At 60.0% G+C, this 230,686-nt stretch carries 186 protein-coding genes, 5 tRNA genes and 1 pseudogene (2 of these 192 cut by a window edge); 118 read left to right on the forward strand and 74 right to left on the reverse strand.

Translation table 11 applies throughout. The features are described 5' to 3' along the window. The 3 genes from ACJO2E_RS03740 to ACJO2E_RS03750 all read right to left on the reverse strand — a co-directional run. Window positions 1-474, reverse strand: partial view of a sodium-dependent transporter gene (locus ACJO2E_RS03740; protein WP_406961967.1) — the beginning only. 912 nt of this gene lie to the left of the window's left edge; 474 of the gene's 1,386 nt are visible here — the first part of the coding sequence; its start codon is at window positions 472-474; its stop codon lies off the left edge, out of view. Window positions 475-722: 248 nt separating this feature from the next. Next, window positions 723-1,904, reverse strand: a complete 1,182-nt coding sequence (locus ACJO2E_RS03745; RefSeq protein ID WP_406961969.1) for an amino acid aminotransferase — start codon at window positions 1,902-1,904, stop codon at window positions 723-725. Next, window positions 1,897-5,460 (reverse strand): indolepyruvate ferredoxin oxidoreductase family protein, encoded by a 3,564-nt coding sequence (locus ACJO2E_RS03750; protein ID WP_406961971.1) that lies wholly within the window; start codon window positions 5,458-5,460, stop codon window positions 1,897-1,899. Before ACJO2E_RS03750 ends, ACJO2E_RS03745 begins: the two co-directional genes overlap by 8 nt. A 157-nt stretch (window positions 5,461-5,617) precedes the next feature. On the opposite strand from ACJO2E_RS03750, the gene ACJO2E_RS03755 reads away from it, so the two are divergent. The 6 genes from ACJO2E_RS03755 to ACJO2E_RS03780 all read left to right on the forward strand — a co-directional run bounded on the left by ACJO2E_RS03755 (window position 5,618) and on the right by ACJO2E_RS03780 (window position 11,143). Further along, window positions 5,618-6,100 (forward strand): Lrp/AsnC family transcriptional regulator, encoded by a 483-nt coding sequence (locus ACJO2E_RS03755; RefSeq protein WP_406961973.1) that lies wholly within the window; start codon window positions 5,618-5,620, stop codon window positions 6,098-6,100. A gap of 181 nt (window positions 6,101-6,281) precedes the next feature. After that, window positions 6,282-6,452, forward strand: coding sequence for a DUF1328 domain-containing protein (locus tag ACJO2E_RS03760; RefSeq protein ID WP_328185498.1), 171 nt, complete (start codon window positions 6,282-6,284; stop codon window positions 6,450-6,452). A gap of 225 nt (window positions 6,453-6,677) precedes the next feature. After that, window positions 6,678-8,075 (forward strand): alkaline phosphatase PhoX, encoded by a 1,398-nt coding sequence (locus ACJO2E_RS03765; protein ID WP_406961975.1) that lies wholly within the window; start codon window positions 6,678-6,680, stop codon window positions 8,073-8,075. Window positions 8,076-8,104: 29 nt separating this feature from the next. After that, window positions 8,105-8,653, forward strand: a complete 549-nt coding sequence (locus ACJO2E_RS03770; protein WP_406961977.1) for a hypothetical protein — start codon at window positions 8,105-8,107, stop codon at window positions 8,651-8,653. Between the two features lie 202 nt (window positions 8,654-8,855). After that, entirely contained in the window at window positions 8,856-10,703 is a 1,848-nt protein-coding gene (locus tag ACJO2E_RS03775) for a cation:proton antiporter (protein WP_406961979.1), read from the forward strand. Between the two features lie 47 nt (window positions 10,704-10,750). Then, the gene (locus tag ACJO2E_RS03780; protein WP_406961981.1) at window positions 10,751-11,143 is read left to right on the forward strand and encodes a nuclear transport factor 2 family protein; all 393 of its coding nucleotides are present in this window, start codon (window positions 10,751-10,753) and stop codon (window positions 11,141-11,143) included. Between the two features lie 37 nt (window positions 11,144-11,180). Here the strand turns inward: ACJO2E_RS03780 and ACJO2E_RS03785 are convergent, their stop codons facing one another. Continuing rightward, window positions 11,181-12,650: an RICIN domain-containing protein gene (locus tag ACJO2E_RS03785; RefSeq protein WP_406961983.1), complete on the reverse strand. Its 1,470-nt coding sequence runs from the start codon at window positions 12,648-12,650 to the stop codon at window positions 11,181-11,183. Between the two features lie 318 nt (window positions 12,651-12,968). On the opposite strand from ACJO2E_RS03785, the gene ACJO2E_RS03790 reads away from it, so the two are divergent. The 5 genes from ACJO2E_RS03790 to mdoH all read left to right on the forward strand — a co-directional run bounded on the left by ACJO2E_RS03790 (window position 12,969) and on the right by mdoH (window position 19,291). Next, window positions 12,969-13,628 carry a class I SAM-dependent methyltransferase gene (locus ACJO2E_RS03790; RefSeq protein ID WP_406961985.1) on the forward strand — a complete coding sequence of 220 codons (660 nt, stop codon included), beginning with the start codon at window positions 12,969-12,971 and terminating at the stop codon, window positions 13,626-13,628. A gap of 228 nt (window positions 13,629-13,856) precedes the next feature. Further along, window positions 13,857-15,164, forward strand: a complete 1,308-nt coding sequence (locus ACJO2E_RS03795; protein WP_406961987.1) for a ShlB/FhaC/HecB family hemolysin secretion/activation protein — start codon at window positions 13,857-13,859, stop codon at window positions 15,162-15,164. Between the two features lie 155 nt (window positions 15,165-15,319). Continuing rightward, window positions 15,320-16,855 carry a glucan biosynthesis protein G gene (locus ACJO2E_RS03800; protein WP_406961989.1) on the forward strand — a complete coding sequence of 512 codons (1,536 nt, stop codon included), beginning with the start codon at window positions 15,320-15,322 and terminating at the stop codon, window positions 16,853-16,855. A gap of 53 nt (window positions 16,856-16,908) precedes the next feature. Continuing rightward, window positions 16,909-17,196, forward strand: a complete 288-nt coding sequence (locus ACJO2E_RS03805; RefSeq protein ID WP_406961991.1) for a hypothetical protein — start codon at window positions 16,909-16,911, stop codon at window positions 17,194-17,196. Next, the gene (gene mdoH / locus ACJO2E_RS03810) at window positions 17,180-19,291 is read left to right on the forward strand and encodes a glucans biosynthesis glucosyltransferase MdoH (RefSeq protein ID WP_406961993.1); all 2,112 of its coding nucleotides are present in this window, start codon (window positions 17,180-17,182) and stop codon (window positions 19,289-19,291) included. Before ACJO2E_RS03805 ends, mdoH begins: the two co-directional genes overlap by 17 nt. 8 nt (window positions 19,292-19,299) lie before the next feature. Here the strand turns inward: mdoH and ACJO2E_RS03815 are convergent, their stop codons facing one another. Then, entirely contained in the window at window positions 19,300-20,919 is a 1,620-nt protein-coding gene (locus ACJO2E_RS03815) for a L,D-transpeptidase family protein (protein ID WP_406961995.1), read from the reverse strand. Between the two features lie 188 nt (window positions 20,920-21,107). Here ACJO2E_RS03815 and ACJO2E_RS03820 point away from each other — a divergent pair, with 188 nt between their 5' ends. The 3 genes from ACJO2E_RS03820 (at window position 21,108) to ACJO2E_RS03830 (ending at window position 23,851) form a co-directional block, all read left to right on the forward strand. Further along, entirely contained in the window at window positions 21,108-21,845 is a 738-nt protein-coding gene (locus ACJO2E_RS03820) for a murein L,D-transpeptidase catalytic domain family protein (RefSeq protein WP_406961997.1), read from the forward strand. A gap of 98 nt (window positions 21,846-21,943) precedes the next feature. Beyond that, on the forward strand, window positions 21,944-22,639 hold the full coding sequence (locus ACJO2E_RS03825; RefSeq protein ID WP_406961998.1) for an SDR family NAD(P)-dependent oxidoreductase: 696 nt from the start codon (window positions 21,944-21,946) through the stop codon (window positions 22,637-22,639). 69 nt (window positions 22,640-22,708) lie between these two features. Next, entirely contained in the window at window positions 22,709-23,851 is a 1,143-nt protein-coding gene (locus tag ACJO2E_RS03830; protein ID WP_406962000.1) for a patatin-like phospholipase family protein, read from the forward strand. Between the two features lie 11 nt (window positions 23,852-23,862). Here the strand turns inward: ACJO2E_RS03830 and ACJO2E_RS03835 are convergent, their stop codons facing one another. Beyond that, on the reverse strand, window positions 23,863-25,305 hold the full coding sequence (locus ACJO2E_RS03835; RefSeq protein WP_406962002.1) for a phospholipase D family protein: 1,443 nt from the start codon (window positions 25,303-25,305) through the stop codon (window positions 23,863-23,865). 82 nt (window positions 25,306-25,387) lie between these two features. On the opposite strand from ACJO2E_RS03835, the gene ACJO2E_RS03840 reads away from it, so the two are divergent. Next, window positions 25,388-25,759, forward strand: a complete 372-nt coding sequence (locus tag ACJO2E_RS03840; RefSeq protein WP_406962004.1) for a VOC family protein — start codon at window positions 25,388-25,390, stop codon at window positions 25,757-25,759. A 73-nt stretch (window positions 25,760-25,832) separates the two neighbouring features. Here ACJO2E_RS03840 and ACJO2E_RS03845 read toward each other — a convergent pair whose 3' ends face one another. The 6 genes from ACJO2E_RS03845 to ACJO2E_RS03870 all read right to left on the reverse strand — a co-directional run bounded on the left by ACJO2E_RS03845 (window position 25,833) and on the right by ACJO2E_RS03870 (window position 31,605). Next, window positions 25,833-26,738, reverse strand: a complete 906-nt coding sequence (locus tag ACJO2E_RS03845; protein ID WP_406962006.1) for a VOC family protein — start codon at window positions 26,736-26,738, stop codon at window positions 25,833-25,835. Between the two features lie 63 nt (window positions 26,739-26,801). Then, complete coding sequence (locus ACJO2E_RS03850; RefSeq protein WP_406962008.1) at window positions 26,802-27,401, reverse strand: TetR/AcrR family transcriptional regulator; 600 nt, start codon at window positions 27,399-27,401, stop codon at window positions 26,802-26,804. Between the two features lie 250 nt (window positions 27,402-27,651). Beyond that, window positions 27,652-29,313 (reverse strand): gamma-glutamyltransferase, encoded by a 1,662-nt coding sequence (gene ggt / locus ACJO2E_RS03855; RefSeq protein WP_406962010.1) that lies wholly within the window; start codon window positions 29,311-29,313, stop codon window positions 27,652-27,654. A gap of 24 nt (window positions 29,314-29,337) precedes the next feature. Further along, a complete protein-coding gene (locus ACJO2E_RS03860) occupies window positions 29,338-29,538 on the reverse strand; it encodes a hypothetical protein (protein WP_406962012.1) in 201 nt (66 codons plus the stop codon). A 10-nt stretch (window positions 29,539-29,548) separates the two neighbouring features. Beyond that, window positions 29,549-31,180 carry an L-lactate permease gene (locus tag ACJO2E_RS03865; RefSeq protein WP_406962014.1) on the reverse strand — a complete coding sequence of 544 codons (1,632 nt, stop codon included), beginning with the start codon at window positions 31,178-31,180 and terminating at the stop codon, window positions 29,549-29,551. A gap of 131 nt (window positions 31,181-31,311) precedes the next feature. Next, window positions 31,312-31,605, reverse strand: a complete 294-nt coding sequence (locus ACJO2E_RS03870) for a hypothetical protein (RefSeq protein WP_406962016.1) — start codon at window positions 31,603-31,605, stop codon at window positions 31,312-31,314. A gap of 270 nt (window positions 31,606-31,875) precedes the next feature. On the opposite strand from ACJO2E_RS03870, the gene ACJO2E_RS03875 reads away from it, so the two are divergent. Beyond that, window positions 31,876-32,901, forward strand: a complete 1,026-nt coding sequence (locus tag ACJO2E_RS03875) for an NADP-dependent oxidoreductase (RefSeq protein ID WP_406962018.1) — start codon at window positions 31,876-31,878, stop codon at window positions 32,899-32,901. 236 nt (window positions 32,902-33,137) lie between these two features. Here ACJO2E_RS03875 and ACJO2E_RS03880 read toward each other — a convergent pair whose 3' ends face one another. From ACJO2E_RS03880 to ACJO2E_RS03890, 3 genes are all read right to left on the reverse strand, one after another. Further along, window positions 33,138-33,854, reverse strand: a complete 717-nt coding sequence (locus ACJO2E_RS03880) for a YebC/PmpR family DNA-binding transcriptional regulator (protein ID WP_406962020.1) — start codon at window positions 33,852-33,854, stop codon at window positions 33,138-33,140. A 114-nt stretch (window positions 33,855-33,968) separates the two neighbouring features. Continuing rightward, the gene (locus tag ACJO2E_RS03885) at window positions 33,969-34,769 is read right to left on the reverse strand and encodes an oxygen-binding di-iron domain-containing protein (protein ID WP_406962021.1); all 801 of its coding nucleotides are present in this window, start codon (window positions 34,767-34,769) and stop codon (window positions 33,969-33,971) included. Between the two features lie 97 nt (window positions 34,770-34,866). Next, window positions 34,867-35,310: an SRPBCC family protein gene (locus ACJO2E_RS03890; protein ID WP_406962023.1), complete on the reverse strand. Its 444-nt coding sequence runs from the start codon at window positions 35,308-35,310 to the stop codon at window positions 34,867-34,869. A 182-nt stretch (window positions 35,311-35,492) separates the two neighbouring features. Here ACJO2E_RS03890 and ACJO2E_RS03895 point away from each other — a divergent pair, with 182 nt between their 5' ends. Together ACJO2E_RS03895 and ACJO2E_RS03900 are read left to right on the forward strand one after the other, a co-directional pair. Beyond that, entirely contained in the window at window positions 35,493-36,548 is a 1,056-nt protein-coding gene (locus ACJO2E_RS03895) for an AI-2E family transporter (protein ID WP_406962373.1), read from the forward strand. A 215-nt stretch (window positions 36,549-36,763) separates the two neighbouring features. Next, on the forward strand, window positions 36,764-37,831 hold the full coding sequence (locus ACJO2E_RS03900; RefSeq protein ID WP_406962025.1) for a proline racemase family protein: 1,068 nt from the start codon (window positions 36,764-36,766) through the stop codon (window positions 37,829-37,831). 27 nt (window positions 37,832-37,858) lie between these two features. Here ACJO2E_RS03900 and ACJO2E_RS03905 read toward each other — a convergent pair whose 3' ends face one another. After that, on the reverse strand, window positions 37,859-39,160 hold the full coding sequence (locus tag ACJO2E_RS03905) for a nitrate- and nitrite sensing domain-containing protein (RefSeq protein ID WP_406962026.1): 1,302 nt from the start codon (window positions 39,158-39,160) through the stop codon (window positions 37,859-37,861). 247 nt (window positions 39,161-39,407) lie between these two features. Between ACJO2E_RS03905 and ACJO2E_RS03910 the strand changes: the two genes are divergently transcribed. Next, window positions 39,408-40,487, forward strand: a complete 1,080-nt coding sequence (locus ACJO2E_RS03910) for an efflux RND transporter periplasmic adaptor subunit (protein WP_406962028.1) — start codon at window positions 39,408-39,410, stop codon at window positions 40,485-40,487. Window positions 40,488-40,490: 3 nt separating this feature from the next. After that, window positions 40,491-43,556 (forward strand): efflux RND transporter permease subunit, encoded by a 3,066-nt coding sequence (locus ACJO2E_RS03915; protein ID WP_406962030.1) that lies wholly within the window; start codon window positions 40,491-40,493, stop codon window positions 43,554-43,556. Window positions 43,557-43,643: 87 nt separating this feature from the next. Here the strand turns inward: ACJO2E_RS03915 and ACJO2E_RS03920 are convergent, their stop codons facing one another. The 4 genes from ACJO2E_RS03920 to ACJO2E_RS03935 all read right to left on the reverse strand — a co-directional run bounded on the left by ACJO2E_RS03920 (window position 43,644) and on the right by ACJO2E_RS03935 (window position 47,925). Then, a complete protein-coding gene (locus tag ACJO2E_RS03920) occupies window positions 43,644-44,504 on the reverse strand; it encodes a lipase secretion chaperone (protein WP_406962032.1) in 861 nt (286 codons plus the stop codon). Continuing rightward, a complete protein-coding gene (locus tag ACJO2E_RS03925) occupies window positions 44,501-45,565 on the reverse strand; it encodes a helix-turn-helix domain-containing protein (RefSeq protein ID WP_406962033.1) in 1,065 nt (354 codons plus the stop codon). Before ACJO2E_RS03925 ends, ACJO2E_RS03920 begins: the two co-directional genes overlap by 4 nt. 132 nt (window positions 45,566-45,697) lie before the next feature. Beyond that, window positions 45,698-46,519, reverse strand: coding sequence for a poly(ethylene terephthalate) hydrolase family protein (locus ACJO2E_RS03930; protein WP_406962035.1), 822 nt, complete (start codon window positions 46,517-46,519; stop codon window positions 45,698-45,700). 224 nt (window positions 46,520-46,743) lie between these two features. Then, entirely contained in the window at window positions 46,744-47,925 is a 1,182-nt protein-coding gene (locus ACJO2E_RS03935) for a BaiN/RdsA family NAD(P)/FAD-dependent oxidoreductase (protein WP_406962036.1), read from the reverse strand. Window positions 47,926-48,168: 243 nt separating this feature from the next. Between ACJO2E_RS03935 and ACJO2E_RS03940 the strand changes: the two genes are divergently transcribed. Further along, entirely contained in the window at window positions 48,169-49,113 is a 945-nt protein-coding gene (locus ACJO2E_RS03940) for a DegV family protein (RefSeq protein ID WP_406962038.1), read from the forward strand. A 143-nt stretch (window positions 49,114-49,256) separates the two neighbouring features. Beyond that, the gene (locus ACJO2E_RS03945; protein ID WP_406962040.1) at window positions 49,257-50,201 is read left to right on the forward strand and encodes a DegV family protein; all 945 of its coding nucleotides are present in this window, start codon (window positions 49,257-49,259) and stop codon (window positions 50,199-50,201) included. Between the two features lie 106 nt (window positions 50,202-50,307). Here ACJO2E_RS03945 and fdxA read toward each other — a convergent pair whose 3' ends face one another. Continuing rightward, entirely contained in the window at window positions 50,308-50,631 is a 324-nt protein-coding gene (gene fdxA, locus ACJO2E_RS03950) for a ferredoxin FdxA (protein WP_328188417.1), read from the reverse strand. 215 nt (window positions 50,632-50,846) lie between these two features. Then, on the reverse strand, window positions 50,847-53,465 hold the full coding sequence (gene mutS, locus ACJO2E_RS03955; protein ID WP_406962042.1) for a DNA mismatch repair protein MutS: 2,619 nt from the start codon (window positions 53,463-53,465) through the stop codon (window positions 50,847-50,849). A gap of 172 nt (window positions 53,466-53,637) precedes the next feature. Between mutS and ACJO2E_RS03960 the strand changes: the two genes are divergently transcribed. From ACJO2E_RS03960 to ACJO2E_RS03970, 3 genes are all read left to right on the forward strand, one after another. Beyond that, window positions 53,638-54,135: a CinA family protein gene (locus tag ACJO2E_RS03960; protein WP_406962044.1), complete on the forward strand. Its 498-nt coding sequence runs from the start codon at window positions 53,638-53,640 to the stop codon at window positions 54,133-54,135. A 134-nt stretch (window positions 54,136-54,269) separates the two neighbouring features. Further along, window positions 54,270-55,322: a recombinase RecA gene (gene recA / locus ACJO2E_RS03965; RefSeq protein WP_406962046.1), complete on the forward strand. Its 1,053-nt coding sequence runs from the start codon at window positions 54,270-54,272 to the stop codon at window positions 55,320-55,322. A gap of 25 nt (window positions 55,323-55,347) precedes the next feature. Continuing rightward, window positions 55,348-55,818 (forward strand): flavodoxin family protein, encoded by a 471-nt coding sequence (locus ACJO2E_RS03970; RefSeq protein ID WP_406962048.1) that lies wholly within the window; start codon window positions 55,348-55,350, stop codon window positions 55,816-55,818. Between the two features lie 16 nt (window positions 55,819-55,834). Here ACJO2E_RS03970 and ACJO2E_RS03975 read toward each other — a convergent pair whose 3' ends face one another. Continuing rightward, a complete protein-coding gene (locus ACJO2E_RS03975) occupies window positions 55,835-56,119 on the reverse strand; it encodes a hypothetical protein (protein WP_406962050.1) in 285 nt (94 codons plus the stop codon). A gap of 316 nt (window positions 56,120-56,435) precedes the next feature. Here ACJO2E_RS03975 and ACJO2E_RS03980 point away from each other — a divergent pair, with 316 nt between their 5' ends. From ACJO2E_RS03980 to ACJO2E_RS04100, 25 genes are all read left to right on the forward strand, one after another. After that, complete coding sequence (locus ACJO2E_RS03980; protein WP_406962052.1) at window positions 56,436-58,838, forward strand: Lon protease family protein; 2,403 nt, start codon at window positions 56,436-56,438, stop codon at window positions 58,836-58,838. A gap of 106 nt (window positions 58,839-58,944) precedes the next feature. Continuing rightward, window positions 58,945-59,571 (forward strand): response regulator FixJ, encoded by a 627-nt coding sequence (gene fixJ, locus ACJO2E_RS03985; RefSeq protein ID WP_406962054.1) that lies wholly within the window; start codon window positions 58,945-58,947, stop codon window positions 59,569-59,571. A gap of 44 nt (window positions 59,572-59,615) precedes the next feature. After that, window positions 59,616-61,205 (forward strand): ATP-binding response regulator, encoded by a 1,590-nt coding sequence (locus ACJO2E_RS03990; RefSeq protein ID WP_406962056.1) that lies wholly within the window; start codon window positions 59,616-59,618, stop codon window positions 61,203-61,205. Window positions 61,206-61,357: 152 nt separating this feature from the next. Next, window positions 61,358-61,434: transfer RNA gene (locus ACJO2E_RS03995), tRNA-Asp, on the forward strand. A gap of 376 nt (window positions 61,435-61,810) precedes the next feature. Next, on the forward strand, window positions 61,811-63,877 hold the full coding sequence (locus ACJO2E_RS04000; protein ID WP_406962058.1) for an oxidoreductase: 2,067 nt from the start codon (window positions 61,811-61,813) through the stop codon (window positions 63,875-63,877). Between the two features lie 209 nt (window positions 63,878-64,086). After that, window positions 64,087-65,349, forward strand: coding sequence for a DNA repair protein (locus ACJO2E_RS04005; RefSeq protein ID WP_406962060.1), 1,263 nt, complete (start codon window positions 64,087-64,089; stop codon window positions 65,347-65,349). Window positions 65,350-65,494: 145 nt separating this feature from the next. Continuing rightward, entirely contained in the window at window positions 65,495-66,379 is an 885-nt protein-coding gene (locus ACJO2E_RS04010; RefSeq protein ID WP_406962062.1) for an NAD(+) kinase, read from the forward strand. Between the two features lie 2 nt (window positions 66,380-66,381). Beyond that, window positions 66,382-67,392: a metallophosphoesterase gene (locus ACJO2E_RS04015; protein ID WP_406962064.1), complete on the forward strand. Its 1,011-nt coding sequence runs from the start codon at window positions 66,382-66,384 to the stop codon at window positions 67,390-67,392. Between the two features lie 5 nt (window positions 67,393-67,397). Continuing rightward, complete coding sequence (locus ACJO2E_RS04020; protein WP_406962066.1) at window positions 67,398-68,261, forward strand: rhomboid family intramembrane serine protease; 864 nt, start codon at window positions 67,398-67,400, stop codon at window positions 68,259-68,261. Between the two features lie 201 nt (window positions 68,262-68,462). Next, window positions 68,463-68,714, forward strand: coding sequence for a YeaC family protein (locus ACJO2E_RS04025; RefSeq protein ID WP_406962068.1), 252 nt, complete (start codon window positions 68,463-68,465; stop codon window positions 68,712-68,714). A gap of 46 nt (window positions 68,715-68,760) precedes the next feature. After that, window positions 68,761-69,561: a DUF2797 domain-containing protein gene (locus tag ACJO2E_RS04030; protein WP_406962375.1), complete on the forward strand. Its 801-nt coding sequence runs from the start codon at window positions 68,761-68,763 to the stop codon at window positions 69,559-69,561. A 5-nt stretch (window positions 69,562-69,566) separates the two neighbouring features. Further along, window positions 69,567-72,206 carry an aminopeptidase N gene (gene pepN / locus ACJO2E_RS04035; protein WP_406962070.1) on the forward strand — a complete coding sequence of 880 codons (2,640 nt, stop codon included), beginning with the start codon at window positions 69,567-69,569 and terminating at the stop codon, window positions 72,204-72,206. A 200-nt stretch (window positions 72,207-72,406) separates the two neighbouring features. After that, window positions 72,407-73,402 (forward strand): TAXI family TRAP transporter solute-binding subunit, encoded by a 996-nt coding sequence (locus tag ACJO2E_RS04040; RefSeq protein ID WP_406962072.1) that lies wholly within the window; start codon window positions 72,407-72,409, stop codon window positions 73,400-73,402. 90 nt (window positions 73,403-73,492) lie between these two features. Next, complete coding sequence (locus tag ACJO2E_RS04045; protein ID WP_406962074.1) at window positions 73,493-76,111, forward strand: TRAP transporter permease; 2,619 nt, start codon at window positions 73,493-73,495, stop codon at window positions 76,109-76,111. Between the two features lie 110 nt (window positions 76,112-76,221). After that, window positions 76,222-78,147, forward strand: coding sequence for a threonine--tRNA ligase (gene thrS, locus ACJO2E_RS04050; protein ID WP_406962075.1), 1,926 nt, complete (start codon window positions 76,222-76,224; stop codon window positions 78,145-78,147). Continuing rightward, window positions 78,144-78,689, forward strand: coding sequence for a translation initiation factor IF-3 (infC, locus tag ACJO2E_RS04055; RefSeq protein ID WP_328188925.1), 546 nt, complete (start codon window positions 78,144-78,146; stop codon window positions 78,687-78,689). Before thrS ends, infC begins: the two co-directional genes overlap by 4 nt. Before the next feature lie 93 nt (window positions 78,690-78,782). Next, window positions 78,783-78,974 carry a 50S ribosomal protein L35 gene (rpmI, locus tag ACJO2E_RS04060; RefSeq protein WP_406962077.1) on the forward strand — a complete coding sequence of 64 codons (192 nt, stop codon included), beginning with the start codon at window positions 78,783-78,785 and terminating at the stop codon, window positions 78,972-78,974. A gap of 30 nt (window positions 78,975-79,004) precedes the next feature. Continuing rightward, a complete protein-coding gene (rplT, locus tag ACJO2E_RS04065; protein WP_328188913.1) occupies window positions 79,005-79,358 on the forward strand; it encodes a 50S ribosomal protein L20 in 354 nt (117 codons plus the stop codon). Between the two features lie 229 nt (window positions 79,359-79,587). After that, window positions 79,588-80,586, forward strand: coding sequence for a phenylalanine--tRNA ligase subunit alpha (pheS, locus tag ACJO2E_RS04070; protein ID WP_406962079.1), 999 nt, complete (start codon window positions 79,588-79,590; stop codon window positions 80,584-80,586). Between the two features lie 62 nt (window positions 80,587-80,648). Then, window positions 80,649-83,021 carry a phenylalanine--tRNA ligase subunit beta gene (gene pheT / locus ACJO2E_RS04075; protein WP_406962081.1) on the forward strand — a complete coding sequence of 791 codons (2,373 nt, stop codon included), beginning with the start codon at window positions 80,649-80,651 and terminating at the stop codon, window positions 83,019-83,021. A 2-nt stretch (window positions 83,022-83,023) separates the two neighbouring features. After that, the gene (gene ihfA / locus ACJO2E_RS04080) at window positions 83,024-83,323 is read left to right on the forward strand and encodes an integration host factor subunit alpha (protein WP_328188909.1); all 300 of its coding nucleotides are present in this window, start codon (window positions 83,024-83,026) and stop codon (window positions 83,321-83,323) included. Beyond that, window positions 83,307-83,672 (forward strand): MerR family transcriptional regulator, encoded by a 366-nt coding sequence (locus tag ACJO2E_RS04085; protein ID WP_406962084.1) that lies wholly within the window; start codon window positions 83,307-83,309, stop codon window positions 83,670-83,672. The genes ihfA and ACJO2E_RS04085 overlap by 17 nt, the downstream gene beginning before the upstream one ends. Before the next feature lie 155 nt (window positions 83,673-83,827). Next, window positions 83,828-84,265: a hypothetical protein gene (locus ACJO2E_RS04090; RefSeq protein WP_406962086.1), complete on the forward strand. Its 438-nt coding sequence runs from the start codon at window positions 83,828-83,830 to the stop codon at window positions 84,263-84,265. Window positions 84,266-84,312: 47 nt separating this feature from the next. Beyond that, window positions 84,313-84,915 carry a DUF938 domain-containing protein gene (locus tag ACJO2E_RS04095; RefSeq protein ID WP_406962088.1) on the forward strand — a complete coding sequence of 201 codons (603 nt, stop codon included), beginning with the start codon at window positions 84,313-84,315 and terminating at the stop codon, window positions 84,913-84,915. A 102-nt stretch (window positions 84,916-85,017) separates the two neighbouring features. After that, complete coding sequence (locus tag ACJO2E_RS04100; protein ID WP_406962090.1) at window positions 85,018-86,079, forward strand: calcium/sodium antiporter; 1,062 nt, start codon at window positions 85,018-85,020, stop codon at window positions 86,077-86,079. Between the two features lie 99 nt (window positions 86,080-86,178). Here ACJO2E_RS04100 and ACJO2E_RS04105 read toward each other — a convergent pair whose 3' ends face one another. Together ACJO2E_RS04105 and ACJO2E_RS04110 are read right to left on the reverse strand one after the other, a co-directional pair. Continuing rightward, window positions 86,179-87,423, reverse strand: coding sequence for an acyl-CoA dehydrogenase family protein (locus tag ACJO2E_RS04105; RefSeq protein WP_406962377.1), 1,245 nt, complete (start codon window positions 87,421-87,423; stop codon window positions 86,179-86,181). A gap of 103 nt (window positions 87,424-87,526) precedes the next feature. After that, window positions 87,527-89,242 carry a class I adenylate-forming enzyme family protein gene (locus tag ACJO2E_RS04110; protein WP_406962092.1) on the reverse strand — a complete coding sequence of 572 codons (1,716 nt, stop codon included), beginning with the start codon at window positions 89,240-89,242 and terminating at the stop codon, window positions 87,527-87,529. A gap of 261 nt (window positions 89,243-89,503) precedes the next feature. On the opposite strand from ACJO2E_RS04110, the gene ACJO2E_RS04115 reads away from it, so the two are divergent. Next, entirely contained in the window at window positions 89,504-90,697 is a 1,194-nt protein-coding gene (locus ACJO2E_RS04115) for a TAXI family TRAP transporter solute-binding subunit (protein ID WP_406962093.1), read from the forward strand. Window positions 90,698-90,789: 92 nt separating this feature from the next. Continuing rightward, window positions 90,790-92,718: a TRAP transporter permease gene (locus ACJO2E_RS04120; RefSeq protein ID WP_406962095.1), complete on the forward strand. Its 1,929-nt coding sequence runs from the start codon at window positions 90,790-90,792 to the stop codon at window positions 92,716-92,718. Between the two features lie 43 nt (window positions 92,719-92,761). Here the strand turns inward: ACJO2E_RS04120 and ACJO2E_RS04125 are convergent, their stop codons facing one another. Further along, complete coding sequence (locus ACJO2E_RS04125; RefSeq protein ID WP_406962097.1) at window positions 92,762-93,460, reverse strand: TetR/AcrR family transcriptional regulator; 699 nt, start codon at window positions 93,458-93,460, stop codon at window positions 92,762-92,764. 247 nt (window positions 93,461-93,707) lie between these two features. Here ACJO2E_RS04125 and ACJO2E_RS04130 point away from each other — a divergent pair, with 247 nt between their 5' ends. Then, window positions 93,708-94,892 carry a TAXI family TRAP transporter solute-binding subunit gene (locus tag ACJO2E_RS04130; protein WP_406962099.1) on the forward strand — a complete coding sequence of 395 codons (1,185 nt, stop codon included), beginning with the start codon at window positions 93,708-93,710 and terminating at the stop codon, window positions 94,890-94,892. A 140-nt stretch (window positions 94,893-95,032) separates the two neighbouring features. On the opposite strand, the gene ACJO2E_RS04135 is transcribed toward ACJO2E_RS04130, so the two are convergent. Next, on the reverse strand, window positions 95,033-96,052 hold the full coding sequence (locus ACJO2E_RS04135) for a CNNM domain-containing protein (protein ID WP_406962101.1): 1,020 nt from the start codon (window positions 96,050-96,052) through the stop codon (window positions 95,033-95,035). Between the two features lie 153 nt (window positions 96,053-96,205). Here ACJO2E_RS04135 and djlA point away from each other — a divergent pair, with 153 nt between their 5' ends. The 6 genes and pseudogenes from djlA to rhuM form a co-directional block, all read left to right on the forward strand. Further along, the gene (djlA, locus tag ACJO2E_RS04140) at window positions 96,206-96,985 is read left to right on the forward strand and encodes a co-chaperone DjlA (RefSeq protein ID WP_406962103.1); all 780 of its coding nucleotides are present in this window, start codon (window positions 96,206-96,208) and stop codon (window positions 96,983-96,985) included. 234 nt (window positions 96,986-97,219) lie between these two features. Then, window positions 97,220-97,987: a metalloregulator ArsR/SmtB family transcription factor gene (locus tag ACJO2E_RS04145; protein WP_406962105.1), complete on the forward strand. Its 768-nt coding sequence runs from the start codon at window positions 97,220-97,222 to the stop codon at window positions 97,985-97,987. Next, entirely contained in the window at window positions 97,987-99,018 is a 1,032-nt protein-coding gene (gene arsB, locus ACJO2E_RS04150; RefSeq protein ID WP_406962107.1) for an ACR3 family arsenite efflux transporter, read from the forward strand. Before ACJO2E_RS04145 ends, arsB begins: the two co-directional genes overlap by 1 nt. A gap of 15 nt (window positions 99,019-99,033) precedes the next feature. Next, a complete protein-coding gene (locus tag ACJO2E_RS04155) occupies window positions 99,034-100,038 on the forward strand; it encodes an ArsJ-associated glyceraldehyde-3-phosphate dehydrogenase (RefSeq protein WP_406962109.1) in 1,005 nt (334 codons plus the stop codon). Between the two features lies 1 nt (window position 100,039). After that, a complete protein-coding gene (gene arsJ / locus ACJO2E_RS04160; RefSeq protein ID WP_406962111.1) occupies window positions 100,040-101,251 on the forward strand; it encodes an organoarsenical effux MFS transporter ArsJ in 1,212 nt (403 codons plus the stop codon). A 12-nt stretch (window positions 101,252-101,263) separates the two neighbouring features. Further along, window positions 101,264-101,551: pseudogene (rhuM, locus tag ACJO2E_RS04165) on the forward strand (RhuM family protein); the annotation flags it as partial. 9 nt (window positions 101,552-101,560) lie between these two features. On the opposite strand, the gene ACJO2E_RS04170 reads toward rhuM, so the two are convergent. After that, window positions 101,561-102,898: an aminotransferase-like domain-containing protein gene (locus tag ACJO2E_RS04170; protein ID WP_406962113.1), complete on the reverse strand. Its 1,338-nt coding sequence runs from the start codon at window positions 102,896-102,898 to the stop codon at window positions 101,561-101,563. A 92-nt stretch (window positions 102,899-102,990) separates the two neighbouring features. Here ACJO2E_RS04170 and ACJO2E_RS04175 point away from each other — a divergent pair, with 92 nt between their 5' ends. Then, entirely contained in the window at window positions 102,991-103,590 is a 600-nt protein-coding gene (locus tag ACJO2E_RS04175) for a DJ-1/PfpI family protein (protein WP_406962115.1), read from the forward strand. Between the two features lie 83 nt (window positions 103,591-103,673). On the opposite strand, the gene ACJO2E_RS04180 is transcribed toward ACJO2E_RS04175, so the two are convergent. Beyond that, window positions 103,674-103,750, reverse strand: a tRNA-Pro gene (locus ACJO2E_RS04180). Between the two features lie 259 nt (window positions 103,751-104,009). On the opposite strand from ACJO2E_RS04180, the gene ACJO2E_RS04185 reads away from it, so the two are divergent. Then, the gene (locus ACJO2E_RS04185; protein ID WP_406962379.1) at window positions 104,010-105,638 is read left to right on the forward strand and encodes an FMN-binding glutamate synthase family protein; all 1,629 of its coding nucleotides are present in this window, start codon (window positions 104,010-104,012) and stop codon (window positions 105,636-105,638) included. Between the two features lie 284 nt (window positions 105,639-105,922). Then, a complete protein-coding gene (locus tag ACJO2E_RS04190; protein WP_406962117.1) occupies window positions 105,923-107,512 on the forward strand; it encodes a BCCT family transporter in 1,590 nt (529 codons plus the stop codon). Between the two features lie 142 nt (window positions 107,513-107,654). On the opposite strand, the gene ACJO2E_RS04195 is transcribed toward ACJO2E_RS04190, so the two are convergent. Genes ACJO2E_RS04195 through ACJO2E_RS04205 form a run of 3 tightly spaced genes read right to left on the reverse strand, consistent with a single transcriptional unit; the run spans window position 107,655 to window position 110,912 of the window. Then, entirely contained in the window at window positions 107,655-108,602 is a 948-nt protein-coding gene (locus tag ACJO2E_RS04195; RefSeq protein WP_406962119.1) for an alpha-L-glutamate ligase-like protein, read from the reverse strand. Beyond that, on the reverse strand, window positions 108,599-110,116 hold the full coding sequence (locus tag ACJO2E_RS04200; RefSeq protein WP_406962122.1) for an inactive transglutaminase family protein: 1,518 nt from the start codon (window positions 110,114-110,116) through the stop codon (window positions 108,599-108,601). Before ACJO2E_RS04200 ends, ACJO2E_RS04195 begins: the two co-directional genes overlap by 4 nt. Before the next feature lie 10 nt (window positions 110,117-110,126). Beyond that, window positions 110,127-110,912 (reverse strand): ATP-dependent zinc protease family protein, encoded by a 786-nt coding sequence (locus ACJO2E_RS04205; protein ID WP_406962123.1) that lies wholly within the window; start codon window positions 110,910-110,912, stop codon window positions 110,127-110,129. A 274-nt stretch (window positions 110,913-111,186) separates the two neighbouring features. Here ACJO2E_RS04205 and ACJO2E_RS04210 point away from each other — a divergent pair, with 274 nt between their 5' ends. Continuing rightward, window positions 111,187-112,806, forward strand: coding sequence for a DNA recombination protein RmuC (locus ACJO2E_RS04210; protein WP_406962125.1), 1,620 nt, complete (start codon window positions 111,187-111,189; stop codon window positions 112,804-112,806). 1 nt (window position 112,807) lies between these two features. After that, a complete protein-coding gene (locus ACJO2E_RS04215; protein WP_406962126.1) occupies window positions 112,808-113,665 on the forward strand; it encodes a tetratricopeptide repeat protein in 858 nt (285 codons plus the stop codon). Window positions 113,666-113,762: 97 nt separating this feature from the next. Here ACJO2E_RS04215 and ACJO2E_RS04220 read toward each other — a convergent pair whose 3' ends face one another. Next, a complete protein-coding gene (locus tag ACJO2E_RS04220) occupies window positions 113,763-114,536 on the reverse strand; it encodes an enoyl-CoA hydratase (RefSeq protein WP_406962127.1) in 774 nt (257 codons plus the stop codon). 229 nt (window positions 114,537-114,765) lie between these two features. On the opposite strand from ACJO2E_RS04220, the gene ACJO2E_RS04225 reads away from it, so the two are divergent. Then, complete coding sequence (locus ACJO2E_RS04225) at window positions 114,766-116,280, forward strand: fumarate hydratase (RefSeq protein ID WP_406962128.1); 1,515 nt, start codon at window positions 114,766-114,768, stop codon at window positions 116,278-116,280. 96 nt (window positions 116,281-116,376) lie between these two features. Here ACJO2E_RS04225 and ACJO2E_RS04230 read toward each other — a convergent pair whose 3' ends face one another. Both ACJO2E_RS04230 and ACJO2E_RS04235 read right to left on the reverse strand, forming a co-directional pair. Beyond that, entirely contained in the window at window positions 116,377-116,922 is a 546-nt protein-coding gene (locus tag ACJO2E_RS04230) for a hypothetical protein (protein WP_406962130.1), read from the reverse strand. Window positions 116,923-117,051: 129 nt separating this feature from the next. Then, window positions 117,052-118,512, reverse strand: coding sequence for a protein adenylyltransferase SelO (locus ACJO2E_RS04235; protein ID WP_406962132.1), 1,461 nt, complete (start codon window positions 118,510-118,512; stop codon window positions 117,052-117,054). Between the two features lie 140 nt (window positions 118,513-118,652). Here ACJO2E_RS04235 and ACJO2E_RS04240 point away from each other — a divergent pair, with 140 nt between their 5' ends. From ACJO2E_RS04240 to ACJO2E_RS04260, 5 genes are all read left to right on the forward strand, one after another. After that, entirely contained in the window at window positions 118,653-119,579 is a 927-nt protein-coding gene (locus ACJO2E_RS04240; RefSeq protein WP_406962134.1) for a hypothetical protein, read from the forward strand. Between the two features lie 5 nt (window positions 119,580-119,584). Next, window positions 119,585-120,391, forward strand: a complete 807-nt coding sequence (locus ACJO2E_RS04245; protein WP_406962135.1) for an HAD-IIB family hydrolase — start codon at window positions 119,585-119,587, stop codon at window positions 120,389-120,391. A gap of 164 nt (window positions 120,392-120,555) precedes the next feature. After that, a complete protein-coding gene (locus tag ACJO2E_RS04250; protein WP_406962137.1) occupies window positions 120,556-121,779 on the forward strand; it encodes a glycosyltransferase family protein in 1,224 nt (407 codons plus the stop codon). Next, entirely contained in the window at window positions 121,776-123,503 is a 1,728-nt protein-coding gene (locus ACJO2E_RS04255) for an alpha-amylase family glycosyl hydrolase (RefSeq protein ID WP_406962139.1), read from the forward strand. Before ACJO2E_RS04250 ends, ACJO2E_RS04255 begins: the two co-directional genes overlap by 4 nt. 103 nt (window positions 123,504-123,606) lie before the next feature. Then, on the forward strand, window positions 123,607-124,707 hold the full coding sequence (locus tag ACJO2E_RS04260) for a tRNA-queuosine alpha-mannosyltransferase domain-containing protein (protein ID WP_406962142.1): 1,101 nt from the start codon (window positions 123,607-123,609) through the stop codon (window positions 124,705-124,707). Here ACJO2E_RS04260 and ACJO2E_RS04265 read toward each other — a convergent pair. After that, on the reverse strand, window positions 124,690-125,664 hold the full coding sequence (locus tag ACJO2E_RS04265; RefSeq protein WP_406962144.1) for a sensor domain-containing diguanylate cyclase: 975 nt from the start codon (window positions 125,662-125,664) through the stop codon (window positions 124,690-124,692). The two genes, ACJO2E_RS04260 and ACJO2E_RS04265, sit on opposite strands and share 18 nt — an antisense overlap. Window positions 125,665-125,666: 2 nt before the next feature. Further along, window positions 125,667-126,683: a response regulator gene (locus ACJO2E_RS04270; RefSeq protein WP_406962146.1), complete on the reverse strand. Its 1,017-nt coding sequence runs from the start codon at window positions 126,681-126,683 to the stop codon at window positions 125,667-125,669. A 237-nt stretch (window positions 126,684-126,920) separates the two neighbouring features. Between ACJO2E_RS04270 and sbcB the strand changes: the two genes are divergently transcribed. Then, window positions 126,921-128,366, forward strand: a complete 1,446-nt coding sequence (gene sbcB, locus ACJO2E_RS04275) for an exodeoxyribonuclease I (protein WP_406962148.1) — start codon at window positions 126,921-126,923, stop codon at window positions 128,364-128,366. 97 nt (window positions 128,367-128,463) lie between these two features. Here sbcB and ACJO2E_RS04280 read toward each other — a convergent pair whose 3' ends face one another. Next, entirely contained in the window at window positions 128,464-130,464 is a 2,001-nt protein-coding gene (locus ACJO2E_RS04280) for a tetratricopeptide repeat protein (RefSeq protein WP_406962150.1), read from the reverse strand. A 198-nt stretch (window positions 130,465-130,662) separates the two neighbouring features. Between ACJO2E_RS04280 and ACJO2E_RS04285 the strand changes: the two genes are divergently transcribed. Continuing rightward, on the forward strand, window positions 130,663-131,661 hold the full coding sequence (locus ACJO2E_RS04285; RefSeq protein ID WP_406962152.1) for a hypothetical protein: 999 nt from the start codon (window positions 130,663-130,665) through the stop codon (window positions 131,659-131,661). A 66-nt stretch (window positions 131,662-131,727) separates the two neighbouring features. Here the strand turns inward: ACJO2E_RS04285 and ACJO2E_RS04290 are convergent, their stop codons facing one another. Then, window positions 131,728-132,894 carry a flagellin gene (locus ACJO2E_RS04290; protein ID WP_406962153.1) on the reverse strand — a complete coding sequence of 389 codons (1,167 nt, stop codon included), beginning with the start codon at window positions 132,892-132,894 and terminating at the stop codon, window positions 131,728-131,730. A gap of 379 nt (window positions 132,895-133,273) precedes the next feature. On the opposite strand from ACJO2E_RS04290, the gene ACJO2E_RS04295 reads away from it, so the two are divergent. The 15 genes from ACJO2E_RS04295 (at window position 133,274) to ACJO2E_RS04365 (ending at window position 149,704) form a co-directional block, all read left to right on the forward strand. Continuing rightward, window positions 133,274-134,266 (forward strand): NAD-dependent 4,6-dehydratase LegB, encoded by a 993-nt coding sequence (locus ACJO2E_RS04295; RefSeq protein ID WP_406962155.1) that lies wholly within the window; start codon window positions 133,274-133,276, stop codon window positions 134,264-134,266. Beyond that, a complete protein-coding gene (locus tag ACJO2E_RS04300) occupies window positions 134,259-135,419 on the forward strand; it encodes a LegC family aminotransferase (RefSeq protein ID WP_406962157.1) in 1,161 nt (386 codons plus the stop codon). The genes ACJO2E_RS04295 and ACJO2E_RS04300 overlap by 8 nt, the downstream gene beginning before the upstream one ends. Further along, window positions 135,416-136,585, forward strand: a complete 1,170-nt coding sequence (neuC, locus tag ACJO2E_RS04305) for a UDP-N-acetylglucosamine 2-epimerase (RefSeq protein ID WP_406962159.1) — start codon at window positions 135,416-135,418, stop codon at window positions 136,583-136,585. The genes ACJO2E_RS04300 and neuC overlap by 4 nt, the downstream gene beginning before the upstream one ends. A 30-nt stretch (window positions 136,586-136,615) precedes the next feature. Further along, the gene (neuB, locus tag ACJO2E_RS04310) at window positions 136,616-137,716 is read left to right on the forward strand and encodes an N-acetylneuraminate synthase (RefSeq protein ID WP_406962161.1); all 1,101 of its coding nucleotides are present in this window, start codon (window positions 136,616-136,618) and stop codon (window positions 137,714-137,716) included. Further along, the gene (locus ACJO2E_RS04315; RefSeq protein WP_406962163.1) at window positions 137,709-138,374 is read left to right on the forward strand and encodes an acetyltransferase; all 666 of its coding nucleotides are present in this window, start codon (window positions 137,709-137,711) and stop codon (window positions 138,372-138,374) included. Before neuB ends, ACJO2E_RS04315 begins: the two co-directional genes overlap by 8 nt. Continuing rightward, window positions 138,374-139,426: a nucleotidyltransferase family protein gene (locus ACJO2E_RS04320; protein ID WP_406962165.1), complete on the forward strand. Its 1,053-nt coding sequence runs from the start codon at window positions 138,374-138,376 to the stop codon at window positions 139,424-139,426. The genes ACJO2E_RS04315 and ACJO2E_RS04320 overlap by 1 nt, the downstream gene beginning before the upstream one ends. A 15-nt stretch (window positions 139,427-139,441) precedes the next feature. Next, a complete protein-coding gene (locus ACJO2E_RS04325; protein ID WP_406962167.1) occupies window positions 139,442-140,134 on the forward strand; it encodes an acylneuraminate cytidylyltransferase family protein in 693 nt (230 codons plus the stop codon). A gap of 38 nt (window positions 140,135-140,172) precedes the next feature. Continuing rightward, on the forward strand, window positions 140,173-142,266 hold the full coding sequence (locus tag ACJO2E_RS04330) for a motility associated factor glycosyltransferase family protein (protein ID WP_406962169.1): 2,094 nt from the start codon (window positions 140,173-140,175) through the stop codon (window positions 142,264-142,266). 187 nt (window positions 142,267-142,453) lie between these two features. Beyond that, window positions 142,454-143,284, forward strand: a complete 831-nt coding sequence (locus tag ACJO2E_RS04335) for a flagellin domain-containing protein (RefSeq protein WP_406962171.1) — start codon at window positions 142,454-142,456, stop codon at window positions 143,282-143,284. 72 nt (window positions 143,285-143,356) lie between these two features. After that, window positions 143,357-143,794, forward strand: coding sequence for a flagellar protein FlaG (locus ACJO2E_RS04340; protein WP_406962173.1), 438 nt, complete (start codon window positions 143,357-143,359; stop codon window positions 143,792-143,794). A gap of 220 nt (window positions 143,795-144,014) precedes the next feature. After that, window positions 144,015-145,424, forward strand: a complete 1,410-nt coding sequence (gene fliD, locus ACJO2E_RS04345; RefSeq protein WP_406962175.1) for a flagellar filament capping protein FliD — start codon at window positions 144,015-144,017, stop codon at window positions 145,422-145,424. Window positions 145,425-145,480: 56 nt separating this feature from the next. After that, window positions 145,481-145,885, forward strand: coding sequence for a flagellar export chaperone FliS (gene fliS, locus ACJO2E_RS04350; RefSeq protein ID WP_406962177.1), 405 nt, complete (start codon window positions 145,481-145,483; stop codon window positions 145,883-145,885). Between the two features lie 207 nt (window positions 145,886-146,092). Further along, window positions 146,093-147,304 carry an argininosuccinate synthase gene (locus ACJO2E_RS04355; RefSeq protein ID WP_406962179.1) on the forward strand — a complete coding sequence of 404 codons (1,212 nt, stop codon included), beginning with the start codon at window positions 146,093-146,095 and terminating at the stop codon, window positions 147,302-147,304. Window positions 147,305-147,755: 451 nt separating this feature from the next. After that, window positions 147,756-148,238, forward strand: coding sequence for a YajQ family cyclic di-GMP-binding protein (locus ACJO2E_RS04360; protein WP_406962181.1), 483 nt, complete (start codon window positions 147,756-147,758; stop codon window positions 148,236-148,238). Window positions 148,239-148,270: 32 nt separating this feature from the next. Further along, the gene (locus ACJO2E_RS04365; RefSeq protein ID WP_406962183.1) at window positions 148,271-149,704 is read left to right on the forward strand and encodes an AmpG family muropeptide MFS transporter; all 1,434 of its coding nucleotides are present in this window, start codon (window positions 148,271-148,273) and stop codon (window positions 149,702-149,704) included. A 21-nt stretch (window positions 149,705-149,725) separates the two neighbouring features. Here ACJO2E_RS04365 and ACJO2E_RS04370 read toward each other — a convergent pair whose 3' ends face one another. Further along, complete coding sequence (locus tag ACJO2E_RS04370; RefSeq protein WP_406962185.1) at window positions 149,726-150,034, reverse strand: MGMT family protein; 309 nt, start codon at window positions 150,032-150,034, stop codon at window positions 149,726-149,728. A 361-nt stretch (window positions 150,035-150,395) separates the two neighbouring features. Here ACJO2E_RS04370 and ACJO2E_RS04375 point away from each other — a divergent pair, with 361 nt between their 5' ends. From ACJO2E_RS04375 to ACJO2E_RS04400, 6 genes are all read left to right on the forward strand, one after another. Then, complete coding sequence (locus tag ACJO2E_RS04375; RefSeq protein WP_406962187.1) at window positions 150,396-150,905, forward strand: FxsA family protein; 510 nt, start codon at window positions 150,396-150,398, stop codon at window positions 150,903-150,905. 162 nt (window positions 150,906-151,067) lie between these two features. Next, on the forward strand, window positions 151,068-151,358 hold the full coding sequence (groES, locus tag ACJO2E_RS04380; RefSeq protein WP_328185551.1) for a co-chaperone GroES: 291 nt from the start codon (window positions 151,068-151,070) through the stop codon (window positions 151,356-151,358). An 88-nt stretch (window positions 151,359-151,446) separates the two neighbouring features. After that, window positions 151,447-153,093, forward strand: coding sequence for a chaperonin GroEL (gene groL, locus ACJO2E_RS04385; RefSeq protein WP_406962190.1), 1,647 nt, complete (start codon window positions 151,447-151,449; stop codon window positions 153,091-153,093). Between the two features lie 502 nt (window positions 153,094-153,595). Further along, on the forward strand, window positions 153,596-153,913 hold the full coding sequence (locus ACJO2E_RS04390; RefSeq protein ID WP_406962192.1) for a hypothetical protein: 318 nt from the start codon (window positions 153,596-153,598) through the stop codon (window positions 153,911-153,913). 43 nt (window positions 153,914-153,956) lie between these two features. Next, a complete protein-coding gene (locus ACJO2E_RS04395; RefSeq protein ID WP_406962194.1) occupies window positions 153,957-154,244 on the forward strand; it encodes a helix-turn-helix domain-containing protein in 288 nt (95 codons plus the stop codon). After that, window positions 154,244-155,236 carry a reverse transcriptase family protein gene (locus ACJO2E_RS04400; protein ID WP_406962196.1) on the forward strand — a complete coding sequence of 331 codons (993 nt, stop codon included), beginning with the start codon at window positions 154,244-154,246 and terminating at the stop codon, window positions 155,234-155,236. The genes ACJO2E_RS04395 and ACJO2E_RS04400 overlap by 1 nt, the downstream gene beginning before the upstream one ends. Here the strand turns inward: ACJO2E_RS04400 and ACJO2E_RS04405 are convergent. Next, on the reverse strand, window positions 155,210-155,602 hold the full coding sequence (locus ACJO2E_RS04405; protein ID WP_406962198.1) for a MarR family winged helix-turn-helix transcriptional regulator: 393 nt from the start codon (window positions 155,600-155,602) through the stop codon (window positions 155,210-155,212). The two genes, ACJO2E_RS04400 and ACJO2E_RS04405, sit on opposite strands and share 27 nt — an antisense overlap. Further along, the gene (locus tag ACJO2E_RS04410) at window positions 155,602-155,769 is read right to left on the reverse strand and encodes a hypothetical protein (protein ID WP_406962200.1); all 168 of its coding nucleotides are present in this window, start codon (window positions 155,767-155,769) and stop codon (window positions 155,602-155,604) included. The genes ACJO2E_RS04405 and ACJO2E_RS04410 overlap by 1 nt, the downstream gene beginning before the upstream one ends. 236 nt (window positions 155,770-156,005) lie before the next feature. Here ACJO2E_RS04410 and ACJO2E_RS04415 point away from each other — a divergent pair, with 236 nt between their 5' ends. The 5 genes from ACJO2E_RS04415 to ACJO2E_RS04435 all read left to right on the forward strand — a co-directional run bounded on the left by ACJO2E_RS04415 (window position 156,006) and on the right by ACJO2E_RS04435 (window position 163,489). Further along, a complete protein-coding gene (locus ACJO2E_RS04415) occupies window positions 156,006-157,580 on the forward strand; it encodes a type I restriction-modification system subunit M (protein ID WP_406962202.1) in 1,575 nt (524 codons plus the stop codon). Further along, on the forward strand, window positions 157,567-158,700 hold the full coding sequence (locus ACJO2E_RS04420) for a restriction endonuclease subunit S (protein ID WP_406962204.1): 1,134 nt from the start codon (window positions 157,567-157,569) through the stop codon (window positions 158,698-158,700). Before ACJO2E_RS04415 ends, ACJO2E_RS04420 begins: the two co-directional genes overlap by 14 nt. Then, window positions 158,697-161,912 carry a type I restriction endonuclease subunit R gene (locus tag ACJO2E_RS04425; RefSeq protein WP_406962206.1) on the forward strand — a complete coding sequence of 1,072 codons (3,216 nt, stop codon included), beginning with the start codon at window positions 158,697-158,699 and terminating at the stop codon, window positions 161,910-161,912. The genes ACJO2E_RS04420 and ACJO2E_RS04425 overlap by 4 nt, the downstream gene beginning before the upstream one ends. Before the next feature lie 26 nt (window positions 161,913-161,938). Next, window positions 161,939-162,622, forward strand: a complete 684-nt coding sequence (locus ACJO2E_RS04430; RefSeq protein WP_406962208.1) for a hypothetical protein — start codon at window positions 161,939-161,941, stop codon at window positions 162,620-162,622. Between the two features lie 246 nt (window positions 162,623-162,868). Continuing rightward, window positions 162,869-163,489, forward strand: coding sequence for a recombinase family protein (locus ACJO2E_RS04435; protein ID WP_319634427.1), 621 nt, complete (start codon window positions 162,869-162,871; stop codon window positions 163,487-163,489). A 314-nt stretch (window positions 163,490-163,803) separates the two neighbouring features. On the opposite strand, the gene rnhA is transcribed toward ACJO2E_RS04435, so the two are convergent. Then, window positions 163,804-164,310, reverse strand: coding sequence for a ribonuclease HI (rnhA, locus tag ACJO2E_RS04440; RefSeq protein WP_277722690.1), 507 nt, complete (start codon window positions 164,308-164,310; stop codon window positions 163,804-163,806). 804 nt (window positions 164,311-165,114) lie between these two features. Continuing rightward, window positions 165,115-166,485, reverse strand: a complete 1,371-nt coding sequence (locus ACJO2E_RS04445) for a tyrosine-type recombinase/integrase (protein WP_406962211.1) — start codon at window positions 166,483-166,485, stop codon at window positions 165,115-165,117. Between the two features lie 384 nt (window positions 166,486-166,869). Between ACJO2E_RS04445 and gspN the strand changes: the two genes are divergently transcribed. The 3 genes from gspN (at window position 166,870) to gspD (ending at window position 170,703) form a co-directional block, all read left to right on the forward strand. Beyond that, window positions 166,870-167,664, forward strand: coding sequence for a type II secretion system protein N (gspN, locus tag ACJO2E_RS04450; RefSeq protein ID WP_406962213.1), 795 nt, complete (start codon window positions 166,870-166,872; stop codon window positions 167,662-167,664). Then, a complete protein-coding gene (locus ACJO2E_RS04455) occupies window positions 167,664-168,512 on the forward strand; it encodes a type II secretion system protein N (protein WP_406962215.1) in 849 nt (282 codons plus the stop codon). The genes gspN and ACJO2E_RS04455 overlap by 1 nt, the downstream gene beginning before the upstream one ends. 196 nt (window positions 168,513-168,708) lie before the next feature. Beyond that, window positions 168,709-170,703, forward strand: coding sequence for a type II secretion system secretin GspD (gene gspD / locus ACJO2E_RS04460; RefSeq protein WP_406962217.1), 1,995 nt, complete (start codon window positions 168,709-168,711; stop codon window positions 170,701-170,703). Window positions 170,704-170,845: 142 nt separating this feature from the next. Here gspD and ACJO2E_RS04465 read toward each other — a convergent pair whose 3' ends face one another. From ACJO2E_RS04465 to purE, 6 genes are all read right to left on the reverse strand, one after another. Next, entirely contained in the window at window positions 170,846-172,771 is a 1,926-nt protein-coding gene (locus tag ACJO2E_RS04465; protein ID WP_406962219.1) for a M48 family metallopeptidase, read from the reverse strand. A gap of 181 nt (window positions 172,772-172,952) precedes the next feature. Further along, a complete protein-coding gene (locus tag ACJO2E_RS04470; RefSeq protein WP_406962221.1) occupies window positions 172,953-173,540 on the reverse strand; it encodes a LemA family protein in 588 nt (195 codons plus the stop codon). A 53-nt stretch (window positions 173,541-173,593) separates the two neighbouring features. Next, entirely contained in the window at window positions 173,594-175,681 is a 2,088-nt protein-coding gene (locus ACJO2E_RS04475; protein ID WP_406962223.1) for a putative bifunctional diguanylate cyclase/phosphodiesterase, read from the reverse strand. 256 nt (window positions 175,682-175,937) lie between these two features. After that, on the reverse strand, window positions 175,938-176,516 hold the full coding sequence (gene sodB / locus ACJO2E_RS04480) for a superoxide dismutase [Fe] (RefSeq protein WP_406962224.1): 579 nt from the start codon (window positions 176,514-176,516) through the stop codon (window positions 175,938-175,940). Between the two features lie 228 nt (window positions 176,517-176,744). After that, on the reverse strand, window positions 176,745-177,857 hold the full coding sequence (locus ACJO2E_RS04485) for a 5-(carboxyamino)imidazole ribonucleotide synthase (RefSeq protein ID WP_406962226.1): 1,113 nt from the start codon (window positions 177,855-177,857) through the stop codon (window positions 176,745-176,747). 26 nt (window positions 177,858-177,883) lie between these two features. Then, entirely contained in the window at window positions 177,884-178,378 is a 495-nt protein-coding gene (gene purE, locus ACJO2E_RS04490) for a 5-(carboxyamino)imidazole ribonucleotide mutase (protein WP_328185562.1), read from the reverse strand. Window positions 178,379-178,601: 223 nt separating this feature from the next. Between purE and ACJO2E_RS04495 the strand changes: the two genes are divergently transcribed. The 5 genes from ACJO2E_RS04495 (at window position 178,602) to ACJO2E_RS04515 (ending at window position 180,694) form a co-directional block, all read left to right on the forward strand. After that, on the forward strand, window positions 178,602-179,552 hold the full coding sequence (locus ACJO2E_RS04495) for a coiled-coil domain-containing protein (RefSeq protein ID WP_406962228.1): 951 nt from the start codon (window positions 178,602-178,604) through the stop codon (window positions 179,550-179,552). Window positions 179,553-179,733: 181 nt separating this feature from the next. Then, a tRNA-Val gene (locus tag ACJO2E_RS04500) sits at window positions 179,734-179,809 on the forward strand. A 73-nt stretch (window positions 179,810-179,882) separates the two neighbouring features. Continuing rightward, window positions 179,883-179,959 (forward strand) — tRNA-Asp (locus tag ACJO2E_RS04505). A gap of 15 nt (window positions 179,960-179,974) precedes the next feature. After that, window positions 179,975-180,050 (forward strand) — tRNA-Val (locus ACJO2E_RS04510). Between the two features lie 254 nt (window positions 180,051-180,304). After that, window positions 180,305-180,694 (forward strand): fibronectin type III domain-containing protein, encoded by a 390-nt coding sequence (locus ACJO2E_RS04515; RefSeq protein WP_406962230.1) that lies wholly within the window; start codon window positions 180,305-180,307, stop codon window positions 180,692-180,694. A 15-nt stretch (window positions 180,695-180,709) separates the two neighbouring features. On the opposite strand, the gene ACJO2E_RS04520 is transcribed toward ACJO2E_RS04515, so the two are convergent. The 4 genes from ACJO2E_RS04520 to ACJO2E_RS04535 form a co-directional block, all read right to left on the reverse strand. Then, entirely contained in the window at window positions 180,710-183,301 is a 2,592-nt protein-coding gene (locus tag ACJO2E_RS04520; RefSeq protein WP_406962232.1) for a CHASE2 domain-containing protein, read from the reverse strand. Between the two features lie 68 nt (window positions 183,302-183,369). Beyond that, window positions 183,370-185,037: a FecR domain-containing protein gene (locus tag ACJO2E_RS04525; protein WP_406962234.1), complete on the reverse strand. Its 1,668-nt coding sequence runs from the start codon at window positions 185,035-185,037 to the stop codon at window positions 183,370-183,372. A 17-nt stretch (window positions 185,038-185,054) separates the two neighbouring features. After that, entirely contained in the window at window positions 185,055-185,771 is a 717-nt protein-coding gene (locus ACJO2E_RS04530) for a response regulator transcription factor (RefSeq protein ID WP_406962236.1), read from the reverse strand. 144 nt (window positions 185,772-185,915) lie between these two features. Beyond that, window positions 185,916-188,114 carry a DNA topoisomerase III gene (locus tag ACJO2E_RS04535; protein ID WP_406962238.1) on the reverse strand — a complete coding sequence of 733 codons (2,199 nt, stop codon included), beginning with the start codon at window positions 188,112-188,114 and terminating at the stop codon, window positions 185,916-185,918. Between the two features lie 127 nt (window positions 188,115-188,241). Here ACJO2E_RS04535 and ACJO2E_RS04540 point away from each other — a divergent pair, with 127 nt between their 5' ends. Together ACJO2E_RS04540 and ACJO2E_RS04545 are read left to right on the forward strand one after the other, a co-directional pair. Beyond that, window positions 188,242-188,568: a BolA family protein gene (locus tag ACJO2E_RS04540; protein ID WP_406962240.1), complete on the forward strand. Its 327-nt coding sequence runs from the start codon at window positions 188,242-188,244 to the stop codon at window positions 188,566-188,568. Further along, window positions 188,565-189,188 (forward strand): L-threonylcarbamoyladenylate synthase, encoded by a 624-nt coding sequence (locus ACJO2E_RS04545; protein ID WP_406962242.1) that lies wholly within the window; start codon window positions 188,565-188,567, stop codon window positions 189,186-189,188. The genes ACJO2E_RS04540 and ACJO2E_RS04545 overlap by 4 nt, the downstream gene beginning before the upstream one ends. A 37-nt stretch (window positions 189,189-189,225) precedes the next feature. On the opposite strand, the gene ACJO2E_RS04550 is transcribed toward ACJO2E_RS04545, so the two are convergent. Further along, window positions 189,226-189,873: a hypothetical protein gene (locus ACJO2E_RS04550; protein ID WP_406962243.1), complete on the reverse strand. Its 648-nt coding sequence runs from the start codon at window positions 189,871-189,873 to the stop codon at window positions 189,226-189,228. Between the two features lie 187 nt (window positions 189,874-190,060). On the opposite strand from ACJO2E_RS04550, the gene ACJO2E_RS04555 reads away from it, so the two are divergent. The 3 genes from ACJO2E_RS04555 to ACJO2E_RS04565 are packed head-to-tail and all read left to right on the forward strand — an operon-like array spanning window position 190,061 to window position 193,584. After that, the gene (locus ACJO2E_RS04555) at window positions 190,061-190,828 is read left to right on the forward strand and encodes an SDR family NAD(P)-dependent oxidoreductase (protein ID WP_406962245.1); all 768 of its coding nucleotides are present in this window, start codon (window positions 190,061-190,063) and stop codon (window positions 190,826-190,828) included. Between the two features lie 60 nt (window positions 190,829-190,888). After that, a complete protein-coding gene (locus ACJO2E_RS04560; RefSeq protein ID WP_406962247.1) occupies window positions 190,889-192,583 on the forward strand; it encodes a long-chain-fatty-acid--CoA ligase in 1,695 nt (564 codons plus the stop codon). Next, window positions 192,580-193,584: an XdhC family protein gene (locus ACJO2E_RS04565; protein WP_406962249.1), complete on the forward strand. Its 1,005-nt coding sequence runs from the start codon at window positions 192,580-192,582 to the stop codon at window positions 193,582-193,584. Before ACJO2E_RS04560 ends, ACJO2E_RS04565 begins: the two co-directional genes overlap by 4 nt. Here the strand turns inward: ACJO2E_RS04565 and ACJO2E_RS04570 are convergent. The 5 genes from ACJO2E_RS04570 to ACJO2E_RS04590 all read right to left on the reverse strand — a co-directional run bounded on the left by ACJO2E_RS04570 (window position 193,577) and on the right by ACJO2E_RS04590 (window position 199,348). After that, window positions 193,577-194,200, reverse strand: coding sequence for a nucleotidyltransferase family protein (locus ACJO2E_RS04570; protein WP_406962251.1), 624 nt, complete (start codon window positions 194,198-194,200; stop codon window positions 193,577-193,579). The two genes, ACJO2E_RS04565 and ACJO2E_RS04570, sit on opposite strands and share 8 nt — an antisense overlap. A 5-nt stretch (window positions 194,201-194,205) precedes the next feature. Then, window positions 194,206-196,518 carry a xanthine dehydrogenase family protein molybdopterin-binding subunit gene (locus tag ACJO2E_RS04575; protein WP_406962253.1) on the reverse strand — a complete coding sequence of 771 codons (2,313 nt, stop codon included), beginning with the start codon at window positions 196,516-196,518 and terminating at the stop codon, window positions 194,206-194,208. After that, complete coding sequence (locus ACJO2E_RS04580; RefSeq protein ID WP_406962255.1) at window positions 196,511-197,017, reverse strand: (2Fe-2S)-binding protein; 507 nt, start codon at window positions 197,015-197,017, stop codon at window positions 196,511-196,513. The genes ACJO2E_RS04575 and ACJO2E_RS04580 overlap by 8 nt, the downstream gene beginning before the upstream one ends. 37 nt (window positions 197,018-197,054) lie before the next feature. Next, window positions 197,055-198,344 (reverse strand): cytochrome c, encoded by a 1,290-nt coding sequence (locus ACJO2E_RS04585; RefSeq protein ID WP_406962256.1) that lies wholly within the window; start codon window positions 198,342-198,344, stop codon window positions 197,055-197,057. A 182-nt stretch (window positions 198,345-198,526) separates the two neighbouring features. After that, entirely contained in the window at window positions 198,527-199,348 is an 822-nt protein-coding gene (locus ACJO2E_RS04590) for a M90 family metallopeptidase (RefSeq protein ID WP_406962258.1), read from the reverse strand. A gap of 95 nt (window positions 199,349-199,443) precedes the next feature. On the opposite strand from ACJO2E_RS04590, the gene ACJO2E_RS04595 reads away from it, so the two are divergent. Next, window positions 199,444-199,998: a DJ-1 family glyoxalase III gene (locus ACJO2E_RS04595; RefSeq protein ID WP_406962260.1), complete on the forward strand. Its 555-nt coding sequence runs from the start codon at window positions 199,444-199,446 to the stop codon at window positions 199,996-199,998. A gap of 16 nt (window positions 199,999-200,014) precedes the next feature. On the opposite strand, the gene ACJO2E_RS04600 is transcribed toward ACJO2E_RS04595, so the two are convergent. Together ACJO2E_RS04600 and ACJO2E_RS04605 are read right to left on the reverse strand one after the other, a co-directional pair. Next, complete coding sequence (locus tag ACJO2E_RS04600) at window positions 200,015-200,749, reverse strand: META domain-containing protein (RefSeq protein WP_406962262.1); 735 nt, start codon at window positions 200,747-200,749, stop codon at window positions 200,015-200,017. A 105-nt stretch (window positions 200,750-200,854) separates the two neighbouring features. Continuing rightward, the gene (locus ACJO2E_RS04605) at window positions 200,855-201,769 is read right to left on the reverse strand and encodes a pirin family protein (protein ID WP_406962264.1); all 915 of its coding nucleotides are present in this window, start codon (window positions 201,767-201,769) and stop codon (window positions 200,855-200,857) included. Between the two features lie 326 nt (window positions 201,770-202,095). On the opposite strand from ACJO2E_RS04605, the gene ACJO2E_RS04610 reads away from it, so the two are divergent. Further along, window positions 202,096-202,308 (forward strand): hypothetical protein, encoded by a 213-nt coding sequence (locus ACJO2E_RS04610; RefSeq protein WP_406962266.1) that lies wholly within the window; start codon window positions 202,096-202,098, stop codon window positions 202,306-202,308. A gap of 479 nt (window positions 202,309-202,787) precedes the next feature. On the opposite strand, the gene ACJO2E_RS04615 is transcribed toward ACJO2E_RS04610, so the two are convergent. Further along, on the reverse strand, window positions 202,788-203,456 hold the full coding sequence (locus ACJO2E_RS04615; RefSeq protein ID WP_406962268.1) for a hypothetical protein: 669 nt from the start codon (window positions 203,454-203,456) through the stop codon (window positions 202,788-202,790). A 423-nt stretch (window positions 203,457-203,879) separates the two neighbouring features. On the opposite strand from ACJO2E_RS04615, the gene ACJO2E_RS04620 reads away from it, so the two are divergent. Continuing rightward, window positions 203,880-205,235: a tyrosine-type recombinase/integrase gene (locus ACJO2E_RS04620; RefSeq protein WP_406962269.1), complete on the forward strand. Its 1,356-nt coding sequence runs from the start codon at window positions 203,880-203,882 to the stop codon at window positions 205,233-205,235. A gap of 106 nt (window positions 205,236-205,341) precedes the next feature. Continuing rightward, complete coding sequence (locus ACJO2E_RS04625) at window positions 205,342-205,509, forward strand: helix-turn-helix transcriptional regulator (RefSeq protein ID WP_273622940.1); 168 nt, start codon at window positions 205,342-205,344, stop codon at window positions 205,507-205,509. Window positions 205,510-205,531: 22 nt separating this feature from the next. On the opposite strand, the gene ACJO2E_RS04630 is transcribed toward ACJO2E_RS04625, so the two are convergent. Then, the gene (locus ACJO2E_RS04630) at window positions 205,532-205,885 is read right to left on the reverse strand and encodes a hypothetical protein (RefSeq protein WP_406962271.1); all 354 of its coding nucleotides are present in this window, start codon (window positions 205,883-205,885) and stop codon (window positions 205,532-205,534) included. 165 nt (window positions 205,886-206,050) lie between these two features. Here ACJO2E_RS04630 and ACJO2E_RS04635 point away from each other — a divergent pair, with 165 nt between their 5' ends. Beyond that, complete coding sequence (locus ACJO2E_RS04635) at window positions 206,051-207,307, forward strand: hypothetical protein (protein WP_406962272.1); 1,257 nt, start codon at window positions 206,051-206,053, stop codon at window positions 207,305-207,307. A gap of 764 nt (window positions 207,308-208,071) precedes the next feature. Here the strand turns inward: ACJO2E_RS04635 and ACJO2E_RS04640 are convergent. The 4 genes from ACJO2E_RS04640 to ACJO2E_RS04655 all read right to left on the reverse strand — a co-directional run bounded on the left by ACJO2E_RS04640 (window position 208,072) and on the right by ACJO2E_RS04655 (window position 210,797). Then, window positions 208,072-208,446: a hypothetical protein gene (locus ACJO2E_RS04640; RefSeq protein WP_406962274.1), complete on the reverse strand. Its 375-nt coding sequence runs from the start codon at window positions 208,444-208,446 to the stop codon at window positions 208,072-208,074. After that, the gene (locus tag ACJO2E_RS04645) at window positions 208,446-209,435 is read right to left on the reverse strand and encodes an integrase domain-containing protein (protein WP_406962275.1); all 990 of its coding nucleotides are present in this window, start codon (window positions 209,433-209,435) and stop codon (window positions 208,446-208,448) included. Before ACJO2E_RS04645 ends, ACJO2E_RS04640 begins: the two co-directional genes overlap by 1 nt. A gap of 978 nt (window positions 209,436-210,413) precedes the next feature. Further along, on the reverse strand, window positions 210,414-210,632 hold the full coding sequence (locus tag ACJO2E_RS04650) for an antitoxin Xre/MbcA/ParS toxin-binding domain-containing protein (protein ID WP_406962277.1): 219 nt from the start codon (window positions 210,630-210,632) through the stop codon (window positions 210,414-210,416). Between the two features lie 48 nt (window positions 210,633-210,680). Continuing rightward, window positions 210,681-210,797 carry an antitoxin Xre/MbcA/ParS toxin-binding domain-containing protein gene (locus tag ACJO2E_RS04655; RefSeq protein WP_406962280.1) on the reverse strand — a complete coding sequence of 39 codons (117 nt, stop codon included), beginning with the start codon at window positions 210,795-210,797 and terminating at the stop codon, window positions 210,681-210,683. A 674-nt stretch (window positions 210,798-211,471) separates the two neighbouring features. Between ACJO2E_RS04655 and ACJO2E_RS04660 the strand changes: the two genes are divergently transcribed. Further along, a complete protein-coding gene (locus tag ACJO2E_RS04660; protein WP_406962282.1) occupies window positions 211,472-211,762 on the forward strand; it encodes a hypothetical protein in 291 nt (96 codons plus the stop codon). A gap of 92 nt (window positions 211,763-211,854) precedes the next feature. After that, window positions 211,855-213,036 carry a reverse transcriptase domain-containing protein gene (locus ACJO2E_RS04665; protein WP_406962284.1) on the forward strand — a complete coding sequence of 394 codons (1,182 nt, stop codon included), beginning with the start codon at window positions 211,855-211,857 and terminating at the stop codon, window positions 213,034-213,036. An 85-nt stretch (window positions 213,037-213,121) separates the two neighbouring features. Here the strand turns inward: ACJO2E_RS04665 and ACJO2E_RS04670 are convergent, their stop codons facing one another. The 6 genes from ACJO2E_RS04670 to ACJO2E_RS04695 form a co-directional block, all read right to left on the reverse strand. Then, window positions 213,122-214,357 (reverse strand): McrC family protein, encoded by a 1,236-nt coding sequence (locus ACJO2E_RS04670; protein WP_406962286.1) that lies wholly within the window; start codon window positions 214,355-214,357, stop codon window positions 213,122-213,124. Further along, entirely contained in the window at window positions 214,354-217,008 is a 2,655-nt protein-coding gene (locus ACJO2E_RS04675; RefSeq protein ID WP_406962289.1) for an AAA family ATPase, read from the reverse strand. Before ACJO2E_RS04675 ends, ACJO2E_RS04670 begins: the two co-directional genes overlap by 4 nt. Then, entirely contained in the window at window positions 217,005-221,243 is a 4,239-nt protein-coding gene (locus ACJO2E_RS04680; protein ID WP_406962291.1) for an Eco57I restriction-modification methylase domain-containing protein, read from the reverse strand. Before ACJO2E_RS04680 ends, ACJO2E_RS04675 begins: the two co-directional genes overlap by 4 nt. After that, window positions 221,240-224,098 carry a DUF8741 domain-containing protein gene (locus ACJO2E_RS04685; RefSeq protein WP_406962293.1) on the reverse strand — a complete coding sequence of 953 codons (2,859 nt, stop codon included), beginning with the start codon at window positions 224,096-224,098 and terminating at the stop codon, window positions 221,240-221,242. Before ACJO2E_RS04685 ends, ACJO2E_RS04680 begins: the two co-directional genes overlap by 4 nt. Then, window positions 224,095-229,347, reverse strand: a complete 5,253-nt coding sequence (locus tag ACJO2E_RS04690) for a DEAD/DEAH box helicase (RefSeq protein ID WP_406962295.1) — start codon at window positions 229,345-229,347, stop codon at window positions 224,095-224,097. Before ACJO2E_RS04690 ends, ACJO2E_RS04685 begins: the two co-directional genes overlap by 4 nt. Before the next feature lie 339 nt (window positions 229,348-229,686). After that, window positions 229,687-230,686 carry the 3' portion of a hypothetical protein gene (locus ACJO2E_RS04695; protein ID WP_406962297.1) on the reverse strand. Its footprint extends 146 nt past the window's final position, so 1,000 of the gene's 1,146 nt are visible here — the last part of the coding sequence; the start codon falls outside the window, past its right edge; the stop codon is at window positions 229,687-229,689.

Below are 230,686 nucleotides of genomic sequence, written 5' to 3' on the forward strand. Positions count from 1 at the left end.
CAGCAGCAGTTCCCAGGGGTTGGCGAGCAGGGCGCCGAACTGGCCGCCGATGGCTTCGGCGTCGGCACCGGTGAAGAGGCCGGCGGCGGCCTTGCCGATGTAGACCAGGGCCCAGCCGCCAATGACGGCGTAGAAGGAGAGCACCAGGAAGGAGGCGATGACGCCGTTCCAGCCGATGGCGCGCCAGCCCCTGGCGGTGCCTTCGGTTTCGGTGAGGGTGCGCATGGTGGCGACGGGGCTCTGGCCGCCGCGACGGCCGATCATGGTTTCGGCGATGAGTACGGGTACACCGATAAGGAAGATGCATGCCAGGTAGATGAGTACGAAGGCGCCACCGCCGTTTTCGCCAGTGATGTAGGGGAATTTCCAGATGTTGCCCAGGCCGACAGCGGAGCCGGCGGCGGCCAGGATGAAGGCGAGTCTGGAGGACCAGAGGTTGTTGGCCTGCTGGTGTGGTTGGGTCGTTTGGGTCATTGGGTTCTCCGCTTACTTGTTTTTGTCGGAATTTGTTGTCGGGCTTTCGTTTTGTAGGTCTTCTTGTCCGTGCTGGCAGCGGGACCAGGATGCTTTTCCAGGACACGCCGTGAATCCATCCATGGAGGCTCTTCGAAAACGTCCCTGTTTTCGAAGGTCCTGGAAAAGCATCCCGGACCCACTGCTTCAGACCTTGGAGCTGCCCGCTAAGGTTCTCTCGAATTTTTTAGGGATACTGTCAGAAGGATTTACAAAACACTCCTGATGGCTTCCGCGACTCGCGGCAGCACCTTGTCGTTCAGCCCCGCCACATTCACCCGGCTGGAATCCAGCATGTAGATGCCGTGGTCTTCCCGCAGTGTCTGCACCTGGTCCGGGCTGATGCTGAGGAACGAGAACATGCCCCGCTGCCGCGCGATGAAGCTGAAGTCGCCGGCCGGGGCCAGGGCTTCGGCAAAGGCGTGGCGCAGGTGGAGGATGCGATCGCACATGCCGTTCAGTTCGTTCTGCCACTGCAGGCGCAGGTCACTGTCTCCCAGTATGGTTTCCACGATCGCGGCGCCGTGGGCCGGGGGCATGGAGTAGTGGGAGCGGATGACGCTCAGCAGTTGGCTGGTGGCGGCCTGGTTGATGCTCGCGGTTGCCGAGATCAGCATCAGGGCACCGGTTCGTTCCCGGTAGAGGCCGAAGTTCTTGGAGCAGGAGGCGGCCACCAGCATTTCCGGTACCTGACTGGCCAGGTGGCGGAGGCCGGCGGCGTCTTGCTCCAGACCATCGCCCAGGCCCTGGTAGGCCATGTCCACGAAGGGCAGCAGACCCTTGCGTTGGATCAGGTCGGTCACGCTCTTCCACTGCTCGAGACTCAGATCGGCCCCGGAGGGGTTGTGGCAGCAACCGTGGAGCAGTACCACGTCGCCGGCCTGTGCCCCTTCCAGGCTTTCCAGCATGGCGGCGAAGTCTACCTGTAATGTGTCGCGATTCAGGTAGGGATATTCGCGGATGGCGAGTCCGGCGCCGCCCAGCAGGGGCAGGTGGTTGGCCCAGGTGGGGGTGCTGACCCAGACGGTGGTGTCGGGCTTGCACAGGCGCAGGAATTCCGCCGCCATGCGCAGGGCGCCGCAGCCGCCGGGGGTCTGGACCACGGAGGTGCGCTGGTCACGGATAAGGTTGTTGTCTGCGCCCAGGATCAGATTTGTCATTGCGTCGTTGTAGCCGGCGGAGCCCGCCGGGCCGACGTAGCTCTTGGTGGTTTCACCGTCCAGCATCCGCCGTTCTGCTTCGTGGACGGCGGCCATGATGGGGGTGTTGCCGGCGTCGTCCTTGTAGACGCCGATGCCCAGGTCCACCTTGTGCGGGCGCGGGTCGTCCCGGAAGGTCTGCATCAGTTGCAGGATCGGGTCCTGGGGCAGGGGCTTGAGGGCTTCAAACATGGTCTGCCTCCTTTTCATCAGTCTGGTCATCGGCCTGATGAGTGCGGATCAGGGTGGGGCGACCGGTGTCCAGGGCCTTGTAGAGTTGTGCCTGCTTTTCGCCGATGGCTTCTGCCGCCTGTTCCCGCACCGGGCCATAGCCCCGCACGTCTGCCAGCAGTTCCGCCAGTTGCAGGAAGGTGTCGTAGTTGCTGGCGTTCAGTTCTTTTATGATTCGCTCTACCAGCCCCTGATAGTCCCGCAGCAGGGTCCGGTCCAGCTTGCGGTCGGCGGAGTAGCGGAACGGGTCGATGGCGGTGCCCCGCAGTCCCCGGAATTTCGCCAGCAATCGGAACGCCCGGAACATCCAGGGGCCGAACTTGCGTTTCTTCGGGCGGCCCTGGGCGTCGGTACCCTTGTTCATGATCGGCGGGGCCAGGTGGAAGTGAACCTGGAAGTCGCCTTCGAAGGTGTCGTTCACTTCCTTCATGAAGTCGGTTTCCGCAAACAGGCGGGCCACTTCGTATTCGTCCTTGTAGGCCATGAAGCGGTAGAGCTGCTGGGCCACGGCCCGGGTCAGCAGGCCGTTGGTGTGGCCCAGGCTTTCCTCGGCCTTACGCACATTGGCGACGCTGGCCCGGTACTGGTCCGCCCAGCGGCGGTTCTGGTAATCCACCAGGTGGTGGTAGCGGGTGTCGATGAGCTGGTCCAGGGTGGGTTCCGGTTTTACTTCAACGGCCTCAACCTGATTGTCTTCCAGCAGGTTGGTGATGGCCGGCAGGTCGACGGCGGCCAGGCGGCCCCAGCCGAAGGCTTCCCTGTTACGTTCGACGGCTACACCGTTGAGCTCGATGGCTTTCATCAGCGCGGCTTCGGACAGGGGCAGCAGGCCTTTCTGCCAGGCGAAGCCGAGCATCATGACGTTGGAGAACACGGTGTCGCCCATCAGCCTGTCAGCGATGCCGTTGGCGTCCAGGCGGGCGAAGTGGTCGTCGCCGACAGCGTTGCGGAGGATATCCAGGCGTTTGTCCGCCTGCATGTCCGCGTCCCGGTAGAGCACGTAGTCGGCGGTGGGCAGTTCCGCCTCGTTGGCCACCACGCGGGTGTGGTCGGGCCGCAGTACGCTCAGGGCTTTCTGGGAACTGGCCACCACCAGGTCACAGGCGATGACGGCGTCGGCCTGGCCGTTGCTGGTACGGACCTGGTGCAGCCGGTCCGGGGAAGGCGCCATGCGCACGTAGCTGAGCACGGTGCCGCCTTTCTGGGCGAAGCCCATAAAGTCCAGTACCGACGCACCTTTCGACTCCAGGTGGGCCGCCATGGTGATGAGCTGGCCCACGGTGACCACGCCGGTGCCGCCAACACCACCCACCAGCAGGTCGTAGGAGCCGGCCATGGCGGGAAGTTCCGGGGCAGGCACGTCGGCCAGCTTGCGGGTCAGTACCGAGCCGGTGTCCATGCCCCGGCTCTTGCGTAGCTGGCCGCCCTCGATGGTCACGAAGCTGGGGCAGAAGCCGTTGACGCAGGAGTAGTCCTTGTTGCAGGACGACTGGTCAATCCTGCGCTTGCGGCCCAGTTCCGTCTTGCGGGGCACCACTGACAGGCAGTTGGACTGGACCGAGCAGTCACCGCAGCCTTCGCACACATGGTGGTTGATAAAGGCCCGTTTGGCGGGATCCGGGAACTGCTTGCGCTTACGGCGACGGCGCTTCTCGGCGGCGCAGGTCTGGTCGTAGATCAGTACGGTACAGCCGGGGATATCCCGCAGTTCCCGCTGGACCTGGTCCAGTTCACTGCGGTCATGGAAGGTGACGTCCTTCGGGAAGCGGTCCTTGTGACCGTCGTACTTCTCCGGTTCATCACTGAGTACCACCACCCGTTTGACACCCTCGGAGGCCACCTGCTGGGCGATGGCGTCAACGGTAATCTGGCCGTCCACCGGCTGGCCGCCGGTCATCGCTACGGCGTCGTTGAACAGGATCTTGTAGGTAATGTTGATGCCGGCAGCCACCGCCTGCCGTATGGCCATGGAGCCGGAGTGGAAATAGGTGCCTTCCCCCAGGTTCTGGAACACATGGGGGTTGCCGGTGTATCGGCTCTTGCCGATCCAGTTGACGCCTTCACCGCCCATCTGGATCAGGGATTCGGTGTTACGGCCCATCCACGAGGCCATGAAGTGGCAGCCGATGCCGGCCAGGGCCTTGCTGCCTTCCGGTACCTTGGTGGAGGTGTTATGGGGACAGCCGGAGCAGAAATAGGGCAGGCGTTTGACTCCGCCGGGGTCCTGGGCGGTGGTCATGGTGTTGATGGCCATCAGCCGCTCGTTGAAGTCGATGTCGAAGAACCGGCCCAGGCGGGCGGCCAGGAAACCGGCCACCAGCTTCGGGCTGAGTTCTCCCACGTAGGGGATCAATGGCCGGCCCAGTTCGTCCTGCTTGCCGGTGATCAGCACTTCGCCGGGGCGGTCCGGCTCGGACATATATTCCTTGATCTGACTCTCGATGATGCCGCGCTTTTCCTCAATCACCAGCACTTCCTGCTTGCCGTGGACGAAGTCCAGCACGCCCTTGCGCTCCAGGGGCCAGACCATACCGATCTTGTAGATGTCCAGGCCCATGTCCCGGGCCTTGTCTTCATCGATACCCAGCAGATCCAGGGCTTCCAGCAGGTCCAGGTGGCCCTTGCCGGTGGTGACGATGCCGAAGCGGGCGTCGCGGTTGTTATACAGGCAGCGGTCGATGGGGTTGGCCCGGGCGAAGGCCTGCACGGCGGCCAGTTTGTGTTCAATGCGGGTTTCCAGTTGCGGCCCGGGCAGGTCCGGCCAGCGGTAATGGAGGCCGTCCGCCGGTGGCGTGAAGTCGTCCGGAGTCACGAACTCGGGCAGCGGTGGCAGTTCCACCGAGGCGGCGCTTTCCACCGTTTCGGAAATCGCCTTGAAGCCCACCCAGCAGCCGCTGAAACGGGACAGGGCATAGCCCCAGAGGCCGAATTCCAGGTACTCGGCGATGTTGGCCGGGTTGATGGTGGGCATGAAGAAACTCATGAACGCCACATCGGACTGGTGAGGCATGGAGGAGGACACACAGCCGTGGTCATCCCCGGCCACCACCAGCACGCCGCCGTGGGGCGAGCTGCCATAGGTGGTGCCGTGCTTGAGGGCATCACCGGCCCGGTCGACGCCGGGGCCCTTGCCGTACCAGAGACCGAATACACCATCCACCTGGCGATCATCGTCGGTTTCCACCTGCTGGGTGCCCAGCATGATGGTGGCCGCCAGGTCCTCGTTGATGGCGGGAACGAAGTCGATCCGATTCTGTTCCAGCAGGTCACCCGCCTGCCACAGGGCCTGGTCATAGGCCCCCAGGGGCGAGCCCCGGTAGCCGCTGACCATGCCGGCGGTGTTAAGGCCCTGCCTGCGGTCCAGGGCGGCCTGCATCAGCGGAATGCGAACCAGGGCCTGGGTGCCGGTGAGGAATACGCGACCGGACTCCCGCAGGTAGCGGTCCTCCAGCTTGTAGTCGTCCAGTTGTGGAGTATCCGGATGAAGGATATCGGGTTGACGGGTATCGGTGGACATGGCGCCCTCCTTTTGTTGATTTTATGAACAAAAGTCTAAAGGGGGACGCGCTAAATGTGTTTGCTTTTTGAACATCGCTGACGGGTATTTGCGAAATAAAACGGAGTGATCAACAATAAAAACGAAAGACTCTTTGATAAAAATCAGGTGTTACCAAATGAAACAGGTTGAGCTCGATAAACTGGACCGCCGCATTCTGGACGTACTCCAGCAGGATGGCCGTATCAGCAACCAGTCGCTGGCGGAACAGGTCGGGCTGTCACCGGCCGCCTGCTGGCGGCGGGTTCGTGGGCTGGAGGAGGCTGGGGTGGTTACCGGCTATAGCGCCCGGCTCGATCCCGAGGCCATGGGTCAGGGGCTGTGTGTACTGGTGAACCTGTCCCTGCAACGGCACACCATCGACAGCACGGCGGAAATCGAGCGGGAGGTGAGCAGTTACCCGGAAGTGCTCCAGTGCTTTGCGGTGACCGGCAATGCGGATTTTGTGCTTCGGGTGGTGGTGCCGGACATGGCCAGCTATGACCGTTTCCTCAATGAAAAAATATTTACCCTGCAGGGCATTGCCCAGGTCAATTCCAACTTTGCATTGCGGGAGATCAAAAATACCCAGATGCTGCCTGTGAACGTTTCTGCAGAATAGGTTTCCGGACCTCATGCAGGTAGATATATCCGTTCAGGGTATAATGATGAGTATTAAATGTTGGTCAGGAAGCCGCTGATTTCTTGAGTTCTTCCACCACAGCGCCAATGGTTGAAGTGCGTTACCCAAACTCATGTTGCGTTGGCACCCCATCCTGGTGGCCAATCCTAAGGAGGGAACGATGCTTTACTGGGCTGTTGTCTGTCTGATCATTGCCATTATTGCCGGGGTCCTTGGCTTTGGCGGTATTGCCGGAACTGCCGCAGGCATTGCCAAGATCCTTTTCTTCATCTTCCTGGTGTTGCTGGTGATTTCTCTGGTAGCCAACGCAATGAAGGGGCGTAAGCCCTGACGTGCGGGTTCTCAGGTAAGCCAATTCGGTCAGGCCGGCTCTTGCCGGCCTTTTTTGTGTCCGGCACATCATGACCATATGACATGTGTACATTTTCCAGCTATACGTCTTTAAACCGTCAGGGAAACATCAAGGATCAGACACCCGACGGTAAAACCTGCTCTCTATGGTGACAGACAGCCGGGCAATCAGGCCCGGTCATACAACCAGAACAGAGAGAGACGTATGAAACAGACCAATCCCGCACAACTGCCTGAACAGTCCCGATCGGATTCGCTGAGCCTCAATCGTCGTTCCCTCCTGAAAAGCAGCCTGCTGGGCGCTGCCGGCCTGGCCTTTGGTGGTCTCGCCAGTCGCGACCTGCGCGCCGCCAGCCTACCGTACAGTCCGGATTACGGCCCCCTGTCCCTGAAGGCCGATGAAACCACCGGCCTGTACCTGCTGGCCCTGCCGGAAGGTTTCCGTTACCAGAGCTTTGGCTGGACCGGCGACACCATGTCCGACGGCATCGTTACCCCGGGCGCCCACGACGGCATGGGTGTGGTGGCCGCCAAGGGCAACACGGTCACCATGATCCGCAACCACGAGATCCGTGGTGTCGGTGACCCGTTCACCCGTCTTGCCTATGACCCGCGCACACCGGGCGGCAACACCACACTGACCTTTGATACCTACCAGGGCAAGTGGCTCGACAGCTATGCAGCGCTGTCCGGTACCTCCACCAACTGCGCCGGCGGGCCCACCCCCTGGGGCAGCTGGCTGACCTGTGAGGAGACTACCCTGGGGCCGGAGACCGAAGCCGGCGTCAAGACCCACGGCTGGGTGTTCGAGGTGCCCGCGTTCGGTCGCCCGTCCGCTGAACCCCTCAAGGGGCTTGGCCGTTTCGTCCACGAGGCGGTGGCGGTGGATCCGGTGACCAGCATTGTCTACGAGACCGAGGATCGCGGTACCTCCGGTTTCTACCGCTTTATTCCCAACACCCACGGTCGCCTGCAGGACGGCGGCAAGCTGCAGATGCTGAAGGTGTTGGGCGAGGATCAGGCCAACCTGGCAGAGGGGTACCCTAACGACACCACCTGGCAGGTGGAGTGGGTCGACATCGACAACCCGGAAAAGGCCCACGAGGACGGCACCACCAACAGCCTGGGTGTGTACAGCCAGGGTCGTGCCAAGGGCGGTGCCCGTTTCGAGCGTGGCGAGGGCTGCTGGTACGATAGCGGCTATGTCTACTTCGTCTCCACCTCCGGTGGTGATGCCGGGCAGGGACAGATCTTCGAGTACGACCCCCGCAGCGAAACCCTGCGCCTGGTGTTCGAGAGCCCGGCCGCCGACGTCCTTAACTCGCCGGATAACATCGCGGTCAGCCCCCGTGGCGGCATCATCCTGTGCGAGGACGGCAGCCGTCCCAAGCAGATGCTCCATGGCCTGACCCGTGACGGCCAGATCTTCCCGTTCGCCGAGAACAACGTGATCCTCGCCGGCGAGAAGAACGGTATCTCCGGTAACTACACCGGTCGCGAGTGGTGTGGCGCCACCTTCTACAACCAGTGGCTGTTCGTGAACATCCAGACCCCGGGCATCACCTTTGCCATCACCGGCCCGTGGGACAACGGCGCCCTCTGATAGACTTCACAAGGAAAAGGATCGACGTCATGAAACAATGGATCGCAGCAATGACCCTGGCACTGGCCCCGCTCAGCGCCTCTTCCGCCATCATCTATGAAGGCGCACTGGACGACGGTGCTGTCTACAGTGGGAGCCTGGAATCCGAATCCGGCTGGTCCGAATCCAACGGTTCCTGGGTGGATTTCTGGTCCTTTGATGGTACCGCTGGCGAAAGCATCAGCCTGTTTGCCGGCAGCGACACCACCGATGTGGCCTTCTCGCTGTACACCGGTACGCCGGACAGCTTTTCCCAGCCGTTCTACTTCAACAATGCCGGTGACTGGGACCTGTTATCCCTGGTGACCCTGTCATCCACCGCCGGCAATGAATCCCTGATGGATTTCATCCTGCCGGAAACCGGTACCTTCACCCTGGCCCTCGGTGGTGAGGTGCCTCCCTACCTGGCCGACGGTGAGGGCACCTGGAACTATGATGTCCAGCTCACCCGTTCCGCGGCTGTCTCCGCGCCGGGCTCCCTGGGGCTGCTGGCCCTGGGGCTGTTGGGGCTGGGTGCCATGCGAGCCCGTCAGGCCTGATCCTGCCGTACACGCTACCCGTCTGCCGGGTCGGGTAGTTTTCTGCGCGGCAGGCTGCAATGGCCTGCCGTGTACAGCTTTTCTCCTCTGGCGTATCCTGTGACTCGATCAGGGCTGACCGGAACCGGAGTTGTCAGCGTCCTGTCCGGGCGAGGTCTCTCTGTCGTCCCGCCGAATCAGAAACCAATGGAACCGGGTGTCTATGAGCGTAAGTATCGTTCTCGTACTGGCCAGTATTGGCGTCGCATCTCTCTTCTGTCAGTGGCTGGCCTGGCGGCTGCGGATGCCGGCGATCCTGTTCCTGCTTGCTGGAGGCATTGCCGCCGGCCCGGTACTGGGCTGGCTGCAACCGGAACCGCTGTTCGGTGACCTGCTGTTTCCAATGATTTCCCTGGCGGTTGCGGTGATCCTGTTCGAGGGCAGCCTGACCCTCAAGTATGACGAGATCAAGGGCCATGGCCGCATGGTCCGCAACCTGGTGCCGGTGGGGTCGGTGGTTACCGCCATCATCGGTACCCTGGCAGCCCGGTGGATCCTCGATGTGTCCTGGGAGGTGGCGCTGCTGTTCGGGGCCATTTCCATTGTCACCGGTCCGACGGTCATCGCGCCGCTGCTGCGATCGGTACGGCCCAAGCAGAACCTGGCCAATATCCTGCGCTGGGAGGGCATCATCATCGACCCGGTGGGGGCGCTGCTGGCGGTTCTGGTGTTCGAGGCCATCATCTCCTGGGGACAGGGTAATGTGTTCTGGCACTCAGTCTATATCTTCGGCAAGACTGTGGTCGTGGGTATGGTGTTCGGTGCCGTGGCCGGCTGGCTCAATGGCGTTGCACTGCGCAAGCATCTGCTGCCCCATTACCTTCACAACGCCGGCACCCTGACGTTCATGCTCGGGGTCTATGCCCTGTCCAATGAACTGGCCCATGAATCCGGCCTGCTCACGGTCACGGTGATGGGTATCTGGATGGCCAACATGAAGATGGTGCCCATCGACGACATCCTGGAATTCAAGGAATCCCTCAGTGTCCTGCTGATTTCTGCCCTGTTCATCATCCTGGCGGCGCGGGTGGATTTCGCCGCCATTGCCGAGCTTGGCTGGGGGCTGGTGGCGGTACTGGCGATCCTCATGTTGGTGGCCCGCCCACTCAGCATCGTTCTGTCGGCCATCGGCACCAGACTGAACTGGCGGGAGCAGGCCTTCCTGAGCTGGATTGCCCCCCGGGGCATTGTTGCCGCAGCGGTATCGGCACTGTTTGCCTTCCAGCTTGAGAACCAGGGCTACGAGGACGCCAGCACCCTGGTGCCGCTGGTGTTCATGCTGATTATTGCCACCGTGACCATCCAGAGCCTCACCGCACGACCGGTGGCCAAGGCCCTGGGTGTGGCGGAGCCCGCCGCTTTCGGATTCCTGATCCTGGGAGCCAACAGTGGGGCCCGGGCCATCGCCCTGGCGCTGCAGAAGAATGAGATTCCCGTGGTACTGACGGACACCAACTGGGAGAACGTGCGACAGGCGCGGATGGATGGGCTGAAGGTGTACTTCGGTAATCCCACGTCCGAGCATGCCTCCACCCACCTGGACCTGACCGGGGTGGGCAAGCTGCTGGTGATTTCTCCCTACAAGCAACTCAATTCACTGGCCACCTACCACTTCCTGGACTGGTTCGGCGCCAACAGTGTGTACAGCCTTCCGGAAGGAGAGCAGGACTCCAAGGCCAGCCACCAGACTGCCGAGAAAATCCAGCAGACCCGTGGCCTGTTCAACGATCTTTCCTATCCCAAACTCGCCAGCCTGATGAGCCGTGGCTATACGGTGAAGACCACCCAGTTGAGCGAGAACTTCACCTATGACAATTTCCTGGCGCAGCATGACGGCGAGGCCCGGCTACTGTTCGTGATCAATGACAAGGACAGGATCCACCCGATCCTGGCTGGCGAGAAGGTGGCTCCTGAAACCGACTGGCAGCTCATCAGCCTGGTGCCGCCCAAGGCCGCCAGGGACCGCAAGGCCGAGGATGAATCCTCGCAGGAGAAATCCGGTACCGCCTGACCGACCAACCTGGCGACATCCAACGACAATAACCTGGAGTAGACAACGTGATCGATACCCTCAAGACCTGGCACCAACTGATGCAGAACCGTGACGTCAACGGACTGGATGACCTGCTGGCTGATGATGCCGTGTTCCATTCGCCTGTGGTGCATACCCCACAGGAAGGCAAGGCCATCACCAGAGAGTACCTGGCGGCGGCGTTTTACGTGCTGGGCAACGATCAGTTCGAGTACCTGCGGGAGATTGTCGACGGCAACAACGCCGTGCTGGAATTCCGCACCGAACTGGATGGCATCGTGATCAACGGTATCGACATGATCCAGTGGGATGACGAAGGGCGCATCCGTGACTTCAAGGTGATGGTGCGCCCCCTGAAGGCGGTCAACAAACTGCATGAGAAGATGGCGGCAATGCTCGAGGCCCGCAAGGGCGGCTGAGAGGAAAGGGGAGGGCCCGGCTTGCCGGGCCCCACGCTTACATCCTGTCGAGCTCAAACATCTGATTGGTGTTGCCGCTGATACAGGTCCACTGCATCAGGTTGGCGCCTGCATCCTGGGAGAAACCGTCCACATCCAGGCATTTCTCGCTGTGTTTCGGGATGATCCGCCAGCGGCCGGTGCCGGCACTCTGGAAGCGGAACAGTTGGTTATCGTTGCCCAGCCAGTCCCAGATCATCACATTGGCACCGTTTTCCGTGGACACGCCGGATATATCCAGCGCCTTGTCGGGACCGTGGGACGGTGCGATGCGATAGTAGCCACCGCTGATGTGGGTGACGTTCCACTTCTGGCAGACATTGTCCAGCCAGTTCCACTGCTGGATATTGGTGCCGGCGCTGGTATCGCACATGGCCAGGTCCATGGCCTGGCCGCTATGCACCGGCGTGATGCGGAAGGTGCCGTCGTCGATATTGGTGCTGCCACCGTTGTCATCACCGGGGTCTGATGGCGGTGTCCCGACACGGGCGCACCCCGACACGTTGATGCTGGAGCTGTTGGTGCGCACCAACTGGCAGTTGGGGTTGCCGTTGCTCACCGAGCCGCTGAGGACGTGGGTGTTGCTGGCGTCTTCCAGGAAGATCCCCTGGGCCGTACTGTTGGCGATATCCACATGGCGCACGGTGGTGCCGTTGCTGCCGGACACACTGAAGAAGCCGCGGCCGGAGTTACGGGAGTAGACGCTCTCCACCTCGACGTTGGGGCCATTGTTATTGGCGACCCGGAAGGTGGCGTAACCGCCGCCCTGATTGTTGCGGTTGCCCCTCACCACACCCACGGTGCCGTTGCGGGAATCGTTGAGCAGCAGGCCGGAACCGCCGCTGTTGTTGACCGTCACGTCGCCAATGTTGAAACCATCCACGCCGTAGGTCTCGACACCGTGGGTACGGGAACCCTCCACCCGGATATTGCCACTGATGGTCAGGTTGCGGGCCGGGCCCGTGGAGGCATCCACCCGGATGCCCAGACCCACCGGATTACTGATGTTCAGGTCCATGGTGATGTTGTGCAGGGTGACGTTGGAACAGCCCCGGAACCACATGCCATAGCGGGGATTGCCCTCCACATTCAGGTTGCGCACCGTGACGCCGTTGCGACGATCGCAGTAGACCGGCACCACCAGTTCACCACCGTTGGCGATGATGGTATTGCCGTGGAAGTCGAGCACGGTACCATCCCGTGGTCGTATGCCATACACTTCGCCCCCATCGGAACCGGAACTGCCCGAGGTGCGGACGTTCACGGTGCCGGGGCCCATATTGTTGATCGCGGCATTCACCGCATCGATCATGTGGGTACCGGTATAGACATTGTTGCCGTCCACCGACGCACGCCAGTAGAAACCGCTGCGCTGGACTTCGGCATCGGCCAGGGCGATGAGAGGAAAGGCGGCCAGGATGGCAAGGGCGATGACCCCGCCGCGCATGGCTGTTGGCATTGAAAGCATAGCGAGTACTCCGGGTTGTCAGGGCCGTCCGGTGGGTCTGGTAACAACGCTGGAGAAACCAGTTTTCCTCAATCACAGGCTCGTCGGGCATCGACAACCCTGTGCTGCGGACGACTGCCGGCCCCTTGGATTATTGTTTTACTGCGGTTGGTTAGCCTGGTGTCCCGTTTGGTCGGCGAACTAACCAAACGGGACACTAACCTGGGCGTGGAGGTCGGCTGCATCACCTGAATCCCGCCATGTCGGGAGCGGGCGTTTGTCTGGTTGATTGATGGCCTCCTGGTTCTCAAACTCACGGATCGTAATCTGGAGATCTTCTTGACGACTCAGCGCCTGGCGGCCCGGGATTTCTGCAGTGTCTGCCATGGTGGGCCCCTGGCGGAGTTCGCCCGTGTGGGTGATCGTCTGTACCGTCGTTGTGGGCAATGCCGGGCCACGGTCATGGACCCGAATGGATGGCTGTCGGAACAGGACGAGGCGGAAGTGTATCGGCTCCACGACAATGCCGTGGACGATCCGGGGTACCGTCGTTTCCTGGACAAACTGGCCACGCCGCTACTAGGCAGGCTTTCGCCAGGGCAACATGGACTGGATTTCGGCTGCGGCCCGGGTCCGGCACTGGCGGCCATGCTGGAGGAGCGGGGGCTGACGGTCACCGGCTATGACCCGGTGTTCTTCCCGGACGCTGGGGTGCTGGCGCGGCAATGGGATTTCATTACCTGCACGGAGGTGGTTGAACACCTGCGTGACCCCTGGGGCGTCTTCCGGCAACTCGATGGGATGCTCAGACCCGGAGGCACGCTGGGGGTGATGACCTGCTTCCAGACTGACGATAGCCGGTTCGTGAACTGGCACTACCGCCGGGATCCCACCCATATCGTGTTCTACCGGGAAGAGACGCTGCACTGGCTGGCCGATCGGTTCGGCTGGTTGCTGGAAATCCCCCGCAAGGATGTCGCACTGTTCCGCAAGACGTGACACTCCGTAATCCCTGAAACCCTGTATCCAACTGTAAACAGCGCCTGTCGTGAAAGTGGGCGCGTTATAACTTGATGCCGGGGTTTCAAAGGCTTGCGGAAGTCTCTGTTTCGTAAGAAATATTAAAATTGTAAAGTCCTGCTACCGTGGGGCTGAAATCATGGATTGGTTGTAATCATCCGGTTTAGCATGACGGCACAAAACCGGCACCCGACACCATTGAGCCCCATGCCATACATCTCATTCAGTACACGCCAGACCCTTCCGGTCATCATTGCACTAATGACAACGGTGGGGCTGTGTGCACCGTTGATGGCGGACAGCGCATCCACTGGTGTCGATGCCGGGCAGCACCAGCGCACCATGGGACTGCTGCAACAGAGCCTGGCGTGGGTACGGCGCGGTCAGGAGGCGACGGCAACATCCGGGGCGACGCCTGAATCTGCGCCCGTGACCGTGGCTACCCGTACGGATGCTTCCACTGCCGCCATTCCCATCTCATCCAGTGCGGCCAGGGACCAGTGGATCGGCGAGAAGTTCTTTCTGCGGGGTGAAGACCATGAGGCCGAGCAGAGCGACCGGGTCCGGGTGGGGTTCGAGACGGACCGGGTTCCCGGACTCAGCAATAACCTGTCCGTGGACGGCAGCTGGTCCACCTCCCAGCGGCCTGGCGACAGCACCATGGACATGGGCCTGACCTGGCAGGTGCCCATGGGAGACAACCACCTGGAATTTCGGGGCCGCATCCACGAATACGAGAACGAGGTGGACGACGGTGACGTCAAGCGGTTTGGGGGCTCCCGGCAGACCCTGGAAATCGACCTGGCCCGTAACCTGTACCGTGGTGACAGTGCCAGCCTGGATGCGCGGGTTGTTACCACTGACGTCACCAGGCGCTGGTATCAGGATGGCGACCTGAGTGATGAAGCCCGGCGCAGCTATTCCCTGTTGCGTCTCGATGGCCAGGTGGAACGGTACCTGCCGTTGCTGGATACCTACGGTGATCTCGGTTTTTCCGTTGAGGGTTGTGTGGCACTCACGGACGGTGTCGAGCAGGAATCCTGCGGGGAAGGGCTGGGAACCTTCCAGCGCTATAACCTGAGCGCCAACCTCCGGCGCCAGTGGCTGAACATGGACTGGGCGCTCCAGGGGGAATACCAGTTCACCCCCAATGAACTGCCTTCCTGGCGCCACCTGGAGGTGGGTCCGGGCATGATGCACGGGTTTGGCGGCCAGGCCCTGCGGGGCCGGGAAGGGGGCTGGCTGCGACTGGATAGCGAAACCCGCAGCCGACCGTTCTGGTCCCCCATGGACCTGTACACCAACATCCGCTTCTCACTACTTCGGGGGTGGACCGAAGCCGCGGTGGAACCTCACCTGACCAGTCGGGCCAGCGTGGCGGAGGTGTTCTGGCGGGTCAGTGGCGAGCACCTTTCCGGCGGGCTCCGGGCCGGCACCCTGCTGGACAGTGCCGGGCCCGACGTGGTGACCACCCATGTGCCGGATGTGTCCGTCGACCTGACCTGGACACTCTAGTATTCCTTCTGTGGCTCCTGCTCCGCCTTTGTGTCGTATCACTTACAAAGACGTCACTTGCTGCCCGGTCCGGGTGGAGTTACAAACAGGGATGTCATGTTTGTTCGGGGCGGCGTCTGCCCCTTTTACCAAAACACACCCAGGGAACCCCACGTATGCTACGTCCGCTCGCAGGACTGCTGTGCATCTGCCTGGTGGCGTCGAAGGCTACCGCTGCTGAGTCCTTCGGTTTCTCGGATGTGGCCGCAAAGGCCCGGGACCTGGCTCAGCAGGGGTGGAGTGCGCCTGCCGGTATACCGGATTTTCTCAGGGAGATCGAATACAGTCGCTACCAGGAGATCCGTTTCCGGGAGGACCGTAACCTCTGGCGCGATTCCGACTCGCCCTTCCAGGTGATGCTGACCCCGGCCGGCAAGCATTTTACCCACGCCGTGGAGCTGAATGAGATCCGTGACGGTCAGGTCAGGCCGATCCCCTTTGCCCGCGACAATTTCTCCTACCCCAGCGAGGAGTTCGCCAAGCGAATTCCTGCGGATCTGGGGTACGCCGGTTTCCGTTTGACCTACCCCCTGCGTGGGCCGGATATCAACAACCAGTTCCTGTCCTTTGCCGGTGCCAGTTATTTCCGGGGTGTGGGGCGCAACGACGGCTTTGGTCTGTCCGCCCGCGGGGTCGCCATCGATACCGGGCTCTCCAGTGGTGAGGAATTCCCCTCGTTCATCGAGTTCTGGCTGGAAAAACCGGAGGGAGGGACCGAAGAGATGGTGCTCTATGCCCTGCTGGATGGCCCCAGCCTGACCGGCGCCTACCGGTTCACCGTCCGGCCAGGTGATGCGCTGGAGGTGGACGTACAGGCCCAGCTGTTTTTCAGGAACCAGGTGGACCTGGCGGGCTATGCCCCCCTGACGAGCATGTTCTACTACGGCGAGAACACGCTCCGTCCCGTGGGGGAGTGGCGGCCCCAAGCCCATGATTCCGATGGCCTGCTGGTGGCGGACGGCGACTCCGGGGAGTGGCTTTGGCGTCCGCTTATCAATCCGGCCTCGCTGCGCATGAGTTACCTCAGGGCCAATAACCCGAAGGGGTTCGGGCTGATCCAGAGGGACCGGGACTTCCGTGATTTCCAGGATCTGGAGGCACGCTATGAACGTCGGCCCAGCGCCTGGGTTGAACCCCGGGGTGACTGGGGCAAAGGCAATGTGGTGCTGGTGGAAATACCCACCCGTTCGGAAGTGAATGACAACATTGTTGCCTTCTGGGCGCCGGAGGAATCTCCCGGTGCGGGCGACAGCGTGGAACTGGCCTATACCCTGACGTTCGGACCGCCGGAAATCACCGGAAATCCCACCGGCGCGGCCATACATACCTTCGTGGGTGATGGCAACCGTATCGGGGGAGGCGACCAGGAGGGGGCCTACCGGATCCTGGTGGATTTTGCCGGTGGCGCCCTGGACAAGACCGATCCCGGGGCGGACGTGGTCAGCCATGTCAGTGCGGGTGGTGATACCAGGGTGCTGGAGCACTTCGTGGAGTATTCGGAGCCGACCGGGCAATGGCGCCTGTCGATGCTGGTGAAGCCGCCCCCGGATCAGACACTGGACCTGAGGGCCTTCCTTTCCAGAGATGGGGAACCACTGACCGAAACCTGGACCTATGAATTGCCGCCGGGGCTTGATTTACGGTCCCAGTAACGGGAGCCGGACCAGGTTGTTGGAGACAGGTGTTGGAGAGACAGGAGAGAGCTGTGGAGAAAACCATTTGTCAGTACGCTCTCGATCGCGTGATGCTTTACCTGCAGAACTACGGGGTGAAACCGTCTCCCGAGGTCTGTCGGCGGGCACTGGCCCTGATCGACGATTGCCTGGAAGATGCCGGTAGCGCAGCCTGCGATGGCCCCGGGGGGCTGCCGGGCGGGGTTCTGGCCATGGTGTTCGACCGGCTGCCGGAGGCGTTCAGCCTTCCGGCGCTGGACCTGCCTGTCCAGCGCCCACCCATTCGTCGAGGGAGCATCGGTTATGGGCCTCCCGTATGAACTGAAAACGGTGTCTTCAGCGGCATCAGTTGGCGGACAGTGGCAGTTGGTAGCAACGGTCAGGCGGTTTCTGCTGGCGGTGCTGGTGCTGGGGCAGACCCTGGTGGCCACCTGGTTGATGCTGCGGGTATTGCCTTACCATGGGGGCACGTGGGTAGAGATCGGTCTGGCAGGCCTGTTTGCGGTTCTCTACGCCTGGATCGCCGTTGGTTTCTGGACCGCGGTTTACGGTTTTGTGCTCAGGCTGGCAGGCGGTGACCGCTGGTCACTGGCCCGTCGACATGATGAGCGGGAGCTGGCGGCGACCCCCCTGACAAGGACCGCCGTGGTCATGCCTATTTACCATGAACCGGTGCAGCGAACACTGCGGGGGCTGCGGGCTATCTACCGGGATCTGGAACGGGCCGGACAGATTGAGCACTTCGAGTTCTATATCCTGTCGGACAGCCGCGATCCGGAGGTTTGGCTGGAAGAACAGGCCGCCTGGCAGGGCCTGTGCAACGAACTCAATGCCAATGGTCGCCTGTTCTATCGTCGCCGTACGGTTAACCTGAACTACAAGAGCGGCAACGTGGCGGACTTCCTGCGCCGCTGGGGCCGTCGCAGCCGTTACACCGTGGTGCTGGACGCGGACAGCCTGATGGGCGGCGATACGCTGATCCGGATGGTTCGCCTGATGGAACTTGAACCCCGGGTGGGGATCCTCCAGACGGCCCCCGGTGTGGTGCGGGGGCGTTCCCTGTTTGCCCGCATCCAGCAGTTCGCCAACCGGCTATACTCCCCCCTCTTTGCCACCGGCCTCGCTGGCATCCAGATGGGCGATGCTGCCTTCTGGGGGCATAATGCCATCCTGCGTACCGATGCGTTCATGGCCCATTGCGGCCTGCGCAAGTTGCCCGGAGCCGGCCTGTTTAGAGGGCCGATCCTGAGCCATGATTTCGTCGAGGCGGCGTTAATGGGACGGTCGGGCTACGAGGTGTGGCTGGAGCCGTCCCTGGTCGCCAGTTACGAAGAGTCACCACCGAGCCTGGCGGACGAGCTGTCCCGGGATCGTCGCTGGTCCAAGGGCAACCTGCAGCACCTGTGGATCATGTTGCGGGCCCCTGGGTTGCGGTTTGCCCACCGGATGGCGTTTTTCAATGGCATCATGGGATACCTGTCCTCGCCCCTGTGGTTGCTGTTCCTGGTGTTGACCACTGTGGAGGCGGCCCAGCTTGCCCTGATGCCCATCGACTATTTTCCGGACGATCAGCCGGGGCTGTTTCCGTTGTGGCCCGAATGGAGCCCCGGGCTGGCCCTGACCCTTGCCCTGACCACGGTCACCATGCTGTTTGCGCCCAAGCTGATCGCCTGGCTCGATGCCCTGGTCCATCGCCGGGCCCGGTCCTTTGGTGGGGCCTTCAGAACCCTGTTGAGCGTGGTGATGGAGGCGGTGGTGTCGGTGCTGCTGGCGCCTATCAAGATGCTGTCCCATTCGGCCTACGTCCTGGGTGCGTTGTTCAATCTCTCCCTCAGTTGGGCGGGGCAGAACCGGACCGAAGAAACCCGCTGGCGCGAAGCCCTGGTCTCCCAGGCCCCGGGCATGGCCGTCGGCCTGGCCTGGTCGGCTTTTGCCTGGTACCTGGATCCGCTGTTTTTCCTGTGGTCATTGCCGGTGGCCGTACCCCTGGTGCTGTCTGCCCCGACGGCGGTATGGCTCAGCCGGATGAGGGCGGGGCAGTGCCTGCGGCGGCTCGGCATCCTGTGCACACCTGAGGAAACGGCGCCCTGCCTCCTGCTCCAGGATACTGCCGATGAAGAGTCATTGCTGCCTCCCCTGGGCCAGTTGACCCGATTTGAGGAGGCGGTACTGTTGCCGGCGGTCAATGCCATGCACTGCAGCCTGGCGCGCAGCCATCCGGGCCGGCTGCGGCGGGAAACCCTGCAGACACTGGCCCGGCGATGCCTTGATCGCGGACCCGGAGCCCTCGACCGCGCGGAACTGAGCCAACTTTGCCGTGACAGCGATACCCTGGCCTGGCTCCACCATGCGGCCTGGCGGTCCGACCCGGATACCTGGTGGGGGCGGAAGCTTGCCCAGGCCGTGGCGTCGTGATGTCTCCCTTACGGCTCCTCATCCAGCAGGTCGACCACCAGCCGGTCTTCCTCGTAGGTGTCGGGGCGGTACCGTACAAGGCCATCGGGGTCTGCTTCGGCGGTCCAGTAGGCCATGACCAGGGGAATACGGGCCGGCAGGGAAAGGTTCCGGGTCTTGCCCGAGGAGCGGGCGTTGCTCAATTGCCGTCGGGTGCTCTCCGAGGCTTCCCGGAACAGTCGCTCGCTCAGTTGCACCGCATTCTCGACCCGCACGCAGCCGGAGCTGTAGAACCGGTCCGGCGTGTCGAACAGCCAGCGGGAAGGGGTGTCGTGCAGGTAGACTGCAAAGGGGTTGGGGAACCGGATGGCCACTTCGCCGAGGGCGTTGCCGGGGCCGGCGGCCTGCCTGAGCATCAGGTTGCCGGGCTGGCTCCAGTCCACCTGGTCCGGATCCAGCGGAGTACCGCTGCGATCCAGTACGGTCAGCCGGTTGCGCCAGAGGTAGTCGGGGTCGGCCTGGATCGCCGGCAGGGTGTCCTCATAGAACACGGTGGGCGGAATGGTCCAGGTGGGGTTAACGGTGATGTGGCTGATGGCTGAGGTGAGTGCCGGGGTTTTCCGCTCTGGCCGGCCGACCTGGGTGTTGCCGTGCCAGACCTCCGCGCCATCCCGGATCAACTGGACGCGGGCACCGGCAATATCCACCAGCACCATGTCACTGGTGAGGTAGGGGGCAATCCAGCGCAGTCGCTCCAGGTTGGCCCGGGTGCGGGCCTTCCACGCCCCCGGCGCCAGGTTCAGTGCTTCCAGGGTGGCTTTGCCCACCAGCCCGTCGTCGTCCAGGCCGTGGTCGCGCTGGAAGGCTTTTACGGCCCGGGTAATGTGCTGGTCAAAGCGGGTTTGTTCCGGCGGCATCGCCGCCGGATCGGAAGGAGTCGCCGGCCCGGGCAGGTAGCCCTGGGCGTTCAGGCGGGCGACGAGGGCGTCCACCCTGGGACCACTGTCGTCCTGCCTGAGCGTGGGGCCCGGCGGCACCGGTGGCCAGCTCTCCGGCAAGTGGCGGTATTGCTCCCGGTAGGCGGTGCGCAGGTTCTGGTACCGCTCAATGGACGGACGTGACCGCTGATAGGCCTGCCGCAGGCCGTTGCGGTGGTAGAAATCACGGTGGATGTCGATGGCAAACTGCTCGGCATCCGGGTGTTTGGGCGCCTGATGCCACATCAGGCCTAACTCCTGCGGGTCCAGCCGGCCCCGGGTCAGGTCTGACAGGGACCACGCCAGGGCGAGGGTTGCCAGCTCGGCCTGGCAGGGGGTGGGCGGCATGTCGGCCGGTAACTGGTCGGCAATCCGTGCCAGGTCGGACAGCTGGTAGTTCTGTGGATTCAGGCCGTCAAACCTGAGCCGGTCCAGTTCCCGCAGTAGCCGCTGCCATTGCAGGCGGTCACGCCAGCGTTCGGTATGGGGCTGGATGTTGGCCAGCTCACTGGCAGCCTGTTCTACAAAGGCCGGTGGATCCGGCGCTGCCGGGCAACCCGCCCGGAGGCTCTGTGCTTGGCCGGGGCCGGCGAGGATCAGCCACAGGCCGACGGCGCCGAGGGTCTGGACCACGGAGTGACGTAATAGTGCCCCTGGGCTCGAGTCCCGCATACCGAGCGTCCTCCAGCAGCCGTTCCAGCGGCTGTCGCTGTGCGCAGAAAGTGTTGCAGTTTGTATGGATTTTGTACAATTCGACCCATTTCCCACATTATTCCCGGGAATTTATTGCACAATAGTGACCATTGAATCGCCGGCACGGCAACATCAGAATCCCCCGACCATGGCATGAGGAATGGTAAATGGTAGTCAGAGGCCTGAAACGCGCTCTGTTGGTATCGGTTTGTGCGCTTTCGTTCAGCCTGCCTTCAATCACCAGTCTAGCAGCGGTCACCGAGGACAGCCTGTTTTCCGGGCTGGCCGATTCCGCTCCCAACCTTAATCCCGAGGTGCTTCGCTACGCCCTTATGGCCACCCAGTGTGCCGTTCGCCATGGCGAAAGCTATCCGGACAGGCTGGCGGTGATTGATTTCTCATTGCCTTCCAGTCAGAAACGGTTATGGATATTCGACCTGCGGCAGCGCAGCCTGATCATCCGCGACCTGGTCGCCCATGGCCGTAACTCCGGTGACCTGGAATCCACGCGCTTCTCCAACGTGGAAGGCAGTTACCAGTCAAGCATCGGTCTGTTCCGGGCGGCGGAGAGCTATCGGGGCAAGCATGGCTATTCACTGCGCCTGGATGGGCTTGAGCCGGGGTTCAATGACCACGCGCGCGAGCGGGCTATCGTGATCCATGGCGCCGACTATGTGGACCCGTCCTGGATCGACACCTATGGCCGTATCGGACGCAGCCTGGGCTGCCCGGCAGTACGGGAGGAAATCAGCCATCAGGTAGTGGATTCCCTGAAGGGCGGGCAACTGGTCTTCAAGTACTATCCCGACGAGGAATGGCTCAGCCGTTCCGGCCTGCTGAACTGTGGTGATGCCACGGTGGCGGGCGCGTCGTCCGGCACCCCGGGCGACAAACACGGGTCCTGAGAGTCACTTGGGAATGGCCGGGTCTTTTACGCCCCGGTCGGTTCTCGGCTATTCTGATTGCTCCAATGACAATACAGGAATGGCAGGAGAACCCTTTCATGTCAGACAATTCCCCTCAAGGCCCCCTGGCGGGCAAACGTATCCTGGTCACCCAGGCCGACGCCTTTATGGGCCCCGTGCTGTGCGACGTGCTGCGGGAGCAGGGCGCCACCGTTATTGCCAGCCATGATGATATTACCGACCCCGAGACCCCGCAACGGATTGTCAGCGAAGCTGGCCCGATCGATACCCTGGTGGCCAACCTGGCCGTACCGGCGCCCTCCACCCGGGTAGGGGATGTGTCCGAGGATGAGTGGTGTGATACCTTCGCCGCGCTGGTGGATCCGTTGCCGCGCTTTATCCAGGCGTTACTTCCCGGGATGCGTGACCAGGGCCATGGCCGGGTGCTGGTCATGGGCAGTGCATCGGCCCTGCGGGGCATGAAGCGGGCGTCCACCTACAGTGCCGCCCGTGGCGCGCAGATGGCCTGGGTACAGGCGGTTGGTGTCGAGCTGGCACCGGAGAACATCCAGGTTAACCTGATTGCCCAGAATTTCGTGGACAATCCCACCTATTTCCCCCCCGAGATCCAGGAGAACCCGAAGTTCCAGGATCGGCTGAAGCGTGAGGTGCCCCTCGGGCGCCTCGTTGGCGCCAGGGAGGACGCCCAGTTTGCTGCCTACCTGTGCAGCGATGCCTCGAGCTGCTTCGTGGGCCAGGTGTTCCCGGTCTGTGGTGGCTGGGTAAACCGATAACACGATGTCGGTCCGCTGGCCCAGGCTGGCGGGTACGGATTGTTGATTCAGCAGGACTGGGAGGCGTTCATGGAAACCGGTATCGTGCTGACGGGTGGTGGCGCCCGTGCCGCCTACCAGGTGGGGGTGCTCAGGGGTATCTCGGATATGTATCCGGACTGGGAGAACCCGTTCGGGGTGATCGTCGGTACCTCGGCGGGGGCCATCAATGCCGCGTCCATAGCTGGTGGCAGTTCCATATTCCGACACAATATCAGTCACCTGGAGGGGCTCTGGTCGGAAATTACCGTTAACCGGATCTACAAGAGCCAGACGCTGGAAATCTTCCGCAATATGACCGGTGTTGCCCGGAGGCTGTTCATGGGCCAACCGGACGGTTCTCCCGTGGCCCTGCTCAATAACAGTCCCCTGCGGGCCATGCTTGAGGAGGAGCTGGACTTCGGGGCCATATCGGCGGCCATCGATGACGGCCGTCTATCGGCCCTGGGTGTCAACGCCTGCGGTTATTCCACCGGCCAGAACGTGTGTTTCTTCCAGGGCAAGGACAGCCTGAAAAGCTGGACGGTGGGCCAGCGTGCCGGCGCACGCACGCACCTGGGGCTGGACCATGTGATGGCATCCACGGCCATTCCCACGGTATTTCCGCCGGTGCAGATCAACCGGGAGTATTTCGGCGACGGGGTGACCCGGCAGATGGCCCATGTCAGCCCGGCGCTGCGGCTGGGGGCCGACCGGGTGCTGGTGATCGGCGTCAGCGCCAACAGCATGTGCCCCACCGAACGACCGGAACCACCGGGCACCCCCACGTTCTCGCAGGTGATTGCCCAGGTGTTCAACGGCATGTTCCTGGACACGCTGGACTACGATATCGACCGTCTCAGGCTGATCAACCGACTGCTGGAATTGATTCCGGAGGAGAAGCAGAAGGAGCTGGATCTCCGGCCCGTCAACCTGCTGGAGATTTCACCCAGCCAGCAGATCAACGCCATCGCGGAGAAGTACCTGGATGGCATGCCGCTGGTGCTGCGTAACCTGGTGGGTGCCTCGGACCGGCACCACGGCACCGCCGCCAGCCTGGCCAGCTACCTGCTGTTCGACCCCCGCTTCTGTCAGGAACTGATCAGTCTGGGTTACCACGACGCGCAACAGCACGCCAACCAGATCAACCGTTTCTTCCACGAGCAGCCAGCATCTGGACAGGAGGAGGGCTGAAATCAGCCCCGTCAGAAGGTGGAAAAGCCGGTGGCCTCCATGAATCGATACTGCCAGTACCGGAGCCGTGATTCGTCGGCATTGGCGGAGTAGGGCAGGCTGAATACCGGTGTCGACCCCGGCCCGTTCATCCACAGGCGGTCGAACAGCTCGGTCGCCGTGACCATGACTGGGGCATCGGCGGTGCCGGTGACCAGCATTGAGGTCTCCAGGTTGTAGTTGTCGATATTGCGGCGGGTCAGGTTGGCTGACCCCAGCAGCAGCCGCGCCAGCCCCTGGTTGTCCCGCAACATCAGCAGCTTGTTGTGGCACTGTTCGCCGTCGGTATTGCACCAACGTACCTCGATGTCCGCCTGGTGCAGCTCGAACGCCACCTGGCGGTTGGGTATGCCATTCTTGGCATGGCCAAAGGCGTCTTCGTTCCGGTCCAGCAGGATTCTCAGGGTGGCTCCGCGGCCATGGGCGGCCTTCAGCGCTTCAACGGTGCCCCGATGGGACAGGTAGAACATGGCCAGGTCGAGCCGGTCACCCTGGCCAGCGCGGTCAATCAGGTCGATGGCAGCTTCCCGGATGGCGGCTTCGGTCAGTACCTGGCCGTGCAGGTCGGCCCCGTCCGCCTCCGGAGGATAGATCTTCCCGGGCAGAGACCAGTCGGGGACCGTTACCCCGGACAGGGCCATGACCGCCTCCTCCGTGGCCAGCAGGTCAAGGGCGGCGGGGCCTGTGAAGGTGATGGCCGTGTTCCAGTGGCGGCTGCTGCCGGCGTGGGGGTTGGCGGAGGTGACCAGGCCACGGAGCTGGTCGCCCTCATCCACCACCAGGGTCTTGCGGTGGTTGGCCTTGAAGTTGAGCAGGGTGAGATAGCTGCGGAGGGTCACCTTGCCATTCTCGAACGCATTGGGCAGCCAGCCACCGTCCGGGTTGTTGCCGAACCACTGGCAGCATGCCCGCCACAGGGCGGACCAGGTGGGATTGGAATCCCGCAACGGGCGCAGGTTGGTTTCCACCAGGGTGATTCCTGCCTGTCGGAGCCGTTCAAAGTGGAGCTGGCGCATACCACCGTAGACCGTGTTCAGCGGATCAGTGATCACCACCACATCCAGCTCCGGCACCGCCTGCTTGCGTTCCACCAGTGCCTGGGTGAGTTTGTCGGCCAGGGGCTCGAAGCTGCCATCCGGGGCGCTGTCATTAAACAGGAACATGTCGATGACAATCATGCGCTGGGCCTGGGCAATCAGGTCGAAGACTTCCCGGAAGATGCCCTGGCTCTGGAAATGCCCGCCGGCGGAGGTGCGCCAGCTCACGTCCGGAATCAGCCGGGCGTCGTAGAGTGGACGGCTTGGCGCGCTCCTGGACAGGCCTGCCGGCATGGGTTTGAACGTGTTATAAAGACCTGTTGCCAGCAACAATGTGAATATAACGGCAGCCACAAGCTTGAACGAGATCAGGTGCATCCCTGCGGGGTCTCCTGTTTCGGGTAATATCCGATTATTTATGAGAGCAGTATAAACAAACCAAATAAAAAGGGTTTTCCATATGATAGGTTACGTTACTATCGGTGTCAGTGACATGGGGCGGGCCAAGGCCTTCTACAGCGACCTGCTGGCGGACCTGGGCGCCAGTGTGCTGATGGATATGGAGCGTATCGCGTTCCTGGGCAAGAGTATGGGCAAACCCATGCTGGCCGTCTGCACGCCCTATGACAAGGAGCCCAACCATCCGGGCAACGGCAACATGGTGGCCATCAATCCGGGTTCCAAGGAGATGGTGGACAAGCTGTACCAAAAGGCGATCGAACTGGGTGCCACCTGCGATGGTGAGCCGGGCCAGCGTATCCCCGACCGTTTCTACGGCGCCTATATCCGGGATCACGATGGCAACAAGGTGGCCTTCTTCCACTTTGGCTGAGTTGGCGTAGCCAGGGGGCGCCGCAACCCGGCGGTTACGGCGCTGGCAGTGATCCGGAGCAGGCTGCTGACGATCAGTCCCCGGAATCGGGAACGGTCAGGTCCGCCGGCTCATCGTCGATGATGAGCTGGTTGCCGTCCAGGTCCTGGGTCTGGTCATCCTCTTCCGAGAGGGTCCGTTCCGTGACTTCCTCCGGATCTTCTGAAATCAGGCGTACCCGGGTGACATTGCCCTGATAGCGGCGCTCCACATCATCTGTCCAGTGCATCAGCACCAGGGAGAGCGAACTGCGGCCTTCCGGGGTACCCATGATGTACTCGTCGTAGAGACTGGTTTCGAGGAATTGTTGCTCGGTCAGCCCCACCTGGTCACGGTAGAAGTCCCTGGCCTCATCAAGGTTGCTGACGCCGATACCCACCGCACCCAGCATGATGAGGGGAGCGTCGGACGACTCGGCAATCTCGATCAGGTTATTGTCAGGGTCGCGTCCGAAGCCTACGACACCAAAGCCTGATTGTTCCTCGGGCGGCAGGGTCACCACGCCACCAGACCTCTCGAACTGATTGGCCAGGGCCTCGGCGTCGGGCGTGACGAAGACAATCTTGCCGGGATTATCCTGCAGGTTTCGCCCCAGCCCATCGGTAAATTCGATCAGGGTGAGGGTGGCCTCCTGTAGGGGGCTTCCCGGCGACTCCAGGGTAATCCGCCGGCTGTTGTCGGTGGTGGTTTCGTCAACGATCCTCATGTCCAGGCCGTTCCGGTAGACCGGCAGTGACATGTCCAGGTCACTGACGCCCAATTCCAGACCGGTCACCTGGCTGGCCACGGGGGTCGGCTCGTCGTCGTCATCCTCTCCGTCGGCATTCTTATCGAAGAGTTCCCACTCACAGGCGCTGAGCAGGCCGGTCAGGAGCAGCGCCATCAGGGTGGTCAGGAATCGTGAACGGGTGTGTCCCTGACGGTTTTTCCAGTATGCCATATTAACTTCCTGTTCTTTTTGTGTGATGTCCTGGTCCAGGCTTAACCCTGGGGTGGTGAATCGTTAGCTGGCGCACATCCGCCAGCAGGCGTCGCGGGCATCGTTGATGTCCTTGTCCGACAGTTCGATATAGCTTGCACGTTCGGCTTTTATCAGGTTGACGAAAGCGCCCCAGACCGTCGCCATGATAATCTCGGCGCGAATGTCCGTCCGGAATACCCCCTGTTGCTGCAGGTTCCTTGATGGTGTCACCAGTCGCCGGAGCACCTGACGTTCCAGCTCCCGCGATCTGTCGTCCAGATAGGGCAGGTGGTCCTGCAATTCCAGGAACCGGAAGGACTTGGGATGCTCCCGGGCAAACCCGACCATCTGCTGCCAGTGTTGGTCGAACAGTTCCCGTGGCGAGCCTTGATGGTTCCGGGTCTGTGCCAGGTACTCGCCGAAACGCAGCTTCTCCTCCTGGAACAGCGCATTGACCAGTGCTTCCTTGTTCTGGAAGTAGCGGTATATGGTCCCCGTGCCAACCTGTGCCCGACTGGCGATGTCCGGTACCGCCACCCCGTTGACACCCAGTTCCGCGAAGCGGTCGAGGGCAGCCTCCAGTATGGCCGTGCGCTTGGGTTGCGGGTCGGTCTGTTGTGTTTGCTGGGCGGTTGAAGACATGACTTTCCTCTGCAGTGGCTTCCCTGAACCCTGGGCAGGGTGAACCGGGAAGAATCCAGCCGGTTTCCTCCCTGCCCGATGCATCAGATTATCAGTTCGCCGCTACCTCTGCCTCGTTTGCCTGTGTGACCCTTGAGTTTCGCGGGTATCGCGATGCTGAGCGGCCCGCGCATTCCGGAAAACTCTGACGACGGACTCCGCGTGGTGCATAGCAGATGGCTATTTACAAGCGATGTTGCTATGGAGCAGTTCAGTATCCCACCGCCGCCCCATCGCCTCGCGGATCGGCACCTCCTTCGAACATGCCTGTCGCTGGGTCGATGCGGATAGCCTGCGCATGACCCAGAGAGCCGCTCCACTGCTCCACCATTTTGACCGGCTGACCGCGCAGCCGCAGTTCGCGTACGGTTTCATCGGAAATACGTGATTCGAGCACCAGATCGCTGGATGCGGTGCCCCATGTCCTGCCCATAAGCCAGCGGGGCGCTTCGATCGCCTGTTGAACGTCAAAACCGAAATCGACCAGTCGCGTCAGCATGGCGGCCTGGGTCTGGGGCTGGCCTTCACCGCCCATCGAACCATAGGCGAGGACCGGCTTGCCGCCTTCCATCAGCATTGCCGGAATGATCGTGTGGAAAGTGCGCTTTTCGGGCTCCAGACGGTTGGGATGGTTCTCGTCCAGCGAAAAGAACGAACCGCGATTTTGCAGGATAACTCCGGTATCGCCGCCCATCACGGCCGCGCCGAAATCATGATAGATCGACTGGATCATCGAAACGACAAGGCCGTCCGAATCCGCCGCGCACAAATAGATGGTGTCGCCGTCCGGACTGCGCTTGTCGAAGCTTTTGCCGTAGCGCAGTCCAGGCTCCAGTTCCTGCTGCACCAATGCACATTCGCCGGAAATCAATGCCCTCCGTTCGTGGGCATAGTCTTTTGAAAGCAGCTGATCGAGCGGAATGTCGACAAAGGCGGGATCCGTCAGCCATTCGTCGCGATCGGCAAAGGCGACCTTCACCGCCTCGACGATGTGATGGTAGTAGTCGGCCGTCCCCTCTCCCCAGCTCTTGACGTCGAACCCTTCGAGCAGGTTGAGGAGTTGCAGTGCCGCGAACCCTTGCGTGCTGGGCGGCATCTGGAAAGCGTCATAACCGCGATAGGTGGTGGAGATCGGCTCGACCCAACGGGCTTGATAGTTTGCAAAATCCTCCGGCGTTAGCGGTGAACCGCCCGCCGAGATCGCTTCGCAGATGCGCTCCGCGACGGGACTTTCATAGAAGCCCTCTCGCGCTCCAGATGCTGCCAGAGCGGAGAATGTTGCTGCCAGTTGGGCCTGAACCAGCAGCGAGCCTTCGCGTTGGGGGGCGCCTTGCGGCAAATAGGTTGCTGTCATGCGAGGGTCCTGAGCCAGGATTTCAGCATCCTGTGCCAGCCAGTCCGCAAGCGAGCGGGAAACAGCGACGCCATTGCGGGCATAATTGATGGCGTCGGCGAACAGGCTCTCCCAGGGCAGCTTGCCAAAGCGCTCATGCGCGAGCCTCCATCCATCGACAGCGCCCGGTACGGTCAGGGCTGCCAACGGGCCGCGCATCGGAATATGGTCCGTAATACCGCGCGCGCGATAATATTCGCGTGTCGCCGCTTTCGCCGACGGGCCGCTCGCGTCAAGCGCATGAACACCGCCCGCCCCGGCACCTGCAATCAGCCAGAAGCCATCGCCGCCCAGCCCAGCCATATGCGGATAGGCCACGCAAAGGGTGGCATTGGCGGCAATTGCAGCGTCCACCGCGCTGCCGCCGCGTCTCAGTGCATCCAGGCCCGAGGCTGACGCAAGATAATGGGGCGTGGACACCATACCACGCGATGCAAAAGTGGGCGGACGACCGGTACGGGGACCATTGGCATGGCTCATGACGCGCTCCTTGATGCGTAAGGGTTATTCAGATTTTTCTTTCGGGGGGAAGAACAGACGTTGCGCCGGCGGGATCATCGCCCCGACCAAAAGGACCACAAGGCCGAGCCACCATAGGAATGCGGGGCCTTCGGTCGTGCCAATGCTGATAAGAGGAAAAGAGGCGAGCAGAAGCAGGAACGAAAGGCTCAGATAAACGATCCGGTTCTTGAACAATCTTTTCATGGGGTTCCCCTTATGCAGTAATCATCACAAGGATGACCGTTGCGACGCCTGTCAGAAGGAATGCGACGATCGTCCAGGGCAACGTCTTACGCATGATCTCGCCTTCCTTACCGTTGATGCCGGCGGTACTAGCGCCCATGACAACATTTGCCGGCGCGATGGCATTGCCGATGGTACCGCCAGCGCTCTGTGCGGCGAGTATTGTTGCTTCAGGCAAATCCTTCAGGCGGGCAATCATGATCTGAAGATCAGAGAACAGCACGTTGGAGGATGTGCTGCTTGATGTCGTGAACGCGCCGACGACACCGATGCCGTTGGAGAGAAACGCGAAGGCATAGGCGGGTGCCACCGCCGAGATGCCAAGTGCCAGCACCTCGTTCTGCCCGGAATGGTTCATGATCGAGGCCAGAATGAGGAAGGCGATGATTGGCACCGAAGCGGGAACGGCTGTATCGATAAGACCTGCCAACAGGCTTTTGGCACCCTTTTGAGCAATCTGCGCCCATTTCGAGAAGTAGTTGCGAGACTGAAAGACTATCCAGGTCAGAAACGCAGTCACCAGTAAGCCAGCACCCGGATGTGAGAAGGGCCGGAGCGCCGAGTAGGTTTCGGTGCCAGGGATGGTCAACCCAAAACCGGTCGATACGGCGGGGAACGGAAAGCCGAACGTGAAGGCCGATAGAGCATATCGCAACGGCTCAATTATCGATGTGCTCACCGCAATGATGCTCAGCAGAATATAGGGCAGAAAAGCCATTGCCGTACCCATCGGAGGCGATTTCTCTTCGATTGTCTCCACGGGGCTTGTCAGCATCGCAGGGCGATCGACAATGGAGGTCGCTGGAAGTGCGTATCGTTTCCACCGCGCAAGCGGGAACAGCGCGAACAACGCCGCAGTTGCTGGCAGGAACGCAGCCAATGTCGGATCGATCGCCACGGCAGCGATCTGGCCCAGCCCTTGTATGGCGGCGATTATCAGAACGAGCGGCCAGCCGTGGCGAATTGCCGGCCAGCGCCCGTACATCCACACCACCATGAAACCACCCAGAAAGGCCTGGATCGTGATCAGAATTGCGCTTTGATAGGCTGTGGCCATCGTCGTCGCCTGATCGATATCCACTACCTGAAGCGTTGCCAGCCAACCCGCTCCCAGTGTTCCGTAAAACTTTGCCCAAATGTGCGCGATGATGGGAATCGCCACAGCATAGACGGGCTTGAGGCCGAAGGCGACCAGCAAGGGAGCAACGATCGCGATCGGCGTACCGAAGCCGTCGATACCTTGCAGGAAGGATGTAAAGACCCATCCAAGCGCGACGACGATAAATAATTCATTCTTGCTTAAGCGGGTGATGCCTTGACGCATCGCTTCATATCCGCCTGATTTGTCCATGATCTGGTAGAGAAGCAGTGCGGGCCAGATAACCAGCAGAATGAATATTGCGTCCCATACACCTTTGGCGCCGGCGACGGCCAAGGTATCAAGTGGTGTCCTGAAGGCAAAAAGCGCGATCGCTGCGGCCACGAAGATTCCGAAAGCACCAGCCTGTTGCGCAGTCCAGCGAAGCTGAATCAGCAAGAAAGCAAGTACGACGACCGGTAATATGGATAAGGACCAATGTAGTATATCGACTGGTAAATCCATGTCTGTGCCTCCTCATCCCTAAGTTTCCATAAGATCTTTAGAATAGGCAGTATTTTGCGCAGTTGCCTTTCCGTGATCAGGCCTTGTCGCTCTTGGCTTTGTGAAGCCCGTTCTTCTCATGGAACGAGCAGTCAGTCGGCGCGCCACCCGTACGCCGCAACCCGAAAGGCGCTTCCCATTTCCGCTGCGCCCCAGCCGACCGCGCCCAGCACATGGGAGTCACGATCAGCATAGATGACTGTCTGCGAATCCGCTACCAGCGCCAGCAGTGCCGGATGGTCGATGGATGCCCCCATCTGCTCCGCAAGGCGCGGGTTACCTGCCCATAAGAAGCCTTCGCCACCACTGCTGACAATGCCCGCGCTCGGCCTCGTGGCGATCCTTGCCGTAGTGCGGAAAGTCTGGTGAGGCTGGAAAATGCACATGCTGACATCCCCCCATGGTATTACTGTCGGTCGTTTCGAGGAGGTGGCAGTATGAGGTATCGGGCTTCAGCTCACGGGTGATCCAGCCAAAGCTGTTACCCGGCGGGAATTTGAATGGGCGTTCATTCACCATCCTGGCCTCGGTGCTATCGGAGCGCAAGGAGCCTGACGGAATTGTTCCGTTGCCCCGCACGGACATTTGACCCGGAGGGAGTTTGGCTGCATCCTAATCCGGTTTCATAACGCAACCAAAAAACGGGAGAATCAACCGTGACTGATTACAACAATCGCGCCGTTGTACTGAAGCAACGCCCCCAGGGCGAAATTCAGGATGGCGACCTGGAGATCATCGAAAAGCCGGTCCGGGACCTGAAGGAGGGGGAGGTTCTGGCCAGGACCCTGTGGCTGTCCCTGGATCCGTACATGCGCCCGCGCATGAACGACAGCAAGGGCTATATGGACCCCATCGGCATTGGTGAAGTGATTGTCGGCGAGGTGGTTGCCCGGATTGAGGAATCCCGGTCCGACAAGTACCAGGTGGGTGACCTGGTGACCTGCTACGCCGGCTGGCAGGAATATTCGGTGTTCCCGGACACCGCCGATATGGTCTACAAGATCCAGGAGAAGCCTGGTGTTCCGCTGCAGGCCTACCTGGGTGTGGCTGGTATGCCAGGGCGTACCGGCTACTGTGGCCTGATGTTTGTGGGTGAGCCCAAGTCTGGTGAAACCGTGGTTGTATCAGCGGCATCCGGTCCGGTGGGCACCGTGGTGGGCCAGACCGCCAAGAAGGAAGGCTGCCGCGCCGTCGGCGTTGCCGGCGGTCCCGAGAAGTGTCGCTACGTGGTGGAAGAACTGGGCTTCGATGCCTGCGTGGACTACAAGGCGGGCAATCTCGAGGAAGACCTGAAGGCCGCCTGCCCGGACGGTATCGATATCTACTTCGAGAACGTGGGTGGTGCGGTGACCCGCGCGGTCGCGCCGCTGCTGAACAAGGGCGCCCGGGTGCCCATCTGTGGTTACGTATCGGCCTACAATGCCGAGGATCCCAGCAAGGTGGAAACCCCGTTCCACGTCCTCAAGGCGCTGGATCCGGTGCCGGAGCACCGTTTCTTCCTGGTCACCGAGTGGCAGGACAAGCACCAGGAGATCACCGGTATCCTGGCGGACCGGGTGGCTTCAGGTGATCTGAAGTACCGTGAGACGGTTGCCGAGGGTCTTGATAATGCCGTTGAGGCGTTCAAGGGCATGCTGAAAGGGAAGAACTTTGGCAAGCAGTTGGTGCATATAGCGGACTAAACCGGTAAAGCTCGTTCTCTCAGACCTTGGGGGGACGAGGCGGTTCGGTATCGTTTTTCAGGACACGCCCCGCAAGTACATCCCTGGCCGATTTTTGCTCCTGCAGAATCGGCATTTCCGCCGTCCTTGGCGGTCATAAGGCTCGACGAACGCCTTCCCTGGCGTTCGACGGTCCTGAAAAACGATCCCCAACCACCTCTACCAGGCTTTGGTGACAGCTTTCAGAAACCTACCTGTCAAGTCTCAGCGTTATGATAGACGTTCTGCACGTCATCCAGGTCGTTGAGCATATCCAGGAACTTCTCGAACATCTCCACATCTTCCCCTTCGACCGGCGTCGTGGTCTGGGGCAGGAACTGGATCTCGTCCACCTCGAACTCCAGACCTTCGAAAGCCTCGCTCAGTGCCTGCTTGGCCTTGGCGTACTCGGTATTGGGGGCGAACACGGTAATCAGGCCGTCCTCGTTCTCGATGTCTGTGACATCCACATCCGCTTCCATCAACGTTTCCAGAACGACATCCTCATCATCGCCCTTGAAGGCCAGGATGGCGCAGTGGTCGAACATGTGGCTGACACTGCCAGGGGTGCCGATCTTGGACTTGGTCTTGGTGAAGCACACCCGCACATCGCCGAAGGTGCGGTTGGGGTTGTCGGTCAGGCAGTCCACGATCACCATGCAGTTACCGGGGCCGAAGCCTTCGTAGCGGGCTGCTGAAAAGTCCTCGCCAGCGCCGCCCTTGGCCTTTTCCAGGGCCTTCTCGATAACGTGGGTGGGCACCTGGTCCTTCTTGGCGCGGTCGATCAGCCCCCGCAGTGTCAGATTGCTGTCCGGGTCGGTGCCACCGGACTTGGCGGCGACATAGATTTCACGACCATACTTGCTGTAGACGCGAGTCTTGGCAGCGGCCGTCTTGGCCATGGAGTCTTTTCGGTTCTGGTAGGCTCTGCCCATGTTCAGGATCCTGTGGTTCTTCAGAAAAACGAATAGTACACGCAGTCACCCGGACGAACCACTGACGGTTGTCACACCCGGGCGAAGCGTGTGCCATTGTCGGGTTCAGGCCACCTATACAAACTCCCTTGGGGGTTGGTAGTGATCACGGGTCATCAGGTCAATGCCGCAGTCTACGGCTGAGACCCAGTCCAGGAAGCGTGTCACCATGGCAGGACCCTCGAACCGTTTGCCGTGCTGGGGCACAATCATATCCACATCCATGGCGCGAACCATGTGGGCCCAGAGCTCGCAGACTTTCCGTGAACCGATATAGCGCCGGTGGAACCCCTCCATGTAGGGGATATGGTGATCAAAATTGCTCACGGGCCTGTGGTCTTCCGCCGCGCCCATCGACGCACCCAGATCACCGGAGAACAGGATTTTTGACACCGGATCGTAAAACTGCAGGTTGCCGACGGAATGCATGAAGTGCGCCGGCAGGCACTGGATATAGGTATCCCCGAAGGTCACCCGTGCTCCACGATCGGGAATGGCTATGATGCGATCAAAGACACTGCTTCCAAGCTGGTTGGTAACATAGTCGGAGGCCAGGTGGGGGAGGAAACGGGCCCATAGTCTGGAGGTGACAATGCTGGCCCTGGTGTGCACGATCCAGCGATCAATCGAACCGATGATATCCGGATCCTGGTGGGAGGCGAAGACATAGTCCATCTCCCGGATATTCATATGGCGGGACGCCGCCATGGACAGGGGGGTATAGGTAAGGTCGCCACCTGGATCAATAAGGGCTTCGTGTTTGCCATCCACGATAAGGAACTGGTTGGACTGGACACCCTCGCCGGTGACCAGGGAGTCGAACATCAGGCATTTGTGATGGCCATTATCAAACAGGACTATGGGGTCGACCGCCATTCTTGAATCCTCCTGGCACGTAATGATGGAGCAGGCGGCGAGCTTAGGGCAGGAGAGTCAGGAGGGTATTGCGCCAGGTCAACCGAGCTGACTTTAGTCAAAGATCGGTGTCTGACAGCACCTGACGCAGGCGGCGGATACCACGACGGAGTACCCGTTCCACGGCGAGTTCCAGGCTACGACCGGAATAGGGGACGACCTCGTCAAATTCGGCGGTGTAGTGCAGGCGGGTGCTTCCGTCCGGTGGCCCCGACAGCCGGATGCGGCCCAGGTGGTTGCGGAAGGCGCTGAAGCTGGTGACCGAGTACTCGATCAGGTGGTCGGGCTCGAAGGTCAGGATGGTTTCCTCGAAACCAACCGGCCCGACGCCAATCCAGCGTACCGAGCCGGTGCCGTTGGGGTCGGCCTGGTCGCTGTCACGAATACGCTTCACCGGTAACCCTACCAGGCTTCCTAGGCGGTTGTGGTCTGCCAGCAACTGGAAAACCCTGTCGCGGGGATAGGGCAGTTGCTCCGTGAGTTCAACGCGATATTTTGGCATTGGCAGTGGCTGTCGTTGTTATTGTTGAAACATTATATAAGCCACTAGACTACCCGGTTCGCGATGCCAGAAAAAGTCGCATCCGGTAACACTCTTCTGCTCAGGATATGCCCATGGCCCCGGAACATGACAGCGCCGACTCATCGAGCGGCGATGATACCGCCACCACACGCTGGCAGGTGATGAAGGAAGTCAAGGAGCTGTCCACACCGCTTTATGGCCTGTTCGGGCTGGGCGTGCTTTACACCCTGTATATTGCCCACCAGATCGTGCTGCCAATCATCCTGGCTATCCTCGCCAGTCTGTTACTGGCGCCGTTGGTGAGCCGTGGTGCGCGGGTTGGTATTCCCCGCTTTATCAGTTCACTGGTGTTGGTGCTGACATTGCTGGCCGGTATCCTGGGATTGGGCTGGGCAGTGGTCACTCCGGCGCTGGAGTGGGCAGAGGAAGCGCCCCAGGGCATCTCGCGGCTGCTCGTGGGCCAGAGCGGGTTTCGCAGCCAGATCGAGAAAGTGACTGAGTCCGCCCGTAAGGTGGAGGAGTCCATGGACGATCTGGCCGAAGGTGATAACCGGACACAACCCACCACTGTAGTCCTGCAGGCTGAATCCTGGCGTAGCCAGCTGCTGCAGAAGGCACGCAACGGTGTGGCGGGCCTGGCCCTGGCGTTGGCCCTGACTTATTTCCTGCTGGTGAGCGGTGACCGGCTTATCCATAATTTTATCCGCCAGTTACCCGCGGGTCAGCGCCGCCGGGCCCTGACCATTGTGAGTGACTCCCAGAGCCAGATAGCCCAGTACCTGGGCGTTATCGGGGTCAGCAACCTGCTTATCGGTACCGTGACTGGCCTGATGTGCTGGGCGGTCGGTCTGCCGGACCCTGCAATCTGGGGACTTGTGGCCGGGTTGGCGCGTTTCATACCCTACCTCGGTGTGATCCTGACCATCACGCTGCTGGCGGTGGTATCGGCGACCAGTCTGGAGGAACTGTGGCTGATGGCCATCGCGCCCCTCGGATATCTCATACTCACATCCCTGGTGGGTTTCTTCATTGAGCCCTGGATCCATGGTTTCAGGATGGCGATCAATCCCGTTATCATTTTTGTAGCCATATTCTTCTGGGGCTGGCTCTGGGGGCCGGTTGGCGTGCTGCTGGCGGTGCCACTGATGACGGTTATCCAGGTGGTGCTCAAGCAGATTCCGCGGCTGGGTCCGGTATACCGGGTTATTGCCCGGTGAGAAACCCCCGGACGCCAGGTTTCCGGTCCATGGCTGCGGCGGGACTTCCCGTAGCCGCTGGACTACATTGAACAGAAGACGATCCGACCGCAGCCGGCGCCACGGGCTCCGGTTCCCGGATTGCCATGGGGTCCAGACCGAGTTCATGGCCAAGACACAGCTTGGCATGCATGTTGTGGTTCCCGACAGTACGTGGGAGAAGAAAGGAGCTGTCTATGCCGGTGTTTGAGTTCCGCAGGCCAACCCATCATCGTACCCGCTCCATCGAGCTGGTGGATATGCAGTCCGGTGGCGATGTCAGCCGTATTGTGACCCGGGGCGTCGGGCACCTGCCCGGTGGTTCGGTGCTGGAACAGATGCGCTATATCCAGAAGTACGGTGATGGCTTTCGCCGCTGGCTGCTGAACGAACCCTATGGCGATCCCTTCATGTCGGTGGACCTGATCGTACCGCCTGACAATCCCAGGGCCCAGGCCGGTTACATCATCATGGAAGCCATGGGCTACCCGTTGTATTCCGGTTCCAACACCATCTGTACCGCGGCGGCGATTCTCGAGAACGGCGTCGTACCCATGGAGGACGGCGAGCAGACCCTGGTGCTGGAGTCCCCCGCCGGTCTGGCCTGGGTGACGGCCCATAACGCCAATGGCCGGGTGCAGTCGGTGACTACCCGCAGCGAGCCGGCCTTTGTCTGCGAACAGAACATGAAGGTGGACGTGCCCGGATGGGGCGAGGTCCGCTTCGACCTGGTGTGGAGTGGCGCCTACTTCGCGCTGGTGGATGCCGAGTCCCTGGGGTTTGACCTGATGCCCGGGGAGGTCAACCGTATGATTGAATTCGGTCTGGCCATGGTGGAGGCGGCACGCCCGGTGGTGACGGACCAGCATCCGGAACTGGGGGATGTGGGACCCCTGCCATTTGCCCACTTCATGGGGCCACTGGAGCCCGTCGACGGGGGGTACCGGTCCCGTTCCGCCACCTATGTGCACCCCGGTGTCATCTGCCGCAGCCCTACCGGCACGGGGACCACCGCGCGGATGGCGCTGATGTATGAAAACGGCGGACTGCGGGAGGGCGAAACCCTGGAAACGGTGTCTCCCAAGGGCAGTTCGTTCGTGGGGCGGCTGCTGGGTGAGTCCACTGTCAGCCATTACAAGGCGGTGAATACCGACATCACCGGCCGGGCCTGGACCCTGGCCCGCTCGGAAGTCCTGCTGGATCTGGACGATCCCCTGGTGGATGTCTCCGACCTGGAGGGCGTGCTCAACTCCGGGCCGGCCTGACGATCCTCGGGATGTCCGGGGACGGCATCAGCGCAACAGGTCAGTCATTTCCAGCACCGAGCGGGCGACCTCGGTCAGTTTGCGGCCCTGGTCCATGGCCACCTTGCGTAACTGCTTGTGGGCCTCGTCGTCGGATATCTGGTGGTGCTTCATCAGCAGCAGGACCGCCTTCTCCAGGATACGGCGATCGTCCAGGGCCTCCCGGGCGATGCGCAGCTCATCGCTGAGCTGATCCAGGCGGACCGCCTGCTGCTGGACCAGGTCGAACACCGAACGTCCCAGCTTCTGACCCATACCATCGCTGCGATACTGGCTGGTTTCGCTGCCGTTCTCTCTGGCACATACCACCAGTACCGGGTCCGGAGCGTGCCCGCTGTCATCGAGGCTTTCCATGAGATTCTCCTCATGGGTCAGGGCATTGCGGGCCTCGGTGTAGCGGGCGATGCAGCCCCGATGGAAGTGGTCTTCCAGCACATCCTCAATCTGCTTGAGTTCGTCGATGCGTCGGGTCATCAGCTCGAACCACTGGTCGGCCAGGTCGGTATCCAGCTCCTTGTAGCGACCTACGGAACAGGCCAGCCCCCGCAGGTGTTTCAGGTCCTGCCAGAAGTCTTCCCGGTTGTGGCGTTTCCACAGGGCCAGGACCTCCTCGTCCGCGAAGCGTTCGAACACGGGGAAAGACCGTTCCTGCGCATCAATAAGGTGCGTTATGCGCTGTGACAGTGCATGGTCGAAGTGTCCCCGGGAGAACCCCAGAGAGCCGGCCGCACGTTCCTGGCCGGCCATTTCCTTGCCCTGCATCAGGTTGACCATGGCCACCATCATGCCCGCAATGGTGGGGTCCACCACGGTCTCCGCCGCCTCGAAAACCACGGTCAACAGGTGGCGGATACGTTCAATGTAGGCGTCGATAGCCTGTTCCGCCGAAATGGACTGCCGGCGGACCTGCTGGCGAATAGCCGGCAGGGACTCGAGCCCGTGCAGGGCGGCTGCCAGGCTGTTGAGCAGGCTGGTGCTGGATGGGTCCTGGGTCAGTTCGACCTGGATTTCCATCAGCTCATGCTCGAAGGCGTCCTGCTGGTGAAGGCTGCCTTCCACCATGGAGGTCAGTTCCTCCGAGAAGCGGCCCCCACGAGACCCCAGAAAGACGTTGGATGCACCCCGCTCACGCTGGAGCTCATGGATCAGGTTGCCAACGCTGAGCACCAGCTTGCCCATCTGCAGGAACCGCTCCAGGTTCCTGAGTTCACACCGTTTCGAGGCGATCAGATAGTCCGCCGCCCGGGGGCGTTGAGGGGGGTGGGGTGATAGCTTGGCTGCTGACATCATGGTGACTCCCTGGAATCAATCCCTTGAGGGTTGGCATCCTCCGGACCGGTTCATGGCTCCGGTTTTCGGAACGTTTGTCCTGTATGCAGCAATATGCAGGCCAGACCGTTCGTGATGATCTGAAATGCTGGTAAGAAACGATCGTTTGAGGGTTGCGGGCCTTTCTGTAAAACTGTGGGGATTTCGTAATAACGGACGCCCCGGAACAGGGACCTTCCGTTGCCACTGTCAGGGAGCGAATAAGGGTATGTCGAAAGTTAGATGGAGTTCCATGGGGCTTTCGCTGGTCCTGGCCGTGGCCATCGTTGTCTGGCTCGCCACCGGCGAACTCCGTTCAGCTCAGGAACAGGCACCGGAGCCCCGGGAAGGGCAGGGGCTGGGCCTGCCTTCGGTGGAGGTGGATCTCCGCCAGGCCAGCACCTTCCATCCGGATATCCGCCTGCAGGGCCAGGTGGAACCCTGGCGACGGCTGGAGGTCAGCGCCCGCCTCAGCGGGGTGGTGGAGGAACTTGCCGTGTCCCTGGGTGATACCGTCAGCCAGGGCGACAATCTGCTCAGGCTGTCACAGGATGACCGGCCGGCAGCCGTTGCCGGTGCCCGGGCCCGGGTCCGTCAACTGGAAGCAGACCTGGCAGCGGCTGAGCGGCTAAGGTCCAACCGGCTGGTATCCGAGTCCGAGCAGATGCGGCTGGAATCGGAGCTGGCCTCGGCCCGGGCGGAACTCCGTCAGGCCAGCCTGGCCATGAGCTATCTCACCCCGTCGGCGCCGTTCGACGGCACCATCAACGCTCGCCATGTGGAAACCGGTACCTTCGTCCAGGCCGGCGAACCCCTGTTCGAGGTGGTACAGGTGGACCTGTTGAAAGTGAGCGGTTACCTGCCACAGCAGCAGGCCGGGCGGGTAGCCCCGGGGCAGAGCGTTGTGGTCAGTCTGCTGGATGGGCGTGAACTGCACGGGGAGCTGACGTTTGTTGCCAGCGCCGCCGATCCGGAAACCCGCAGTTTCCGGGTTGAGGCCCGGGTGGCCAATCCCCAGGGCTATCGCATTGCCGGTGGCAGTGCCTCCGTCCGCATTGAAATGCCGTCGGTGGAAGCCCTGTACCTGTCCCCGGCGCTGCTGAGCCTGGGGCCGGATGGTCGCCCCGGCGTTTTGCATGTGGATGACGGTGATCAGGTGGCATTCAGCACCGTGACGCTGCTCAGCGTCGGTACCGAAGGGGCGTGGGTATCCGGTGTCGACTTCCCGGTGCGGCTGATTACCCGGGGCGGCGGGTTCGTGTCGGAGGGGCAGAGGGTCCAGCCGGTGTCCGCAGTCGCGGGGGACTGAATCATGCGAACCCTTATACACGCGGCCATGGATCGCAGCCGCACCACGCTGCTGCTTCTGCTGTTCCTGCTCCTGGGTGGCTTTGCCGCCTATAGCACCATTCCCAAGGAAGCCAATCCGGATGTCACCATCCCCACCATCTATGTGTCAGTGACCCTGGAGGGGGTAAGTCCGGAGGATGGTGAGCGTCTGCTGGTACGCCCCCTGGAGCAGGAGCTGCGGTCCATCGAGGGTATCAAGGAGATGCGCAGCACGGCGGCGGAAGGGTATGCCGCGGTGATACTGGAGTTCGACGCCGGTTTCGACCCCGACCAGGCCCTACAGGACGTACGGGAGAAGGTGGACACCGCGAAGGCGGACCTGCCCTCGGAGGCGGAGGAGCCACGGGTCCACGAGATCAACGTATCCCTGTTCCCCATTCTGTCTATTGGCCTGTCCGGCCCGCTGTCGGAGAGGGAACTGATCTCCATAGCAAGGGAACTCCAGGACGCCATCGAGGGTATTCCCGAGGTGCTGGAAGTGTCGATCGGCGGCGACCGGGAAGACCTGCTGGAGATCGTGGTTGATCCTCAGGTACTGGAGAGCTATGGCGTCGACTACGACCAGCTTGCCACCCTGGTGCGCCGTAACAACCAGCTGGTGGCGGCCGGCAGCCTGGATAACGGTCAGGGGCGGCTGGCCATCAAGGTACCCGGTGTGGTGGAAGACGTCGAGGACGTCATGAACATGCCGGTGAAGGTGAGCGGCGACCGGGTGGTGACCTTCGGCGATGTAGCGGTGCTGCAGCGGACCTTCAAGGACCCCACCGGCTTTGCCCGGATCAATGGTGAACCGGCGGTGGTGCTTGAGGTATCCAAGCGGTCCGGGGCCAATATCCTGGAGACCGTGGCCAAGGTCCGCGGCCTGATGGACGCCGCTGGCCCCTGGCTGCCGGACGAACTGGATGTCCGTTACACCATGGACCAGTCCGAGGACGTGAGGAACATCCTGTCCGACCTGCTCAACAACGTGCTCACCGCCATCGTGCTGGTGGTGATCGTGGTGATCGCCGCCATGGGCCCCCGCTCCGCCGCACTGGTGGGAATCACCATTCCCGGCGCCTTCCTCAGCGGTATCCTGTTGATCTGGACGGTAGGCTATACCCTAAATATCGTGGTGCTGTTCAGCCTGATCCTGGTGGCCGGCATGCTGGTGGACGGCGCCATCGTGGTGTCGGAACTGGCGGACCGTAACCTGTCTGATGGCATGTCCCCGCGCAAGGCCTGGGCGGAGGCAGCCAGCCGTATGTCCTGGCCGGTCATTGCCTCGACAGCCACCACCCTGGCGGTCTTCGTACCCTTGTTGTTCTGGCCGGATACTGTGGGCGAATTCATGAAATACCTGCCTGCCACGGTCATTGCCTGCCTCACCGCCTCCCTGGCCATGGCGCTGGTGTTCCTGCCGGTGATGGGCGGTGTCAGTGGCGGCGACAGGCCAAGGCAAGCGGGCGGCGATGGTGCCATTGTGGCCGGCTATCGTCGTGTCTTGTCGGGTTTGCTGCACTATCCCTGGCTGACGCTTCTGGGTGCCCTGCTGATCATCGGGGTGATTGGCTGGAGCTATAAGTCGTTCAACCACGGCCTGGAATTCTTCCCCGAGGTGGAGCCGGAGTCGGCTCAGGTTCATGTCCGGGCCCGGGGTGACCTATCGATCCACGAACGGGATGCCATTGTCCGGGAAGTGGAGCATCGGCTGGCGGGCATGCCGGAGGTGGCGTCGCTGTATGCGCGTTCCATGGTCAGTCCCGACCAGCAGATGGCGCCGGATGTGATCGGCAGTCTCCAGTTCAACTTCGTGGACTGGGACCAGCGTCGCCCGGCCTCGGAGATCCTCGCCGAGTTCCGCGATATGACGGCGGATATTCCGGGCATCCGGCTGGAGTTCCGTCAGCAGGAAGAGGGCCCCGGTGGCGGCAAACCGATTGAGATCATGATCACCGGCGCGGATTACGGGGTGCTGGACGACTACACCACACGGTTGCGTGACACCATGGGCGACATCGGCGGGTTTGTGGATGTGGAGGATAACCGCAGCCTGCCGGGTATTGAGTGGCGCCTGGAGGTGGATCGGGAAGCTGCGGCCCGGTTCGGTACCGACGTGGTCAGTATCGGCAGTTCCGTGAGGTTGGTGACCAATGGTCTGGTGCTGGCCACCTACCGCCCGACGGAAGTGCGTGACGAAGTGGATATCGCGGTACGTGTTCCGCCGGCCTGGCGGGAGCTTGATCAGTTTGAGCGGCAGACCCTGAACACGTCACGGGGGCAGGTTCCCCTGTCCCAGTTCATCAGTCTGGAGCCCGCGCCCAAGACGGGGACCATTGTCCGGCTGGATGGCCAGCGGGCGATCACCGTGAAGGCGGATGTGGGACCGGGCAGCAACGCCAACGCCCTGCTGAACCTGTTGCGTGAGCGTCTGCCGGAGCTACCGGAAGGGGTGGGAATCCTCTATGGCGGCGAAGATGAGGAGCAGCGACGTACCATGAGCTTCCTGGGACTTGCCTTCCTGGTGGCCATCGGGCTGATGACACTGATCCTCGTGACCCAGTTCAACTCCCTGTACCAGTCCCTGCTGATCCTGTCGGCAATCGTCCTGTCGACGGCGGGGGTACTGCTGGGATTGTTGCTGAACGGGCAGGCCTTCGGGGTGGTTATGGTGGGCATGGGTATCATTGCGCTGGCCGGTATTGTGGTGAACAACAACATCATCCTGATCGATACCTTCAACCAGATGCGTGCCGAAGGTCTGGCCCCGATGGAGGCAGCCCTGGAAACCGGCTGTCTGCGTTTGCGCCCGGTCCTGCTGACGGCCATTACCACCATCCTGGGCCTGATGCCCATGGTGCTGAGTGTGAATGTGGACCTGCTGACACCGTCCCTGGGTATCAATGCGCCTTCAACCCAGTGGTGGACACAGTTGTCCAGCGCCATTGCCGGTGGGCTGGCTTTTGCCACCTTCCTGACGTTGCTGCTGACACCGGTGTTGCTGCTGGTAGGGGCCAGGTTTGGTCCGGCGGCAAAGCCTGTCGAATAGGTGTCCTTGGAGGGGAAGACCCTGCCAGGCCGGGAGCTGCCCATGTTTGTCGCTCCGGCGCTGGCAGGATTCAAGGGGAGGTCGGAGCTAGTTCGTGGCCTGCTCCGATGAGTCGTCATCAGGAGACCCGCCATTGGGCATGACCTCCGGGTAACGGGAGGCCAGTTTCTGTTGCCTTTCCGTGCGCTGCTCGGGGGTAAGATCCGGATCCGCCTGGATGGCCATGACCTCAAGGGTGTAGCGGGCCATCTGCTCTTCCCGGTGGTACAGTTGGTCAGCCAGTTCCGGCCCCAGGTGGGTCCGGCGCAGGCGGGCAATCTGCTCGTAATCATTGCGCAGGGATTGCGGGTCGCTGCGAACCGCCAGCGTATCGGAAATCTCCCGGAAGGCATTGCTGTAGCGGTAGAACTTTTCCGTAATCTCCACCGCCTGCTCTCCCGCCTGCCCCCCCAGGCCCGCCTCAATCATCGCCTTCAGTTCCGCCAGTTGCTGCTCATCCATGGTGACCCGGGCATCGAGGAAGGCTTGCTCCAACACGGTCTGGGCGGTCTCGTTCAGGACGATGTCGCCGTTCTCGTCCAGCTCGATCTGGCTCAGGGCACCGGCCACCTGTTCGAGCTTGAACGGGAGATTGGTCTCCTCTTCCTGTTCCGTCTCGACAGGCTGTTCCGGCTCGTCTTCCTCCGCTGCAAGCATGGTGTCGGAGAACAGCTTTTCTTCCCCGGGACTTTCGCTGACCTTCGATATATCGGTGGTGGCAGGTTGCGGTTCCGCAGCCTGTTCCTCCGCCGGTGGGGCGGACTCCGGAATCAGTGCCTTTCCCCCCGCCCATATGGCGATGGTCACAACGCCAAGGATACCGGCGCCAGTGGCAAACAGTACGGCCCGGTTTCTGGGGCGGGGCGCCGGAGCGTTGTTTTTTCTGGCCTTGTTGATCCGGGTCGTCACGGCATCAACTCCTCGACACCCTGTTGCTCACGAATATGGGAAATGGTGGTGCCCGACCACTTCTTCATGGCCCGGCGCAGGCTGGAGGCGCAGGAGAAGCCGACGATGTCGGCAACCTCGTCCACGCTCAACCCGGATGACCGGAGCTGATGGGTGGCAATCTCCATTCTGACGGAATGGAGCAGTTTGCGGAATGAGGTCTTTTCCGCGGCCAGCCGCCGGGTCAGGGATCGTGGTGGCATTTGCATGCCTTGGGCCACCTGCTCCAGATCGATGGATGGATTGAAGTGGGAGCGGATATGCCAGCGCACCCGATCGGTGAAGGTGATATCCACCGGTGCCTGGTTCAGTTCCTGTTCGCATTGCTGGATCAGCTTGCGGTAGGCGCGGCGACGGTAGGGACGGAAGGGCTTGATGACATAGTTGTAGTCAGCCGAGATGGCGGTCCGGTCGGTGCCGAAGGTGACCGACTTGCAGGGCAGTTCGCTGTACAGGTCCACGTGGGCCGGTTCCGGGTAATCCAGGGTAACGTGCACATCAGTGTCCCGGGCGTCCGGATTGCCACAGAGTGTCCACAACCGGGCCGCCATGGCCACCCGGAACTCGAGGGTGAACATGCGCACGTCCTCCTCGTAGACCTCGTCCGTGGCATAGTCAAGGGGGTCCACCACCCGGCGGTTGCAGTCGATATAGGTGGTAGGTCGGGACACCATCAGCGCGTAATAGGGCTGTGCTATCACCAGGTAACGACGGAAGGCCTCGCCGGCTTCCTTCAGGCTGGGGCTGGAATGGATGGTGTAGCCCAGGGTTCCCCAGAAGCTCCAGTCCATCTCCATACCGGTGATAAGGCCAAGTCCGGGCTTGCGACAGTGCTGTATGCCATTGCGGACCAGGGTCTGCTGTTGCAGGTAGCTGATGCGGATGTCCTGCATGTCAAACATGGCCGGTGATATGCCGGTGCCTTTGAGGAGGTCGCTGAGGCTGGCTCCATGTCGGACAAAAATCTCAATAAATCCCAGTGGATGCAGGTGGAGTGGGATCACTCTGGCGTTGAAGTCCATGTTGAGAGCCCCCTTTGATTGTCAATGCCATTATTGTGTTGGTGTTGTAACATTCCTTTACAGTGTGCCCTGATTCTCAGTGGGGTAACAGGAACCCCTTAACAAAATTGACTCCTGCATCTAGTGTGCCGTTTACAGGCCCTTGCGTTCGATATCCCAGCCGTTCAGGTCACAGGCGGTGCAGGGGCCGGTGAACAGTTCCGCCGCAGCACGGTCACCTTGCAATTGATACAGCCACCAGGCGGTGCTGATGCCGGCAAACTCGCCGAAGTCGCCGACGGGCTCGAAGTGGCCCGCGCCATTGAGAGTGGCCCAGAACACGGGTACGTCAACGCGGTTAAATACCGGACTCTGGTTCCGGGCCGGGTCCGCCAGGGCGTCGTTGCTGCCGGAGAGCAGCAGCATCGGAGCGGTTTGCTCGTCCTGTGAATCGGCGTCGTGGCCCAGTCCGAGGATGTAGGGCTGGACCGGTGCTGTGGCGGTGATACGGGTGTCGCGGGCTGCCATGATGGTGCCGCCACCGCCCTGGGAGTGGCCGGAGGCACCGATGTTGGAGAAGTCAACGCTGCTGCCATAACTGGACTGGCGAACCGCGTCGATACAGTCCAGCATTTCCTCGCCGGAACCGGCATTGGCGGTGTTGGCCGCCGCCACCACAAAGCCGTAGGAGGCCCAGTGCTCCAGGCCATCGCTGTAGGTGGACGGGGAACCGCCCGTACCATTGCCCCAGAGGATCAGTGGTGCCCCTTCCGGTACGCTGCGGGGGCGATAGACGGTGCATGACTGACCTTCGCTACCGGATGTGGTGGCGTAGGAACCGGGGGACGCGTACTGGTCCGTGGGATCACCACCGCCACCACCACCGACCGCGAGGGCGGAACTGGAGATCAGCAGTGCGCCGACGGCAGCTAAAGTGTTTCGTGGCAAAGACGGTTTGAATCTGGCGAGTTTCATAGTGTTTTCCCCGATCTTCAGAACGTCGTTATTGGATTTTGAGTTGGCCGTGAAGCAGGGGAGCTGGACGGAGGTTAACTATCAGGCTCCCTGAGTCGGCCTGGTTCGATAGTAGAGGTCGGTGGCGGTGGTCGCGCATCACAGCATGTGCAAATCTCGATCGATTTTCGGTGGTGGGGTCGATCCGGTGTGAAGGCGGTCGCTTTTGCCGGAGGCAGTAATCGTCAGGCAATGTTGCCGGCTGCCACGGCGGATGCCCAGGCCCATTGGAAATTGTGGCCGCCAAGGTGGCCGGTCACGTCGACAACTTCGCCGATGAAGTAAAGTCCGGGGCTATCATTGGCTTCCATGGTCTTTGAGGAGAGGTGTCGGGTGTCCACGCCCCCCAGGGTGACCTCGGCGGTGCGATAACCTTCGGTGCCCGCGGGTTGCAGGGTCCAGCCCGAAAGGGTGCTGGCTGCGGACTCCAGGTCACTGTTCCGGTATTCCTGCAAGGGCCCGGACCATTCCTGCAGACGGGCGAACGCCTGGGCGAAGCGTTTGGGCAGGGTGTCCGACAGGTAGCGTTCCAGGCTGAGGGACGGGTGCTCCCGCTTCAGGGCGTTCAGCTCCCCGTGTACGTCCCGCCCTGGCAGCAGGTCGATGGACAGCGGGTCACCCGGATGCCAGAAGCTGGATATCTGTAGCATGGAGGGACCACTCAGTCCCCGATGGGTGACCAGCATGGGCTCCCGGAAATGCTCGCCGTTGCAGTGGACGTCTACCGGGCAGCTCAGGCCAGCCAGCGGCGCAAGCTCCTCCCTGAGTTCCGGGTGAAGCGTGAAGGGTACAAGTCCGGCCCGGGTCGGCAGCACCGGCAGGCCAAACTGACGGGCTATGTCGTAGCCAAAGCCGGTGGCCCCCATGGTGGGAATGGAAAGCCCACCGGTGGCGATCACCAGAGTGTCGCAATGGATGGCGCCACCGCTGGTTTGCAGTTGGTACCCTCCGGAGCGGTCGGTCACCGATTCCACGCTGGTTTTAAGTCGTAGCTCGGCACCGGCCCACTCACATTCGGTCAGCAGCATGTCCAGAAGGTCTTTGGCGCTGTCGCGGCAGAAAAGCTGTCCCGCTGCCTTTTCCACATGTTCGATGCCGTGGCGTTCCACCAGGTCCAGGAAGTCCTGGGGGCGGTAGCGCTTGAGGGCGGAAATGCAGAAATGGGGGTTGTCTGACAGGAAGTTGGCCGGCGAGCTGTTGAGGTTGGTGAAGTTGCAGCGACCGCCGCCGGACATCAGGATTTTCCGACCGGGTTTGGCGGACCGCTCGATCACTAGCACCCGACGTCCACGGTAACCGGCCGTGGCGGCACACATCAGGCCTGCCGCGCCGGCGCCGATTATGACGACATCGTAGGTCTGGGCCATGGTTTTCTGCTTCCTGTCCTGTCGAAGGGCGGCAGTATAACGGCCGCGGTAACCCTGCGATACCCTCGGTAGCCGGCGGTTTCCGGGGTCAGAACGTAAGCAATTGTGAAATGACACTCCTGGTGGTCTCCCGTTACCATGACCGGGCTCGACTATTACGGACAAACCTGTATGTTCTTAGTAGATAACAACAAGGGCCTATTCCCCCAAACAGCCGGGCCCGACAAAAAACTGGAGGACGTAATGAAAGTTGGCCTGATCGTGGACTCCGCCTGCGACCTACCCCATGAATTCATTCGCCGGCATGGCATCTTTATCCTGCCGCTGACCGCGAAGATCGATAACCAGACCTTCATTGACGACCACAATCCGGAAACCACGGAAGATTTCTATCAGCAGGGGCTGCTGGGCAAGGGTCACCATGCTGAAACCGAGGCTTTCTCCGCCGCACAGATTCGTGAACTCTTCCTGGAAAAGGTGGTGCCCAACTACGACGTTGCTATCTGCGAAACGGTGGATCGCTCACGCAGCCAGATCTACCAGAATGCCTCCGAAGCCATGAATATGGTCATGGCTCAGGCCAAGTCCGTCCGCGAGAAAGCCGGTGTTGATGGCAATTTCACCATGCGGGTTATCGACAGTGGCCAGTTGTTTGCGGGTCAGGGGCTGCTGGCTGCCTACACGGTAAGCCTGTTAAGCAAGGGGCTGTCCAAGAATGCACTCCGCCATGAGGTGGAGAAGTTTGCGGAAAAGGTATGGATCTGTGTGGTGCCGAAGGACCTGAGTTACATCCGTGAGCGTGCCCGCCGCCGGGGCGACAAGAGCGTATCCGGCATCGTGGCGTTCCTGGGTAAGGCCCTCAACATAACCCCGATTATCTGGGGTAAGGGCGTTATCGCCAAACCGGTGGCCAAGACCCGGTCCATGGATGCTGCCGTGGAAAAGGTGATGGATTACGCCGTACAGCGCGTGGAAGGGGGGCTGCTGGCGCCGATTGTGTCCATATCCTGTGGCATGAGCTGGGAAGAGATTGAAGCGCTGCCAGGGCTGGATCGCCTGCGCAGGGTCTGTGAGGAGAACAATGTACAGCTGCTGCTCTCGCGTATGGGCATCACCAGCAGCATCTATATAGGTCCGGCCAGTATCTGTCTGTCGCTGGCGGCGGAAGATCACGAGTTCGATGCCTGACCGGACTCGATTGTGACATCTGTCACACTGGGTCAAAGGTTGATAAGGACCACACTGAAACCTTGAGCGCTTTCTGGTAAAAGAGCGCCTCCTGTCACATTACTCGCCGCTTATCCCCAGAGCGGTGCACTTCGGGAGGCGTTATGCGTGTTGGTTTGATGGTGGACTCGGCCTGTGATTTGCCACCCGAGTTTATCCGCAAGAACGATATCTTCATCCTGCCGCTTACGGCGATCATCAACGGTCAGACCTATGTGGACGACCATGATCCTGCGACCACGGCGGAGTTCTATGATCGTGGCCTGCTGCTGAAGGGGCATCACGCGGAAACGGAGGCTTTCAGCGCCGAAGCCATCCAGAAGCTGTTCCTGGAAAAGGTCGTGACGGCATATGACATGGCGTTCTGCGAAACGGTGGACCGGTCCCGTAGTGAAATCTTCGACAATGCGACACTGGCCATGAATCAGGTGATGGCCCGTTACCAGCCCATCCGTGAGAAAGCCGGTCGTTCGGGGCCGTTTTCCATGCGGGTTGTCGACACCGGCCAGGTATTCGCCGGACAGGGGCTGATGGCCGCTCATACCCTGCGACTCATCAACCAGAAGCTGTCGAAGAATGCCCTCCGTCACCAGGTGGAGACCTTTGCCGACAATATCTACACCTGCTCAATTCCCCGCGACCTGCACTACATACGAGAGCGGGCGCGCCGGCGTAACGTGAAGAGCATTTCCGCGGTCAGTGCCTTCCTGGGCAAGACCCTGAATATTACCCCCATTGTCTGGGGGCACGGCGCGGATGGTACTGCGGTGGCCAAGACCCGGAGTTTCGATGCGGCGGTCGAGAAAGTGCTGGACTATGCCGTCCGTCGGGTGGAGGCAGGGCTGCTGACGCCCTATGTGTCACTGTCGTGCGGCATGTCGTCGGCGGAGATCGAGCAGTTGCCGGGGCTGGCCCGGCTACGAGAAGCCTGCCAGCGCCACAAGGTGGAATTGCTGTTGTGCCAGATGGGCATCACCAGCAGTATCTATCTGGGGCCGGGCAGTGTGTGCCTTGCCCTTGCTGCCGAGGACCACGGGTTCGAAGACTGAGGCGGAAACAGAAAAAGGGGGAGCCGGTCGGCTCCCCCTTTTCCTGATTCACAGGTTACCACCCCGAATCCTGCCCGTTGGGCAGTCCGGGTTTGGGCTGCGGTGATCAGCGCTCCAGGTACTGCAGCTTGTCCGGCTTGCCGTCCCACTCCTCCGCGTCAGGCAGCGGGTCCTTCTTCTCGGTGATGTTCTCCCACTTGGCGGCCAGCTCGGCGTTGATCTCGATGAACGGTTCCTGACCCGCAGGCAGCTCATCCTCCGAGAATATGGCCTCGGCGGGACACTCCGGCTCACACAGCGCACAGTCGATGCACTCGTCCGGGTCAATCACCAGAAAGTTCGGGCCTTCGTAAAAGCAGTCCACCGGACATACTTCCACGCAGTCCGTGTACTTGCACTTGATGCAGTTGTCGGTAACCACAAACGTCATAGTCAGATTCCTGGTCTGGTGGTCTGTCTCATCAGTGGGGTGGTTCTGGTGTTATCGCCTGGGACAGGTCCCGATCCGGGGCCTGTCGTAGAGGGCGACCGCCACCCTTCGTTCTGATCGTTGGTATTTGGAGGCCGATATTGTAGGGAGCACCCGCCCGCCCCGCAAGCGCTATGGCGCTATAACCTTATGAGGGCGGGTTTTCAGGCGTGGCGTTATCCCTTCGTGCCGGCCAGGCGACGCAGTTCATAGAGTTGTTCCAGGGCCTGCCTGGGCGTCAGGTCATCCGGGTCCAGTTCCGACAGGGCCTTCTCCACGGCGCTGGGTTCGAGGCTGGCAAACATGTCCCCCTGGAAGGCGTCGGGTGGCGCGCTGGCAGGCCCTGGCCCGGCCGGTGACGAGGCGGACATTGTCACCGGCTCCCGATGGTCACCCTCCAGTCGCTGCAACTGGGAACGGGCCTGGGCGATGACCGCCTGGGGGACCCCTGCCAGTTGCGCTACCTGGAGGCCGTAGCTCTGACTGGCGGGGCCATCATGGACCGTGTGCAGGAAGACGATGCTGTCGTCATGCTCGGTGGCGGTCAGGTGGACGTTCACCGCGTGATCGAGCTGGTCGGCAAGCTGGGTCAGCTCGAAATAGTGGGTGGCGAACAGCGTATAGCAGCCCACCTCCCGTGCCAGGTGTTCCGCCGTGGCCCAGGCCAGGGACAGGCCGTCGAAGGTGCTGGTGCCCCGGCCCACCTCGTCCATCAGTACCAGGCTATGACGGCTGGCGTTATGGAGGATGTTGGCGGTTTCGGTCATTTCCACCATGAAGGTGGAGCGGCCACCGGCAATGTCGTCGGAGGATCCCATGCGGGTGAAGATCCGGTCCACCGGGCCCAGCACCGCCCGGTCCGCCGGTACGAAACTGCCGCAGTAGGCGAGCAGGGCAATCAGTGCGGTCTGGCGCATATAGGTGGACTTACCCCCCATGTTGGGGCCGGTGATCACCAGCATCCGCCGCTGTTCGTCCATCAGCACGTTATTGGGTACGAAGGGCTCGTCCAGCAACTGCTCCACCACCGGGTGTCGGCCGGCGTCGATATCCAGGCCCGGTGCCTCGCGGAACTCCGGTGCGGTGAACCGCAGGCTGGTGGCCCGCTCGGCGAAGTTGGTCAGTACGTCCAGTTCCGCCAGGGCCTGGGCGCTGTCCTGAAGTTGTGGCAACTGGCCGGCCAGGGTTTCCAGCAGCTCGTCGTACAGGCCTTTTTCCCGGGCCAGGGCGCGGCTCTTGGCGCTCAGGGCCTTGTCCTCGAACTCCTTCAGTTCCGGGGTGATGAAGCGTTCGGCATTCTTCAGGGTCTGGCGGCGGATATAGTCCACCGGCGCCTGGTCCGACTGGGCGCGGCTGATCTCGATGTAGTAGCCATGTACCCGGTTGTAGCCCACTTTCAGGGTGGTGATGCCGGTGCGTTCCCGCTCCCGGGTTTCCACGTCCAGCAGGAACTGGCCAGCGTTCTCGCTGATATTGCGCAGGTCGTCCAGCTCATCGTCGAAGCCTTCCCGGATCACGCCGCCGTCGCGGATGACCACCGGCGGGTTGTCGATGATGGCCCGTTCCAGCAGGTCCGCCAGTTCGGGATACTCACTGATCAGGCCGGCCAGCCTGACCACGTGATGGGAACTGACCGGCCTGAGCGCCTGTTGCAGGTCGGGCAGGGCGGCGAAGGCATCCCTTAGTCGGGCCAGGTCCCGGGGGCGGGCGGAACGCAGGGCAACCCGGGCCAGGATGCGTTCGATATCGCCCACCCGTTTGAGCAGGTCATGCACCGGCTCGTAGTGGAAGCCGTCCAGCAGGGCCGCCACCGCATGCTGGCGCTGGTAGACCTGTTCCGAATCCCGTAGCGGGCGGTTGAGCCAGCGGCGCAACTGGCGGGCGCCCATGGCAGTGGCGGTGCGGTCCATGACCCAGGCGAGGGTGTGCTGGTGGCCGCCCAGCAGGTTGGTGTCGATTTCCAGGTTGCGACGGCTGGTGGCGTCCAGCACCACCGCGTCTTCCCGCCGTTCCCGCGTCAGCTTGCGGATATGGGGCAGGGCGGTGCGCTGGGTTTCCCGGGCATACTGCAGCAGGCAGCCGGCAGCGCAGATGGCCAGGGTCAGGTCCTCACAGCCAAAGCCGGTGAGGTCCCGCACCTGCAACTGCTGGGTCAGCAGGCGGTGGGCGGTTTCCGCCTCGAACAGCCAGGGCCCCTGGCGACGAATACCGCTGAGACCGTCCAGCAGGTCCTCGAAGGGGAAATCCTCGCTGATCAGCACTTCCGCCGGGCGCAGTCGCTGGATCTCTTCCTGCAGGGCGTCGGTGCCCTCGATCTCCGAGACGGCGAAGCGGCCACTGGAAATATCCAGGGTGGCAATGCCAAACCCTTCCCGGTGATGGAAGATGGACAGCAACAGGTTGTCGCGGCGGTCTTCCAGGAAGGCCTCGTCGCTGAGGGTGCCCGGGGTAATGATGCGCACCACCTTGCGCTCCACCGGGCCCTTGGCGGTAGCCGGGTCGCCGATCTGCTCACAGATGGCGATGGACTGGCCGGCGCGAACCAGGCGGGCGATGTAGTTCTCGGCAGCATGGTAGGGCACTCCCGCCATGGGAATCGGGTTGCCGCCGGACTGGCCCCGGGCAGTCAGGGTGATATCGATCAGTTCAGCGGTCTTTTTGGCGTCATCATAGAACAGCTCGTAGAAATCCCCCATGCGGTAGAACAGCAGTTCATTGGGGTGCTCCCCCTTGATCTTCAGGTACTGGCGGATCATGGGGGTGTGCCTGGAAAGGTCGTTCTGTGCTGCCGACATGTAATGTGCGCCCAGTTGGTGGAGTCTGAGAAATCCCGGTGTAGAATCGGCTAAAAGCCGGTGCCCCGAAGACTGCGTGATAGCGAACCACACCGTAGCGATATTGTTGCTCGCAGACAGGGCCACCGGATTGTAAGAAAATATGACGCTGGATGAAACGAGGAGGCTGCGGATGTTGAAAGACTCGACCATGGAGCAGGCGGCCAACCACCTGGGTGACCTCCTTTCCCTGCGGGGGCAGACCATGGTGACGGCGGAGAGTTGTACCGGTGGCTGGATCGTAAAGGCCCTGACCGACCGGCCAGGCTCGTCGGACTATGTCCTCGGTGGCCTGGTGACCTACAGCAACGGCATGAAACGTGAGCTGCTGCACGTTTCAGCCGAAAACCTGGAACAGCATGGCGCCGTCAGCGAGCCGGTGGTACGGCAGATGGTGGCGGGTGCGGTAAAGGCGACCGGTGCGGATTTTGCCATTGCCGCCAGTGGCGTGGCGGGTCCTGGCGGGGGCAGCGAGGGCAAGCCGGTGGGCACGGTCTGGTTCGCCTGGGGGGCGCCGACCAGTGGTATCGTGGCGCATCGTTGCCACTTCGACGGTGACCGCGATGCGGTCCGGCGGCAGAGCGTGGTCTATGCGTTGCAGGGGCTGACGGATTACGTCCAGACGCTCTGATCCGGCGTTGCACACGACCCTGCAAAGGGGATTTTCTGAATGGGGTTGGTCTGGGATCAGGACTGTGGTTTAATACTGTTCAAGTATACAGTAAAGTGGTCCGGGACAGTCGGAAACATTGAGGGTTTGCACTGATGGAAGACAATCGCAACAAAGCACTGAACGCGGCACTGAGCCAGATTGAACGCCAGTTCGGCAAGGGCGCCGTCATGAAAATGGGCGACCAGCCCCGGGAAGCCATTCCGGCGGTTTCCACCGGCTCACTTGGCCTGGACGTGGCCCTGGGTATCGGCGGCTTGCCCTATGGCCGGATCTGTGAAATCTATGGCCCGGAAAGCTCCGGTAAAACCACCCTGACCCTCCAGGTGATCGCCGAAGCCCAGAAAGATGGTAAAACCTGTGCCTTCATCGACGCAGAGCATGCTCTGGACCCGGTTTACGCCGAAAAGCTCGGTGTGAATGTGGACGATCTGCTGGTATCCCAGCCGGATACCGGTGAGCAGGCACTGGAAATTGCCGACATGCTGGTGCGTTCGAACGCGGTAGACGTCATCATCGTCGATTCCGTTGCGGCGCTGACTCCGAAAGCGGAAATCGAAGGGGAAATGGGCGACAGCCATGTGGGTCTGCAGGCTCGTCTGATGTCCCAGGCCCTGCGCAAGCTTACCGGCAACGTCAAACACGCCAACTGTCTGCTGGTATTCATCAACCAGATCCGTATGAAGATCGGCGTGATGTTTGGCAGCCCGGAGACCACCACCGGCGGTAACGCCCTCAAGTTCTATTCCTCAGTGCGCCTGGATATCCGCCGCATCGGCTCCGTCAAGGAAGGTGACGAGGTGGTGGGTAACGACACCCGGGTCAAGGTGGTGAAGAACAAGGTATCGCCGCCGTTCAAGCAGGCCGAGTTCCAGATCATGTACGGCAAGGGTATTTACCACATGGCGGAAGTGGTGGACATGGGAGTCAAGGAAGGGTTCGTGGACAAGTCCGGTGCCTGGTACGCCTACAAGGGCGACAAGATCGGCCAGGGCAAGGCTAATGCCGCCAAGTTCCTGGAGGAGAATCCGGACATTGCCACCGAGATTGAAACCGCCATTCGCGATAAGTTGATGCCCAAGCCCGTACCCAAGGGCAAGGAGCCGGCAACCGCTGAAGCGGAAGAAGCCAACGGCGAACTGCTCTGATTTGTCCACCGGATCGGGAGGAGCCATGGCAAACGTAAAGAAACTGCTGATTGTCGCCCATGCTCCCTCACCCAACACGCAGCGGCTCAGGGAAGCCGTTGCCGAGGGAGCCAGTCACCCGGACATCGAGAATGTCGAGGTCAGGGTACTGGCGCCCCTGGATGCCGGTCCGGATGACGTATTGTGGTGCGACGCCATTGTGCTGGGCACCACGGAAAATCTCGGGTACATGAGTGGTGCCCTGAAGGATTTCTTCGACCGAAGCTACTACCCCTGCCTGGAAAAGACCCAGGGCCTGCCTTTCACGTTTTATATCCGCGCCGGCCGCGATGGCACCGGCACCCACCGGGCGATCGATAGCATCACCACCGGATTACGCTGGCGTCAGGTGCAGGAGCCTGTGCTGTGCCGTGGCGAATTCCGGGAGGAATTCGTGGGTCAGTGCCATGACCTCGGCATGGCCATGGCGGCCAGCCTGGATGCCGGGTTGCTGTAACCGCCCTGTTGGGGGCTCAGGCACTGGTGCGGAGGTTACGCCCGCGCCGGTCTTCCAGGCTGGTTTCCTCGCCGGTTCGTGGGTGCAGCAGCATCGGGCGTCGCCGGCTGCTTTTCCGGCGCCTGTCGGGGCCCTTGAAGGCTTCCTGGCGGCGACGCCGGTCCGGTTGCACCCGGCGATCCCTTACCGGTTCGGCAGGCGCTGGCCGGGTGTCATCCACACGGACCACTTCCCTGGCGGGTGTCCTGGCCGGTCGGTCGAGTGCCGTCAGCGAGTGGGCAAACGTCTTGAGGATTTCCACGTTATTGATCTCCCTGAAAAATGATTCCCTGACCACTCTGGTCGACTGCGGAATATCAGTGTGTGGCCGAGTTCTGGTAGTTGGTCACTCCTGTTTATCGGCCCCGCCCGGATGATCTTTAGCCTGTACCGGGGTGCGCTAGCAAGAAACAAGCAAGAAACGTGCACCGGTACGCATTCCTGGCGCCCTGTTACGGCACAGGCGACAGATGTGGCAGAACAGCCTAGAATGGCCGGTTTCCCCGGCAGACAGTAACGTCACTTGCCACTATGCTGGGAACTTGTGACCACTCATTCGAGAACAACAGGACATCACATTGAAGGCTTTGCCCCTGAATCAGCTTTACAAGGCTTGCGTTCTAAAGGACCTCCCCTTCAAGACCACCCGACAGTTGGATCCCCTGGCTGAGATCGTTGGCCAGAACCGCGCCCAGGAAGCCGTACGCTTTGCGCTCAACATGCCCCACGGCGGCTACAACGTGTACGCCGTCGGTCGCAATGGCCTGGGCAAGCGCACCATGATGCTGCGCTACCTGGAGCATCATGTGGACGAGGACCACCGCATCCATGACTGGTGCTATGTGGCCAATTTCGACGATCCCCGGGTGCCTCGGATGATCCGCCTGCCGGCCGGGGAGGGTGGCAATCTCAAGCAGGACATGGAAAAGCTCATGTCCCGCCTGGTAAAGATGATTCCCCAGACCTTCGACAGTGACAGCTTCCTGGAGCGTGCCGAACAGCTCAAGGGGGAGTATGGCAAGAAGCAGGAGGATGAGCTGGAAAAGGTGGCCAACCAGGCCAAGCGCAAGAAAGTCAGCCTGACCCTCACCACGCCTGGTGGTTACCGGCTGGTGGCCATGAACGGTGACGAACCCCACACGGCGGAGACCTTTGCCGGGCTGAGCGAAGCCCAGCGCAACAAATTCGAAGAGGACATCAACAAGCTGGAGAAGAAACTGCGGCAGGCGGTGCGCAAGATTGCGGACTGGGAGCAGGAATATGCGGAAAAGCAGCAGGCTCTGAACCAGGAAACCCTGGAGTCCATTTCCGGTCACCAGATCGACGAGCTGGTCAAACGCTACGAGAAAGAGCCGGATGTGGTGGACTATCTCGAAGCCGTTCGCAAGGACCTGGCCGAAAACCTGGACATCTTCCTGGATGACAACGAGGACCAGGCGGCCATCGCCTATGCCTCCCTGGACAAGAAGATGCCCCGTCGCTACCTGGTGAACCTGCTGGTGCACCAGAAGAGCGATGAGGTGCCGGTGGTGGTGGAAGACAACCCTACCTATCACAACCTGTTTGGCTACGTGGAGAACGTGACCTTCAAGGGCACCGTATTCACGGACTATTCCCTGATCCGCCCCGGCAGCCTGCACAAGGCCAATGGTGGCTACCTGCTGATGGACGCCATCAAGGTACTGGAGCAGCCCTTCGTCTGGGATGGCCTTAAAAGGGCCTTGCGCAGCAGGTCCATCATGATCAACTCCCTGGAGCGGGAGCTGACCCTGTCGGGCACCATTTCCCTGGAACCGGAGGCGATTCCGCTGGATGTGAAGATCGTCCTGTTCGGTGACCGGGAAACCTGGATGCTGCTGCAGGAATACGATCCCGAATTCGCGGAGCTGTTCCGGGTGACTGCGGATTTCGAGAACGAGATGCGTCGCACCCCGGAAAGTCAGTTGCTCTATGCCAAGTTCATCGCCAGCCTGGTTTATGAAAAGGGACTGCTGCACTGTGACCGCAAGGCCGTGGCCCGGGTGATCGAATACAGCTCCCGTACCGCCGAACACCAGGACAGGCTCTCGCTTCATGCCGCCGATATTGCCAACCTGCTGAGGGAGTCGGACTACTGGGCCCGTCAGGCCAAAGCGCGACTGATCCAGGACAAACATGTGGAACAGGCCCTGGAGAGCGCCCGTTACCGCAGCAGTCGCATCCGGGACCAGTTCTACGATTCAATCCGCGACGGTACCACCCTGGTCACCACCGAGGGCAAATGTGTGGGGCAGGTTAATGCGTTGTCCGTGCTGTCCACCGGTGGTTTTGAGTTCGGCCTGTCAAACCGTGTGACGGCCACCTGTTACTACGGTGACGGGGATGTGCTGGATATTGAGCGTGATGCCAAGCTGGGCGGTAACATTCATTCCAAGGGGGTGATGATCCTCAGTGCCTGGCTGTCGTCCCGGTTTGCCGCCCAGGATCCCATGCACCTGTCTGCCAGCCTGACCTTCGAACAGAACTATGGCGAGGTGGACGGCGACAGTGCGTCGGTGGCGGAGCTGTGTGCGCTGGTTTCGGCCCTGTCCGGGGTGCCGGTGCGCCAGGATCTGGCCATTACCGGCTCCATGAACCAGTTTGGCGAGGTGCAGCCGATCGGCGGTGCCAATGAGAAGGTGGAGGGATTCTTCGAGACCTGTCGTATCAAGGGACTGACCGGCACCCAGGGTGTGATTGTGCCGGCCACCAATGTGCAGAACCTGATGCTGGACAGCCAGGTGGTGGAAGCGGTCAGGGCTGGGCAGTTCCGCATCTACGCCGTCAATACGGTGGAGGAGGCGGTGGAACTGTTGATGGGCAAGCCGGCGGGCGTCGCCGACCGCAAGGGCCAATACCCCCGTGGTAGCCTCTTTGGTGCCATTGCCCGTCGCCTGTCCGACATGCGGGAGCATGAACGTCGTGAGCATGAAGGGGCTGCAAAGGATTCCACGATCCATTAACCTCTTGGGAAACTCCGGCGGATGCCATTCGGAAGCGGCCTTCCAAAGGGCGCGATGGGTCAGGGTACAAACGGGTCAGGGTAAAATAACGACAGGAGCTACAGGAATGACCGATATCCAGCAAACCGTATACGTGGTTGAGGACGATGAGGCGGTACGTGACTCTCTCGAGTTGCTGCTGAAATCCGATGGCAAGGCGGTGAAGACCTATCCCAGTGCCACGGACTTCCTCGGCGATTATTCGGAAGAGATGGCCGGCTGCATCGTGCTGGATATCCGCATGCCCGGCATGGATGGCATGGAGCTGCAGAAGAAGCTCAACGCCCGTCATTCGCTGTTGCCCATTATCTTCGTGACGGGCCACGGTGATGTGCCCCTGGCTGTAGATGCCATGAAGGAAGGCGCCGTGGACTTTATCCAGAAGCCCTACCGGGAAGAGGCCCTCCTTGAGAAAATCGAGTCCGCCCTGGAGCAGGACCGGGAGCAGCGCAAGACCCTGGGAGAGCGACAGGAGATCGTCCGCCGCATCAAGACCCTGACGCCCCGTGAGACCGAGATCATGGAGCGGATGATTGCCGGCCAGGCCAACAAAGTGATTGCCATTGAGCTTGAGATCAGCCAGCGCACCGTTGAGATCCACCGTTCACGGGTGATGCACAAGATGGGTACCCACTCCCTGGCCCACCTGGTTCGCATGGTGCTGTCCGTAAAGGACCTTATCGACGTCGGATGAACGGCGGTTCATCATGAACCTATTCCCGCAACCGGCTGTAACCTATGACTGACCAGGCCAGCACCGAGTCCACGGTGCTACTTGTTGACGACAATGCCCAGAACCTCAAGGTCCTGTACGAAACCCTCAAGGATCGTGGTTATCATCTGCTGATTGCCAACGATGGCAAGAAAGCACTGACCCTGGCATCCCGTCACCGGCCCGAAGTCATCCTGCTGGATATCATGATGCCGGACCTGGACGGCTACCAGGTATGCGAGCGTCTGAAGGCGGACCCGGTCACCGCGGATTCCGCCGTGGTTTTCCTGTCGGCCCTGGATGATGTGGATGCCAAGCTCAAGGGGTTCTCCCTTGGGGGTGCCGACTATATCTCCAAACCCTTTCAGGCCCAGGAGGTGATCGCCCGGGTGGGCACCCACGCCCGCGTCATACGCCTTGAGCGGACCCTGCAGGAGCGCAACCGGGAACTGGAAAGCGACCAGACCCGTATCCTCAATGCCATCAGCGAAGGCATCTACGGGCTGGATGCCGAGGGCGATATTGTCTTTGCCAACCCGGCGGCGGCCATGATCAGCGGTTGCAGCGTGGAAAAGCTGATCGGCCAGAATTTTTTCGAGCTTCACTTCCATCAGCCCCGGCCCTGTTCCGGAGCCCTGTGGCATCCATCGGAGGATGCTGCCGACGGGTTGCCGGTGCAGGCCACCTGTCGTCAGGGAATTGCCGAACATCAGCGTAACGTCACCATGTACCGGGCCGACCGCTCCGGCTTCCCCGCCGAATACCGGGCCACGCCCAAGAAGGAAGGGGACCGCCTGACCGGCGCGGTGGTGGTATTCCGGGATATCACCACCGAACTGGAGAACGAGCAGGCCCTGGAAGACGCCCGTAACCTGGTGCAGGAGCAGCGGGACCAGCTTGCCCATGCCTCCCGCATGGCCACCATGGGGGAAATGGCTGCCGGCTTTGCCCATGAGGTGAACCAGCCCCTGACCGCCATTACCAATTACGCCCGCGTTGCCCTGCGTATGCTCAGGACCGATGAACCCGATCCGGAACTGCTGTCACAGACCCTGGAAAAGATTGAAGCCCAATCCCACCGGGCCAGTGAGGTGGTCAGGCGTATTCGCGGGTTTGTCCGCAAGCCGGCGGTGGGCAAGGAGGTACTGTCGGTAGCTGCCTTGCTGGAGGAAACCCGCCAGTTTGCGGAGGTGGATGCCCGCAATAACGACGGTGGTGTCGAGGTGGTTGTGGCGGATGAGGTGCCGGATGTCCTGGCGGACCCCGTCCAGGTACAGCAGGTGGCCCTGAACCTGATCCGCAACGCGCTGGAGTCCACCCGGGGGGCGGGCTCCGTGGAACCGGTGGAGGTGAATGCCCGAATGCTGGACGACACCATGGTCCGCATCGAGGTCCGGGACCATGGTGAAGGCCTGCCCGAAGACGCCGAACAGAAGCTGTTCCTGCCGTTCTTTACCACCAAGAAGGAGGGGATGGGGATTGGTTTGACCCTGTGTCGTTCCCTGATTCAGGCTCAGGGGGGCGAGATCGGTTTTGAGCGTCCGGAGGGGCAGGGGGCGGTGTTCTTCTTTACCCTGCCAGTGGCTCCGGCGACGGCTGAGTTGAGTGCGGAGTAACCGGTTCAGGGAGGCTCTGGAAAAAGTTTTCAGGAAAGCGTTGACATGCCCGGAGCCATCTTTATAATGCGCCCACGTTGTCACAGAGCAGTCACGCAGACGGGCTCAGCCGGATCCACTCCTTCGGTTTCAGGTGGGTGGCAACAGATCGCGGAGCGGTAGTTCAGTTGGTTAGAATACCGGCCTGTCACGCCGGGGGTCGCGGGTTCGAGTCCCGTCCGCTCCGCCATTTTTCTCCCCCTTTCATGTCCCCTTTGATTTTCCTGTTTGGAAGCTCCCCTGGTCTTGGGTAGTTGTTCCTGTTTGTTTTTTACCTGTCGCAAAAATTGTCCGGTAAGTCTTGAGCCTGATCGGCCGAACCTCTACTTTAGTCGAATCCTGAACATGGGCGCCTTGTTCATCACCTGGTGAAAGCAGCCAAGATTGCGAATCCGGGGACATGGTCCGGCACCGGGTGCCGTTTTCCGGGACACGCCGTGGATCCGTCCATGGAGGCTCTTCAAAAACGTCCATGTTTTTGAAGGTCCCGGAAAACGGCCCCCGGCACCGAACCTCGAACCTGGGTGGTGCCGCCAAAAACTAAAATTGATTAAGAGAGACCCCGCATGACCGCTTCACAACAACCGGGCAAGGCCCGCTATCCCCATTTGCTGGCCCCTCTGGATCTGGGTTTTACCACGCTCCGTAACCGGACCCTGATGGGCTCCATGCACCTGGGGCTGGAAGAGCGCCCCAATGGTTTTGAGCGTCTGGCCGCCTTCTACGCCGAGCGGGCCCGTGGTGGTGCCGGGCTGATCGTGACCGGGGGCATCGGCCCTAATGTGGAGGGCAGTGTCGGCCCCGGCGCCGCGAAGATGACCACGGAGGAAGAGTCGGATCAGCACAAGGTGATTACCCAGGCCGTGCATGAGGCCGAAGGCACCATTTGCATGCAGATCCTCCATGCCGGTCGTTACGCCTATCATCCGCAACTGGTGGCGCCGTCTGCCGTGCAGGCGCCGATCAACCCGTTCACGCCCAATGAGCTGGATGAGGCCGGGATCGAGAAGCAGGTCGAGGATTATGTGACCGCGTCGGCCCTGGCCCAGCGGGCCGGATACGACGGTGTCGAGATCATGGGCTCCGAGGGCTACTTCATTAACCAGTTTATCGTTGCCCGTACCAACAAGCGCACCGACGGTTGGGGTGGCAGTTACGAGAATCGTATCCGCCTGCCCCTGGAGATCGTTCGGCGGGTGCGGGAGAGGGTTGGCCCCAATTTCATCATTATCTACCGCCTGTCCATGCTGGACCTGGTGGAAGAGGGCAGTACCTGGGAAGAGGTGGTGCAACTGGGTAAGGCCATCGAGAAGGCCGGTGCCACCATCATCAATACCGGCATCGGCTGGCATGAGGCGCGGGTGCCCACCATTGCCACATCCGTGCCCCGGGGCGCGTTTACTGAAGTCACGGCGCGGATGAAGAAGGAAGTCAGTATTCCGCTGGTGACCACCAACCGCATCAATATGCCGGACGTGGCGGAGCAGATCCTCGCCACCGGCGAGGCGGACATGGTGTCCATGGCCCGGCCGTTCCTGGCGGATGCGGATCTGGTGAACAAGGCGGCGGAAGACCGGGCCGAGGAAATCAATACCTGCATTGGCTGCAACCAGGCCTGCCTGGACCATACCTTCAGCGGCAAGCTGACCAGTTGCCTGGTGAATCCCCGCGCCTGTTATGAGACCGAGCTCAATTACACCCCGACGGAAAGCCCCCGGAAACTGGCGGTGGTTGGCGCCGGTCCTGCCGGTCTGGCCTTTGCCACCGTGGCTGCCCAGCGCGGGCACAAGGTGACGTTGTTTGACTCCGCTGACGAGATCGGCGGGCAGTTCAACCTGGCCAAGCGGATTCCCGGCAAGGAGGAATTCCACGAAACCCTCCGCTATTACCGTGTCATGCTGGAGAAGCTTGACGTGGATGTGCGTCTGGGGTCGCGGGTTGACGCCGATACCCTGCGTGAGGGCGGGTTTGACGAGGTGGTTCTGGCCACTGGTATCAAGCCTCGCACGCCAGAGATCGAGGGTATCGACCATCCCAGGGTGGTGAGTTATATCGATGCCCTGACCGGTCGTAAGCCTATTGGCGAACGGGTGGCGGTGATTGGCGCCGGTGGCATCGGGTTCGATGTGTCGGAGTTCCTGGTGCATCAGGGGGCGTCGGTATCCCTGGACAAGCATGCCTTCATGAAGGAGTGGGGCGTGGACCTGTCGGTCGAGCATCGTGGTGGTGTCGAAGGTGTCAGCGCGGACGTGACGCCACCGGCGCGGGAGATCTGGTTGCTGCAGCGCAAAACGTCCAAGGTGGGCAAGGGGCTGGGTAAGACCACCGGCTGGATCCACCGTTCCGCCCTGAAGATGAAGGGCGTGCACATGGTACCGGGCGTCACCTACCGGCGGATCGATGACGAGGGGCTGCATGTGTCCATCGCCGGCAAGGGCGAAAATGCGGAAGACCGGGTGCTGGAAGTGGACAGTATTGTGGTCTGCGCCGGCCAGGATCCCCTGCGTGAGCTCCAGTCGGCACTGGAGGGCAGCAACCTGCCGGTGCATCTGATCGGTGGTGCGGATGTGGCGGCCGAGCTGGATGCCAAGCGCGCGATTGATCAGGGCAGCCGCCTTGCCGCCTCGCTATAACCTGTATATTTTGAATACGGGTCGCCGGTGTCGGCGACCCGTTCCGCGGTAGTCAATCACAAATTCTCACAGTTCCCTGCTGCCGATAGTGACTCCCTCTGGCTAAAATGGACGCTGGTCGTCACACTGAGATGTTCCGATGCAATGTTGTGACCTCTCTGACGTCACAATATTTGGTAACTCAGGTTTCTTTTAGCCGGAGGGTTTAAATGGCTCTAGCCGATCCATCCGAAGAAGGATATTCCGCCGTTTTCCTCATGGATGGTATCGAGGTGGCGCGTCAGATGCGGGCCACCGAATTTGACGCCTTCCTGGACGGCTATGTGGGCCTGTCAGACCTGGCGGACACCGACGTGCAGGCGGTGTTCGTGCAGATCGGTCCCGACCTGCTGGTGCGGGGATTGGTGTTCTTCCGGATCTACTTTGACGAGGAAGGGCGCGCGGACAGCCACTGGAACATTCCGGTGGAGGCACTGGCCATGAAAGGCTCGGCCGGCCCGGATATGGGGGCGGGGCCCATCCGTCTGGTCTGCCGCAGCCTGTGTCCCGAGAAGCGCTACCAGTCCGAGCTCTGGGATCCGGACATGACGCCGGGGTCCAACCACTTCCAGACCATCCGCAAGGCCGTGACGGCCAACCACCTCAAGTACAAGCGCAAGAGTTCGTCCGACGACGAGCAGATCCCCGTGTTGCGTACCGCGCTGGGTAAGCCGGACGCCGAGGTCGCCAGCCAGGAGGCCAGGGCCCAGCGGAACCGGCTGGCCCACATGATTCGTGAGCAGCGGTTGCGTATCAAGACCCTGCAGGGCGCCCACCGGGATTCCCTGGCGGCCATGCAGCGGGAACAGAGGCTCGAACATCGCGCCTGGCAGGAAAAGATGACCGAGCTGGAACGGAAGCTGGAACGGACCAGGCTCGATGCGAAGAAGGTGAAGAAGCGCCTGGAGCGCCGGGACCTCCAGGTGGAGGAGTTGCGCCAGCAGCTGGATGAGGCCCGGGCGGCAGCGTCGGAGGCGCCCCAGGGTATGGAGGAAGCCGCCCAGGCGGAAGTGGTCCTGCTGCGCGAGCAACTGGAGCGCAAACAGCGGGAGCTGGACAGTATGGGGGAACTCACCCGGGAACTGGAGCAGGCCCTGAATGAGGCCCGCAACAAGGCCCCGGACGAGGACAGCCTGATTCGCCAGTTGCAGGACCAGAAGGTTTTCCTGGTGGGCTACCACGCTGGTGTCGGTCACCTGACCCTGCCCTACAACGACCTCCGCCGTTATTTCGAGAACCCCACCGGCTACGCGGCGGAAAAGTGTGGACTCTCGGAACCGGACTACCGTCGCTGGCTGGACCACTACGAGAACCCCGTCTGCCGTGCCCCGGGCAAGAAGAAAGGGCAGACCTGTGGCCAGCCGGTCCTGCGGATCAGCCAGCCCGGCGAGTTCGAGGCGGGCGTGCACGACCGTTGCGACGATCACCGTTAACCTTCACCGACCTTCACCACCGGACAATCTTTTTCAGAATTGATCCGTAATTCGTTAAGATGATGGGATGCTTCCGGGAATGGGCCAGCCAATCTCTGGTCCCCGGACGCTTCCAGACATCGCGACTGACAGACTGAGAGAGTTAATGGATCAATTCAGGAATATCGGTGTTATCGGCCGCATGGGCAGTGTCAAGGTGGTCGAAACGCTGAGGTCCCTCAAGACCTACCTGCTCAATGAGAACTACCAGGTGATCCTGGAGCAGGACACGGCGGGCATGCTGCCCGGTCACGGCCTTCAGGTGGCCAGCAAGAAGCTGCTGGGTGAAATCTGCGACCTGGTCATCGTCGTCGGCGGTGATGGCAGCCTGCTGGGGGCGGCCCGGGAGCTGGCCAAGTCCAAGATTCCGATCCTCGGGGTCAACCGCGGTCGCCTGGGATTCCTCACCGACATCTCTCCCTCGGAGCTGGAAGCGCGTCTGGAAAAGGTACTGCGGGGCGAATATATCGAGGAGAACCGCTTCCTGCTGGATGGCAACCTGGAGCGGGACGGGCAGCCACTGGGTTACGGCAGTGCCCTGAATGATGTGGTATTGCACCCGGGCAAGTCCACCCGGATGATCGGGTTCGATCTCTATATCGATGGCCATTTCGTGTACAGCCAGCGGTCCGACGGCCTGATCGTGTCAACGCCCACCGGGTCCACGGCCTATTCCCTGTCCGCTGGCGGGCCCATCATGCATCCCAAGCTGGATGCGGTGGTGCTGGTGCCCATGTTCCCCCATACCCTGAGCAGCCGGCCCATCGTGGTGGATGGCAAGAGTGAGATCAAGCTGGTGATCGGCGACACCAACGAGACCTATCCCCAGATCAGCTTTGACGGCCAGATGGACATTGCCTGCGCGCCGGGGGATATCATCCGTATCACCAAGAAGCCCTTCAAGATCCGACTGATCCATCCCAAGGATCACAATTTCTACGCCACCTGCCGCGAGAAACTCGGTTGGGCCAGCGAGATAGCAGCGAGTTAATCATGGCAAGTGTAAGACCGGCCTCCCGGGGCTACGACATCATCGGCGATATCCATGGCTGCGCCCGTACCCTTGAACACCTGTTGCAGCAGATGGGATACCGCAAGCGCAACGGCGTCTACCAGCATGACCGGCGCCAGGCGATCTTTATCGGCGACATCATTGACCGGGGCCCCCGGATCCGCGAGGCGCTGCACCTGGTCAGGGACATGGTGGAGCATGGTTCCGCCCGGATCGTCATGGGCAACCATGAATACAACGCCCTGGGCTATTGCACCCGGGCCCGGCCAGGCAGTGGCAAGGAGTTCCTGCGGGAGCACAATGCGCGCCATAACCGACTGATCCAGGAAACCCTGGAGCAGTTCGATCACCATCCCCAGGAATGGAACGAATTCCTGGAATGGTTCTACACCCTGCCGCTGTTCATCGAGGAGGAGCGCTTCCGGGTGGTACATGCCTGCTGGGACGAGCGTCTGATTCGCCAGTTCCTGGAATCCCAGGGCAGCCCCTGTATCGACGAGGATTTCCTGCACGCGTCGGCGGCCATCGAGTCCTTCGCCGGACAGGTCATGGATACGCTGCTGCGGGGCACGGACCTGCCCCTGCCGGATGGCACGACCATCACCGGGCGGGATGGCTACACCCGCAGGTTCTTCCGCACCAAATTCTGGGCCGACGATCCCCGCACCTATGGTGATGTGGTGTTCCAGCCCGACCCGTTGCCGGAGGAGGTGGCCCGCCGCGAGCTGTCCGAGAAGGAACGATCGGAGATCATCCGGTATCCCCTTGGCGAACGCCCGGTTTTTGTGGGTCACTACTGGATGGAGGGCGAGCCCGCCCCATTGAAACCCAATGTAGCCTGCCTGGATTACAGTGCCGTGAAATACGGCAAGCTGGTGGCCTACCGCCTGGACGACGAACGGGAACTGTTACCCGAGAAGTTCGTCTACGTGAACGTGGAGCGCCCGGAAATCAGCGGCGCTCCCCAGACCGAAGACAGCGTCGCGAGGTAATCGGCTTGCATCGAATCAAGGAACTGGAGACCGGGGACGACCTGTCCGGGTTCAGCACCTGGCTGGGACACCAGGGGGTGAAACACCAGATCACCCGGGAGTCCGATGTCCAGGTGCTGTGGCTGGACAACCCCGACCATGAGGAACCGGTGCTGGCCGCGCTGGAGCAGTACATGACCCGGGACGATGTCCGTGACCGGGTGAACCAGGCCAGCCGGGCGCCGTTCCGTGGTGGTCGCTGGCAACCGGCACCCAGGCATTCACCGATGGTGTTCGGGCTGATCATTGTGGCCGCGGTGGTCGCCTGGCTGACCGGGCTTGGGGAAAACATCATGTCCGCGGTCTTCATGTACGTGGACCCTCGCTATCACGACTGGCAGACGTTCGCGCAGCGGCTGGACGCCCTGACGGGCAGCCTTGCCAGTGGCCAGATCTGGCGACTCGTGTCGCCGGATTTCCTCCACTTCAGCCTGATGCATATCCTGTTCAACTCTGTGATGCTGTGGTTCCTGGCCAGCCAGGTGGAGTGGATGGATGGCCGGGGGCGCTTCCTGGCGCTGTTCCTGGTGACCAGTCTGGCCTCCAACACGCTGCAGTACCTGGTCTCGGGGCCGCTGTTTGGTGGGTTGTCGGGGGTCGTCTACGGGGTGCTGGGCTACTGCTGGCTCAGTCAGCAACGGCAGCCCCGTTTCCAGTTTCCGCCTGCCCTGGTGACCTTTGCCCTGGTGTGGATGATCATTGGATTCACTCCGTTACCGGTCTGGCTGGGAATCGGTCGCATGGCCAATGAGGCGCACCTGGGGGGCTTCCTGGGTGGATTGCTGATGGCTCTTGTGATGCCCCCCCCTCGACTGCAACGGGCGACCTGAGTGCGAGGAGTCCGTGCGATTTCCATCGCGCAGACTCCTGGGCTTTTAGTTCGGACATAAAAAAAGCCCCACCAAAAGGTGGGGCATAAATGAGCTCGGAAGCTCCTGATGAGAGAGACCAAATGAAACGACCGCGTCATTTGGTGAGTTAATGATAATCATTTTCGTTTAAGGGTGTCAAACCCTTTCGGGCACTTTTTTATGACTTACGAAGAATTAATTCAACGCCTGGATCCTACCGTCTACCAGAATCTGCGCCGGGCCATCGAGCTGGGCAAATGGCCGGATGGCCGCAAGGTGTCCGGCGAGCAGCGCCGGATCTGCCTGGAGGCCGTGATCCATTACGAGAAAACCCACAATATTCCCGAGCATGAGCGGGTAGGGTACATCGAGCGCCAGTCCTGTGGTTCCGGCAAGGACCCCGGCGAAGACACCATCCGCATCGTAAGCTGAGGTGGTCTTGAGCGAAACCATCGAACTCAGTGGCCGCCTGGTGAAAATGCCGGCGGTGGCAGAAACCCCTGTAGGCTATACCCTGAAGGTAGGTGACCACGGCCTGGCCCTGAACGACCTGATCGGGCAGCCGATAGAAATTACCTTTAGTGGTGAGATCCGCTGTGTCCACTGCAATCGCAAGACCAGCAAGAGCTTCAACCAGGGCTACTGCTATCCCTGCTTCAAGCGGCTGGCGGCTTGCGACAGCTGTATCATGAGCCCGGAGAAGTGCCACTATCACCTGGGCACCTGCCGCGAGCCGGAGTGGGGCGAGACCCACTGCATGACCGGCCACGTGGTCTACCTGGCCAATTCATCCGGACTGAAGGTGGGCATTACCCGGGCCAACCAGGTGCCCACCCGCTGGATCGACCAGGGGGCGGTGGCGGCCATTCCCATGCTGCGGGTGGCAACCCGCTACCTCGCGGGCCTGGTGGAAGTGGCCTGCAAACAGCATGTGGCGGATCGCACCAACTGGCGCACCATGCTCAAGGGCGAGGCGCCGGAAATGGATCTGGTGGCCGAGCGGGCAGCACTGCTGGAGAAAATCACGCCGGATCTGGAACAACTGGCCGTCGAACATGGTCAGGGCACCATCGAAACCGCCGATGATCCGGTCTGGACTCTGGATTATCCGGTGGAGACCTGGCCGGAGAAGGTCAAGCCCCATAATCTGGACAAGGAGCCCGTGGTCACGGGTGTTCTTCAGGGGATCAAGGGGCAGTACCTGATGCTGGACACCGGCGTTATCAATATTCGCAAGTATACGGCCTACAACGTCCGTGTACGGGTTTTATCGGAGTAAGACCAATGCGCACAAGCCAACCGAAAACCATCTATCTGAGTGAATACCGGGTACCGGACTTCCTGGTGGATCACGTGGACCTGCGGTTCGAGCTGTTCGAGGACGGCGCCCGGGTACACAGCACCCTGAGCATACGCCGTAACCCGGAGGCCACGGGACCGGCGGAACAGCTTGAGCTCAACGGCGATTCCCTGACCCTGGAATCCGTCCACCTGGACGGTCGTGAGCTTCAGGCGGGCCAGTTCGAGGACCGGGGCGAGCTTCTGGTGGTGCCGTCGGTGCCGGATGCCTTCGAGCTGCAGGTGGTCACCTGGATCGAGCCCCAGAACAACACCCGCCTGGAGGGGCTGTACAAATCCTCCGGCATGTTCTGCACCCAGTGTGAGGCGGAGGGTTTCCGTTGCATCACCTTCTTCCCGGACCGCCCGGACGTCATGGCCCGCTATCGCACCCGTATCGAGGCGGACAAGGCGTCCTACCCGATCCTGCTGTCCAACGGCAACGATGTGGAGCGGGGCGACCTGGAGGGTGGCCGTCACTTCGTCACCTGGGAAGATCCATTCCCCAAGCCCAGCTACCTGTTTGCCCTGGTGGCCGGGGACCTGGTGGAGAAGAAGGACCGCTTCACCACCCTGTCCGGTCGTGACATCGACCTGCGTATCTATGTGGAACCCCGCAATGCCACGAAGACCGGCCACGCCATGGACTCGCTGAAACGGGCCATGCGCTGGGACGAGGAGGTCTATGGCCGCGAATACGACCTGGACATCTTCATGATCGTCGCGGTGGACGACTTCAACATGGGCGCCATGGAGAACAAGGGCCTGAACATCTTCAACTCGTCCTGCGTACTGGCCAGCCCGGAGTCGGAAACCGATATGGCCTTCCAGCGCATCGAGGCCATCGTCGCCCACGAGTATTTCCACAACTGGTCCGGCAACCGGGTGACCTGTCGTGACTGGTTCCAGCTCAGCCTGAAGGAGGGTTTCACGGTGTTCCGGGATTCCCGGTTCTCCGCCGACATGGGCTCGCCCACGGTCAAGCGTATCGAAGACGCAACCCTGCTGCGTACCGCCCAGTTCGCCGAGGACGCCGGTCCCATGGCGCATCCGGTGCGCCCGGCGTCCTACATGGAGATCTCCAACTTCTACACCCTGACCATCTACGAGAAGGGCGCCGAGGTGGTGCGGATGATCCACACCCTGTTGGGGCCGGAGCTGTTCCGCAAGGGCAGTGATCTCTACTTCGAGCGTCATGACGGCCAGGCGGTGACCACGGATGATTTTGTCAAAGCCATGGAAGACGCCAGTGGCCGTGACCTGGGCCAGTTCCGCCTGTGGTACGAACAGGCTGGCACACCCGTGCTGGCGGTGGAGGACGACTATGACGAGGCGGGGCAGGTCTATCGCCTGACCGTTCGCCAGAGCATTCCGGACACCCCGGGCCAGACCGACAAGAAGCCCCAGCACATACCGTTCGCCCTGGGGCTGCTGGATCAGGATGGCAATGACATTCCATTGACCCTGTCCGGGGAGAGCGATCAGGGGGACACCACCCGGGTGCTGGAGTTGACCGATGAGGAACATGTCTTCGAGTTCACCGGCATCGACAGTCGCCCGGTACCGTCACTGCTGCGGGATTTCTCGGCGCCGGTGCGGGTGAACTACCCCTGGAGCCGCGATCAGCTGATGTTCCTGATGAGCCATGACAGCGACGGTTTCAATCGCTGGGATGCCGGTCAGCGTCTGGCAGTGGATGTGATCCGCGAGCTGTCGGGGCACGCCGACACCAGCGTGGACGACCGGCTGATCGAGGCCAGCCGCACCCTGCTTAATGACCGGGATGCGGACCAGGCGCTGGTGGCCAAGATGCTGCAACTGCCGTCCGAGGCCTATCTGATCGAACTCTCCGATGGGGCGGATGTGCAGATTATCCACCACGCCCGGGAGCGGGTGCTGAAGGCGCTGGCCACCGCCCTGCGGGACGATCTGCTGGCCTGCTACCGGCGCCAGCAGCCGGCGGAACACTACCAGGTGACGCCGGAGGATGTGGCCAGTCGCAGCCTGCGCAACATGGCGCTGGCCTGGCTGCTGCATATCGGTGACGAGCAGGCGCGGGACCTGGCGCTGGAACAGTTCCACTCCGCCACCAATATGACCGACCAGTCCGGCGCCCTGCGGGCCCTGGTGAATTCCCCCTTCGGGGACGAGCGCAGCCGCGCCCTGGATGCCTTCTACCAGCAGTGGCACCAGGACCCGCAGGTGGTGGAACAATGGTTTTCCATCCAGGCAGGCAGTCCGGTATCCGGGGATCTGGCGGCAGTCCGTCGGTTGCTGGAGCATGAGGCCTTCGACTGGAAGAATCCCAACAAGATCCGCTGCGTGGTGGGTGCCTTTGCCGGCCAGAACCTGGCCCATTTCCACGAGCAGGATGGGTCCGGCTACCAGTTCCTGGCGGACACCATTCGCCGCCTGGACGACAGCAACCCGCAGATTGCTGCCCGGCTGTGTGCACCGTTGACCCGATGGCGGAAGTTCGCCCATGTCTACAGCGAAGGCATGCGTAAGGCGCTGGAGTCGGTGCGGGAGAAGGATGGTCTGTCCCGTGATGTCTACGAGATTGTCCACAAGAGTCTGGCCGACTAGCCGAGAATGGTTGGAGACTCAGGCGCTTAGTCCCATAGTCGGCTTTATTTTGGGGCCAATGTGGGCTATTTTCTAACAAGCTGAGAATGTGACGTATTGTAACGTCCGGCTGGAAAGCCGCCGGATAGCCCCGCTGTCGCTTTTGGCAGTCCGGGGGGCCGGGGGTTCGACCAATAACGCGAATCAAGAAGGAATCGTCTATGGCAATCCGAACAGATCTGAGACTCAAAGCCTCCACCCTGGCGATCGCAGCGTCCGTTGGCTTGGCAGCGGGCTCCATGTCGGTGTCTGCGCAGGACCAGCGCTTCGTGACCATTGGTACCGGTGGTGTCACCGGTGTCTACTACCCGGCCGGTGGTGCCATCTGTCGGCTGGTCAACATGGATCGCAAGGAGCATGGCATCCGTTGCTCCGTGGAAAGCACAGGCGGTTCCGTCTACAACCTGAACGCCATCCGTCAGGGTGAACTGGACCTGGCGGTTGCCCAGTCCGACTGGCAGTACCACGCCTACAATGGCACCAGCCAGTTCGAGGACGACGGCAAGAACGAGAACCTCCGCGCGGTCTTCTCCCTGCACCCTGAGCCTTTCACCGTGGTCGCCAGTAAGGGCTCCGGCGTCAAGACCTTCGAGGACCTGGAAGGCAAGCGGGTGTCCGTGGGTAACCCCGGCTCCGGTCAGCGGGCCACGGCCGAGGTGCTGATGGATGAAATGGGCTGGACCATGGACAAGTTCTCCCTGGCCGCTGAACTGAAGGCCGCCGAACAGTCCCAGGCCCTGTGTGACGGCAATATCGATGCTTTCTTCTATACCGTGGGCCACCCGTCCGGGGCCATCAAGGAGGCCACCACTTCCTGTGACAGCACCATCGTGGCAGTGGACAACGATGCCACCCAGACACTGGTCGATGACAACCCCTACTACCGGGTTGCCACCATCCCGGGCGGCATGTATCGCGGTAACGACGAGGATGTGACCACCTTTGGTGTGGCCGCTACCTTCGTGACCTCCGCCGATGTGGATGAGGACGTGGTCTACGAAGTGGTCAGCGCGGTGTTCGAGAACTTCGACAGCTTCAAGCGCCTGCACCCGGCCTTCGCCAACCTCAAGAAGGAAGAGATGGTATCTGATGCCCTGAGTGCTCCGCTGCATAAGGGAGCCGAGAAGTACTACCGTGAGGCAGGCCTGATCGACTGACGGTCCGGCACTCAGTTGTAATCGTACCGCCGGAGGCCGAGTCCTCCGGCGGTTTGTATCTGACCACTGAATTTCCGATGGAACCGGCCCATGAGCAAACGCGACCCGTCTGCTTCCGACAGTGTTGATGTCTCGAAGATTCACGAAGTACTACAGACGGAAACCGGGGGCAGGGCGTTAACGGGACCGTCGTCGGTCCTGCTGTTCGTCGTTCCGCTGGTGTGGTCGCTATTCCAGTTGTGGATTGCGTCCCCGCTGCCGTTCATGGTGGATTTCGGGGTGTTCAATTCCACCGAAGCCCGGTCCATCCATCTGGCGTTTGCCACCTTCCTGGCGTTTACCGCCTTCCCCATGTTCCGGGGGCGGCATATCAACCATATTCCCTGGTTTGACTGGATTCTGGCCCTGGCGGCATCGTTTTCAGCGGCCTACCTTTTTATTTTCTATGACCAGTTGGCTGACCGTCCCGGCGCGCCTGTTACCCGGGATCTGGTGGTCGCTCTGGGGGGGCTCGTGCTGCTGCTGGAGGCCACCCGGCGTGCACTTGGCCTGCCGCTGACCGTGGTCGCCGCAGTCTTTATCACCTATTCCCTGGCCGGTCCCTGGATGCCGGATGTGATTGCCCACAAGGGCGCCAGCCTGCAGAAGCTTGCGTCTCACCAGTGGCTCGGCACCGAGGGTGTGTTCGGGGTTGCCCTGGGGGTTTCCACCACCTTCGTGTTCCTGTTCGTCCTGTTCGGGGCGCTGCTGGAGAAAGCCGGGGCGGGTAACTACTTCATCAAGGTCGCCTATGCGCTGCTGGGGCATATGCGGGGCGGTCCCGCGAAGGCCGCGGTGGTGTCCAGTGGCCTGTCCGGGATTATTTCCGGCTCGTCCATCGCCAATGTGGTGACCACCGGTACTTTCACCATCCCGCTGATGAAACGGGTGGGTTTCCCGGCCACCAAGTCCGGGGCCGTTGAGGTGGCTGCCTCCACCAATGGCCAGCTTACTCCGCCCATCATGGGGGCCGCCGCGTTCCTGATGGTGGAATACGTGGGTATTTCCTACCTGGAGGTCATCAAGCACGCCATCCTGCCGGCGCTGATCTCCTATATCGCCCTGATCTACATCGTTCACCTGGAAGCCTGCAAGCTGGGTATGAAGGGCATCGAGCGCCTGAACAAGCCGACCCTTGCCCAGCGCATGCTGACCTGGGTGGTGTTACTGATCGGTCTTATTGTGCTGACCCTGGTGGTCTACTACGGGATTGGCTGGACCAAGTCGCTGATGGGGGAGGCCGCCGTCTGGGTTTTGGGCCCGCTGTTGCTGCTGGTCTACATTGCGCTTGTTGCCTACGCCGCGAAATTTCCGCCCCTGGAGTCGGATGACGGCTCCAGCGATATGACCGAGCTGCCGGAGGTTGGTCCCACGGTCAAGACCGGCCTGTACTTCCTGCTGCCGGTGGTGGTGCTGGTCTGGTGTCTTACCGTCGAGCGCTTCTCGCCCCAGCTGTCCGCCTTCTGGGCGACCATATTCATGATCTTCATCGTGATCACCCAGCGGCCCCTGCTGGCGTTCTTCCGCAAGCACGGCGACATCGGGGGCACTGTTCGCAGCGGCTTTTCCGAGTTGATCCATGCCCTGGCCACCGGTGGCCGTAACATGGTGGGCATCGGTGTGGCGACAGCCACTGCCGGCATCGTGGTGGGTACGGTCACCCTGACCGGCATCGGCCTGGTCATGACCGAGTTCGTCGAATTCATCTCCGGCGGCAACCTGTTGCTGATGCTGATCTTCACCGCGCTGATCAGTCTGCTGCTGGGGATGGGGCTGCCCACCACGGCCAACTACATAGTGGTGTCGACGCTGATGGCGCCGGTAATCGTGACGCTGGGGGCCGAGAATGGCCTGCTGGTGCCGTTGATTGCCGTTCATCTGTTCGTGTTCTACTTCGGCATCCTGGCAGACGATACGCCACCGGTGGGCCTGGCTGCCTACGCCGCCGCCGCCATCTCCGGGGCGGATCCTATACGTACCGGTGTGCAGGGCTTTGCCTACGATATACGAACCGCCGTGCTGCCGTTCATGTTTATTTTCAACACGCAGTTGCTGCTGATTGGCCTCACTGGGCCGCTGGATCTGATTATCACCATCGCCAGCGCGGTGGTGGCGATCCTGGCGTTCTCGGCGGCCACCCAGGGCTACTGGTTGACCCGCAGCTACCGTTGGGAATCGGCCCTGCTGATCCTGATCGCCTTTACCCTGTTCCGCCCCGGATTCTGGTGGGACCGGGTCTATCCGGAATACGAGCAGCGCCCCGGGTCGGAACTGGTGCAGCAGGTGGAGGCGCTGGCGGATCAGCCGCGGGTGGATGCCATCATGGCCCAGGCATCCGGTCCGTCGCTCACCGGGGACGAGGAGCGCTCCACCTGGGTCAAGATCCCGCTGGCTGAAGGCGACACCCCACAGCAACGTGTGATGAACATGGGCATCGAGGGTGCTCCGGACGGCGACGTGTACACGGTGGACTTCGTCGGCTTCGACAGCCCGGCCGCCAACGCCGGTCTGGATTTCGGCTGGACTATCAATGCCATCCGGGTTCCCCAGGAGCGCCCACCCCGGGAACTGATCTATATTCCGGCCCTGGCCCTGCTGGGTCTGATCGGCTGGTTGCAGGTCCGGCGCCGGCGTAAGGAAAATCCCCCAGACACGGCGCCAGCCACCTGACAGGCCAGCAGATTTCCTGTTAAACTCCGGCCCGATCGAGCCGCACTGGTAGCGCGGCTCCCGTTAACACGTGGTCTTTGGTACGGATCACCGCTGAGAGGAGTTTTCCCATGCCGGTAGTTACCCTGCCTGACGGCAGTCATCGCAGTTTCCCCAATCCCGTCACCGTTCACGATGTGGCCGCTGATATCGGCGCGGGCCTGGCCAAGGCCGCCCTGGCTGGTCGCGTCAACGGCAAGCTGGTGGACACCAGTTACCGTATTGACAGTGACACCGATCTGGCCATCGTCACCGACCGTGACGAAGAAGGGGTTGATGTCATCCGTCATTCCACTGCCCACCTGTTGGCGATGGCGGTAAAGGAGCTGTTTCCCGAGGCCCAGGTCACCATTGGCCCGGTGATCGACAACGGTTTCTACTACGATTTCAAGTTCGACCGCCCGTTCACCAACGAGGATCTGGAGCGGATCGAGAAGCGCATGGGCGAGCTCGCCAGGCAGGACATCCCCGTGTCCCGCTCCGTCATGTCCCGGGACGAGGCCATCAGGCTGTTCCGCGACATGGGTGAGGAATACAAGGTCCGCATCATCGAGGACATCCCGGGTGACGAGGATCTGTCCTTCTACCACCAGGGCGATTTCATCGATCTGTGCCGCGGCCCCCACGTGCCCAGCACCGGCAAACTCAAGGCCTTCAAGCTGACCAAGGTGGCCGGCGCCTACTGGCGTGGCGACACCGGCAACGAGCAGTTGCAGCGGGTGTACGGCACGGCCTGGGCCAACAAGAAGGAACTCAAGGCCTACCTGCAGCGCCTGGAAGAGGCCGAGAAGCGGGACCACCGCAAGATAGGCAAAAAGCTGGGTCTTTTCCACATGCAGGAGGAAGCCCCGGGCATGGTGTTCTGGCACCCGGACGGCTGGTCCCTGTACCAGGAAGTTGAACAGTACATGCGCGGGATGCAGCGCCGTCATGGCTACCAGGAGATCAAGACGCCGCAGGTGGTTTCCCGTACCCTGTGGGAGCGGTCCGGTCACTGGGACAAGTTCCAGGATGACATGTTCACCACCGAGTCGGAGAAATACGACTTCGCCATCAAGCCCATGAACTGCCCCTGTCACATCCAGGTGTTCAACCAGGGCCTGAAGAGCTACAAGGACCTGCCGCTGCGGCTGGCGGAGTTCGGTTCCTGCCACCGTAACGAGGCGTCCGGCGCGCTGCACGGGTTGATGCGGGTGCGTGGTTTTACCCAGGATGATGCCCATATCTTCTGCGAGGAAGATGCCATCCAGAAGGAAGTCTCCAGCTTTATCGCCATGCTCCATGAGGTGTATGCGGACTTTGGCTTTGACCAGATCCTGTACAAGCTGTCCACCCGCCCGGAAAAGCGGGTTGGCTCCGACGAGGTGTGGGACAAGGCCGAAGCGGCCCTGGAAGAGGCCCTGAACCGGGAAGGTGTGGACTGGGAACTGCTCCCCGGCGAGGGTGCCTTCTACGGGCCCAAGATCGAATTCTCCCTGAAGGACTGTATCGGCCGGGTCTGGCAGTGTGGCACCATCCAGGTGGACTTCTCCATGCCGGGGCGCCTGGGCGCCCAGTACGTGGCGGATAATTCTGAGCGCAGGACACCGGTTATGTTGCACCGGGCGGTCCTGGGGTCCTTCGAGCGGTTTATCGGGATCCTGATCGAGGAATACGAGGGTGCCTTCCCCACCTGGCTGGCACCTACCCAGGTGGCTATCCTGAATATTACTGATCGCCAGGGGGATTATTGCCGAAATCTCGCAGAAAAGTGGCAGAATGCGGGCTATCGGGTAAATGCTGACTTGAGAAACGAGAAGATCGGCTTTAAAATCCGCGAGCATACTTTAAACAAGGTTCCCTATCTGGTCGTGATCGGCGATAAGGAAGTCGATAACGGGGCCGTTGCGGTGAGAACCCGCAAAGGTGAAGATCTCGGAACCATGTCGCCGGAAGCGTTCGAGGAGCTGCTGTCAGCAGAAATCGCACGCAAAGGCAGAACCAATACGGAGAACTGACTATCAAACAGCGAGCGAATCGGGGTGGTCGTGCACCAAAAGCACGGATCAACGATAACATTGACGCAACGGAAGTCCGGCTTATTGATGCGGAGGGCAACCAGGTTGGCGTTGTGCCGATCGAAGAGGCTTTAAAGTCAGCTGAAGAAGCGTCTCTGGACCTGGTTCAGGTTACGGATTCCGATCCGATCGTCTGTAAGATAATGGACTACGGCAAGAAGGTCTTCGAGGAGAAGAAGGCCAAGGCCGCTGCGAAGAAGAAGCAGAAGCAGGTCCAGGTCAAAGAAGTGAAATTCAGACCAGGGACGGAAGAAGGGGATTATCAGGTCAAACTACGCAACCTGATACGTTTCCTTGAAAACGGGGACCGCGGCAAAATCACTGTCCGCTTCCGTGGCCGTGAGATGGCACACCAGGAAATCGGTATGCAACTCATGAACCGCATCGAGCAGGACATTGAGGAGCTGGCCCAGGTAGAGCAACGGCCCAAGATGGAAGGCCGCCAGATGACCATGGTGGTGTCGCCCCGTAAAAAGAAGTAATCCCGAGCTTCAGTCAGGTCCCCCGCACTGGCGGGGGATTTGTCGTTCAGGATTGCATTTATTGATTGAAAAACAGAATGCGGAGTTTTAGAAATGTCCAAGATGAAAACCAAGAGTGGAGCCACCAAGCGGTTCAAGAAAACCGCCAAGGGCTTCAAGCATAAGCAGTCCTTCACCAGTCATATCCTGACCAAGAAGAGCCCGAAGCGTAAGCGTCAACTGCGTGGCACCAAGATGATCGCCAAGTCAGATATCGCTTCCATCAAGCGCATGATCGCTAGCTAACCAACCGGACTCTAGAGAAGGAATCAGTTTATGGCACGTGTAAAGCGTGGCGTGGTAGCACGCCGTCGTCACAAGAAGATCATGAAGCAGGCCAAGGGTTACTACGGTGCCCGTAGCCGTGTTTTCCGGGTAGCCAAACAGGCGGTCATCAAGGCGCATCAGTACGCCTACCGTGACCGTCGTAACCGCAAGCGTGCGTTCCGCGCCCTGTGGATCTCCCGGATCAACGCCGGCGCCCGCGCCAATGGCCTGTCCTACAGCCGGCTGATCGCCGGTCTGAAGAAGGCTGAAGTAGAAATCGATCGCAAGGTTCTGGCCGATCTGGCCATGAACGAGCAGCAGGCATTTACTGCTGTCGTGGAGAAGGCAAAAGCGGCGCTCTGATCGCCGGGCTCTTTCGACGAGTTTCGATCGATGGGTGACCGTTTCGGCGGTCACTCCCTGACAGGGGAAGGGCGCGCTCTTCCCCTGTTCTTGTTTGGGGCGACTGAAAATGGCCAGTCCCGAACAGTACATTAGTCCGAATAATTGAGGGAGCTTCCGAAAAGCGTCATCGGTCAGGACCCGCCGGTTGGCCTTTCCGGAAACTCCCTGTGGTTTGGAGCAGGCATCAATGGAAAACCTGGAGCAACTTGTTCAGGACGGGCTTACGGCTGTCAAGAACGCGGAAAGTTTGCAGGCGCTGGATCAGATCCGGGTGGAATACCTGGGCAAGAAGGGCGTGATCACCCAGCAGGCGAAAACCCTGGGCAAACTCAGCGCCGAAGAGCGCCCCGCCGCCGGCCAGAAGATCAACGAGGCCAAGGGTCAGGTGGAAGAGGCCATCAACGCCCGTCGCGCCAGCCTTGAGGAAGCCGCCATCGCCGACCGGCTGGCCCGGGAGTCCATCGACGTGACCCTGCCGGGACGCGGCCAGGACCTGGGCGGCCTGCATCCGGTGACCCGCACCCTCCAGCGGATCGAGCAGTTCTTCGGTAATGCCGGCTACACCGTCGAGCAGGGGCCGGAGATCGAAGATGATTACCACAACTTCGAGGCCCTCAATATTCCGGGACACCATCCCGCCAGGGCCATGCACGACACCTTCTATTTCAATCCGGGCACACTGCTGCGAACCCATACCTCACCGGTACAGATCCGCACCATGGAGGACGGCAAGCCGCCGTTCCGCATGATCTGCCCGGGCCGGGTCTACCGCTGTGACTCCGACATGACCCATACCCCCATGTTCCACCAGGTGGAGGGGTTGCTGGTGGAGAAGAATGTCAGCTTCGCCGACCTGAAGAGCACCATCGAGGAGTTCCTGCGGGTGTATTTCGAGCGGGACCTGAAAGTGCGTTTCCGTCCGTCCTATTTCCCGTTCACCGAGCCCTCCGCTGAGGTGGATATCGAGTGGGGTCGTGAGGAAGACGGCAGCATCAAGTGGCTGGAAATCATGGGCTGCGGCATGGTTCATCCCAAGGTGTTTGAACACTGTGGCATCGATGCCGAGGAGTACCGGGGCTTTGCCTTCGGCCTGGGCGTGGAGCGTCTGGCCATGCTGCGTTACGGGGTGAACGACCTGCGCATGTTCTTCGACAACGACCTGCGTTTCCTGCGTCAGTTCCGTTAATCACACCAGGAGTTGTTCAGAGGCTCCCCCAGACAACATCGCATCAGGACAAGGCATTTACCATGAAATTTAGCGAAAAGTGGCTGCGTGAGTGGGTTAATCCGGCCATTGGCACCCAGGAACTGATGGACCAGATCACCATGGCGGGTCTGGAAGTGGATGGTTTCGAGTCGGTCGCCGGGGCGTTTACCGGTGTCGTCGTGGGTGAGGTCAGGTCCGTGGCGCCACACCCGGATGCCGACAAGCTAAGAGTGTGTGAGGTCAGCAGCGGCGACGAGACGGTCCAGGTGGTTTGTGGTGCCCCCAACGTGCGGGAAGGCCTGAAAGTGCCGTTTGCTGTGGTGGGTGCGGTGTTGCCCGGCGATTTCAGGATCAAGGCGGCCAAGCTCCGTGGTCAGCCGTCGAATGGCATGCTGTGTGCTGAATCAGAGCTGGGCCTGTCCGACGACAGTGCCGGCCTGATGGAGCTACCTGCCGATGCGACGACCGGCCAGGACCTGCGTGAGTACCTGGGGCTGGACGATATCACCATTGATGTGGACCTGACCCCGAACCGGGCGGACTGCCTGTCCCTGCGTGGCCTCGCCCGGGAGGTGGGTGTCCTGACCGGCGAGCCGGTGCGGGAACCGGAATTGGCGCCGGTACCGGCCAGTCATGACGAAAAACCGGCCATTTCCGTTGATGCTCCGGCGGCGTGCCCCCGTTACCTGGGCCGGATCGTGCGGAATGTGGACCTGTCCGTCGATACCCCCCTGTGGATGGTGGAGAAGCTGCGCCGCAGTGGTATCCGTTCCATTGATCCGGCGGTGGACATCACCAACTACGTGATGCTGGAACTGGGTCAGCCCCTGCACGCCTTCGACCGCGCCGAGATCGAGGGCGGCATCGTGGTGCGCATGGCAAGGCAGGATGAGGAACTGGTGCTGCTCGATGGCCAGACCGTGAAGCTGACCCCGGACACGCTGGTCATTGCCGATCACGCCAAGCCCCTGGCCATTGGCGGTGTCATGGGCGGTGAGCACTCGGGGGTTACCGAAAAGACCCGTGACCTGCTGCTGGAAGCGGCCTGGTTCGAGCCGATTGCCATGGCCGGCAAGGCCCGGGAGTACGGCCTGCACACCGACGCCTCCCACCGCTTTGAGCGGGGTGTCGACTATGAACTGGCCCGCGCCGCCATGGAGCGGGCGACGGCACTGTTGCTGGAGATTACCGGCGGTGAGGCCGGTGAAATTGTAGAGGTGGCCAGTGACGAGCATCTGCCCAAACCTGGCCAGGTAACCCTGCGTTCCGACCGCCTGAACGCTGTACTGGGCATGAGCATTGATGTGGCCCGGGTGGAGGACATTCTCACGCGTCTGGGGTTGGCGATCATCGACCAGACCGGCGACCGCTGGACCGTCAGAGTGCCCAGCTACCGGCCCGATATCGGCATCGAGGAAGACCTGATCGAGGAAGTGGGGCGGGTCTACGGCTACAATAACCTGCCGGTGACCGAGCCGGTGGGCTCGCTGGCCATGCGCCCGGCGAAGGAGGCTGTGCGTCCGGTGTCCGCCGTTCGCAACTTCTTCGTTGCCTGCGGGTACCAGGAAGCCATTACCTACAGCTTCGTGGACCCGAAGGTCCAGGAAATCCTGGATCCGGAGCGGGAGGGTATCGCCCTGGCCAACCCCATTTCCGCTGACCTGGCGGTGATGCGAACCACCCTGTGGAGTGGTCTGGTCAAGACCCTGGAATACAACCAGAAGCGTCAGCAGCTCCGGATTCGCCTGTTCGAGACCGGCCTTCGGTTCGTGAAGGACGGTGATGGAATCGATCAGCGGCCCATGCTGGCCGGTATAGTTACCGGCGGGCAACTGCCTGAAAACTGGGCCAATGGCCGCCGCGCCGCTGATTTCTTCGATGTGAAGGGCGAGCTGGAAGCCCTGTTCGACCTGCTGGGTGTGGAGGTCCGCTTCGCCGCTGGCCAGCACCCGGCGCTGCATCCGGGGCAGACCGCAGAGCTGTTCCTGGGCGATCAGCCGGTGGGCTGGCTGGGGGTCATGCATCCCCAGGTGCAGAAAAAACTGGATCTGGATGGCACGATCCTTATGTTTGAGCTATTCTTGGATTCAATCGTTTCTGGATATGTGCCTAATTTCAAAGAATTTTCAAAATACCCTGAAGTTCGTCGGGATTTGGCTATTATTATCGGAAATGAGATTGCGTTTGCAGACGTTGACCGGGTTGTTCGCAACAATGCAGGTAACCGTCTCAACGGATTGCGTGCGTTTGATGTCTATGAAGGCGAAAAACTGGGCGAGGGCAAGCGAAGCCTGGCGCTCAGCCTGTTCTGGCAGCATCCCGAGCGCACACTCAATGACGACGAAGTGCATGAGTTCTTCGACAGGGTGGTGAAAGCCCTGCAGGAAGAGCTGGGGGCGACACTGAGGAGCTAGAAATGGCGGCTTTGACAAAAGCGGAAATGGCGGAGAGGCTTTACGAGGAACTTGGCCTGAACAAGCGGGAAGCCAAGGAAATGGTGGAGGCCTTTTTCGATGAGATCAGAGACGCACTCAGCCATAATGAGCAGGTGAAACTGTCGGGGTTTGGCAATTTCGACCTGCGTGACAAGAAACAGCGACCGGGACGGAACCCGAAAACCGGGGAAGAGATTCCTATCAGCGCGCGCCGCGTGGTGACTTTCCGGCCGGGACAGAAGTTGAAACAGAAAGTAGAAACCTATGCTGGAAGCCAGTAATAACAACGAACTCCCGGCCATCCCCGGCAAACGTTACTTCACCATCGGTGAGGTAGCGGACCTTTGTCAGGTCAAGGCCCATGTGTTGCGGTACTGGGAGCAGGAGTTTCCCCAGTTGTCACCGGTCAAGCGCCGGGGCAATCGCCGTTACTACCAGCGCGCGGATGTTATCACCATACGCCAGATCCGCAGCCTGCTATATGATCAGGGGTACACCATTGGTGGCGCCAAGCAGAAGCTGAGCAGCCATGAGATCAAGGAAGACACCAGTCAGTACAGGCAACTGATCCGGCAGACGATCACTGAGCTTGAGGATGTGCTGGATGTGCTCAATTCACCGGTCAGATAGCGGTGGTGATCACGTCATTGTCTGCGACAGTAAAACCGGCCTCCAAGGCCGGTTTTTTGTGTCTGTCCGGGTGAAGCGGGCGTGCCAGAGCCGTTGAATGCCTGGTCAGTCTTGGCTAGATTGATGAACAGGAATCTTCCGTGGAGGTATCGGTCATGACATCGGACACACCCTTCCATCGCGCTTTCGAGAACCGCATGCAGGCACTGGGTTTGCCGGTGGCGGCGGAGCCCTTTGAGCATTTCTCCCAGGCCGTCTCCAACGCCTCCCAGATGGCGGCGGTGGTGGGCCTGTTGGAGGAGCGATCCACGGTGACGGAGCTGGTCAGGCGTACCCTGGGCCTTGAAAAGCTGATGGTGGCCGCAGACTTCAATGCCCGCGCCTACACCGCGGGCGTTATCAGCAGTATCGCCCTGGCGTCCGGTCAGGTCCGGGATGGCCGGGAGCCCATGGGGGACCTGTTCCGGTTTACTTTCCAGCGCAGGCTCCAGTTTCCCGGCTGGCAACTGGTGTTCATGATGAACCCGGCCCTGACCGACCCTACCTCCGACAACTCCCACGCCTTTGGCAACCGTGCCCGTCAGGTGGCCTGATGGTGCGCTTGTCGAGGCGTGCTGCCGCTACTGTGAAAGGATAACCCGTGGCTGATCCCCTGCCTTTCTCCCAGGCCTGTGAGAACAACCGGCAACCCATCCTGGAGCAACTGGGCCAGGCGCTCACTGAACCGGCAACGGTGCTGGAGATTGGCACGGGTACCGGTCAGCATGCCGAGTACATCGCCAGCCGGTTACCACATCTGCACTGGCTGCCCACCGATCACCCCGACAACCTGTGGATGTGTCGGCTGCGGCTGGAGCAGGCGGACCTGGCTAATGTGGACGATCCGAGGTCGCTGGATGTCAGCGACCGGCCCTGGCAGCTACCGCCCTTTGACCATGCCTTCACCGCCAACACCACCCATATCATGGCCTGGGAAGAAGTCTGCCGGATGTTCGAGGGTGTGGCGGAGCGCCTGCCCGTTGGTGGCACCTTCTGTCTGTATGGCCCGTTCAACTACCATGGCACTTTTACCAGCGACAGTAACCGCGATTTCGATCGCCACCTCCGTGCCCGGGCCGGGCATATGGGCTTGCGGGATATGGACGATGTCACCGCACTGGCCTCGGAACTGGATCTGGAGTTGAAACGGGATGCGGCGATGCCCGCCAACAACCGGTTTCTGGTGTTTGAGAAAGTGGAGTGACCAGCATGGTCGAAACCGGATACCCACCCGGTGTGAATGACTGTTTGTGCTGTCGATAAATTTCCCTGATGCCCATCTCATCCCTGGAGGGTTGGAAAGATAATGTTGACCTGGTTAATACTGGCCATGGGCCTGGTTTTGCTGATTGTTGGTGCGGAACTCCTGGTGCGGGGTGCCGCCCGGCTGGCGGCCAGTTTTGGCGTACCTGCGCTGGTGATCGGGTTGACGGTGGTGGCCTTTGGAACCAGCGCGCCGGAACTGGCCGTCAGCGTGAAATCCGCCTGGTCCGGTGAAACAGAGCTGGCCATCGCCAATGTGGTGGGCAGCAACATCTTCAATGTCCTGTTTATCCTGGGGCTGGCGGCCCTGGTGTCACCGCTGGTGGTGTCCCGTCAGCTGATCCGGCAGGACGTACCCATCATGATCCTGGTGTCGGCGATCGCTGCGGCCATGGCCTGGAATGGCATGTTGTCGCTCTGGGAAGCCGGGCTGCTGGTTGCCGGATTGATCGTGTATACGGTTTTCCTGTTTATCCAGGGGCGTAAAGGCGGTGTGGAGGCCGACGATAATGCGCTCACTCCCTCGGTGCCGGTCTGGCGGAATCTGCTGCTGGTTGCGACCGGACTTGCCCTGTTGGTGTTGGGGGCGCGGTGGCTGGTCGAGAGCGCGGTCAGCATCGCCTCGTCGCTTGGCGTGAGTGAAGCGGTTATCGGCGTGACCATTGTCGCGGCGGGCACATCCCTGCCGGAGGTCATGACGTCCGTGATGGCCACATTGAGGGGGCAGCGGGATATCGCCATCGGTAATGTGGTGGGCAGCAACGTCTTCAATGTGCTGTGCGTACTGGGCCTGTCTGGTCTGGTATCGCCGGAGCCGCTGGTGGCGGGCAGCCAGTTGGCGGGGCTGGATATTCCAGTCATGGTTGGGGTGGCGGTGCTTTGCCTGCCCCTGTTCTTCACCGGTGCCACCCTGTCCCGGTTCGAGGGTGCGCTTTTCCTGGGGCTCTATGTCAGCTACGTATGGTACACGGTAGCCCTGACCCTGGGGGCGTCCTATCTACCGATGATGGAAGCAGGCCTGGCCTATGGGCTGATACCGTTGGTGGTGATTGTGGTGGCGGGACTGTTGGTGAGGGATCTGGTGCAGCGCCGGACGGCCTCCTGACAATCAGCCTCTTGATGTCATCAGCCCAGCCCCCGTCCGGCCTGGTGGGCAGGCCGGCGGTGACTGGGCTGATGCGGGACGGTTCAGGATCCGTGGGGGTTATTCCCCGCGGCGATACGGATCCTGGTTGTAGGCCTTAACTTCGGCCCGTGCCACGACGTTGTGGTGGACTTCGTCGGGACCGTCCGCCAGACGCAGGGTGCGCTGCTTAGTGTACATGTCGGGCAACGCAGACCACTGGCTGACACCGGTGGCGCCATGGATCTGGATAGCCTCGTCGATGATTTTGCAGACCTTCTCCGGCACCATGGCCTTTGCCATGGAAACCCAGATGCGGGCTTCCTTGTTACCGAGCACGTCCATGGCCTTGGCGGCCTTGAGGACCATCATGCGCATGGCCTCGATTTCGATGCGGGCCCGGGAGACGGTTTCCATGTTCTTGCCCAGGTCCAGGATCGGGCGACCGAAGGCTTCCCGGCTCTGACCACGCTCGATCATCAGGTCCAGGGCCTTTTCGGCGGCGCCGATGGAGCGCATGCAGTGATGGATTCGACCTGGCCCAAGGCGGAGCTGGGAGATCTCGAAGCCACGGCCTTCACCCCAGAGGATGTTCTCCTTGGGCACGCGGACATTGTCCAGCGTGATGTGCATATGGCCGTGGGGGGCATCGTCGTGGCCAAAGACGTTCATCGGACCCACGACGGTCAGCCCCGGTGCATCCATTGGGACCAGGATCTGTGACTGCTGACGGAAGGCTTCCGCCTCCGGGCTGGTCTTGACCATGCAGATCATGATCTTGCAACGGGGGTCGCCGGCACCGGAGATGTAGTATTTCTCGCCGTTGATGACCCACTCGTCGCCATCGAGCACCGCGCTGGTTTCGATGTTGCGGGCATCGGAGGAAGCTACCTGGGGTTCGGTCATGCCGAAGCAGGAGCGAATCTCACCGTTCAGCAGTGGCTTGAGCCACTTTTCTTTCTGCTCCGGGGTGCCCACGCGCTCGAGCACCTCCATGTTGCCGGTATCCGGGGCGGAGCAGTTAAGGGTCTCGGAAGCCAGGGGGTTCTTGCCCAGTTCCACAGCCAGGTAGGCGTAGTCCAGATTGGACAGACCCTCACCGGTTTCGGCATTGGGCAGGAAGAAGTTCCACAGGCCCGCTTCCTTGGCCTTCTGCTTGGCACCTTCCAGCAGTTCCAACTGACCGGGGGCGTAGCTGAACCGGTCGGCGCGACCTGCTCCAAGGCGCTCGAACTCCTCCAGTATCGGGTCGACATTATCACGGATATGCTTCTTGACGGCGTCCAGCAGGGGGCGGGACTTTTCCGACATGGTCAGGTCATTCATTTCCGGGGGCGTTGTTGTACTATCCACCGTTTGTTTCTCCTTGGTTGCGGGTCATGGGGACCCGGTTGTCGTTGTCTTTGAGGGCCGGTCGATGCCGGCCGTTCTATTCAGCAGAATCCTGGCAAAGGCGCTGCAGTGTCTTGCGGTCAAGCTTGCCGGTGCCACCCCGGGGCAGGGGCTCATCGTGGAACCAGAGTTTTTCCGGCAGTTTGAAGGCGGCGAGCTTCCTTGCCAGCACCGTCAGGATGTCGTCCTGATCAGCCGTGGCGCCTTCGCGCAGATAGATCGCCGCCCCGACGATTTCCCCCAGTCGTTGGTCCGGCACCGGAAAGACACAGGCTTCCGCCACGGCGGGGTGTTCGTGCAGGGCGCCTTCCACCTCAAGGCAGGATATGTTTTCGCCGCCCCGGATGATAATGCTTTTCTTGCGGTCGACGATGTAGATCAGGCCGGTCTCGTCCATGCGGGCGAGGTCACCGGTATACAGCCATCCATCGCGCAGGGTTGAGGCTGTCTCTTCCGGCAGGTTCAGGTAGCCGCGCATGTTGGCGGGGCTGCGAACCGTGAGTTCTCCCACCTCACCGGTGGCTACTTCCCGGCCGCTGGTATCGACGATCCGCATCTCCTGCAACGGTGGTGTCACTCGCCCGGCGGCCTCCGGATTAGCTACATAGTCGGGGCCGCTGATGAGGATGCCCAGGGAATTGGTCTCTGTCATCCCCCAGCCGGAAGCGGGACTGGCAGCGGGAAAACGCTGACTGATTTCGCCCACCTGGGAGGCGGGACGTTTAGCGCCGCCGGCGCCGACGGTTTCCAGTGAGTCTAGTCTGGCGCCGGACTTTTCCGCCGCCGCGATCAGATCCGCCGACTGGGTCGGGACCCCCACGAAGCGGGTGATTCCTTCCTGTTGGATGAGGTTTACGGCCTCATCCGCATTCCACTTGTACATCAGAACCAGCTTGGCCCCCAGCGCCATTCCCTGCAGGAACATGGAGTGAAGCGCGGTGACATGGAACAGGGGCGTGACAACCAGCGAGGCCGGCGTCGTCGACAGCGTGGCGGCGCCGTCGGGGTCCATCAGGGCGGCCACTTCCTTGCCCATCACCCAGGAATGGACGGATGAGATGGCGCCGCGGTGGGTTAGCAGCACCCCTTTGGGGCGTCCGGACGAGCCGGAAGAGTACATGACCGCAAAGTCGTCGTCCGGGGCAATGGCGGTCGTGGGCCAGGACGTGTCTGTAGAGCGGGCCAGCAGGCCGGTGTAGTCAAGGGGGCCGTCGGCATCGTGGACTGCCACCTGGGTGACATCGAGGCGGCTCACATGGGATTCGAGGGCCTGGTAGCGGGCCCGGTCGGAGAACACGATGCTGACGCCACTGTCCTCAAGGGCGAAGGCCAGTTCATCCCCGGACCACCAGGCGTTCAGCGGCACCATGACGGCCCCGGTTGAGGCGATGGCCATGATCAGAACCGCCATTTCCGGGTAGTTGCGCGTGGCGATGGCAACACGATCCCCGGGTTGCACACCGAGCTCTCCGGTCAGGGCATGGGTCATGCGGTTCACGTCATCGGCAAACGCCCGGTACGACCACCGGCTGTCGCCGTATACCAGAAATTCCCGCTCCGCAAAGGAATCCACAGCCGTCCGGAGCAGTGCCCCCAGGTGATCCGGGGCATTGGCAAAGACTGTGTAGGGAACTCCCCGGATGACTGCCTCGGTTACCTGAAACCGGGGATCTGTGGCGACCACATGGGCAATGGCTTCATCGCGGGTCATGGGGCTGCTGGTTGACGTTGACCGGATATTGGCAGGGGGCATGGGGTTCACCGATACAGGGGGCATTGTTGTAAGACTGACATCTGTCAGCTAACGCTAAAGCGCCAATGCGGCGCTGTCAATTATAAATCGAGCGCGTGCTCTATTTAATGTCTGGAAGGTGGTATATCTGTTGACGTTCCATGGCCGATCTTCTAGCCTGACAAACGTCAGGAAACCACCGAAATTGACATGTGACCGGTTTGCAGTCCTTCTGTAACGGTCGCTGAACATAACAACAATAGGCTCCACGGAGACCGCATCATGACCAAGATAAAGACCTCCCGCTCCCTCATTTCACTGACTGCCGCCGTGGCACTGGGTGTCTCTGCCGGTGTTGCCCAGGCAGAAGACTACGACTTGCCACGACTGCTGGTGATTGGTACCCCCGGCACATCCAGCGGTAGTTTTGCCTCTACCAACGGCTGGGCGCCGGTGCTTCAGGATCAGACCGGAACTGTTGCGCGCATTGTGCCTGAAGACAGCGAAACCCAGCGCTACAAGCGTCTGACCGATCGTCAGGATATCACCATGAGTTCGGTGTCGTCGGCGGAAATGCGCTTCCAGATTGAGGGTATTGGTGCCTATGCCGGTACCAAGCCGGTCGCCCAGCGTGTGGTCTGGCACCACAATGATACGCCCTGGGGCTTTGTGGTCGCCGGGGATTCCGATATCCAGACCATGGAAGACCTCAAGAAAGGTGGCGTGCGTGTCGCCCAGGGGGCGTTTTCGCCGCCCATGACCACGGCGGTCAAGGAGGCTCTCCCCGCCTATCTCGGGCTTTCCGATGAAGAGACCGATGAGCTGCTTGAGTTTGTGCCGGCCAGCAGCTATGTGGAGAACTGTCGGTCGGTGGTGGAAGGCAAGGCCGATGTCGCCTATTGCGCCAGCATCAGCTCGGTGCTGTCTGAAATGGAAGGTGCCCCCGGCGGCATCCGTTGGCTGAACATGGACCAGGACAACAAGGAAGCCTGGAGTGGTTACCTTGAGCACCGTCCGATGATCGTGCCCACCGAAATCAGCATGGGCGTCTCCAGCGCCAAGGGCGTGGATGGCCTGGCGTCCAACTTCCTTTATGCCGTCCCGGCGGATGCCGAAGAGGAATTCGTCTACAACATGGCGAAATGGTTCCACCAGGGGTTCCCCGACTACAAGGGCACACATGCCCTGGCAACGCGCATGGATGTGAAGGTCTTCCGTGACTACCTGGATCGCTCGCCGCTTCCGGTCCACGAGGGCACCGTGCGTTACCTGAAGGAGATTGACGTCTGGACGGAAGAGGACGAGGCCAGAAACAACGAGGCCATCGCCAAGATGGACAAGTGGATCGAAGCCCGCAAAGCGGCCCTGGCGGAAGCCCGGGACAAGCGCGTGACGCCGGACTATAACGACGAGGAGTTCATGGCCATCTTCGAGAAGCACACCGAGGGCCTGGAAGGTTTCCGCTCACGGCTGTGATCGTGTGGTGCCGGTCACCCGGCTGACAATATCAGCCTGGTGACCGGTGTTCGGGTTTTTACGTTTGTTCCTACTTATCCGGCGGATGCGCTATGACTGATACCACCTCTCCCCCTGATGAAAGCGCCGTGGCGGGTTCCGAAGTAACCCGCCTGGGTGATCTCTACTCATGGCAAAGCATAGTTTTTGTCATACTGAGTATTTGCGGCCTGCTGTCTGGCCTGGCCTATATCTTCGGCTTCACCTGGGACGGCCAGCGGCTGCTTGAGGGTGAATACTACTGGGCCTTTATTGGCTTCTTTGCGGCGGCGGCGTTTATTGCGCTGCCAGGCCGGGCAGGGCAGAAGAAGGTGCCCTTCTACGATGTTATTGCCGCGGTGGTGATTATCGCCATCAGCTTCTATTTTGCCTCCAATGCCTGGGATATGGTGCAGGCCGGCTGGAGCAACCTTTACCTGGGGGTAGTGGTATGGCTGATGATGATGGAGTTGGCCCGGCGCAGCGGTGGTATCCCGTTCCTGCTGGTGGTGGTCCTGCTGGGGATGTATCCCCTGGTGGCGGACTACTTTCCCGGCCTGCTGATGGGCATTCCCTATGACTTCGAGTACATGATCGAGGCCCACGTGTTCCGGGCCGAAGGCATGATGGGCATTACCACCAAGATCGTGGCGGAGATCATCCTGGGTTTCCTGGTGTTTGCCGGCGTGCTGCTGGCCACGGGGGCCGGTGGTTTCTTCATCGACCTGGCCAATGCCAGCTTTGGTCGCTATCGCGGTGGTCCGGCCAAGGTGGCGGTGGTCGCCAGTGGCTTCATGGGTAGCCTGTCGGGCTCCGTGTTCTCCAACATCGCCGGTACCGGGTCGATCACCATCCCAACCATGAAGAAGGTGGGGTACCCGGCTCACTACGCGGGCGCGATCGAAGCCTGTGCCTCCATGGGCGGCGCAGTGATGCCGCCGGTAATGGGGGCGATTGCCTTCGTCATGGCCATCACCATTGGGGTGGACTACGCCACCATCATGATCGCGGCGATTCTGCCGTCACTGCTATTCTATTTCGGTCTGCTCCTGCAGGTGGATGCCTACGCCGCGCGCACCGGGCTCAAGGGCATGCCGAAGGATCAGCTTCCCTCTGTTCGCAGGGTTCTCCTCAAGGGCTGGCCGTTCCTGTCGGTAATGGTCTTCCTGATCTGGGGGCTGCTGTACATGCGCTGGGAATACTACACGCCCTGGTACGCCTGCCTGCTGATGATCGGTCTGTCGTTCCTGCAGCGGGACACCCGCATGACACCCCGGAAGTTCTACGATGCCATCCGGCAGATCGGGGTGCTGATCACCCAGACAGCGGCGATTATCCTGCCGATTGCCTTCGTGGTGAGTGCGTTGACCATTACCGGTGTTACCGGTTCGGTAACCTCGGGGCTGGTCAGTCTTGGGGGCGGCAACCTGTACCTGATCATCTTCTTCGGGGTCGTGGCCTGCTTCATCATGGGCATGGCGGGGCTGGCCATCGTGGCGTACATCTTCCTGGCGGTTACCCTGGCGCCGGCCATCACCCAGATTGGCGGGCTGGATACCATCGCCGTGCACTTCTTCATCGTGTACTACGCCATGCTGTCGGCGATCACTCCCCCGGTGGGGGCCGCTGCCTTCCTGGCTGGCACGATTGCCGGGGCCAAACCCATGAGGACGTGCTTTACCGCCATGCGGCTGGGTGTGGTGATCTATTTCATCCCGCTGTTCTTCCTGTTCCAGCCTGCGCTGGTATTGCAGGGAGATCTGACTCCGCTGCTGTATGTACTGCCATCCATCGTGGTGGGCATCATGCTGATTTCCGGTGGTTTCGAGGGGTATCTGCTGGGCGTTGGCCGGGTACCGTCCATGGTGAGGCTGCCTCTGCTGGCGGTGGGCTTCGCCTTCAGTTTCCCCGGCTTCTGGACGACCATGATCAGCGGTGCCCTGGCGGTATTGCTGGTGGGCTACATCTGGCGGTATAACAAGGCGCAGCCGGCCATGGCCTGACGAGGTGGGTGCCGGCGCCAGTTCTTCAGGCGCCGGCACTCGCTCATTCGCTGTCTGTGGTGGGCTGAGCCGCTCCCGTGGATGGATGGCTGGTCAGGCTTTCGATCATCGCCACAATGGCGGTGGCAACGGTGTCCGCCACCAGGTCGCTGTCCAGATCCGTGTGCAGCCAGTCCCTGAGGGGGCCAAAGCCACCCAGGAAGATAACCAGGTTGGCAACCACCTGGGCCCTCGGATCATCGTCCGGCAATTCCGTCAGGTGCCGTATTTGACCGGCCAGTTCCCCAATCACCCTTGCATCCCGTTCACGCATGGCCTTGCGGTCAGGTTTTGTCAGGTGAGGAACGGTTCTGTAGGCCAGCAGCGTGCCTTTGCGCTTCTTGGCCCAGACCTCCTTCAGGTAGATGGCAACATTCTCCTTGAGGGGTCTGTCCGGATGCTCTTCCAGCAGGTCGTACAGGTTCGGGGCTCCGGAGCGGAACCACATCTTGTTCAGAAGTCGGCGCAGGATGTCGTTCTTGTTGGCGATATAGTCATAGATACTGGCCTGGTTGACGCCGGAGCGCGCGCAGATATCGCGGATGGTGGTGGAGGCAAACCCCTTCTGCAGAAACAGCTCCAGCGCGGCTTCGCAGATCTGGTCCCGGCGCTGTTCAACCAGGGTGGTGTTCTGGATGCCGGTCATGCTTGCTTCGGCAAGTTCCGGGGAGGTTGATTCGGTCGGGGTGTTGTTATTCTGCATAGTGGCATCAATATCCTGACATTTGTCAGTTTAGTGTAAACCTACCTGATTGAAATGAAAAACCGGATGAGTTCCCGCTTTAGTTCGCAGCGCCGGCACGACCATCAGATGTGCAGGCCAGCCTGATTGAACCGTTCTTTGATTAATCATCCATTGGGGGCTAATCTGACAGTTGTCAGGATGGTGGGCGATTGTCCGTCACCGCACAATGACATCAAAAACAACAATAGGACTTGGAGATAACATAATGCGATCCCGTTTCTTGCAGCCTGCCCTGCTTTCCTTCGCGGTAGCCCTTGGGTCGGTGGGTGTTGCCCATGCCGACAATGACGCCTTGCCCCGATTGCTGGTGATCGGCACCCCCGGCACCCAGACCGGCAGCTTTGCCTCCACCAACGGGTGGGCTGCGATCTTCCAGGAGCAGACTGATTCGGCTGCCCGAATCGTGCCGGAAGACAGTGAGACACAACGTTACAAGCGCCTGACGGATCGGCGGGATATGACCATGAGCTCGGTCTCCGCCGCCGAGATGCGTTTCCAGATCCAGGGGATTGATGCCTATGCCGCCACCAAGCCGGTCGCGCAGCGCCTGGTTTGGCACCACAACGACACCCCATGGGGCTTTGTGGTATCCGGTGATTCGGACCTGAACACCATTGAGGATCTGGAAGCCGACGGTATCCGGGTTGCCCAGGGGGCCTTTTCGCCGCCCATGACAACGACCGTGCGCAAGGCTATGCCTTCCTACCTCGGGCTCTCCGAGTCGGAGGCGGGGGAGACGTTCGAGTATGTCCCGGCCAGCAGCTACGTAGAGAATTGCCGTTCCGTTGTTGAGGGTAAGGCGGACGTTGCCTGGTGCTCACCGATCAGTTCCGTGCTGTCGGAGATGGAAGGCGCTCCGGGTGGCATCCGTTGGCTGGAGATGGACGTCGACAACAAGGAAAGCTGGGCTCGTTTTCTGGAGCACTCACCCATGTCCATTCCCACCACCATCAACTTCGGTGTGTCCTCGGCCAAGGGGGTGGGTGGTCTGACGTCCAACTTTGTCTACGCGGTTCCCGCCGATGCCGATGACGATTTCGCCTATGCCATGGCCAAATGGTTCCACCAGTCCTATGACGACTACAAGGGCACCCATGGCCTGGCGACCCGCATGAGCATGGACGTGTTCAGGACGTTCCTGGATCGGTCGTCCATCCCGGTACATGAAGGCACCGTGCGGTACCTGAAGGAAATCGGGGAGTGGACCGAGGAGGACGAAGCTGCCAACCAGGAAGCCATCGAGAAGATGGACCGGTGGATCAGCGCCCGAGAAGCGGCCCTCGCTGAGGCCCGGGACCAAAGGATTGTGCCGGACCCGGACAGTGAGGAGTACATGGCTATCTTCAACAAACACACCGAAGGGCTGGAAGGCTTCAGCTCGCGTCTCTGACCCGCCGACCTACGCCCGGCAGGTGGCTGTATCGCCTGTCGGGCGGACTCTCCCCGATTAACAACTTTCTCGATTAATGACTATCCCGATGGCGAACGGTCCCGTTCGTCCGCTGCCCCCCCCCCGGTGATCCGGTGGCGCTACTGCCCCCGCTGGCGGAGCTTGCGGCTCCAGCGTTGCTTGGCGTAACGGCGCAGGTTGGAGACATTGTCGGTCTCATCCATGATCTCGGTGCCCAGCAGGGTTTCCAGCAGGTCCTCCAGCGTAACAATACCCAGCCAGGTGCCCAGTTCGTCGTAGACCACGGCCATGTGCTGGCGTTCCCTGAGCATTTCGGAGAACAGGTACTCTATGTTGGTGTTGGCCTTGACCCGCATGACCTGGCGCAGGTTATCCATCAATGGGGTGTTCTCGTCCAGGGTGATCAGGTCAGCCTTGTGGATATAGCCCAGGGCCTCCCAGTCTTCGTCTAGAACGGGGAAGCGAGAGAAGGGCGTGTTGCGAACTTTATGCAGGAACTCATCGAGGGTGGTGTCCGGAGTTATTGTCTTGCACACCGTGCGCGGCGTCATGACAGCGCTGACCTTGATCTCGTGGAAGCGCAGCACGTTCTGGATGATCCGTCTCTCGTCTTCATCCAGCGCCTGCTGGTCCCGGCCGATTTCCGCCAGGGCGCTGATTTCACCCCGCACATCGGTTTCTTCCTCCGTGGAGGTGAGGCGGCGGGTCACCTGCTTGGACAGCCAGACAAATGGCAGTAGGGCCTTCATCATGAAGCCGAGAATGGAAGGCAGCGCCGGTGCAATCGTCCGCCAGTACTTGGCGCCGATGGTCTTGGGAATGATTTCCGATAGTATGAGGATGGCCAGGGTCATGGCGGCGGAGGCGGCGCCCAGCCAGGCCTCACCAAACACCACGGTGACCTGGGCCCCTACGCCGGTGGCGCCCACGGTATGGGCGATGGTGTTCAGGGTCAGGATGGCCGACAGCGGATCGTCGATTTCGTCCTTGAGTTTACGCAGGCGGACAAACAGGGTGGGATGGTCCTTCCCCAGGGACGCTATATAGCTCGGGGTGATGGATAGCAGTGCAGCCTCGAGAATTGAACACAGGAATGAAAAGCCGATAGAGAGAACGGCAAAGAGAATCAGGAGTGTCATGCAGGCCCTGTCAGGAGGAAGAAAGCTGAATGGTATCGCCCTGGTACCCCGGTGTGAAGCCTTCCGGTCGATCTCTGCCAGCCTGGGTGGGGCCGGGAGAATCGGTGAAAAAATCGGTATAGTGCGAAAAACTTACACGAAGGGATGAAAAGCATGCTGTTTGCCATTCTGTTGGGTGCTGCCATTGGATACGCCTTTGGAAAGTTTCCGGGCCTGATCATCGGGGGGGCTGTCGGGGCGTTCCTGTTCAATCGCCTGAAGAGCAAGCTGGTGGGCCGTCTGCGGGACCTCCAGTCCGGTTTCGTGGAGTCGGTATTTGCCGTAATGGGGGCGGTGAGCAAGGCTGATGGTGTGGTCACCCGCAACGAGATCCAGATGGCGGAGGCCATGTTCGACCGTTTCCACCTCAATGCAACCCAGCGGGAGACGGCCAAGGCCGCCTTCAACCGGGGCAAGTCGGCGGATTTCGATCTGGACGCTGAGCTGCAGAGGTTTCGCCAGGTTTGCGGTGGTCAGCCCGCCCTGCTGCAGATGTTCCTGCAGGTGCAGGTATCGGCGGTGTCCGCCGACGGTGAGGTTCATCCGGCAGAGCACGAGATGCTGGTGCGTATCGCCCGCGGCCTGGGCCTGCCGGACAGTATGGTGGAGCAGCTTGAAGCAACCCTGAGGGGGGCCCGGGCGGGTGCATCCGGGGCTGGTAATTATTCCACTGCACAGCAGATTGACGATGCCTACAAGACCCTGGGTGTCAGTCCCTCTGTCGGCGACGCTGAACTCAAGCGCGCCTATCGCAAACTGATGAGCGAGAATCACCCGGACAAACTGGCTGGTCGCGGCTTGCCCGAGAGTATGCGGGAAATGGCCGAGGAACGGACCCGGGAGATCAGTCACGCCTACGATGTCGTCAAGCAGGCCAGGACAAAATCCGCCTGACTGTTTTAGCGCTCCTGTTCGTGCGCGTGTCGGGCCATCGACCGTGCGCATCGCGCCATGGATGGCTGGTCAATTGATCTTTCGTATATTTGAATATTCGATAAATCGAATGCTTTGAGTCCTCCCTCCTCAGGATTGGTTTGAAAATCCTCCATAATTTCATCTTGAGTAGCTGGTTTCGCCTATATATACTGAATTTCAAATATATCATGTTCCGTATATCTGGTGAGCCCAATGCAACGCCGAATCCTTTTCGTCTGTACTGCCAACAGCGCCCGATCCCTGATGGCAGAGGCCTTACTGAGAGACCTGGCCGGTGACGCTTTCGAGGTGGCCAGCGCTGGTACCCATCCCGATTCGCCGCACCCCATGGCCCTGCGGGTACTGCAGGAGGCGGGGATACCCACGGATGGGCTCAGAAGCAAGCCACTGTCCGAGGTGCAGGGCGATAAATGGGACTACGTCATCACCCTGTGCGAACGCGCCGAAAAGGAATGTGGCACCGTCTGCCCCTCCGCCCAGCAGATTGCCTGGGATTTCGCTGATCCGTCGCCGTCCGGGCGCTACTCCACCTTCGCCCTCACGCTGGGGGAGCTGCGTGAACGGCTCGCCCTGTTTGTCACCGTTCACCAGAAGGAGACAGGGGGGCAATCGCCCGGCTATGATCCGGTGACGGTCTTCAAGGCACTGGGGGATGAGAGTCGGCTGTCGATGATCCTGTTGATCAGGGCGCACCAGGAGCTTTGTGTCTGTGAGCTGACGGCGGCACTGGACGCACCCCAACCCAAGGTCAGCCGGCACCTTGCCATTCTCCGTGATGCCGGTCTTCTGGAAGGCGAGCGCCGGGGGCAGTGGATCTACTATCAATTACACAGCCGCTTGCCTCGGTGGGTGGAACGGATGATCGGTGAAGCCGCCGAGGCCAATGGCGGGCGAATCGACGAGGAAATGAAACGACTGGCGGCCATGCCGGATCGTCCCGTCAAGGCGGATTGTGCCTGATGGGGATTTTCGAACGTTATCTCAGTCTCTGGGTGGCGCTGGCCATTGTCCTTGGTATTGTGTCCGGCACCTTTATGCCGGGTCTGTTCGAGGTGCTGGCGGGATTCACCTACGCCCATGTCAACCTGGTGGTGGCGGTGTTCATCTGGGCCATGATCTACCCGATGATGGTGCAGGTGGATTTTACCGCCATCCGCAATGTGGGTCGCAGGCCTCAGGGGTTGTTCCTGACGCTGGTGATCAACTGGCTGGTCAAGCCCTTTACCATGGCGGCGCTGGGCTGGTTGTTCTTCCGGGTCTTCTTTGCCGGCCTGGTGGATCCGGCCACGGCCAACGAGTATATCGCCGGCATGATCCTGCTGGGCGTGGCCCCCTGTACGGCCATGGTGTTCATCTGGAGTCACCTGACCCGGGGAGATTCCGGGTACACGCTGGTACAGGTGTCGGTGAACGATCTCATCATGATCTTTGCCTTTGCCCCCATCGCCGCCTTCCTGCTGGGGCTATCGTCCATCACCGTGCCCTGGCAGACCCTGTTGCTCTCCGTTTTGCTGTACGTGGTGGCGCCCCTGATCGCCGGCATAGTTACCCGGCGCTATCTCCTGCGCCGTGGTGAGCAGCGGCTGGACACCTGGCTGGCCCACAGCAAGCCGACCACGGTTCTTGGGCTGCTGGCAACCGTAACCCTGCTGTTCGGCCTGCAGGCGGATCGTATCCTGGACAATCCTCTTGCCATTGGATTAATTGCCATTCCACTGCTAATCCAGAGTTACGGCATCTTTTTCATTGCATACCTGGCTGCCCGGAAAATGCGGCTGCCCCACAACGTGGCGGCCCCGGCAGGGCTGATTGGCACCTCGAACTTCTTTGAACTGGCAGTTGCGGTGGCTATCAGCCTGTTCGGGCTGACGTCGGGGGCGGCGCTGGCCACGGTGGTTGGGGTGCTGGTGGAGGTGCCGGTCATGCTGTCGCTGGTTGCCTTTGCGAATCGCACGAGACACTGGTTTCCGGCGGCATCGGCCGCAACCTGAATCAAGGAGTACACCATGAGCAAGATCAAGGTCGGTATCAACGGATTTGGCCGCATCGGTCGCCTGGCGTTACGTGCAGCCTGGGAATGGCCGGAGCTGGAATTCGTGGCGGTCAACGACCCCGGGGCGGATGTGGAAAGCCTGGCGCATCTGCTGATGTTCGACAGCGTCCATGGTCGCTGGGATCGTGATGCCACCGCGGACGGCGGCGATATGGTGATCGACGGCAAACGGGTAACAGTCACCCATAGCCGGACTATCGGCGAGACCGACTGGTCCGGCTGTGATGTGGTGATCGAGTCCAGCGGCGCCATGAAGACGCTCGACAAACTGCAGGCCTACCTGGACCAGGGGGTAGGGCGAGTGGTGGTCTCTGCGCCGGTCAAGGAAAAGGGGGTCAGGAACATTGTCCTGGGCGTAAACGATGATGTGTTCGACCCGGCGACGGACCGGATTGTCACCGCCGCATCCTGCACCACCAACTGCCTGGCGCCGGTGGTCAAGGTGATCCATGAGCAACTGGGTATCCGCCATGGCTCCATCACTACCATCCACAGTTTGACCAACACCCAGACCATTCTTGACGCGCCCCATAAGGACCTGCGGCGGGCCCGGGCCTGCGGCAGCTCGCTGATTCCCACCACCACGGGCTCTGCCACCGCAATCATCGAGATCTTCCCGGAGTTGAAAGGGCGTCTGGATGGCCATGCCGTGCGGGTGCCGCTGACCAATGCCTCGCTCACGGACTGTGTGTTCGAGGTGGAGCGGGCGACGGATCGGGATGAGGTCAACCGGCTGCTCAGGGAGGCCGCGGAAGGGGAGCTCAAAGGTATCCTCGGCTACGAGGAACGCCCGCTGGTGTCCATCGACTACAAGACAGACCCCCGGTCGTCCATTGTTGATGCCCTGTCCACCATGGTGGTTAACGGCACCCAGGTGAAACTGTACGCCTGGTATGACAACGAATGGGGATACGCCAACCGTACCGCAGAGCTGGTTCGCAAGGTGGGCAGCGCCTGATATGGATGCCGCTGTCCGACAGTACCTGGTGATTACTGGCAACTACTGGGCCTTTACGCTGACGGATGGTGCCTTGCGGATGCTGGTGGTGCTGCATTTCCACCAGTTGGGCTACTCGCCCCTGGAAATCGCCCTGCTGTTTATCTTCTACGAGTTCTTCGGGGTGGTGACCAATCTGGTGGGCGGTTACCTGGGGGCCCGCATGGGTCTCAACCGCACCATGAATCTGGGTCTGTTCCTGCAGATTGTGGCGCTGGGTATGCTGGCGGTTCCGGCCGCCGCACTCACCGTGCCCTGGGTGATGGCCGCCCAGGCCCTGTCCGGCGTCGCCAAGGACCTGAACAAGATGTCCGCCAAGAGTGGCATCAAGTTGCTGGTGCCCCATGAGCAGCAGGGCAGGCTGTACCAGTGGGTGGCGATCCTCACCGGCTCCAAGAATACCCTGAAGGGTGTCGGCTTCTTCCTGGGGGGCGTGCTGCTGATGGCGGTGGGTTTCCGGGGAGCGGTCCTCATCATGGCGGCAGCGCTGGTGGTGATCTGGCTGTCCAGCCTCGTCCTGCTGGGCCAGGATCTGGGGCGGAGCAAGGCCAGGCCGAAATTCACCGATATCTTCTCCAAGAGTCGGGCTATCAACGTACTGTCCGCAGCGCGGCTGTTCCTGTTTGGTGCCCGGGATGTCTGGTTTGTGGTGGCACTACCGGTGTACCTGCACACCGTATTCGGCTGGGATTTCTGGAAGGTAGGCGGCTTTATGGCCAGTTGGGTTATCGGCTATGGCTTCATCCAGACCGTCGCCCCCCGAATCACGGGGCACGGCGAGGGCCGCCAGGCCGCCTTTGCCTGGGCCTCCCTCCTGGCGCTGGTGCCGGTTGCTATTGCCGTGGGCCTGATGGCGGACTGGTCACCGCGGGTGGTGGTCATCGGCGGGTTGCTACTGTTTGGCGTGCTGTTCGCCATCAACTCATCACTGCATAGCTACCTGATCGTCCGTTACGCCCGGGGCGATGGTGTGTCGCTGGACGTCGGCTTCTACTATATGTCGAATGCGGCCGGCCGCCTGGCAGGAACGGTACTTTCCGGCTGGGTCTATCAGGCTTATGGTCTGGAGGCCTGCCTGTGGGTGTCTGCCGGATTTGTGGCCTTGGCGGCGGGGTTGGCGCTGATGCTGCCGTCTACGGATGCGGTTGCGGTGGAGCGATCAGCAGCTGGTTGAGAGGTCAAACATAAGCGGAAGCATTACAGTCTGGATGCGGTGATTTCCGTGGGCTATCGAATCAGTTCTGCCCGTGCAACTCAGTTCCGAATATGGGCTACCCGTGTTCTACGTGAACACCTGACCCGAGGCTGGACGCTCAACCGCCAGCGCTTTGAAGAAAACGCCCAGGAACTGGAAGCGGCTTTGACCCTGGTGCGCAAGGCCGCCCAGAGCCCTGCGCTGGATGCCAGCAGTGGCAGGGGGCTGGTGGACATCGTTAGCCGCTACGCCCAGACCTTTCTTCCTCTGCAACGCTACGGCTGTGAGTCATCCAAAGGCATGGTATTCAACGATTTGCCGAATGGTCGCCAGCGAACGTCGTAGAATATTCAGTTCGACCGAACCAAGCGCGATGCGAATTGCTTGTGGGGGCTGGGCCGACGTGGCGAAGGGGGCGGCCGTTGAAACCAGAATGCCATGATCGAGAAGCTCACGCACCACCCGGTCGGCTCGGACTTCCTCCAGCAGCGGAAGCCAAAGGAAGTATGACGCTGGGTGCGAGATAACGTCCATTCCCTGAAGTGTCTCTAATGCGACCACCTGTCTTGCTGCCGCATCCTTTCTTTTGGCCGCTTCGAGTCGATTGACGGTCCCGTCCTCAACCCACCCACAGGCAATCGCAGTCATAACGCCTGGCGTATTCCAGGTTGTCGCGCGAATGGCCCGTTCAATCCGCGGGATCCACTCTCCAGGAGCTGTCACGAAACCGACGCGCAGTCCAGTCGCAACGCTTTTTGAAAAGCCTGAAACATAGACGGTTCGTTCTGGTGCCAGCGCGGCTATTGGCGGTGGTGAATGGGGCTCAAGGAAAGCGTATGGGGCATCCTCGATAAGGATCAAGTTGTGTCGTCTGGCCAGTTCGACCAACGCGTTCCGCTGCTCAATGTCCATCACCCACCCGAGTGGGTTATGCACAGTGGGCTGGGTATAAATCGCTTGGACCCGCCGCCGCTGGCAAAGCCTCTCCAACGCTTCCAGATCTGGCCCTGAGCCAAGGGTAGGAACGGCTGCCAGCTCCAGACCAAGACTGTCGGCAAGCACCTTCATTCCCGGGTAGGTCAGGGCATCGGTGGCCACGACATCGCCGGTCTTAAGTAATGACATCATTGTCGTCGTCAGACCATGCTGGGCCCCGTCGACGAGCAGAAGATTGCAGGGATCCACATGGAGGCCCCGGTCGATCAGGTGGGCTGCTACGATCTCTCTCTCATGCATTCGTCCAGCATGGGGCTGGTAGCGTAGGAAGGCGTCCAGGTCTCCTGACGTCGATAGTTGCCGTAGCGCCGTACGTAACAGTTCCGCCTGCTCTGGTAACGATGGGTAGTTGAAGTTGAGATCGACTATGTCATTGGCGGCCGCTTGTTGGTCGACGCCGAGGCCTGGTGGTAGCGAGATCTCCCGAACAAAAGTGCCACGTCCGGTTTCACCACTCACCAAACCCATAGCTTCGAGTTCTGCATACACTCGCGAAGCGGTAGCCAAGGCCAGTCGATGTTCGCTGGCAAGTTGGCGGTGAGTTGGTAAACGATCGCCCGGACGCAGCTCCCCGGAACGGATTCTTGTGACAAACGTGTCGACGACCTGCTTATAGCGAGCTCGGGGCATGCTGGATTGTATCCATTACAATAATTTGATTGTACTGCATATGCTGCCTACGATGCGTGGCTTCATGCAACCCGAAATGGAGGCAGCACCCCATGCACACCGTCATACTGACATTTGATGGTTTCAACGAACTCGACTCGTTGATTGCGTTTGGCATTCTCAATCGCGTTAAAAGGCCGGATTGGCGAGTCTCTATTGCATCTCCAACAGCCCGTGTTGTGTCAATGAATGGTGTGTCAGTTGAAGCACAGGCATCCCTCGCCGACGTGGGCGAGGCGGACGCGGTACTGGTCGGTAGTGGTCTCAAGACCAGGGAAGTGGTGGCGGACACAAACCTGATGTCTCAATTCAAGCTGGATCCTGAGCGACAACTGGTTGGTGCCCAGTGCTCTGGTAGCCTGGTTTTGTCGGCACTCGGGTTGTTGGAAGCCATGCCAGTCTGCACTGATTTGACGACCAAACCCTGGTTGCAGGACGCTGGAGTTGAAGTGCTTGATCAACCTTTCTTTGCCAAGGGAAATATCGCCACATCAGGTGGCTGCTTGGCCTCTCAGTATCTCGCAAGTTGGGTCATCGCCCACCTGGTCGGCATTGATGCTGCCTGCGGCGCAATGCATTATGTGGCGCCAGTTGGTGAGAAGGCTGAGTACATTGACCGGATGTCGGCCAATGTCATGCCTTATCTGGGCTAGGGGCAAGCAAAGAAAAGTGTGCCAGAAATGTGCCAGGCATAAAAAAGGCCGTCATCAACGTATTGAAATGACGGCCTTTATGTTGGTCGGGACGGCAGGATTTGAACCTGCGACCCTCTGCACCCCATGCAGATGCGCTACCAAGCTGCGCTACGCCCCGAATTGCATCCGAAAACCGTGTTCAGGAGCCGGGCTCCCGTGGCTTCCGGGCCAGGTTGGTTTCCCTCACTGGCTTAGCGGGAGCGAAGTCTACACTAGCCGTTTGGAAAAATAAACACTCTGTGGAGGCATTGTGCGGAAATCCTGCCAGTCTGGTCCGTGGCCATGACATTTGCGTAGTGACCTGTAGAATCCCATGATTATAAAAGATTTTCCTGGGGCTGATTCGGAGGCGGTTCTTGAAAATTGCACACTGGTCCATGCCGTTGCGCTATGGCGTCTTTGTCCTGAGTATTGTCGGGTTGTTGTTTACCTTGCCCCTGGCCTTCTGGTTGCCGGAGTTGCTGGTGCTGGCGCTGGTATTCCTGGCGCTGGTGATAGTGGGGGTCTGGGACCTGGTGCAGCGTCGGCGCACGGTCAGCCGCAACTATCCGATCCTGGCTCATTTCCGCTATTTTCTGGAATCCATCGGGCCTGAGATTCGCCAGTACTTTATCCAGTCGGACACCGAAGAAAGACCCTTCTCCCGGGAACAGCGAGCCCTTGTCTATCAACGTGCCAAGGATGTGCTGGACAAGCGCCCCTTCGGCTCGCAGCTGGATATGGCGGGGGAGGGGTTCGAGTGGATGGACCACTCGATCCGGCCTGTGGCTATCCAGGATTCCGATTTTCGCATCACTGTCGGGGCGCGCTGCAAGAAGCCGTACAGCGCCAGTGTGTTCAATATTTCCGCCATGAGTTTTGGTTCCCTGTCTGCCAATGCGATTCTGTCCCTCAACAAAGGCGCGCAGATGGGCGGCTTCTATCACGATACCGGGGAAGGCTCCATTTCCCGGTACCATCGGGAGCCCGGTGGTGACCTGGTATGGGAAATCGGCTCTGGTTACTTCGGGTGCCGGAATGACGATGGCACCTTCAGTGAAGAAAAATTCGTGCAGAATGCCACCCTGGATCAGGTGAAGATGATTGAGATCAAGTTGTCCCAGGGTGCCAAACCGGGCCACGGCGGGATATTGCCCGGCGCCAAGGTGACGGCGGAAATCGCAAAGGCCAGGGGGGTGCCGGTTGGCGAGGATGTGGTGTCGCCACCGGCCCATTCCGCGTTCTCGACACCGGTGGAATTGCTGGAGTTCGTCGACCGGCTGCGGGATCTGTCCGGGGGCAAGCCGGTGGGCTTCAAACTCGCCATCGGGCATCCATGGGAATGGTTTGCCATCGTCAAGGCCATGCTGGCAACCGGTCGGCATCCGGACTTTATCGTGGTGGATGGCGGAGAGGGTGGTACCGGGGCCGCCCCGCTGGAATTCATCAATCGCCTGGGCATGCCGTTGATTGAGGCGCTGCTGCTGGTCCATAACTCCCTGGTGGGGGCCAACCTTCGGGAGCATATTGCCATTGGCGCCGCCGGCAAGATCACCTCTGCCTTCAATATTGCCCGGATACTGGCGCTGGGGGCGGACTGGTGCAACGCGGCAAGGGGCTATATGTTCGCCCTGGGCTGTATCCAGGCGCTGAACTGCCACACCGGGCGCTGTCCCAGTGGTGTCGCCACCCAGGACGCCCTCAGGGGCGGCAAGCTGGATGTGGCCGACAAGAGCGTTCGGGTGGCCAATTTCCACCGCAATACCATGAATGCCCTGGCCAACCTGCTGGGGGCTGCAGGGTTGAGACACCCCTCGGAGCTGGGGCCGGAGCATATTGTCAGGCGGGTGAGCAAGACCACGGTGCACTCGTATATGGACCTGTATCCGTTTCTGGAGCCCGGCGTCCTGGTCAACGGTGGTGAGCTGCAGCACGGTGTATTCAGCAAGTACTGGGAGCTGGCGAGGTCCGACAGCTTCGATCCGCCGGAGTTCGTTATCAAGCTCAGGGAAACCAAGATTCACTAGACGGGGATCGGGCGGCTAAGGATCCCCTGTTTGGTGATACAGGTTTGTAAGGCGTAAAAGGATGATTCCCCAACCTTGTACTATGCTTAAAAACGTCACTGCGTCCCGGCGCCCATCATGGCGTGACAGGACGGGCCATGGAGCGCGATAGCGGTATAGAGGCCTGAATTATCGCAGTTCTTTGATTCTTAGAGTTCAAAACAATAAAATTACGCCGTCGTAACGCTTTGGGGCCGCCCGGTCCCGGCAAATCTACAAAGTCACAGTCTATGGGAGGCTCCACAGTGGGCGAGGTTGTCAAAGACGAGTACCAGACCGACTACGTGGCAGGCCAGGACAACATCAACAAGTTTGGCCTGGACATTCATGCTCCGGTGTTTCCCATCACAGCGATCCTAGTGGTCGTATTCGTGGTGGGCACGCTTATGTTTCCCGCTCAGGCCAAAGAGGTGCTGGACGGGACGAAACTGGCGATTATCAATAACTTCGACTGGTTCTTCATAATCAGTGCGAACATCTTCGTGGTGTTCTGTATCGCCCTGATCTTCATGCCGGTGGGCAAGATCCGACTGGGCGGACCGGATGCCAAGCCCGAGTTCTCAACCATGTCATGGTTCGCCATGCTGTTTGCCGCCGGTATGGGTATCGGCCTGATGTTCTGGGCCGTGGCCGAGCCGGTGGCCTATTACACCGACTGGTATGGCACACCGCTTAACGCGGAGCCGAATACCCCGGAAGGGGCTCGCATGGCCATGGGCGGTACCATGTACCATTGGGGCCTGCACCCCTGGGCGGTTTATGCGGTGGTCGCGCTGTCACTGGCGTTTTTTGCCTTCAACAAGGGCATGCCGCTGACCATCCGGTCTGCGTTCTTCCCGCTGCTGCGTGATCGTGTATGGGGCTGGCCGGGTCATATCATCGATATCCTGGCGGTACTGGCCACCATCTTCGGTCTGGCGACCTCCCTCGGTTTTGGCGCCCAGCAGGCAGCGTCCGGTCTGGACTACCTGTTCGGAACGTCCGCCAGTATCAACGTGCAGATGGCGATTATCACCGGGGTTACCTGTGTGGCGCTGATCTCGGTGCTGCGTGGCCTGGATGGCGGCGTCAAGATTCTCAGTAACCTGAACATGATTCTGGCGGCGATCCTGCTGTTCTTTATCATTTTCGCTGGTCCCACCATGGCCATTATCGAGTACCTGTGGATTACGTCGTCCACCTATGTGACCCAGGCGCTGCCTCTGAGTAATCCGTTCGGGCGCGAGGATGAAACCTGGTTCCATGGCTGGACCGTGTTCTACTGGGCCTGGTGGATTTCCTGGTCACCATTCGTGGGTATGTTCATCGCGCGTGTATCCAGTGGCCGTACGGTTCGCGAATTCATCACCGCCGTGCTGATTATTCCGACTCTGATTACCGTTGTCTGGATGAGCGGCTTTGGCGGTACCGCGCTGGAGCAGATCCAGGGTGGCGTTGGCGTGCTGGCTGAGGACGGTCTGACCGATGTGTCTCTGGCGATGTTCCAGATGTTCGAGAATCTGCCCATGACCGGCATCATCTCGTTCATTGGTATCGTGCTGGTATTGGTCTTCTTCGTAACCTCATCGGATTCCGGCTCCCTGGTGATCGACAGCATCACGGCCGGTGGCAAGACCGATGCGCCGACTGCCCAGCGTGTGTTCTGGGTAGTGATGGAGGGCGCCATTGCCGCCGCGCTGATCTTCGGTGGTGGTGCCGATGCCCTTGGCGCCATCCAGGCCACGGCCATCAGTGCCGGCTTGCCGTTTACCGCTATCCTGCTGGTGATGTGCTGGGGGCTGTTCAAGGGCCTCAGTCACGAGCGCAAGCTGTTGCTGGCGGAAGGCAAGCTGTAGCGGCACTTGCCATTAACAGAAAAACCGGAGCTTCGGCTCCGGTTTTTTTGTGCCTGAAGTATGGCAGAAGGCCAGGAACGACCGGTCAGGTTACCCGGGAAGGTGGTGTAAATCCGTGGACTGTCGTAATAGTGCGGCAGACTCAGGCGCCAAAGGTGGTCATGGCGTAGGCGGCCCGTTTCTCCGGGGTAAAGTGGGGGCGTTTCAGGGATTCGATATTCTGCAGGCGTGGCAGCAACCCCTTGCCGTTGGCCATCTGGATGGTCAGGCCCGGGCGGGCATTGAGTTCCAGCAGCAAGGGGCCTTCGGTCTCGTCCAGCACCAGGTCCACGCCAATGTAGCCAAGGCCGGTGGCCTCGTAACAGCGGGCGGCCATGATCAGCATGGTGTCCCAGTCGTCGATCTGGATCTCGCTCATGGGCAGGCCGGTGTCCGGGTGAAGCAGGGTTTTCCGGTTGAACTGGACGGCATTGAGCGCCTGCCCTGTGCCAATATCCAGTCCGACCCCGACAGCGCCCTGATGGAGGTTGGCCTTGCCATCGGACGCCGAGGTGGACAGCCGTACCATGGCCATCACCGGGTAACCCTGGAACACCACGATGCGGATATCCGGCACGCCCTGGTAGGAATACTTCGAGAGCAGCGCGGTCGGGCGGACCAGGTCTTCCACGATGGCGACATCCGGTTTGCCGCCCAGGCTGTAGAGCCCGGCCAGGATGTTGCTAAGGTGGCGCTTGAGGTACTCCAGGGACAGATGTGCGCCCGAGGCCTTGACGTACTGCTCGCCCTCCCGACGCTGGACAACGGTAATGCCCTTGCCGCCGGACCCCTTGGATGGCTTGATGGCAAAACCTTCCAGGTCGACCGCCATGTCACTGAAATGACCGATTTCGTGCTGCTGGCGCACCACCTGACGCAATCTTGGCGTCTTGATGTCGAACTCTTCCGCCAGCAGCTTGGTTTTCAGCTTGTCGTCCACCAGCGGATAGGCTCTGCGGTCGTTATATCGGGCGATATAGGAAACGTTGCGTTCGTTCATTCCCAGGATACCGGCCTTGCGGAGCCGGAAGGGCGATATCCAGGAACTCATGAGAACTCCTTCACTGGTCGGAACCGTTTCAGTTCACTGAGCTTGTAGCCGGTGTACTGACCCATCAGCAGCACCAGTCCGAAGGTCGCCAGGTGCAGTTCGGGGAAGTTGAACGTCAGGTGACGGGCCAGCGGGGCATCCATCAGCAGGTAGGCCAGGACCGCCACAAACAGGCTGCCGGACCCCTGTATCAGCACCTCCCGGGCGCCGTCTTCCTCCCACAGGATGGACATGCGTTCAATGGTCCACGCCAGGATCACCATGGGGAAGAAGGTGACCGTCATGCCGGTGTTGAAGCCCATCTGGTAGCCGATGATGCTGATGCCGGTGGTGATGGCGATGACCAGTATGATCAGGGCCGAGATCCGGGATACCAACAGCAGGTTGAGGCTGGACAGATACCCCCGCAGCAACAGACCCACGGTAACCACCGACAGGAACGCCACCAGGCCGGGAACCAGGGAGGTCTGCACAAAGGCGACGGCAATCAGCACCGGCATGAAGGTGCCGGAGGTGCGGACGCCGATAATAATGCGCATGAAGGCCACCACCAGGGCCCCCAACGGCAACAGCAGCAGCATGCGAAACATGCCCTGTTCCTCGATGGGCAGCTCGTACAGGCTGACCAGTCCCAGCCCGTTCTGCCCACCTTCACGGGTGGCCAGCTGAAGCGCTGGAACGGTCTGTTGCAACATGGAGAAGCTGACCTGGGAGTCCTCCCCGCCCATTACATCCAGCAGTGACAAGGCATCCTGACGCCACAGCAGGACATTGTCGGGCAGACCCTGCTGTCCGGTTTCCGGGTGGAAGGTCAGCCAGCGCTCGCCATTGTGTATCTGGAGGAAGGGGCGCAGGGGCTGCAGGCGCCGGGCATCCTCCAGTTGGAGGCCATCCGCCACCCGGGCGGGAATGCCGGCATGGTTGAGCATGCGATGCAACAGGGTGACATGGTTGTCGCTGTTGAGCAGCAGGGCAATGTTCTGGTCCGGGTCGCTGGACTGCATCAGCTTGATCAGTTCCCGGGTCATGCTTTCCGGGCTGGCGGATTTGGCGGCGGCCCGCTCCAGCACTTCGGCCACTGCGGTGGCTTCCGGCTCTTCCCAGAACACGGCTTCCGGGGCCGGTGCTTCGGAGGATGGCGGGACGTGGCTGGACTCATCCGGGGTCAACTGGACGTTGAAGTACAGGGTCTGGGGGCCCTCCGCTTCGCGGATGCTCCACTCGGCCCGCAGGTCGCCGGATTCTTCAATCAGGGAGAAGCCGTAGCCGGGGGAGGCCGCCTGTTGCGATAGCACGCGGAAACCGGGTGGACTGTCCGGCACGTTCAGGCTGACCAGCACTTCCTCGCCCACGGCCTTGAAATCGATGCGGGCTTCCACCATCCACACGGGCTGCTGTTCCCCGGCCAGCCAGGGAATCCCCAACTGAACGTGTCGGGCCGTCGCCAGGGCAATGCCTCCGGCGATGAGCACGAAAATGGCGATGTAGAAGGGATAGCGGGAGTGCAGTTTCAACTCGGGGCCCTCAGTCGCGGCGAATGGCGCTGGTCAGGATGGAGCGGGGCAGCTCGGTGCTGTACTCCTTGCCCACGTCAATCAGCATCACATCCCGCAGGATATTGCGTCCGATCAACAGGGAATAGGTGAGGTGTGCCCGGTCGCTTAGGGTAAATTCGGCCTTCTGCTCATGGTCGCCGATTCGGAACTGCAGCTCCACCACGGCCCGACGCTCATAGTCTTCCTCGTTGGCCTGGATGATCCGGACATTGCGCACCACCTTGCGTTCAAGGGTTTCCAGTTCGTCGTCCTTGCCGGGAACGGGGATATCGAACCGGACCCATTCCTGGCCATCACGCTCGAACCGGCGCACATTCCGTGCATCCATGGACGAGGTTTCGGCACCGCTGTCGATGCGCGCATCGTAGACGAAGTTGGGTCCGACCAGGAACGCCTTTTCCACCTCGCCGACCACCAGCTTGCCTTTTACCCGGTCACTGGTGCCGGTGTCACGGGATTCTTCGGCGGCGCAGATGCGCTGCTTGGGGACAGGGGGGCAGGTGGGGGGCTCGACCTGTTGCCGGATGGTGTCGATGATTTCGCGGGTAGTGTCATCTTGGAGCTCTTTCAGCTCCTGAAAGTGCCGGTCACCGGTGACCTTGAGGTGGGTCAGGTCAGCCTGTTGGCTGGCGACGGCATCCTGCAACCCCTGCATCTCATAACGCTTGACGGAAACGGAGTCGGTGGCGCAGCCGGAAAGCAGCACCACCGTGGCAAGAAGGGCCGCAGCAAGCGGTTTGGATGTCGACAACATGGGATCCCTCTGACTGTCCAGGTCGCGCGGATTATACATGAACGGTCCCTCGCTCGGGTTTACGGTAACTTCACGTTGACGACGCCAAGGGCCCCGTACAAGTCCGGTCCCGGGAGCCTGCCGGCTTCCGATGATGGCGTTCAGCCACAGCGCTCCGGAATTCGCGTATAGTACTGATAAATCGAGCCTACTGAAAACCGGTCGTGCCCTGCCTGGCTGGTTTGAGAAACGGCCTGGCGGAACACCCATCAAACGACTGCGGGAGACTGACGCATTGAATCCGTTGTGGCAGCAGATTATCGATCAACCCGTTGTGCTGGCAATCGGTGTTGTACTTATTGTGCTGATCATTGTATCGCTAGGTTGGGGGCGGGTACTTGCCAGCCGGTTGACCGCCGGGCAGGCCCGGAGCCAGGAGCTGGAGCGGGAGCTGGCTGCCCACCGGCATGAAAACGAACTGCGGCAGCAGCGCCTGGAGCAGGTTACCGACCACGCCGACTCCCTGGAGGCCCGCGTCAGGGAGCTGGACGAACGCAACGAACACTGGCGCACCCAGGCGTCCACTCTGGAACAGCGTGTAGCCACCCTGGAAGCGGAAAAGCAGGCTGAACACTCCAGGGCCGAAGGGATCGCACAGGAGAGGGACCAGCTCCAAAGCCGCCGGGAAGAACTGGCGCGGGAGCTGGAGTCTGTCCGGGTGACGCTGAGGGAGCGGGATGTGACCCTGGAGGAGGAACGCAGGTCCACCACCGAGAAGCTGGAACTGCTGGAGCGCAACCGGGAAGCCCTCAAGCAGGAATTTGAAAATCTCGCCAATCGTATCTTTGAACAGAAGAGCGAGCGCTTCAGTCAGCAGACCCGCACCAGCCTGGACAACCTGCTCAATCCGTTCCGGGACCAGATACAGGACTTCCGCAAGCGGGTGGAGGACGTCTATACCAGCGAGACCAAGGACCGCCAGGCCCTGCGCAGTGAGATCAAGTCGCTGCAGGACCTGAACCGCCAGATCACCGAAGAGGCGGCCAACCTGACCCGGGCCCTGAAGGGGGACAAGAAGATCCAGGGCAACTGGGGTGAACTGATCCTGGAGCGGGTGCTGGAAAAATCCGGCCTGCGCAAGGGCGTGGAGTACGACACCCAGGGCAGCTACCGGGACGCCGACGGACAACTCCTGAGGCCGGACGTGGTGGTACACCTGCCGGACCGCCGTAACCTGATCGTCGATTCCAAGGTGTCGCTGGTGGCCTACCAGCAATGGGTGACGGAGGAAGATGAGGGGGAAAAGGAGAACCACCTGAGGGCCCATGTAGACGCCGTGCGACAGCATATCCGGGGTCTCAGCGAGAAGGACTACAGCCAGTTGCATGGGCTGCATTCACCGGATTTCGTCCTGCTGTTCATGCCCATCGAACCGGCATTCGTGGCGGCATTCCAGTATGACGAGAACCTGTTCGCGGAAGCGTTCGAGAAAAAGATTATCGTAGTGACGCCAACGACACTTTTGGCGACACTGCGGACTATCGAGAACATCTGGCGGTACGAACGCCAGAGCCAGAATGCCCGCAAGATTGCCGATCGTGCCAGCGCCGTGTACGACAAGCTGCGGGTGTTCGTGGAGGCCATGGAAAAGATGGGCGGGCAACTGCAGACGGTGCAGACCACCTATGACGGCGCCATGAATACCCTGACCCGTGGCCGGGGCAACCTGATCTCCCAGGCCAGCAAGTTCGTGGAGCTGGGGGTGAGAGTGAAGAAGGAGCTGCCGCGGACCATCACCGACCAGGCGGAGGCCGGCGGAGAGAATGATGTTGACGACGGGCTCCCGCTGGACGCCGACGGAAGCACCGAACAGGCAGGCACAGACGAGGAAAGCGATGATGTACTCAAGGAATAAGTTGCCTTCAGGTACCAGGCAGGCCAGCCCACTGGCGGGACTGGTCCTGGCGGCGGGCCTGATGATATCCGGTACTGCGCTGGCGTTGCCGGCGGAACACGAAATTCAGCGCTTGATGCTGGCCGTGGAAGAATCCGTCGAGACCGGGCAATGGGGCCAGGCGGCGGAATACCTGAACCGCCTGCAACGGCTGGAAGGAGAGAAACCGCCGGAGTACCTGTACTACCGGGGGCAGGTGATGGCCCAGTCCGGACACTACAATGAGGCCATGTCGGCCCTGGAGAACTATGTCGCCGGTACCGGTGCCGATGGCAAGTACTACACCGAATCGCTCAAGTTGATTACCGATATCGAACAGAACCGGTCCGGACAGGCCGGTTCGGCGAGTGCCGGCGATGCCGGGCAGGAACAGGTGGCCGAGATCACGCCTGCGGGGCAGTCCCTGGGAAGTGGGCAGTCAGCCGCCTCCGGGGATGTCAGCCGGTCCGCGCTGGTGGGTCGTATGAACCGGATCTTCGATCGGGCCGGCTGGCGCCGGGATCCGCGTCTGATCCGGGAAGGAAGCAAACCGGACGTTCATTATCACGCATCGGTGCACGATGGCGAGATCCAGTTCCGTGAAAGCCGCAATGGCGAGGATGGCGTCCGCAAGCTCACAACGCTGATCCTGCCGGTTTATGGCATCAGTCCATTGGTGGAATGGAGTTGCGAGAATGCCACCGAGTCCTGCTGGATCTATGATCCCAGGGACGGTTCCCGCCTGCTGAGGCTGGGAAGCGACCGGGACCAGGTTGAAGCCCTGGCAAACACCCTGAGCAGCCTGATTCGCCAGATGCAGAAGCCATCCGGTAATTCCTGAAACCGAATCACAGGCCAGTGCGGTCAAGGCAAAAAAGACGCCGGTACCCGTGACGTATTATACGTTATGGGTACCGGCGCCTTTTTGTCCGGTTACCTCAGGAGAACGAGGAAAAGTCCGGCTTGCGCTTCTCCATGAACGCCTTGAAGGCCTCGCCGGCTTCCGGTGACTTCAGGCGCTCACCAAACATCTCACCTTCGGCCAGCATCGCGTCACGGAGCCCGGACGCGCAGCTACGGTTGAGCAGGCGGCGGGTGGCACGGACGGCCGCTGGCGGCTGGGCTGCCAGTTGACGGCAGGCCTGCAGGGCCTGTGCCTCGGTGTCCGCCGGTTCGCATACCCGGTTGATCAGCCCCATGTCACTGGCCTTGGGCGCATCGAAGACGCCACCCAGCATTAACAGTTCCGCCGCACGTACCCGGCCGAGCCAGGTGGGCAACAGCAGGCTGGAGCCGCCTTCCGGACAGAGCCCGAGGTTGGCGAAAGGCATCTGGAACGCGGTGTTATTGCCGGCGAACACCAGGTCGCAGTGCAGCAGCATGGTGGTGCCGATGCCCACCGCGGGGCCATTGACGGCCGCCACCACCGGTTTCTCGGCCGAGGCCAGCCCGAACAGGAAACGCCCAACCGGGGAAGATTCGAACTCGCCCACGGGGCCGGCAGCGAAGTCAGACAGGTCGTTGCCCGCCGTAAAGCATTCCTCATTACCAGTGATCAGCGTGCAGCGGATATTGCTGTCGTTCTCGGCGTTCTGGATGGCGTCCGCCAGGGCGGCGTACATGGCCTGGCTGAGGGCGTTCTTGCGGTCAGGGCGGTTGAGTCGGAGGACCTGGATCTTGTCCTGGATATCTACGGAAATGTGTTCGCTCACGAGGGCTCCTTTACGTTGTTCTGATGGGCACCGGGACTACGACTTTCGTCGTGATCCGGGATTAAACCCCATAACGGCGACGGGATGCAAAGGTTGGCGCTGTCCGCTGCCAGTCTGTATAAAATCCGACCCTGCTGGTAAACTGGGCGCCGTTTTTTGCGGGGCGGTCGCCTCCCGGCGGCATCCACCAGCCCTCCAACCGAATAACCCGAAAACTGATGAGACGCCTATGACCACCGTAATCCGCCAGGACGACCTGATCGAGAGCGTAGCGGACGCGCTGCAGTTCATCTCCTACTACCATCCCAAGGACTTTATCCAGGCCGTGCACGAGGCCTACCAGAGGGAAGAGTCCCAGGCGGCCAAGGATGCCATGGCGCAGATCCTGATCAACTCCCGCATGTGCGCCCAGGGTCACCGTCCCATCTGCCAGGACACCGGTATCGTCACCGTGTTCGTCAATATCGGCATGAACGTGAAGCTGGAGTGCGACCAGCCCCTGGACGATGTTATCAACGAGGGCGTGCGCCGTGCCTACACCCATCCGGACAACGTGCTGCGGGCATCGGTACTGGCTGACCCGGATGGCGCGCGCAGCAACACCAAGGACAACACCCCCGCCGTCATTCACTATAAGATGGTGCCCGGCGACACCGTTGAAGTGCACGTGGCGGCCAAGGGCGGTGGTTCCGAAGCCAAGTCCAAGTTCGCCATGCTGAACCCGTCCGACTCGGTGGTGGACTGGGTGCTGAAGATGGTGCCCCAGATGGGCGCCGGCTGGTGCCCGCCGGGCATGCTGGGTATCGGCATTGGCGGTACCGCCGAGAAGGCCATGGAGCTGGCCAAGGAATCCCTGCTCGATCCCATCGATATCCACGACCTGAAGGAACGTGGCGCCTCCAACCGGGCGGAGGAACTGCGCCTGGAGCTTTTCGACAAGGTCAATGACCTGGGCATTGGCGCCCAGGGCCTGGGCGGCCTGACCACGGTGCTGGATGTGAAAGTGAAGGATTATCCGACTCACGCCGCCAACAAGCCCGTGGCCATCATTCCCAACTGCGCCGCCACCCGTCACGCGCACTTCGTGCTGGATGGCTCCGGTCCCTCCCTGCAGACCCCGCCGAGCCTTGAAGACTGGCCGGAAATCACCTGGGAAGTGGGCGATAACGTGCGCCGGGTGAACCTGGATACGGTCACTCCGGAAGATGTGAAGGACTGGCAGCCCGGCGAAACCGTGCTGCTGTCCGGCAAGATGCTTACCGGTCGTGATGCCGCCCACAAGAAAATGGTGGACATGATCGGCAAGGGTGAGGAACTGCCGGTGGACCTGAAGGGTCGTTTCATCTACTACGTGGGTCCGGTGGACCCGGTACGTGAGGAAGTGGTTGGTCCTGCTGGTCCCACCACCGCCACGCGCATGGACAAGTTCACCCACACCATGCTGGAGAAGACCGGCCTCACCGGCATGATCGGCAAGGCGGAGCGTGGTCAGGTGGCCATCGACGCCATTCGCGAGTTTGGTGCGGTCTACCTGATGGCGGTTGGTGGTTCCGCCTACCTGGTCTCCAAGGCCATCAAGAACGCCGAGGTGGTGGCCTTCCCGGAACTGGGCATGGAAGCCATCTACGAGTTCGAAGTGGAGGACATGCCCGTGACCGTGGCCGTGGACTCCCGGGGCAGCTCGGTCCACCAGACCGGCCCGGCGGAATGGCAAGAGAAAATCATCGCCGCGAAGGCGGTGTAGGGCATATACCCTCCCTTCCCGCCAGGGTGAGAGGGTGATTAGACTGATGTGTTCCGGTCTCCCTCTCACCTTCCGGGTGAGAGGGAGACCGGATTACTAGTGGACCTTGGCCTTCCTGTGCAGCGATAGCCCCGCAAACGGATTGTTGAAGCTGCTGTCTTCGCCCTGGAGCACAGCCTCCGGGTGACGAACACTCATCAGGCGTTTCATCTCCTCTTCATCCTGGTGCGGCACGTCCACCATCACCAGGTACTTTCCCGCCTCGATATCGTCATGGAAACGACGGATGCGGTAATTCTCGCTCTGGATGCCGCCAAAGCCGGCCAGCCAGCCGCCGGCGACCACCGCGAAGGCGAAGAGGGCGATCCAGGCGCCCATGGGAAAGTTCAGCCCCACGATCAGGGACAGGACTCCGACCACCAGGACGCCGGCCACAGCGCCGATCAGGACGCCCCGCTCCACGAACCGAGGCAGGTCGGTACGGTCCAGCACACTGGCGGTGTGCAGGTGGTGCCGGTAAAGCCCCGCCTCATCCTTGCTGATAATGTGGAAGCGCCAGTCGGTGATGCCGTTGGCATGCACGTCGTCGGAGATCTCATCGACACTGTCGATGGAATCCACCAGATAGAACAATCGTTTCATGGCCTGTCCTCCTCGGTTGGGACAACTTCCAAATGATTGCATTTCCTATTCTAGTGGGTTTGTCTGGTTATTAAATGAACGGCTGAGAAGGGTTGGTGATAACCACATAGCCCTTAGATGTAATCGCGATCAGGACGAGCAACTGATATCCATGTGCTTGCCCCAATCCGGTGGCAGGGTGGCGTAGTGTTCGAACTCTGGCTGTTCGTCGTAGGGATGCCTGAGTACCTCCAGCAACTCTGCCAGGGGAGCATCGTCGCCAGCCTGAGCGGCGTCAATGACGTTCTGGGCCAGATAGTTCCGCAGGATGTACTTCGGGTTGACCTGGCACATGGCTGCTTCCCGCTCTTCCGGTGATTGCGGTTCTGATGCCACCCGGGTGCGGTAGCGCCCCAGCCAGTCATCGGCAACCGTCCGGTCCACGAACAGGTCCCTGACCGGGTCGGGCCCCCGTGATGGCAGAGTCGACAGGCCGCGGAAGAAGCGGGTGTAGTCGATGCCGTGTTCATGGAGCATGCTGTAGGTATCCATGATCAGGTTTATGTCATTCTCGTCAGGCTTGGCCAGCCCCTGCTTCCGGCGCATCAGATTGATGAAGGTCTCGTTATAGGTGGTCTCGTACTCCCGCATCCCCCGACGCAGGTCGTCCTCGTCCAGCAACGGTGTCAGCGCATGGGCCAGGAACTGGCAGTTGATGAAGCCGATTTCCGGTTGCCGGTTGTAGGCATAGCGACCACCCTGGTCGGTGTGGTTGCAGATATAGCGGGCGTCGAAATCGTCCAGGAAGGCGTAGGGGCCGTAGTCGAAGGTATCACCAATGATGGACATGTTGTCGGAGTTCATCACCCCGTGACAGAACCCCACACCCTGCCACTGGGCAATGGTGCGGGCGGTACGCCGGACCACCTCGGCGAAGAAGGCCGGATAGCGTTCGGTTTCCGGTAAAGCCGCCAGGCCGGGGATATGGTGACGAATGGTATGGTCCGCCAGGGTCCTGACCGCCTCCGGGCCCAGGTGATGGGCGGCGTACTCAAAGTGTCCGAAGCGGATATGGGTGTCCGCCACCCTCACCAGGGCGGCGGCGGTTTCCATGGTTTCCCGGCGTACCGGTTCGGTGGCGGAAACCAGGAACAGGCCCCGGGTGGAGGGGATGCCCAGGTGGTGCATGGCTTCACCACACAGGTACTCCCGGATGGTGGAGCGCAGCACGGCCCGGCCGTCGCCGAAGCGGGAGTAGGGCGTCTGGCCGGCCCCCTTCAGGTGCCAGTCCCGGATACGGCCGTCCGGGCCTTCGGTTTCCCACAGCAGCAGCCCACGGCCATCCCCCAGGTCTGGATTGTACATACCGAACTGGTGGCCGGTGTACTTCATGGCGACCGGGTTCATGCCTTCCATCAGGGCACGGCCGGCCCCGATATCGACCCAGTCCTCTGGTGCGTCCACGGACACACCCATCTCCCGGGCCAGTTCCTCGTTGAAATGCACCAGTCGCACATCGCCCCGCAACGGCGTTGGCCGGACGTGACTGAAGAAGGTGTCCGGTAACTCCAGATAGCGTGGTCGGGTCTTTATGCCGTCAAAGGAAGTCATAAGGGATTGGCCGACGGTACCTTCTGGCCGGGGGCCGTTCTGCTCCTATACTGGTATCAGGTAGATGTACCGGGGCAGGGCACGGCGGTGGTATGGAACCTGCACGGGCCCTGTGGAACCAAGGAGCTGGAGTGAACGCCATGCCGAACACCGACACCGATGACGCCCTCGAAGTCCTGATGAACCAGCACCAGTTGCCACCGGCCTACCGGCGCACGGTGAACGATGTACTCGAGCCCCTGGCTCTGTCACTTTATCAGGCCAGCAGGCATGCGGACACACCCCTGGTGGTGGGAGTCCATGGGGCGCAGGGTACCGGCAAGTCCACCCTGACGGATTTCCTGCGGGTTCTGCTGGCTTACCGCTACAAGTGTCCCACGGCCAGCCTGTCACTGGATGACATCTACTGCACCCGTGAGCAGAGGGCAAAGCTGGCGGATGAGGTGGATCCGCTGCTGATGACCCGGGGTGTGCCCGGCACCCACGACCTGACGCTGGGCAACAGTGTGCTGGATAGGTTGCTGGCGGCGAATGCCGGGTCGCGGACCGCCATGCCGACGTTCAACAAGGCCCTGGATGACCGCGAACCGGAAGAGAACTGGCCGCTGTTCATTGGCCGCCCCGAGATTATCCTGGTGGAGGGCTGGTGTCTGGGCGCCCTTCCAGAGCCCGAAGCAGCGCTGGCCAGGCCCATGAATGCACTGGAGGCGAACGAGGATAGCGGCGGCGGTTGGCGCACCTACGTCAACGATCAGTTGCGGGGACCGTACCAGGCCTTCTTTGACCGTCTGGACCTGCTGGTGATGCTCAAGGCCCCTTCCATGGAGGCGGTGACACGCTGGCGCACGGAACAGGAGCGCAAGCTGGCCGAGCGATACCTGAGTGCACCACGAGTGGGCGAGGATGGCGGTCGGCCTGCACCGGAAGTACGCATCATGGGCGACCAGGAACTGGAACGCTTCATTATGCACTACGAGCGGATCACCCGGCACTGCCTGGACGAGATGCCCGACAGGGCGGATGTCCTGCTGGAGCTGGACGAAGACCACAATCTGACACGGGCATAAGAGGCATGGACCAGCCCCGACCGATCTTTTTCAGCGACCTGGATGGCACCCTGCTGGACCATGACACCTACGACTGGCAGCCCGCCCGCCCAGCCCTCCGGCGCCTGGCGGACCTGGACCTGCCACTCGTGCTCAACTCCAGCAAGACCCGACCGGAAATTGAGGCCCTGCGCAGGGAACTGGGCAATACGCACCCGTTTATTGTCGAAAATGGCGCCGGTATGGTGATTCCGGCGGGCTACTTCGGTAACGGGCCGGAAGAGGTGATCACCACCGGTGCGCCGCGGGCGAGCATCCTGGAGGAACTGGCTTCTCAAAGGGCCCGGGGGTACCGCTTTACGGGTTTTGCGGACCTGCCGCCATCGGAACTGGCCCGGTTGACCGGCCTGGGCGGCGAGGCAGCCGTCATGGCCGGGGAGAGGATAGGGACCGAACCCATCCTGTGGCAGGACACCTCCGAAAGGCTTCGGGCCTTCCGTGAGCGTCTGGCCGAACGGGGCCTGCAACTCCTCCAGGGAGGGCGTTTCCTGCATGTCATGGGACGGTTCGACAAGGCGGATGGCCTGCGGCAACTGATGAACCGGTACCGGGCCCGGTCGCCGGAGAGATCCTGTCAGTCCGTGGCCCTGGGAGACAGCCTGAACGACCAGGACATGCTCGCTGGCGCGGACCTTGCAGTCATCATTGCAGGCGTCAACGCCGGTCGTATCGAACTGCCCGAGGGGCATCCGGTCATCCGTTCCACGGAGCCCGGCCCCTCGGGCTGGAACCGGAGTGTATTGGAGGTGCTCTCCCGATTCGGCTACCGCTAGCCTACTACACGACGCTGGGGCCTCTGGCCGGTATTGCCAGCCCTTGATGTGGGCCCACCACACCGGCGGACTGGCGCCTTGGCCAGAGACCCCAGCGTCGCGCAGTAAGTTGGTAAATTAACTGAATGGCGCACCAGGTACCCGAAACCACAAGGAGAGTCCCAATGGGGGATTTTTACCAGAACGGTATTGTCACCACCCTTCATAACCTGACCCGACGCCCGGTGGAGGACCTGGAGCAGGAGCTGGTCAGGTTCAGCAAGACCCGCCCCATGGCGCTGGTATTACCGTCCCTCTATTCGGAATTGCAGGGACCGGCCCTGGCCAATATCGTGCAGGAACTCAAGGCCGTGCCCTACCTGGAGGAAATTGTGATCGGGCTGGACCGGGCCAGTGAGGGCGAGTACCGGCACGCCATGGAGTATTTCTCGGAGTTGCCCCAGAAGGTCAAGGTACTGTGGAACGACGGTCCCCGCCTGCGGGCCATTGACCTCAAACTGCGGGAGCAGGGGCTGGCTCCCTCCGAGATGGGCAAGGGCCGTAATGTCTGGTACTGCTTCGGCTACGTACTGGCCGCCGGCCGTAGCCGCTCCATCGCCCTCCATGACTGCGACATCCTCACCTATTCCCGTGACCTGCTGGCACGGCTGATTTACCCGGTGGCCAATCCGGCATTTAACTACATGTTCTGCAAGGGATACTACGCCCGTGTGGCGGAAGGGAGCATGAATGGCCGGGTCAGTCGCCTGCTGGTCACTCCGTTGCTGCGCGCCCTGAAGAAAGTGTGTGGCCAGCGGGAATTCCTGGACTATATGGACAGCTTTCGTTATCCCCTGGCGGGGGAGTTTTCCCTGCGCCGGGACGTGATCAGCGACCTGCGCATTCCCAGCGACTGGGGGCTGGAGATCGGCGTACTGTCCGAGATGAGGCGCAACTACGCCACCAATCGCCTGTGCCAGGTGGATATCGCCGACAACTACGATCACAAGCACCAGGAGTTGTCGCCGGAAGACGCCAGCACGGGGTTGTCCAAGATGAGCATGGATATCTGCAAGGCCCTGTTCCGCAAGCTGGCCACCAATGGCGAGGTGCTGTCCACCGAGGAATTCCGCACCATCAAGGCCACCTACTACCGTATCGCCCTGGACTTTATCGAGACCTATCAGAACGATGCCCTGATCAACGGCCTTACCATCGACCGTCACAGCGAGGAGCAGGCGGTGGAGATGTTCGCCCGTAACGTGATGGAGGCGGGCAACTATTTCCTGGACAACCCCATGGATGCGCCATTCATTCCCAGTTGGAGTCGTGTGGTCAGCGCGTTGCCGGACCTGATGTCGGAAATGGCGGAGGCGGTGGAACTGGATAACCAGGAATACGCGCCATGACCGATGTACTGATACAGAAACTGACCGGCATGCTGGACCAGGTCTATCCCGCCCTGGACACCGGCTGGCTCGCCCGGGAACTGCTGGATGCGATGGCCCTGGAGGAGGATCGCCCCGGGCCGCCCGCTCACCAGAACAACTGGGATGAGTCTGACATCCTGCTGATTACCTACGGGGATTCGGTCCAGGCCGACGGCGAGAAGCCGTTGCACACGCTGAAGCGGTTCCTGGACGATTGCCTCAAGGGCACTGTCAATGCGGTGCACGTGCTGCCTTTCTTTCCGTACAGCTCAGATGATGGCTTCTCGGTGATGGATTACCGCCAGGTGAACGAGTCCCTGGGGGGCTGGGACGATATCCGGGCCATCGGCTCCGGCTACAAGCTGATGGCCGACCTGGTGATCAACCACATGTCCGCCCGCAGCCGCTGGTTCGAGAACTTCCGGCGGCGGCAGCATCCGGGCAGCGACTACTTCGTCGAGGCGGACCCGGGGCAGGACCTCAGCGACGTGGTTCGTCCCCGTACCTCGCCCCTGCTGGTCCCGTTCCAGACGGAGGATGGAGAACGCCATGTCTGGTGCACCTTCAGTGAAGACCAGGTGGACCTGAACTTTGCCAATCCCCAGGTGCTGATCGAGTTCGTGGGAATTATCCGCTTCTACCTGGAGCAGGGTGTGCGCATCTTTCGCCTGGATGCGGTGGCCTATCTGTGGAAGGAACCGGGGACCTCCTGTATCCACCTGCAGCAGACCCATGAGCTGATCAAGATTATCCGCCTGCTGGTGGAACACCATACTCCGGATGCCATCCTGATCACCGAGACCAACGTACCCAACCGGGAGAACCTGACCTATTTCGGCAACGCCAACGAGGCCCATGTCATCTATAACTTCTCGTTGCCGCCGCTGCTGATCAACACCCTGGTCAGCGGTAACAGCCGTCACCTGAAAACCTGGCTGATGAGCATGCCGCCGGCCCAGATGGGCACCACCTACCTGAACTTCATCGCGTCCCATGACGGGGTAGGGATGCGACCCACGGACGGCTTGTTGACGGACGAGGAAAAGCAGGCGTTGATCCGCTGCATGGAGACGTTTGGTGGCAAGGTATCCTACCGACGCCTGGGCAATGGCGACAGCCAGCCCTATGAGATCAATATCTCCCTGTGGGACGCCCTCAAGGGCACCGAGGAGCACGGCCCGGACCAGTGGCAACTGCAACGTTTCCTGTGTGCCCATACCATCATGCTGGCCCTGGAGGGTATTCCCGCCTTTTACATCCACAGCCTGCTGGGTACCGGCAACGACCATGCCCGCATGGAACATACCGGGCGCCTGCGCTCCATCAACCGGGGGCAGTGGCAGCTGGATGCCCTGGAGAATGAGCTGGATAACCCGCTGAGTCATCATGGCAAGGTGTTCACCGAACTGAGTCGGCTGATCCACATACGGCGGAGTCAGCCGGCATTTCACCCCAACGCCACCCAGTTCACCCTGCACCTGGGGCTGAAGATCTTCGGTTTCTGGCGGCAGAGTATGCGGCGGGACCAGTCCATCTTCTGCATCCACAATATCACCGACGAGGTGCAGCAGGTGTCCCTGGCGGATATCAACCTGATCGGAACCGACCAGTGGCATGACCTGATCGATGGCGAGCGTATTGACGACCTGTCCGGATGCCTGACCCTGAAGCCCTACCAGGCTGTTTGGCTGTCTAACCAGTAGGCGTTGGCCAATGGATGACTCCGGGGTGATGCGTCGTTCGGGGCGGGACATTTAATGCCAGGATGAATACACTGGGGCGCGACTGATAAAGACAGGCCCGGTTATGGCAGATCCAAAACGCATCCTGCTGCTGTCCGGCTACGATGCTGGCAGCCATCGGCGCTGGCGCGAGCAGCTGATGACGGCGCTGCCGGACTGCGATTGGCACACGCTGGCACTCCCGCCCCGGTTCTTCCGCTGGCGGATTCGCGGTAATCCCCTGAGCTGGCTCGGGGAGCCGTTGCTGCAGGAATCCTGGGACCTTATCATCGCCACCTCCATGGTGGACCTGGCCACGCTTCGGGGGCTGAACCCGGATCTGGCCCGGACGCCGGTCCTGCTATACATGCATGAGAACCAGTTTGCCTACCCGGATTCCGGACGCCAGCACTCCAGTGCCGAACCTGCCATGGTCAACCTCTACAGTGCCCTGGCCGCGGACCGGGTGCTGTTCAACAGTGCGTGGAACCGGGACAGTTTCCTGGACGGCGCTTACCGGTTTATCGATCGTATGCCGGACCGGCTGCCGCCGGATATGACCAACAGCATCCGCGAGAAGTCCCACGTATTGCCGGTTCCCATTGAGGACCGGCTGTTTGTGCCCAGGCCGTCACCGCCGGACCTGGACTGTCCCCACCTGCTGTGGAACCACCGATGGGAGTACGACAAGGGGCCGGAGCGCCTGCTCTACCTGTTGCGGGAACTGAAGCGGCGGCAACAGCCCTTCCGGCTGAGTGTGGTAGGGGAGCAGTTTCGCCGCCAGCCGCCAGCCTTTGACCGTATCCAGGAGGAATTCGGGGAGTACCTGGTGCACTGGGGATTCCAGGACCGGCGAGAGGACTACGACCGGTTGCTGGCCAGTGCCGATGTTGTGGTCAGCACCGCCACCCACGACTTTCAGGGGCTGGCCATGCTGGAGGCTATGGCATCCGGCTGCCTGGCGCTGGCGCCTCACCGTCTTGCCTACCCGGAATATGTACCGGCGTCGCAATGCTACCCAAGCTGGGAGGATGACGCCGCCGCCGAGGCAGCGGGCGCTGCTGACTGTCTGCAGACCCTACTGCATCAGCGACCCCGGGCCGTCAGCCCCGACGGGTGGCGGCTTTCCCGGTTGGTCCTGGAATACCGAAGGCACATCAACGAGATGTCAGCCCCTCTGCGTTAGGCTGGCTGGCGCCACCACGCTCTGGTTCCGGCCACCTTTCTTGGCCTGGTAGAGGGCACTGTCTGCCTGTTGCAGCCACGCCATGTAGTTGTCCGGGCCAGTATCAAGCTGGACCAGCCCCATGCTGATGGTACAGCGGATCGTGCCGTTGTCCGTGTCGAAGTCCTGGCCGGCGATAGTCTCACGGATATGCTCGCAGATGGTCAGGGCGCCGTCGATATCGGTTTCCGGCAGGATGATGCCGAACTCCTCGCCACCATAGCGTCCGGGACGATCCGCCTGGCGCAGGGAGTCCCGGGTGATGCGGGCCACCTCCCGGATGACCTCGTCGCCGATCAGGTGGCCATGGGTGTCGTTGATGGCCTTGAAATGGTCGATATCGAACATCGCCAGCACCGTGTTGTGACCGTAGCGCCGATAACGCTCGAACTCGGCGTCCAGCAGGTTCTCCCAGGTGCCACGGTTAAGCAGGCCGGTAAGCCGGTCGGTGGAGCTGAGGCGTTCCAGCTGCGCATTGGCGTGTTCCAGGGCCTTACGGCCTGCGGCCACATCGGTGACGTCGTAGACCATCAGGCACACCTGGGTGACCTTGCCATCGGGGCCGGTCAGGGGGCTGATGGTCAGGTTCTGGAACATGAACTCCTCGGTGCCGGTGATGGGCCGTGTATTGCGGAACCGGAAGAGGTAAGGGCGTTGTTCCCAGGAGGTGAAGGTCCGGGTGTTCAGTGTGACCACGGACCGCACCTTGCGCTCCAGCCAGCTCCGGGGCAGTTCCGGAAACAGGTCAAACAGCACCTGATCGTGGATCCGGCTGGAGGTCACGCCACTGTGGTTCTCCATGAACCCGTTCCAGACCCTGACCCGGTAGTCCAGGTCAATCACCACCAGACCCACCTCGATGGATTCCAGCAGGGTGACCAGGGCATGGTAGCCGGCAGCGTCGGATTCGTCGGCCATAATCACCCCGTCAGAAATGGCAGGTTGGTTTCAAGCTGGTGGATGGATTCCTCGGTGAGGAACACCAGCAGGTCGCAGCGGATATCGTAACCCTCCAGCCGGTACGGTATTTCCACGCACATCAGTTTTTCCTGACGCCGGTTGTGGTGTTCCACCAGGTGGTCCACCCGGCGGTGGCGGCCCAGTACCATCGGCTGACCGAGGCCCAGGTGTATGTCCATCTGTTCCCCGACCCCCCGAAGGAAGGCCCCGAACAGGATGCTGGACATGTCCATCAGCACCTCCACCTCCACGGTCTCGGCGTCTGGATCTCCGTAGCCAAGCAGCCGGGCCATGTCCTTGACGCTGGAGTCCGAGAACAACAGCAACGCCTCGCCAGCCAGGCCGGCACCGGTAAAGCCCTGGCACACGGCGGAGTAGGTGTCCTGCTGCTGGGCCGACGCCGTGAGCACCATGCTCAGCTCGCTGCGGTAGACCGTGGTGATCTTCGGTACCGGCAGCCGGACAAAGGTGTCCAGCAGTCGCGCCAGCAGGTCGGCGGCCTGGCCCATGGCGACATTGGCCACCTCCTGCAGGAAATCAGACAGGCCAACGCTGAAGGGGGCCGTGTTGCCGGCTCCCTGGCGGTCAGGCTGGGGGGCGAACGGATTTGGCTGATAGAGCCCGAACTGTTCCAGCAGTTCCGCCACCTGGGCAGGCTTGACCGGTTTCTTCAGGAAATCGATGGCGCCCTGGGAGATCACCCGCTTACGGGCTTCCGGCTGGATATCGCCGGACACCACCAGGGTCATCACCGGCAGATCCTCCTGGCGGATCACATCAAGCACCTCGTAGCCGTCCATGTCCGGCATGTTCAGGTCCAGCAGCAACAGGTCGGCCTGGCCCTGGCGAATCAGGTCCAGCGCTTCGAGGCCATTGCCGGCGTAGAGCAGTTCGGTGCTCCAGTCCTGGGGCAGTGCCCGGGCCATCTGCTTGCGGGCCATCGCCGAATCATCACAGATGAGGATGCGGGTTTGCATAGGAAATCAGGCTCGCCACGAGGGCTGAATGAAGGTTGTCCGACCGATCCCGGACCATGGGCGGAACCGGCCTGGAATATGTGCCCATGATACAGGCAATTGGTCGTCAGATAACCGATCAACCGTTAAAGCCTGCAAAACCTGGGCAGCAACAGGAATGGCCCGTGCCCCGGTTACAGGTCCCTCCGGGGAAACTGGTACACTGCGTGCTTCGAATGGACAATCCGGAGCCCAGGCGTGATTCGCTCTTTCTATTGGCATGACTACGAAACCTTCGGCGCAGACCCCATCCATGACCGGCCTTCCCAGTTTGCCGGTGTCCGTACCGACGCCGACCTCAATATCATCGAAGACCCTCTGGTCATCTATTGCAAGCCGTCGGATGACTACCTGCCTAACCCCGAGGCCTGCCTGATCACCGGCATTACGCCCCAGAAGGCCCTGGAGAAAGGGCTTCCGGAGGCGGAGTTCATTGCGCGGATCAATGAGGCGTTCAGCCAGCCGGGAACCTGTTCGGTGGGCTATAACAGCCTGCGCTTTGACGATGAGGTCACCCGCCACACCCTCTATCGCAACTTGCGGGATCCCTATGCCCGGGAGTGGCAGAACGGCAATTCCCGCTGGGACATCATCGACATGGTCCGCCTGACCTATGCCCTGCGCCCGGAGGGTATCGAATGGCCCCGAAAGGAGGACGGCAGCCCCAGCTTCCGGCTGGAGGAACTGACCGCCGCCAACGGTATCGCCCATGAAGCGGCCCACGATGCCATGTCCGATGTGGAAGCCACCATTGCCCTGGCAAAGCTGATCCGGGAGAAACAGCCGAAGCTGTTCGACTTCGTCCTCAGCAACAAGGACAAGCACTCCGCCCGGGCCATGCTGGACACCGCCACAATGAAACCCGTGTTTCATGTGTCCTCGAAATACCCCGCCAGCCGGGGTTGCTGCGCCATGGTGGCGCCGGTGGCGGAGCATCCCACCAACAGGAATCAGGTGGTTGTCTATGACCTGCGGGAAGATCCCTCGGAACTGATTAACGCCAGTGTAGAGGAAATTCGTGAACGGGTGTTTACGTCACAGGCAGAGCTTGGGGAGGGCGTGACCCGCTTTCCTCTAAAGGGAGTGCAGGTGAATAAGTGCCCAGTGCTGGCGCCGGGCACCATGCTGAAGAGTCTGAGTCCGGAGCGCCTGGGTGAACTGGAACTGGACGGCGACACCCTGCGACGGAACCTGGCCACCCTGCGGGAAGCGGAGGGGCTTCCACAGAAGATTGCCGAGGCGTTTGGCAAGCAACCGGAAAGTGATCTGACGGACCCGGATGAGCAACTCTATGCGGGCGGCTTTATCGGCGACACCGACCGTAAGCGGCTCAACTGGATCATCAGCCAGCCCCCGGAGCAATTGGTGGAGGTGAATGAACGGTTCGATGACCCGCGTCTGCAGGAAATGCTGTTCCGTTACCGTGCCCGAAACTTCCCGGATACGTTGATTGATGAAGAGCGTGAGCGCTGGGAAAGCTTTCGCCGGAAACGCCTGATGGAGCCCGGCAAAGGTTGGCTGTCACTGGAGGCATTTGGCGTTGCGTTGCAGGGACTGGCCCAGGATCCGACCATGACACCCGAGAAGATGCAAATCCTGGAGGATCTGCACCTCTATGGCGAATCGATTATGCCGTACTTCTGATCGACCGGTATTGGGAACTGAACGTTACTAGCCCCTCTCCTCTGGCGGGAGAGGGGCTGGGGAGAGGGAATGTTCCCCCCAATCTCGTAGTTGGCCTTCAACGCCTCCGCACGAAGTAAACCGACAGAGGCTGCCCCACCAGACTCTGCACCTGACTGCCCAGGGCCTCGGCACGGACCTGCCGGGCCACCGGTGCCAGGGTCAGGCTGTGGCCGTCCTGGTCACGGGCCTTCAGCAGTTTCCACTCCACCTCGTTGCTGACCAGCCCCATCAGGTCCTTGAGCTGGTTGATGTCCTGGGGGCGGAACCAGCGGTCCCGGCAGCCACCCAGGCCATAGAAATCCTCCTCCTGGAGCAGGTCCTGCCACTGTGGATCCTGGCGACTGTTCAGGGCCATGCGTCGGAGCCGGCGGAGATTCTCGCGGGTGGGCTGGAGTTTGTGGGTCTCCACAAGCTGGCGGATCTGGGCATCGCCCCTGGTTTGTTCGGCCACGGCCGTGTGCATGTGCACCACGGCACCCTGGGTTGCGGCGTCGCTCACCAGGGCGGACAGCGACAGGTCGCCGATGGCTGACGATGGCAACCGCCCCATCTCGATCCAGTGGACCCGGTGGCCATCCGCCACGAATCGACGGGCCACGGACCAGGGCCAGAAGACGATATTGTTCAGCCCCAGTTCCTCGAACCGACGGGTCGCCGTTGCGACATTGGCCAGGGACTCGTCCACCGCGATGATTTCCACGTCGTCCAGATAGTGAGCCAGCTCCAGCGCCCGCTGGCCGGACTGGGCGCCGCAGATCATCATTCGCAGGGTGCCGGGCAGGGCGCTGGTGTCCATGCCCAGCTCCTGGGCCATGATGGCCTTGAGGCTGGTTTCGGCATGGTAGGCGAGGTGGTTCCAGCTGGGCCAGGCCTGGGGCACGTCGGTGCGGGCCAGGGTCAGTTCCTCGGCCTTCTCCTCGAAGTTCTGCTTGATGGACTCGTCCAGGGCCCGGTCATAGTAGCTGGCGGCCATCACCGGTTGCATACCGGCCGGCCAGTCGGTCAGGGACCATTGGCCCAGTCGGGGCGCGAATTCCTGGTGGAACAGGGCACCGTACATGGCGCTGATCATCACGCTGCCCACCAGGGCTTCCAGGGGCTCCGCCATGGCGAACTGGGCGGTAATGCTGCTATTGATTGTCTCAACCAGACTTTCCTCGTCCGCCTCCGCGACCAGGGCGTACCCGGTGCGGTCCACATAACGGGCGATGGCCAGGGTCAGCGCCTGCAAATCGTCACGCAGGGCGACGGTTTGGGCGACTTCGGCAATGATGGCCCGGCGCAGCAGGGTTACCAGTTCCTCAATGGCCGGGTCCGGCATCAGGGTCCGGTCCAGGGCCAGGATCAGCAGCTCGTCTTCCGCCGCCGCGTCCAGGAAGACTTCGGCATTGGGGTTGTCCAGGTCATATTGCTGGCGCAGGATGGCGGCGCAGAAACGTCCGATCTCCTGATGGGGCAGTTCGTCCCGGCGCAGCAGGGCAATGGCGTCCAGTGCCAGTTCCGTATCCGCCTGGTGGACGTCGATCCGTGCCGCGCATTTGAGCATGCCGCTGTAGACGGAAGGCCAGTCCAGACCGAGCTGGATCAGCTTGCGATAATGCAGGTAGGCCACGTCGAACAGTCCCTGTTCCCGCTTGGCATGGGCCACGCCGCAGAAAGCGGCGGCGGATTGCCGGTCAAGCGCCAGGGCCTGCTGGAAGTAGCCTTCCGCCCGGGCGGGACGTTCCGCCTTCAGGGCCCAGTAGCCCAGATTGCAGTATTGCTGGGGCTGTTCCGGCTGCCGCTCCAGGCTTTCCTCGAACAGGGCGGCGGCCTGATCCAGGTTGCCGTCGTCCATCTCCACCCGTCCCAGCAGGCCAAGGCCGGCGCCGTGATCAGGCTGGATGGCCAGCGCCCGGCCCAACAGGTCACGGCAGGCCTGCCGCGCCCGGAGCCGCTCAAGATAACGGCGCTGGGGATGGTTGGACTCGCCGTAGGCCTGGTTGGCTTCCAGCAACAGCCGGGCTACCTCGGCCTTCCGGGAGTCGGAAACCTGAACATTGTGTTGTGCTTGCATGGAACACCTCATCAACCGGGCCGCGGCAAGGAGCGGCAAGGATCTGCAGTTTTCTGGCGGTTTTTGCCGTTGTTGGGGAAAGGTAAGCGAATGGCATGCCAAGCTCTATTTGCGGTCGGATGAAATGGTGACTCTCTTATCACGTGATTGCTGATATGTGCCCTCCTGTATATCGTATGGGGCTTACGGAGGTGACGAATGGAAATTGCTTGTATTCATATCGGGCTGATGAAAACCGCAACCACCTATATGCAGGGGGTGTGGGCGCTGGATGAGAAAATTGCCCTGTCTAACAAGGGCCTTAATCCTGTTGTTGAGTACCTGCGGGAGTCTACGGCGAACAACTGTTTCGATGTTGGTAAGAATCTCGATATTGACCTTGATCAGCCACTAAAGGCCGGGCAGTCACTGGTCCTGTCCAGCGAGGGCCTGTCGTGTGGTTTCCTGGACTCCGGTGATGCGGAAATGCTCCGTGTCTATCAGGACAACGCCAGCAGGATGATGGGGACCCTGGCGTCACAAACCCAGAACGTCCTGATAACCTTGCGCAGCCCGGTGTCATGGATTCGTTCAATGCATGCCCAGTTCCTGAACGAGGGAGGCAGCGGTAGCGCGAGGGAATTCCTGCACGAACGTCGTGCATTTCTCCTTCAGTGCCTGGACCTGGATTATTTGCTGGGATTGTATCGACGTTATTTCCGTAATGTGCGGATACTGCCATATGAGACCCTGCGGGAAGGGGAAGGTAATTTCTGGGCGTCGCTCGGCGAGATGTTCAGTATGCCGATCCCGACCGCAAGGGATGTTCCGGTATCCAATCCCTCCCTTTCCGGCCAGCGCCTGTATGTTCTGTCGTGCCTGAACGGGCTGGGCAGCCATATGCGTTCGGTATTGCAGCAAAGTGAATCCTATGTCGGCCTGGAGCGGGAACGGCTGGTACAGGTCAGCAGCCACTACGAAAGCTGGCTGAACCGACGGTTTGTCGAACATGCCAGTGAGGCAGAGCTGGAGCGGACACTGGGGTGGCTTCGTGCGGATACCGTGCCCGACGATTTCCGGCGCTTTTCCATTTCCCGTGAGTTCGCGGATGAGCTGGAGAAACGCTACCTGTCTGTGGTGGAGGAAGTGACTGGTGATACCAAATTGGTGAGCCGTTATCGCGATGAGCTTCAGCAGGCGATTACGGAACCGGTGTGACAGGAACAAAAAATGCCGGCTGTTGTGGCAGCCGGCATTTTCAGGAGGCCTGTGGCTTTACACCAATTAGCCCTGCAGCAATTGAAGTACCTGTTGGGGCCGGGCATTGGCCTGGGACAGTACAGACAGGCCGGCTTGCTGCAACACCTGGGTCCGTGCCAGATTCGCGGATTCCGCCGCGAAATCCGCATCCCGTATACGGCTGTTTGACGCCGACAGGTTCTCTGAGGTGGTGGACAGGCTGGCAATGGTGGACTCGAAGCGGTTCTGGACCGCACCAAGCTCCGCCCGAAGGCCATTGATGGTTTCGATGGCGTAGTCCACCGAGATCATCGCCAGATCGGCGCCGTCCTGAGTGGAAATATCCGTGTCGTTGGCGGAAACCGTATCGGCAGCCGCCGTGGCGGCAACGGTCTGGGTTGTGCCGCCATCGACGGTGATATCCACCGAGTAGTCATTGCCGTACTGGGACGAGAAAATCAGCTCGTCGTTGGTGCGGTTCATGTTCACGGCAATTTCGGTGGTGGGTGTCTGGGCATTGACCTGGCCCAGGACGTCTTGAAGCGAAGTGGCGTCCGTCACGTTCACGGTGGTGACGGTAACGCCGTCGGGGTGGGTCAGGTCAATGGTGAAACTGGCCGTGCGGCCTTCCTCAAAGATGGTTTGCAGGGTGTCGGTACCGTCGTCTTCTTGAAGCAGGTTGGTGGTCTGGCCAATAACGGAACCGATCTGGCTGCCCCGGGCGTCCAGGCCGCTCACGCTGATAGTCTCGCCGGCATTGGCTCCCACCTGGAAGGTCTGGGTGGGCAGGCTGCCATCCAGTACTTTCAATCCGTTGAATGATGTTTGACCGGCGATCCGGTTGATCTCGGCAATCCGTTGTTGGACTTCGGCATTCAGGGCTTCACGGTCGGACGGGCTGTTGGAGGCGTTGGCGGACTGAACGGCGAGCTCACGGATCCGTTGCAGGTTGGCGGTGATCTCATCCAGCGCCCCTTCCGTTGTCTGGGCGAGGGAAATGCCGTCGTTGGCATTGCGCTGTGCCATGTTCAGGCCCGAAATCTGGGACTGGAAGCGTTCGGAAATGGCGAGTCCGGCGGCGTCGTCCTTGGCGGAGTTGATGCGAAGGCCTGATGATAATCTTTGCAACGATGTGTTTGCGTCCCGTTGCGATGCATCGAGATTGCGCTGCGCGTTCAGTGACGCAATATTGGTGTTGATGATCTGAGGCATATCGATTCTCCCAGTTCAGAGACGCCGTTAATCCCATCCCGACCGAATATGGACGTGGGGGCGGCAAAAAGGTTTCTGCTACTTGCCAGTTGAGGCGGTCCAAGCGAGTTCTGTGCCATTTTTATTGTTTTTCTTGTAATGCGTTGAATATTAATGGGTTAATTTTCGACCTCAGAGGTGGGGCGTGCCTGGGCAATCCGGTCGGCGGCGGGTTTTTGCCGCCTGCCAGGGGCGGCCTGGACGCCAGGAGCCGATGCTGATTGGTTCTCCGGCACCCATCGGGCTGCTAAATTGGCTACAGAAATTAACGAGAAAAAACGGCGAGTTGCGCTAGACTCACCGTAGCTGTAACACTTTATGAGATGAGTAGGCTCGGTCTATGATGAAATCACCTGAGCGGGTGCTGGTTACGGGAGCGGATGGTTTTATTGGCTCCCATCTTGTCGAGCAGTTAGTGCGGGCCGGGTTCCGGGTAAAGGCTCTGAGCCAGTACAACTCGTTCAATAACTGGGGCTGGCTCGAAACCGTGGATTGCCTGGATCAGGTCGAGGTGGTCACCGGTGATGTTCGTGATCCGCACTACTGCAAGCACATCACGCGGTCGGTGGACCAGGTATTTCACCTGGCTGCCCTGATTGCTATTCCCTATTCCTATACCGCGCCGGACTCCTACGTTGACACCAATGTCCGCGGCACCCTGAATATGTGCCAGGCGGCGCTGGAGAATGACGTGTCGCGCTTTATCCATACCTCCACCAGCGAGGTCTATGGTACCGCTCAGTATGTTCCCATCGACGAGGCACACCCCCTGCAGCCACAATCGCCCTATAGCGCGTCCAAGATTGCCGCCGATGCCATGGCCATGAGTTTCTACAATGCGTTCGAGTTGCCGGTTACCGTTGCCCGCCCGTTCAATACCTATGGTCCCAGGCAATCGGCGCGGGCGGTGATTCCTACTATTATCGGTCAGATCGCCGCCGGCGAGACATCGATCAAGCTGGGGGACACGTCGCCCACCCGGGATTTCAACTACGTCGAGGATACCTGCCAGGGCTTCCTGGCGCTGGCCGGGGCGGATGCGGCCATTGGTGAAACGGTCAACATCGCCTCGAACTATGAGATATCCATCGCTGACACCCTGGACCTGATCCGAAAGCTGATGGGATCTGAGGTGGAGTTTGTCACTGATCAGCAGCGTCTGCGTCCATCCGGGTCGGAAGTGTTCCGGTTGTGGGGAGACAACCAGAAACTGCATAGGCTGACCGGGTACAGACCTGGCCATTCCATTGAGCAGGGCCTGCAGAAGACCATTAACTGGTTTTCCAATCCGGACAACCTGAACCGATACAAGACCGGCCTGTACAATGTCTAGCCCGTCGATTCGTTCCCTCATAGGCTTTGTCCGGGATTACTACCGCTCGGACGAGTTCATTCCCCTTCACGCACCGGTCTTCAGGGGCAGGGAAAAGCACTACCTGGGAGAAACGATTGACTCCACGTTCGTCTCGAGTGTCGGGCACTTCGTCAGCGAATTCGAGGAGCAGGTCGCGGCCTACACGGCCAGTCCGGCGGCCGTGGCCACGGTCAATGGCTCGGCCGCGTTGCATGTGGCCCTGGGGGTCGCTGGGGTGGGCAGGGGGGATCTGGTGATCACCCAGCCCCTGACCTTCGTGGCGACCTGCAATGCTATCCATTACTGTGGGGCGCACCCGGTTTTTGTGGATATCGATGCCGCCAACCTGGGTTTATCTCCTGCCGCCGTGGCCAACTGGCTGGAAGCAGAGTGCCGTATCGACGAAGGGGGAGCCGTTCGTCACACCGATAGCGGCCGCCGTGTAAAGGCCTGCCTGCCGATGCACACCTTTGGGCACCCGGCCGATCTGCAGGGGTTGTTACAGGTCTGTGAGCAGTGGAACCTGGCCCTGGTCGAAGATGCGGCGGAATCCCTGGGCAGTTTCTACCATGGCCGCCATACCGGAACGTTCGGGCAACTGGGGGTTTTGAGCTTCAATGGTAACAAGATTATCACCACCGGCGGTGGAGGCATGATCCTGGCGGATTCCGGGGATGCCGTACGGGCCCGGCATCTGACCACCACCGCCAAGGTGCCCCATAATTACGAGTACGTGCACGACGACATCGGTTTCAATTATCGCATGCCGAATCTCAACGCAGCTCTCGGGGTGGCGCAAATGGAACAGTTGGAGGGCTTTATTGCAGAGAAACGGCAACTGGCTTCCGAGTACCAGGCGTTGCTGGCCAGCTCGGATCTCAGCTTTGTGGCTGAACCGGAGGGGTGTCGCAGCAACTACTGGCTCAACGCCGTGCTCTGCCCATCACGGCGGGTCCGTGACGCCCTGTTAACCACGACCAACGACGAGGGTGTGATGACCCGGCCGGCGTGGCAACTGATGTGTGATCTCGACATATACTCGGACTGCCTGCGGGGCGACCTGACAGTAGCACGGGACGTTGTCGGGCGCCTGGTTAACCTGCCAAGTAGCGTCAGGTGGTCGGCGTCATGACCAGGATCGCTGTTTTTACCGGAACCCGGGCCGAGTACGGCTTGCTGTACTGGTTGCTGAAGGCCATCCACTCAGCGCCGGACCTGTCCCTGCAGCTGATTGTCAGCGGCTCCCATCTATCGCCGGAATTCGGCTACACCGTGGATGACATCCGGGACGATGGCTTTGAGATCGATGCAACGGTGGAAATGTTGCTGTCTTCCGATAGCCCGGTTGGGGTCATCAAATCCATGGGTGTCGGCCTGATGGGATTTGCCGAGGCACTGGAACGGCTGTCACCCGATGCCGCCCTGGTCCTGGGGGACCGTTTCGAGGCCCTGGCCTTCAGCCAGGCGGCACTGGTACATCGGGTGCCCCTGGTACACCTGCATGGTGGGGAACTGACCGAAGGGGCCTACGACGATCCGATTCGCCATGCGATTACCAAGTTGGCCCATCTCCATTTCGTTGCCACTCCCGAGAGCCGGCAACGGGTTATCCAGTTGGGCGAACCTCCATCCATGGTCCATGATGTGGGCGCGCTGGGCCTGGAGAACGTCCGCCGCACACCGCGGCTCACACCACAGGCATTGTCCGCGGACCTGTCGTTCGATTTCAGTCGTCCTTACATCCTGGTGACCTACCACCCGGTCACCCAGGGGGATGAACAGCCGGAGGGAACGTTCCAGGCACTGTTGTCCGCTATGGACGCCTTTCCCGAACACGGCGTTGTTTTTACCTATCCCAACGCTGATGACGGTGGCCGCCGGATTATCCGTTTGATCGACCAGTATGTGGCCAGCGCTCCCGATCGCTGCCTGGCGGCGAAGTCCCTGGGCATGCAACGTTACCTGTCGGTGGCTTCCGGTGCCGAAGCGGTGCTGGGTAATTCGTCCAGTGGCATCATTGAAATTCCATCCCTGGGCGTCCCGTCAGTGGATATTGGTCTTCGTCAGAAGGGGCGGCTGGCCGCACCTTCGGTCATTCATTGCGAGCCGCACCGACAAGGCATCATGGCGGCGGTGTGTCGTGCCCTGGATCCGGCGTTCAGGGCAGGGGTGGAACACCAGGTCAACCCCTACGGTGATGGCTTCACCAGCGATAAAATAGTCAAACGCCTTTGTGAAGGTATCCAGGCCGGCCCCAAGGCCTTTTATGATTTGCCGGCCCGCCCTGATTCGACGTGATGGGGCCGGGGCACGGAGTGGTGAACGATGATGAACGACAACAATAACGTTACGATAATTGCGGAAGCCGGGGTCAACCATAATGGCGACCGGGACACCGCCTTTGCGTTGGTTGACGTGGCGGCCGCCAGTGGCGCCTCCGCCGTCAAATTCCAGACCTTTAATGCCAGACGTCTGGCAGCGGGGGCACCGAAAGCGGACTACCAGAAGACAAGTGGTACGGAGAATGAGAGCCAGCAGGAGATGCTGGCCCGGCTTGAACTGCCGGAAAGCTGGCATGGTGATCTCCAGCGACACGCCAGGAGCCAGGGAATCGAATTCCTGTCCACTGCTTTTGACCTGCAGAGCTTCCGTTTCCTCAGATCCCTCGACCTGCCGGTCTACAAGGTACCGTCCGGGGAGTTGACCAACGCACCGTTGCTGTGGGCCTTCGCCAATAGCCAGGTACCGCTGATCGTATCAACGGGCATGGCCACACTCGGTGAGGTCGAACAGGCGCTGGCCGTACTTGCCCACGGTTACTGCCATGACCGGGAGCCAGGCTCGGTGGCCGAGATATGGCAGCACTGGAGCCAGTCTTCTGCCCTTGAGGCCCTGCGGGGAAAGGTCACCCTCCTGCACTGCACGTCCCAGTATCCGGTGGCCCTCGAAGAGGTCAATCTGGCGGCGATGGATACCATGGCGACCACTTTCCGGCTACCGGTCGGGTACTCCGATCATACGCTGGGGGTGGCTATACCGGTGGCAGCGGTTGCCAGGGGCGCCAGGGTGATCGAGAAGCACTTTACCCTGGACCGTTCCATGCCGGGGCCCGACCATCGTGCCTCCCTGGAGCCAGACGAGCTGACCGACATGGTCCGCCAGATCCGCACCGTTGAAGCCGCGCTGGGAACTGGACTGAAGCGGGTGCAGCCGAGTGAGTGGAACACACGTCAGGCCGCACGGCAGCAGCTCATTGCCGCTCGCCCTATTCGGCGGGGGCAGGTGCTGGGACATGAAGACCTGGCCACGGCGCGGGCAGGGCAGGGGTTATCCCCCGTTCGATTCTGGGACCTGGTTGGCCGGGTTGCGGACCAGGACTACGCTCCGGGGGAGGTCATAACCACTGCCGGAGGTAACCACGATGTTTGACCGGCCATTCGTACTGCTGGGTGGTGGTGGCCATGCCAAGGTGGTCCTGGATGTGTTGCATAGCCTGGGGGCGACCGTGCGGGGCGTATGCGATCCGGCCCTGGCGGACCGACAGGGGGAGCGCTGGATGGGCATCGAAGTGCTGGGCGATGACGATCGACTCCATGCCATTGCGCCGGCGGGGGTCTATCTTGCCAATGGCGTTGGCATGATGCCAGGCTCCGGCCTGCGCCAGCGGTTGTTTGAGGAGATGACATCCGCCGGGTACGAGTTTCCGGCCCTTATCCATCCTTCGGCATCGGTGTCGGGGAAGGCCCGGATCGAAGTCGGTGCACAGATCATGCGGGGCAGCGTGGTCCAGGCCTGTGCCGAAGTTGGCTGCAACACCATCGTGAACAGTTCGGCCACCGTTGATCACGACAGCCGTATCGGTGCCCATTGCCATGTGGCGCCCGGAGTGATTATCTGTGGCGACGTGACGGTGCAGCAAGGCGCCTTCATTGGCGCTGGCACCACGGTGATCCAGGAGATTACAGTCGGGGCCGGGGCCGTTGTGGGGGCCGGGTCCCTGCTTTTACAGGATGTTGCCGGGGCTAGCATCTATCATTCGGGGCGGAAAGCCCGTTCTGCAAACCGTTCCGTTAGCCGAGGTACGTGATGAAAGATTGGCATTCTGTACTGGTATCCCCCGACACGCCATTAACCGACGCCATTGCCACCCTTGACAAAGGGGCGCTACGAATCGTGCTGGTGGTGAATGAGCAACGCAAGCTGCTGGGTACCCTGACGGATGGCGATGTGCGCCGGGCCCTGATGAAACAGACCTCAATGGACCGACCGGTTGCGGAGGTTATGTGTGACCAGCCCCAGGTGGCCCGGAGCGAGTGGACCCGGGACCGTATCCTCTCGGTGATGGAGCGATCCGAGCTGCTCCAGTTGCCGGTCGTCGACGAGCAGGGCCATCTGGTAGGACTGGACACCCTGCATGGCCTCCTGGAGCGGAACACCATCAACAATCCGGTGTTCCTGATGGCCGGGGGATTTGGCACCCGCCTGAGACCACTGACCTACGATTGCCCGAAGCCCATGCTCAAGGTGGGCGAGAAACCCATCCTCGAATTGATCCTCGAAGGTTTCGTTACCGCGGGTTTCCACCGGTTCTTTATTTCGACCCATTACCTGCCGGAACAGATTCGCAACCACTTTGGCGATGGGCAACGGTGGGGTGTATCCATCCAGTATGTCCATGAGGAAGAACCACTGGGTACCGGGGGCGCCTTGGGGCTGTTGCCCGGGTCCGAGGTGGATTTGCCCCTGGTCATGATGAATGGTGACCTGCTTACCACCCTGGATTATCGCAGGCTGCTGGATTTCCACGACCAGAACCCGAGTGCTGCCACCATGTGTGTGCGGGAGTTCGAATACCAGGTGCCCTACGGCGTTGTTGAATGCGAGGGCCCTTACATTCAGGGGATGACGGAAAAGCCCATCCAGAAATACTTCATCAATGCCGGCATTTATGTGGTATCTCCGGAACTGGTGGGCCAGGTAAAGAAAGGCGAGTGCGTGGATATGCCGACGCTACTGGAGCGGGCGATGGCCCGGGGCGAGAAAATCACGACCTATCCGGTACACGAATATTGGCTGGATGTAGGTCGAATGAACGACTTTCAGCGTGCTCAGGATGAGTATGAAGGAGAGCTGACGTGACGGTGGATAGTTGACATGAAAGATGCCGGACGCATCCTCGCTGTCATCCCCGCCAGGGCGGGCAGCAGGCGCCTGCCCCACAAGAACACCGCCGAGATTGCCGGCCAGCCGATGGTGGCCTGGACCATCCGGGCAGCGTTGAACGCCCGGCTGGCGGGCCACATACTGGTGACCAGTGACGATCCCGAGGTGCTTTCCATTGCCCGGTCGTTTGACGGCGTTCGCGCCGTAGCACGTCCGCCGGAACTGGCTACCGATCACGCCACAACCACAGACGTTTTGAAACACGCCATCGACCATGAGAGCCAGGAGGGGCGGGGCCCCGATACACTGGTATTGCTGCAGCCCACCTCGCCACTGCGCACCGGTGAGGATATCGAGAGTGCCCTGGGCCGGTACTGCAGTGGTGCCGGTGAGAGTGTGGTATCCGTGTCGCCGGTGGAACACCCGCTGGCCTGGTGTGGGAAGGTCGCCGAAACCGGGGAATTTCGGGGCGTGGACTTCTGGTCCGCACGTCGCTCCCAGGATTATGAGCCCGACTACCGGCTCAACGGTGCGGTGTACGTGGTGGATGTCAGTGACTTCCTCGCTTCGGGGTCATTGTTCACCCCCCGGGTATTGGCCAGTATCATGCCCCGGGAACGTTCTATTGATGTGGATGAAGCACTGGACCTGAAAATCTGTCAGAGTCTGATGGAGCAGCGCTGACTGAGCCTGAAAACTTGCCATGCCGGAACGAAAACCCTATGTCTGAACCAGATCAGGATGCCGCCCTCGAATACCTGGAACGCAAGGAAAAGAACCTGGCGTACTTCAGGAAGTATCGCCCGGAGCTGCACCAGTATTTCAGTACCCTTGAGCTCAATCACTGCGAACTGGTGGTGACACCGGGGAACCCCGACGTTGATCTTGTTGATCGGGGCCGTTCGGTGTACCTACACCATGCCAGGGACTATTCCTACTCTGAGGTGGACCGTTTCCTGGGGGAAAATCCACCCGACCAGCGGTCTTTCACGCTGGCTCCCCCCTGGGAGGGTTCCTACGCACTGCCACGGTTTGCCATGCGCCTTGTCAGGGAAGCGAGGGACGCATCCCCCGTGACGCCGGAGACGTTCCACGGTTATAAGCGGGGTGATTTCTTTCCATCCGTGGTTTTCCTGGGCTGTGGCCTGGGCTATCACATCGAGAAACTGTCGGAACAGGCGGATATTATCGATGCGGTTGTTTTTGAACCGGATGCGGAACGGTTTGCCCTGAGTCTGTTTACCGTGGACTGGGAAACCATCAGCGCCCGCTTTCGCAAGCAGGGACGCTCGCTGTCGTTCTGCATTGCGGTCAATGACAGTGAAGAGAATGTTCGTCAGGTCCTGGGGAACAAGCTCGGGGAAATGGTGCCCATGTACCCCTACTTCACTACTTATTACAACCATCTTGCTCACGTTGAGCTATCCAGGATTGCCAAGGATCTGGAAAAAGATATCCCGATTCTTGCGGCAAACTGGGGCAGCTACGATTTCGAGATCCGGGCGTTCAACAATATCCTCCATAACCTGCGCTCCGGTGGCCGATACCTGAAGCCGGACCCGGTGGCCCATTCGTCAAGGCCATTGCTGGTTATCGGCAGCGGCCCTTCAATTGATGACCGGTTTGAGGACATCCGGAAGATTCGTGACAAGGTGGCTATCGTCAGTGCCGGCACGGGGCTGAGGGGACTGGTCGCCAACGGGATTCGACCGGATTTCCATCTGGAACTGGATGCCGACTACGCCATCCACGAAATCCTGTCCGATATCGACCCCGAAGTGCTGCAAAGTATTCCATTGCTGGCCGCAATCGATGTTAACCCGCTGGTTACAACGCTCTTTGACCAGACGACCTTCTTTTTCAAGAGGGGGAGCGCTATACCAGGTTGGCTGGGAGTGGGTGAACAGGCCCTGGACAACTGCAGCCCGACTTGTACCAACGCGGCGTTATCAGTGGGTTATGCCCTGGGTTTCCGGAACATTTATCTGTTTGGCACTGACTACGGCTACCGGGATGTCACCAATCACCATTCTGCCTATTCCGTCTACGGGGCCGAGGGAGAAACCAGTTTCTCCAGGTCGTTTCGGGCTGAAAGGAAGGGGCTGAATGAGGATCAGCGCAGTTTTGCGGTGCCGGGAGTGGATGGCGGCGAGGTGCTGACACGAACGGATTACTACACCGCAAAACGTTCCGTGGAGCGGTTTATTGCCAACTGTCAGACGGGGGAGACCACGCTGAGTGTTGCGAACTGTTCCGATGGCGCCGCTATTGAGGGTGCCGACTGGCTCTCGCCCACCGGGTTCCTGGAGGCGGTGAGGGGCTATGACGGATCCGGGCCGGAGGAGGCTCGTCAACTCCTGGGCCACGAGCGTCATCCTCTACCGTCTGAAGGGTTGGACGGGAATCTGGGCCGGCTGCGGCAGGAAATCGCGGACACTGTGGAAGGGTGCCGCAAAGCACTGGGGTTGACCGCTGATTATTCGCGCCGGGATCTGGTGGTCACTGCCAATGCGGTGCGGGACTCCCTGAATCGGGTTGGTGTGTTCAGTGGCCGGCGTACCGATTTAACTGTACAGGTGATGTGCTGGCAACTGCTCAAAGGCTCAACCTATCACTTCCTGCAGGTCGGGCTCTGCCACGGTCTGGCCTGTGAGGAATCTGAATTGCCGGCGTATATGCAGGCGTGGAAGACATCGTTCGACAGATTCCTCGAGCAATTGCCGGATCACTTTGATCGCGTGATCCTGCAGGCCCGGCCGGTGGAATCCGACCCCTGGTTAAAAGCCCGCCTGACTGATGAAGAGCCGAGGGTTTAACTTCGAAATAGAGTTTAACCTTTTGATATTTAATTGGTTACATTTAATAACAAAGAACGATGTTTTTTTTCTAAAGGAATTCCCGGGCGCGCCGTTAAGCAGTACAGCGGGGCGGCGTACCCACTAAGCAGAGAACGGGCGCCAGACCTCTTTCAAATGAAGCAAAACTATTTGTCGGAGAAGTACTATGGCTCTCGGAATCAACACGAACGTTGCGTCACTCATGGCACAGAACCAACTGGGCAAGTCCCAGAGCCTGTCTAACCAGGCTATGGAGCGTCTGTCCTCTGGTCTGCGCATTAACTCCGCCAAGGATGATGCGGCCGGTTTGGCAATTTCCACTCGTTTCGACACCCAGATCCGCGGTCTCCAGGTGGCGTCTCGTAATGCCAACGACGGCATTTCCATGGTTCAGACTGCAGAAGGTGGTCTGGACGAGACTGTGAACAACCTGCAGCGTATCCGTGAGCTGGCTGTCCAGGCGGCTAACGGCTCCAACTCAAATGAAGATCGTCTGTTGCTGCAGGCTGAAGTGGACCAGCGTATTGCCGAAGTCACCCGTATCGGTACCCAGACCGAATTCAACGGCCAGTCCGTACTGGATGGCACTCTGGGCTCCGCCGTGTCCTTCCAGATTGGTGCAAACGCTGGTCAATCCATCGAGGTTGGCTTCGATAACAGCATGACTGCGGGCGCCGCTGGTCTGAACGTGTCCTCCGTCAGCATCAGCACCGCTTCCGGTGCCGAAGCGGCTCTCAGCGCTATCGATAATGCACTGAGTTCGGTGAACTCCTTCCGGTCTGACCTGGGTGCGGTGCAGAACCGCTTTGAGAGCACCATTGCCAACCTGCAGACCAACATTGAGAACCAGAGCGCGTCCCAGAGCCGGATTCTTGATGCGGACTTTGCGGCCGAAACGGCCAAGATGTCCAAGGCCCAGGTGCTGCAGCAGGCTGGTATCTCGGTACTGTCCCAGGCCAACGCCCGGCCGCAGCAGGTTCTGTCCCTCCTGCAGTAACAGGGGACGAACGGTAACAGTCGGGCTCTTCGGGGCCCGGCTTTACGCCGTTTGAGGATAGCGAGGTAAGCTATGAATGGCGTTAACCTGAATAGCCCGGATCTGAAGCTGGTTCGCTCCAGTGAGCAAGCTCCGGCTCGGGCCATGTCGTCATCTCAGGCCGAAGGCAGGAATGCCTCCGACCTGGCGGCTTCATCTGCGGACAGTGCGGCGAAAGTTGCCACCTCTCCTCAGCCCAGCGAGCCCTCCCGGGCTGAGCGCCTGAAGGAGCGTAACAGGGATCAGCGGGAGGATTTGGATTCCGCTGTTACCCAGTTGAACGATTTTGTTCAGAGCGTTCAGCGGGACCTGCAATTCGAGGTGGATAGCGATGCCGGTCAGACCATTGTGAAGGTGGTTGATCAGGAGACCCGTGAAGTCATTCGCCAGATTCCGGATGAGGTTGCCCTGAGGTTGGCAGAGAACTTGCAGCAGGACGAACCGCTGTCGTTGTTTAATGTGAAAGTGTAGGGCTTTTCTTCCTCACGACATTGGGCAACGGTATACAGCACCGCCGCACCCGAGAGGGGCCGGCGGTGTCTTGCTTTCAGGGAAACATCTATAGTGGGTTTACAGGCCGTTACAAAATAATGCCGGATTTCGACGGATAAAGGGCAAAGTTTTGCCGCTCCCCGCCGATAACAGGTAGTAGCAGCACACACAGGTATACCACCGCAAGGGGGATGACATCATGGCATCCATATCGTCACTCGGGGCTGGCTCGGGATTGTTCAGCTCGGATCTGGTCGATCAGATCCTGAACGCCGAGCGTCAGCCAACGGAAGTCCGGCTGAACCAGAAACAGCAGCGCACGGAGGCAATGATCTCCGCTTTTGGCACATTGAAAAGTGCCGTTGAAGGACTTCGTTCCTCCATGGAGGGGTTGAGTAGCGCCGATGGCTTGATGGCATTCAATACCAGCTCGTCCAACGAGAGTACCGTTGGTGTTTCCATGGACGAGTCCCAGGTCAATGATGGCACCTATGAGATCGACGTGCAGCAGTTGGCCCGTTCCCAGTCTTTGGCCTCCACCACGTTTGCCGACAAGGATTCCACTACCGTCGGTACCGGTACCATGACCATAAATGTCGGCGGCACTGCCACGGATATTACGATTGATGGCAGTAACAACACCCTTGAAGGAATGGCAAGCGCCATTAACGACTCCGGCGCCGGGGTGAATGCCAGTGTGGTAGATACCGGTTCGGGTTTCCGGCTGGTCATGTCTTCGGCGGAGAGCGGCACGGCAAACGAGGTGCAGGTTACTGTCACCGATGATGATGGCAATAACACGGATACTGGTGGTCTATCCCAGTTTGTCTACGACGGGACAACCCAGAACCTTGAGCAGACCGTAGCGGCCCAGGATGCACTCCTGACCGTAAACGGAATCGACGTCACCCGGTCCAGCAATACGGTTTCCGACGCGGTTGAAGGGCTGACGTTTGAACTCAAGGGCGCGGGCACCTCGACCATCAAGGTGGAAGAGGATTCCGACGCGGTCGCTGAGCGAGTCCAGGCGTTTGTAGATAAGTACAACGAGTTCCAGAATGTCGTCCGGTCTATTTCAGGCTTTAATGCCGATACCGGTCAGGGTGGCCTGCTTAACGGCGACTCCACCATCCGCAATCTCCGGAATGACCTTCGTGAAGTGATTTCATCGGTAGTGCCCGGCCTTGAAAACGGCACGGTTCGAACCCTGGCGGATATCGGCATTGCCACTGATCCGGACGACAACGGCAAATTGACGTTTGATCAGTCTGTTTTCAAGGACAAGCTTGATCAGGCGCCAGGTGAAGTCGCCCAACTGTTTGCCGAGGTGGATGGCGCCGAGGGTGTCGCGGCCCGGATAACGGCTATTGCGGACAACATGCTTGCGTCTGATGGCACGCTCTCAAACCGGACTGATGGTCTTAACGAGAGACTGGAAAGCATCCAGGAAGAGCGGGACCAATTGGATATGCGGATGGAGTCAATGCGGGAACGGCTGGTGAAGCAGTTCACCGCAGCCGACCAGTTGATCTCCCAATTGCAGAGTACCCAGGACTTCGTCAGCCAGCAGTTGGCGGCTCTGGCTCCCTCATCGAGTCAGAACGGGTAATGGAAGCCAGGAGTCAGGGCGTCGTTTTCAGGGCATAGTATTTAGGGGAAGTCAGTATGAACGGTTTACAGCAATACCAGCGCATCAACACCCAGACCAGCATCACCGATGCCGATCCTCACAAGCTCATTCAGTTGCTGTACAACGGGGCCCTGGAGCGCATCAATATGGCCAAGGCCAGGATGCAGCAGAAGGACTACGGGGCCAAGGCCCAACTGATCAACAAGGCCATTGAGATCATTGGTGGTCTGCGCAGCTTCCTGGATTTCGAGAAGGGCGGCGACCTGTCCCTCCGCCTGGAAAGCCTCTACGACTACATGGAGCGCACGCTGCTGGAAGCCAGCGCAAAAAACGACGTCGGCAAACTGGAAGAAGTCGCTGACCTGCTACGTTCCATTAAGGAAGGCTGGGACGGCATCCGCGAGGAAGTGCTCAGCCAGCAGGCCCGGGCCACGGGTTAAGTCCAGACGGCCCCCACTACCCCTCTCCTTCCGGGGGAGGGGCGGTGTCCCCGGGTCCGTGAAAGCTCCCTCCCGATAGCCATTCCCCCCGTACTCCCGTACAATAGCGCCCTTATTTTCTGAACCTGACACGGGCCTCTGTGACCGGCTTTGACGCCTGTTTCCGTGGCTTCCGTTGTCCGTTTTTCGAATCGCAGGAGCAAGGGCATGTCTGATATCAAGAAGGTGGTGCTGGCCTATTCCGGTGGTCTGGATACATCCGTGATCGTCCGCTGGTTGCAGGACACCTACGACTGTGAGGTGGTGACCTTCACCGCCGACATCGGCCAGGGTGAAGAGGTGGAGCCGGCCCGTGAGAAGGCCAAGGCCCTGGGTGTGAAGGAAATCTACATTGAGGATCTGCGAGAGGAATACGTGCGGGACTATGTGTTTCCCATGTTCCGCGCCAACACCATCTACGAGGGGGAGTACCTGCTGGGTACCTCCATTGCCCGCCCGCTGATCTCCCGTCGCCTGATCGAGATTGCCAACGAGACTGGTGCTGATGCCATCTCCCACGGTGCCACCGGCAAGGGCAACGACCAGGTGCGTTTCGAGCTGGGCGCCTACGCCCTCAAACCCGGCGTGAAAGTAATCGCCCCCTGGCGGGAATGGGACCTGAACTCCCGCGAAAAACTCATGGCCTACTGCGATGAGCGCAACATCCCGGTGGAGAAGAAAAAGGGCAAGAGCCCGTACTCCATGGATGCCAACCTGCTGCATATCTCCTACGAAGGCATCAACCTGGAAGATCCCTGGGCAGAAGCCGAGGAAGACATGTGGCGCTGGAGCGTTTCACCGGAAGCCGCACCGGATCAGCCTACCTATATTGAAGTGACCTACGACAAGGGCGATATCGTTGCCATCGACGGTCAGGCCATGAAACCCCACGAAGTGCTGGAGCACCTGAACAAGGTGGGCGGCGCCAATGGCATCGGCCGCATCGACATTGTCGAGAACCGCTACGTGGGCATGAAGTCCCGTGGCTGCTACGAGACCCCGGGTGGCACAATCATGCTGCGTGCCCACCGTGCCATCGAGTCCATTACCCTGGACCGTGAGGTTGCCCACCTGAAGGACAACATCATGCCCCGCTACGCCGAGGTGATCTACAACGGCTACTGGTGGTCACCGGAGCGTGAAGCCCTGCAGGCGCTGATCGACAAGACCCAGGAGTACGTCAACGGCACCGTTCGCCTGAAGCTCTACAAGGGCAACGTGGACGTGGTGGGCCGCAAGTCCGACGACTCGCTGTTCGATGAGAAAATTGCCACCTTCGAGGAAGACGAAGGCGCCTACAACCAGAAGGACGCGGAAGGCTTTATCAAGCTGAACGCCCTGCGGTTGCGGATTGCCGCCGGCAAGGGGCGCAAGCTCTGAGGCCAGGGTAATGAGGGCTCTATAAAAGAAGGGGCAGCCCAAAGTGGGGCTGCCCCTTTTTTTGTTTGTCGCACAACGAAAAAAGGCCGGCTTGATACTGCGAAGCCGGCCCCATAACAACAAACAAGGAAAGATCGAAACTGCCTGAAACAACACAACTGGTCCCAAAAAGCCGGTGAGGGTACTGCCTGAACCCCTCACCGTTGGGGGTGGATACTGCCGGGGATACTGCACAACTCCCCGATCCACGCGCTCAGAATACTGTCCGCCCGTTGTCCTGTCTGTTGGCCTTGTGTGATTGTCTGTTACCGGGTGTTTCCCTGCGCTGTCGCGTTTATCGACTGATGTCCAACGGTTTCCACACTCGATGTGGCAGGCGTTTATCGCTATGCTATCGTGCTTTCGTGTCCGCCCCGTTCCGCCGGGATTCTGTTTATGGAGACCCAACACCATGCCTTCCTTTGATATTGTGTCCGAAATCGATATGCATGAAGTCACCAACGCCGTTGACCAGGCCAGACGGGAGCTGGGTAACCGCTGGGATTTCAAGAATGTAGAGGCGGATATCGAACTGGACGACCAGTCCATTACCCTCAGCGCTGAGCAGGAGTTCCAGGTGGAGCAATTGCTGGACATGTTGAGGATGGCCTTCGCCAAGCGCAATATCGACACCCGGGCCATCGACGATGATGGTGAGAGCAAGGCCGGCAAGCTGGTTCGCAAGCACCTGAAGCTCCGTCAGGGCATCGAGACCGACCAGGGCAAGAAGCTCGTCAAGATGATCAAGGACGCCAAGCTGAAGGTCCAGGCCAGCATCCAGGGTGACAAGGTGCGGGTGACCGGCAAGAAGCGGGATGACCTGCAGGCGGTGATCGCCATGCTGAGGGAATCGGATCTCGACCTGCCCCTGCAGTTCAATAACTTCCGCGACTGAACGGGAGCGCTACCATCTCTTCCAGGTTCAACGTGTCATGGCTGTGGTCGAAGCTTGTCTCGCTCTGGCAATGGGTGGTGGATCGCTATGCCACCGGCTGGCCCTGGTTGCGGGAGGTCGTGGAGATCTATTCCCGCTGGCAGGTGGTGGCCCTGCTGTTCCTGGGGTTTTCCGCTGGTCTGCCATTCCTGCTGGTGTTCTCCACCCTGAACGCCCGGCTGGCGGATGTGGGGGTGGAAACCGCGACCATCGGCTTCTTTAGCTGGCTTGGTATTACCTATTCCATCAAGGTGTTGTGGGCCCCGGTGGTGGACCGGGTCAGGCTGCCGCTGCTGGATCGCCTGCTGGGCAAGCGCCGGAGCTGGATATTGCTGGCCCAGGGGGGTATCGCCACCGGCCTGTTCCTGATGGCTACCGTGGACCCGTTGGCCGCTCCGGAAATGATGGCCCTGTGTGGCCTGCTGGTGGCCTTTTCATCGGCCACCCAGGATGTGGCCATTGATGCCTACCGTATCGAAATTGCCGAGGACCGCCTCCAGGCGGCGCTGGCCTCCACCTACATCTTCGGCTATCGGCTGGCGCTGCTGGTGGCCGGGGCGGGGGCGCTGTACCTGGCCGAGTACTGGTCCTGGACCGTGTCCTATCAGGTCATGGCGCTGCTGATGGGCGTCGGTGCCGTCACCGTGCTGGTGGTCCGGGAGCCCGTGGTCAACCACTTCGCCGCGGCGGCGGACATCGCGCACCAGATCGAACGGGAGGCGGCCAAACGGGGGTACCTTCCTCCAAGGCTGGCCAGAATGGCCGGCTGGTTCTCCGCCGCAGTGGCGGGGCCGTTCATGGACTTTTTCCGTCGCTACCGGGAGCTGGCCCTGATCATCCTGATCACCGTGGCCGTCTACCGCATCTCGGATATTGCCATGGGCGTGATGGCCAATCCCTTCTACCTGGACTTCATGGGGTTCTCCAAGACCCAGGTGGCGGATGTCACCAAGATCTTCGGGTTCTTCATGACCATCGTTGGTTCCATGGTGGGGGGCGTGCTGGTGGTGCGTTTCGGCGTGAGACCCATCCTGCTGATCGGGGCGGTGATGACCGCCGCCACCAACCTGCTGTTCGTCTGGCTGGCCCAGATGCCACCGGATCTGATGACCCTGGCGGTGGTGGTGAGTGCCGATAACCTGAGCGGTGGTATTGCCAATGTGGCACTGATTGCCTGGTTGTCGAGCATGACCAGTGCCTCCTTCACGGCCACGCAGTATGCGCTCTTCAGTTCCCTGATGACCCTGCCGGGCAAGTTCCTGGGGGGCTTCTCCGGTATCGTGGTGGCGGATTTCGGCTACGCCGAGTTCTTCCTGCTGGCGGGTCTGATGGGCGTACCTGCTATCCTGCTGGTGATCTACATCATGAAAAAGGGGCGGATACTGGACCAGCGGGCGCCGGATAAGGAAACGCCGGAGGAGACCTGAGCCGGCTACGTTGCCTGGTCTTCAGGGCCGCCAGCGAAAGCGTCGCATCGACACCCTGCCGTTGACCACGTCCACTCCTTCCTGTTCCAGCAGGGTCTTCTGGCGGATGAACGTATCCGAACCGTCGGGAAAGGCAATCTGGCCGGTATTGCGGATCACCCGGAACCAGGGCACCGAATGACCTTCCGGCAGCATGCCCAGGGCACGACCCACGAACCGGGCCTGGCGGCCAAGCCCCGCCATGTCCGCCACCTGACCATAGCTGGCCACCCGACCTTCGGGAATGGCCAGTACCACCTGCCATATTCTCTGTTCGCGTGTGGGTTCCATGGTGTTATTGGTCCTGTCGTTTTTACCCATGTTGTCGGTTTGCACCTGTGTAGCCCCTCTCCCCTGGAGGGAGAGGGGTTGGGGAGAGGGGGAGGCGTTAACTCCCCGGTTTGTTTTCTGGCGCCCTGCGGGCGCTCCCCTCTCCCTGGCCCTCTCCCCCATTGGGGAGAGGGGATGTACGCGGGAGAGCTGGGGTGTGCCCCCTCAGTCCAATCCTCCCGGTCTTGAAGTTTCCAACTTTGCCCAGATGGTAATGGATGCGTGGAATCCGGGCTACCGGCTTCCAGCAGAATACAGAAGAGGCGGGCCGGATCTGATCCGGCCTGACAGTCACAGTGGGGCAGGCCCCGGGAGGCATCCGTTGCCGGTTTTCGTATTTCTATTCATCGTGCTGCCGATCCTGGAGATGGTGGTACTGATCAAGGTGGGGACCATCATCGGGGCCCTCAGCACCGTGGGCCTGGTCCTGCTGACTGCGGTCATTGGCGCGGCCCTGCTCAAGCAGCAGGGGCTGGCAACCCTGACGCGGGCCAATCAGCGGCTGAACAGCGGTGAGCTGCCTGCCAGGGAGGTGGCTGAAGGGTTGATCCTGGCGGTGGGTGGTGCCCTGCTGCTGACCCCCGGTTTTATTACCGACACTATCGGCTTCCTGTGCCTGATTCCGGGGTCCCGTCACTGGTTCGTTGCTCAGGCCATGAAGCGCCTCGTGGTCCGGGGACAGGGTGGCGGTTTCTACTGGTCGTCCGGTGGTGGTGATCCGTTTGGCGGTACCGACCCCTTTGGTCGCCGGCGAGGTCCGGATGATGAGGTCATTGAGGGGGAGTATCGGGATGAAACCGGGAGAGACCGCGACCACATCGAAAAAAAGTAAAATTTTTTCACCCGGGGTGTTGAAAACCAAACCGCCACCCCCATTTAGGTGACACCAGTTCGCTGTGGGCAGATAACCATCTGCAAAAACAGGGAGTTAACTGCCCCGGCTTTTAACGCAGCGTCATTGCCAAAGACAATCTGACATTGGAGAAACCGAGCAATGAAAATTCGTCCGCTTCACGACCGTGTTGTCGTACGCCGTAAGGAAGAAGAAGAGAAAACCGCCGGTGGCATCGTGCTTCCGGGCAACGCCAAGGAAAAGCCCTCCCAGGGCGAGGTCGTGGCTGTAGGCAACGGCCGCATTCTCGATAACGGCGAGACCCGCTCACTGGCGGTCAAGGAAGGTGACACCGTGGTATTCGGTCAGTTTGCGGGTAACACCGTGAAGATCGACGGTGAAGAACTGCTGATCATGAGCGAGAACGAAATCTACGGTGTGCTCGAAGGCTGACCGCCAGCAGCAACCGGATAACGCATTCAACCTGATTGTTTGCTGAACACGACAGACGATTGGTTTAAACGAACAGGAATAGAAGACTATGGCAGCAAAAGACGTTAAATTCGGTGACAGCGCGCGCAAGCGCATGGTTGCAGGCGTCAACACTCTGGCGGACGCCGTAAGGGTAACCCTGGGCCCGAAAGGCCGTAACGTGGTACTGGACAAGTCCTTCGGTGCCCCGACCGTGACCAAGGACGGCGTGTCCGTGGCCAAGGAAATCGAGCTGAAAGACAAGTTCGAGAACATGGGCGCCCAGATGGTGAAGGAAGTGGCTTCCCAGGCCAATGACACCGCCGGTGATGGTACCACTACCGCCACCGTACTGGCCCAGTCCATCGTTAACGAGGGCATCAAGGCCGTTACCGCCGGCATGAACCCGATGGACCTCAAGCGTGGCATCGACAAGGCCACCACCGAGGCCGTCAAGGCCATCCGTGAAATGGCCAAGCCCTGCGACACCAGCCACAACATCGCCCAGGTTGGCACCATCTCCGCCAACGGTGACGAAACCATCGGCAGGATCATCGCCGATGCGATGGAGAAAGTCGGCAAGGAAGGTGTTATCACCGTTGAGGAAGGCCGTGGCCTGGAAGACGAGCTGGACGTGGTTGAAGGCATGCAGTTCGACCGTGGCTACCTGAGCCCGTACTTCATCAACAACCAGGACAACATGTCCGCCGAGCTGGAAGATCCGTACATCCTGCTGGTGGACAAGAAGATCTCCAACATCCGCGAACTGCTGCCGGTGCTGGAAGCCGTAGCCAAGGCTGGCAAGCCGCTGCAGATCATCGCCGAGGACATCGAGGGCGAAGCCCTGGCAACCCTGGTGGTGAACAACATGCGCGGTATCGTCAAGGTCAACGCCGTGAAGGCGCCCGGCTTTGGTGACCGTCGCAAGGAAATGCTGCAGGACATCGCCATCCTGACCGGCGGTACCGTGATCTCCGAAGAAGTGGGTCTGACCCTGGAGAACACCACCCTGGATGACCTGGGCACCGCCAAGCGTGTCAACGTCACCAAGGAAAACACCACCCTGATTGGTGGTGCTGGTGCCGAGGGCGACATTGAGGCCCGCGTCGAGCAGATCCGCAAGCAGATCGAGGACAGCTCCTCCGACTACGACAAGGAGAAGCTGCAGGAGCGGGTAGCCAAGCTGGCCGGCGGTGTTGCCGTCATCAAGGTAGGCGCAGGCTCCGAAGTGGAAATGAAAGAGAAGAAGGCCCGTGTTGAGGATGCCCTGCATTCCACCCGCGCTGCGGTCGAGGAAGGCATCGTACCGGGTGGTGGTGTGACCCTGATCCGTGCCATTGCGGCCCTGGACAAGGTCGATGCCCTCAACGAAGAGCAGACAATGGGTGTCAACATCCTCCGCCGTGCCATGGAAGCCCCCCTGCGTCAGATCGTATTCAACGCTGGCGGTGAGTCCTCCGTTGTTGTGGCCAAGGTGCGTGAAGGTGAAGGTGCCTTTGGCTACAACGCCGCCACCGAGGAATACGGCGACATGCTGGAAATGGGTATCCTGGATCCTGCCAAGGTCACCCGTTCCGCGCTGCAGGCAGCCGCTTCCGTTGCGTCCCTGATCATCACCACCGAGGCGATGGTAGCCGACGAGCCGGAAGAGGAAGGCGCCGGCGGCGGTGGTATGCCGGACATGGGTGGAATGGGCGGCATGGGCGGCATGATGTAAACTGCCGACCACCCCTAGCATCCTTTTGAAATCAATGTCTTACGAAACAATGTAGGCATGGATGTAGGAAGGAATGTAGGAAGATTGTAGGAAGGTCTGGACGGCTGCAAAGGCTCCAGACCTCCTCCTGACGAGCTTCCTGCCCTGCTAAACGAAACCCCCGGTCATGGGAATGTAGGAAGCCTACTCCCAGACACCGGGGGTTTTCTTTTGGTGGCTACTTGGCCAGCTCACCCCGCACCGCATGTCAACAGAATTTGACTGCCAGTAAAATTACAGGTACTCTTTGTTTCAGGCTGGGTGTACCACCCAGGTGCTCTTTAAACGTGTTGATTTACCTCGATTGAGCTTGCAAGCGGGCCAACCTTGTTGGTCACCCAGGGAGTTGTTCACCCAGGGTTCACTTGCCGCACAGCGACCCGGCTGCTCGGTGTCTCAGATACCCGGTAGTCAGCTGTCTTGTACGGCGGGAGGCTCCTTTGAAAAGGAGCTGAACGGTGGTTTGCTGGAGCATCTACGCGTTCCTTATCGGCTCAATTGCTTGACGGCGGGGCAATTCCGCCCGATGAGAGAAGAGGTATTTCCGATGAATTCTGCACGTTTAACCAAGACTGTCGACCTGCTCAAGCAGGTGCGGTCGGAGATGCACGACGACGTAGATGCTCGCGTTACAGGTGGACTGGATGAGGCGATTGCGATTCTGGAGGAGGCACTGACTGCCGACCCGAAGCCAGCAACGGCGGCTGCCGCTCTGGCCAAGCTCGGTGAGGCATTGAAGTATCTTCCCGTGATCAAGGCGCTTTTTGAGGACTTCCTGTGACACAGCAAACCACTACTTTAAGATTTTCGATTGGTTGCGAAATATGAATATTGGATACGCAATCAAACTGTGCCGCCAGCAGCGTAAGCTGACTCAAGGTGAGTTGGCCAAACGTGCTGGCGTGTCAGTCTCCTATCTATCGCTCCTTGAGCGGGGTGAAAGGTCAGATCCAGGCCTGTCTTCGCTGGAGAGTATTGCGAGGGGGTTGGAAGTTCCGATGACCCTGCTGCTCTTTCTCGCTGCTGAGGAAGACGATCTGAAAGGCTTTACTCCAGAGCTGAAGGAAAAGCTCTCAGCTGCTGCTTTGAATCTGATGAGAGAGTCGGCTTGATGTCCGACTCTACTGATCTGACTCCTTCCTATCCTCACAATGCAATTGTGGATCCTGAGCACCTTGCGCGTTTACTGAATACTCCGCTTCCTAAGTTGGGGGCGATTGCCGAAACTGCGTCTGCTTGTTACCGGCCTGTCCCTCAGAAGAAAAAGGATGGCAGCCCTCGAATGACCTACGATGCGTACCCTGCACTGAAGCGAGTACAGCATCAGATTGTCCTGAAGATCCTCCACAAAGTGCGCTTCCCCCGATACCTGCATGGTGGTATCAAGGATTCCTTGTTCCCAAGAGACCACGTATCAAATGCGGCAATGCATACAGGCACAGCGATTCTAATACTGGACGACATTGCGGACTTCTACCCATCGCTGGATCGCAAACTGGTGTTCACGGTCTGGCTACGTTTCTTTGGGTTCTCTCCCGAAGTAGCGGAGCTGCTGACCAAGCTGACAACTCGGAAGGGATCCATACCACAGGGAGCCAAGACCAGCAGCTACCTAGCAAATCTCGCATTCTGGGACCGTGAGGCTCAACTGGTCGAAGACCTGAAGGCGATGGGCCTGACATACTCCCGGTTCGTCGATGATGTCACCTACTCATCCCGCCGTAGGATTCCAGACAGCGCCGTTGGCGAGGCCAGGGCCAAGGTATACCGGATGCTGACCTCAAAGGGGTGTCGCCCTAAACGCTCCAAGAGCCAAGTCAGCCGCAAGGGGCGAAAGTTGGAAGTCACAGGGTTGGTAACTGCCGGGCGCTCCCCATCAATCAGCAAGAACGAGCGAAACCGGATCCGGTCTGCAGTCCATAACCTGGAGAAGGCAGTCGACAAAGAGGGAATGACGCCCGAGAACCGCAAAGCGTGGGACAGTGCCAAGGGGCGAGTCGGAAGACTCGTTCGCCTGAAACACGCCGAGGGAAGGCGACTATCCCAGCGCCTGGATGCACTCCTCCAGGCCGTACCCCTAGCGCACCGAGTCGACAACCAATGACACCAGTTCTTCTCCCTTGGGCGTCAAGCGAGCCAGCTTCCGGCGTCTCTCCGAGGGATCTTCCTGAGTGTACACCAGATCCAGCCCCGGCTTTCCAAGTCGGTGTTGTGCCGATAGCAGCGCCAGGTTGCGCGAGCAAGATGACTGGGACAGGCCTGTCTTTCTAATCAGCTCACTGACCGTGATTCCGGGCTTTCTGGCAACCTCCAGCAGCATATGAACGGCCTGGATGCCGATATCCGGCGCAACCTCACGAATGACAACGACTGCGCCGATCAGGCGTGTGATGCCGATTCTGGCTGCTACTCGCTCTGTTGCTTCCCCTTCGGTGTCAGGGATATGGCGAGGGGCACCGACGCCTTCCATCAGCTCTCCCTCCTTTTCCGCTCAATGCGGTCGACGTAGCGACCTGTCGAGTTCCAGGCCACCTCCAGCCTTCCAGGGATCTTCAGGTAGAAGTCCCCCAGGAACAGGCGCAGCTCGAAATCTCCGATTGCCACACCGACACCCCAACGCCCGATCTCTAGCTTCATACCGTACCCTCCGATGCTATATGCGAGAGACCTTATTGGTATAGCACCATCTGGAACGACAATAAAGCCTTTTAAAACAGCAACCTATAATCCATTCTCGCATATGATGAGGCTACACATCAGTTGCGGGCACGGTGGGTTGTCTTGCTCACCTGCCAGGGGAAGGGGTTGCTGTAGTAAGATGCATAGCTAATATCAGACAAAGCGTGATCAATAAGCATTAGGAGCAGTACACCTTGGTTAACGGAGACGTGGGGAAGCGCCTATGGGCAGCAGCTGACCAGTTATGGGCCAACACCGGCCTCAAGCCCGCCGAGTTCTCGACCCCCGTGCTGGGGCTCATCTTCCTTAAGTACGCCGACAAGAAGTATTCAGCAGCCGAGGAGAAGCTCGGGCCAGTGGGTTCCGGTGGCCGCCGCAAGGTAAGCAAGGACGACTATCTGGCCGAGGGGGTGATCTTCCTCCCCGAGACCGCCCGTTTCTCGCACCTGCTGTCGCTCACCGAGGGCGACAATATCGGCAAGGCCATCAACGATGCCATGAAGGCCATTGAGGACGAGAATCCCGACCTCAAGGGTGCCCTGCCGCGAACCTACACGCGTCTGGACAACTGGGTGCTGCAGGAATTGCTCAAGCAGCTCGCTCCGGTTGATCTGTCAGGAGACGCCTTCGGCAAGGTCTACGAGTACTTCCTGGGCAACTTCGCCCTGAAGGAAGGTCAGAAAGGCGGTGTCTTCTACACACCCGAGTCCATCGTCAAGCTGATCGTCGAGATCATCGAGCCCTATCACGGGCGCATCTTCGATCCGGCCTGTGGCTCAGGGGGTATGTTCGTCCACTCGGCAGACTTCGTGGAGCGTCACCACAAGACCGCGATGGACGAAATCTCGATCTTCGGCACCGAGAAGGATCAGACCACCGTCAATCTCAACAAGATGAACCTGGCGGTTCATGGCCTCTCCGGCGATGTGCGGGTCTCCAACACCTACTATGAGGATCCTCACGGGGCGGTCTACAAGAACGGTGACGGCTTCTTCGACTTCGTGATGGCCAATCCCCCGTTCAACGTCTCGGGAGTGGACAAGGAGCGCCTGGAGGGCGACCCCCGGTTCCCCTTCGGGATGCCCAAGACCGACAACGCCAACTACCTCTGGATCCAGCTCTTCTACGCCTCGCTCAAGCCTACCGGTCGTGCTGGCTTCGTCATGGCCAACTCGGCGGGTGATGCCCGTGGCAGCGAGCAGGTTATCCGCCAGAAGCTGATCGAGTCCGGGGCCGTGGATGTGATCGTCTCGGTGGGGCCGAACTTCTTCTACACCGTCACGCTACCCTGCACCCTGTGGTTCTTCGACCGAGCCAAGAGTGAGACTGAGCGCCGCGACAAAGTGCTGTTTATCGACGCTCGCCACATCTACAACCAGATCGACCGGGCGCACCGCGACTGGTTGCCGGAGCAGATCGAGTTCCTGGCCAACATTGTTCGCCTTTACCGTGGCGAAGCAATCGAGCTGGATCAGGGCAGTGAGCCGCTGCTGGCCGAGAAGGGGCTGGCCGAGGGCTATACCGATGTACCTGGGCTCTGCAAGTTAGCGACTCGGGAGGAAATCGAGGCGCAGGGCTGGTCGCTGAACCCAGGTCGATATGTCGGGGCAGCGGCAAGAGAAGCCGAGGATGTGGATTTTTCGGAGCGGTTGGAGGAACTGGCTGAAGAGTTGGAGGTGTTGAATGCCGAGTCAAGAGAGTTAGAAGACATAATATCTTCGAACATTGCGGGAGTTCTGGAGGGGAGTCGTAAAAATGTCCTCGACTAAGTGGGTTAACCGCAAACTTGGAGATATGGTTCAGTTTAAAACCGGAAAACTGAACTCAAACGCCGCCTCTGCAGATGGACTCTATCCTTTCTTTACGTGCTCAAGAGAAACGTTCCGGACGGATACTTATTCGTTCGATACTGAAGCCGTTCTCCTTGCAGGAAATAATGCGAGCGGAGTTTATCCCCTGAAGTATTTCAAGGGAAAATTCGACGCATACCAAAGAACTTACGTCATAACGACCCTTGATCCCGATACTGTAACCAATAGGTTTTTGTATTACGTTTTGCAGCCACAACTTGAACGACTGCAGACTCTATCAACTGGGGCCGCGACTAAATTTTTAACACTAACTATTCTCAAATCATTAGAAGTTAGTATCCCGCCGTTGCACGAGCAGCAGAGGATAACCTCCATCCTCTCCACCTACGACGATCTGATCGAGAACAACACGCGCCGCATCGAGATCCTTGAGGAGATGGCCAGGCGGTTGTATGAGGAGTGGTTCGTCAACTTCCGCTTCCCTGGGCATGAGGAAGTGAGCTTCAAGGAGAGTGAGCTTGGGGAGATTCCTGAGGGGTGGGAATGTAGCAGCCTCAAGGAGTTCATCGAGCTTGCATATGGAAAAGCTCTAAAGAAATCTGAAAGAAAGCCGGGGCCATATCCTGTTTATGGGTCCAGTGGCGAAGTGGGAACCCATAGTGAGCCTTTGGTAAAAGGCCCAGGGATAATTCTGGGGCGAAAGGGGAACGTTGGTAGTGTCTTCTGGACAGAAGACGACTTCTACCCCATTGACACTGTCTACTACGTCAAGACCGATCTTCCTCTGGAGTACGTATTCTTCAATCTCCAAAGACAAAGATTTTTGAATAACGATGCCGCTGTTCCTGGCCTGAACAGGAACCAAGCTTACTCGCTCCCATTCCTGAAGCCGAGCGAGACACTATTGGATCAGTTTTCTAGCCAATGCAAGCCGATCTATGAGCTGGTACGAAAGCTACATAAGAAAAATACCAATCTCCGCGCCCAACGCGACCTGCTCCTTCCCAAGCTGGTCTCCGGTGAAATCGACGTATCCGACATCACCATGCCCGAAGACAAGGAGGTCGAAGCCGCATGACACCCCCGCCATCCCCCGCTTATGCCTACTCTGAAGATGCCCTGGTCGAGCAGCCCGCTATCGAGCTGTTCGCTGATCTGCGCTGGGACACTGCCAATCTCTACGGGGAGTGGTCGGGTACGGTATCGAGCGAGGGACGGCAGACACAGCAGGATGTGGTTCTGGTGCCCCGGCTGCGGGTGGCCCTGGAGAAGCTCAACCCCGAGCTGCCCGCCGATGCTCTGGAGAAGGCCATTGAGGAGCTGACCCGAGACCGCTCCAAGTTGCTGGCGGTGAACGCCAACCTGGAGGTCTACCAGCTGCTCAAGGATGGCGTAAAGGTTGAGGTGTCCGAAGACGATGGTGGCACCGCTATCGAAACGGTGCGGGTGATCGACTGGAGCCAGCCTGAGGAGAACGATTTCCTGCTGACCTCGCAGTTCTGGGTAAGGGGTGAGCTGCATACCCGCCGCACCGATCTGGTCGGTTTCGTGAACGGGCTGCCGCTGTTGTTCGTGGAGCTGAAGGCCAGCCACAAGACCCTCAAAGCTGCCTATGACGGCAACCTGAGCGACTACCGCTCGGTGATCCCTCAGCTGTTCACCTACAACTCCGTGGTGATGCTCTCTAACGGCTCCGAGACGCTGGTGGGCAGCACCTTCTCCCCCTGGGAGCATCTCTTCGAGTGGAAGCGGATCAACGACGAGGGCGAGAAAGGCGTGGTGTCCTTGGAAACCGCCATCCGGGGTATTGCCGAGCGGGCGCGGCTGCTGGACATTGTGGAGAACTTCACGGTGTACGAGGAGGCTCAGGGCGGCACCATCAAGAAGATCGCCAAGAACCACCAGTATCTTGGCGTGAACAAGGCCATCGCTGAGCTGCAACGGATCAAGAATCGTCCTGCCGGTGAGGCTGGTCGGCTGGGGGTCTTCTGGCACACTCAGGGCTCGGGCAAGTCGCTCTCCATGGTGTTCTTCACTCAGAAGATCCACCGTACCATCCCCGGCAACTGGACGTTCGTGATCGTCACCGACCGCAACGAGCTGGACGAACAGATCTATAAGACCTTTGCAGCAACGGGAGCAGTCAACGAGGTGGAGGCCCACGCCGAGAGCGGTGCTCACCTCAAGCAGCTGCTCAGTGAGGATCACCGTTACGTCTTCACGCTGATCCAGAAGTTCGGCACCAAGCAAGGTGAGACCTATCCCAAGCTCTCCGACCGCCAGGACATCATCGTTATCACCGACGAGGCCCATCGCTCCCAGTACGACACCCTGGCGATGAATATGCGGACGGCGCTGCCTCATGCCGCCTTCCTGGGCTTCACCGGGACGCCACTGATGGCCGGTGAGGAGAAGACCAAGGAGGTGTTCGGTGACTATATCTCGGTCTACGACTTCGGCCAGTCCATCGCCGATGGGGCCACGGTGCCGCTGTACTATGAGAACCGGATCCCCGAGCTGCAACTGATCAACGAGAACCTCAACGACGATCTGACTCGGCTGCTGGAAGATGCCGAACTGGACGAAGATCAGGAGAAGAAGGTCGAGCGGGTGTTCGCCCGTGAATACCACCTGATCACTCGTGATGACCGCCTGGAAGCTATCGCTGAGGATCTGGTACAGCACTTCGTCGGTAGGGGCCACCAAGGCAAGGCGATGATGGTCTGCATCGACAAGGCCACTGCCGTGAAGATGTACGACAAGGTTCAGGCCCACTGGAAAGACTACCTGGCCCGACTTCAGGCTGATCTGGCATCGGCTCCCAAGGAGCAGCGGGAGGCTCTCAAGCACAAGATTGAGGTACTGGAGACGACCGACATGGCAGTGGTGGTTTCCCAGGGTCAGAACGAGGTAAAGGAGCTGGCGGACAAGGGGCTCGACATCCTGCCTCACCGCAAGCGCATGGTTGAGGAAGACCTCGACGAGCAGTTCAAGGATCCTGATGGCCCGCTGCGCTTGGTGTTCGTCTGTGCCATGTGGATCACCGGCTTCGATGTTCCGTCCTGCTCGACCATCTACCTAGACAAGCCGATGAAGAACCACACCCTGATGCAGACCATCGCCAGGGCCAACCGCAAGTACCCCGGCAAGGAAGCGGGTCTGATCGTGGACTACGCGGGTGTCTTCAGGAAGCTGCAGGAGGCTCTGGCTATCTATGGCGGCGCATCATCTAAGGTAGCTGAGCCGAGGCCTGGGTACGGTGATGAGCCGCCTCAAGACGGTGACACACCGATCCACCAGAAGGCCGAGCTGGTGGAGTACCTCAAGCATCTGCTGGCCAAGGGGATTACTTTCCTGACAGAGAAGCAGATCGACCCCGAGTCTATCAAAGCAGCTGGAGGCTTCGATAAGGTTGCCCTGCTGGATGATGCTCGCGAGAAACTACTCGAAAGTGAGGAGACCAAGAAGGCCTTCTTGAACCTCGCTAGGGCCACCTCCCGGGTCTACCGAGCCATCCTCCCCGATCCCTCAGCCAACGATCTGGCCCCCGATGCGGTACTGCTCTCCGTGCTGGCCCAGAAGATCAAGGCGCTGGAGCCCGAAGTGGACATCTCCCAGGTGATGAGGGACGTGGACGACCTGCTGGATCAGTCGGTCGCTCCGGTGCCCTACGTTATCGAGGATACTGATGAGGAGAAGCTCTTCGATCTCAGCCAGATCGACTTCGAGAAGCTCAAGGAGAGGTTCAGCAAGGGCAAGAAGCGCACTGAGGCTGAGAAACTACGGGCGCTGTTGAACCAGAAGCTGGAAAGCATGGTGGCGAAGAACCCCAGCCGCACCGACTTCATGGAGAAGCTCCAGAAGCTGATCGAGAAGTACAACGCCGGGAGCCTGAACATCGAGGCTTTCTTCCAGCAGTTGATGAAGTTCACAGAGGAGCTGCAGGAAGAAGACCAGCGGGCAATCCGTGAGGGGCTCACCGAAGAGGAGCTGGCGCTGTTCGACATCATCACCAAGCCAGCACCGGAGATGACCGACAAGGAGGTGGCCCAGGTTAAGGCCATGTGCCGGGAGCTGCTGGAGACGCTCAAGGAAGAGAAGCTGGTGTTGGACTGGCGGAAGAAGGCCCAGGCCAAGGGCGATGTCCGCCGTACCCTGGAAATCGTCTTCGACCGGGGACTACCGGATAGCTTCGAGGAAGACATCTACAACGAGAAATGTGATGCGGCTTTTCACCACCTGATGACCAGCTACTACGGCGGTGGTCAAAGTGTGTATTCCGCTATCTAAATGGACAGAATTAAAAGGGGTTAACCTTGGCGGATTACATTAACAAAAACATACTGAGCCAAGCCTACATCCATGTTGAGCCTGTGGCGCTTGACTCTGAAGAAGATATTGAGAGGCTCAAGCAACACATAAAGGACTTCGCTCGCACACGGTCGGATTTCTATCTACATCCTGATGTCGATGTTGAAATAGAATTTGAGGAAGGGTCTCTTAAAGCAAGGGTGACCGTAATCGGGACGTTATTTTTACTGCTTCAAGGAGTCTCGAACTATCCCGACTTCAGAGAGGGGGCTGTACTTCTCTACAATGATTCCAAAAGACTCGCTGAGTATATCGTGTCTGAAATGCAGTTCCTGTCTGGAGCCAAGCACCAAGATGTTATTCGCTTGGAGTCCCGTACCGGAGTCGTGGGCTCCCTCAACAAGGTCACGCGGCAGCTGGCTTATATTCGAAGGGCGTCAGAGGGAAGTCTTACGGCAAGCGAGATCACGACGCAGTTACAGGAAGTCCAAGACGAAATCAAAAAACTCTTGGAAAATCTGAGCGATCAACAAGACATTGAATTAGTGAAAAACGGCCTAAAGTCTCTGGCCGATACAATACCTTCAATCCCGAAACCACCGAAAGAAAGGACGAACAGTCCTTCTGCAATTGGTCTTTATCAACGTGAGCGAAGAAGTCTCCGAAGATACTTTTCGTTAGATGAATGATGTTTTGGAAACGGAAAAAATAAAGACACACCAAACCACGAACCCAGGTTAGTAAACACTAACCACGCGCTCAGTCGATTTGTGCTCACGCGTACTTTTATAGGTATACCTCAATGCGCACGGTCATAGGCCAGGCCAGGGTGTACCGATATGGCGCTCTTGACAACCCAAACGGATACGCTATAAATAATCACACCCAAACGAGTACAGGGGTTGTGAGAGAGGTAGCGAATGATGTCACCACACATCTTTATCCGTGGGTACTTGAGGGCCTCCACCGAGGACCAGAACGCCGAGCGAGCCCGTGAGACCCTCAGCAGGTTTGCACAGGAGCATGGCGCTCGGGTGGCGGCCTGGTACACCGAGAACGTCAGTGGCACCAAGGCAGAGCGTTCCGAGCTGATGCGGCTGCTGTCAGACTCAGGGCCTGGGGATGTCCTTCTGATCGAACAGGTGGACCGACTCACCCGCTTGACCCGCGATGATTGGGAAACGCTGAAGAGCGCCATTCAGAAGGCTGGTGTGAGAGTGGTGTCCCTGGACCTGCCAACGAGCCATGCCGCCATGCGGGTGACCAGCGGAGACGATTTTACTGCCAGGATGCTGGATGCCGTGAACGCCATGTTGCTGGACATGCTGGCAGCCATCGCTAGGAAGGACTACGAGGACCGCAGGAGGCGTCAGGCCCAAGGGATCGAGCAAGCCAAGGCTAAGGGCATCTACAAGGGGCGTCCCGCTGATGAGGCGCTTCATGAAAAGATCAGGGAGCTGCGAGCCAAAGGCTTCAGTATTCGCAAGACGGCGGAACTGGCTGGGTGTGCTCCAAGTACAGTTCAGCGAGCCATCAAGATGGGTGCGGCTGCATGACCTGCCTAAACACCATCTACACCTGACCCATGATTGGAGGCTGGCGCACAAGTTGCCATCATGCACCCGCGCCAGCAGTCTCCTCTACGCCATGCCCCAGCCTGGTATCATTTTCACAGACCCATGCCCGGGGCCACGGGGGAAGTCTCGTCTCGCAGCGCGTATAATACTGCCTCAGATTTTCGCTGGAAAAATTCCGGGTCAGCAAACCTGTGTCCTCTTTCGCCGGTATCGCTTGTTCGGTCTGACTTCAGGGAGAATCGGTTTACTCCGCTTGCCAGTCGCCCTGAAAGAGTAGCCAGCAGCCTTTCTCGTCATGCCACTTCCCTCCAGTCGAACTGATAGTCACCGACCTGTCGGTAGCCTTTGAAGACCTGCCCGCGAGCAGCAGCTACAGCCATGCTATCGGCTAGTTCATTCTGCGGGTGGCCACTGTGACCCTTCACCTTGAGCAGCGTCACCTCATGTTGATCCAGAAGCTCATCCAACTGCTTCCAGAGATCCAGGTTCTCAACGGGTTTCTTGTCGGACTTCTTCTTCCAGCCGTTCTTCTTCCAATTGTGTCGCCAAGTGATGCAGCCATTTCGGGCATAGGCGCTGTCTGTGTAGATGTTGATGACCTTGCCACTGCCTTGGATCGCCTTCAGGCCCTCGATAATAGCCATCAGCTCCATCCGCTGGTTGGTCGTCGGGCATTCTCGTCCACTGATTCGCAGTTGCTTACGGTCGTTCTCTAACACCGCTGCCCACCCGCCTGGGGCGAACTCCGATCCGTTGTTCAGGCAAGAGCCGTCTGTGTAAATGCTGATATCTGGTTTCATGGTTGTATCCTTCATCGTCGAAAGCGACTGGCTCCCTTCAGGCAGACAGACCAGTGAGCGGATACATACCGCCTACCTGACCAATCGCCTTCGAGGATGTCACTGGGTTAACTTTGAGATTGACTCATGGTCGGCTCAGGGAGTGGCCGACAGAGCTGGAGGGAGCTGACAGGATGCTTCAGACAACTGATCATCAGTCATCATCACAATTCATGTCAGAACCGTTCAGGATGGTTTCATCAAGTGATCTTGTGGATGTCACTCATTGGGGTAGCCAACAGAGAGACCACAAGAGAGACTTGATGTAGGTCTTACAGATAGAGACCTGTATAGATGATTATCTATGATGGTAATGAAGTAATGGATATCTCATAGAAAAACTATAAGACCCACTGAAAGTGGGGCTTCGCCCCCTCTACTGCCACCATCAGAACCATGTCAGATGTAGCCGACTTCAACGCAGTGCCCCCTCAAATCATCTGCGCCGGTCTTGTCCGGTTCACGTCTGTCCCAACTGCCACCAGTCTGTTCATCCAATCTGATGCGTTCATACAGCTCATGCCGAAAGCTCAAAGGAAGTAGGCCTCTGGGGACGCTGCATGTGCACCCCTCAGCGAGGTCTTCAAGAAACACAGAGCCGGGAACATGCGTTCCTCTTCTCTTAGACTGTCACTTAATTGCCAGTCATCGCTTCTCTGTGTTGTTCTCCATAACTGGGCCCTAATCGAACGTCGCCGATCTTGCAGCGATCTTACACGTTGCTGTTCAGGGATCTCCCCTCCGTCGGTGAACCTGGGTACGGGATTACACGGCCTCAGCGTGTTGCGGTTGGGTGATGGCCGGGTAGGATTCCTTGCTAAGGGTCTCGTCAATCACTGCGATTGCACGATCCTGTGCTTCCTGAAGCCTCTTGGCATCATAGCCTTTGCTGTAATAGCCATAGCTCATGGTGAGCCCCTTACGACTGTGGCCGAGGAGGTAGGCAGCTACCAACTCCGAGACATCGCCCTGTTGCAATGCTGTCGCCATCATTACCCGAAATGAATGGAAGCCTTTGTCCTGCCGCTCGGTTACGTGCTTTCGCTTGATCTCGCCGAATCGCTTGGTAGCCAGATAGGCAAGCCGTCCATCCGGTCGAATGCTCACCAGATCATGGAAGAGGTATTCCGAGCCCGCATCGGCTGAGTCCGTCCTGAGTTTCTCAACTTGGGGGAGGCAAGGCTTCGGCACCGGAATCCATCGGGTCGCTGCTTCTGTCTTGCCGTCCTCCTGCGAGGCTATACCCATGAGAAGAACGCCATCTTCTTTCTTGAAGTCATGGAGCCTCAGGCTGACCAACTCGCTGATCCGAGCCCCGGTGTAGAGCCCCATCCGGGTTAGAAGCTGCATCGAGAAAGGCTGGCGCTCCATGGCTGCCATGAGATTTCTCAGCTCGGGGGATGTGAAAGGCTGTTTCTTCTGACGCCCCTTGGTGGTGTTGATCTTGTGCTTCTCGAAGGGGTTGTCAGCCGATACCCAGGCCCGAGCATAGGCGTAGTCCCACAACGTCTTTAGACGTGATATATGGCCCTGCACAGTTGCTCCTGACAGCTTCTCCCTACAGTGCTCGATGAAATCAAACACCTTGGAGCGTTCGATCATGCTCATTTGGATATCACTGCTGTTGAGGTAATGCAGGAAAGCGGTAACGGTCTTTTTGAAGCGGCTTCTGGTGCCTTCGGTATGGAGCTGCTCACGCTCACTGTTCCTGATGAAGTAGTCGAGCACCTCTTTCAAGGTCACGCCATACTTCTCACTCTCCGACTTGCCTTGCGCAACGGCCTTGAATGCTTCCACATACTCAGGGTCGGTCGCTCGGCCTACTGACTCGGGGTCCAAGACCTCATCCCAAGTCACGCCTGGGCCAACAAACCGATCCCCGGCCACTTGGCTCAGCTGGTCTACATACTGCAGGAATCGCTGGCGAGGCTGCTCCTGAACCTTCAACAGCCGCTCTCTTTGGCGTAGCTGTCCAAGGAGGATGTCCCGCTTCTCCCGCGCCTCCCTGATGTCCCCCGTCTCCAGGGACTGCTCAATGATGTCTCGGTCGGGGTAGAGGGGCTTCAGCGCCTTCGGGACGCGCTTTTGAAAGTACCAAGTGTTGTGGCGTAGCTTGAGATGCTTCCGGTCGTTCATGTCTATAGGCGGCACAAAATGTAGGAAATAATGTAGGAAGTATTGTAGCCGCAAGCCCTTGAACGTCAATGGTTTCAGTAGGTTAGGGTGTGATGAAACGGCATGATGTAATGCCCCTGGATGCCTGACGGAACAGTACTTCCGGGTACTGACTCCGCCCATAAAACCCCGCACGGGAGAAATCCCGGCGGGGTTTTTTTTGTTTCTGTGGTATTTTCAAATCGGGGTGCAGGTCACGTAGAATCTGCCCACTGGCCTGAAACCTGTGAAGCAATGTCACAAAGTCATCGCAGGTTCTTGCCATAATTCAGAAATTACTCAAACTCCCGCCGGCTTGCCAAGTCTGGTCGTGGATATTCAGTCGATAATGGTATCCAGCACTTGATGACCGACTCACCCGAACGCTCTTTCCTCAGGCCCATGAAGGTCATCCTGCTGGTATTGCTGGCGGTGGTGGTCTACCTCGTGGCCCTGGTGGCGTGGACGCCCGCTGGTTGGGTCTGGTCGCAGGTCTCCGCCAGTGTGGGATTGCCGCCGGGCGTTCAGGTGCAGCGGGTATCCGGTACACTCTGGCAGGGGGCGGCACGGCTGGAGGTGCAGCGTCACCCGGTGAGAGTCGCCTGGGACCTGTCCTGGCCGGATATCGCGGGTCTGCGACAACCCGTGGCCTTTACCGCCGAAACCGGGGGATCCCGTGTCCGGGGTGACCTGCTTTTGGGTTGGCCTTCATCTCTGGTTGTGGACGCCACCGGGCGTGTCCATGTGGCGGAGTTCGAGGAATTGATCCGGCAGAGCGGTGGCGCCCTGCTGGAAGGGGACGTCATTATCGAGCGTTTACGTATTGCTGCCAGCGATGGCCGCTTGGAGAGTGCGACCGGTCTTGGCCGCTGGCCGGGTGGTCAGGTGAGCTGGCCCATGGGGGGCAGTGTCCAGACCACGGTATTTCCGCCCATGCAGGCCACGCTGGCGGACACGACTCAGGGCGTCCTGCTGACGATTGCCGAGGAAGGGAAGGCAGAGCCGGCCGCCGATGCCACCATCGGCTTTGATGGCATGATGGGGATTCGTGTCTATAAACGCATGGTCGACCTCGCCGGGCAGCAATGGTCAGCATCGGCCGCGCCCGGCGATGTGATCTTTCAGGTGCAGCAACCCCTGGTACCGGGAGGTCGGCTCTGATGGCCAGGCGATCCTCCGTCAGGGTGCCGGGCTGGCTGCCCCGTTGGCTGGGCAACCTGCTGATGGCGGGGCTGTTGGTCCACGGTGCGGTGGGCGCAGCCTGGCTCACCTGGTTCCTGATATGGGATGAGAAACCGGTGGTATCGCTCTATCAGGATGGAGCGCCCTCAGCCGGCGGAGCGGCCCGGGTGAGTGCCCCGCTGGGCAGTATGGAGCTGTTCGGTCAGACTGCCGGCAATCAGCCGGTGCCCGAGACGGTACGCCGCAATGCCCCGGAAACCCGCCTGCGACTGACCCTGGAAGGGGTGATGGTGGCGGAGCGGCCTGAGAACTCCGGTGCTATAGTGACAAGCGGGGGTAACATTACTGCCCATTATCGGGTGGGTGAGATCATCCCGGGTAATGCCGAGCTTGTGGAGGTGGAACCCGGGCGTATACTGATCCGTCGCCAGGGTGCGCTGGAGTCCCTTGCCTTCGACGAAGACAGCGAAGGACCGGCTATTGCCGCTATGGAACCGGAGGCGGTTTCCGATGATACGTCGGGGGATTTCCTGGATCAGGCACAGGAACGACTGGCTAGCGAAGGTGCGAACGCGTTACTTGCATTTGGCCTCCAGCCGGTGGAGGATGGCGGCTCACAGGGCTACGTGTTTGACGGCTCCAACGCCATGCTGCGGGCGGTGAACCTGCGCGAGGGCGATGTCATCACGGCCATCAACGGCTACCAGCTGGGTGACCTGGAACAGGATCGGCAACTACTGGAAACACTGCGGTCCGAAAGTCAGTTGCAGGTGGAAGTTGAACGGGATGGTGCCCGTTTCACGGTAACCTACGCGTTACCACAGTAGTTTTGCCACATACAGACAGGGGAGCCGACCATGGCTCCATGTAAGGAAGGATCGGGGGGCGGTGTCCCCGAAAGACAATCAGAAAGCCATAGTGTTTCTGGAACTTACCGGCTGCCTTCGGCCAGACCTGAAGTCATCCGGGGCTCCTCCCAGGGGCATCGCAAGGCTTCTCATCGATACAGGACGCGATCGTTGCATGATTAAGCTCACCACACCTCTTTTTCGGGCCCTGGCGCTGGCCCTGTTGCTGCCGCTGATGACTGTGGCCCAGGCGCAGGAAGGTACCTGGCGGTTGAACCTCAAGGATGCGGACATCCGTGCCTTTGTCACGCAGGTTGCCGACATAACCGGTTACAGCTTTGTGGTGGACCCCAGGGTCAAAGGCAAGGTGACGGTCCTGTCCAGTGCCCCGATGAACAAGGACGAGATCTATGACCTTTTCCTGGCGGTACTGCAGGTGCATGGTTTCACAGCCATTCCCGGGGAGGAGGTGATCAAGGTCATCCAGCAGGTGGATGCCAAACAGAACGCCGAGGATCTTACCCGATTTGCTGAAACGCCCAGCGAGCAACTCATCACCCGGGTTATCCCGGTCAACAATGCCAACGCCCTGGAACTGGTTCCCATCCTGCGTCCGCTGGTGGCCAAATACGGGCATCTCGCTGGTGTGGCTGCCGCCAACGCGCTGATTGTCAGCGACCACCGCAACAATATCGAGCGTATCGAGGAGATTGTCCGGGATCTGGATAGCCCCTCTGAATACGAAGTGGAAGTGATCCAGCTGGACGAAGCCTGGGTTGGCGATATGGTTACCCTGTTGCAGGAACTGGCCCCCGACGAGCTTGGGCGTGCCGGGGGTGGCGGTGAGTCCCCCTCCCGCAAGTTCAGTGTCACCGCTGATGAACGAAGTAACCGGCTGATCCTGCGGGGCGACAAGAATTTCCGTGACAAGATGCGTAACCTGATCCACCAGTTGGACCAGCCCTCTGCCACCGGTGGCACGACCAAGGTGGTTCGACTTAATCACGGCGATGCGAAGAATATTACCGAAATCCTCGAAGGTGTCATGGGCGAAGTGGTCCGTGAAGCCGAAGGCGAAGGCGGCGGCAGTGGTGGTTCCAGTCGCCGCAACACCACCGGGTTTTCGGTGTTTGCGGACGAGGGCCTGAATGCCCTGGTGTTGCGGGGTGAGCCTTCCATGATGCAGGAAGCGGAAATGATCATCTCTCAGTTGGATGTTCGTCGCGCCCAGGTGATGATCGAGGCGGCTATCGTGGAAATCAGTGATCAGCTTGGCGAGGACCTGGGTGTGCAATTTGCGGCGGCCGACGAAGGGGGCGGGTCTACGCCGGTCATTGGTTCCAACTTCAATAACGTCGGCAACAGTATTGGTGATGTCATCGGTGCCATCCTTGAGGAAAGCCTGATTGCCCCGGCGGTGGGTGGTATCACCATGGGGGCCGGTCAGCGTAATGAGGATGGCGTTACCTGGGGCGTCCTGTTGCAGGCCCTGTCTACCTCGGCCGCGGCAAACCTGTTGTCCACGCCCAGCATTATCACCCTGGATAACCAGGAGTCCGAGATTATCGTGGGGCAGAACGTGCCTTTCCGTACCGGCGAACAGGCGACGGCCGGCGATGGGCTGAGTAACCCGTTCACCACCATCGAGCGGCGTGATATTGGTCTTACCCTGAAGGTTACGCCAAGTATCAGTGATGACGGTTTGGTGAGGCTGGTTGTGGAGCAGACGACAGAAGACATTGCCGACAGTGTCGAGGATGCGTCCGATATCATAACCAACAAACGAGAGATCAAGACGACCGTTCTGGCAGATGATGGTGAAACCATCGTGCTGGGCGGCCTGATTAACGAGAATGTCCGCATCAGCGAGAGCAAGGTGCCCCTGTTGGGTGATATCCCGATCCTGGGACGTCTGTTCTCCTCCACGTCGGAAAGACGTGAAAAGCGGAACCTCCTGGTTTTCTTGCGTCCCACCATCATGCTGGACAAGGCCAAGTCCGCCGAAGTCACTGATGACAAGTATGCGGGGCTGTGGGATATCAATCTGGATATTCGTGGAAAGCTGGACCTGCCGGAGGAGGATGAGGTACCACCGGAGATTGAGACGCTGTTCCGGGGCAAGGAGTACCGTGAAGCCCAGCGGGCCAAGGAGGAGGCCGCTGAGCAGTAGCATTCACGGAACGGAACCCCGATAGGGTCTGTGAGGCCAGGGAACGCAGGAATGACAGGGGCCGCCAGCTATGCTGGTGGCCCTTTTCCGTTTTGGTGTTGACCATCGCGGGCCGCCGCTTGTCCCGTGGGTCTTTGGAATGTCAGGAGAGGGGCGGCAGGGGGCAGTCAAGCTGGTCAGCGACGATCCTCAACAGCTCGTATTCCCTGGGGGCTATCCTGCCGTCATGGCGCACACACTGGGCGCAGGCATCCAGGATGGCGGGCTTGAGCATGGGGGAAAGCTGGTTAAGTCGTCCCAGGCTGTCCCGCAGGCTGCTGACGGTGACTTTTTCTACCAACGCCAGGTTGTCGGCGCCCTGGCGGTCGGCAAAGCTTGCAACGGCCTGCCGGTGCAGGGTGTTGGCTTCTGCCTGGTTACGGGTGCCTGCCCGGGCCATGAGGCTGAACAGCGTATTGAGGTCGCCGATGACGTTTCGGTAGCTGCGGTACCGCACCGGCACCGCCCGACTCGAATCTGATGCCAGGTGTCGTTGCAGGAAGCCGTGCAGGGCGAACTCGAACAGGGTGATACGACCGTCCGCCTCCGCCATGGTGGCGACCTGCCGGATCAGTGCCTGACGTTCGTCGGGGTCGAGTTTACGCAATGCTGGCATGGCCAGCTCCAGGGCGGGCAGGCGGATGCTGTCTCCCTCCCGCTCCAGTGTGGGCTGGAAACGACGGATCAGGGCCGGGTCCGGGCGCAGCACCATGGCTTCCGGCGTGTACTTGAGAAGGTTCCCGGCGGTATCTTTCCGGAGGTCATGGATCAGCAGGGCATAGATCAGTTGTACGGCACCGGAGCGGGTGTAGAGCAGTTCACGCACATTGGCCGGCAGGCGGTTCAGCAGTTTACTGGCATAGAGTTCGCCCGCCTGGGTGACCGTACCGGTGGTGGCAGCAATGGAAGTTTCTTCCTGCTGCGAAAACCCGGTACTGCCAGCAAAACCGCTGGTCTGCTCCGGTGCCCTGGTGCCTGCCGCTGTGACCTGATCCGCGGGCAGGTCGCGCATTCGGCTGCGCAGGCGTGTCAGCAGCCCTGGCTGGATGGCTTCGATGCGTTCATCCACAGGCGGGTGGGAGCCCAGTAACCGGCTGAAGGCCATTTTGGTGCTTTCGCCAAAGCACATGTGGTTCATGTCGCTGGCATGGCTGGTGTGTTCCAGGTAGCCGGATTTGAGCCCGATCTTGTAGAGGGCCCCACCGATGCCTTCCGGGTTGCGGGTGAACTGGACGGAGGAGGCATCCGCCAGTCGTTCCCGTTCCCGGGACACCGCGGCCTGGATCAGTCGGCCGCAGAAAACGCCCAGATAGCCGATGGCAGCAAGGGCCAGCCCCACGATCAGCAGTACTCCACGTCCGTTATTGCGACCGCCCGAGCTGAAGGAGTGGCGATGGCTGCTGCTGTGAAGCAGGAAGAAGCCGATCTGGCCGATGGCGAGGATGCCGGCCAGCAGGGCTATCAGGCGGACGTTGATGCGCATGTCGCCATTGAGGATGTGGCTGAACTCGTGGCCCACGACACCCTGGAGTTCATCCCGCGTCAGTTGGTTGAGGGCGCCATGGGTCACGACCATGACGGCTTCGTTGGGCGTGTAGCCGGCAACGAAGGCGTTGATGGCGGTTTCGTTGTCCATGACATAGAGCTGGGGCACGGGCACGCCGCTGGCGATGGCCATTTCTTCGACGATGTTGCGGAAGCGGCGTTCGTCGGGGTCCTGGCTGGAGGGGTCTAGCAGGCGGGCGTTGACCATTCTGGCGACCCGTTCGCCGCCGCCGGCCAGGTCAATCCAGCGTATCCCGGAGGTGCCGACGATGAGCAGGATAACGGCGCCGGCAGTTATCAGGCCGTGGGAGCTCAGGAGCCAATGGTGGAAGGGGAGGCCGGTGGTTTCACTGCGGGTGACCAGGTAGCCCACGATGCAGACGGCCAGGGCGATCATGGCGACGGCGAGGGTGAAGAGGAATACCAGCAGGGTGGTATTACGTTTGGCGATGGTCTGGCGTTCAAAGAATCCGGGTGCTGGCATGTCTTACATTCCGGAGCAGGAGGGAGTTAGGCTGGCTTGGGTGCAGGGCCAGGAACCCGACATCACTTTCCCGGACACGCCGTGAATCCGTCCCTGGAGGCTCTTCAAAAACGTCCCTGTTTTTGAAGGTCCGGGAAAGTGATGCCGGGTCCCTGTCCCCATACAGTGGTGCGACCTTCCTTTAAAAAGACACCTTCGGAGCAGTCCGCGCTTCCGGTGACTCCAGCTCCAGTTGGGCAGTCGGCTTGAAGCTGAACATGCCGGCGATGATGTTATTGGGGAACTTCTCCCGGTGGATGTTGTAGCTCATCACGCTGTCGTTGTAGGCCTGGCGGGCGAAGGCGACGCGGTTTTCGGTGCTGGACAGTTCTTCCATCAACTGCTGGACGGTTTCGTTGGCTTTCAGCTCGGGGTAGTTCTCGGCCACTGCGTAAAAGTTGGCCAGGGCCTTGGTGAGCATATTCTCGGCGCTGCCCAGCTTTTGCATCTTGCCGGCTTCACCCGGGTCGGTCGCGGCGTCTTTCTGGGCGTTAACGGCGCCGTTGCGGGCTTCCATGACCTGGGTGAGGGTTTCCCGCTCGTGGCTCATGTAGGCCTTGGTGGACTCCACCAGGTTGGGGATCAGGTCATGGCGTCGCTGGAGCTGTACGTCTATCTGGGAGAAGCTGTTCTTGAACTGGTTGCGGTAGGACACCAGTTGGTTGTAGATGGCGACGATGTAGATGACGACGATGGCGATTACGGCAATGCCGATCAGCGTGGAGATCATAAGGGTCCGTTCCTGGTGGGTGTGTGGGAGTGTTCCGGGACGCTCCCTGGCGCCTATTTATAGTGCTGATTCTCCATGTTTTCCTCAAGTTTTCCGTGAAAGCTGTCCACAAACTCCCGAAAGGCATCCGGGGCCAGGGGACGGCTGAAGTAATAGCCCTGGGCGATCTGGCATCCCCGCTGTCGCAGGTAGAATTCCTGTTCGTGGGTTTCCACACCCTCGGCAATAACGGCGAGGTTGAGGCTCTTGCCCAGGTCGATGATGGTGTTGGCGATTCGAGTGTCGTCTTCGTTGACCAGCAGGTCGTGGATGAACTGCTTGTCGATCTTGAGGTGCTGGACCGGCATCCGTTTGAGGTAGGTCAGCGAGGAGTAGCCGGTGCCGAAGTCATCCACGGCGATATTGATACCGGCACTGTTAAGCTGGCGCAGTTTTTCGACGGCGTCTTCCAGGTTTTCCATGAAGCCGGTTTCGGTAATTTCCAGTTCCAGCCGTCCTGGCGGGATCTCATGGCGGCCGAGGGTGGCCAGGATGGTGCCGACAATGTCCGGTTGGCGAAGCTGGACAGCGGACAGGTTGACCGCGATGCGCAGTGGCATGCCGGAGGCTGCCCAACTGGCGGCCTGGCGACAGGCTTCATCCAGAACCCACTGGCCGATGTCGACAATGGTGCCGTTGAGCTCCGACAGCGGGATGAACTGGTCCGGCGGCACAATACCCCGTTCCGGGTGAGTCCAGCGAATCAGGGCCTCGGCGCCGATAATGCGCTCGCTCTGGAGGCTGATCTGGGGTTGGTAGACCAGGTGGAATTCGTGGTTGTTGAGGGCTTGTGACAGGTCCTTCTCAAGCTGTTTACGGGCTCTGATCTCCTGGTCGACGCTGGCGATGTAAAAGCGGCTGTGGTTGGTGGCTTCCGCCTTGGCCAGGGTCATGGTGTGTTCCGCATGCTGTAGCAGATGGTCCGGTTCCGCCGCGTCTGTCGGGTACATGGCCACACCGATGGTGGCGGTTACCTGCAATGAACTGCCGTTGATACGTACCGGTTCGCTGAACAGCCGCAACAGGAATTCGGCCAGTTCCGCCGCTTCGTACTGGTCTTCCACCGGGTTGGCGATGACCACGAACTGATCGCCACTCAGGCGACCGGCGAGGATGCGCTGGCGGGTGGCCTGTTCTTCCATGCGCGCGGCCATGGTTTGCAGGATGCGGTCACCGGTCTGGTAGCCAAGCTGCTCGTTGATGGATTTGAAATCGTCTATGCCGCAGCAGTACACCGCCAGTTGACCCCGGCTGGCCCGGCAGTCCTCCAGAGTGGTTCCCAGGGTTGTCAGGATGGTTTCCCGGCTGGGCAGACCGGTGAGTTGGTCGTACCGGATAAGCTGATTGGCGCGGTTCTCGGCGGCCTCGTGTCGTCGTCGGCTCTCCTGGATCGACACCAGCAGGTTGTTGATGACCCCCACCAGTACCCCCAGTTCATCGGTCTTGTGGCCCCTGGGGCGAACCAGCAGGTGTCGGTCCGGGTGGTCGGGGTCCACTTCTGTCAGGGCTCTCACCAGGGTTTGCAGTGGCTTGGTCATCAGCCAGTGGACCACTACGAACAGTACGAGTCCGACAATCACCGCTCGCAGGATGCCCACCAGGAAGGTCATGGCAGAGCGCTCCAGCCAGGCGGCTGCGGCGGGAGAAGTATCATAGGTCACGCTGAGCTTACCGTAGACAACCGGCTTGCCACTGGCGAGGATATCGTTGCGATGCAGGTCGGTGGTGTAGGTTCTGGTCCGGTCGAACATCCAGTCCGTCAGCCCGCGGTAGGGGGAGTCGCTCAGGGCACGTTGATGACTGGCCAGTACTTCGCCGTCGGGATGGGTGATGGCGGCCTTATGAAGTTCCTGCTGACCGAACAGGCCACCAATGACCTGTTTGGCAAGGGCCTCGTCCAGGCTGAAGATGGACTGGGTGGCCGCTTCCCGCACCAGTTCCACCGTCTGGTGGGCATGGTGATCCAGTTCAGAGGAAACGTGCCGGGCATCGCTGACGATCTGGACCACACTGAGCAGGCTTCCGGCGATGATTGCGGCGGAAAGCACCCAGCGGAGAATCCTGTAGCCCAGGCGGCGTTGCACTGAAAATTCGTCCGTCATGATTATCGCATGGTTGTTATGATCGTCATTGTCGCCAGCGTACAGGGTGGTCCTGACCAATTAGCTAAGTATGGACAACATTCTGCGGATTGCACTGATTAGAGTGCCATTTTTCCAGAATCTTCAGTGGCTAAGTGTTTAATTTTGTAATGGTGGGATGGGTGAGAGGGCACGGAAACGCAAAAGCCCGCACGGGTGCGGGCTTTTGCTGTGGCACCAGTGCGATACCGGTGCCGGATGGGACGAAAACCGGTAATCAGGCCAGGTTTTCGTTCACGAAATCCCAGTTTACCAGTTTCCAGAAGGCTTCCAGGTAGTTCGGCCGGCTGTTGCGATAGTCGATGTAGTAGGCGTGCTCCCACACATCAACGGTCAGTACCGGCTTGTCCGGACCGGTCAGCGGGGTCTCGGCGTTGCTGGTATTGGCGATGGCAACGGAGCCGTCTGCCTTCTTGACCAGCCAGGTCCAGCCGGAGCCAAAGTTGTTGGCGGCCTTATCGTTGAATTCCTTCTTGAAGTCCTCGAAGGAACCAAAGGCTTTCTCGATGGCGTCCTTGGCGGCACCAGTGGGCTCGCCACCACCGTTGGGGCTCAGGCAGTTCCAGTAGAAGGTGTGGTTCCAGACCTGGGCGGCGTTGTTGAACAACGGGCCACTGGCGCTCTTGATGATGTCTTCCAGGGACTTGTTGGCATCGTCGGTGCCTTCCACCAGGCCATTCAGCTTGGTGACGTAGGTGTTGTGGTGCTTACCGTAATGATATTCCAGGGTCTCCTCGGAAATATGCGGTTCCAGTGCATTCTTTTCATAAGGCAGTGCGGGAAGTTCAAATGCCATGAGGTCGTTCTCCGTGGTTTCTCTCAGTATTTTGAGGGTATTGACACCCCCGGCGATCATTATAGGTCGCTGGCCTTGCCATGGTGTTGCCACGCAACCGCGTCCATTAGTCTTTTTGCCGACTACAAGTATCGGGGCTGGTTGATTATTTTCAAGGGCCGGGGAGCGGATTTCGCTGCGCCCCCTGATGGCTTGCCCGGCCGATTCGCAAGTCCAGGGCGTGGGGTATCAGCGCGTCAGGGAACAGTCCAGTTCCGGGCTGCCCGGCAGGAACTGGCTGACATTACGCACCCGCCATTTCAGTTCCTCGTAGCTTTCAGCGAGGACGTTGACATGGCCCAGCTTGCGGCCTGACCGCTCGCCCTTGCCGTAGAGATGAACGTGGGCATAGGGTAGCTCCAGGATGCGATCGATATCGCCATGCTCGCCGATGATGTTCACCATGCAACTGAGCCCCCGGGCCGCGGTGTTGCCCAGTGGGTGCCCGGCGATCGCCCGAATATGGTTCTCGAACTGGCTGGTCATGGCACCTTCCAGGGTCCAGTGACCGGAGTTGTGTACCCGCGGGGCCATCTCGTTGGCGACCAGTCCGTCAGCCGTTTCGAACAACTCCAGGGCCAGTACCCCCACGTAGTTCAGCTCGTTAAGCAGAGTACGGATGTAGCCGTCGGCCTTCTCCTCCAGGGTGGGAGAGAGTTCCGGCGCCGGCGCGATGGAATAGCGCAGGATGCCGTCGTGGTGGACGTTTTCGGCCATGGGGTAGAAGGCTACCTCGCCATCCTCGCCACGGACGGCAATCAGGGAAACTTCGCGGGTAAAGTCAACGAACTTTTCTACCATCAGCCGTTCGTGACCAATGGATTCCCAGGCACTGGCGGCATCCTCCGGCGTACGGAGCACCGCCTGGCCCTTACCGTCATAGCCCTCGGTGTTGGATTTGGCCACCACCGGGCAGCCAAGTGCTTCGGCGGCCGCCTTCAGTGAGGCGGCGCTGTCCGCCATGCGCCATTGGGGGGTGGGGATGCCCAGGTTGCTGAACAGGGTCTTTTCGGCTTCCCGGTTCTGACATACCTGCAGGGCCCGGGGCTGCGGATGGACCGGCTTGGTCCGGGCAATCTCCTCGGCTACCGCCACCGGCAGGTGCTCGAATTCATAGGTCACGCGGTCAACCCGGGACAGAAAATCGTCCAGGTACTTGCCATCCCGGTCGATGATGACTTCCCCCAAGCCTGCGCTGGGGCTTCCGGACATGTCATAGAAGACAAAGGTCTTCGCCAGGGGATAACCGGCCAGGGCCAGCATCCGGCCAAGCTGTCCGGCACCGAGAACGCCAATTCTCATCGGTATACTCCTGTCTGTCTCATGACTCAGCTTTCTTCGCTGGGGTCAGGATTGTCCAGTACGGACTGTGTCTGCTGTCGGCGGAAGTCCTCCACCCGGCCCTGCAGGTCCGGGTCATGGGTGGCGAGGATCTGCGCAGCCAGCAGGCCGGCATTGGTGGCGCCGGCCTTGCCGATGGCCAGAGTGCCCACGGCAACACCACCGGGCATCTGGGCAATGGACAGCAGCGAGTCCAGGCCGTTCAGGGCTTTGGACTGGACCGGCACCCCCAGTACCGGCAGCGGCGTCTGTGAAGCAACCATGCCTGGCAGGTGGGCCGCGCCACCGGCGCCGGCGATGATGACCTTGAGGCCACGCCCCGCGGCACCCTTGGCATAATCGAACAGCAGATCCGGCGTGCGGTGTGCGGACACCACCCGGGTTTCGTACCTGACGCCCAGCCTGTCCAGCATGAGGGCGGCCTGTTCCATGGTGGGCCAGTCCGACTTGGAGCCCATGATAATGCCTACCAGCGGTTGCATAGCGTTGTCCCCGGTAATTAAAGGTGACGGCAGCGGGCGTGGTCGATCTGCCGCCCGGCGTCGGGAAAGCCCGACATTTTAGGATCTGCCCGACTGCCATGCAAACCGTGAACTCAGTCAAGGGCGGATGCAGGCCTGCTCCGGGGGCATGATGCGTCCTTGGTGAAAGCGCCCGCAAACGGATATGATCAGTCGCCATAAGCAGTGATACCAAGAGGTTATTATGGACTCAATTCGCCCCGATGATGATGAACTCCGTGCTGACGCCCCTATTGCCGGTGATGGTCGCAAGACCGGACCGGGTAAGGCGGGGGGGCGTCAGCCCTCGGGATCCGGGGGCAAGGGCGCACCGCCCGCGGCTGCCAGTGGTAAGTCCGGCAAGGGCTCCGCAGGCCCTGTCTGGGTGTTGTCGCTGTTACTGGTACTGGTTGGCGCGGGCGTCGGCTGGTTTGGCTGGCAGATGCAGCAACAGGTTCAGGCCATGGAAGAGCAACTGGAAGAGGCCGATTACTGGGCCCGGCAAAGCAAACTGGCCCTGGCCCGGTTTGAGGGGGATCTGTCTGAAACCGGTGAGAGTCTGGAGGAAACCGATTCCTCCATGGACCAGCGCCTGAGCAGCCTGGACAGCAAACTGGCGGAAGCCAATGACGAAATTCGCAAACTGTGGGTGCTCTCAAACGAGCGGAACCGCCCGCGGATTGCTGAGTTGGCCGAGGAACAGCAGGGCCTGTCCAGTCAGCTTGATACCCTGTCCGCCAGCCTGGAGTCCACGGGGCAGGCGGTTGCTGAACTGCAGGCCAGCACCGAGGAGCTGGATTCAGGGCTGGCGCAGGCCCGCCAGAACGGGCAGCAGAACAGCGAACGCCTGCAGTCGCTTTCCGGCGACCTGGAGGGAGTCGAGGAGCGCCTTGGCTCCATGGATGAACGGGTCGCCCAGCGGTTGCAGCGCTTCCGGCAGGAGCAATCGCTGACGCTGGACGGACTGGAAAGCCGTATCCAGGCTATGGAAGGAGGTGACGGTCGCGTGGAGGAACTTTCGCGGCAGCTTGCAGCCACCCGCAGCCGGTTAAACGAGGCAGAACAGACCCTTAAGTCCGTGGATGCCTCACGCTCGCAACTCACCTCGCGCCTGGTGCGCCTGCAGGATCAGGTGGATCAGCTTCGGGCGCAGTAGTGGAGTTTTCGTAAGCATCGGAATTGATTGAAAAATAATCGTTGTGCAGGGCGCTCGAAAAAATTTCGGGAAATTTCCCTGAAACATTTGACACTGTGCCAGAAATACTTAAAATGCGCGTCTCACTTGGTTGATGAACACGGCAACAGCCGCTCAATCAGGTGAGGCGCAAGCCGGAAGTGGGTGGTTAGCTCAGCTGGGAGAGCATCGCCCTTACAAGGCGAGGGTCGCAGGTTCGATCCCTGCACCACCCACCACTTTCCGGGCCATTGGCTTTCCCTGGTCAATGGAGGTTGCTGAAACAGGCTGATGCCTGGACAGCAAGAATGCGGAGCGGTAGTTCAGTTGGTTAGAATACCGGCCTGTCACGCCGGGGGTCGCGGGTTCGAGTCCCGTCCGCTCCGCCACTTAGTTTCCTTCCCGGGTGGTTAGCTCAGCTGGGAGAGCATCGCCCTTACAAGGCGAGGGTCGCAGGTTCGATCCCTGCACCACCCACCATATTCCTATCTATATCTTTTTCCTATCTATATTTTTCCTGAGTGACGCCTAACGCTACGCGTAATGTGGTGCCCCCTGCCTGGAAAATATTGCGACATGTCGTAATTGCGTGTTGTCACGAAACTTTTCAGGATTTAACGATTTTCCTTACGAAAACTACAATTTACGTTCATAAAACGGATCTTGCGCACAGAGTTGGCCCCCTGTAGTTTTGTAAAATTCTTTAAAATGGCATATGCCGGGGGTCATCATTCATGCAGTTTAACGTTACTGGAAAATCACGGGCAGGGATTGCCGCCGTTGTATTCGCGGTCTTGTTGACTGGCTGTGGTGGGTCTGGTGGCGGTTCCTCGTCGGAAGCCTCTACCGTTCAGGGGCAGGCCGTTTCGCTGAGTTGGCAGGCGCCTGGCCAACGCATCAATGGCGAGCAGATCAGCCTCTATGATATCGATGCCTATATTGTTCGCTATGGACGTGATCCGGACAAGCTGGACCAGCAGGCAGTCGTGGACGGGTGTACATCGCCGCAGTGCGTCTATGACGTACAGGGTCTTGCACCGGGTACCTGGTATTTTGCGGTGCAGACGAAGGACGTCAATGGACTGGTCAGCCTGCCCAGTGAGCCCGTTTCCCGGACAATCTGACACCAGGGGCCTGCCTTAGTGTTCGGGCTCCCCAGGGTGGGCAGTGACTGGTAGCTTCAGGGTGAAGGCGGAACCTTCACCCTCCTTTGATTCCACATCGATCTCCCCCTTATGTTTCTCCACCACGACGCTGACGAACGACAGGCCCAGGCCGACACCGTGCTTGCCTGCCAGTTCGCTGCTTTTCTGCCGCTGGAAGCGATCGAACAGGGTGGGGAGTTCTGAGGCGGCAATGCCTGGCCCTTCATCCGTGACCGTCAGGCAGGCCTGGTGGCCGGCCCGGAACACCTGCATGGTGACCACCGTGCCGGGCTCCGAGTACTGCACGGCATTGGTCAGCAGGTTGATCACCGCCCGCTCCAGCAGTTCCGCATTTCCCCTGAGCCAGAGGTCGTCACTGCCCAGCAGTACCAGCTTGATGTTCTTCTGCAGGGCCTGCTCGCTGACGCTGTCCCGGGCATTTTCCACAATGGCGAGGAATTCGCAGTCATAAAAACGGGTTTCCGTGAGCTGCTCGGCCCGGGCAAGCTGGACGAACTCCTCTGCCAGGTGATAACTGCGCCTCGCCAGCTTGCGAAGCTGTTCCAGTTGCTCTGTCTGGACTTCACCGGGGCGCCGCTTGAGCTGTTCGATAAGCGCCAGTTGGGATACCAGCGGTGAACGTACGTCGTGGGAGATAAAGTCGATGGCTTCCCGGTGCTGGCGCTGCTGTTCCCGCAGTTCCGAAATATCCGCGATATTGGCAATCACGCCATTCTGGTTGCTGTCCGGCAGCAGGAAAGGCGCAAAATGGATCAGGAAATCCCGCCCGTGGAGGCGCAGGTCCACGGTGCGGCTTTGTTGCTGGGTCAGGGTGTCGGCCACGGTCTCCGACCAGCCCGGTGATCGCGGGTCGTGGCCCTGGAGCAGGGTCGCCAGCGACATGCCCTGAAGGCTGGGCTGTGGCTCGTTGAACCATTGTGGCACGTGCCCATTGGCGAACAGGATCAGCCCCAGGGGATCAGTCACCACAATGCCGTCCGGCATGTGCTCGAAGCTGCGCCAGATAAAGCTCTGGATATGGTTCAGCTTCTGGGTGGCCTGTTGGGCCCGGTTGATGCGGGTGGAGAGGTTCTCCCGCACCACGGCCACCGGCTGGCGGTCATGGGGTTGTTGCAGCTCCAGGCGCCCGAGGTAGCGTTCGGCGGCAGCGCCGGCCAGGCCCGACGGCAGTTTCAGGGCAAGCCGGTAGCGGTGTTCGCCACGGGTCAGGGTGGTCCGGCTGATGCCATGGTCATGCAGCCAGAATCCGGGGCGTCGTGGCCACACCGGCATCTCGTCGGTGGGCAGGTTTTCACGGACCAGGACGGTGTCATCCTCCATCAGAAGCCAGCCTTCCGGCGTCACCAGTTCACGAAGGTTGGCGAGGATCTGGTGCGGGCTGCGGCTCCAGGGGGGCGGCAGGTGCAACAGGTTGCCGCGCTCCAGTTGATCAATCTGCTGGTTAAGGAACCGGTTGGCCAGCGACAGCCGGCGGGCGCTCCATAATGGAAACGCAATCACCGGAACCAGCAGGGCATTGGCCACCGGAATCCAGGTATCCAGGTGCAGCAGGGTAAACACCGCTGTGCCAAGCACCAGGATGAACAACAGGCCGGAAAAACCGAAGGTCCGGTTGGGGCGAAGCCGGGGCAGCACCAGTACGATCATCAGTCCGCTGAACAGCGCCAGCCCTACGGACCATAACGGCGATACCTGCCGGATCAGGCCGTGGTCCTCGATGGCGGCCAGTACGTTGGCGTGGAACTCCACCCCCGGCATGGGCTGGGCCAGACCGGAGAAGGGCGTGGGCAACACGTCGCCAAAGCCCGCCGCGGTGGCGCCAACCAGTACGGTTTTTCCTTCCAGCCAGCCGGACGGCGGTGGGTTGACCAGCAGGTCGCTGTAGGAATAGGTGGTATAGGCGCCGCTGCGTCCGGCCAGGGGAACCCGGCGAAAATCCCGGCGGACGTTGACGTAGACGGGGGCATCCAGCCCATCGGGCGATACCGGCGCCACCGAGGGGGTGTTCCGGCTGGTGGCCAGGGCCATGGCTGGCCAGAGTTCGTTACCCAGGCCGTTGTAGAGGTAGAGGCCCCGGGCAATGCCGTCGGAGTCCAGTTCCACATGGGCGTGGCCAATGGCAAAGGCGGCACTGGCCAGTCGCGGCGTGGGCAGTTGCTCACGGAACAGGTCATCCTGGCTGCTGGGAGCCACATAGAGCGGCAGGGTCACCCGGCCGTGGGAGCGCATGGCCTCTGCCAGGGCCTGGTCATCCATGGCCGGTTCCGTAAACAGGATATCCAGTACGATTCTTTCGGCACCGGCCTCCGCCAGACTGTCGATCAGGCTGGCATGCACTGAGCGTGGCCATGGCCAGGGGCCGATCGCGGACAGGCTTTTCTCGTCGATGGCAACAATTACCACGTCCTCCGGAGCTTCCGGGGGCCAGGTGGTGATCAGAGTGTCGTACAGCCAGTTGTCGAGGCGTTGCGGCAGGGTGGTGAGCTGGAGCAGCAGCAGGAGGCCGATGAGGGGCAGGGCCAGCGTCCAGGCTGAATGTCCGGTGGAAAGCCAATCCCTCGTCATGGGCCCTGCTATGGTACGTGGTGGATTCAGTGCTGACCGCCTTTGACGTTAAAAGGCTGACAGTACCATTATTCTACATATAATTCTCTACCCGGGCCCCACCGACCCACAGTTGGACCTTCGGTAACCGCCCGCAGACGTACAAAGTACCGCCTGCCGGGGATCAGTCGCAAGGCGGCCGTGGTATTGGCCACCGTGGCCTCCTTGATCACGTCTTCAAACGAGGGATCTTCCGACAACTGCAGGAGGTAACCGGAAGCATCCTCGTTGCTTTCCCAGAATACGCGTACCTGGCGATCAATGTAGTTGGCACTGATCACCCTGACCGGCGGCAGGGTGCCGTTTACGGTCAGCGTCCGGGCCTCACTGGTGGCGACGGAATTGCCACCGGCCTCGGTGACCACCCGCCAATGGTATTGCCCCGGCTTCAGGGACTTGTTCGGGGTTGCCGATTCCTCCCCGTTCCAGTCGCTGCTGGCCACCACGTCAGTAAAGCTGCTGTCGGTGGCAATTTCCACCCGGGCTTTCTCACTGTCCCCCTGGTAACGCCACCGGAAGAGGGGGCGATCACTGTCCACTTCGGCCCTGTCCGCCGGTTCCAGCAATTCCGCGGCCCTGGCCGCCAGGTCGACCTGAAAGGCGACATTGGCGGGCATGCCGCTGGTGCCGTCTTCCATGAGTGACGCCACCTGCACCTGGTATTTGCCATTGGCAAGGCCGCCAAGGTTGATGCGGGTGTTGCCGGTCTGTTCCCGGCGAACCCAGTGCCCGGTGTTCTCGTCCAGGATATCCACCCGGTACCGCCCGGCGCCGTTTGACTGCCACGCCAGCTCAGTGGGCATGCTGCTGATGGTTTCAGGCAGTGGCCGGGTTTTCGGTGCCGGCGGCAGGCGGAGTACCCGCAGTTCTTTGGGGCCGCTGCGATTCACCGATGCGCCATAGCCCGCCGGGATCTCGCGGATATCGTCGGGCGGGCCAAAGGCAACACGGCCCTCGGTCACCTGCAGGTGACTGCCATTGCCATCCGCCTGCAGGGCGAAGGCGGTTCCCCGTACGGCGGCAATGGCCGATGGGGTTTCGATTTCGAAGCGGGCGCCTTCCTCGACCATCGGTTTGATGCGATTACTCACGCCACCCCGTTCCAGGCGTACCCGGGTATCGGTCATGCCGGTACGACCGTAGCGGGTGAGGCGGTTGAACACGACCGAGCTGTCGGGGTTGATGCGGATGGTGGAGCCATCGGCAAGCTCGACGGTGACGATGCCGTCATGGGTAACCACGGTATCGCCGGCCAGGATCTGTTGGCCATCGGTGAGCCGCCGAATGCTGCCGGTGCCGGCAGACCGGATGCGGGCGTGGCCGCTGACGCCCCGAACCCGGGCGGGCTCGGGCTGTTGCTTGAGCCAGGCCACCGGAATCCGGATCTGATCGCCGGCACTGATGGCGGAAGGTGAGCGGAGACCGTTGTAGCTGGCCAGGCGGTCCGCGGAGGCTGATGACTTCAGCAGCTCCCCGGCCACCTGTCCGAAAGACTCGCCGGATTTGAGCGTATAGGTCCAGTCCGAGGGATCACCCACGGGCTGGGCCAGGCCGGCGCTGGACGCCCCGGAGCCGCGGGCGATGGTCAGCTCGGCCAGCGGCTGGGTCGGCAACAGGCCGATCACCAGCATCAGGGCGACGGCAAGGCATGCCGGGGACAGCGGGTATCGCCGTGTCACGGAAATGGATGATTGCAAGTGGCGGCCCCAGGTCATCAGGCGGAGGTGGCTTCCTCACCAACGGTGGCCTCGGCCATGGATTCCAGCCGGTAGCCCCGTTGATAGATGGTCTTGATCCGGAAACCGTTTTCCGGATTCAGCCCCAGGCGCCGACGCAGGCGACTCATATGGGTATCCACGGTCCGGGTATTGATATCCCGGGTCAGGCCCCAGACTCTCTCCAGCAGCATTTCGCGGGTGAGCAGCCGGCCCTGGTTCTGGAACAGGAACAGGGTCAGGTCGAAGTCCTTGTCGGTCAGGGTGAGCAGCTCGCCGTGCAGGGTGATGGTGCGTCGGCTGGTGTTGACCACGAAGGGGCCGTAGACCAGCTCTTCCTTGTCGGCATCCGGGTTGGAGCGACGGGCCAGGGCATTGATCCGGGCGTTGAGCTCTGCCGGCCGTGCGGGCTTGGCCAGGTAGTCGTCGGCACCGGCATCCAGGGCCTGGACGATATCCTGCTCGCTGTCGCGCTGGGTGAGGAACAGCACCGGTACCGGCCAGTTCAGTTGCGCGCGCACGTCCCGCAGCACATCCAGCCCGGTCATGTCGGGAATCTGCCAGTCCAGGATCATCAGGTCATAGCTGCGGTGGAGCACAGCGCTCAGGAACGACTGCCCCGTGGGGAAGCTGTCACAGGGGTGACCCTGGTCCGCCAGAATCTGCTGCACATGCTGAGCCTGTTCGTGTTCGTCTTCCAGCAGGGCTATGCGCATGAATTGTCTCCTGAAAACGCAAGTTTCACCGGCACCGGGTGATGAAGGACATCCGGGCGTTACTCAAACGGCTGTATAACGCTCGATATTGTGTCAAATATTTAATGACGAGTCAGTGTCATTATGTAGCGTTACGTAAGGCCGTTACGACCTTGCCGGCGGTCGCTGAAGCGATGCTGGCGAACCATTGTCGTCATTGACTGTTTGTCGGCAGGAAGGGAAATTACTGCAGCCCCAGAACCAGCCGCGGTGGCTTTTTCTCCGGACCAGTGGCGCATAGCACGCGGGGCAGGGCCAGGGCCGCTGGCTGGTGCCGTCCTGCGGGGAGGTGTCATCGATGGGCCGGGTGCCATTGCAGTCCGGGAAGCGGGTACAGGCATGGAACCGGCCGTACTTGCCCTCACGGATGCGCATGGGCGCCCGGCACTTGGGGCAGTGGATGGCGTCGGAGTCAGTGGACGCATCGGTGGATTGCCGTTGTGAGGGCGCACCAGCGCTGGCTGCGGGCTGCCGGATGAAGCCGGTGATCTGCGCCTTGAGCTGATCCAGGAACTGGCGCGGGTCGCCCTTGCCGGCCCGGATCTCCTCCAGGGTGGCTTCCCAGAGAGCGGTCATGTCCGGCTGGCTGATGGCTTCCGGCAGAGCGTGTATCAGGCTGCGGCCCTTGTCGGCGGCCCGGATATGGCGACCTTCCCGGTACAGGTAGTCCCGCCGGAAGAGGGTTTCGATGATGGCGGCCCGGGTGGCTTCGGTGCCCAGGCCGTCGGTTTCCCGCAGGGTCTTGCGCAGTTCCGGATCACTGACAAAGCGGGCGATGTTGGTCATGGCGGCCAGCAGGGTGGCATCTGTGAAATGCTGGGGGGGCTGGGTCATGCGCTCCTTCACCGAGGTGTCGGTGCAGGTGATGTCATCGCCGGCTTCCAGCCGTGGCAGGGGCTTCTTCGGTGCGCCGTCCGGTGTGGCGGACTGGCGCTGTTTGGGCTCCAGGGTCTTCCAGCCTGCTTCCAGCAGGGCGGTTTCCGTGGCCCGGAACCGGTGCTCGCCGATGGTCAGCTCCAGCCGGCCTTCCCGGTGGATGGCGTCCGCCATGAATTGCATCAGGTAGTAGCGGGCCACCAGGTTATAGACGTTCTGTTCCGCCGGTGTCAGCCGGCCCGCCGGTCGCGCCCGCAGGGTGGGGATGATGGCATGGTGGGCATCCACCTTTTTATCGTTCCAGGCCCTGGTGCGGCGTTGCAGGTCGACGCTTTCGGTGGCGGGGGCAAGACCGTCGTCCACCCGGCCGATGGCCCTGACAACGCCGGCGGCCTGTGCCAGGTGCCCTTCCGGCAGGTAGCGGCAGTCGGACCGGGGGTAGGTGATCAACTGGTGTTTTTCGTAGAGGTTCTGGGCGGTATCCAGCACATCCTTGGCCCCCATGCCAAAGGCCTTGCCCGCCTCGATCTGCAGGGCAGACAGTGACAACGGCAGGGGCGGGGCCTCCGGGCGGTCCCGGAAGCGGGCGGCGGTAATGCGACCGGGGCGATTCTGAACAGCCCTGGCAATATCCTCGGCGATGTCGCGGCTGAGCAGCCGGTCCTCGTCGTCCAGATGGTCGCGCACCGTCTCCGAGGGCAGCCACCGGGCCTCGAAGGCCCGGCTGCCATCGTCATCGACGGGTTGTGCGGTAATGGTTATGCGATACCAGGGTTTGGGCTCGAAGTCGGCGATGGTGTCGTCCCGGTGGACCACCAGTCCCAGTACCGGTGTCTGTACCCGGCCCACGGAATAGACGCCATCCGCCCCCTGTTGCTGGTAGCTCAGGGTGTAGTAGCGGGTCAGGTTGATGCCGTAGAGCCAGTCGGCCCGCTGCCGTGCCAGGGCGGAGTGGGACAGGCGCCGGAAGTCCCGGTTGTCCCTTGGGCTGGCCAGGGCCCGACTCACCGCGTCCCGGTTGAGGTCGTTGATCAGCACCCGGTGCACCGGGCACTGGACGCCGAAATACCGCAATACCTCGTCCACCAGCAATTGTCCTTCCCGGTCCGGGTCGCCAGCGTGGTAGATCACCTGTGCCTTGCGGATCAGGCTCTCCAGTACGCCCAGCTGCCTGGTGACACTGTCCCGGGGCATCAGCCGCCAGCGTTCCGGGAACACCGGCAGGTCGTCCATACGCCAGGATTTCCAGCGTGGGTCATAGCTGGCCGGCTCGGCCGGTTCCAGCAGGTGGCCGATGCACCAGCTTACCGTCACCGCCTGCTCACCTTCACCGCAACGCAACCAGCCCGGTCCCTTCTGGACGGGGCCGGGCAGGGCGTCGGCAATGGCACGGCCCAGGCTGGGTTTCTCGGCAATGTACAGCTGCATGGTGTTGTGGGATATCCGGCGGTTCTGGGGAGAGGCAAGATGGCGCCTCGACCTCCCCCTGTCAAGACGCAGCACAGGGTGTAGACTAGATAGCAACAGCCACCACACCAACAGAGATACTTCCGGTATGCGGATACAGCAGTCGATCGAACAGAAACTGGGTGAGCATTTCGAGGGCGGTCACCTCACCGTGGAGAACGAGAGCCATATGCACAGCGTGCCGCCGAATTCCGAAACCCATTTTAAGGTCACGTTGATCTCGGACCAGTTTGAAGGGCAGTCCAGGGTGCGTCGCCACCAGGCCATCTACCAGGCCCTGTCCGAGGAGATGCAGGGCGGGGTCCATGCCCTGGCGTTGCACTTGTTTACACCGGAGGAGTGGGAGCAGGCCGGTGGTCAGGTCCCGGACTCCCCCAACTGCATGGGCGGTTCCAAACGGGAGCAGGCGTCGTGAGCCAGTTTTTCCAGATCCATCCGGAAACACCCCAGAAGCGGCTGATCAACCAGGCCGTGGACATCCTTCGCAAGGGCGGCGTTATCGTCTACCCCACTGACTCTGGTTATGCCATCGGCTGTTGCCTGGAGGACAAGCAGGCGGCGGACCGCATCAAGCGCATCCGCAGGCTGGACGACAAGCACAATTTCACCCTGGTCTGCCGGGACCTGTCGGATGTGGGTATCTACGCCAAGGTGGACAATACCCAGTACCGCCTGCTGAAGAATTTCACCCCGGGACCCTACACCTTCATCCTGGACGCCACCAGCGAGGTACCCCGCCGGCTGCTGCATCCAAAGCGGCGCACCATCGGCCTGCGGGTGCCGGACAACGCCATCGTGCAGGCACTGCTGGGGGAGTTGGGCGAGCCCATCATGAGCAGCACGTTGATCCTGCCGGGTGAGGAAGACCCCATGACCGACCCCTACGACATCCGCGATGTGCTGGAACACGAACTGGATCTGATCATTGATGGTGGCTTCTGCGGCATGGAACCCACCACCGTGGTGAACATGACCGGGGAAGTACCGGAGATTACCCGGATAGGCAAGGGCGACCCGGAGCCTTTCAGGGTCTAGCCGGTCATCAAGTTATCCAAATGGGACACTAGCGGGGCTAGGCCCGGGCGTTAAGTCGGAAGGCGTAGGCCCGGGCACTGGATGAGGTATCGCCGGAATCGCCAGAGAAGGTGCGGCGTATGCTGTCATAGCGGTGCACCAGGTCCTGCAGACCGTTGAACTGCTGATTGTCGCTGACCAGGGTGTCCAGCACGGTGTTACTGGTGCCATAGGCCTGGTTCAGCTTCAGGGCGGTATCGACGAAGGTCAGCGTCGGTTCGTTGACGCTCAGGCGCTGGAGCGCGTCCCGGAACTCCCGGCTGTTGTTCAGGTCCTGCTGGATACGTTGCCGCGGCTGTTCCGGCATCCGGCCCTGTATCTCCACCTCTCCGTTGGCCCCCCGGGAGGCGGCAATCTGGGTGGTGGGTTGCATGCTGTACTCGGCAAGCTTGTGCCGCAGGGTTTCCCGCACGAAGGCAATATCCTGCCCGACCTGTTGCCGGTACTCGGTGACGGACAGACGCCCGGTCTTGCTTCGGGGCTGACCGCCGGTGAGGGTAAAGGTGTCGTCATTGCCCTGGCGGGTATCCGCCGGCGTGGCCTGGCTGGCCTTGCCTGCCGCTCCGGCCTGTGGATCGGCGGCCTTGCGGGCGGTGGCCTGCTGGAACTGGCTACCGGCTTTGATCAGTGATGTCAGCAGAGACATGGTGGCTTTACCTCCGGAACAAACCGGCCAAACAATGACGTGTCAGGAGGAGATAAGCAGGAATCGCGCCAGGAGGCCTGATGCCGACCTTCTGCGATCTCCATCCCTGTAACTGGCAATTTTCTGATTAGCATGCTTTCCTTTAACGGATTTCAATAAAAACAACCCCATAGAAGGTAGTGGAACCATGTCCCTATTCGATCTTTCCGGAAAAGTCAGCCTGGTCACCGGTGCCGGGCGTGGCATCGGCCGCAGCATTGCCCTGGGCCTGGCCGATGCGGGCAGCGACCTGGTGTTATGCAGCCGCAGCCGTGACGAACTCGAGGCCGTGGCCGGGGAAGCTCGCAGCAAAGGCGTCCAGGCGTGGGTGGTCACCTGTGATGTGGGTGACCCGGGGCAGATCACGTCGGCCGTGGAAACCGCCATCCGCGAAGCCGGCCAGATCGACATCCTGATCAACAACGCCGGGCTGGCGATCAAGCGGCGCGCCGAAGATCTGCCGCTGGAAGACTGGCAGACCATTATCAACATCAACCTGACCGGTGTGTTCCTGATGGCGCAGGCCGTGGGTCGGCATATGCTTGAGCGTGGCAGCGGCAGCATCGTGAACATTTCGTCCATTGCCGGCAAGACCGGGCTGATCGGCTCGTCCGCCTACTGTGCAAGCAAGGGCGGCGTTGACATGCTCACCAAGACCCTGGCGGTGGAGTGGGCCGAGCGGGGGGTGCGGGTCAATTCCCTGGCGCCGGCGTATACCGAGACCCCCCTGGTCAAGTCCATCACCGATGTGCGGGCGGACTTCGCTGAAAAGGTGGTCGCCCGTACCCCCATGAAACGCATGGCCGACCCCGACGAAATGGTGGGCACCGCGATTTTCCTGGCGTCCCGGGCCTCGTCCTATGTCACCGGTGAGACGGTCATGGTCGACGGTGGCTGGACGGCCCTTGGAGCCTGAGCTGGACCTGTTTCGACTACCCAGTAATCAACAATAACGACAGAACACGAAGGAGTACCCATGAACCAAGCAGTCGTTGCCCCGGACGCCCCCTGGTTTTCCAGTTATCCCCCCGAGATTCCCCACCAGCCGGAACTGACGGGCCTGTCGGTGCACCAAATGCTGGCTCAGGCCGCCGGTCGTTGGCCGCAGCGGGCGGCCGTTAACTTCATGGGCCGTGACCTGAGCTATGGGGAGCTGGATCAGTTGGTGTCCCGGGCGGCTGCCGGCTTCCAGAAACTGGGCGTTGGTCCCGGTGTCCATGTGGGCCTGTACCTGCCCAATACGCCTCATGTCATCATCAGTTTCCTGGGCGTCCTCCGCGCCGGCGGTGTGGTGGTGAACTATTCGCCCCTGGATGCCGAGCGCATCCTGGAGCACAAGATCGGTGACAGCGAGACCGATATCATGGTCACCATGGACCTGAAGGCGCTGCTGCCCAACATGACTGGGTTCCTGGGCAGTTCCCGCCTGCGGAAACTGGTAGTGGGGTCGGTGGACGAGTTCTCCGGCCAGCCTGAGGCGGTGCGCGGCAAATTGGAGCAGGCCGGGGAACTGGCGGAGGTGCCCCCGGACGAACAGGTGATGAGCTTCACCAGCCTGCTGGATAACGATGGCCATTACCAGCGCCATGCCGAGGCCGACGACCTGGACCGGCTGGCGGTGCTGCAATATACCGGCGGTACCACCGGCGCCCCCAAGGGGGCCATGCTGACCCACGGCAATATTGCCGCTGCCGCGGATCAATTGGGCACTGCCCTGAAGACCACGGTGTCACCCGGGGAGGAAAAGGTGCTGGCGGTGCTGCCGCCCTTCCATATCTATGCCATCGTGGTCAACATGCTGTTCGGACTGCGCAACGGTGCCACGCTGTATCTGCACATGAAGTTCGATCCGGAACAGGCCCTGGAGACCATCCAGAAGGAAAGGATCACGATGTTTCCGGCGGTGCCCACCATGCTCTCGGCCCTGCTGGCCTGCCCGAAACTGGGAGACTATCAACTGGATTCGCTGAAACTCTGCAATTCCGGCGGTGCGCCGCTGCCCGTGGAGCTGCAGCAGCGGTTCCAGGATGCGGCCAGCTGTTCGGTCAGGGAAGGCTGGGGTATGACGGAAACCACCGCCCTGGGCACCTTCACCCCAGAGGGCATGCCGTCCCCCGCCGGTGCCTGCGGGGTACCGGTGCCGGGTATCGACCTGAAGATTATCGCCATGGACGGCAGTGACCGGGAAATGCCCCAGGGGGAGAGGGGTGAACTCTGCATTGCCGGCCCCAGCGTGATGACGGGCTACTGGAAGCGGGAGGACGCCACCGCCGAGTCCATGACCGCCAGTGGTTATTTCCGTACCGGCGATGTGGCCTGGATGGACGACAAGGGGTTCGTCTACATCGTCGACCGCACCAAGGATATGATCATCTGCAGCGGCTACAACGTCTACCCGCGCAATATCGAGGAGGCCATCTACGAACACCCGGCCGTGGCCGAGGTGTCGGTGATCGGTGTACCGGACGATTACCGGGGCCAGAGCCCGAGGGCCTATATTACCCTGCGGGAGGGACAGCCAGAGCCCACCCTTGATGAGATGAAGGCTTTCCTCAAGCCGCGCCTGGGCAAGCATGAGATGATCCACGGTATGGAAGTTCGCGATGAACTGCCCAAGACCCCCGTGGGCAAGCTGTCCAAGAAGGAACTCTACGCCGAGGTGGGGCGTTGATCAGGGACACTACCACAGCCGCCAGGCTGCGCAGTTGGGACTGTCTGGTGGAGGACTTCCTGGCCTTCCGGGCGCAGGGGCAGGCGGTTGCCCTGGTGACGCTGGTGAACTCGGAGGGTGGCTCACCCCGCCCGCCGGGGAGCCAGATGGTGGTGGCCGCCAATGGCGACTATGCCGGGCACCTGACCGGCGGCTGCGCAGAGAGCGTGATCGTCGATGAGGCTCTGGCCGCCCTGGGTGAGGGGCGCAACCAGACCCTGCGCCTGGGGGCCGGTTCGGAGTACCTGGACATCCAGTTACCCTGCGGTGCTTCGGTGGAACTCTATATCGACGTGACCGTAGACGACGAAACCATGGCCGCCGTCCAGCGTGCCCTGGGGCAGCGCCAGGTGGTGGCCATGGACACCCTGGCGCCAGGCTCCCACCAGGTGGTTGCCGATCCGGACGATAGCGGCCCCGCTACGGGCTTCCGACGCTGCTACTATCCGCCCCGACGGCTGCTGGTCTACGGCAAGGGGCCAAATGCCTACACCCTGGCGCGCCTGGCCCGGGAGAGTGACCTCCAGGTATCGCTCCACTCCCCGGACCAGGCCACCCTGGCGGCCTGTGACGGTACCGACGTGGACACCGGCCTGCTGACCTCGCCGGCGTCGGTCCGGGTGCCGCCGCTGGACGCCCATACGGCGGTCGTGCTGATGTTCCATGAGCATGACTGGGAGCCGGCATTACTGAGGCAATTGCTACCGACCGACGCCTTCTACCTGGGAGCACTAGGCAGCCGCCGCACCCATCAACAGCGGTGCGAACAACTGGTGGCGGAGGGTTTTCCACAGGCGCCGGAGCGCATCCATGGACCGGTGGGGCTGGATATCGGGGCCGGCAATCCGGTGGAGATTGCCCTCTCTATCCTCGCGGAAATGGTCCGGGACTATCGCCGGGGGCAGGGCAGCAGGCCGCTGCTGATCAGGGCGATCTCAGGGACCATTGACCAGGTCACCTGAGAGCGGACAGATCCTCCGGCGTATCCACGTCCTCTAGTACCCCGCTGATGGGTAACCGCCAGGCCCCAGCCGCGGCCAGGAGTTTTCCAGCGCCCTGGTCCCCCTCCAGGGTCAGTACCGCCGGCCATAGCCACCGGGGCAGGTAGGCGGGAACGCCCGGACGTTCTCCATAGTCCGCCGCAAACGGCCTCTCCGGTGCCTGTCGCGCCGCGTCCCGTAGCCGCCCAAGACCGTCACGGTCAAGCAACGGCTGGTCCACCAGCACCACGAACACACCCCGGGCCGTGGACGGAAGGGTATCCATGCCTGCCTTCAGGGAGGCGGACATGCCCCGGGGCCAGTCGTCCGTATGCAGCCACGATGAAGGTCGCCGGCCAGCCCTGAGGGGAAGCAGCGGTCCCCTGCATCCCGTGATCACCCGGACATCGGCGCTGAGTTGGCGGGCCTGGCCCACGGCGTGGTCCAGCAATGGCCGGTCCCGCCAGTGGGCCAGGGCCTTGGCCCGACCGAACCGGCGGGATGCTCCCGCAGCCAGCACCAGGGCCGGCAGGGTGTCCTTGGCGCGAAAGGCCGCCGCACACGCCTGCCGACGTCGCTGGCCGTTATCAGCGACCATTGGCGTCAGGCCTGCAGGGCCTTGCGCACAGCCTCAGCGGTGATGGGAATCTCCCGCAGCCGCACACCTATCGCCGCAAAGATCGCGTTGGCGATGGCGGGGCCGGTCACCGTGGTGGCCGGTTCTCCCAGGCCCACGGCGGTCTCGGTGCTGTCGATGAATTCGATCTCCAGCTCCGGTACATCCCCCATCCGCATCGGCGTATAGGTGTTGAGGTTGCGGGCCACCGGTTCGCCCTTATCGAAGTGCGTACCCTCATGGAGCGCCATGCTGGCGCCCCAAAGGGCTGCGCCTTCCACCTGGGCCCGGGCTCCGTCCGGATGGACGATGGTGCCAGCGTCGGTGACCAGGGTCAGCTTCTTCAGTTGCACCCGCCCGGTCTCCCGGTCCACGTTCACTTTAGCCACGCAAGCCGTCCAGGTAGGCATGTTGCGCTCCTGGCCGTAGGAGGTGGCGACACCCAACCCGGTGCCTTCGGGCATTTCCTGATCCCATTCCGAGAGTTCCCGCGCCCGCCGCAGCACATTGGCCTGGCGGGAGGCACCACCCACGGAATTGGGCGCTTCACCTGCATTCTTGCCCTCCGCCTTCAGCAGGGCCAGGCGGAAGTCGATGGGGTCCTGGCCCGCCTTGTGGGCGGCCTCGTCCATGAACGACTCCAGGGCGAAGTTGACCCAGCCGGAGCCCACGGAGCGCAGCCAGCCGGGGCGGAAGGTGGCATTGGCCAGGTCATTGGAGATGGCCCGTACCCGGTGCGGCCCCACGGAATACCAGTGGGCCGCCCCCTGGATGGAGAAGGGGTCGAAGGGCTCGTCGTTGGCCCCCTTGGGCATGAAGAAGGGGGCCATCACCTGGGTGGGCCAGCCCGCCGTGGCATGGTGCTCCATGGCCACGGGGTTGCCGTCGCCGTCAAAAGCCATCCGCAAACGCTGGTAGGAAGGCGAGCGCGGGGAATCGAAGCGGCTGTCGTCCTCCCGGGTCAGCACCAGCTTCACCGGTTTGCCCAGTTGCTGCGAGGCCAGGGCCGCCGGCACGGCATAGTCGCCATTCAGGCGCCGGCCAAAGCCACCACCGAGCATGTAGGTGCGCATGATCACCTGGCTCTCCTCGACGCCAAGGGCCTTGGCCAGCGTTGGAATAATCAGGGACTGCCACTGGTTGCCGGTGTGGATCTCCCAGGTGCCGTCCTTCTCGTAAGCCAGGGCGTTTACCGGCTCCATCTGGAAGTGGAGCACGCTGTGGGTGATGTAGTCCTGTTCGAAGACGTCGGCGGCGCCGCTGAAGGCATCGTCCACGCCGTCGTCCGGGAACATGATGGAGCCCTTGTCCGGGGTTTCGATCAGCTCCACGCCATGGTCCAGGATGTCCTGCTCGCCGACATCGGCGGTATCACCGGCGCTCCAGTCTACCTTCACCATCGCGGCGGCCTTGTTGGCAGCGTGGAAAGAATCGGCGATTACCACGGCCCAGCCGGGCACGGTATTGGTGGGATCCTCCAGCACAATGGTCTGCCGGTAGCCACTGACCGATTTGGCCTCGCTGTCGTCCACGTTGTTCACCGTCGCGCCATAGCGGGTCGGCGGAATCAGCGGGCGCCCGTACACCATGCCGTCCACCCTGGCATCCAGGCCGTAGCGGCTGGCGCCGTCGGTCTTGCCCGGGATATCCAGGGCCATGGACTCACGGCCGATCAGCCGCCGCTGGGAGGGCGGTTTGATGGGCATTTCCTTGAGTTCTTTCTCACTGTAGGTACGGGTGAGGTCGCCCCGGCTGACGATATCGCCATAGCTGATGCTCTTGTCCCCGGCGACAACCTGGCTGTTGCGGGCCTGGCACTGGTCCGGGCTGACGCCGAGCAGGCGGGCGCCTTCCTCGATCAGGGCCTGCCGGCCCGCGGCCCCGGCCTGGCTCAGGGGAGTGAAGTTCTGCCACACGGACCAGCTACCACCAGTCACCATCAGGCCCCACTTGGGATCGCTGTCCACATGGTTCAGTTCCACCATGGACCAGTCCGCCTCCAGCTCGTCGGCCACGATGCGGGCCAGGGCGGTGCCCACGTGCTGGCCCATTTCCGCCTCGGCGATATTGACCACGATGCGGCCATCCGGGTGCAGGTGATACCAGATGGTGGGCTCGAAGGCTCCGGCCTGGACCACCTCCTCCGGTTGGGCAAAACTCAGCCCGGAACGGAAGAAGGCGAGGGTGAAACCGGCGCCGGCGGCACCGATCAGGAAGCCGCGGCGGCTCATGGATAGCCCCTGGTCAGCATCGTCCTGGGAGCCCTCGGGGCGGTTGAGATAGCGGTAGAACTTACTCATTGGTGGCCCCTCCTGCCTCGGACGCCTCGACGGTGTTACCGCCGTTCAGTTCCCGGGCGGCCAGTTTGATGGCCTCGCGGATCCGTACATAGGCCATGCAGCGACAGAGGTTACCCCCCATCACCGAATTGATCTGCTCGTCGGTGGGCTCCGGGAAGTCCTGCAACATGGCGGCGGCCTGCATGATCTGGCCGCTCTGGCAGTAGCCGCACTGGGGTGTCTGGGTTTTTACCCAGGCTTTCTGCAGCGGGTGCTCGCCATCCGGGTCGAGCCCTTCTATGGTGGTGATGGTGGCATTGGCCACCGACTCCACCGGGGTAATGCAGGACCGGGTGGCCCGGCCGTTGACCAGCACCGTGCAGGCGCCGCACATGCCGATGCCGCAGCCGTACTTGGTGCCGGTCAGGTCCAGGTCATCCCGCAGGGCCCAAAGCAGGGGGGTGTCCCCCTCGATGTCCACGGTCACGGCCTGACCGTTCAGTTGGAATTCAGTTGCCATGTGTCGTCGCTCCGTTCTGGTCTCTCTCGGCCAGGGTTTATTGTTGTCTCTGGTTCCGGATGGTCTGTTCCAGGTTGTCCCAGGCCGGCTGATCGGTATGGGTGTCCCGCAGGAAGGCCAACAGGCTGGCGATTTCCTGATCACTCAGGGCATCGGCAAAACCGGGCATCATCACACCGGCGATACCCTCCTCCTGGGATACCCCGTGCAGGGTGGCCCGCACCAGGTTGACCGGGTCTGGTGCCGATACCGCACTGTTCAGACTCATCTCCGGTCGCATGGCCTTGGGATCAGCGGGGTCGTTGTAGTGGCAGGACGCGCAGGCATAGGCAAACAGCCGCTCACCCTGGCCCGTGGTCGCACTGGATTCCTGGTTTTCATGGGCGCTCTCTATGGCCGTGGAAGCCTGGTTTCCAGCCTGCTGGCTATCGCCGGCGCCGGACAGGTCACTGAGCCAGACTGACAACCCGCGGATATCGTCATCCGGTGCCAGGCCCAGCCCGGCATGGACCACTTCCGCCATGGAGCCGATGGCCACGCCATGATAGGGGGAGCCACCGCTGCGCAGGTAGGCATAGGCAGCGTCCTCGGTCCAATCCACCGGCGACCGGTTGCTGGCATTGAGGGCCGGGGCGTACCAGTCGTTGACCACGGTGCCTTCCCAGGCGCGGCTGTCGTCCTCGGCACCGAACGGATTGCGGGGTGAATGGCAGGCACTGCAGTGACCCAGCCCCTCGGCGATGTAGGCGCCGCGGTTCCAGTCCTCTCCCTTGCTGTCGTCGGCCACATAGCGACCCTCATCGAAGAACAGCAGTTTCCAGCCCGCCTGCAGCATGCGGATATTGAAGGGGAAGTCCAGGGTATTGTCCGGTGCCTCCGCCCGGATCGGCTCCCGGGTCATGATATAGGCGTAGAGATCCGCTACATCCTCATCGGTCATCCTGGTGAAATGGGTGTAGGGGAAGGCCGGGAACAGGTGCGCTCCGGACCGGTCCACCCCCTCGCGCATGGCCCGGGCGAAGGCCTCTTCGGACCACTGGCCGATGCCGGTGTCCGCATCGGGGGTGATGTTGGTGGAATAGAGTGTGCCGAATGGCGTCGGCATGGCCAGGCTGCCTGCAAAGGGTTGGTCCGGGTTGGTGGTGTGACAGGTCTGGCAGTTGCCCAGGCCGGCGAGAACTTCGCCCCGGTCGATCTGTTCCTGGCTGAACTGGTCACTGGCCGGCGGTTCCACGGGGTCTATGGAAGACTCCCACGCAATCACCAGGAAAACTGCCAGCACCACAACGGCCAGGCCAATGATTCCCATCAGGATTTTCTTGATCACCGTTCTTCTCCCTGTTTGACCCGACGATCGGGTTTTGGGTGGATACGGAGAAACGTTGTTTTATAGTTAGCGTGCTTCCGAGTGCATGACGAACATCGTCACCAGCTACCAGTCTAGGCAATGAATGGCCGGATTCGCCAATCCAGGTCCGGAATCCGCCCGGAGCACAGGATGGCAGGACGTCAGGGATAGTCCAGGGGGTTGAAACGGTAGAACCCGCAAAGGGTTTCATAGACCTGCGGCTGCTCGTCAAACAGGTGCGCCGGTTGCTGGAAGAAGGTCTCGGTGAGCACGGCAAAGAACTCGGCGGGTTCAGTGGCACCGTAGGGATCCAGCCAGCTTGTCTGTCGATGGCGGAGGGTCTGTTGCAGGTGCGCGTACGCCTCGCTCATGGTGTGTTGCCAGTGCTGGGCCTGGGCACCAGCGAGGGGCGGCGCACCATCGGCGGAACCATCGAGGTAGTCCAGTTGGTGGGCGAACTCATGGATGATCACATTGTGGTGGCTGTCTGGCGACAACGCACCGCTCTCGCAGTCGTCCCAGGAAAGTACCACCTGTCCCATGGACGAGGCCTCACCGGCGCGAACCTCGTGGGCAGTGTCCACGATCATGCCATTGTGGCGGGGTTCCGTGACCTGGTAAGCAGAGGGGTAGACCAGGATACTGCGGACCTCATCGTAATTGCTGTAGGGGCGCGCGAGGATCGGCAGGCAGGCGTGGCCGGCAATGGTCAGGCGTACGGTGTCGTCCACCTCGAAGCCATCGCAGCCGTAGAACGTCTTCTCCGACAGGAACAGCTGCACCCGCTGCTCCAGGTCTGTCTTCAGGTGGGCGGGCAGGCGGTTGTACAGGGGAACCCGCTCGGTGAGCAGGGCACGCCATTGCGGGGGAAAGGGCCGTTGCAGCTCGCGGCGACGACGCCAGCGGCGGTAGAAAAAGAGATAGAACACAGCCAGTGCGATGGCGGCAATGGCAAAGACGGCGAAGATCAGGCCTGACGACATGGTCCGCTGGTACCCCTGGAAGTGTGCGGGTTGGGTTCATAGATATAGTACAGTAATCCTATCCCCTTTCAGGCCCGACGTGTTAAGGAGACACCATGAACATGACTGCCCTGGTACCCATCGCCGATGGCAGCGAAGACATTGAAGCCATTACCATTATTGACGTGCTGCGCCGTGCCAGCGTGGAAGTGACCGTGGCCAGTGTCAATGAGCACCAGACCGTGACCCTCTCCCGCCGGAGCCGGATCACCGCTGATGCCCTGCTGCAGGACTGCGTCGACCAGGACTACGACCTGATTGCCCTGCCGGGCGGCATGCCCGGGGCCCGTAACCTGTCGGAGTGCGCCTTGCTGATCGACCGCCTCCGCAAGCAGCGGGAAGCGGGGTTCTGGTACGGCGCCATCTGTGCGGCCCCGGCGGTGGCGCTGGCACCCCACGGCCTGCTGGATGGTGTTGCGGCTACCGGCCATCAGGCCTTCCGGGACGACCTGCCGGATCGGTCGCGGGAGCATGAGCGGGTTGTGGTCGACCAGAACTGTATCACCAGCCAGGGGCCCGGATCGGCCATCGAGTTTGCCCTGGAACTGGTGGCCAGGGTGTGCGGGCAGGACGTGCGCGACCAGGTGGCCGCGCCGATGATGCTGCCCTGAGGGGCGCGCCCTGGGATCAGTCGTCCCGCCGGCAGGTATAGCTGATGCCATCCACTTCGAGCATGGCTTCCGGCGCCTTGTTCCAGAGCGTCACGGAGTCGTTGACGTAGCGGGCGCCGGAGGCGGTCACGCTGCGCTGGAGGGTTTCCGACCGGTCGCCCATGCTGATCGTCAGGGTTTCATCCCCCGTAAAATACAGGTCCATCGGTCCCATTCCCTCACACTCGAAGTGAACCACGGACTTGACGGGGGACATGTCCTGGGCCTGCGGCTGGGCGCTGGCCGCGTCGCCGGCGGTGGGGTCCTCGTCGATCTGGATCATCTTCAGGCGGGTCCGTTCCTTGTCATCAATGATCAGCAGCCAGGTGTCTGATTCCATGCGATAGCTTGTGGCGCCCCTCAACCCATGCAGGAACCGTTGCTCCTGGGCCGAGATGGCGGGCACGCAGGCTTTCAGGGTGCTGGCCAGTTCCCGGACGGTGATGGAGGCGCCCGCCGTCTCGTAGCTGCCAAAATACCGGTTGCAGCCGGTGTAGCCGGTTACCCTGCCGTCGTTGAAGGCCACGGTGATCATCGAATTGTCGATGATGCCGCCCTTGTCCACATCTTCCACCTGCCAGACTGTGCCATCCAGCATGGGTGGTGTTGAGGGTGCCTCTTCGGTACCGCCAAACCAGCCAGCACAGCCGACCATGGCCAGGGCGGGGATCGAGATCAGTAATGAGCCAACCAGGGAGCGTGTATTCGTCATCAGTGAGGGCACCTTGTCGTTTGCAAAAGGGAAAGTGCAAATAGCTTAGATGATGGCGGTGTGTGCGTCGACGGTCATCCGGCTGATGGAACGGTACGTGGAGAGTCAGTCCGGCAGCGGAATGAACTCTTCCTCGTCGCCGGTCACCTTTGCGAAGTGGCCCTGGCGCCAGTCGTCCTTGGCCTGCTCAATACGCTCCCTGCGGGATGACACAAAGTTCCACTCGATGAAGCGTTTGTTGAACCGTTCGCCGCCGATCAGGGCAATCCGGGTTTCCTCCCGTGCCTCAATAACCACCCCTTTTTCGTCGTTCAGCACCACCATGGAATATTGGGGCACGGTGACATCGCGGGCCTGGACACTGCCCCTTGCCACGTAGACCGCCCGTTCCTCGGCGTCTGGCAGGGTCAGGCGCTGGCCCGGTTGCAGCCAGGCTTCCAGGTACAGGGTTTCGGCAAATACCTTCACCGGCGAGGTAACGCCATAGGCCGAGCCCATCATCACCCGCACCGGAACGCCATCCACCTCGACCCCGGGAATATCGGCCCCCGGGTAATGGTGGAACGCCGGGTCAATTTCCTCCTGGCCTTCCGGCAGCGCCATCCACAACTGCAGGCCGTCCAGCACATGGTCGGTGGCGGTGATCTCCGGGCGTTCCCGTTCGGAATGCACAATGCCACTGCCGGCCACCATCAGGTTGATATCGCCCGGGGTAATGGGCTGCAGGCTGCCCACGGAGTCCCGGTGCAGGATTTCCCCTTCAAACAGGTAGGTCACGGTCGCGATGCCGATATGAGGGTGAGGGCGCACGTTGATGCCGGTGCCGGCGGCAAACCTGGCCGGGCCCATGTGATCGAAGAATATCCACGGGCCGACCATCTTGCGCCTTGCCGTCGGTAACACACGGCGAACGGAGAAGCCGCCCAGGTCACGGTCTTTCGGCTGCAGGAGCAGCTCAACGGCCCCGCATTCCTCGGTGGCCTGGCATTCGAGCTCAGCGGTCGCGGCAAGGTTACTCATGACAACGTCTCCTGTTGTTTGCGGTGTGCGGTATTCCCGGTGGGGTATGACCATATCTCGTCAAAGTATCGGACATTGCGCCGGTTTCGGCCATGGGGAATTTGCCCTGTCTCGGAAAGCCATCCGGGACTGGTACGGTGACCTGGCCCTGGCGTTGGTGAGTCTGGAGAGACAGGTCAACAGGCCTATCTGCGCTTTGTCGTAGTTTCGTGATTCCTTACCTTGGTTAACGAGCAAAACGTCAGGTATGCTCCTTGGCTCTTTCGCGTACGTACGAGGCGGCTGTTCCGCGTACATCGCAGCTTTACAAATTCAGGGACAGGATGATGGGCAACGGATTGACGGTGTTTCTCGGCGGTGCCGGGATGAACGGAAGCTATCAGGAAGATTTCATTACCAGCCTACGTCAGGCAGGGATAGCAAACCCGGTCTACGGTAACTACTCTGCCTTGTTTGAGGGATTTGACCACCACCTCTACACGACCATTGATACGCTGGGTGACGCCTCAGCCGTTATTTTTTACAACCAGAGCAAGTAAAAAACGTCATTGTCATCGACCTGGGCCAGCACGGTGATCCCATATACGCGGGTATGAGTGATGGCGAGTTGATCAAGGCAGTGCCTATGCTTGGCATGCAGATGGTGAGGGGGAAAGGAGAGGGGCATTTCTACTATGCGGTAGAAAACGGAGAAGGGCAGACCCGTCGCCACCTCTTGGCACGATCTCTCTTCCAGAAGGGGGTGCGTTAATGTGGTTATTGCGAGGCCTGCTAATTATTGAACTCTTGGCTTGCCTGGTACTCCACGGTGCAAAGGCTTGGGGGTGGGAACCAGCCGACGAGTCATCAATCCTGGTCTGGGCGTTTCTGTTTGCCTTTCCAATGTCGGTCCTCGGTTTTGTCCCGGCCCTGATACTCCTTGTCGTCGATGTAGTGCGTTTCAGGCGCAGGTCGATGGTTATTGCCGTGGGGTGGATCGGTTTTGATGTGGTCATGCCGGTCCTGAACCTGATCGTTTTCAACGCATATTATGAGCAGATTGGCCAGATGTGAGGCCTGGACGCCTTTGGAAGCGCATCTCTCCCGTTGTCCTCTTTTCGATTTGCAGACATTCCCCAGCGCCCGGGCGGTAGGACTCCTCTACAATGTTTTCTTCAAGAAACTGGGTTATTGTGTCGATGTAATTGCCGTTAGTACCTTCTGGAATGCTTATGGTTGCAAAAATTGAGTTGCCACCCACTTCAATTTTATATACTTCGATGAAAAAGTCGGATCTGCTGTTATCCGTGATCTCGAATTGTGCGCGCAGGCCGTTCAGTTTGGTATTGCTCGCCTGACTTTCGGTTACGGTTGCCGCTTTTTGCATTTCTTGGGTTGGAAGGTACTGCTCTATGCTCTTTTGAAGGCAGTCCGAGACGGTCGAAGCTGGGGCTAGCCCTTTACATGAACTCTCTTCAAGTATTAATAACGTATCTCGGGCGGTAAGGATATAGAAAGATACTGAGTTACTTTGCTTGTCGTCTATATACGTTAACTGCCAACCTTGTGGCAGCCTTTCGGATACAATCTTCTCTAGATCGATCGGGGATGAGGTCGAATCTGCCTTCGAAAGGTTAAGAAAAAATATTGCTAACAACAGTATCGTTAGTGAGGTGGCTGATCCGAAAGCCAGTTTTTTTACATCCATGTCACATTATCTTCAAGTTGGCATTGTCAGGCGGTGTAAAAGCAATAGGGATATCGGGTAAGAGGGGGAGGGCGCGCAACGTGCATTTACAACGACTGCCACATGGAATCGGCGATTCCTGGCGATATATCTGGAATGCACCAGATCCTCGTGCCCACTATCCCTGTAGAGGTATCCACGTGACGCATTGAACTGGATTCTGCTTATCCAGTCAATTTTTGCGAAGTGGTACCCCCGGCAGGTTCCACACCAATATCTAATTTGTGCTCAGAATGTCTCAGCTGGTAACTAAGATACTGTAATAAAACAAAAAGTATTGCTAGATGAGTTTTTGGTGGTATCGTTTATGGACACATTCACCCATCTTGCGACAGGTGTTTTGAGGGGTAGGATGATGGGTAGATTGAGGTGTGGAGCTAAACGATGCCAAAAAAAGTGCCTGAAATGGGGCCTGCCCAAGTTCGCAACCTCCGCCATGGGGTAGTGAAAAAGGACAGTAAAACGCGAAAAGCCGGAGAGCCTTGTGTTGCTTATCACAGGGTGGGTGGGGTAGACGGTCTAGTTTTGCAATGTCGTCCGCCAGCGGCTGGACAGGAAATCGGCTCACGCTCTTGGCTTCTGGTCACGACGGTGGGCCTCCGTCGTCGCGAGATTGGCCTGGGAGGCTATCCCGATGTGGGCCTAGGAGAGGCGCGAGAGCAGGCCCGCCAGAAAAAGGAGGAAATCCGCAATGGCGTAGATCCTGTTGAGCAGAATCAAGAGCGAAAGGCCAGAGACCGTGAGCGTCAGCGGAAACAAGTCACCTTCGGAGAGCTCGCGGAGGAATATTACAAGATTAAAGAGGTGACTTTTCGCGGCAAAAACCCGCAGCGGCAGCGAAACCGCTTACGGAAGTCGATTGATCGATGTCTGGGGGAGATTGGTGATACCCAAATCGGCGACCTCACCGTTGAGGACATCGTACGAGTTCTGAATCCGCTTTGGACCACCCAAACACCAACGGCCACCAGAATTCGTCAGACTATCGCCCAAGTCTGGAAGCTGGCGGCGTCTCGCAACCTGGTTTCCGGGAAGAACGTTGCAGATTGGGACGACAATCTGGATGGCTGGCTGCCACCGGCAAAGCGTATCCACCACACGAGGCATAAGCCTGCGATGCGGCATCATGACTTGCCTGAGTTTATGAAATTCCTGCTAGAGCGAGACACGACGCCCGCCCGTGCATTGGAATTTCAAATACTGACTATCGCTAGACCGACAGAGGTTCAATTTGCTGAATGGCCGGAAATCAATCTCGACGAGGGAACTTGGACGATTCCAGGCTCGAAAATGAAGAATAGGAACCCGAATGAGCTCCACGTGGTGCCTTTGGTGCCAAGGGCAATAGAAATCCTCCGGAGCATGCCTCGGTCCGGACGATACGTATTTCCGGGTTACAAAGAAAAAGCGCAGATCAGCGAGAACGCGCTGAACAACACTGTGAAGGCAGTTCATCAAGAGTCTTTGAAGGCTGGCGGCAAAGGATTTATGGACCCTCGGTATAACAAGATCGCGTGTGCACATGGAATGAGAAGCTGTTTCAAAAATTTTGCCGCGGCCAAGACAGATTTTGATGATGTGGTCTCCGAGCTCAGTTTGGCGCATCTGGACAGCGACGAGACCCGCGCAGCGTATCTGAGCGAACAGATCTTGGATCGTCGCCTGCAATTGCTCAACGCCTACGCCAGGTATGCATACACAGGAAAGTTGCCACGGAAACGCCGGCAAGAGGATTATTAACCATAAATCCTGAGTTTCTGCAGTTTTCTAGCAATTACACGCGCCAACCGACCCTTGTTACCGATTAACTTATTGAGTACCAATTAATCGGAATGAGGTACATAACGTGTTTTACAGCATCAAAGAAGTCAGCAATCGTTACGGCGTTTCTCCCAAGTCCATCTGGCGTTGGATTCGTGAAGGGCGCTTTCCGAAACCGGTCAAACTCGCCCCCAAGACTGCTCGGTGGCGAGAGACTGACCTGCAAGCCTATGAAGAGGGCCTTGGCAGTTAAGGGCTCTGCATCAACATCGTGGCTAATGGCGGGTTCTGTTCGTTTCGAACCCGCCACACAATACCGCTCTTTTCATTGCATCATGATTCTTCCGGCCTCCGGTGGCTCTGCTTTTCCGGAACAGCGGGTGTGTTGGTGGAAAGCGATCACGATGTTTTCTCTCTTGCTCAGCGCGACGGTTCAGTGCCATCTTCTCCCGTTTAATTTGGTCCTGGTGCAGTTGCTGTTTCAGTTGGCGTAGTACCGCTTTGGCGTTCGACGCATGGCGAAGCTGGCGCGCCAAATTCTTGGTTGCGTCCATATTGCCTGCATAGGCACCCCTGGCAAGCGCCAGCAGGTAAGAGAAGCTCTTGGTATTCTGAATTCCGGTTTTCATGCGCTTGCTCCCCAGGATTTAGTTTGTTGATACTGGCAGCGTCATTTGATCGACACTTCAAAGACTACTGAGGAATGATGGCCACGAGCCTTTCGAAATATGATCAATTGTGGCAACGTCAGAAAATTCTGAGGTTTCCGGTGCCTCTGCTGTACTGAGGGATGTATGAAGAATGAAATCATGGTGACGCTCCCGCCCCTTGACGTGTTTTTTCTGCCTCATGTTTCGGATTTTCTTAAAATCGCGCTCGGCGATTCGGGCTCCTTCCCTAGGCTGGTGGAGACAATGGCGAACACTGCCGGGGTCAAAGCACCGCACCGTACCACTTTGAAGAAAGCTGAAAGCCAACCCGTAACACGGGGCGCCGCGATGAAAATTCAACGCGTCTGGCAAGCAAGTATTCCCGACAAGCAATTCCTGGAATCAATCGAAGCTGCAGTGGAGCCCTGGAACGGCCTCCAATTGAAGAACAATGGGTCCTCGTGGGTAGCTGCGCTGGCGGGTGCTGACAAGTCGAAAATTGGCTCGGCCCTCAAAGGATCTAGGGTTGCCAGCTTTCTTGAGCAGCGGATGGCCCAGGAGAAGGCTTTTCTCGACTGGGTCAAACAGGAGACCAGCCGACAGCCGAATAAACAGCATGATGACCCCGCCGTCTGGATTCGACGGGGTCAAGAGTTCTTGAGGGAGCACACCCTGGTGGATCCGGAACTCATCTCCTTGATCGCCGAGATCGACCACACAGTCAGAAATCCCGAAAGCGCAGAGTGGCGCAAGGGAAAGAGCATACTGCACTTGGTTAACCACCAACTGCGAATTGATTTCTACTACACGCTGCTCTGTGAGTTGGCTTTGGATGTGGCCGACTATCTTGTTGCGCATGGGGCGTATGAAACGCACAAACAACAGTTGGTCGATCAGGGATTTGTGGGAGATATTGCTCCCCGATCACCGGCTCAGGAAGCTCCGTCTGAAAAGGACAGACCCCTAATTCGGCTATTTGAGGTTTGGAAATATCGATTGTCAGCGCTCAATGGTTGTGACTTCAGCTATAGACGAATGGCCAGCTACTTGCCTTTACCCGGAGACTGCTCTGAGGAAGAGTTTGCTTCTCGTGCATTTGAGACCCCGGCGGATCATAGGTACGGAAAGCTGAAGCGCTGGCGCAAAGGCACGATTCCCGATTTATCGGATTTCGAAACATTCATTGCCAGGCTCTGTGCCGGCCACGACTCAGACCATTATCTGGCGTGGATGAAAGCTCAGGTTGCGCTGGCATGGGGTCGATTGATCGATGAAGAAGAAGCGACCCTTTCCTCAATTTTCAGTGCGCATCCAGATCTTCAACGTTTCAACGCGATCGGGTTCTACAGCAAATACTGGAGCCACTATCAGAAACAGGCCGCCGACATTTCAGCGGCCTGATCTTGCATAGCTACTTACCCTTGGAAGGGGCGTTACCTCGGCCTCCTCCAGATGGCCGGCCGGTTGTGCTTGGCCAGTTGCCGCCCGGATGACCGTTGGCGGGACGAGAGCTACCTTTACCTTTTGACATGGGAATCTACTCCAGTTCTTGAGTGCGTTTTAAGGGTTCTCATCGTCAGGCACTACTGTTTAGTCAGATGCCAACCCGTTTGGTACGGGCATTCATATACCCGCAAATGAATGTGACTCTCACGGCCAATGATTTCTGCCCGAGCCACTGCTCCTTTCTTGGTTGAATAAATTTCCTTGGTATCTCCAGAGCCATCGGTGCAGAACTCGCACGGCTTACTCGGCGTGTATCGTTGCTTGGGGGTTAGATGCCAGTGCTGGCATCGCTGGCATTGGTAATACGTGAAGTCCTGACCGTAGAACAAGCTCGCGTGGTCGGAAGAACTCCATGCTTCATATTCAGATTCGTAAGCTGCCAGTGGTTCACCAGTTCGTTTGCTGATGCAACTGTCGAATGTCAGCTTCATTGGGTACTCCAGTTCAGATTGTGGTTTCGTATATTTCAGGCAATGAGTTTTCTCATTGCCTGTTTACGATCATCGGAAATCTGAACCGGGGCCGGGAGGGGGCTCGGCGTGTGAATTTTCGAACATTGGGGCCGCTCTGGTTCAGGGCCTTTCTGTCGTTGTTCATCGCAGTGTGAATGAATCCAGGCTGTGGCACCTGTCCGAACTTCTGGGCCCACTTCAATTGCCTCAGAATCTCGGTCTAATATTCCTTGCCTTAGATCTAGTAACCCGAGACTTTGTCGGCCGGCCACCTTGCTGTCGGTTCTGGACAAGCCGCAGCGGCCCGAACCAATGCTGGTCTTTGCCCCTGGCAGTAACCATCAATCTCATCGCACGGATGTAATCAGCCATGGTCGCGGGTGCCAGTCCCTCATTATCAAACCATGCGTAGCGGATAAATTTGCAATGCTTGAGCAGGATTTGATTGGGCCGACGAACCTCTGGAAATTGAGTCTCGATGGCATCTGCCATCGCCTGAATCCGATTGATCGTGCGCTTTTTGGTGGTGTCAGAAGTCTTCTCCGCCCACCGAATACGATCTGTCAGTTCGCGGATGTCCATCAGTAACCCCCTATGTACGACGATGCCACCTGGAACCGGGCGTGCCCAAGCTGCCGAGCAACTTCTTCTCGTGCTATTCGGTCCAGAACTCGGTCACGAATAGGTCCCCGAAGTGGCGATGGACCTCGAACAATATCCTCATAGACCTGCTGGGCGAATCCGGCCCGGAGCTCGCGATAACTGGGGATGCCGCCTTCGCGCAGAATTCGCCTGCAGCGATTAAGAATTGTTCTATAGAATTGAATCACGTTGTCTGTCGTCGACAGCAAGCACCGCGATTCTGTGGGCCGGACAGATAGCGCAAACTGCAGGGCTTCGCGCTGGAATGTGCCCGCTTTGATAGTTCTTGATCGGCACTTGCGGCCCCCTTTAGTCCCTTCAAGGATTGCGGCGCTCCCGGTTTTTTCGATCTCTCTTCGCATGCGATCCAGGTCCTGCAAGACTGCCTCCTGCACTCGCATCCCGAATGCCCGAGCGAGTAAAACGACCGCCGCACCACGCCCTAGTCCTTTGGCAATCATGCGATCTGCGGCAGTGCGTGAATCAGCGATATCGGCCTCGATCTCCGTTTTCCTCACATTGGATCGTGCCACGCCCAATGCCTTGCGAGCAGACAACTTGAGTTCATCGTTTCCTCGCATTGCGAATAGGGTTGTGTTGACTGTGGAAATCAGGTTGTGAGCGTAGTTAATGGACACGCACTTATCAGTCTTGCCGTCAGGCCACTCATAGGGCTCTTTCAGTCTGTGTCGCAGGTACTCCCCATAAGCGGTGACGATTTCATGATCAATAGCTCGTGCATCGCGAACGTCATTACGCCGGCAGAATTCGGCAAAAATCCTGATCCGGATTTTGTGCGACCGCCTGGTTCCGTAGTGGTCATGCTGACCAAAGAAAATATCGAGCGCCATTTTCATTGCGAACGCCAACATCTTTCCGAAGCCGTAATTTTGCTTGCGGTGCCTGGGAATCTTTTTCTTACCTTTCATGTCTTTTAGAACTCTATAAATATATGGAATTTGGTTGATTTTTACAGCTGGCGCGAGGCAAACCATGCGGGTTTCGGGGCAAAGCCAGGTCCCCTCGCCGATGCTCCGCCCCCTAATCCGCACTCAGATACAAAACCATGTTGAGTCTCCTGGTCAGGTGGAACATCCGTTGTGCTGCTGTAGAAGCACGTTTTAACCAATGCGAACCGTGTTACGCGGTACGACTGCCACATGGCAGGGCGATGGGGGAGCGGTTGTCGCGGTGTCAGTGCGACGATGCAAGGCTGGTTGCCGTCAAGTAATTTGCGGCGATGGGGCGAACGAGTCTAATCGAGCGAGCCAGTGATGACGCACTGGTAGAACGGATCTGCTCGAAACCGGTTTTAGTCAGGGTTATCGACAAGTTCTAGTCCGGGAATCCGGCTTAAAATATTGAAATTATGGAGAAAATAAACATCATTTCAGTCATCTCTCTAACGTTCATTTGTCGCTAGTAAAGACGAGGAAGCCATTGCTGGCGGTGGGGTTAGCGAAAAAGCTGTTCGCTGGCGTGCTCAAAGGCACATTCGGGTGAGGCGTTTGCCCCGAGGATACCGGTCGAGGTTCGACGGTAAAGTACTTGCTGTTTACATAACCGTGCCAGCTACACGGCCAGGCATTGCCTGGAAAGAGCAACCATTATCGAAACTGAGCCCAGGATTGTCCACTCGTCAAAACGCTCATTTACTGTAATAACACCGGGTTGCGGGGAGGAGGGCAGCGACCGGTACTTGGGTGTAAAGAGGATCAAGGAAAAGGGGAGCAGGTCAGGTGTACCGCTAGTGCACCTGTGGTGAACCCCCGGCTGAATTCAGCAAAATTGTACGAGTTTTCGACTCGCTATCGCCGAGGGCTTAGGTGCACTCCAGGTACAGTGTGGGTACACCACCGGTACACTGATTCCTGATATGACGTCGCTTCACGTCGATCGGCAGATACTCATGTCCAAACGCCATGCTCCAATCGACCGACGACGTCCTTAACAGCCTGTATTTTCTCTGGCGAATCCATGTATACCAAAGGTGCCTCGTTGCCGATTGCGCGTAAGGGTTGACTCAGCCAAGCGTCTGCGGCCCGTCGATCACCCTCGAATAGCTCCACCGCAGCGGTGACGACATCTTCGCGGAGGGCATCAATGGTTTTTGGTTGGTTGTCCATCTCCTCGCTCCAAATGTTCGTAGTGTATCAGTGGAATGCTCACGCCGATCACAACGTCAATGATCCCAGATAGGCTGTGATCTGGCCAAGGCCTTCAGTTGTCGTTACCGAATCGATTGGCCGCGAACCGAGCTGCCGGTTCTCTGTCTTCATCCAAGGAGACATTGCGGCACGGTCTTTCCGGTTTGAGCATGGAGCCGCTGATGGATTTGGATTAACTGTAGCGCCTTGATCCCGGCCTCGCTGTGCGGATCTATTGGGGCACCTGCCTCCGTTGCATAAACGCAGTTCGGGTTTGTTACGTCAACACCCAGAGCACAGCATAGTGTGCGGGCGTGAGCTGAAGCTCTCTAGCGGCCCGCTAGACTGTCTTTGTTGGCATTTCTCCCCGATCAGTATGGTAATGGTCCGATTTCCCACAGCACATGACTTATCGTATCTCGTGTTCGATGATTTTCGTGCTTTCTTAGAGCGCCTTAGGGTTAGCAACGGTGGCAAGTTTACCATTTCCTACCCGATGGACGGCCTCTTCCTGAGTGGTGTCAGAGTGGACTTGTTCCTACATATGGTGTTGACCACCCTGGGAGCAGTCTATATATTGAAGATGTGCTCATCGCAGCTGCAACCTCTCTGCACTGCTTGAGTTGGAAAGAACGCTTTGGCGGACTGGCGCAAGTGATGATAATCACCGATGCGCAGGCGCTTGGTCGCTCAATCACGATGTCTGTGAGGCTGTGACTCAGGGCAGTGTGCCAGGACATTGGCTTCTTATCCCCCGAAAGATCCGGGAAGCCGATGAGGTTCTTTTTCAGCACAGGCCAAAGTGCGGAGGTGGCTCGGTGAAGGTTCTCGAATCCAAACGAGCGGCGCTAGAATTCTTGTCCACGGTTTTATCGGCTTTGGCCGGGGTTCTGATGCTTTTTGCTGTATCTTTCACGACAAGTTCGGTGCCAGAGGCTGGCTGTAGTGATATCGATTGGCAAATGATAATCATTTCCGATCCTGGGTTTGATTCGCTTGAGTTGGAAAGAACGCTTTGGCACACTGGCGCAAGTGATGATAATCACCGATGCGCAGGCGCTTGGTCGCTCAATCACGATGTCTGTGAGGCTGTGACTCAGGGCAGTTGACTTCTCAATCGGTTTGCGGGGGATTCAAGGATCAAGCCGACAAGAGAGACTCCCACCTAATAAATCGTCCATAACAGTGGTGAAAATGACGCATGGGAAAGTCAGCTCTTCACACCATTGCTAGCCAAGCGCAACTATATAAATCTTGGAAGAAGATCAACTCGCGTGCAGTTCGTTCAAAGCGAGAAGTATCCGGTGTCGATGAAATCTCAGTTGAGAAGTTTAGCTCAAATGTAGATGCCAATATTTATGCGATTAGACAAGATCTATTAAATCGACGTTATAAATTCTGCGAGCTTCTCGCGTTCACCATTCCTAAAGATAATGGTGGCTTCCGGATTATTAATATCCCAACGGTTCGAGACAGAATCGTGCAAGGCGCAGTTCTAGATTTCCTTTCAGAAAAGCCTATCTTCAAATCTAGCTCAAATTATGGTTTTCTGCGTGGTAAAACAGTTAAGCAGGCCGTAAGCAAGTTTGCTGATCTTAGGTTTCACTATCCTTACGTAGTAAAAGTAGATCTCCAGTCTTTTTTCGACACAATACCAAGAAACGAATTGATTGGACGTGTGAATAAGAAACTAAAGTTTCGTTCAGTTGTTTCATTGATCCACGATGTGATCGATTGTGAGTCTGCATTTCGTACCGAAGGAGATCTAAAGAAGGCTTATAAAAAAGGCTTGAAAAAAGGAGTTGGTATTCGACAGGGGATGCCTCTGTCTCCCTTTCTTGCAAATTTGTATCTCGATGAATTCGATGTATTCGTCCAAAAAAAGGGTTATAAGATAATTAGGTATGCGGATGACTTTGTAGTTCTATGCAGCTCAATGGGTGACGCAGATAGGGCGGTTAATGAAGTGGTCAACTGCTTGAAGGAGATCGGTTTATCAATAAGTACGGAAAAATCTGATATTTTTAATCCGGATCAATCTGTCGAATTTCTCGGAATCGACTGCGTCAAATATGAATCTCATGGTTATCGTTTGGAGCTATCTAATAGGAAATTGCGGAAACTCGTTTCTAATATACTGGATTTCAGAAATATAGATTTCTGTCTGAAAAATAACGTGAAATTGTTCAGCCTGGAAAAGCGACTAGACCTGATGATTTCTGGATATTGTCAAGCGTACGATCTCTGCGCGAATAGCCAAAGCATTAAAGATAAATTAGTCGCAAATAAAAATAGGACAATTAATGATATCCTTAAGGAAGGGCTAGGAGTAAAAGTGGATGATTTAAACAAAAAGCAGCATGAATTTCTTGGCCTAAAGTAGGTAATTAATGGAAGGAAAGATAGTAATGATTATTGGTCGTGTCGGTGGCCAATAAGGAATAGAAAATTGCCTCTAGCTCTGCGATCTAAGCAAGTTCCACTCCGATCTGCGGCGGCAGTGAAAAGCTTTTCCCATGCAATCGCACCGCTAACACGGCAAGCATCACGGGCTTTTCCAGGTTTAATGTCATCCGGTACTCCCCCCGAAATCCTGCCTGCTCCGGGTACAGTAGCATCACCTGATCACACCGATAGGCGCTGGCGTAAGTGCTGAGCTGATATAAGTCTGCGGCGGATAGGGAGGCGAGGGGGTTGCCGGAATCCAGCAGTTTCCACTTCGTATCCAGGATGGCTATCAATCGGTTCTGTGCATTCAGCAAGCTTATGTCTGGGCGCATCAGTAGTCGGCCTTTGTCGGTGCTGTCATCTCCCAGGTATTTGCGAGGGCCTTGTTCCATCAGGCGCAGGCCCATCTTTCGGGCGGTAGGCCGAAGCTTAGCGGCCACAAAGCGCTCGAAAAGCTGATTCATGTCGAACAGCAGGCTGTAAACCTGCTGCTGGCCGGCTCGGGCGTCCAGGTACTGGCCGTTGATAAACAATCGGGCCAGTTCCACCACGCTCCCATAGCGGCGCTGCATCCGGTTCAGGTCATCGGAGCGGGGCAGGTGATCGCCTTTGTGAATTACGCCTATACCGCCAAAGCGCATTCGCATGCTTTGAATGTGTTGGCGAAGCATGGGCGAGCTTGCCAGATTGGTCATGCAGAGCAGGGCGGTGTGCAAAAGCCGGTTCACAGGAATATCCACCACCAGCTCATTGAAGCGGCAAGCCAGGCGTTGGGGCTTGAACAGGTTCTCTCGCTGCTGGCGGATTAGGTCGATCCGGCCCCGCACTTGGTCGAGCGTGTCTTCCACATCCCGGTAGTCCCGAAGCAGGCCTTGCTGCAGCTGCACTTCGAGCAATTTCAGGAAGTGGCGAATAAACACGTCCAGCAGTCGATGTTTACTGGTGCCCAGGCCCGCTTGCTGGGCACTTAGCCCCTCGATGTCGCCGGCGGTATCCAGCATTTCAATCAGCGTTGTGCGCTGCTGCTCCGGTGTCTGATGGGGAAATACCTTGGGCAAAATCTCAATCTGTAGCACTTGCCGAATCTGCACCACGCCACAGAACTGCCGGAATTTGACCCGGTTCCGGCCCCACTCAAGGCAATTTTTGGGTAGCACGTTCTCCCCGGCAGCCAGTGCATCAGCCTCAGGTGCTGTTAATTCACCGTCGTTGCCAATACTCAGCCATCCGTGCTCAAAGGCACTGACCTGTTTCATCCCTGCGTTTCCAGCGAGTCATAGATTTTGCGCAGGGCATCCGGCGTAATCTCGCCCGGCTGCTTCACCCGGAAGTCAGGTTTTTCTGGCAGATCCATATCTGCGCCGGCAAACAGCTGGCCGGGGTCCAGAATCTTGCGGGTAATAATCTGATGCTCCGCCGGTGCGGTATCGTCAGCCAGCACCTGGCGAATCTGCTGCCAGTCGTCGTAAAAGTATTCCGCCAGCATAGGGATGATATCGTAGACCATGGCGTTGCGCAGGCTGTCGATATCCTTCACTTCCATAAAGTAGGCATGCCCGAAGGTCTGATCGCGATGCAACAGATAACGCAGCCGCAGGTTAATGGCATTCAGCAGATCGCGCAGGCTCAGCAAGCCACCTTCACCATCGGGTATGTAACCGTCGCCTTGGTTGCCGGTAATCTGCCTGGGCTCCGGCATCAGCTCGATAAAGCGGAAGCGCCGGCGTAATGCGGCATCCATCAGGGCAATCGAACGGTCGGCGGTGTTCATGGTAGCGTAGATGTCCAAGTTCTTCGGCACACCGAAGCGCTCACCAGAATAGGGCAGGGTGATCTCCATGCCGTCCACAAGCTGGCCCTCCTCGTCCCACCAGGCCCGTTTGTCGGCCTCGATCAGGGTGATCAGCTCACCAAAGATGCGGGATATGTTGCCCCGGTTGATTTCATCGATGAACAAAGCGTAGCGTTGGTTCGGGTCTTGCCGAGCCCTGTTGCAGAAAGCTTTGAAAAGGCCATCCCGTACTTCATAGCTGATACCGCCCTCGGCAGTGGTTTGCGGCCGGATGCCTTCCACAAAGTCCTCGTAACTGTAGGACTGGTGAAAGGTCACTGTCAGGTGGCGCTTGATCCGGCTTTCCTCATTTTGAGGCCCAAACTGCAGTTTTTTCAGTTGATCGCGAAGACCTTCCCCGGCCTCCTCCCAGTCACCCGCAAAGATCCATTGGCCTCCGGGTTTCTTGTCAAAAATGAGCGGAGGTTGGCGCTTATCCGGGGAGTAATTCACGGTTTCCGATTCCATCACCGTGTGGCTCTGCAGCGCGGCCCAGCACTGGGCCCGGAGGTTGCTGCTGCCAACACGGCCCTGCACCCGTGTCTTTGCTTTAAAGTAAGGGTGGAGCAACAGTTCGTTGACCGTTGCACTCGTCCCCTTCTGGGTAAGGTCTGCCAGCGACAGCGCCACGGTCTCCCACCAGGAGGTATTGGCCAACTGCTCTTCCAGCCACTCTCCCGTCGAAACCTGGCTTGCGGCCCGTTCGTATTTTGGCTGGATGTGATTACGCCAATGATGGGTTTTGCCAGTGCCGGGAGGGCCGTAGAAAATCTGATTCACTGGTTTTCTGATATTGATGGCCTGTTGCCGAGACGTAGGCTGATTGGCCTGCACCACCTTTACAGGCGGCAACTTGCTCCAGAGGCCCGCTACCAATTTCGCAGACCTGGGTTTGATTTCAATACCAGAGCCTTGCGGAGTCCAGTTCTGGCTATCTACAGTGCCAGCTTTCAAGTCGGCAAGGCTGATGTAGGGTTCTGCCTTTGGGTCGCGCAGATCAGTCAGTGTGATGTCCACATACAGCGCTTTCTCGCCTTTATCCGCCAAATCAGGGTCGTAATGGGCATCTTCATAGGGTTCACTGGTTACGGTGCCACGGGCTACTAGCCCTTTAGGCTCCTCACCTAGCTTCACCAGATAGGCGGTGTCGCCCTCTCTCAGCTGTTTGGATGTAGTTCGCCAGGGAAGGGTAACGTTCTCCCCTCGGGCAACCCGTAGCCGGTCATCCTGAAAGGTTTTCCAATTCCAGTTCTCCGGGTTCCAGGCCATTAACCAAACCCGCGGTGTCGGGCGCCAGTAGTCGATCCATGGTGAGGCGTAGAAATCAACGTATTGTTCCTCCTGCGTTTCAAGCCGTTTGCGTATCTCCAACAGGGTTTCATCCACTTCCCGATTGATCATTGCCTTCACTCGGTCTTTGGGCAGTTCTCCGAGCACCCAGGCTATTTTTCTCTTGTCATTGCCTACCGATATCGACTCAAAGTGATCGGGGAAGAGCAGGAAACAGATGATGTGGCGGAACTGTCTTGCTTTGGCATCTGGAATGTTTTCCAGCCAGTCCGCAAAGGACCAGGGTGTCTCCAGGGTTTGGCGTTGCGCTTCCGGTGCCATTGCCTTTAAAGCTTTCATCACTTCAATCAGGAACACCAACTCACGCCACCGCAAAGTGTTGTAGCCGGTTCCGGTACTCCCTGCGCCCGAGAGGGTGGTGTCTTCCAGTAGCCAGCTTTCTGGTAGCGCATCGCCGGATAACTCCCAGATATTGCGTACCAGCTCTCGCTTGGTGCCGGGCTTGATGTTGGTGGAGAACAGCAGCAATAACCAGTTCAGCTCCGCCATCAGTTTTATAGCCTCGGGGGAGGCATCCGTCAGCTGAAGCGCCAGTTTGTCGAAGTAGCTTTCATCGCCTTCCTGGGGGTTCTGGATAAAGCGCTTATCCAGCTCGGCCAGCATGTCACTGCTCCAGTACTTGCCATCACCCAGCAACGGGCCTTCATCCAGCAGGCATTGGTCCTTCCAGAGCTGGGCGGCTTCAAGCAGGGGCTTGATGTCATGACGGGAATTGTACTGGCTCATGACGGAATTCCTTCGGTTGCGACGAGTTGATCAAAGGCTTCCAGTACCCGGCGCTGGGTGAGGTATTCACCGTGCTCGGCGATTTCTTTGCGCTTGAGGCCAGGGAAGGTGATGGAAGGATAATCCGGGCCCATCACATCGGCCGGGTCGAGGATGTAGCGCAGTTCGTCCCGGGTCAGGCCATACAGTCGGGAATAGTAGGCATCCAGTTCGCAGCGCAATTGGTGGCGGCGGTCTGGCTCCCAGCCAAATGGCTCGCCGTCGTAGCCCAGATCGCGGGCGAAGGGCGCAAGGTCATGGCTGGTATAGGTCAGCTCAAGAACGCGCGGGGTGATGTATTCCAAGTCCACTTCACTGTAAGCCTCTGGCGGGAGCACCGGAAGCTGTTCCATGTAGTAGAAGCTGAAGTTGACGCCACCGAGCTTTTGTCGGGCAACCCAGTCAGTGACAATCGAGTCCAGCGATGCATAAAGAGCTGCGTAGCTAGATGGTGTTGCCTTTGGTTTCATAGTGAAAAGGCTGTCGCCAGCAGCGGTTAGGTGAAGCAAGTCAGCAATTAAAGTGCGTTCGTCATTGGAGCGGGCATTCCTCCGCCATCCGATCAGGTATTTGGGGCTTCGATTCACTAGTCGATCTTCCACCAGCAGAGCATAATCCTGTTCTGCCGAAAATGCCGTCAGCCAGTCAACAAGCTCCGCATCGGTCATCATGTGATCCTCAGCCATTTTACGGGCCGCCAGACCATCTTTGGTGAACTCGGCGGTTCGGAAAAGGTTGCCTGTGGTGCCGCGTTTGGTCACCCGGGTGCCGAGCAGTTGGGACGCTTCTTCAAACTGCTCCCTGACCAGAAGTTGGCCCGCCAACCACTGGCGCAGGCTTTCCTCCAACTTGGCTGTATCCTGCTTTTTCAGGCCATCGAGCACGGCGCGGGGCATATCGGCCGTGCGAAGCAGTAACTCACGCTCTTGCACCCAATACCGGGGAAGAGGGGCGAAGTCAGGGAGCTGTTTTTCGGCCACGGTGGTGTCGCGGGTGGTTTCGCCATCGATTTCGTAGGTGGCAAAGCGGTGGTCGTACTGGTGCACCATTTTGGCTTCGTACAGGGGCAGGTAGCGGGTGCCATCGAGGTGGAATTGGTTGCCTTCGAGTTCTGCGTCTTGATCGTCCAGTTGCTCATAAGTATGGAATAGATCACTGTCTGCAGACATATGGAACATCGCCTGGAACTTGATATTCCAAGGATTAGTCTCGGGATTTTTCTGCATCAACACCGGCGCCTGGCGGTACAGCTTACGAGTCAGCTCAGCGTCGCGTTTTGCCCGAAATACCGGGCAGGTGCGGGTGTTGGGGTTGATCAGGGCGAAGTCTTCCGGAGACAGCTGGAACAGACGCTCCTTATCTTCCAGGTGCTCGATCCTAGTGGAGAAGAACATCAGGTCGGCTTGGTCGATCTGGTCGGCAATGGTCAGAAGGACAAACTTCATACGGCTATCAACGGATTTGAAAAGCTTCTCCCTGTTCTCAAAATCGAAAAGGCTAGCCAAGCGTTTACCAGCAGAAAGCGCATCAAAATACGCTTTTGTGCTGTCGTCTGTGGCAATGCCTGTGGGCACAATAATGCCGGCACGGCCATGGCTGGCGGTCAGGTTCAATGCCAACTCCGCAAACAGGGCATAGAGATTAACGTCACCGGTACCGGTCAGTGGAAAGCGTCTGCTGCCGCGAACGAACTGACTGGCTGCCTCTGCTGCATGTCGAGCCTCGAAGAAATCTCGATGCAGGGCTTGATCATGTTCGCTGCTACTGGATTCCAACGCCTGAATCATTCGTCGGCGGGCTGCTGCATTCGGTGCCGTGGCGATTTCAGGCGATCGGGATGCGAAAAACTCCTGTTCCTGAAGCTTGATGCGTTCCCACGGCGGGTTGCCCAATACCACGTCAAAACCTGCATTGTCCCGGTTAAACACTTCCGGGAATTGCAGTGGCCAGTGGAAAAAGCGGTTCTGTTCTGCACGCAGTCTCACCTCGGCTTCCACTTCCGGGCTAAGTTCGCCCCGATGGGCGGCTTTCAGGGCACCGTTGTCCGGAATGCGGTTAGCGTAGCGCTGGTTCTTTGGCACAAAGAAAGCAGCGGTCCATAGATCTTCCAGCAGTCGGGCGCGGCGGGCTTCCTGGCTTTGCTGGGCGGCTTGCCATTGTTGGCGCTTGTTCAGCACCTCGTCCAGGGATTCTTCCGGCAGCTCCTCCACGGCGGCGAGCTGCTGAGCATTGATGCGTAAATCAATGGCCAGGGTTTGGGCCTGCTGTTTATTCGTTTTCTTCAGGCCTTTCAACAGAGCCTTGTCGTCGCCTTCGAGGGCTTTAAAGGCATCGTCTGGTATACCGGTTTCCAGCACGGCGGGGTTATAAACGCCTACCAAGGCGTTGCCACACTGGATGTGGCTGTCGAGGAAGGTCAGCGGTTTCCCGGGTTCCAGCGCTTCCATCCAGAGTGCGGTGCGGCAAAGCTCAACGGCCATGGGGTTTACATCTACCCCGAATATGCAGTGTTGTACAACCTCGCGCAGGGCATGTTGGAACTGGGCGGGCGTCGGTTCGCTACCTTCGGCATCCAGTTGCGCCAGTTCCCGGGCTAGGGTACGGGTGGCCGACAGCAGAAAGTGGCCGGAGCCACAGGCCGGATCTACCACACGCAGATCGATCAGTGCCTGGCGAGGTTCGTCTGGGTTATCGGCCAAGCGCTCATGAATCACCGGTTTGAGGGCGGTCTCAATCAGCGACCGCACCAGCACATCCGGCGTGTAGTAGGAGCCGGTAAGCTTACGCAGGTTGCCGGCGGTGGTGTTGCTTTCATCCAGTCCGATAAAGCTGAACTGCCAAGGCACAGTGTTGATGGCCGGCACCAGTTCCAGCAGGGCCTCGTACACCGAGCCCAGCTCTTCGGCATCCATATTGGCATAGTCGGTGGCCACCAGACTGTTGCTGGTCTCGCTGGGGTGCCAGGTGAGGGCTTTGATGGCTTTCAGCAGGGACTGGTTGTCGATCAGTGCATTGTCCAGGTTGGGGCATTGATCGCTGCCAAACAGGCCGCCTAGGGCAGGTAGAGCTAGTAGCGGTTGACCGGTGGCCAGACCGTTAATGGTGTTTTGTAAAGTCAACCAGAGATCGTGGTGGCGGGCCTCAAACCGATGGGGCTTGCGTGCGGCCCTGCGCAGAACATCCACACTGTAACCTTCCCTGTAACGCTCCCGGGCCAGTGGGTCACTGCCTTCTGGGTGCAACAGGTCCCGTGCTTCTGCACGCAGCAGGAATAGCATGCGGTACACCATGCGCAGCAGTTCCTGATAGTACGTTTGGGCATCCAGATCGTGAGACTCGAACTGTTGGCGGAGCTCCTCGTTTTGCGGGTGGCGAAGGAAGCCGTTACCCAGAGCACTCAGAGCTTCGGTGACGCCCACGCGCAGTTTGTCCAGCAGCCGCTCGCCCTGTTCTTCCGCGTCAGCGCGCCATTGCTCCAGCCAGCATTGGCTGGGGGCTAATTCGCCTTCGTTATTGGTGCCCGGCTGAAAGCGGCTGGCGTGCAGCAGCAGCCATAGAATGCGGAATTCCGGCAGCTGCTCCTCGGTAAAGCAGGTGGCCAGATCCACTTCCACATAAGCTGGCCGCGTCATGGAGGGGTTGTCGCGCAGGATGCGCAGCCGCTGGCCGTCGCTTACCAGCCCCCAAAGGGCCTGGTCGTTGGCGTTCAGGTATTCCTGTAAAAGGCCAGTGGGGCTGCGCCGGCGGCCTTCATGGCCAAAGCGAGGGTCGGCGGTATCCAGGGCTCTGTCTGCCGGTGCACAGACCACCATAGGCACCTGCCCGTCGAAGGCATGATGGGTAATTGGGAAGCCGCGCTCATCGATCATTTGCGGCTCGGAATAGGGCTGCAGATCGCTAAAGCCGAATACCTGGGTCAGCAGGCTCTGAACCCAGTGCTGCGCGGTGGTCGTCGGGTCGGAAAGGTCACTGCGCTGGCGTTGTTGGTCAAAGTTTTGCCAGTTGGCCTGGGCGATGCGCCAGAAACGGCCGATCTCATCCCGAAGAGTTAGGCCTTGGGGAATACTGTAGTCTGTTGCGGTTTGTCCCTCCAGCTGAAGGCCGGCCAATTGGTTGAACAGGTCGGCGGGCAGCAGGCCGCCCTCCAGAGTAAAAATGCCGTTCTGGTTGGCTTGGGTGTTATTTGTATTGCTCAAAACGCTACCTCTGGCATCAGTACATACACGCCCAGAATATCTGCTGGCAGCTGCGGGTTAACCTGAAAAGTGCCGCGACCATCCCGTTCTGAATCCCGCACTCGGCGGTGATCCTGCAGGAGTTGCTGGCCATGCCCACGAGCAATGTCATCCAGAGCTGGTTGTTGCTCCTGAAGACGCTCCAGAGCCTGCCCAACGGCGCGCTCCCGCACATCGGGTACGGTGTTTTGGGTTGCATCCAGGTTAAACAGTGATACCGCCTCCTCGGTGCTGAGCTGCCGGGGGACGTGGTTGCCCTCCATGACCACGGTGACGGCTTCTTCAGCCAGCATTTCCCGACGATTGCCTTCTCTTTCTACCACCAGATTAGTGCGTAAACGCAGCAGGGCAATGATGGTGCGTTGATCCACTTGACTGGTGGTGATGGCGCCGGCCCGGCGGGCGGGGCGGTCTGCGGCGGGCAGGTCTTCCGATTCAAGGGCGCGCTCTGCCAGTTCATCCGCCAGCACGGTGACCAGTGGGTGGCTGCGGTGGATGTAAGCCACATCTCGCAGCAGCTTGTCTCTGGAGAAGCTAATCTGATCCATGCGGCGGATACCGTGGCTTTCCATTCTTTCGCGGATAGCCGTGGGCAGTTCTGTCCAGCTCATGCGGTAGTGTTGCCGGTAGGGTTGGAGAGGGGCGCGCAAGGTGGCCAACGCCTTGGTGATGAAGCGCTGCACATCATCCTGGCTGCCCAGTACTTCCTGCATACGTTGCCATTCGGGCAGCACTTCTTCCGGGTGGATGGCTTGCTGGGCAAAGATGGTGCGGTTGCGTTTGGCTTTGTCCCGGGCGCTTTCCCAGCTCACATCCACTTGCTGTTCGATGTCGTCCAGGGTTTCGACATCCTCTAGCCCCAGGCCCATCTGGCTCATACCGCTGTCCAGGCCCCGGGTCAGCAGTACCGTCTGCATGATCGCCTGAGTCACCCGGTTTTCGTCTTCGGGCATGGGCACGCTGATCCCCAATGCTTTGCGGATAGCTTCGGCTTTACGGATGATCACTCGCAGTACCGCGCCATCTACCGGGTTGTTGTCGCCATAGATCATCAGTGCTTTGACTACCGGAGTGCGCTGCCCGAACCGGTCTACACGGCCTTCTCGCTGCTCATGGCGGGTGGGGTTCCAGGCCAGGTCGTAATGAATGACGGCATCAAAGTGCTCTTGCAGGTTGATACCCTCAGACAGGCAGTCGGTGGCGACGAGAATAGGTGGCTCTTCTTCGTTTGCCTGGGCCTCTACACGCTCTTCGCGCTCGGCTGGGTGCAGCTCGCCGGTGACACACTGAACGTTGTACGCCTTGAATGCCTTGCCAAGGTGCTCTGCAACATAATGCGCCGTGGGGATGTAACGGCAGAAGATGACGGGCCGGTAGCCATCCTCAAGCATGGGTTTGAGCTTGGCGATCAGCTGTTTCAGTTTTGGGTCTGCCTTTGGGCCTTGCAGGCTGGCGGCTCGTGCAATCAGCTGTTGCAGCAGCGGAACGTCCTCAATCTGGGCGCTGGGTTCCAGGTCGTCCTGACTTTCGTCGCTGCTGTCCAGAATGGTGCGGTTGCCCAGCTCGTCCAGTGTGTCGATGGCTTTTGCGGAGTCCGCTTCTGGCTGGACGGAGCGGTCGATCCGGTTCTGCAATGTTCGAACAGCCGCCGCAGGTGACGACGATATGCAGCGCAGCAATGCCAGTGCAGCCCACCAGTGCAGGCGCTGCTGGAATTGGTCGAGGCTCTCGGCACGGTCTACCAGCTCTCTCGCGTAATTAACGACATCCTGGAACAGTCCCATCCAGTCGCCCTGCATGCGGTAGGCTGTTTCAGCGACCTCGCGGTCTGGGAACTGGGTGTTGTCCTGCCATTCGGCAATGTCCTGGCGGCGACGCTGAACCATGTGCCTGGCAAGGCGCCTGCGAATGGGGTTTCGGCTGTCGTCCAGGCGCGTCAGTGTGGCAAATTCCGGATCGAGGAGTCCGAGGAGGTTCTGGAAGGCTTGCTCATCGCCACTGTGGGGTGTCGCTGTCAGCAAGAGCAGGTTGCGAGTGGCCTTTTCAGCCAGCCCTTTGAGAAGAGCGTAGCGTTGGTGACGGCCCTGACCGCTACCTTGGGCGCAGGTGTGGGCTTCGTCTACGATCACGAAATCTGGGCAGCTGCTTAGAAACTCGTCCCGGCGGCGACTGGATTTTATGTAGTCCAGGCTGACTACCGTGTAAGGGTAGTGTTGGAACAGGGATTCACTTTGCAACAGGCCACGCTCAAGCCGCGCAGCCGTGTGGCGGCTGACAATCACCGGTCGCAGGTGGAATTTTTCGCTCAGCTCCTCCTGCCATTGCTCGCACAGGTGGGGCGGACAAAGTACGGTAAAGCCTTTCACCTCGCCGCGGTCGATCAATTCGCGCAGAATCAGCCCAGCCTCGATGGTTTTACCAATACCCACGTCGTCGGCAATCAGCAGACGCACGATCTCTTGCTTGAGTGCCATGAGCAGAGGTACCAGCTGGTAGGCCCTCGGCTCGAAAGCCAGGTTGCCAATGCCCCGGAAAGGGCCGGCACCGGCCCGAAGCTTCAGCAGCATAGCGTCGCGCAATAATTGACCGGACTGCTGGTTGCCTTCACGGGCATCCGTTGGGTGCGGTGCGGGGAAGAGTGCCTGCTCTACCTGCTCAAGTGCCGCAAGCAATCGGATGCGGTCGTCATCGCCGCTACCGAGGGCCCTCAGGTATAGGTCATCACCGGCAGACTCCGGTAGCACAACCCACTCCCGGTCTCGCGCCCTGACAATGCTGCCCGGGTTGTAGGCGGGTGAGGTGGCTGGTGCATTCATGAGTCGGAAGTCTCCCTGTTGGCGGGTTCAGTTATGGTGCCGAATACGTCCGGATGGCGCGCAAACAGCGCGGGCCAGCTGTTGCTTTCTTTGGGGAAGCGCAGCACCAGGAAACCGGCGTCTTCAAGATCCCGTGTTTGTTGCTGGTCGATCATGCGGCGGTCTTCTTGGTCGTGGTGCGGTCCGTCTACAAAAATCAGAGCCCGGCTGTCACGGTAGGCGAAGTCCGGGCGCACATTGAACTCTTTGAGGTATGGCTGAGCCGCATCCGGTTGGCGCAGTGAGTAGTGCTGGAGCGCATCCAGCCAGGCTTGTTCAAGACTGCTTCCGCTGGCCCGTTTGAGTTGCGCTGCCTGATCCGCTGGCCGGTTGCCGCCAGAGCCTGTCTCCAGAGTCATTTCTGTTAGCTGGGCAAGCCATTCCAGGGTCTCCGGGTCCCGGCGGTCCATGTTTTCGTGATCGGGCTGGTTGAAGTAGCTGAGTATGCAGCGATAACAGCCTGCCTCGCAGCTGGTGTTGGTGTCTTGCCATTGGCTTAACGGCAACTCGTGCCAGGCCGTTGTGTCATCCGGGCGTCGCCAGTGCATCAACTCCAGGGCGGTTTGAGCCACCTGACGCCACGCCGAGGGTTCTGTGGCAAGGCGAGTCAATACCCCCGCACCGCCTTCGGCAGCTTCATAAAAGAGCAGTGCATTGCGCTCCTGCATGTTTGGCAGGGGCTCTGCCATCAGCTCGCTTTCTTCCAGTTGGAAGTTGAGTTCAATGCCGCGCTTGATCGCGTACTGCAGTGTAGCCGCTGTGGTAGGCGACATGGCCAGTCTTGGCCGGATTACCAGGACATTGCGCCGATCAGTGACAAAGGGCGAAATACGCTGGCGTTGATTTACCGGTTCGTCGGCTTCGTTGTCTTCGTTGCTACCTTGTTGATCGTCTTTCAGCCAAGTGCCGTTGAGCGGGTCGATCATGAACCCGTCAATTTCTTTGTTTTTGCGTCGCTTCCAGCCCAGGTTTATGCGCCAGATGTGGGCTTGTTGAGCGTACTCCATCTCAGCGAGCGGATCATTGCCCTGCTGCATGTTGCTGCGCACTGCTTTTAGAACGCCGTTCTCTTCCGGGTATTGGAGCGTGGTACGAAGGTCATAGCCCTGGCGCATGCGCTCTTCTTCGTCGCAAGTGATGCGGGTTACCGGGCGCGTGGCCACGTTTTCGATGCGGAAAAGGTTGTGGACCATTTTCCCTTCAGACAGCGGTGTCTGGCAGGCGACACACAGATCCAGGTCAAGCTGTTCGTTGAAGTGCCCGTAACCACAATGTCCACACATTCTGGCCTGCTGCTCAGGCAGTTTGGCTTCTGTCACCTGTTGCTGGTCCACGGCACCTAGAATGACCCGTTTAACCCTGTACTGTTGGCCCTCGTGGTAGATCAGGCTGAGAGGACCGAATTCCGAAATCGCCAGGAACCGGGGCCGTGACAATACACGGTTATGGTTTTCCCGCCGACTGGTTCGGGTGCCGGGGATGAAGGCCGCCAGTGGCAACCGGGGAAAGTTGTAGCCCGGCAGAAAGCCTTGGCCGGCGAGATACCGATAGGTTTCAAAATCCGATTGTCGCTTGCTGTTATCCTGAAGCAGGCTGAACTGAATTGAGCCTTCTTCCCAGCGCCTTTTGGCAATATCACGCTCCCGCTTGCTGCTGGCGGGGCTGGTCATCAAACGGTTGGCTTCTTCAATCTGTTTGAGCGTGGATTTGTAAAGATCGCGCCAACGAGTGAAGCAGTCGTTGAGTCTTGCCATGGCCTGTTGCAGGCGTTTATCCGCCCATTCAGATGCGGCAACTTCCAACGGTTCCTGGCTGTTGAGCCACACCCCCTGCGCTGGCGCTAACGCATCACCGAGAAGCTGCATCAACCGCTTGCCTCGTTGTTGGGCTCCGGCGAGGGCCTTTTCGTTGGCCAGTGAATCAGCATAGTTTGCGCTGATCGGCATACCCTCTGCGGTGACATCAATCAGTTCGTTGATAGCGGCAGGCAGGCGTGTGCCAGTTTCGGACAGCCAGCTGGCGAACAGGTGGCTGCTGACGAGTTCTTCATTTGCCAGATCCAGCATGGGCGGAGTCACTTGCCCGTGTACCATGCGCTTTGGATCTCGGAAGAAATACTGGTCGTGTGGGCTTTGCGCCGCACAGTAGGTGACCACCAATGCTGGTTGCCCAGAGCGCCCAGCCCGGCCGCTTCGCTGTGCGTAGTTCGCCGGTGTTGGCGGGACGTTCCGCAGATAGACCGTGTTCAGAGAGCTTATGTCTACACCCAGCTCCATGGTCGGGGAGCAGAACATAACCCTCAGCTCACCCGATCGGAATGCACGCTCCCGGTCTTCTCGGTCTTCGGGGTCAACTTGCGCGGTATGTTCGTGCGCCAGGAACTGAAACCAATTGTGGTGCTGGTGTTTGAGGCTGTCAGCCACGGTCTGGTAGAGAGCGGTGAAATAGGGATTGTTGGCTATGGCGGGTGCTAGTGGATCACGCTCTGGCGTTCCACTGCCGCGTTTCCAGACCAGAACTTCACCAATCAATTGGTAACCGTTGAGCTCTTTATCAACGGCTTCGGCCTCAATCAGCCCGTAGGTTTCCATAGCCTGAAGAAGTGCTTCAATGAGCGCCGGCCAGTTTTTATCATTCAGGGGTTCGTAAGGGGCGTTGCCCCAAATTCCCGGCTTTTTGAGCTCTTTAGCAAGCCGGGACCGGCTGCCCATAGAAACGAGATCGAATTCCCGACCTTTCGGGCGGCGGCCGATAATGGCGTGGCTACCTTTGGCCATGTCTCTTGCGCTGCCAAGCTGCCATTTCTCTGTCAGGTGGGTGGTGGCCAGGTTTACCCACTGCTCGTGCTGCAGGTGGTCGAGATAACGGGTGCGGATGCACAAGTTTTTGCGCATAACATCCAGTACCAACTTGCACACCTGATAACGAGCTGCAGGCGTTGCTTTTGCCAGCATATCGGGGGATTTTTCCCAAACGCTGTCGTCTTCTGTCAGTTCTGTCAGTCCGTCGTACGCTATTTCAAGCAAACCTAACTGTTCGAGGTTGGGCACTGTGAACCGCCAGCCACGACGCAGATCGTGGTATGCCCGGTAGCCAAGAACATTACGCATGGCTTCCTCGGCATCACGCTTGAGCCGGGGGATGCGCTGGTCTGGGTTCTGGAGATAGTCTGCCCTTATTGCTGGGTCATTACTGTCCATACCCAGAGCGTTGAATACGTGCTGCGCGAGGTCCCTGTCGGTCAACAGGGCACCATCCTGCTGTTCAAGGGAGGCGAGAACGCCGGCCCGAACCAGCAGGATCTGCATAAAATCGTTGAAATGGCCAGCCTGAAGTGCGGCATCTTGGCGGTTGTCGCTGAAGCCGAGCAGTTTTCTGGCTTCATCCGCCAGCTCATTATCGGCACCCAGAAGATATCTCAGTGACGATAGGGTGAGGGTGGTGGTGGCAGAACTCCGGCCTTCCGCTGATAAAGAGCCGAGTCGGGTCCAGTCCCGTCCGGAGCTGTGCGCCTGGCCACAGTTCAGGCAGAACCGGAAACCGCCCGGTAGATAGTACCCGCGAGCGCCTTCCAAGTGTTGGGTGCCGCTGGGCAGGACATGAATCTCCTGGGGGCGGAACTTGGAATAGTAAGCCTTAATTTTGGGTGGATCTTTTTTAAAGTCCAACCAGGTTTCCGGGTAATCCTCTTCGTTCCAGTGGCCGAGCATGACAAAGCCGTGGCCGGTGTCTTCCTCCTCGGCAGACGTTTCCTTGATGTCTCGGGGCTGGAATCCGAGCTCGCCGGTTTCATCATTTTGTTTATGCCAGACTGGATAGTAATCCTGTCCGCAGCTACGGCAGAAATGCACGGTATAGAAGCGGCGAGAGCGATCACCGGGAACGTATCGTTGGCCGTGCAGATCGAGGTGGCGTTTACCCGGCTCTTCGAGCGTGGCGTACAGGTCGCCTGCACCAGAGATAAACTGGTGCAGGCGGAATGCGAACAGTGGTTTGTCGTTTATATCTCTGGTGCGATAGGCCAGTAGTAGGAACTGTGCCAGGTAACGCTGGCAGTGTTCGGGCTCAAGGCCACAGGCCTCACTGAGCAGATCTGCCGCTTCTTCGAGGTTTTTTGGTTTTGCCCGGACCCACATCCCTTCTTCTTTAACGATGCCGAGAGTTAGTTCCACCCAGGCGGCAACAGGGTGCTTGCGTAATGTGTTGAAATCGATCTGTGCCGGGAGCGGTTGTCGCAGAGCCGTCGCAAGTTCGCCTTTATCGGGCATGTCACCCGGAATTTGTCGCTGCAAGGTTTCGCCAATGATGTTCGCGGCAGGCACCTTCTGGCCAAACATCTTGGAGGCGACCTCAGCTACTTTGGCCTGGCGCTCTTCCCGGGTGCCATCGGTTGCCATGGTGGCGGATGTGCCGACGCAGATCAGGTTTAGGTTCATCCGTTCTCGTACACGACGGACAAGCATGGCAACATCGGCGCCTTGGCGGCCTCGATAGGTGTGTAGTTCGTCCAGTACAAGGAATTGCAGACCATTGGAGTGCCGGATAACCGCCTTGTCTCGCTCGTTCTGCCGCGTCATCAGCAGTTCCAGCATCATGTAGTTGGTCAAAATGATGTCTGGCGGGTTCTGCATGATTCTTTCCCGCTCTTCCTGATCTTCCTGACCGGTATAGCGGGCGTAGCTGATAGGCCGGGTGTCATTGGAGTAGTCAGATAGGAATTTCTCTAGTTCTTCCTTCTGGCTATTCGCCAGGGCGTTCATCGGATAGATGACGATAGCGCGGATTCGTGCTGTGGGGTCTTCCTGCTTATCCCGGATGATCGCATCAACCATAGGGATGAAGTAGGAGAGCGATTTGCCAGAGCCGGTACCTGTAGTCAGAACATAGGGCTCACTCCGCTGGCAACGATCAATAGCCTCTCGCTGGTGTTTGTAGAGCGTTGCGGGTACTCCAGTGGAGGAGGGGCTCTTTCCGAATCGGAAAATGTTGGCAGTAACGGGCGTGAGGATGCCTTCGGAGGCCAGGGAATCGACTGTGCCTGTGGTGACGTAGGACGGGTTGATCTGAATAAGCGGTGAGGGCCAGTAACGGCCGCCATCGTATTCGCTGTCGAGAAAGGTGCAGATGTCCTCAGCTTTGGGCTGAATAAAGGAGCGGGTAAAGTCCCGGTAGTCACCGACCAGCTTATCCCTGAATTCAAAAACGTCCATCAGGCTTGGCGCCTCCTTTGTCTTGTTATTAGTGCCCCAGCAGGCAGAATACTGTTGGCATCGGGCGATTCAGATTGTCCCCAGAAGTCTATCAAACTTTCATAAGAAAACGTGGATAGATCAAGGGCATATTATGACTGTCCTATCTAACGAGTTCAGAGTCACTGAACCAGCAGGTTGTTGCAGGTGAGAAGTGATGCGGGCGTTTCTTCAAGCTATGGAGGGGAGAACCATCGGGGACTTCTTCATAGCTTGGGCCTAACGCCCATCCTTGCGCAATGGGTTCCGAAGGATGGGCTGTATTTCTCGCTTGAACCAATAGGCGTGGCGTGAATCATGTCAGGCGAGCTCAATAGTTACAGCTTTGTGGCTACGTAGTGCTCGAATTCCACCATCTGTTACCAAATTGATCAAATACTCACCGGTCTCAAGCAGCGCAGCGGCTTCCCGAAGCGTTGCAGCATATACTTTATTCTCAGCCCGGTTTGTCGTGTTTCCGGTTGTCGTTGATGAATTTTTCCGATTCAGCACATAGCGTCCTGAACGGTCGTGCTTTGCGGTGAAAAGCGCGGGTTCGCCTTTTACCTTGCCGATGGCATAGATCCGTTTGACCTCACCATGACTTGTTGCTGCTAACTCATCGCTCGCTACGGCTAGACGCGCCTCTGGTGTCTGCACAGTGGCTTGTGCAGTTTCGAGCTTTTGGCTGGCGAGAACGCTCTGCTTGCCGCAGAGAAGGGCTATTTGGTTAAAGAGTCCCTCGCGAGCAGCATCGAGTTTATCAGCATTGGTCTTGTCCGATAGTTGGTCCCGCTCCTTACGCTGGCAAAAGTAGGTAATCCGCTCCGCATTTGCCCCGGAAGCATGAGGTAGTCCGGAAAGCACACGATTTCGTTCGATAACCCCTTCACTGGCAAGTTTCTCGAATACGGCATCGACGCCCTGGCCGAGAGGAATAAACACGCAGTCGTCGGGCAGCGATCTTATTTCTGCCACCAGCCCGGTGTGGATTTGATCCCAAAGGTAGCTGTTTGAGATCATGGCTCTGCCGCCGGAAAAATTCTGACCTTGGTCGAGAACCGGATTCCTCAACGCGGATGTGAAATGCACCAAGCCTTGGCGGGTTTGGAAGAGGTCCCTGCAACTATCAACGCCCAGCCAATGCTGTAGTCCAATAAAATCCATCATTTCAGCCAGGTTGCGCCTCATTGCACCGGCAAAGCTGGCGGAGTGTTTGGCTTGTTTGAGCGCTTCATCGGCTGGTAGACCCTGCTCAAGCCCTTCTTGAGCCGCTTTAATGGCAATAGTGGCTTGCTGGATGCCCGGAGTGATCCCGCAG

Source organism: Marinobacter shunpengi (assembly GCF_045449695.1).
Taxonomy (GTDB): domain Bacteria; phylum Pseudomonadota; class Gammaproteobacteria; order Pseudomonadales; family Oleiphilaceae; genus Marinobacter.

Bases quoted from the DNA above. Each gene is read 5' to 3' on its own strand.
- ACJO2E_RS04320 (WP_406962165.1), top strand. From the start codon at position 138,374: ATGAAAGATTGGCATTCTGTACTGGTATCCCCCGACACGCCATTAACC.
- ACJO2E_RS04645 (WP_406962275.1), bottom strand. From the start codon at position 209,435: ATGAAAGGTAAGAAAAAGATTCCCAGGCACCGCAAGCAAAATTACGGC.
- ACJO2E_RS04230 (WP_406962130.1), bottom strand. From the start codon at position 116,922: ATGAAACGATTGTTCTATCTGGTGGATTCCATCGACAGTGTCGATGAG.
- ACJO2E_RS04665 (WP_406962284.1), top strand. From the start codon at position 211,855: ATGGGAAAGTCAGCTCTTCACACCATTGCTAGCCAAGCGCAACTATAT.
- ACJO2E_RS04420 (WP_406962204.1), top strand. From the start codon at position 157,567: ATGTCCTCGACTAAGTGGGTTAACCGCAAACTTGGAGATATGGTTCAG.
- pheS (WP_406962079.1), top strand. From the start codon at position 79,588: ATGGAAAACCTGGAGCAACTTGTTCAGGACGGGCTTACGGCTGTCAAG.
- ACJO2E_RS04675 (WP_406962289.1), bottom strand. From the start codon at position 217,008: ATGAGCCAGTACAATTCCCGTCATGACATCAAGCCCCTGCTTGAAGCC.
- groES (WP_328185551.1), top strand. From the start codon at position 151,068: ATGAAAATTCGTCCGCTTCACGACCGTGTTGTCGTACGCCGTAAGGAA.
- ACJO2E_RS03910 (WP_406962028.1), top strand. From the start codon at position 39,408: ATGTCGAAAGTTAGATGGAGTTCCATGGGGCTTTCGCTGGTCCTGGCC.
- ACJO2E_RS04455 (WP_406962215.1), top strand. From the start codon at position 167,664: ATGGCCAGGCGATCCTCCGTCAGGGTGCCGGGCTGGCTGCCCCGTTGG.
- ACJO2E_RS04120 (WP_406962095.1), top strand. From the start codon at position 90,790: ATGACTGATACCACCTCTCCCCCTGATGAAAGCGCCGTGGCGGGTTCC.
- ACJO2E_RS03915 (WP_406962030.1), top strand. From the start codon at position 40,491: ATGCGAACCCTTATACACGCGGCCATGGATCGCAGCCGCACCACGCTG.
- ACJO2E_RS04240 (WP_406962134.1), top strand. From the start codon at position 118,653: ATGCCGAACACCGACACCGATGACGCCCTCGAAGTCCTGATGAACCAG.
- ACJO2E_RS04175 (WP_406962115.1), top strand. From the start codon at position 102,991: ATGCACACCGTCATACTGACATTTGATGGTTTCAACGAACTCGACTCG.
- ACJO2E_RS04030 (WP_406962375.1), top strand. From the start codon at position 68,761: ATGCCGGCGGTGGCAGAAACCCCTGTAGGCTATACCCTGAAGGTAGGT.
- ACJO2E_RS03885 (WP_406962021.1), bottom strand. From the start codon at position 34,769: ATGGCGGTCGACCCCATAGTCCTGTTTGATAATGGCCATCACAAATGC.
- ACJO2E_RS04530 (WP_406962236.1), bottom strand. From the start codon at position 185,771: ATGCGCATAGCCCTGCTGGAAGACGAACACGAACAGGCTCAGCATGTG.
- mdoH (WP_406961993.1), top strand. From the start codon at position 17,180: ATGGGCCTCCCGTATGAACTGAAAACGGTGTCTTCAGCGGCATCAGTT.
- arsJ (WP_406962111.1), top strand. From the start codon at position 100,040: ATGGATGCCGCTGTCCGACAGTACCTGGTGATTACTGGCAACTACTGG.
- ACJO2E_RS04540 (WP_406962240.1), top strand. From the start codon at position 188,242: ATGCGGATACAGCAGTCGATCGAACAGAAACTGGGTGAGCATTTCGAG.
- ACJO2E_RS04290 (WP_406962153.1), bottom strand. From the start codon at position 132,894: ATGCCTCAGATCATCAACACCAATATTGCGTCACTGAACGCGCAGCGC.
- ACJO2E_RS04045 (WP_406962074.1), top strand. From the start codon at position 73,493: ATGAGCAAACGCGACCCGTCTGCTTCCGACAGTGTTGATGTCTCGAAG.
- ACJO2E_RS04010 (WP_406962062.1), top strand. From the start codon at position 65,495: ATGGATCAATTCAGGAATATCGGTGTTATCGGCCGCATGGGCAGTGTC.
- djlA (WP_406962103.1), top strand. From the start codon at position 96,206: ATGCTGTTTGCCATTCTGTTGGGTGCTGCCATTGGATACGCCTTTGGA.
- fliS (WP_406962177.1), top strand. From the start codon at position 145,481: ATGAACGGTTTACAGCAATACCAGCGCATCAACACCCAGACCAGCATC.
- ACJO2E_RS04340 (WP_406962173.1), top strand. From the start codon at position 143,357: ATGAATGGCGTTAACCTGAATAGCCCGGATCTGAAGCTGGTTCGCTCC.
- ACJO2E_RS04640 (WP_406962274.1), bottom strand. From the start codon at position 208,446: ATGGACATCCGCGAACTGACAGATCGTATTCGGTGGGCGGAGAAGACT.
- ACJO2E_RS04335 (WP_406962171.1), top strand. From the start codon at position 142,454: ATGGCTCTCGGAATCAACACGAACGTTGCGTCACTCATGGCACAGAAC.
- ACJO2E_RS04145 (WP_406962105.1), top strand. From the start codon at position 97,220: ATGCAACGCCGAATCCTTTTCGTCTGTACTGCCAACAGCGCCCGATCC.
- ACJO2E_RS04580 (WP_406962255.1), bottom strand. From the start codon at position 197,017: ATGGCAACTGAATTCCAACTGAACGGTCAGGCCGTGACCGTGGACATC.
- ACJO2E_RS03900 (WP_406962025.1), top strand. From the start codon at position 36,764: ATGCCGGTGTTTGAGTTCCGCAGGCCAACCCATCATCGTACCCGCTCC.
- ACJO2E_RS04185 (WP_406962379.1), top strand. From the start codon at position 104,010: ATGCCGTTGCGCTATGGCGTCTTTGTCCTGAGTATTGTCGGGTTGTTG.
- ACJO2E_RS04000 (WP_406962058.1), top strand. From the start codon at position 61,811: ATGACCGCTTCACAACAACCGGGCAAGGCCCGCTATCCCCATTTGCTG.
- ACJO2E_RS04400 (WP_406962196.1), top strand. From the start codon at position 154,244: ATGTCCGACTCTACTGATCTGACTCCTTCCTATCCTCACAATGCAATT.
- ACJO2E_RS04560 (WP_406962247.1), top strand. From the start codon at position 190,889: ATGAACCAAGCAGTCGTTGCCCCGGACGCCCCCTGGTTTTCCAGTTAT.
- ACJO2E_RS03870 (WP_406962016.1), bottom strand. From the start codon at position 31,605: ATGTGCATTTTCCAGCCTCACCAGACTTTCCGCACTACGGCAAGGATC.
- thrS (WP_406962075.1), top strand. From the start codon at position 76,222: ATGCCGGTAGTTACCCTGCCTGACGGCAGTCATCGCAGTTTCCCCAAT.
- ACJO2E_RS04575 (WP_406962253.1), bottom strand. From the start codon at position 196,518: ATGAGTAAGTTCTACCGCTATCTCAACCGCCCCGAGGGCTCCCAGGAC.
- ACJO2E_RS04685 (WP_406962293.1), bottom strand. From the start codon at position 224,098: ATGAATGCACCAGCCACCTCACCCGCCTACAACCCGGGCAGCATTGTC.
- ACJO2E_RS04270 (WP_406962146.1), bottom strand. From the start codon at position 126,683: ATGCAAACCCGCATCCTCATCTGTGATGATTCGGCGATGGCCCGCAAG.
- ACJO2E_RS03830 (WP_406962000.1), top strand. From the start codon at position 22,709: ATGGAAACCGGTATCGTGCTGACGGGTGGTGGCGCCCGTGCCGCCTAC.
- ACJO2E_RS04495 (WP_406962228.1), top strand. From the start codon at position 178,602: ATGGACTCAATTCGCCCCGATGATGATGAACTCCGTGCTGACGCCCCT.
- rnhA (WP_277722690.1), bottom strand. From the start codon at position 164,310: ATGAAACCAGATATCAGCATTTACACAGACGGCTCTTGCCTGAACAAC.
- fdxA (WP_328188417.1), bottom strand. From the start codon at position 50,631: ATGACGTTTGTGGTTACCGACAACTGCATCAAGTGCAAGTACACGGAC.
- ACJO2E_RS04285 (WP_406962152.1), top strand. From the start codon at position 130,663: ATGGAAATTGCTTGTATTCATATCGGGCTGATGAAAACCGCAACCACC.
- ACJO2E_RS04155 (WP_406962109.1), top strand. From the start codon at position 99,034: ATGAGCAAGATCAAGGTCGGTATCAACGGATTTGGCCGCATCGGTCGC.
- ACJO2E_RS03840 (WP_406962004.1), top strand. From the start codon at position 25,388: ATGATAGGTTACGTTACTATCGGTGTCAGTGACATGGGGCGGGCCAAG.
- ACJO2E_RS04520 (WP_406962232.1), bottom strand. From the start codon at position 183,301: ATGACGAGGGATTGGCTTTCCACCGGACATTCAGCCTGGACGCTGGCC.
- ACJO2E_RS04015 (WP_406962064.1), top strand. From the start codon at position 66,382: ATGGCAAGTGTAAGACCGGCCTCCCGGGGCTACGACATCATCGGCGAT.
- ACJO2E_RS03940 (WP_406962038.1), top strand. From the start codon at position 48,169: ATGAAAGTTGGCCTGATCGTGGACTCCGCCTGCGACCTACCCCATGAA.
- ACJO2E_RS04670 (WP_406962286.1), bottom strand. From the start codon at position 214,357: ATGAAACAGGTCAGTGCCTTTGAGCACGGATGGCTGAGTATTGGCAAC.
- ACJO2E_RS04005 (WP_406962060.1), top strand. From the start codon at position 64,087: ATGGCTCTAGCCGATCCATCCGAAGAAGGATATTCCGCCGTTTTCCTC.
- ggt (WP_406962010.1), bottom strand. From the start codon at position 29,313: ATGAGCCATGCCAATGGTCCCCGTACCGGTCGTCCGCCCACTTTTGCA.
- ACJO2E_RS04085 (WP_406962084.1), top strand. From the start codon at position 83,307: ATGCTGGAAGCCAGTAATAACAACGAACTCCCGGCCATCCCCGGCAAA.
- neuC (WP_406962159.1), top strand. From the start codon at position 135,416: ATGACCAGGATCGCTGTTTTTACCGGAACCCGGGCCGAGTACGGCTTG.
- ACJO2E_RS03895 (WP_406962373.1), top strand. From the start codon at position 35,493: ATGAAGGAAGTCAAGGAGCTGTCCACACCGCTTTATGGCCTGTTCGGG.
- ACJO2E_RS03925 (WP_406962033.1), bottom strand. From the start codon at position 45,565: ATGGACTTCAACGCCAGAGTGATCCCACTCCACCTGCATCCACTGGGA.
- ACJO2E_RS03770 (WP_406961977.1), top strand. From the start codon at position 8,105: ATGAAACAATGGATCGCAGCAATGACCCTGGCACTGGCCCCGCTCAGC.
- ACJO2E_RS04235 (WP_406962132.1), bottom strand. From the start codon at position 118,512: ATGACTTCCTTTGACGGCATAAAGACCCGACCACGCTATCTGGAGTTA.
- ACJO2E_RS03945 (WP_406962040.1), top strand. From the start codon at position 49,257: ATGCGTGTTGGTTTGATGGTGGACTCGGCCTGTGATTTGCCACCCGAG.
- ACJO2E_RS04315 (WP_406962163.1), top strand. From the start codon at position 137,709: ATGTTTGACCGGCCATTCGTACTGCTGGGTGGTGGTGGCCATGCCAAG.
- ACJO2E_RS04635 (WP_406962272.1), top strand. From the start codon at position 206,051: ATGAAGAATGAAATCATGGTGACGCTCCCGCCCCTTGACGTGTTTTTT.
- ACJO2E_RS04265 (WP_406962144.1), bottom strand. From the start codon at position 125,664: ATGGCCGACGAATCCGACGCTGCCGGCTACCATGCCCTGGTCACCCTG.
- ACJO2E_RS03760 (WP_328185498.1), top strand. From the start codon at position 6,282: ATGCTTTACTGGGCTGTTGTCTGTCTGATCATTGCCATTATTGCCGGG.
- ACJO2E_RS04115 (WP_406962093.1), top strand. From the start codon at position 89,504: ATGACCAAGATAAAGACCTCCCGCTCCCTCATTTCACTGACTGCCGCC.
- mutS (WP_406962042.1), bottom strand. From the start codon at position 53,465: ATGTCGGCAGCACAGAACGACCTTTCCAGGCACACCCCCATGATCCGC.
- ACJO2E_RS03860 (WP_406962012.1), bottom strand. From the start codon at position 29,538: ATGAAAAGATTGTTCAAGAACCGGATCGTTTATCTGAGCCTTTCGTTC.
- ACJO2E_RS04105 (WP_406962377.1), bottom strand. From the start codon at position 87,423: ATGAATGACCTGACCATGTCGGAAAAGTCCCGCCCCCTGCTGGACGCC.
- fixJ (WP_406962054.1), top strand. From the start codon at position 58,945: ATGACCGATATCCAGCAAACCGTATACGTGGTTGAGGACGATGAGGCG.
- arsB (WP_406962107.1), top strand. From the start codon at position 97,987: ATGGGGATTTTCGAACGTTATCTCAGTCTCTGGGTGGCGCTGGCCATT.
- ihfA (WP_328188909.1), top strand. From the start codon at position 83,024: ATGGCGGCTTTGACAAAAGCGGAAATGGCGGAGAGGCTTTACGAGGAA.
- ACJO2E_RS04295 (WP_406962155.1), top strand. From the start codon at position 133,274: ATGATGAAATCACCTGAGCGGGTGCTGGTTACGGGAGCGGATGGTTTT.
- groL (WP_406962190.1), top strand. From the start codon at position 151,447: ATGGCAGCAAAAGACGTTAAATTCGGTGACAGCGCGCGCAAGCGCATG.
- ACJO2E_RS03800 (WP_406961989.1), top strand. From the start codon at position 15,320: ATGCTACGTCCGCTCGCAGGACTGCTGTGCATCTGCCTGGTGGCGTCG.
- pepN (WP_406962070.1), top strand. From the start codon at position 69,567: ATGCGCACAAGCCAACCGAAAACCATCTATCTGAGTGAATACCGGGTA.
- ACJO2E_RS04630 (WP_406962271.1), bottom strand. From the start codon at position 205,885: ATGAAAACCGGAATTCAGAATACCAAGAGCTTCTCTTACCTGCTGGCG.
- ACJO2E_RS04300 (WP_406962157.1), top strand. From the start codon at position 134,259: ATGTCTAGCCCGTCGATTCGTTCCCTCATAGGCTTTGTCCGGGATTAC.
- ACJO2E_RS04025 (WP_406962068.1), top strand. From the start codon at position 68,463: ATGACTTACGAAGAATTAATTCAACGCCTGGATCCTACCGTCTACCAG.
- ACJO2E_RS04395 (WP_406962194.1), top strand. From the start codon at position 153,957: ATGAATATTGGATACGCAATCAAACTGTGCCGCCAGCAGCGTAAGCTG.
- ACJO2E_RS04605 (WP_406962264.1), bottom strand. From the start codon at position 201,769: ATGAGTAACCTTGCCGCGACCGCTGAGCTCGAATGCCAGGCCACCGAG.
- ACJO2E_RS04590 (WP_406962258.1), bottom strand. From the start codon at position 199,348: ATGTCGTCAGGCCTGATCTTCGCCGTCTTTGCCATTGCCGCCATCGCA.
- ACJO2E_RS04515 (WP_406962230.1), top strand. From the start codon at position 180,305: ATGCAGTTTAACGTTACTGGAAAATCACGGGCAGGGATTGCCGCCGTT.
- ACJO2E_RS04250 (WP_406962137.1), top strand. From the start codon at position 120,556: ATGGGGGATTTTTACCAGAACGGTATTGTCACCACCCTTCATAACCTG.
- ACJO2E_RS03820 (WP_406961997.1), top strand. From the start codon at position 21,108: ATGGTAGTCAGAGGCCTGAAACGCGCTCTGTTGGTATCGGTTTGTGCG.
- ACJO2E_RS04040 (WP_406962072.1), top strand. From the start codon at position 72,407: ATGGCAATCCGAACAGATCTGAGACTCAAAGCCTCCACCCTGGCGATC.
- ACJO2E_RS04485 (WP_406962226.1), bottom strand. From the start codon at position 177,857: ATGAGAATTGGCGTTCTCGGTGCCGGACAGCTTGGCCGGATGCTGGCC.
- ACJO2E_RS04355 (WP_406962179.1), top strand. From the start codon at position 146,093: ATGTCTGATATCAAGAAGGTGGTGCTGGCCTATTCCGGTGGTCTGGAT.
- ACJO2E_RS03905 (WP_406962026.1), bottom strand. From the start codon at position 39,160: ATGATGTCAGCAGCCAAGCTATCACCCCACCCCCCTCAACGCCCCCGG.
- ACJO2E_RS04610 (WP_406962266.1), top strand. From the start codon at position 202,096: ATGGGCAACGGATTGACGGTGTTTCTCGGCGGTGCCGGGATGAACGGA.
- ACJO2E_RS03765 (WP_406961975.1), top strand. From the start codon at position 6,678: ATGAAACAGACCAATCCCGCACAACTGCCTGAACAGTCCCGATCGGAT.
- ACJO2E_RS04445 (WP_406962211.1), bottom strand. From the start codon at position 166,485: ATGAACGACCGGAAGCATCTCAAGCTACGCCACAACACTTGGTACTTT.
- ACJO2E_RS04280 (WP_406962150.1), bottom strand. From the start codon at position 130,464: ATGCAAGCACAACACAATGTTCAGGTTTCCGACTCCCGGAAGGCCGAG.
- ACJO2E_RS03795 (WP_406961987.1), top strand. From the start codon at position 13,857: ATGCCATACATCTCATTCAGTACACGCCAGACCCTTCCGGTCATCATT.
- ACJO2E_RS03750 (WP_406961971.1), bottom strand. From the start codon at position 5,460: ATGTCCACCGATACCCGTCAACCCGATATCCTTCATCCGGATACTCCA.
- fliD (WP_406962175.1), top strand. From the start codon at position 144,015: ATGGCATCCATATCGTCACTCGGGGCTGGCTCGGGATTGTTCAGCTCG.
- ACJO2E_RS03815 (WP_406961995.1), bottom strand. From the start codon at position 20,919: ATGCGGGACTCGAGCCCAGGGGCACTATTACGTCACTCCGTGGTCCAG.
- ACJO2E_RS04410 (WP_406962200.1), bottom strand. From the start codon at position 155,769: ATGAAGCTAGAGATCGGGCGTTGGGGTGTCGGTGTGGCAATCGGAGAT.
- ACJO2E_RS04330 (WP_406962169.1), top strand. From the start codon at position 140,173: ATGTCTGAACCAGATCAGGATGCCGCCCTCGAATACCTGGAACGCAAG.
- ACJO2E_RS03935 (WP_406962036.1), bottom strand. From the start codon at position 47,925: ATGGCCCAGACCTACGATGTCGTCATAATCGGCGCCGGCGCGGCAGGC.
- ACJO2E_RS04100 (WP_406962090.1), top strand. From the start codon at position 85,018: ATGTTGACCTGGTTAATACTGGCCATGGGCCTGGTTTTGCTGATTGTT.
- rpmI (WP_406962077.1), top strand. From the start codon at position 78,783: ATGTCCAAGATGAAAACCAAGAGTGGAGCCACCAAGCGGTTCAAGAAA.
- ACJO2E_RS04690 (WP_406962295.1), bottom strand. From the start codon at position 229,347: ATGGACGTTTTTGAATTCAGGGATAAGCTGGTCGGTGACTACCGGGAC.
- ACJO2E_RS04135 (WP_406962101.1), bottom strand. From the start codon at position 96,052: ATGACACTCCTGATTCTCTTTGCCGTTCTCTCTATCGGCTTTTCATTC.
- ACJO2E_RS03745 (WP_406961969.1), bottom strand. From the start codon at position 1,904: ATGTTTGAAGCCCTCAAGCCCCTGCCCCAGGACCCGATCCTGCAACTG.
- ACJO2E_RS04360 (WP_406962181.1), top strand. From the start codon at position 147,756: ATGCCTTCCTTTGATATTGTGTCCGAAATCGATATGCATGAAGTCACC.
- gspD (WP_406962217.1), top strand. From the start codon at position 168,709: ATGATTAAGCTCACCACACCTCTTTTTCGGGCCCTGGCGCTGGCCCTG.
- ACJO2E_RS04260 (WP_406962142.1), top strand. From the start codon at position 123,607: ATGGCAGATCCAAAACGCATCCTGCTGCTGTCCGGCTACGATGCTGGC.
- ACJO2E_RS03825 (WP_406961998.1), top strand. From the start codon at position 21,944: ATGTCAGACAATTCCCCTCAAGGCCCCCTGGCGGGCAAACGTATCCTG.
- ACJO2E_RS04555 (WP_406962245.1), top strand. From the start codon at position 190,061: ATGTCCCTATTCGATCTTTCCGGAAAAGTCAGCCTGGTCACCGGTGCC.
- ACJO2E_RS04225 (WP_406962128.1), top strand. From the start codon at position 114,766: ATGACCACCGTAATCCGCCAGGACGACCTGATCGAGAGCGTAGCGGAC.
- ACJO2E_RS03970 (WP_406962048.1), top strand. From the start codon at position 55,348: ATGGCAAACGTAAAGAAACTGCTGATTGTCGCCCATGCTCCCTCACCC.
- ACJO2E_RS03835 (WP_406962002.1), bottom strand. From the start codon at position 25,305: ATGCACCTGATCTCGTTCAAGCTTGTGGCTGCCGTTATATTCACATTG.
- ACJO2E_RS04090 (WP_406962086.1), top strand. From the start codon at position 83,828: ATGACATCGGACACACCCTTCCATCGCGCTTTCGAGAACCGCATGCAG.
- ACJO2E_RS04600 (WP_406962262.1), bottom strand. From the start codon at position 200,749: ATGACGAATACACGCTCCCTGGTTGGCTCATTACTGATCTCGATCCCC.
- ACJO2E_RS04550 (WP_406962243.1), bottom strand. From the start codon at position 189,873: ATGTCTCTGCTGACATCACTGATCAAAGCCGGTAGCCAGTTCCAGCAG.
- pheT (WP_406962081.1), top strand. From the start codon at position 80,649: ATGAAATTTAGCGAAAAGTGGCTGCGTGAGTGGGTTAATCCGGCCATT.
- ACJO2E_RS04615 (WP_406962268.1), bottom strand. From the start codon at position 203,456: ATGGATGTAAAAAAACTGGCTTTCGGATCAGCCACCTCACTAACGATA.
- ACJO2E_RS04465 (WP_406962219.1), bottom strand. From the start codon at position 172,771: ATGCCAGCACCCGGATTCTTTGAACGCCAGACCATCGCCAAACGTAAT.
- ACJO2E_RS04475 (WP_406962223.1), bottom strand. From the start codon at position 175,681: ATGACGGACGAATTTTCAGTGCAACGCCGCCTGGGCTACAGGATTCTC.
- ACJO2E_RS04470 (WP_406962221.1), bottom strand. From the start codon at position 173,540: ATGATCTCCACGCTGATCGGCATTGCCGTAATCGCCATCGTCGTCATC.
- ACJO2E_RS03930 (WP_406962035.1), bottom strand. From the start codon at position 46,519: ATGAAACTCGCCAGATTCAAACCGTCTTTGCCACGAAACACTTTAGCT.
- neuB (WP_406962161.1), top strand. From the start codon at position 136,616: ATGAACGACAACAATAACGTTACGATAATTGCGGAAGCCGGGGTCAAC.
- ACJO2E_RS04325 (WP_406962167.1), top strand. From the start codon at position 139,442: ATGAAAGATGCCGGACGCATCCTCGCTGTCATCCCCGCCAGGGCGGGC.
- ACJO2E_RS04125 (WP_406962097.1), bottom strand. From the start codon at position 93,460: ATGCAGAATAACAACACCCCGACCGAATCAACCTCCCCGGAACTTGCC.
- ACJO2E_RS04130 (WP_406962099.1), top strand. From the start codon at position 93,708: ATGCGATCCCGTTTCTTGCAGCCTGCCCTGCTTTCCTTCGCGGTAGCC.
- ACJO2E_RS04405 (WP_406962198.1), bottom strand. From the start codon at position 155,602: ATGGAAGGCGTCGGTGCCCCTCGCCATATCCCTGACACCGAAGGGGAA.
- ACJO2E_RS04620 (WP_406962269.1), top strand. From the start codon at position 203,880: ATGCCAAAAAAAGTGCCTGAAATGGGGCCTGCCCAAGTTCGCAACCTC.
- ACJO2E_RS04595 (WP_406962260.1), top strand. From the start codon at position 199,444: ATGAACATGACTGCCCTGGTACCCATCGCCGATGGCAGCGAAGACATT.
- ACJO2E_RS04245 (WP_406962135.1), top strand. From the start codon at position 119,585: ATGGACCAGCCCCGACCGATCTTTTTCAGCGACCTGGATGGCACCCTG.
- ACJO2E_RS04650 (WP_406962277.1), bottom strand. From the start codon at position 210,632: ATGGACAACCAACCAAAAACCATTGATGCCCTCCGCGAAGATGTCGTC.
- ACJO2E_RS03960 (WP_406962044.1), top strand. From the start codon at position 53,638: ATGTTGAAAGACTCGACCATGGAGCAGGCGGCCAACCACCTGGGTGAC.
- ACJO2E_RS03755 (WP_406961973.1), top strand. From the start codon at position 5,618: ATGAAACAGGTTGAGCTCGATAAACTGGACCGCCGCATTCTGGACGTA.
- ACJO2E_RS04195 (WP_406962119.1), bottom strand. From the start codon at position 108,602: ATGAGTTCCTGGATATCGCCCTTCCGGCTCCGCAAGGCCGGTATCCTG.
- ACJO2E_RS04205 (WP_406962123.1), bottom strand. From the start codon at position 110,912: ATGTTGTCGACATCCAAACCGCTTGCTGCGGCCCTTCTTGCCACGGTG.
- ACJO2E_RS04535 (WP_406962238.1), bottom strand. From the start codon at position 188,114: ATGCAGCTGTACATTGCCGAGAAACCCAGCCTGGGCCGTGCCATTGCC.
- purE (WP_328185562.1), bottom strand. From the start codon at position 178,378: ATGCAACCGCTGGTAGGCATTATCATGGGCTCCAAGTCGGACTGGCCC.
- ACJO2E_RS04255 (WP_406962139.1), top strand. From the start codon at position 121,776: ATGACCGATGTACTGATACAGAAACTGACCGGCATGCTGGACCAGGTC.
- ACJO2E_RS03775 (WP_406961979.1), top strand. From the start codon at position 8,856: ATGAGCGTAAGTATCGTTCTCGTACTGGCCAGTATTGGCGTCGCATCT.
- ACJO2E_RS04570 (WP_406962251.1), bottom strand. From the start codon at position 194,200: ATGGTCGCTGATAACGGCCAGCGACGTCGGCAGGCGTGTGCGGCGGCC.
- ACJO2E_RS04110 (WP_406962092.1), bottom strand. From the start codon at position 89,242: ATGCCCCCTGCCAATATCCGGTCAACGTCAACCAGCAGCCCCATGACC.
- recA (WP_406962046.1), top strand. From the start codon at position 54,270: ATGGAAGACAATCGCAACAAAGCACTGAACGCGGCACTGAGCCAGATT.
- ACJO2E_RS03845 (WP_406962006.1), bottom strand. From the start codon at position 26,738: ATGGCATACTGGAAAAACCGTCAGGGACACACCCGTTCACGATTCCTG.
- ACJO2E_RS03785 (WP_406961983.1), bottom strand. From the start codon at position 12,650: ATGCTTTCAATGCCAACAGCCATGCGCGGCGGGGTCATCGCCCTTGCC.
- ACJO2E_RS03890 (WP_406962023.1), bottom strand. From the start codon at position 35,310: ATGCCAAAATATCGCGTTGAACTCACGGAGCAACTGCCCTATCCCCGC.
- ACJO2E_RS03880 (WP_406962020.1), bottom strand. From the start codon at position 33,854: ATGGGCAGAGCCTACCAGAACCGAAAAGACTCCATGGCCAAGACGGCC.
- sodB (WP_406962224.1), bottom strand. From the start codon at position 176,516: ATGGCATTTGAACTTCCCGCACTGCCTTATGAAAAGAATGCACTGGAA.
- rplT (WP_328188913.1), top strand. From the start codon at position 79,005: ATGGCACGTGTAAAGCGTGGCGTGGTAGCACGCCGTCGTCACAAGAAG.
- ACJO2E_RS04370 (WP_406962185.1), bottom strand. From the start codon at position 150,034: ATGGAACCCACACGCGAACAGAGAATATGGCAGGTGGTACTGGCCATT.
- ACJO2E_RS04655 (WP_406962280.1), bottom strand. From the start codon at position 210,797: ATGTCTCCTTGGATGAAGACAGAGAACCGGCAGCTCGGTTCGCGGCCA.
- ACJO2E_RS03990 (WP_406962056.1), top strand. From the start codon at position 59,616: ATGACTGACCAGGCCAGCACCGAGTCCACGGTGCTACTTGTTGACGAC.
- ACJO2E_RS03865 (WP_406962014.1), bottom strand. From the start codon at position 31,180: ATGGATTTACCAGTCGATATACTACATTGGTCCTTATCCATATTACCG.
- ACJO2E_RS04425 (WP_406962206.1), top strand. From the start codon at position 158,697: ATGACACCCCCGCCATCCCCCGCTTATGCCTACTCTGAAGATGCCCTG.
- gspN (WP_406962213.1), top strand. From the start codon at position 166,870: ATGACCGACTCACCCGAACGCTCTTTCCTCAGGCCCATGAAGGTCATC.
- ACJO2E_RS04170 (WP_406962113.1), bottom strand. From the start codon at position 102,898: ATGCCCCGAGCTCGCTATAAGCAGGTCGTCGACACGTTTGTCACAAGA.
- ACJO2E_RS03850 (WP_406962008.1), bottom strand. From the start codon at position 27,401: ATGTCTTCAACCGCCCAGCAAACACAACAGACCGACCCGCAACCCAAG.